Raw genomic sequence first — 230,686 nt, 5'->3', positions numbered from 1 at the left:
CGAAGTTACGCCCACCGGGGCCGCCGCCCGCGAAGGCGGTGTTGAAGACGTAGTGCATGATGTAGAACGTCGCCGTGCCGGGCCCGCCGTCCGTCAGCACGAAGGCATGTTCGAAGACCTGCACCGCGCCGACAAACGCCAGCAGAAACACGATATACAGCGTCGGGCGCATGAGCGGCAGCGTAATATACTGGAACTGCTGGCGGCGGGAGGCGCCGTCGATGACCGCGGCCTCGTAGAGCAGCGCGGGGATCGCCTGCAAGCCCGCGAGCAGGATCAGCGTGTAGAAGCCGAGACTTGCCCAGAGGCCGACGATGATCGTTGCGAGACGCGCCCAATCCGATTCGAATAGGAAGTTGATCGTGGGGATGCCGAGGCTGTCCAGCGCGCCATTGAGAATGCCGTTGCGCTGCAAAACCCACTTCCACAGCAGCGCGACCACGACCGACGAGAGCAGGGTTGGGTAAAAGAAAATACTGCGAAAGAACCCGCGCGCGATGATCTGGCGATTGAGAATGAGGGCGGTGATCATGGCCAGCACCAGCAGCAGCCCGACTTCGACGATCACATAGACGATGGTGTTCATCACGCCGCGCCAGAACAGATCCGCGACACAGGAGTTCGGGTCGAGGAAGTTGCCACACGTCAGCAGCGCGTTGAAGTTTTGCAGGCCAATATATGGACGGTTGGCGGGGAGCAGCGCGGTACCACCGGTCACCGCGTAGACGAAGTTCATGAAGATCGGGATGAGGGCAAAGATGATGAACAGCACTAAGTTCGGAATGACGAACAGATAGGGCATCGCCTTCGTGCCGATCAGCTTTTGCAGCGGATCGAAGATCAATCCGAGGCTGCCCATGATTAGGCGGTAGAGCAGTGAGAACAAACTGCTGAGCGGCCCGGTGATGCGTGCGCTCAACGACGGGCCCGGGGTATGCGGTGCGCTGTCTGCGGCCAGATTCATCATACAATCCTAGGTCTAAGTGCGGAGGGTGCAAGCCATAACGCTATTTTGGGTAGATAATCAGCAATGGACAACCCGGTGCGGGTCGCCCCTCGCAGACTGTGGTTGTGCGTGAGTGAGCTGGTCACCACCCGCTCACAGAGGTAGCATCAGCCGCCGGTGACGGCCGCCAGACCCGTGTCGATGTCGGTCTGGATGCGTTCCATCGCTTCGTCGAGCGTCAGTTCGCCGACGATCACCTGCGTGAGGCGGTCGCGGGTCGCGCCATAGACCGGGCCAACGTTCGGCGAGGAGAACAGCGCCAGCGCGATCGGGGAAATGTTGCCCGCTTCCACGGCGAACACGTCGAGCGACTTCAGCGCCTGCGGCAGTTCCGTATCCCAGTTCAGACCCGCGGCCACGAGGGCGGTGTGCTGCGGGGCGAGGAGCGTGCGTTCCGCCCATTCGCGGTAGACGGGTTCCGAAGCGAAGTAGTCCATGAAGCGCGAGACTTCTTCCGGGTGCTGCGTCGCGGCGATGGCCGCGAAGACCGCGCCACCGGGCATGCCGGTGCAGGTCTGCGCGCCGCACGGCGCCGGAACGGCTTCCCAGTCGAAAGCGTCGCCGATGTTTTCTGCGAACGAGCCGATCTGCCAGTTGCCCGAGTAGTAGAAGACGAGGTTGCCGTTGATGAATTCGTCACGACCGTTGCGCGCGCCGTCACCACCCGCCCAAATGTCCGCGGGCATCGAGCCGCGTTCGTGGAAGCCGACGAACAGTTCAGCGAAGGCGCGGAAACCCGCGTCGTTCGCCAGATCCGGGTAGCCTTCTTCATTCAGATAGGTCGCGCCAATGCTGATGGCCGGGCCCATGAGACGGTGACCGGAACGATCCAGACCCATGGCGAAGTCGACACCCGTCGCATCGCGTACCGCGACCGCCGCGGCTTCCCATTCTTCCCACGTGACCGGTTCACCGCTGTCGCTGGGGACGGGGACGCCCGCCTGTTCGAACAGGGTGCGGTTGATGAACGCGCCGGTGACGGTCACATCCGAGTAGATCGCGCTCAAGGCCGTGTTGCCGGAGCCGGGGATGTTGGTGACGGCAATGGTCGGGCCAAAGTTGGCATCCCAGTAATCCGCATCGGGCAGGTACGGACGCATATCGAGATAATAGGGTGCGAGGCTGGTAACATCCGTACTCTTGATGATGTCCGGGCCGACGCCAGTTTCCAATTGGAGGGGCAGGGTCTGGGTGATGGTGTCGTAGGGCACAACATCCAGCACGACATCGATATCCGGATTTGCCGCTTCAAAGTCAGCGATGATATCGTTATAGACCGTGACTTGGGCGTCAACGAGATCGGCCATGATGCGGATTTCAACTGGTTCCTGGGCGAAAGCCACCGAGGACACGACGAAAAGGGAAAGGATGACGCAAAGAGAAACAATTTTCCGAAGCATTTTCAATTCTCCGTTGAAATGTGAACGCGAGTTTTAGCGTTAACGGTCACGTTTTATTCATATCATAACGCGAAATTTCTGTCAAACAATTCGTATGTAATGTGAAATATAGCACAATTTGCTCCCTTGAGAGCTACTTTACAAATTCAGATTTTCGCGTTAAGGTTAACGTAAATTGAGGCCAGCAGCTGATGAAAACTAGACTTAAACGGGCTACGCTCCATGATATTGCTGCCATCGCCGGCGTATCAGCCCAAACCGTCTCCCGGGTCGCTAACGATCAGGAAGGCGTATCCGACGAAACGCGCAAACGCATCAAACACATTATGGACGAGCTCAACTACCGTCCGAATATTGCCGCGCGTGTGCTCAACAACCAGCGCACCTTCCTGCTCGAAGTTGTGCTGGTCGATGTCGGCTACATGGGCGAAATCGGCGACACAATTGCCGAAATGGCGAAGACGATGAAAGAGGCGGGCTACAACATCCTCTTCACGATCATCACGGCGGCGGAGCTTGAACAAACGCTGAAGGAGTCGGCGGCGCGCATGATCGACGGGTTTATTCTGCTGGCGCCGCGCCTCAAATTCACCGATGATGAGATTGTGCAGTTGAGTCAGGGCATCCCGTTTGTGCGTATGAGCAATCAACTGGGCACGGCGCTCCCCTCGGTGACCTACGATTTCCGGCTCGGCACGCAAACGCTGATGGCATATCTGGTGGGCCTCGGCCACCGCCATATCGCCGAAATCAGCGGCCCGCTCGATCAGCTCAACGCATTGGCCCGCCATGAAGAGTGGGAAAAGTTTCTCATCAGCCAGCAGTTACCGCTCGGTCCGAGCATTCCCGCCAAGTATGGCATGCAGCCCGGTTACGAAGCGGCGCTGGAGCTCATCAAGCGCGGCGAACCGTTCACAGCGCTGTTCGCGGGCAACGACGATCTCGCGCTCGGCGCGCTGCGCGCTTTCTCGGAAAAAGGCATTCGCGTCCCGGAGGATGTCTCGGTCATCGGTTTTGATGATGCCCGCCATGCCGCCTTTATCCGACCGTCTCTGACCACCATCCGCCTCGACTTGGTCGCCTTAGGGCGTATTGCTGCCAAATACCTTATCGAACTGATCGAGGATGCAACACTTACCCCCCATCAGCGTGTGCTCACGCCCGAACTGATCGTGCGCGAAAGCACCGCCCCAGCAAGGAAACGCCTGGAATGACACTGACTTCTCCCGTACGCGTTGCACTGATCGGCACTGGTCATATCGCGGTTGAACATGCGGCGGCGCTGCACTCGTTGACGCCCCACATCGAAGTGTGCGCCGCGACCGACATCAACCCAGAGATTCTCGCCGACTTCTGTGCAGCTCAAGCTATTCCCAAAGCGTATCCTGACGCGGCGGAACTGCTGCGCGTGGAACAGCCGGACGTAGTGCTGATTTCGACGCCGCCGTTCACACATGCGGCGTTGGCGGCGCAGGCGATGGCAGCGGGCGCGGATGTGTTGTGCGAAAAACCGATGGTCGTGTCGCTGGCACAGTTGGACGCGATTCAAGCGGCAGAAGCGCGCACCGGGCGCACGACGACCAGCATATCGCAGTGGCGTTACGGGTCGGCGGCCAGCCATGTGAAACGCCTGATCGACTCCGGCGAGCTCGGCGACCCGCTGATCGCGCTGTGCAATACGCTCTGGTATCGCCCGCCGACCTACTACACGAGCGTGCCGTGGCGTTCGCGGTGGTCGACGGAAGGCGGCGGCGTCGCGCTGGGGTTGGGCATTCACGCCATGGATCTCACGCTGTGGCTGCTCGGCGAATGGGAAGAAGTGAGCGCGCTGGCGGCGACCAAGGATCGCGATGTAGAAGTCGAAACGATTGCTATGGCGCAGGTCACCTTCCGCAGCGGCGCGGTCGCCAGCTTCGTCAACAGCGCGGTATCGCCCCGGCAGAACTCGTACATTCGCCTCGACTTCCAGAACGCGACCATCGAAGTCGATCATCTGTACCAGTATCGCAACGAACACTGGCGCTTCAGCGTGCCCGATCAACCGGATTTGCAGGCGAAACTGGCGGAGTGGCAGCACATCGACGGGACGGCTCCGGGCAGTCTGGAAACGCAGTGGCGCATCTTCCTCGCCGATCTCCGCGCCGGGCGCCAGCCGCTCACGCACACCAGCCGCGTGCGTTCGACCTATGATTTTCTCGCCAGCATGTATAAATCGGCGCTCACCCGCCAGCCCGTGCGCCGCTTGAGCGTGCAGCCCGGCGATCCGTTCTACGAGGCGATGAACGGAGCGCTGGAACTATCGCGCTGAACCGACAAAGGAGTATTTTGATGCTAGAAGATGTCATTGTACCCCCGTATGATCCTCAAGAGCTCCGGCACCCGGGACGCAAAATCACCGGGATGTCGGCCATTCTGCTGCCCTTCACGGAAGGCGGGCGCATCGACTGGGAGAGCTTCGAACAGCATATCGAGCGCACCGCGCAGGCCGGGCTGACGCCCGCTGTCAACATGGACACGGGGTACGCCAACCTCATCAGCGAAGAGATTCGGCGTGAAGTGTTGCAGCGCACGCAGCAGACCTTGCAGGGGCGGGCGTTTGTCGCGGGCGCGTATGTGGGCGACCAGCCGGGCGCCGCCTTCAACCTCGACGCTTACCGCCAGCAGATCGACAGCATTCAAAGCTGCGGCGGCCTCCCGGTGATTTTTCAATCCTATGGCCTGACCGGGCAGTCGGATGAGGCGATCGTCGCCGCCTATGCGCAAATCGCGCAGTTCGCGCCGCAGTTCATCGGTTTTGAACTCGGGACGATGTTCGCGCCCTTCGGCAAAATCTACTCGCTCGCCGTGTATCAGGGCTTGATGGCGATCCCGCAGTGCATCGGCGCGAAACATTCGTCGCTCAGCCGCCGTTTGGAATGGGATCGGCTGGTCTTGCGCAACGCCACCCGCGACGATTTCAAGGTTTTCACCGGGAACGATCTGGCGATTGATATGGTGATGTACGGGAGCGACTACCTGCTCGGCATCAGCACCTTCGCGCCGGATCTGTTTGCGCAGCGCGATGCGCTGTGGGCGCAAAACAGCCCGGATTTCTTCGAATTGAACGACATCTTGCAGTATCTCGGTTTCCTCGCCTTCCGCGCCCCCGTGCCCGCCTACAAGCACAGCGCGGCGCAGTTCCTCAAGCTGCGCGGGTGGATCGCCAGCGACCGTACGCACCCGAACAGCGCGGCGCGCCCCGTCAGCGATGTGCCGATTCTCGCCGAAATTGCTCAACGTTTGGGAGTTCTACATGGCGTATAAACGGGTTGCCCAACTGCGTACCGCCGATGATTTCCGTGAATATAATGCCGCCCTTGGCATCGATCTCCCCTTCGATGAGGCCGTGGATGTGTCCGCACTCGCCCAACCGATCAGCGTGTATGGGTGGGAGATCGGCAATCGTTTTTGCATTCTGCCGATGGAAGGCTGGGACGCCGCGCCCGATGGTCATGTGACCGATCTGGTCAAGCGGCGCTGGCAGCATTTTGGACAATCTGGCGCGAAACTGATCTGGGGTGGCGAGGCGGTCGCTGTGCGCCATGACGGGCGCGCGAACCCGAATCAACTCGTTATTCGCGAGGAAACGCTCGACGATCTGCGTGAGCTGCGCGCGCTGCTGGTCAGCGAACATGCCGCGCGCTACACTCGCACCGACGATCTGCTGATTGGCTTGCAGTTGACGCATTCCGGGCGCTTTTCGCGTCCCAATGAGAAGAAAAAGCCTGAACCGCGCATCGCCTATCACCACCCGATACTGGATCGCCGCCTCGGCATCCAAGGGGATGACAACCTCTTCACGGATGAGGCGCTCTACGAACTGATACAGGACTTCATCAAAGCGGCGGTGCTGGCGCAGGCCGCGGGCTTTGATTTCGTCGACGTCAAGCACTGTCACGGCTATCTCGGGCATGAACTGCTGACCGCGGTCGACCGTCCCGGCGATTTTGGCGGCAGCTTCGAAAACCGCACGCGCTTTTTGCGCCTGATCACGGCGGGCATTCGCCAGCATGCGCCCGGCTTGCACATCGGCGTGCGCCTGAGCGCGTTCGATTTGCTGCCGTACAAGCCGGGGGAGGATCGCATCGGCGTGCCGGAAGCGGTGAACGGCGGCTACCCGTATGCGTTTGGCGGCGACGGGAGCGGCGCCGGCATCGACCTGACGGAAACCAAAGCCTTCCTCCGACTGCTGGAAGCGCTCGACATTCGCCTCGTGTGCCTGACGGCGGGCAGCCCGTACTACAACCCGCACATTCAGCGCCCGGCACTTTTCCCGCCCTCCGATGGCTACCAACCGCCCGAAGATCCGCTCGTCGGCGTGGCGCGGCAGATCAATGCGGCGGCGCAGCTCAAGCGCGACTTCCCCCATCTGGTGCTGGTTGGCACAGGCTACTCGTACTTGCAGGATTGGCTGCCGAACGTCGCGTCGTATGCCGTGCGCACGGGGATGGTCGACTCGGTGGGGTTGGGGCGGATGGTGCTCTCGTATCCCGAACTTCCCGCTGACGTGCTGGCGGGTGTGCCGCTCCAGCGCAAGCGCATCTGCCGCACATTTAGCGACTGCACGACTGCGCCGCGCAACGGGATGGTCTCCGGGTGTTACCCGCTCGACCCGTTCTACAAAGCGCGTGACGAGTACCACCAGTTGAGCGAGTTGAAGCATGACGCTTAACTTCAGCATGAACGCGGTCGAACACTGGCACGGGGGGCAGCGGTTGTTCCGCTATGTCTTTCTGCCGCAGGTCCCGTTGGATGAATCGCCGCGTCCGTACTTTCACCCGGTTTGTACGCTGAGCGGCACCGTCGTCACCGACTTTCAGCCTGCTGATCACCGCTGGCATCACGGGATTTCGTTCACGGTGCCCGACCTCAACAGCGTGAACTTCTGGGGTGGTAACACCGATGTGCCCGGTCAGGGGTATATCATGCTGGCGAATCAGGGGACGGTCGAGCATATCGGGTTCGAGCCCAGTGGCGCGGCGGACTCCTTCACCGAGGTGCTGCACTGGCGCGATCCCCAGGGCGCGCTGATGCTGCACGAGGCGCGCACGATTCGCAGCACGATCCTCGACGCTGATCGTTGGGTGCTGGAATTCGCCACCGTTCTGACCAATCGAATGAGCACCGCCGTGACGTTCAAGGCGTGGCCCGCGGGCTATGGTGGGCTGTTCTGGCGCGGCCTGCCCACGTTCACCCAGCGCCGCCTATCGACCGGGGAAACACCGATCATGGGCCGACGCGCCGCGCAGTTGGTCTACAGCAGCGCCGCGGCGACCGTCACGCTTGAAGATCAGCCGGAGAACCCGCGTTACCCAAATCAGTGGTTTTCCCGCGGTGATGACGAAGGTTACGTCGGCGCGTGCTTCGGGCTGTTCCACAATACACCGTACGATCTGCCCGCTGGCGAATACCTCAGTTTGCGCTATCGTCTGCTCTTCGCCGATCACACGGTCGGCACGCGGATCTAGTTGGGCTAACCTAGCTTTTCGTCGTACACATAGACGCGCGTGCCGAGGAGTACGAAATTGTCCCACAGCCACTTGGCGTCACTGACGGTCAGGTTGACGCAGCCGTGTGACCAGTAGTAGCCGAAGTTGTCGTGCCAGTACACGCCGTGCAGCGCCTCGCGCCAGTTGAAGTACATGTGATACGGTACCTGATCCAGCGCGTAGACATCGGCGCTGCCCGCCGCGCCTTCCATCGGCCCGGCTTCCCAGAAGAGATCCACCTCCCAGACGCCCGCATCGGTGCGCCAGCGCTCATCCTCCATATCGCCCGTTGATACCAGCGTCGCCATCACCGGGCGTTCGCCCTCGTAGGCGACGAGATTCTGCTCGTAAGTGCTCACCCCGATCCAGCGCCAAGGGAAGACGGTGGGCGGCGTTGGGTGCACGATGCTGAGATTGGTCTGTACGGTCCACTGTCCCGGCCCGACGAGATGCCAGTCGAGGTCGTCCACGGTTACGGTCGCGTAGATGTTCATCAGGTCGTAGCGGCTAAACGAGCCGGACTGCCGGCAGTTGGCCGCGCCGCCCGGCGTCAAAGAGGTGCAGTCATCGTAGATGGCCCAGGCGAACGGCATGTCCATGCGATTGATGAGCACGCCCGTCAGCGTGGAGGGCGTCGCAAAGTTCGCGTTGGCCAGCGATACCCAGCGATTGGGACGAATCTCCGCCCAGTCGCCGGAGATTTGCAGCACATTGACGTAGCTGCTGCGTCCCGCAGGGAAGACGCCGATCTCGTCGCCATCAGGACGGTTGTAAAGCAAGACGGCATCGGCATCGAAATAGATGAAATCCTGCCCGGCGATCACGCCGAGGTCAAAGGGGATAGGCGTCACATCGGGGTTGGGCTGCGCTGCCATGAGCGCGTCACATTCCGGCGTTTGCGGCGTGGCGCGGGTGATGCCCGCGCAGTTCGCGTGCCCCTGCGCGGCGGCTGGAACGGCAGGCTGGGGCGCAAGGCCCACCAGCAGACTGGCCAACACGACCAAGGTGCGGAAACTCACAACGCTTACCTCGTCTTAAGCGGTCATTGCGGCGATCATACCGTAGTTTGACGGGCACGACCCAAAAACCGGGGATTGTGCCTACCCAATTCGCTGAATCCGCCACAAAATTGAACTTTTGCGCGCGGTAGAAGTGGTCATATAAACTTTCTATTATTCTGGTGCGCATGGGTCAGGGGGACAATGTTGTTCATTCATAGGCTGCCAATCGGTTGGATGGGGCGTTTAGCACTGCTCCGCCTCATGGCCGGGTGGCGTTCCCTGCTGACCGTCATCGTGGGTGTGCTGCTGGCGGCGATCATCGGGGCGAATGCGCCGCTGTACACGGCGACGGTCGCGCAGATCGGCCTCGTGGATCGTCTGCACGATCAGCCGCAGGCACGCGTGAATCTCTTCACGCGGTTCACAGTGGCGGGCGCGGAAACGCCCGAGATCGCTGCGTTCTGGACGGAGTTTGGCACCGAAGTGCGCCAGCTTGCCGCCGATACCTTCGTTTCATGGCCCGGTTGGGTGGATCAACTGGTTGAATGGGGGGAAACGTCGACCATGATCCCGGTACGGGAGGGCGTCGACATCGACAACCTCAAGCTGCGCGTCGGTTATTTTGCGGACTGGACCGATCACGTCACGCTGGTCGAAGGCGCGCTGCCTGCCGAGGTGACGGATGTCGATCTCGAAGCGGCGATTTCGGTCGAACTGGCGGCGCAGGTTGGGCTGGCGGTTGGTGATGTGCTGACGCTGGATCAGCGCGGTTGGGAAACGAGTCCAGCTCGCCCGCGTGCGTATCAGCGCGATTGTCGCGCCGAGCGATTCAACTTCCCCTTACTGGATGTCTCCGTCACCACTGCGCATTGACGGTGGGGCGAGCCCGGCGGCGACTCTGCTCACGGACCGCGGGAGTTTTCTTCGCATTGGGCAAGACTTCATCCCGGATACGCGCACACAGTTGGGGTGGCGCATCCTGTTCGATCATACACGCTTGCCGTATGCCGCGCTTCCCGAGGCCGCGGCGCAGGTGACCGCTTTCGACGCTAACCTGCGGGCGTTGATGGAAGCGCGCGGCCTGACGCTCGTCAGCGCGACCGAACTGCCCGCTGTGCTCACGGGCTATAACATCGAAGTCGCGCACTTGGCTGCGCCGTTCGGCGTGCTGCTGCTGCAAATCGGCGCGCTGGTCTTGTTCTTCCTCGTCGTGATTGTGGCGCTCGTGCGCCGCGGGGAACGGCGCGAAGTCGCGCTACTGCAAAGCCGCGGCGCGTTCGACCGTCAGATTGTGCTGCTGCGCGGCGTTGAAGCGCTGGTAATCTGCGCGTTAGCCACGCTGATCGCGCCGATCCTCGCGCGCCAACTGTTGATCACGTTCGCGCCGCTGTTCTCGAATGTCGACAGCCTGCCGCTGGAACTCAACCTGACAGCGTTTCTGTATGCGGCAGGGGCGTCGGTGCTGGCCCTCGTGGTGCTGGTCGCGACGCTGCGCCCGGTGCTGCGTATGCCGTTAATCCTCGCGGGCGGCACGGCCATGCGCGGCGACAAGGCGTCGTGGTGGCAGCGCTACTATCTCGACGTGGTGCTGCTGGTGGTTGGCAGTGCGGCGCTGCTGCGCTTGCTCAGCACGGACAGCCCGTTCGCGCAGACCATCATCGGCGACGTGCAGGCCGACCCTCTGCTGCTGATCGCGCCTGCGCTGCTGTTCATCGCCTTGGGCAGCATTTCGCTGCGGTTGTTCCCGGCGCTGGCAGAGGTGGCGGCGCGCTTTTTCTCCGCGCGGCGCGGCTTGACCGGGGTGTTGGCGACGTGGCAGGTCAGCCGTGAACCCGCGCACTACGGGCGGATTACGTTTTTGCTGGCGCTGGCCGTCGGGATCGGCTGGTTTGCGACGAGTTTTCAGGCGACGCTGCGCCGCAGTCAGCTTGACCAGTCGGCCTACCGGATCGGCACGGATGTGCGCCTGACCGAACGCGATCTGATCCGCGGGGCGAACCGTGCGCAGCCCGAGCCGACCTATCTGCTACTGCCAGAAGTGGCCGCCGCCTCGAACGTGTACCGCGTCGCCGATGTCAACTTCTCGCTCAACAATCGGGCGATCACCGATGGGACGCTGCTGGGCATCGATCCGGAAACTTTCCGGCAAACGGCTTTCTGGCGCACGGATCTCGGCGAACTGGTGCTGCCACCCGCGGTGGACGTGCCCGTGACGGGGAGCGAACTTCCCGTTGAACCGCGCACTATCGGCCTATGGGTCAAGCTGGATCACATCGACGAAACGTTCGAGGACGGTGTTTCCACGAATACCTACACCCCCAACCTGACCGCGGCCACCAATTACACGGACTACTTCGTCCGCCTCAGCGATGCGCAGGGCGGCTTTGTCAATGTGCCGCTGCGACCGCGCTTCGCCGAAGGGCTGGAAGACGTGACCGATATGTCGTTGTTCGTTCCGCGCGCGAGCGTGGGCACGACGGCGCTCGAATTCGACGCCGAGGTCGCCCGGGTCAACGAACTGATGGCGCGCTCCACGGGCTGGCTCTACCTCGAAGGCGCAGTGCCGACGCCCGGCGCGGCGCGCCTTGACATGCTGTATGTGCGCACCTACGAGCAGTTCGCGCGCTTCGCGAACAATGCGCTCGTCAACGGCAGCCCGACATGGCGGCTCACACTGGCTGATCTCACGCTGAAAGATGAGGCCGGGACGGCGACTCCGTTCACCGGGCTGCGGGATGAAGGTTGGCAAGTGATCACCGATTGGGATCAAGGGGCGCATGCGACGACCAGCACCTCATTTGAACGCGACACTGGACGCGAGATCGCGTGGTTTCAGACGACGGATCGCACGAGCTTTGGCCTCATCCTCAACGCGCCGCCAATCGAAACCATCCCCGCCGTGTTCAGCCGCCAGTATGCCGAGGAGAATAGTTTGCTCGTCGGCGCGGTGGTCGATCTGTACGTCGAGCGGCAGGCGGTGCGCTTTGAGGTTGTTGGTTTCGCTGACTATTTTCCGTCGCTGTATGCGGATGAGGCGCCCTTCGCCGTCGTCAACCGGGACGCGCTGCTCTATACGTTGAATCGGCGTCCCGGCGCGGCCAGCTACGCTCAGGAAGCATGGCTGCGGCTGCAGCCGGGCGGGTCGTCCGCCGCGTTTGCCGCCGCGCTGCCTGGGGTGATCCCGGCGGATCAACGCCTTGTGCAAAACGCGCTAACGCTGGATGGCGCGCTCGATCAACTCCAAACGGATTCGCTGGCGCTTGGGTTGATCGGCCTGCTGTTCATCGCCTTCGCCGTCGCGCTGCTGCTGAGTGTAGTCAGTTTGCTGACCTATATCGCGCTGACCGCGCAGGGGCGGCGCGGTGAATTCGCCGTGCTGCGGGCGCTCGGTTTGCCGTCCATGCGGCTGGTCGCGAGTATCGCGCTGGAACAGGCATTCGTCTTCCTCACCGCGATTGGCTTGGGCGCGGTGCTCGGTTTGCTGCTGAGCAATCAGGTGCTGCCGACGATGGCGACGAGCACGACGGGCGCGGCGATCACGCCCCCGTTCCTCGTGCAGGTCGAGGTGAGCGCGTTGATCCAGTATGGGCTGATTCTGCTGCTGGTGCTGGCGCTGGTGCTGCTGGCCAGTGTGCTCCTCATCCGGCGGTTGTCACTCGCGCAGACCCTGCGCTATGGAGACGAATAAATGTCGTGGTCGATGATTTTACGCCGGATGCGCCGCGATGGGCGGGTGTTCGCTATTCTTCTCCTCGCCATGACGCTGGTCACCGCCTTCTTCGCGCTCAGTCCATTCTATATTCGCAGTGTGGCAGAAGCGGCGCTGCGTTACACCGTCGAACACGCGTACCCGGGCACGTTCAACCTGACGCTGCGCAACGCCGAACGCACCGATCTCGCTTATCAGCCCATTTTGAACGAGGAATTGGGCGGCTTAGCGCGCAGTGTAGAGCAGGTGACGTATTCCGGCGGCGTGTTTTGCGATCCGCCGGGGCGCGTGTGTACTGGCAACGAGTTCCGCGCGTACCTGCCAATTGGCTTCTCGAAATTGGAGACACGCTTCTCGCTGACGACTGGCCGCTGGCCGCAAGCGACCGAGGATGCTACCGTGGTCGAAGCGGTGATCACGCCCACGGTGTCGAACCGCGCGCGTTACGCCGTGGGCGATAGCTTTGTCCTCAACGGGACGCAAACGCCGACGATCACTGTCCAGATTGTCGGGTTGGTCGATCCGGTCGATGCGGAAAACCCGTTCTGGGACGCGTTGACGTTCGTCACCGTCGGGCAGATCACCGATGTGACGCCCGATTTGCAGCGCTTCGACTTCGGCGTGATCATCCCGGAAGGGGAATATGACCGCACCATCGCACCCGTTGTGCGCTCGGGCAGCGTCTACGACTGGGTGATTGAGATCGAACCGCAGGCGCTGCGCGCCGGATCGCTGGAAGCGTTGGCCGCCAGCCTGAATCGTACCGAAGCCCGCTTTCGCCAGCTTTACCCGGAAGTCACGCTGAGTGGCGGGTTGTTCGGCCTGATCGCCGACTTTCAGTTGAAGATCGCCGCCGCCGAACGTCCCGTGATATTGCTCTCGGGGGCGGTGCTGCTGCTCATGGTCTACCAGTTGATGACCACGACGGCGCTCATCCTCGAAGGGCAGCAGGTGGAATGGGCGGCGATCACCAGCCGCGGCGGCAGCATTCGCCAGTTGGTGCAGCTGCAGTTGGGGACGCTCGCCCTCCTCGGATTGGTGGCGGTGATCGCTGCGCTGCCATTGGCACGGGCGATTCTCGCACTCTTGGAGCGTGTCGGGCCGCTGGCGGCGATTCTCGAAGGCGCGCCCAGCCGTGTGGAAGGCATTCCGCCGACGAGTATCTGGCTCAGCCTGATCGCCGCGCTGCTCATGCTGGTTGCCCTGACGCTCCCGGCCATCCCCGCCGCGCGCAAGGGGATTCTCGCGCTGAAAGGCTCGATCAGCCGCCCGCCGACCCGACCGACATGGGCGCGCTACTTCCTCGACTGGCTGCTGCTGATCATTGGCTTCGCGTTCCTCGTCCGCCTGTATTTTCTAGTGGGCGGCGACGCCAGCCGCGGTTTGAGCGGCCTCGTGCAAGACCCCGGCGCATTCATCCGCCTCATTGCCGCCAGCGGCGACACGGCGCTGCTCGGCGATCCGTTCAACCTGGCGGGGACGGCTCTGATTCTCACGGGGGCGGCGCTGCTGTGGCTGCGCATCTTTCCCATCCTCATGCATGTGCTCAGCGCGCTGGCGCGGCGGCTCACAGGCCTGTTGTTTCCGCTGGCCTTCTGGTCGATTGAGCGCGACCCGAATCATTACGCGCAGATGGTTCTGCTGTTGATCGGGACGTTGGCTCTCGGTACGGCGTCGCTGGCGCTCAGCGCCACGCATGATGTCGGCGCATGGGAAAGCGCGCGGCGTGATACCGGCGGCTACGCGCAGATCCAGGCGATGGACATGGATACGCTGGCGCTCCCGGAGGTCACGTCCGGTGTCGCACTGATGAAGTACACAACTGTCGAGATGGAAGGGGAGCCGCGCACCACCGTGCTCGGCGTCGACCCGGCGGCACTCGCCATTTATGAACCAGCCACCGCGCCGATCACTGCGCCGCTCGGCGAGCAGGCCGCCTTCCCGCTGTCCGGGTTGGCGCTGTCCGCCGAGGCGCGCACACTCAGCATGCAGGTTTATGCCGCGCCGTTGGCCGGGATCAACACGCGGTTGGCGCTCGTCGTGGAAAACCGCATCGGGGTGCAGCTGTCGATTCCGCTCACCACCGCCGATGAGGCGCGCACCGGGGAGTTTGTCAATTACACGGCGGAACTGCCCGCTGATCAGACCTATGCGCCGTGGCGGTTGGTTGGGCTGCGCTTCCAGTCGCAGATCGCCAACGAGACGAATTTCCAGCACACCGTGTATATCGACACGGTGACGGTGACCGATGCGGCGGGCACGGCGACGGTGCTGGAAGATTTTGAGCGTCTCGCAGTGCCGGAGTGGACGGCGACGAATCAGGGACGGCAGGGTTTCTTCGTCACGGCGACGAGCGCGCAGGCCGCAGGCGGGGACTACAGTCTGCGCGTCGATTACGTGTTGGCCCAGCGCGGCGCGCAGGTCTTTGAGCCACTGCTGGAAGTGCAGCGCGCGCCCGGGGGTGACCCCGCGCTGCCGATCATAGTGTCACAGGCGTATGCGGATCACGTGGGACGGCGCAGCGAACGCCGCCGCGCGCTCGACGTTGGCGATACCGGTACGGCGACGCTGCGACTGGCGCAAGGCGAACTGGAGTTTCGTTATCAGGTGGTGGGGGTGGTCGCTTCGTTTCCGACGCTTCAACCGGATCAGCGCTATTTCATCGCACGGAGCGATCACTTGCAGCTCCTCCTCAACCGGATCGCCACACCGGATAGTTTCTATGCGCTCAATGAAGCGTGGGTGACATTCCCGACGCGCGCGCCGAGCGCCGCCTTCCTCGAAGCCGTGCAGGGACACCCCGTGCTGTACGCCAATGATCGCTATAATGCGCTGCGCCGCGAGCCGCTGCCCAACGCCATCACCGGGATGCTGTTCACGGGGTTCTGGGTCTCATTGGGCTTGGGTTTGCTGGATTTTGGCTTCTACTTGGCGATGACCGCCCGCCGCCGCGCAACGTCCTTTGCGGTGCTGCGCGCGCTCGGCTGGAACTCGAATAAGCTCTGGCGCTTGCTCACGGTCGAACAGGCGGCGCTGATCACCCCGGCGTTGGTCATTGGCGTGCTGCTCGGCGGTTTGCTGGCCTATCTGCTGCTGCCGTTTCTCGCCCTGCTCGGCGGCGAAACGCTGCAGTTCCCGCTGTTGGAGATCACCTATCTGCTGATCGCGCTGGTGGTCGCCTTTGCTCTGCTGCTTGGCATGACGGCTGCTTACTTGCAGCGTATGAGCATCAATCAAGTTCTGCGTGAGGAGTAAGCGCATGTTCATCGAATGTGACAATCTGGTCAAAATCTATAAGGTGGCAGATCTTGAAGTTGTCGCCCTGCAAGGTGTCGATCTGCTGGTGGAAGCCGGGGAAATGATGGCGCTCGTCGGCCCGTCCGGCTCGGGCAAGTCAACGCTGATGAACATCCTCGGCGGGCTGGATACGCCGTCGGCGGGGCGCGTGCGCGTCGGCGAGCACAACCTGCTCGACATGTCCCGGCGCGATCAAGTGCTCTACCGACGGCAAAACGTCGGCTTTGTGTGGCAGCAGACTGCGCGCAATCTCCTACCGTATCTCACCGCGCAGGAAAACGTCGAACTGCCGATGGCGTTGAACAACGTGAAGGGGCGGGAACGCCGCGCCCGGGCGCGCCAACTGCTCGATCAGGTCGGCCTGGACCACCGCTATGATCACCGACCGGATCGCTTGAGCGGCGGGGAACAGCAGCGCGTCGCGATTGCCGTTGCGATGGCGAATCGCCCCGGTCTGCTGCTCGCCGACGAGCCGACGGGCGAGGTCGATACCGCTTCGTCGAATGCGATTTTCGACACCCTGCGCGCGCTCAATCGCGAATACGGCGTCACGATCATCGTGGTCACGCACGATTACAATGTGGCGACCCGCGTGGATCGGGTCATTGGTATGCGCGACGGGCGCGCCAGTACCGAGATTCTGCGTAAACGCGACGCCAGCGGGGTGATGCTCTCCGAAGACGAGTTCGCCATCCTCGACAAAGCCGGACGCGTGCAGCTCCCGCAGGCCTACATCGACTCACTGGAGATGAAAGACCGCGTGCGCCTGCATCTCAATCAGGATCATGTCGCCGTGTACAACGTCGAGAAGGGGAAGTAGCTGTGCGCGCACCGATCATCCAAGTTCGCGATTTGACGCGCGTTTATCACACAGGCAGCGCCGAAGTGCGGGCCGTCAACGGCATCACGCTCGATATCTTCTCCGGCGCCATGACCGCGATTGTCGGGCGTTCCGGTTCCGGCAAAACGACCTTCCTCAACCTGATTTCCGGGCTGGATCAGCCGACGAGCGGTGAAGTTCTGTTTGATGGCGAGGCACTGCATCCGATGAACGAAGCGCAGCGTTTGCGCCTGCGCCAGCAGAAGATCGGGTTCGTCTTTCAATCGTTTGGACTGCTGCCGCTGCTCACCGCCGCCGAGAATATCGGCGTGCCGCTGCGTATGCGCCAGATGGCGGCTAAAGAGCGCGATGGACGCGTGACCGAGGCGCTGTCGTGGGTGGGGCTGCTCGACCGGGCGCAGCATCGTCCGTATGAACTCAGCGGGGGCGAACAGCAGCGCGTCGCCATTGCCCGCGCGCTGACGGTGCGCCCGCAGGTCATCCTCGCGGACGAGCCGACGGGGCAGCTCGACAGCGCGACGGGACGGCGGATTCTCGATTTGCTGCGGCGCCTGGTGGTCGAAGCGGAGATCACCGTGGTGGTCGTCACACATGATCCGCAGACGATGGAGGAGGCTGATGTCGTGCACGAACTCCACGACGGCCAGTTGATCGCCACACGCCACAAGGCGAGTCGGTTCTCCACGGCGGCGCTGAATTAGGTCAACGGCCGTGACCCGCGCCCCCACAGGCACGGCGTTCCTCTGCGAATCCGGGCGCGAGTGCTATACTGTCGCCTTGATTTGCCGACCGCTACAGGAGCACTTGGATTTATGTCTGGAACGATTAATGTTCGCCCATTTGGGACGACCGCGGCGGGTGTCGCCGTCGAAGAATATATTCTGACGAATGCCAATGGCGTCGAAGTGCGCATCATCACGTATGGTGGCACGCTCACATCGGTACGGGTGCCGGATCGCGAAGGCCAGTTCGCGAATATCGCGCTAGGGTTTGCCAATGTCGCCGACTATGAAACGCGCAGTCCGTATTTCGGCTGCATCACGGGGCGCTATGCCAACCGCCTCGCTCAGGCACGCTTCACGCTGGATGGTCAAGTCTATCAACTGGCGGTGAATGACGGCGTGAATGCGCTGCACGGCGGCGTCAAGGGCTTTGACAATCAGGTCTGGCAGGCGGAAACGCGGCAGGGAGACGGGGAAGTTGGCTTGGCGCTGCGCTACGTCAGCCCGGACGGAGACGAAGGCTACCCCGGCACGCTCGACACGACCGTCGTCTACACCCTGACCGATGGCAACGATCTGCGCATGGAGTACTCGGCGACGACCGATGCACCGACCGTCGTCAACCTGACCAATCACGCCTACTTCAACCTGTGCGGCGAAGGTACACGCGATATCTACGAACACAGTCTGTGGCTCAATGCTGACCGCTACACGCCTGTCGATGCAACGTTGATCCCGACGGGGGAACTCGCGCCCGTCGCGGGCACGCCGTTCGACTTCCGCCTGCCCAAGCCAATTGCGCCGGGGCAGCGTTCAGGTCATGAACAGATTGTCGCGGGGCACGGCTATGATCACAATTGGGTGCTCAACCGCGCTGATTTGACCGACACGACGATGATGATTGCCGCCCGGATCAGCGATCCGGCGTCCGGGCGCGTGCTCGAAGTGTGGACGACCGAACCGGGCATTCAATTCTACGCGGGGAACTTCCTCGATGGTACGCTCGTCGGGTCGGGTGGGCGGTTGTATCGCCAGAGCGATGCCTTCGCGCTGGAGACACAGCATTTCCCTGATTCGCCCAATCAGCCGCACTTCCCATCGACGGTGCTGCGCCCCGGTGAACAGTACCACACGACGACGATCTATCGCTTCACGGTGGCGTAGGACGCCCAAACGGAGCTGTCGGGACGCGTTTCTGCGCGTCCCGACAATGTATCAATCAGCTACCCGCTTGACTGTTCACGTATTCCATTGCGGCGGCGGAGCGTGAAGTCGCGTGCTCGATGAGTGTGTTGAGCGAACTCTCGAACGCCTCCGCCGAGTCCAACTGCGAATCTTGCGGTTGGTCGCCGCTGCCGAGCACATAGGGCGCGATCAGGTCATGCAGCGCCTGATAGCGTTCGGCCATCTGGGTCGGCTCAAATGCGCCGTTCGCCACTTCTTCGACGTAATCCACATACAGCGCCTGGTAGACCGGGTCGTCCATGAGGAAGCGGATGAGCGGCCATTGATCGGTGTAGCTGTCCAAATCCAGCGCGCCGTTGTTCCCGCCCCCGCGGTTGCCGAACCCGCCACCGCCAAAACCGCCGCCACCCGCGAGCGCTTCGTTGTTGTCCCACGGAATCCACGTGAGCTGCCCGGTCGTTGGGTCGTTATACAGGAAGAAGTTGTGCGACATCGTGCCGTAGGTATCCCAATTCTGGATCACGGTGTTCACAGCTAACCAGCGCATAAAACCGTCCGCATCGAAGACGGTTTCAAGTTCAGCGCGCCACGCGGCGGGGTCGCTGAGGCGTGACTCCGCGTGGAGTGCGGTATACAGCGCCAACACGTCACTGTAATCGGCGGCGTCTTCGTTGGTCTCTTTGTCGAGGTCGGCCTCGTCGAAGGTGCCGAGCGCGAAGGTCGCGGCGGCGCCTTCCGGCTTATACAGGTTGCCGCTGTCGTCGGCGAACTGCGTCTCGATCACGGTATCATCGACCATTTCGACAGCCGTATACAGTCCCAGATACTGCGAGCCCGTGCCGTAATCCAGATAGACGGCATAGAACGCGGTGCGCGCGGACGGGACGCCCGCCTCGCGGAAGATGTCCGCGGCGACCCGCTCATGCAGATACGAGGTGTCGCGGAAATTGCTCGAAAAACTCAGGCCGTCGAAGCCGAAGAAGCGCTGATTGTCGATCTCCGGGTAAGTGTCTTCGAACTTGTCAAAGTCGAGGCGGAAGGGCAACTTCAAGCTGCCTGCACCCCACGTGCCGCTGAGGCTGGAATTACCTTTGAAGCGCATACCAACATTCGTCCACGGTTGCCCGTTGAACGTGAGATCGACGTCCACCCAGATCGGGTTCTCGTCGGGGAACATGTCGTCGAAGTTGATGCCGCCGGGTTGACCACCGCCTGCGGGTGGCTGCCCGCCCGGACCATTGCCCGGTGGGCGCATGCCGCCCGGCCCGCCGCCTGCACCGCGCACGCCAAACTCGCCATACAGGGTGGTCATGTCGGCTTGCATGGCCGCCCAGTTCTCCGGGGAGATTGTGATCGAGATGGTGTTGACCGCTTCCTCCGGAAAGACGACCGCATAGTCGGGATCGGTGTCATTGCTGTGCGAATAGTCATCCCAACCAGCAGGACGATCCGCCTGCGCGCCGACGATGGTCACGCCGAGGACGGAGGTCAGGGCGATCAGGGAGAGCAATAGGGCGAACGAACGTTTCCTCATCGGATTGGGACTCCTCTTCTCAAACGGCTGAAAAACTGCTAGTCGTCTTCGGCAACGGTCGCCGGGTCGACGGCGAAACTCACCGAGGCGGGGTGCATCGCGTCGACATCGTAGTAAATGCTGATTTGGGCGGTATCGCGCAGGTAGTTGAGGCGCCCCACTTCCACCCGCTTGATGGGGAGGCCGGTACGTTCGCGCAGGTCATCCAAAAGCTGCGGCCAGTTTTCCGGGCGCACGAGGTCGATTCGCTCATAAATGATGGTCTTGCGCACTTCATAGCGGAAGCCCCATCCGCGTTCCAGCACGAGCAGCAGCGCAACGGTTGCCAGATTGACCACGGCGAACTCGCCGTAGGCCGCGCTCTTGAGCAGCAGCGAATTGAGCACGGGCAGCGCGATCAACGTGAAGAGGTAGGTCATCTCGCGGATCGGCATGGGGTCGGTGCGATAGCGCAGAATCGAGAAGATGCCGAACAGGCCAAAGCCCACGCCAATGCTGATATTCGAATCGGTCAGCAGCCCGATCACGAAGAAGATCACGGTGTTGAAGGCGAAGAACGTGAACACATAGTTCTTGTCGCGTTGGCGCGGGTAGTAGATGAAGCGGACAATGATGATGACGATGATGAGGTTCAGACCAAACCCCATCAGGAGTTCAATGGACGAATTCATGGTTCAGTTCTTCCTGCATGATCTTGGATACGTGCCGAATCTGCGGCTTAAAGTTGTTGAGCTTCACGCCGTCGTAGAGCGAGTACACCCCGGCGGTGTACTTGCTGAAGCCCGCGGGCTGCACGCCGAGCCGCTTCATTTCGTGGATGAAAGCGGAATTCTGCGAGCAGTGATCCTGCTTCACTTCGGCAATGGCGAGGCCGGGCAGCGCGTGTGCGGCAGCACCCCAGTGAAAGCCGACGTTGAGGTCGAGTGTGAGGCGTTCCTGATGCTGAATACTGACCAGCGTGAGCCGCATGTAGTCGTTCCACAACTTGGGTTCGAGCATTGCCGCGTGGTAGGGCGTGTAGGCGCTGACAAAGTCGTCCAACTGCGTCGGGATGTCGGTCACGATCTCGGGGATCGGGAGGCGCGATTTCAGCGTGCGTTCGCGGTTGGTTTTATGCTTGACTTCGAAGAAGGCCAGTGCCGAATCGACGTATTGGCGGGCGCGCACTTTGTAGCGGGTGCCGAAGCCGTTGTGATGCTGCTGGTAGAGCGTGAAGTCCGGCGTATCGAAGTACACCGTCTGATAGCGATTCAGGCGCACGCCATTGATTTCGAGCACGCGATAACTTCGGGTGAGGCGCTGCAGCGCGGCGCTCAACTGGCTGACCCCGAGCAGGTACTTCGTTTCCATACGGTCAAGCAGAGCCACGCTGTCCATCTCCGCCAAACTAATCGGCGCAAACTGCGCGATCACGGGCTCAATACGACCCGTCATGCGCAGGATTTTGGTTTTGTTGGGCGTCAGCCGCGGAAATGCTGAAATCATGGTGTGACTCGCCTACTGTACCGGGACCAGACTGTTCCAGTCCGCTTGATGTTTAAACTTTAGTGAAGACTTGTGCAGAAGTTGTGTAGGTTCACTTAATCTTCTGTAAAACAACAGGGCCGGTTGAGGGAAACTGATGGCGCACAGGTCTGACAAACACACGATCATGATTATGAAGCGCAGATTGGTGTGGTCACCTTCTTCGGATGCGCCTGTTGTTTGCCACCCGGACAACGTGCTTCGGTTGGTCGCTGATTGTTCCCCGTCCTTCTGCCCACTCGTGTAGGCTGTCTCGCCCTCACCGATTTGGGGTGCTGTTAAATCAATCTGAACAAGTTCTAAATATGCGGTCGATACCGTTGAGCGCAGATTGGTAAACCAACAACCGCGCGATGACGCGGTTCAGCAAAGGAACGACACATGCGCAACAAACAAAGAACTCTTCGGCTGATCGGTGGGGCGCTGCTGCTGTCCCTGCTGCTCGGCGTTTTGGCGCTGACGCTGCCCGCAGGCAGTGCCGTCAGCGCGCAGGAACCGGTCGTGCTGGTGGAAACCCACGCCGACCCCGAAGATTATGTGTGGGACAGCAACGCGGTGACGCAAATCGCGCTGAGCGATGGCGCGATCACGGTGGATGGCACGGGCGCGACGGCGAACGGCAGCACGGTGACGATCACCGCCGCCGGCAACTACAGCTTCAGCGGCAGCCTCGCCGATGGGCAGATCGTCGTGGATACGCAAGATGACGGTTTCGTGCGCCTGATTCTCAACGGCGTAACCATCAGCAATTCGAGCAGCGCGCCGATCTACGCCGCCAACGCGGACGACGTGATGATTGTGCTCGCGGATAGCACGACCAACGTGATCACGGACAGCCCGAATTATGTATTCGCTTCGGCTGAGGAAGATGAGCCGAACGCGGCGGTGTTCAGCAAGGCGGATCTCACGATTTACGGGAATGGTTCGCTCACGGTCAACGCCAACTACAACGATGGCATCGCCAGCAAAGACGGCCTGATGATCGCCAGCGGCACAATCATCGTCAATGCGGTTGACGATGGCGTGCGCGGCAAAGATTACCTCGTGATCGATACCGCTGCGCTGACCATCAACGCGGGCGGCGACGGCTTGAAGTCGGATAACGAAGAAGACGCGGGCGCGGGCTATATCGCGATCACCAACGGCGTGTTCAATATCACGGCGGGCGGTGATGCCATCAGCGCCTACACCAGCGTGCAGATCAGCGACGGGCAGTTTGCGCTCGTGTCTGGCGGGGGCAGCATGGCCTCGATTGCCGATACCGAGTCCGCGAAGGGCATCAAGTCCGACCTGAGCGTGCAGATCGACGGTGGCACGTTCACGATCAGCGCGGCGGATGACGCCCTGCATTCGAATGGGAGCGTGACGGTCAACGGCGGGACGCTGACGATGGCTTCGGCGGACGATGGCGTGCATGCCGATGCCGCGCTGACGGTCAATGGCGGCGCGATCACCATCACCAACGCGTATGAAGGCCTTGAAAGCGCCGTGATCACGTTGAACGGCGGGAGCGTGACCCTGAACGCCAGCGATGACGGCGTCAATGCGTCCAGCGGCGACGGTGGCGGTTTTGGCATGAGCGCGGCGTCGGCGGGCACGTACCTGTATATCAATGGCGGGTATCTGGCGGTCAACGCGGTGGGCGACGGCATCGACGTGAACGGCGCGATCACGATGACGGGCGGCGTGGTGGTGGTCAATGGGCCGACGGAACAGATGAACGGCGCGCTCGACTTTGACGCGGGTTTCACGATGACCGGCGGGTGGCTGGTCGCGGCGGGCAGCGCGGGCATGGTGCAAACACTGAATGATACGTCGACGCAGCCCTCGCTGCTGCTCAACTTCACCGCGACGCAGGCGGCGGGCACGCTCGTGCACCTTCAGAGCAGCGACGGGACGGATGTGCTAACGTTTGCCCCGAGCAAAGCCTACCAGTCGATCACGTTCTCGTCGCCGGAACTCACGCAGGGCACTTATGACGTGTACCTCGGTGGCTCATCCGATGGCACGGCGACCGATGGCGTGTACAGCGGTGGGTCGTACACGGGCGGCACACTCTATACCAACGTCACCGTGAGCAGCATGATCACGACGGTAGGCAGCGCGGGCGGGATGGGCCTGGGTGGCGGTCGCGGTGCTCGCGGCGGCGGGCGCCCCTGAGCTCGTCAGGCCTACTCTGAGAGCGTGCTCTGCAATGCGCAGAGCACGCTCTCGCTGCGCTCACTGTGGGCGCGCTGCCAGAATCTCGGCGGTACGCACGCGCATCTCCCCGCGCAGCGCCTCGACATCCTCGGCGACGGTGCGCGTCGCCAGCAGCATACACAGCAGACACAGCACATAGGTGACGCCCGCGACGATCAGAATCGCCCGGCTCAGCCCCAACTGCGTGGAGATCAGCCCGACCAGCCACGGCGCGCCCGCCGCCCCGATGTTTTCGATAAAGTACTGCACGGAGAGCGCGGAACTGCGCACTTCGGGTGGCGCGACCTCGTGAATGGTCGCGATCACGTTGGGGCCGGAGAACAGCACGAAGAAGGCCGTCACCGCGAGGAACGCACCGAACACGAGCGGGCTGGTGTCGGGGGGCAGCAGCAGCGTGATCGGGAGCAGCACGGTCGCCAACCCGATGCCGACTGCCGCGACGAGCAAGCGTCCACGCCGCGTTCGCTGAGAGAAGCGGTCGCCGAGCGACCCGGCGACCACCGCGCCAATGGACATCATCAGCACGGAGGCGGCCATGATCGGGAAGATCACGCCGCTCTCGAAACCGCGTTCGCGTTCCAGATACGAGAAGAACCAGAAGGTGATCACCTGCAGCGGAAAGACGCCGAAAAAGCCCTGTGCCAAGAGTGGGAACAGCGTTTTGCGCTTGCGCAGCGCCGTAAGCGAGCCCCATTGGAATTGATAGGTTGGAATGTCGCTGATAGCGCTCATTTCGGGTTCGGCGCTGCCGCGCGGACGGTCTTTGACGCCGAACAAGATGAACAAGCCGACGACGATGCCGAGGCCTCCGGTGAACAGGAAGATGTTGCGCCAACCAATCACACCGTCGAGCGCCAGCACGAGCACGAGGCTGAGCACAAAACCGACCGGGGCGGTAAACTGCAGCCAACCGTTGACGCGACCGCGCGACTCAGGCGGGAAATAATCAGCGACGAGACTGTAAATGCCCGGATAGCTGGAATCGTCGATGCCCGTGGAACTGCGCGCTGCCAGAAACGCCGGAAAGGTCGTGGCGATGGCGCTCAGTGAGGTGGTGATGCCCCAGATGAACGAGGCCAGCGCGAGCATTTTCGGGCGGGCATAGCGATCATACAGGTAGCCCCACAGCAGGTAACAGACCGCGCCGACGATCAGCGCGCCGGTGCCGATGGCGCCCGCTTGTGCGTCGTCGAGGCTGAAGTCGCGCTGAATGTCTTCGAGCACCTGCCCGATGATCAGCTTGTCAGCCTGATGCAGCAGCATGAAGGCAATAAATACTCCGACGAGGAAGAGTTTGTAACGTGGCGCAATAGTTTTCATCAACGTAAGCCTTTTTTGACTGGAGCACTCAGCCCATCTGCCGCAAGTGTAGCGCGAAATTCGGGCAGGTGCGCGGACTACTCACGGTGAAAAGCTTGCCCCGGCGTTAGATGTGGGGTAATAATGGTAGGCTGACTCGACCGCATACCCCTGTGAGCTCTTGTGACCACTCTGACGCGTGGAGTAAAGCCCGGCGGCGGCAAAGCGTTTGTCCCGCCCGAGCTAACGACGGCTGAAAAACTGCGTTTGCTGCACTGGAACGTGGTGCAGAACGCTTTCAACAGCATTTTCGCCCAACTGACCTTCTTCGGTTCGGCCTTCGTGCTGTTCCTCGATCAGCTCGGCATCGAATTCACGCAGATTGGCGTGCTGCTGTCGATGATTCCGTTTTTCGGCATCGTGGCGATCTTCATCGCGCCGCGCGTAGCGCGCTTTGGTTACAAGCGCACCTTTCTGACGTTCTGGGGGCTGCGCAAGGCGGTCACGGCGCTGCTGCTGCTCGTGCCGTGGGTGCTGACGCAGTTCGGCATGCCCTATGCGGTAGCGTTGGTCATGTTTGTGGTCGCCGGGTTCTCGCTGTGCCGCGCCATTGCCGAAACCGGATCGTACCCGTGGGCGCAGGAATTCATGCCCGACAGTGTGCGCGGTCGGCATAACGCGGTCGTCGACATGGCGGCGCGCGTGACGGGCACAGTGGCGATCATCGGGAGCGGGTTTGTCCTCGGCTTGCCCGGCGGGTTGGAACGCTTTACCTTGCTCTTTGGCGTCGGCATCATCGCTGGCCTGCTGTGTGTCTGGAGCGCATCCCGGCTCCCCGGCGGCGCGCCGACCGAAGCGCCGCCCGTCTCCGTGCGTAACTGGATGCAGGTCATCCGCGACAAGCATTTTTCCACGTTCGTGATCGGCTTGTTTCTGGTGACGCTGGCGAGCGCGCCGCTCGGGTTTTTGCCCCTGTTCATGCGCGACTACATCGGCCTGACGGACAGCGAAGTCGTGTGGCTGCAAATGGGCGGCATCGCCGGGGGCTTCTCGGCGATCTATCTGGTCGGGTGGGCGGCGGATCGCTATGGCAGCAAACCCGTCATGCTGACCGGGGCGATCATGCGCATGGTGCTGCCGCTCGGGTGGGTGCTCATGCCGCGCGACTCGGCGTTGAGTTTGCCGATTGCGCTGTTTCTGGCGTTCCTCTGGGGCATCTCCGACGTGACGTGGGGCATCGGCTCGTCGCGCATGCTGTACGTGAACGTCGTGCCGAAAGAGAAGAACAGCCAGTCCCTGTCGGTGTACTACAGTCTGATGGGCATCGTCGGCGGTCTGAGCTCGATTCTCGGCGGGGCGGCGCTCGACTTCACGCATGGGATCGACGCGCAGGTCGGTGGGCTGCCCGTCGATCCGTTCACGCCGCTGTTCATCGGCAGTATGCTGCTCACCGCGGGGTCGCTGTTCCTGCTCATCCGGCGTTTGCAGGTGGAAGGCGAGGTGCGCCTGAGCGAGTTCGCGGCAATGTTCACGCATGGCAACCCGCTGGCCGCGTTTGAGAGCCTGATTCGCTACAACCGGCAGGTGGACGAACGCTCGACGGTGCTGACGACCGAGCGCATGGGGCAGACGCACAGCGCTTTGACCGTCGAGGAACTGCTCGACGCCCTGAAAGACCCTCGGTTCAATGTGCGCTTTGAAGCGATTATCTCCATCGCGCGTACCAGTCCCGATCCGCGCCTGATTCACGCCTTGACCGACATCCTGGACGGCACTGAAGTCTCGCTGAGCGTGATCGCCGCGTGGGCGTTAGGGCGGATGGGTGACGACAGCGCGCTTCCCGCGCTGCGCGCTGGCCTCGATTCGTCGTACCGCTCGATTGTGGCGCACAGCGCGCGGGCGCTGGGCACGCTGCAGGACCACACGGTCGCGCCGCTGCTGCTGGAACGCCTGCAGGCGGAGACGGATAAAGGTCTGCTCATCAGCTATTCGTCGGCGCTCGGGCATCTGCGCATGGCTGAGGCGGTCGACACCATCTTACGGGTGCTGGATCAGACGACGAATGACGGCGCACGCCTCGAATTGGCGCTAGCGCTGGTGCGCATCACCGGGGAAGAAGGCCCGTTCATCCGCTTGGTGCGCAACGCGCGCCGCGACCGCAGCACGACGGCGGGGCGCGAAATCACGGCGATCAAACGGCGGTTGGGCGATTGGCTGACGGACGAGCAAAAAGCCGCCTTTGACCGCTGCGCGCATGAGTTCGCCCGGGATTCGTTTGACGAGGCGGTGATGCAGCTTGCGCCGCTGCTGGAACTGATCGCCGACCGCGGGTCGCCGCTGCGCCAGCAGGTGCTGCGCACGTGTGCCGCTCGTTTGCGCGAAGGCCGCTCCGCCCACCCGGAATACTGGATTCTGGCGCTGGCGCTGGTGCGGTTTATCCTCGAAGAAATGAAAGACGAACTCTGAGGCGGATCACACCACGCGGTACTGCGGATAAGGATAGGTGCTGGCGTCATTGGTGGAATGCGGTGTGCTGATTGATTCGCTGACCTCGATGCGCACTTCTGTATGCTGTTCAGCGCCATCGACGTGCGTGATGCGCACGACCGCCGCGTGTTCGCTCTCATGGGTGCTGACCGCGTAGCGCGGCAGATCCAGCCAACGCCAGCCGTGCCGCTGCCACAGCGCACACTCGGCGGCTTGCTGAAAGCCCGCGCTCACGCCTGCCCAGCCGCGATAATGCCCGCGCAGCGCCGCGACTTCACCCTCGCGGCGGATGATGGGCGCGGCTTGCTCCCGTCCCACATACGCCCAGTAATGCCCGGTCGGCATATCCATGAGCGTAGGCGCGAAGACGTGCCCGCCAAAGTGGCTGACGCGCCACACACGCAGCGTCTCCGTCGCATAGTCCGCCCGTAAGTGCCGGTAAAGCGGGTAGCCGAACTTGGAGCACGCCGCGTCGACTGTGCCGTGTGTGCACACGAGAAGATCGCGGATGTCGTCGGCGTTGGGCACGCGGAATCCCTCGAATCGGGACAACGCGTCGCGATCCTGATACAGCGCCCACACCAGCGCATTGACCTCGTCTAGCGGGACGAGATATTCGACCTTGTCGAAACGGGCGAACGCGCCGGACGGTCGCGTGAAGAGCATGACGCGCCGATAGCCGTCGCGCGAATAGCTTTTGTCCGGGGCGATCAGCAGCGGCAAATGCGGATAGCCTTTGCCCGCGTGATAGTCTTGCAGCCAGAGCGCCAGCAGATCGATCAGCGCTTGGGGCAGCGTGCCCGCCGTCTGATACATGTCGTTCTTCCACGGCAGCGGCGCTTCGAGCACGAGGCAGTCGTCAAAGTGACCGCCGTGCCCGACCGGGTCGAGACCTCGGTCCTGGGCCAGACAGTTGCAGTAGGTTTTGGTCGGCGTACCGCTGATCGTCATGCGCGCTTACGCCGGAACATCGGCACGGAGTTGTGCGTTCAAGGCGGCGGACGCTTTGCGCTGCCGGGTGCCGCGCCGACCGATCGGCACGCACAGCGGCGTCCCGGTGACCGGGTCGCGCACTACGTCGGCTTCGAGGCCGAATACCTGCAGAATGGTTTCGGGCACGATGACCTTGTCCGGCGCACCCTGCGCGATGATCTGCCCGCCGCGCAGCGCGATGATGGTGTCGGCGTAGCGGGCGGCCTGATTGAGATCGTGCAGCACCATGATGATCGTGCGGCCTTCCTCGTTGAGTTCCGCCAGCAGGTCGAGCACGTCAATCTGATGGGCGAGGTCGAGGTAGGTCGTCGGTTCGTCGAGCAGCAGCACGTCGGTTTGCTGCGCCAGCGCCATGGCGATCCACGCGCGCTGCCGCTGCCCGCCGCTCAGGGTGTCGACGGCGCGGTCGGCGAACAGCGTGAGGTTCGTCTGGTCGAGGGCGTGCGCGACGATCTCCTCGTCCGCGGCGCTCCACTGCTTCAGCCACGATTGATGGGGATAACGCCCCTGCGCGACCAGCTCATGCACGGTCAGACCATCGGGCGCGGTCGGCGCTTGCGGCAGGATGCCGAGCTGCCGCGCGAGGTCTTTGGCTTTCATGGCGTGCACGTTCTGACCATCCAGATAGACCGCCCCGTGCGCGGGTTTGAGCAGGCGCGACAGGCCGCGCAGCAGCGTGCTTTTGCCGCAGCCATTCGGCCCAACCAGCGCGGTGATCGACCCACGTTTGAGGGTCAGGTTTAAATCATGAATGACGTGCGTGCCGCCATCATAGCTCAGCGAGAGATTGTCGACCTGCAGCATGAGCGTTAATCCTTACTTCCGGTAACGAACGAGCAAAAACAGGAAATACGGCGCGCCGATCAGCGCCGTGATAATGCCGATAGGGAGTTCGGATGGGGCGATCACCCAGCGTCCGATCAGGTCGGCGAGCACGAGCAGCGCGCCGCCGAAAATCGCGCTGATGGGCAGCAGCCCTTCGTGCGCCGGGCCGACCAGTCGCCGCGTGATGTGCGGTGCGATCAACCCGACAAAGCTGATCGTCCCGGCAATAGAGACCGCCGCCGACGCCAGCCCGACGCTGATCACCAGCAGCAGCGCGCGCTGCCGTTCCACGCCCACGCCAAACCCCGTCGCGACTTCGTCGCCGAGGTTGAGCGCATTCAGCGAGCGGGCGCTCAGAAAGGCCAGCGGGAGCAAGACGACCAACCACGCGACCAACGTCCGCACATGATCCCAGTTGCGTCCGTAAACGCTGCCTGTCAGCCACACATAGGCCTGCTGCACGTCGCGGATGTCGCCGAAGATCAGCACGAAGGTGGTCAGTGAGCCGAGGATGGCGGCAATCGCCACGCCGATCAGGATAAGGCGCACGGGCGCGGCGCTGCCCGCTTTCCACGCCAGCCCGTAGACGAGCGCCGTGGTGAGGATCGCGCCGCCAAAAGCCGCCCACGGCAGCAAGTTGAGCGGCACGTCATGCAGCAGAATCAGCACCACGACCGCCGCGAAACCCGCCCCGGCGGTCACGCCGAGGATGCCCGGTTCCGCCAGCGGATTGCGCGTGATGCCCTGCATGATCGCGCCGGAGGTCGCCAGCGCCGCGCCGACCAGAAAGGCGACGAGGATACGCGGCAGGCGGAAGGTATGGACGACGAGGATGAAACTGCGCGCATTGGGATGATCCGCCGGGAGCGTGCCCGTCAGCGTTTGCACGACATCCCACGGCGTCATGTTGTACGCGCCGAAGTTGATGCTCACGATCAGGATGATCAGCGTGAGGATGAGCAGCGCGAGTGCCACCAGCGGTACGCGCCGATCCAGCTTGAACGACACGGGCAGGCGGCGCGACCGCACGGTGATCCACGTCGAGCGGAGGGAATGGTCGCTCATTAGCGCCGCACCTTCCAACGCGCCAGATAGATGAAGAACGGTGCCCCGACGAGCGCCAGCATCACGCCGACCGGGAGTTCCAGCGGGCGCAGGGCGACGCGCGCCGCGACATCGGCCAGCGTGACGAGCATGCCGCCGAGCAGCGCGGAGTAGGGGATGATCCAGCGGTAGTCGACCCCGGCGATGAAGCGCGCGACGTGCGGGATCACCAACCCGACAAAGCCAATCGGCCCGGCGAGGGCGACTGCGCCGCCCGCCAGCAGCACAACCAGCACCGCCGCGAAGCTGCGCACGATCAAGGTGTTCTGACCCAACCCTTTGGCGACATCGTCGCCCAGGCTGATGGTCGTGATCTGCGGGCTGATGAGCAGCGCGCCGACCAGCCCGACCCCGATCAACGGCGCGGTTTGCGCAATGATCGGGAAGTCCCGCCCGCCGAGCGAGCCTGCCGTCCAGAAACGGATCTGTTCGAGCGTTTCCTGATCCTGAATCAGAATAGCCGTGGTCAGCGACGTGACGAATGCCGTCAGGATGACCCCGGCCAGCGTCAAGCGTAACGGGGTCGCGCCGCCGCTCAACGCACCGATACCGTAGACGAAGGCCGCCGCTAACCCCGCGCCGATCAGCGCGGCGATGGCGTAGCTGGTGAGCGAAGGGGCGGTGGTCAGCGTGACCAGCAGCACGACCGCGAAGGCCGCGCCCGCGTTGATGCCAAGCAGACCGCTGTCCGCCAGCGGGTTGCGCGTCAAGCCCTGCATGAGCGCCCCGGCAACGGCCAACGCCGCCCCGACGATCACCCCGGCGACGACGCGCGGTAGGCGCACCGTCTGGATGATCAACTGGTCGTACTGCGTCGGGTCATAGTTGAACAGCGCAGTGTAGACTACCTGCGGCGTGATCTCCGCGGCGCCGAGCGTGATGCTCCACAGCAGCAGCGCGATCAACAGCAATGTGCCGACCAGCAGCCCCGGCAGCAGCAAAGCGCGGCTGCCGAGGATGCGGGAGGGCGATGAAGTGACGGGTCGAGCCTGAACCGACATGCGTTAGGGCGTTTCTGTCGCTTCCGGGGCGGGCAGGGCGACTTGCAGGGCAGGCACGATCCCTTCAAGCGCGTATTCGAGGCTGAGCACGGTACCAAACTGGAGCGCGTCATCATACTCGGTTGGGACGAAGACGATGCGGCCATCCTGCGCGACCTGCAGTTGACTGATCAGTGGGTCAGCTTCAATGGCTTCGCTGCCGCCCTGCGCGAACTGCAAGCCGAGGAACACAAGCACATCCTGATCGAACAGGTCGATGCGTTCCGCGCTCAGGTCGGCGTAGAAGAATTCGCCCGCAATTTCCTTGAGTTCTTCCGGCACGACGAAGCCGAGGTTGGTGAAGAAGCGGGCGCGGCTGTCCTGATCGGTGTAGAAGCCGTAGGTACGGGCTTCACCGTAGTTGTAGCCGATGGCAATCGTCTGGCCCTCAAACTGCGGGTTCGCTTCCCGCGCTTCAGCGATGAGCGTTTCGACATTTTCGATAGCGGCTTCGGCTTCGTCGGACTTGCCGACCGCCGCGCCAATCATGCGGGTGATTTCCTGCCATGGCATGCCAAAGTTGATATAGTCGCCGGACTGCGCGACGGTGGGCGCAATCGCGCTGAGCAGGTCGTATTCTTCCTGCGTGATGCCCGCGCCGACGGCGATAATCAGGTCGGGCTGGAGCGCGAGGATCGCCTCATAGTTCAGGCTGCCGTAAGCCATATTCAGCACTTCGGGGACGGTATCACCCGCTTCGTCCTGCGCCCACGGGAAAACGGCATTGGTTTCGTCGCCGTACCAGTAGCGGATGGCGATAGGCGTCACGCCTAACGCGAACAGCGCGTCCTGATCGGTGTAGCCGATGGAGACCACGCGCTCCGGCGCTTGCGTGATGGTCGTCGAACCGTATTTGTGCTCCACCGTGACCGGAAAATCGGGATCGGCGGTGGCTTCTTGCGCGGCAACCGTGCTGAACGCCGCCAGCACGAATAATAGAACGAGAATGACAGGCGTGATGCGCTTGGTCATAGAAATATGTCCTCAACTGGATGCAAATATGGTAAAGCTAAACTGGTGCTAGGGGGTATGCTACATGCTGCGGGCGGCGCTGTCTACGCAGGACGTTAAGCCGGGAGTCTGCGCCCGGTAATAATCGGTTTTTCAACCGCGTGTAGTTTAAGCGAAAGGGGGGCTATACCCGCTGTGCAACCGCTGTGCAAATCAGAGTTTACCTACGGAAGATTACGACTATACCCATTGACCTAAATTAAGTTGAGTCTGGTTAAATCTACATAAATCTCACATGCTGACTGAGTTTATAGTAGTTAAAGTGCTATAATGCGGCGCGATAAGCCTAGTTTTTAGCAGCAAGGATCTCGTTTCATGTCAACGCCCCGCATCGGCGTCCTCATCGCCCAACTCGGCACCCCGGACGCGCCCACCCCCCAAGCTCTGCGACCGTACCTGCGCCAATTCCTCTCCGACATGCGCGTGATCGATTACGCGCCGTGGAAGTGGCAGCCGATTCTGCGCGGAATCATACTGAACACGCGCCCGAAGCGCTCGGCCAAGCTGTATCAGCGCATCTGGCTGCCGGAAGGCTCGCCGCTGCTGGTCTACTCGCGCCAGCAGGTCGAAGGCGTGCAGGCGCGGTTGGGCACTGGTTACCGCGTGTTAGTCGGCATGCGCTACGGCAACCCGAGCATCCCCGCAGCCTTCGCGCAGTTCGCCGCCGAAGGCATCGACCGCATCCTCGTCGTGCCCATGTTCCCGCAGTTCTCGTGTACGACGACCGCGTCGATCTACGATGAAGTGTATCTGGCGGCGGCGGGGCGGCGCTGCCCGCTGTTCCACGAGCGCAAACGCTTTGTCCCCACGCTGCGCTTCGTCGAGCCGTACTACGATCATCCCGGCTATATCAACGCCATGCGCGACCACCTCACGCAGCAGATTGAGCAGCTGCCACACGTGCCCGACAAGTTCATGATCACCTTTCATGGCATTCCCCAACGCTATGTCGAGGAGGGTGACCCGTATCGGGCACAGAGCGAACGCACTGCACACCTGCTCGCAGAGGCGCTGGGCTGGTCGGAGGATCAATGGATGCTGACGTTTCAGTCGCGCTTTGGGCCGGAAAAGTGGCTCGAACCGTACACCGATGCGACGCTGGAAGGGCTGGCCGCACAGGGCGTCCAGCGACCGTTCGTGTTTGCGCCGGGCTTCGTCACTGACTGCTTGGAGACGCTTGATGAACTGGGGCACGAAGGCCGCGATCAGTTCGCCGCAGGGGGCGGGCGACCGGACAACTATGTCACCGCTCCCTGCTTGAACGCGTTCCCCGGCTGGTTGGACGCGCTGGCCGGGTTGATTCAGACGAATAGTCAAGGGTGGTGACTGCCAACTCACGCAATGACCAAGGACGAACCGATCTCCTGTAGGTCGACGAAGCAGGGACGTTCGCCGGGATGCAGATTAGGGCGATGATAGGCCAGCTTGAGCTGGCCGGCGAGCTCGCGGAAGACCATGCAGTGACCGCCATCCCCGCTGTAGATCGGCTCGGCGAGCTGCGCCCATGGCCCAAGGATCTGCCCGGAGGCGGAATGCGCCGCGCCGATGGTGTAGTTGCCATTGGCGAAACTCGACCAGAGCATGAGCAGTTCGCCGTTCGTCAACCGGTGCAGCCACGGGCCATCGGTCACAAAGCCCCGGCGGCCTTTCGAATTGAGTTCGTGCGCCCACGGGGCAGCAGACGCCCGGAACAAGAGCTGCGGTTCGCCTACGGCACTGCTCAAATCCGAGCTCAGCCGCACAGCGCAGATCTCGCCATCGCCGACCTGCACCCACTCATGGCAAAAGACCATCCACGGCTGATCGTCGGCGTCCACGAACAGGGTTCCGTCCAGGCATTCCCAATTCGGCGGCGTTACCGGACGGTCGCTCAACGGCACAAACGGCCCGCGTGGGCTGTCCGCGGCGAGGATCTGCGTGCCCCGGCACACGCCTTCCGCTTTGAGGCTCAGAAACATGTAAAAGCGCCCGCGATATGCATGGACTTCGGGCGCCCAGAAATTGCGATCTGCCCAGAAGTCGACAGGCGGGCGGAAGGCCGGGAATGGTCCCTCCCACTGTTCGAGATCGCGGCTGATGTAGTAGTCGATGCCTGAGGCTGAATTCGTCCACGACTCGGCACCCCGCGTACCATACAGGTAATACTGCTGCTCGGCGGCGACGGGCAGCACGAACGGATCACGGATGTGAATGTCACTGTTGGTCAACATGACTGGCTCCAAACGCTGAGAACGCTGCGGGTAATCATAGTCCGTAGTCGCCCACCGAGCGAATGGACTGGCAACTTCCCGCGGCGGCGCGGGTTACAGTCTATAGGTCACACTGCAAGAGTGCTGGCCACATCCCATCACTGAGAACGGAGCGGTCATGTCCAACTCAGCACCGAAGAAGGTGCTCATTCTGACCAACGATACCGGCTTCGGTCATCGGAGCACGGCCAAAGCCATTGCCAGCGCGCTGCAGGAGCAGCACGGCGACGCCTGCACGGTGGAGATCGTCAACCCGACTGAGCATAAAGACGCCTCACCCATCCTGCGTAACAGTCAGTCCGACTATGACCGACTGATCCGCGAATGGCCGGACTTTTACCGCTTCAGCTATGAGGCCGTGAACGACCCGCTGCCGAGCGCGATTGTCGAAGGCGCGTTCACGGTCATGCTGTATCTGGCGATCCTCGATATCCTCAAAACCACCCAACCGGATGTGATCGTCAATACCTACGAGACGTACCATGCACCACTCGACGCCGTGTTCACGATGACCCGTCAGCGCGCGCCGCTCGTTACGACCGTTACCGATCTGGCGACGCTGCACCGTTCCTGGTTCAACCCGGTGACCGATCTGTGCCTCGTACCCACGCAGATCGCCTACGATCTGGCGCTCAACTATGGGCTGCCGCCGGAGAAAGTTAAGGTGACCGGGCTGCCGATCAACCCGGCTTTTGCCCGAGAGACGCGCACGCGTACCGAACTGCGCGCCGAACTCGGCTGGCGTGAGGATCTGATTACGGTGCTGGTGGTCGGCAGCACCCGCGTGCGCAACCTGCCCGAAACCCTCCATGTGCTCAATCACTCGGGACTGCCGCTGCAATTCGTCATTGCGTGCGGCGGGGATGACGAGCTCTTCGCACATTTCTCGCAGGTCGAATGGCATCATCCGGCGCACGTGTACAACCTGGTCAGCAACATGCCGCTGATGATGCACGCCGCCGACTGCACGGTCGGCAAGGCGGGCGGCCTGTATGTGACTGAGGCGCTCGCCTGCGGCCTGCCGATTCTGCTGGTCGATCTGATCGAGGGACAGGAAACAGGCAACGCCGACTTCGTCGTCGACGGCGGCGCGGGCGAACTGGTGGACAACCCCATCGCCGCGCTGGAATCTCTATTTCACTGGCTGGACAAAGATGGTCAACTTCTGAAAGAGCGAGCGCAAAACGCACGACAAATGGGACATCCGCGCGCGGCCTATGACGCCGCAGACCTGGTGTGGCAGATGGCAGATCAGAAACAGTCCCGGCAGACGGGACTGGCGAAGCATCGCCGGAGCGTCACCGAACTGCTGAATGAGTTCAACATCCCGTGGAAAGAGTTCTGGAAGGATTTCGGGAGTTAAGAAACACCTCATCTCCTCTCCGAAAAGAGGAGAGGGAAGACAACAGCGTTCGCCAAAGCGAATGCATTTTCGTAGGGACGCGATTTATCGCGTCCGCGTCCAACAGCCTTACCCTCGCGCTGAAGTGGGCGCGGTGACTTTCCCGGACCACGGGCGCGCTGACTCCGCGCAGATGCTGTGCAATTCCCGAACGCGCTCCCGCCCGGTAGTCGCGAGAAAATCGGCACGGGCAGCGGTGGGCAGCGTGACTGCCTCGTTCCACACCGCGCGCCCGACGATCACGCCGGAGGCGCCCGCCTCACAGGCGATCTGTGTTTGCAGCGCGAACGTTTCGAAATCCACACCCGCGCTCAACAGCGCCCACGGAACCGAACACGCCGCGCTGACCTGCGCACACGCCGCCCGCCACGCCGATTCGTCGCGGCTCTGTGCCGCATCGACCGGGAACTGCAGCTTGAGCACATCGACGCCCATGCTGCTGAACAAACGCGCCATCTCTACGCTGATCGCCAGCAGGTCGGCGTTGCTCAAGGGGGTCGACGGATCGAGCGAGTAGGGGATCGGTTCGAGGAAGAACGGGATGTTGTCGGCGGCGCAGTCCGCCACGATCTGCCGGACAATCCCGCGCTGTTTCTCGGCGTTCGCGGCCTCCGGGTGATAGTAGAGCAGCAGCTTGACGCCATCTCCACCGACGCGCTTGATGTGCCGCACCGACCAATCGGGTATGAACTCGACTTCGCGCTGACTCGGATGCACATCGTAATTGGTGACTTCGATCGGGGCGAGCAGGCCGTGACTCGGCGCGATGTTCCCGCTCATAATGCCTGCCGGGATGCCGAAATCAGGGTCGGTGAGCACGCCCGAGGCATCTCCGGCCAACGCGCCGATCACCTGCTGCTTGAAGGCGGCAAAGTCGGCGTCGGTGCTGGGCGTCGGCGCGTGTTTGTCGAGTGCGGCGCGCAGGTTGGCCCGGTGATCAATTGCCAGAATGACGAAGTGTCCGTCGGGTGTGGCGCAGCGGCTCAAGTGGCGGTACTTGCCGAGGGTGGTCATGGTGCGATGTCCTTAGCTGAAATGTCCTGACCCCACCCCCGACCCCTCCCCGAATTCAGGGAAGGGAGACAGATTTCCCCCTCTCCCCGCTTGCGTGGGAGAGGGGGCTAGGGGGTGAGGGGTTTCTTGACTGTTAGAAAACTTACCGGAGGGGTAAGGCGCGCTTTGCCCCTACAACGATCGGTGATGCTTCTAGAACGTGCGGCTCCACGTCTTCGGCCAGCGTTCGACGACGACCTTCGTCTGCGTGTAGAACTCGACGCCGTGCCGCCCCTGCCCATGCAGGTCGCCGAAGAAGCTTTCGTTCCACCCGCTGAATGGGAAGTAGGCCATCGGCGCGGCGACGCCGATGTTGATGCCGACGTTGCCCGCGTCCGCCTCGTTGCGGAACTTGCGCGCGGCCGCCCCGCTGCCTGTGAAAATGCAGGCCATATTGCCGAACGCGCGCGCGTTGACCAGCTCAATGGCTTGCTCAATGTCGGTGGCGTGCATCAGGCTGAGCACCGGCCCGAAGATTTCGGTGCGTGCGAGGTCGCTGGTCGGCTGCACCTCGTCCAGCACGGTCGGGAAGATCCAATAGCCATCATCGTAGCCGGAGGCCGCTTTGCCACGCCCATCGACCAGCACCTTCGCCGAACCGGTGCGTTCGCCCTCGGCGATGATCTTCTCGATGCGCGCTTTGCTCTCCGCGCTGATGACCGGCCCCATCTGCACGCCTTCGTCCAAGCCGTAACCGACCACGCGGCTCGACGCGGCATCGGCGATCATTTCGGTGAAGCTGGTGCGTGCCTCGCCCACGGTGATGGCGACGGATGCCGCCAGGCAGCGCTGCCCCGCGCAGCCAAACGCTGAATCCGCCATGATGCGGGTGGTCATGTCCATGTCGGCGTCGGGCATAATCACGACCGGATTTTTCGCCCCGCCCTGACACTGCGCGCGCTTGCCGTTGGCGGTCGCGCGGCTGTAGATGTACTTGGCGACCGGTGTCGAGCCGACGAAGCTGACCGCCTTGACCAGCGGGTGATCGAGCAGCGCGTCAACGGTCTCTTTGCTGCCATTAACCAGTTGCAGCACGCCATTGGGGAAGCCCGCCTGCTCGATCAGCGCGAACATCTTGGCGCTGGTCATCGGCACTTTTTCGCTCGGCTTGAGGATGAAGGCGTTGCCCGTCGCGACCGCATAGGGCAGGAACCACAGCGGGATCATGCCGGGGAAGTTGAACGGCGTGATGGCTACAGCCACGCCCAACGGCTGGCGGAACATGTGCTCGTCAATGCCGCTGGCGATATCTTCGTTGTTGTAGCCCTGAATCAGCGAGGGCATGCCTGCCGCAACTTCAACGTTTTCGATGCCGCGCCGCATCTCCGCAATCGCTTCACCGTAGGTCTTGCCGCACTCGTTGGTGATGGTGCGGGCGATATCTTCGATGTTGGCTTCCAGCAGCGCCTTGAGTTTGTACAGAGGCTGCACGCGCTCACCAACCGGGACGCGCCGCCATTCAAGATAGGCTTTGTGCGCCGCCTCGACGGCCTGCGCGACGATTTCCTGCGGGGTCAGCACCACTTCGGCAATCGGCTTGGCCAGCGCGGGGTTGACGATGTTGAGGCGGTTGGTTGCCTGCGCGTCCGTCCACTGCCCATTGATGAAATCGACAATCTGATCGACCATTTTGCTCTCTTCACTCTAGCCGCTGGGATAGCGGCGGCGGCGTTCACTTCAGCCTCACCCCGTTTTGCTGCGCTCAACCGCCCCTCTCCCACGGGAGAGAGGCAAAGAATCGCTTGGTGATTGGGGTAAGGTTGTCACATTTGCTAACTGACCTAGATTTCCGACAGTTTGACCGGGCGGTTTTCGCGCAGCGACTTGAGCGCCGCCTTCGCGATTACGACCGGAGCGCGGCCGTCCGCGCCTGTGACGGGCATGGGCGTGCCGTCGCGCAGGGCGCTGACGAAGGCCACGAGTTCGGTCTGGTAGGCGGCGAGGTAGCGTTCCATGAAGAAATTGAGCGGCAAACCGCGCCGTACGCTGTCCCCGGTGCTGATCGTGACAGCATCCGAGTAGTTGTTCTCGCTGGCGGCCGCTCCGGCGCTGCCGAAGGCTTCGACGCGTTGATCGTAACCGTAAACGGCCTTGCGGCTGTTGTCAATCGTGCCGATTGCGCCGTTCGCAAACTTCAGCGTGATCACGGCGGTGTCGATATCACCCGCCTCGCCAATGCCCGGGTCCACCATGACCGCGCCGACGGCGTAGACCTCGGTCACATCGCCGAACAGGAAGCGCGCCATATCGAAATCGTGGATGGTCATGTCGAGGAAAATGCCGCCGGAAACCTTGATGTAGGACACGGGCGGCGGGCCGGGGTCGCGGCTGATGATGTGCAGGAGCTGGGGCGTACCGATCTCCCCGCTCACAATCGCCTGCTTGACGCGGGCATAGTTGGAGTCGAAGCGGCGGTTGAAGCCGATCATCAGCTTGACGCCCGCTTGGTCGACGGCTTGCAGCGCGTCGTCGATGACGGCCAGATCGGTCGCAATCGGCTTTTCGCAGAAGATGTCTTTGCCCGCCGCCGCCGCCAGCTTGATGAACGGCGCGTGCGTATCCGTTGAGGAGCAGATCACGACGGCGTCGACGCCGGGGTGTTGTAGGAGCGCTTCAACCGACGGCGAGACTTCCGCGCCGAGTTCGTCCGCCAGTGCCTGCGCGGCGGCGGTGTTCACGTCGCAAATGGTGACGAGCCGCGCGCCGGGGACGCGGCGGGCGATGGTTTCGCCATGCACTTTGCCGATGCGTCCTGCGCCAATCAGACCAATGCCGAGTTTTTCGCTAGCCAAGGTGAGTTCCTTTGTTTACAGGCCAATGGATTTCAGATAAGCGCGGTTCGCTGCGGAGAAACGCTTGGGCGCATCGAGATCGTCGGTCAGGATGTCCTGCTCGACAATCGCCCAGCCGTCGTAGCCGAGCGCCAGCATGTTCGCTTTGACGGCGGGGAAGTCGACTTCGCCTTCACCGAGCGCGCAGAACACGCCCGCCTTGACCGCTTCAAAGTAATTCTTGCCTTCGGCGCGGCACTTGGCGGCGATCTCGGTGTGGCAGTCCTTGAGATGCAGGTAGGTCACGCGGCCTTTGAGTTCCTGAATCGCCGCGGCGGCATCGCCCCCGGCGTAGTGCCAGTGCCCGGTGTCGAGGCACAGCCCGACCAGTTGATCGTCGGTGCGGGCGAGCAGTTCGGCGGCTTCGACGGGCGTTTCGACGTAGCCCGCGCAGTGATGGTGGAACGCGACTTTCAGGCCGAGTTCGTCGTTGATGCGGCGGGCGACGAGGTTGACGCCCCGCGCGAACACATCCCATTGGGCGCTGGTGAGCGCGCTGCCGGTGCGCTGTCCCGCTTTGGCGACGAGTTCCGGCACGCTGCCGTTGTCATCCGCCAGCACGATGTACTGCGCGCCGAGCGCCGCCAGCAGCTTGCCGACCTTGAGCGCGGCTTCCGCCCCGGCTTCGTGCGCGGCGGCATCGACCAGCTTGACCGGGACGAACGCCGAGAGGAGCTGCAATCCGCGCGCGCCGAGTTCCTGCCGCAGCACGGCGGGATCGGTGGGCAGGTAGCCATACGGGCCGAGTTCGATGCCTGTGTAGCCGGTCTGCTGGATTTCGTCGAGGACGCGCTGATAGGGATACTTGGGTTCGATCCCTTCGAATTCATAAATGCCCCACGAGACCGGGGCGCTTGCGACTTTGATCGCCATGCTGTTTGTCCTTGTGTGTAGCCAATAAGTAGGGGATTCGCCCTACAGGTACTTCAACTGCCTGCAAATCGATTGGTGCACCCCTCACCCCCCTTAAGTTACTTCTCGAAAGTCCGTGTGTAGGGGCAGACCTCTGTGTCTGCCCGGTTTTGGGCGCACACAGAGGTGCGCCCCTACATCCGTTCTTTCGAGAACCCACCTTGGCCTCTTCCCTGAATTTGGGGAGGGGTTGGGGGTGGGGTCGGCCACTCAATCCATACCTGAGGTTACAGGTAATGCCGTTCTTTTTGCTTGGCTGCTTCATAGGCGGCGCGGGCGCGCTGCACGTCCGGGTTTTCACTGACCTCGGCGACGCTCACGTCCCACCATGATTCATAGCCGCCCACGCGCTGCCGCCGGTCGACTTCGGTGACGATGCACACCGGGCCGCCCGTAACCTCCCGCGCGCGCTCCAGCGCATCGCCGAATTCATCGCGATTGAGCGCCTTAAAGGTGAGCGCGCCCATGCCTTCGCACAGCTTGACGAAGTCGAGCGGGAGCACCTCGCCGTCGAGTTGGCCGCTGTCGGTGCGCTGGCGGTACTTCGTGCCAAAGCCGTCGCTGCCGACGCTCTTGCTCAAGCCACCGATGCTGGCGTAGCCGTGATTGTCGAGGATGATGATGGTCACTTTGATCCCTTCCTGCACCATCGTCACCAGTTCGCTGTTCATCATCAGGAAGGAAGCATCGCCCACCATGACGTAGACTTCGCGCGTGGGATCGGCCAGTTTTGCGCCCAACCCGCCCGCGATTTCGTAGCCCATGGTCGAGAAGCCATATTCGAGGTGATAGGCGCGGGGATCACGGGTGCGCCACAGCTTATGCAGGTCGCCGGGTAGACTCCCCGCCGCGCACAGCACGACATCGCGCGCGCGGCTGAAGGTGTTGATCATGCCGACAACTTCGCCCTGACTGAGCATCGGCTCGTGTTCCAGGTTGTAAATGCGCGCGACTTCCATATCCCACGCGGCGTTGAGTTGGCGGCAGCGGGTTTGATATTCGGCGTCCGTCTGGAAGTCCTGCACCAACGGCAGCAGTTCTTCAAGCGTAGCGCGCGCGTCGCCGACCAGCGGGATCGCGCTGCGCTTATAGGCGTCGAATTCCATCACATTGATGTTGATGAAGCGCACGTCCGGGTTCTGGAAGGCCGTGTTGGACGCGCTGGTGAAGTCGCTGTAGCGGGTGCCGATGCCGATGATCAGGTCGGCTTCGCGGGCGATGATGTTCGCGCCTTCCGTTCCGGTCGCGCCAATGGCGCCGAGGTTGAGCGGATGATCGTAGGGGAGCGCGCCTTTGCCCGCCTGCGACTCGCCGACCGGGATGCCGAGCGTTTCGACCAGCACCTGCAAGGCGTCATGCGCGCCGCTGTAGTGGACGCCGCCGCCCGCGACAATCATGGGGTGCTTGGCGTCCCGAATCGCCGCTGCTGCCCGCGCCAGTAACCCGGCATCGGGACGATCACGGCGGATATGCCACACGCGCGGCTCGAACAACTCCACCGGGTAGTCGTAGGCAGTCGCCTGCACATCTTGCGGCAGTGCCAGCGTGACCGCGCCTGTGTCCGCTGGAGAGGTGAGCACGCGCATGGCTTCATGGACCGAGCTGATCAACTGTTCCGGGCGGTAGATACGATCCCAGAAGCGCGACACAGGCTTGAAGGCATCGTTGACGCTCAGATCGAGCGAATGCTCGTTCTCCAACTGCTGGAGCACGGGCGCTTGCATGCGTTCCGCGAAGATATCGCCGGGGAGCAGCAGCACGGGGATGCGGTTGACCGTCGCCACCGCCGCGCCCGTGATCATGTTGGTCGCGCCGGGGCCAATCGACGAGGTGCAGGCGAAGGTCGCGAGGCGGTTGCGCTGCTTGGAAAACGCAATCGCGGCGTGCACCATCGCCTGCTCGTTGCGCGCCTGAAAGAAGCGCAGCTCGTCAGCGTACTGCTGGAGTGCCTGCCCGATCCCGGCGACGTTGCCGTGACCGAAGATGCCCCACACGCCTTCAAAAAACTTGTTGACGACGCCGTCGCGCTCCACGCTTTGCTGGGAGAGGTAGAGCACGAGCGCCTGCGCCATCGTCAAACGGGTTGTTTTCATAGGGAAAACCCCTTTCTCATTCCGCTAAAACTAGACTTTGCAGATCTCTAAAGCATTTTTCAGTCCAGCGACGGGATCACCTGTCGGGATGAACTCCTGCGCCAGATAGCCCGTGAAACCCGTGTCCCGGATCGCCTGGGCGATGGGGCGGTAATTCAATTCCTGCGTCGCGTCGATCTCGTTACGACCGGGGTTGCCTGCGGTGTGGTAATGCCCGAAGTAGGCGTGATAGTCGCGGATGGTACGGATCACGTCGCCCTCCATCACTTGCATGTGATAGATGTCGTACAGCAGTTTGACGCGCGGCGAATTGACCATCTGACAGACCTTGACGCCCCACGCGGTCGAGTCGGCCTGATAGTCAGGGTGATCGACCTTGCTGTTGAGTAGTTCAAGGACGAGCGTGACGCCCGCATCTTCGGCCATTTTGGCGAAATAGCTCAGGTTGGCGGCGGTGTTCCCCGCGCCTTGTTCATCGCTGAGCCCTAAGCGGTTGCCGCTGAAGCAGATCACATACGGGATGTGCCAGTCCGCCGCCAGCTTGAGACTCGCCGCGAGTTCCCCCTCGATGCTGCCGCGATGCTCCAGCCGATTCATGCCCTGCGGTCGGAGCGCATGCCCGCGCACCGCCGCAATCTCCAGCCCGTGATCCCGGACCAGTTGATAGTCTTCCGGTTCGACCAGATCGATCGCGTCATAGCCGAGGTCGGCGACCGCACGGACAAACGTCTGCGGTGTCATTGGCTGCGGTACAAAACACCACCATGACACTGAATGTTTAAGTTGTCCCATAAAAGCTCCTAGTTCCAGTGAATCGCAATGCTGGTAAACAAACCTCACCCCAAAAATCTGACGATTTTTTGCCCCTCTCCCTTGGGAGAGGGGCGGTTGAGCGCAGCGAAACGGGGTGAGGCCGCGAATTTCCAGAATCAGTACGTTGTGTTACTCCAAGCCGCCGCGGGTGCTGACAAAGGCTTCGACTTCCGGCAGGGTTGGCATGAAGTTGGCGCAGCCGTGCTTGGTCACGACGATCGCGCCGCACGCGTTGCCGAGCCGCGCGGATTTCTTCCAGCCCCAGCCGTTGATATACCCATAGAGGAAACCGCCGCCAAAGGCATCGCCCGCGCCGAGGATGTTGTAAACCTCGACCGGATAACCCGGTGCTTCGATCACTTCGCCGTTTTTCAGGTAGATGCGCGATCCGCGCGAACCCGTTTTGAGGATGAGCGCCTCCGGCCCCATTGAGAGCAGGGCGGCAATCGCGCGTTCGGTATCGCCCTGCACATGCGTGTCGGAGATCTGCGAGTGCGTGAGCGACATCTGCCCGGTTTCGATCATGAGCGCCGCGTTGACCTCGTCTTCCGTGCCGATCACGATGTCCACGCTGCGCAGGATAGCGCGTACCTGCACACCGAAGGCGCGGACGTCATGCCATTGGTTCGGCCGGAAGTCGACATCCAGCATGACTTTGACTCCGGCGGCTTTGGCGCGTTCTGCCGCGAAGAAGGTTGCGCTGCGGCTGGGCTCGACGCTCAGGTTCGTCCCGGCGAACTGAAAGACTTTGCAGCTCGTGAGCGGGGACGCCAGCACATCGTCAATGTCGAGCGCGTTATCGGCGCAGTTGTCCCGGTAGTAGACGAGTGGAAACTTATCCGGCGGTTCGATGCCGAGGATCACGGCGCTGGTGCGGCGTCCCGGTTTGCGCGGGATGAACTGCGTCACCACGCCTTCGCGGTTGAGGAAGTCGAGGATGAAATCGCCGACCGGATCGACGCCAACGGCGGTCAGCAGGGCGGTGTTCAGGCCGAGGCGGTGCGCCCCGACGCTGATATTCAGCGGCGACCCTCCGACATACGCCGCAAAGCTGTTGATCTGCGGGAAGGGGGCGCCAATATCGTTGGAGTAGAGATCAATGCTGCTGCGCCCCATGTGCAGCGAATCATACCCGGTCGTCATAGCCCGCCTCCTCAGCGTTGTAACCTAGTTCGGCTGAAAGTTCGCGCGCGGCGCGGCGCACATGCCCCGCCAGCACCGCGACCCGCTCCTTAGTGACGCGCACCGTCGGGCCGGAGATGCCAATCGCCGCGACCGCGATCCCCGCCATGTTGTAAACCGGAGCGGCGAGACAGCGCACCCCCGGCTGATGTTCTTCATCATCGATGGCATAACCCTGTTCGCACACCTGCGCCAGATGCCGCGCCAGCGCCTCGGGATCGGTCAATGTGTTAGGCATTTTGCGCTCCAGCGTGGCCGGCAGCGGCAGTTCGCCAAAGGCGAGCAGCGTTTTGCCGACCGCGGTGCAGTGCATGGGCAGCATGCGTCCGATGCCGCCGACCACGCGCAGCGAGTGCGACGCTTCCACGTCATCGATCATGAGCGCTTTGCCTTCTGAATACACCGCGGTATGCGCGCATTCTTCCGTGTCTTTGACCAGCCGGTACAGGTACTTACGGGCCTTTTCGCGCAGCGGCATGCGGTTGACCAGTTCCCAGCCCATTTGATACAGGCGTGGCCCGACCACATACTTGCGCGATCCGCGTTCCGGTTGCAAATACCCCGCGGATACCAACGTCTTGACGAGCCGCGACGCGCTGCTCTTGTCGACGTCCAGCGCTTCAGCCAGTTCGGTAATGCTCACCGAGCGGCCCGCCTGCCAGATGAGATCGACGATTTGCAGCCCGCGCATCAGTGATTGTATTTCGCTCATCCCGTCCCTATCAAGTGAATGTTGCTTATTGTGCAACATTTTAGTGCTCATATGACCTGATTATGCAAAGTCATTGTGAAATACGCAACAGATGAGGACTGGCGCACAGCGTGATCAGATGGCTAAGATAATCGGAATCAAACCGCCAACCGTGGTGATCCCGACCACACGGGGGTACAATGAGCGGCGCTGCGCCGATCTGTGGCGCGCACTTCGTTGACCACGCGTGTTTGCCGCCCGTCCTGATCAAGAACCTCAGCCAAACACCGGAAATGCGAGTCAAAAATGAGCCATCATCCCCTCTCCCGCCGACGATTTCTCGGCGTGGCCGGAGCCTCGGTCGCCGCGCTGCTCACACCCAAGTTGATCACCTTGCCGGGTATCCGTGCCGACGGCCTGACGACCAAAGTCCACCTGCACACGTTCAATCCCACTGAAACGACGACCAGCGACGCGGTGCAAGCGGCCATGAACGCGGCGACCGACTTCGCGTGGCTGCGCCCCGGCGATTCGGTGTTCGTCAAAGTCGCCAGCAACTCCAACCTGACCGCGCCCTCGGTGACATCGCCCGCCGTGCTCGAAGGCGTCATCCGCCGCTTGAAGGAAGCGGGCGCGGGGACAATCTACGTGGGGGATATGAGCGGCGCGCAGTTCGTGCGCCATCTCGCCGAAGGCACAACCGGATCAACGCGCGCCAATATGGAGCAGAATGGTCTGCTCGCGGCGGCGGAAGCGGCGGGCGCAGAAGTTCACTGCTTTGAAGAAGTGCCTTTCGACCAAGCGTATATTCCCGGCGTACCGGCTGTCGATCATCACTGGGGCGATGGCTTGCAGGTCGCGGCCATCCTCGATCAAGTCGACCACATCGTGAATTTGCCGCGCCTCGGCAAGCATGTGCTGGCGGGCGCGTCGCTCGGCCTGAAAAATGCGGTCGGCTGGATCAGCGATCACAGCCGCATGGTGCTGCACCGCGACGGCGCGACTTTTCACGAGAAGCTCGCCGAACTCAACACGATTCCGCAGTTGGCGGGCAAACTGCGCCTGACGCTGACGCTCGCCGATCAAGCCCTGACGACTTACGGGCCGGACGCGGGCTATCGCCTGCCGCTCACCTCTCCGCTGATCATTGCGTCGGAGGATGTCGTCAGCCATGACCAGATCGCGCTGCTGGCGCTGCTCTGGGCACGGCAGCAGACGCCCGCCGATGCGCTCACGCAAGACCCGTACCCCGCGCAGTCGAATGGCCTGAACTGGTGGTTTGTACGTGTGACGTGGGGCGAAGAGATCGCCGGGTATCAGGAGCTGCCGACGTTCGACAACCTCGCGGCGGCGGATACGCTCACGCACATCAATGTCGCCTATGACGTGCTGCACGGTGGGCGTCCGCAAACCATTGAAGTCATCCCCGGTTCAATGCCGCTGCACGAGTCGCTGATCGCGCTGCTTACGCATAACCCCGATCTGCACATCAGCGTGCGAGGCTGAGCGGGTGAAAGTCCAGTACAAAGCGCTGCTGGCGCTGGCCGTCTTGGGTCTGGCGCTGGCGCTGATGGGTTGGGGGCTGATTCAGTTAAGCACGCTGCGCGGTACAGTCAACGCAGCGGGCATTCCGGTCGGTGGGGCGATTGTTCGCGTGCAGGGTTCGTCCGACTACGCGCTGACGGATGCCGAGGGGCGCTTTACGCTGCCCGTCGCGCCGTTCAGCGGCGAACGGCACGTGACTGCGTGGGCGGAGGGTTACTTCATCAGCCACACCGCGGGCGCGCCGTTGAGTGAGATCACGCTGTTGCTGCGCGCGCACCCCATTGAAGACAATCTGGAGTACGCCTTCGTCAGCCCGGTGCTGCACCCAGATGTGGAGGGCGCCTGTGTGCGCTGCCATGCTTCGCGCTCCGGCGACCCCAACGCGCCATTGCCCGTCGACGAATGGCACCTGGACGCGCATTCAGGATCAGCGACCAATCCGCGCTTTCTCTCGCTCTACAATGGCACAACGCTGACCGGGGAGTTGGGCGCGCTGACACAGTATCAGTTTGATACTGAACTTGGCATCGATGTGCCGCTGCCAGATCAACCGGATGTCGGCTTCCGGCTCGACTATCCTGAGTCGAACGGCGTGTGCGCGACCTGTCACGCTCCCGTGCTGGCGCTGGAACAGCCGACGACTGCTGATCCGAATACGGCAGTTGGCGTCGCCGCAGAAGGCGTGACATGCGATCTCTGTCACAAGATTGCCGCTGTGCGCCTCGACGTGAGCGGTTTGCCGTCGGCTAATCTGCCGGGGGTGGAGTCGCTTGAATTTCTGCGCCCGCCGGACGGCGAGCAGATCTTCTTTGGCCCGTACGACGATACGCCCGGTGATGATGTGTATCTGGCGCTGCAAAGCGAAAGTCAGTTTTGCGCGGCCTGCCATACTGGGACGTTCTGGGGCGTGAGCATGTACAACAGCTTCGGTGAATGGCTGGCCAGCCCCTACAGCGACCCGGTCAGTGGGCGGACGTGTCAGGACTGCCACATGCCGACCCTCGGCGTGACCACCTTCGTCGATCTGCCGCCTGATGTCACGCAGTTCGTGCCGGAACGCGACCCACACACGATTTTCAGTCACCGCATGCCGGGCGCAGGAGACCTCAACCTGCTGCAAGCGACCGCGCAGGTGACGGTCGACGCCGAACGGGTAGGGGACAACCTAAACGTGTCCGTCACGGTGACGAACACGGGCGCGGGGCACTCGATCCCGACAGACAACCCGCTGCGCAACCTGATTCTGCTGGTCGAAGCGCGGGACGCGAACGGACAACCGCTCGCATTCACTGAGGGCGCGACCATCCCGGAATGGGGTGGCGTGGGCGATCCCGACGCGGGCTACTACGCGGGACTGCCCGGCATCCTCTACGCCAAAATCCTCGCTGACTTCTACACGGGCGAACTGCCGACCGCGGCTTACTGGCGGCAAACGCGGCTCGTCAGCGATAACCGCATCGCCGCGCTGGCCAGCGATGTCTCGAACTACACATTTGAACTGCCCGCCGGGGCGGGTGCAGTCACGGTTGAGGCGCGGCTATACCTGCGCCGCGCCTTCATCGACTTGATGGCGGCGAAAGGTTGGGAGACGCCCGATATTCTCATGGAACAGGTCGTGAGGGTCGTGCCGTGAGCAGTCGACCCCACCCCCAGCCCCTCCCCGAATTCAGGGAGGGGAGACGACAGCGTTCGCAAAGTCGAACGTGGCTTCGTAGAGAGGTTTTTGTAGGGACAAGGCATGCCTTGTCCTCAGTATCCCGTTCAAGAAGTCAGGACGAGGCATGCCTCGTCCCTACACATGATACCCGTTTCGGACAACCTTTTGAACGCGTCCGCTGGACGGTGTGTGCGCTGTGCCTGCTGCTGTTAGGGGCGTGTGTCGGGGAAGCGTTCCCTACGCCGACCGCCACGACTTACCCGCCGACTGTTCCGGTCACGCCCGTGCCGCTGCTGCTCACCCCGATTGCCACGCAAGCGCCGCTGCCCGCGCTGCCGCCACTGGTCAACAGCCGATCCAGTAAGGCGCTGGCTTTGGTGAATGAGACGCTCGTCACGGTCAATCCGGACAGCGACAGCATCACCTTGGTCGACACACATGCCTTGCGGGTAGTCAGCGAGATTCCGGTCGGGGGCGGTCCGCGCATGGTGGCGACGCGGGATCGGTTGGCTGTGGTCACGTTGTGGACGGAAAACGCCGTCGCGCTGGTCGATCTCGACAGTGGACAGGTGCGGCGTGTCGAGCAGGTGTGCGCATTGCCGTACGGGGTCGTGACCGACAGCCGCCGCGCGTATGTGAGCTGTTTCGGCAGCGACCAGATTGCCGTGGTGGATTTGGATACGACGGATGTGCTCTACCGCGTCACGGTGCCGGACGCGCCGAGCGGTCTCGCGATCAGCGGGACATGGCTACTGGTCACGTATACCTACACCGGAACACTAAGCGTGCTCAATGTCGAACGCACGCCGTTTGTCGTCGGCTCGGTGACGGTAGATACGGACGGCGAACTCTCGCGCACGATCTTGATCACGCCGGATGGGGCGCGCGCCTATATCCCGCAGACGCGCACTGGCCTCGCGCTGATCTCCACGCAGTACATGCAGGACTGGTTTCCGGTCGTCTCGGCTTTTGACCTGACGCGCATGAGTGGTGACCGCAGCGCGCGGCTGACACTCTCCACACTTGACCATGACGCGAATATGCCGTCCGACGGGGCGTTGTCAGCGGATGGAAACCTCATGTACGTGGCGCTCGGTGGCAGTGATGCGGTCATGGCCATTGATTTGGCGACGCGCCAGCTTGTGACGCGCATCGCGGTCGGTGCAAATCCGATTGGCGTCTGGGCAGCGGGCGAGACGTTGTATGTACTGAATGCGCTGGATGGTACAGTGACGGTGATCGACGCGGAGACCAACAGCGTCACAGCCGTGATTCCTGTCACGACGATTCCCCTGGGCGCGGAACTGCTGCGCGGGAAAGTCCTGTTTCACCGCGCCAGTGCGCCGACGATGAGCGACGGTGTGATTAGCTGCGCGACCTGCCATTTTGAAGGCGGCGCGGACGGGCGCACATGGATCAATTTTCGCAGTGGGCCGCGCAACACGGCGGTGCTCAACGGCGCGGCGGAACTGCCACCGTACAATTGGGCTGGTGACATGACCGAGCTGCACGATACGATTGAAGACCAGATCCGTTATGTGATGCTCGGCGACGGGTTGATCACAGGGGACTTTGATGCGACCGTTAGCACGATTGATGCCGGACGCTCAGCCGATCTCGATGCGCTGGTGGCGTATGTCGCGTCACTGGAGGCGTGGCCGAATCCGAATCGCTTGCCGGATAGGGGGTTGAGCGAGTCGGCGCGGCGCGGCATGGAACTGTTCATGAGCGGGACGATTGGCTGCGGCTGTCACGCGCCGCCGCAATACACTGATTTACAGGCGCACAACCTCGCCGGGAGTGTGTTCTCGCTGGAGATCGCGCCCGCCTTCGACACGCCGACCCTGCGCGGCCTGTGGGCGTCTGCACCCTATATGCATGATGGCGTGGTGCAGTCGCTGCCAGAGCTGCTGACGCGCACCGATCCGATTCACAGTGTGGCGGACGTGCTCACGCCGGAACAACTGGCGGATCTCGTCGCCTTTTTGTTGTCTTTGTAAGGTGGATGCTGTATGCGAAAGTTAGGGATCCCGCTGCTGCTCGCGCTGCTCATCAGCGGTGGCGTACTAGGGCAAACGCCGCCGACCGGCGATCAGCCGTGGGACTTATTAGCAACCAGCCAGCGCGGACAGTTCACGTTCTACGATGCGCCGACGGGCAGCTCGGTCACCGGGAAGCCGCTGGAAATCGGCGATTTTGACGGGAACGGCTGCGGCGATCTCGCGGTCACCGGGCAGAATGCGTCGCACTCGATTGCCGGGGAATGGCGCGGCAGCGGCGGGCATCTGCGCCTCATCATGAACGTGTGTCCCATCATTGGCACGCTGACCGCCGAGGCGCTCACCGGACGCGGTTTCACAATCTACGGCGCCTATGCCGGGGATATGGCGGGCGCGGAAACCTATGTCTCCGATTTCAACGCTGACGGTTACGACGATCTGCTGCTGAGCGCGCAGAACAGCGACGGCCCACAGCAAACCCGCTCGAATGGCGGCGCGGTCTATATCGTGTTCGGCGGCGCCGACTTCGCCGCGCAGGGCGATCTTGATTTGCGTACGCCGCCGGAGAACGTGGTGCTCTTCTACGGCGCGACCGCTGAGGATCGGCTCGGGTTGTGGCTGGAAGGTGGCGACTTTGACGCCGACGGCTATCAAGATGTCATTATGGGCGCGAATCAAGCCGATGGACCGGAGAACAGCCGCATCAACACGGGCGAAGTGTGGATCATCTACGGCGCGGCGGATATGGCAGCGACCTACGGACAGGTGACCGATTTGCGCGCGGCCCCGCCGGACGCGACGCATATCATCGGCGCGGACTACGACGATTTGCTCGGTTCGACGGTGTGGGGCGACGACCTCGACGGTGACGGCTATGACGACGCGATTGTGAGCGCGGCGCTGTGGCGCGCGTCGGCGGGGATTGGCGGCATCTCGTTCGGGGGTGGCGACGGCGCGGGCAACCAGCGGTACAACAGCGGCGAGACGTTCATCATCTTTGGGCGGGCGGATCTGCGTGGGCAGACCATCGATCTCGCCGAGCAGCTCGACGCCGACGGGCGGCCGCTGACCGATCAGATCACGGTGATCTACGGGCAGGATGCTAACGATCTGCTGGGCGAAGAGATCGCGGTCGGGGATCTCGACGGCGACGGGCGCAACGACCTGGTGCTGGGCACGCTGGTCGGCGATGGCGTGGAGAACAACCTCGACGAAGCGGGCGAGGCGTGGGTGATCTACACGCACGAGCCGATTCGCGGGCAGCTGATCGACCTCGGCGCGCCTGAACCGGGACGCACCGTCGCGATCTATCCTGATCAGGGGGACAGCAAGGCGGGCGATACGCTGCGCATTGACGATCTCGACGGGGACGGCATCGGCGATCTGTTCTACGGTGCGCCGGATTACGACCCGACCGGCTACGATGGCCGCGTACGCCACAATGCCGGGATGATGGCGATCCTGTTTGGGGAAATGGGCGGGTTGCCGAATGACGACGGTGTGATCCTGCTGTTCGATCCGCCCGCTGATTTGCGTGCGCGCTTCCTGATCGGCGGTGAGGACAACGACATGATGCCCTACGCGCTGGCGGTCGGCGACGTGGACGGTGATGGCGTCGTCGATATCGCGCCGAATGCCATGGGCGGCGATGGGCCGCGGAATGAGGTGCTCAACGCGGGCGAAATCTACGTGGTGAGCGGCGCGGAGTTCCTGTCAGAGTCGCATGCGTTTGGGCAGGTGATGGCAGCACCCCAGGCGACCGCGACCGTCGTCAGCTCGACGACGCCCACGCCGCACCCCGATGTGACAGCGGTGGCACGGCAGGGTGATCTCGAACGCGGGCAGCAGTACTTTGCGGAGACGTGCGGCGGTTGTCATGGCTTCAATGGCGAAGGCGTGCCGCACCTCGGTCTGCCGCTGATTACGTCGCCGCTGGTCTTGTACGCGTCGGATGTCGATTTGCTGGCGTTCATCCGCGAGGGGCGCGCGTCGGATCACCCGGACAATGTCACCGGGATCGCTATGCCGCCAAGCGGCGGTCGGCCAGATTGGACGGACGAGCAAATGCTCGACTTGATCGCCTATATTCGCTGGCTGCGTGATCAGAATTAGGTTGTTTTGGTAGATAAATCGCACTACCATCAGTTCTGTTTCCGACCCCACCCCCAGCCCCTCCCCGAATTCAGGGAGGGGAGCAAACAGGTTTTGCCAAGCGGAGATGGGTTTCGTAGGGATGCGTTTTATCGCGTCCGCCAGTCATAAGCCTATAACTATCGCTGCGGCAAGAGCCGCCCACTGACCTAACGCTCGATTTCGGTCGGAGTTAGCGAGGAGATATCTTCATGCTTCCACAGCAGTACATCATGAACGTCAACCCGGCGGCGAACCCGGAAGCGGTGGTGCGCGCTGGATGTGCCCGCTTCACTGTCCTCACCGAGCGCTTGATCCGGCTGGAATATGATCTGGCGGGCGGCTTTGAAGATCGTGCCAGCCAAACCATGTGGTATCGCCAGCAGCCTGTGCCCGCGTTCACGGCGACCAACGAGGACGGCTGTCTCATCATCGAAACCAGCGCCTTCGTGCTGACGTATGTCGTCAGCCAGCCCTTCACGCCGGACAGCCTCGCGATCCGCGTCAAAGCGACGGAGACGGTGTGGCATCCCAGCGATGTGGATACGGACAATCTCAAAGGCACAACGCGCACACTCGACCTTAAGCACGGGCATGCGCCGCTCAACGATGGACTCATCTCGCGTTCGGGTTGGGCGCTGCTGGACGATTCGCGGACGCTGCTGCTCAATGATGCGACGTTCCTCGAACAGCGCACGGGTCAGGGCGTCGATTGGTATTTCTTCGCCTATGGTCACGACTACAAAGCCGGGTTGCGCGATTACAGCGCCGTGAGCGGAGCCGCGCCGCTCATCCCACGCTGGATTCTCGGCAACTGGTGGAGTCGGTACTGGGCGTACACGCAGGCCGAACTGACCGCGCTCATCACCGATGCGGAGACGCACGGGATTCCGCTGTCGGTGTGCATCATCGACATGGACTGGCACCTGACCAAAACGGGCAACACCAGTTCCGGTTGGACGGGCTACACATGGAATCGTGAGCTGTTCCCGGACCCGCAGGGCTTCATGGATTTTCTGCACAGCAAGGGGCTGCGCACAGCCATGAATCTCCACCCGGCGGAAGGCGTGCATCCGCATGAGGAGCAGTACCCGGAAATGGCGCGGCGCATGGGCATTGATCCGGCGACCGAGAAGCCCGTCGAGTTCGACATCACCAACCCGACGTTTGTGCAGGCCTATTTCGAAGTGCTGCACCACCCCTACGAGGCCATGGGCGTGGACTTCTGGTGGGTCGACTGGCAGCAGGGGCAAAGCTGCAAGATTCCCACGCTTGACCCGCTGTGGCTGATCAATCACCTGCATTTTCAGGATGCCGGGCGCAACCCGCGCAAGCGCCCGTTCATCTTCTCGCGCTGGGGCAATGAAGGCCATCAACGCTACCCTATCGGCTTCTCCGGCGACAGTTTTATGACGTGGGAGACGCTGCGCTACGAAGCGTACATGACGCCAACCGCGTCAAATGTGGCCTATGGCTGGTGGAGTCACGACATCGGCGGGCATATCAGCGGCGCGGGCGACCCGGAACTGTTCGCGCGTTGGGTGCAGTTCGGCGCGCTGAGTCCGATTTTGCGCATTCATTCCGCCAAGGGGTACTTCTACGATCAGCGCCCATGGGTGTTTGAGAACGCCGAAGTCCGGGAGACCCTGCGCGATGCGCTCCAACTGCGCCACGCGCTGATCCCGTACCTCTATACGATGGCATGGCGCGCGCACCGCGAGTCACTGCCGCTGCTGCTGCCCATGTACTACGACTATCCCGAAGTTGAAGCGGCGTATCACTGCCCCGGTCAATACTTGTTCGGCACGGAGCTGATCGCCGCGCCATTCACCGCGCCTGCCGATCCGGTCACGGGGTTGTCGCGGCAGGTGGTGTGGCTGCCGGAGGGCGATTGGTACAACGCGCTGACGGGCGAATACTACGCGGGAGACCGCTGGTATGCGCTCTATGGGCTGCTCAAAGACATTCCGCTGTTCGCCAAAGCCGGCGGGATTTTGCCGCTCGGCGCGCCGACAGGTTGGGGCGGCATCGACAATCCCGACGATCTGCATCTGCATGCCTATGCTGGCGCGGACGGTGCGTTCACCCTGTATGAAGACGACGGCGATTCGCGCGAGTATCAGCAGGGGCGGCACTGCGAAATGCCGATCACCCAGACGTGGACAGGGCAGTCGCTGACACTGACCGTCGAACCCGCGCTGGGCGAGACGACACTCATTCCCACCGAACGATCGCTGCACCTGTACGTGCATGGCGTCAAAGCGTCGGTGCATGTGACCGGGCAGATCGACGGCAAAGGCATCGTTCCGGAAGTGACCTACGATGCGGTCAGCGAGACGCTGCTGATCACTGGCATCGTGCTCACCCCGACGAATCGTCTCGTTGTTCGCTTGTACGGCGATGAAGATGGGCTGCTCTCCCGCCGGGATCGCAAACGCGAAACCGTGCTCAAAATGCTGCGGGCGTTCCGTTTGCACACCGGGGTGCGCAACCGTTTGGCTGAAATTGTCGATGCACTGGTCGCTAATCCGGATGAGATCGCACCCTACGTCGTTGGCATGCAGGCGGAACACGTCCGCGCATTATGCGAAGTGTTGTACGAAGCGGGCGCGCAGCATGTGCCGGATGCGCATCACCCGACGCTGATCGTGGTCTGGAACAACCGCGACGATCAGGCGATCACCTACCGCTACAGCGAGGCTTTCCTGTTCTTCGGCGGCGTGCACAGCCCCAAACATCAGCATGGAGTCGCGCCGCGCTTTGCTGCGCTCATCCCCAACACGCAAACCTGGACGCACGGCGCAGTCGGCGATCAGGTTCAACGCACGCAGTGGCAGGTGCACCTCGACTATCACGGCGTCGCCGATACCACGCTGGAATATCGGGAAATCTCACCGTAGTTCGTGGTTTTGTCGATTGTCAAACCCATGCATTCAGCCTGAGCGCATGGGTTTTTAGATCCGCTTGCACTAATGCATATTCATACGAAAAGGATTCTTTACATGCGCACATCAGAGAATAGACCCTCACCGCTCCCGTGGACGGCCGTGGAGATCGACGGCGGGTTCTGGGGTGACCGCCAGCGGATCAATCGCGACCACACCATGCCCGCCGTGTATCATCAATGCAAGATCACCGGGCGGATTGATGCGTGGAATCCGCAGCGCGACCCGAACCTGCCCGAACCCCACATCTTTTGGGATTCGGACGTCGCCAAGTGGATTGAAGCGGTTGGTTACAGCGTGGCGCTGCACCCCAACGCCGAATTTGAGCGGCAGGTTGACGAAATCGTCGACTGGATGGAGCAGATGCAGTTGGCCGACGGCTACGCCAACAGCCATTTCATCGCCGTCGAGCCGGAGAACCGCTGGCGCAACCTGCGTGACCAGCATGAGCTGTACTGCGCTGGCCATCTGATCGAGGCGGCCATCGTCTACGCGCAGGTGACCGGGAAACGCAAGATTCTCGACATCCTGCGCCGCTACGCGGATCACATTGCGGTGACGTTCGGGCGCGGTGATGGTCAAAAGCGCGGCTATCCCGGCCATCCCGAACTCGAACTCGCATTGATGCGCTTGTACCAGGCGACTGACGACCCGCGCTATCGGGATCTAGCGCAGTATTTCGTCGATGAGCGCGGGCAAGCGCCGCATTACTACGATCTCGAAGCGATTGAACGCGGCGAAGACCCGCGCGCGTTCTGGGCTCGCTCGTATCACTATTGTCAGGCGCATGCGCCGATCCGCGAGCAGACCGGTATGGTTGGGCACTCGGTGCGGGCCTGCTATCTATACACGGGTACAACCGACCTCGCACTGGAAATGGGGGATGCGGAACTGACAGCAGTCGCCCAGCGCCTGTGGGACGACCTGACCGGGCGGCACATGTATGTGACGGGCGGTGTCGGCTCAATCCATACAATTGAGGGTTTCACCGTGCCGTTTGACCTGCCCAATGACACCGCCTACAGCGAAACGTGTTCGGCAATTGCGCTGTGCTACTGGTCGCAGCGCATGTTCAGCCTTGACCCGCACCGCCGCTACATCGACGCTATCGAGCGGGCGCTGTACAACTGCATCCTGAGCGGCGTGGCTTATGATGGCGAGACGTTTTTTCAATGCAACCCGCTCGAAGCGTATCCGCATATTTCGCCCTATGCGCTCCTGGACAGTATGTCTGCACCGACGCATCACCGCAGGGTCGATTGGTTCGATGTGTCGTGCTGCCCGCCGAATCTCGTGCGCATGGTGGCGTCGGTTGGTGGTTACTTCTACGCGACGACACCGAATCGACTGTATGTCCATCTCTACAACCAGAACACCGCGCGGCTGACAGTCGGCGCGAACGAGGTGCACATCACCCAGGCTACCGACTACCCGTGGGATGGCGCGATCAACTTCACGCTGGAACTGGCGAATCCGACCCGTTTTGAACTGGCGCTGCGCATTCCGGGCTGGTGCCGGGAATACGCAATTACGGTGAACGGCGCCGCCTTTACGGTCGAGTTGGACAAGGGCTATGCCGTCCTCGACCGCGAGTGGCGTGCTGGCGATCAGGTGACGCTGATGCTGGCGATGCCGATTGAGCGCATCGCCGCGCACCCCCATATTCGCGCGGATGTGGGCTGCGTCGCCTTGCAGCGCGGACCGCTGGTCTACTGTTTAGAGGAAGCGGATAACGGCGCGGGTCTCGCGCATCTGCGTTTGCCGCGCACCAACGCGCTCAACTATGCTTTCGACGCTGATCTCTTTGGCGGCGTGGGCACGATCACCGGGGAAGCGTTGCGGGGCGAATCGGCGCAGTGGTGCGGCGAGCTCTACGCGCCCGCTGCCAACCTTGATTTTACGCAGACGTCAATCACGCTCAGGGCGATTCCCTACTGCTTCTGGGCTAATCGTCAGCCCGGCGAGATGCGCGTGTGGATTCGGGAAACATAGCGGCGAACGAGCTCAATAGCCAGCTTATTTCTGGTCTCGTCGGTTCTACAAAGCTTTTGCCGCAGCCCTAACCGCGTCAGCAAACACACTAATGCCCGTCAAAACGACGGGCGTTGTTTGTCCTCGCGACGACCTGCACTACTTCTCCAGCATGATCAACACATACCGGCAGAAGCGCCGCAGCGGCGGGGCATAGCGCAGCACCACGCGGTCAACTTTGTGCAAAACCGGTAGGCGGACATGCCAGCGATAGGGAAACGCCCGCACAATCATGCCAAAGAAATGGACTTCGTGGTAATGGAAGTCGCTGTAGCCGCGCCCCATTTATTGATCTCCGCATAAGTCAGCGGTCGATCATCACCAACCGGGTTTTTGTCGGGGTACGGCACATGATTGCGCACATACGTCAGCACAGGATTCATGCCGAGCGGTTCGATAAACAGCGCCTTTCCGCCCGGTTTGAGCACGCGCAGCAGTTCTGGACCGGCGAGATCGACATCCAGATGATGGAGAACCGCCCGGCCAAAGGCGAGGTCAAAGCTGGCGTCGGGGAAGGGCAGCTCCTCGCCCACGCCAACCTGAGCATGTAGGTTCGGCAGGTTGTTCAACTGCGCCCGTAACTGCGTTGTCGCCACACTCTTCTCGGAAATATCGAACGCCGTTACGTCCGCGCCCGCTTTGGCGAGCAGCGACGCCGTCATTCCAGAGCCACACCCATATTCCAGCAGACGTTTGCCACGAATGTCCCCAAAGAAGTCTTTCGTGCCGGGATATGCGCTGGCGACCTTATCGGTCCGAACATACGAATAGAAGTCTTGCTCAGGTCGCAGGAGCAGCTTTTCCGGGTGCTGTGCGTAGTGCGCATCAACCAAGCTGTCCCACTTGGCCTTCTCATCCTCATAGTACTGGTTGGTAGCTTTTGGCATGGTAATGTGACCTTCTCTAAGTTACACAGTGTATTACTGTTTCTTGATATTAGTATGGTACGTCAATAAAAACAATTAAGAATGACATTATTTTGTGTTAACTGGGTAGAAAATTGCTGCCGAAAAGCAGGGCTGCGTGGATTAGGGGAATGAATTTAGGGCGAAAGTGAATCAGTGGGGCACACAACCGTGTGCCCCACACACATCCCTGTGCTGCACACTGGTTAGCGCGGCTGCGGGAAGTTTTCCAGCAGTTCGAAGATCACACCGAGCTTCTCCTGACTGTCCATGTAGGTGTACATGCCGCTGCGGTCGCCGTAGAAACCCTGCTGCGCCACGCCGATACCGAACTTGGCGAAATGGGCGACGGCCTGCTGCGTATCCTTGACCACAAACGCGATATGGTGGGCGCTGTCCCCGTGCTCGTTGAGGTAGTTGCGCCACACACTCGGAATGCTGTCCGGCTGAATCAGTTCCAACTGCGCCTGCCCAAAATTGAAGAAAATCAGCTTGGCCGTGGCTTCGGTCGGCTGACCGAAGAACTTCGTTTCGGTGATGGCGTAGGCGGGCGTCTCCGTGCGGAACGCTTCTTCGATGCCGAACAGCTCGCGGTAACGCTTCCCGGTCGCCTCACAGTCGTTGACCACCAGCCCGACCTGCATGACGACATCTGTGCCGAGGCCGCGGTCAGCGGGGAAGGGTTGCGCCGGAGGGAAGCGGAAGTCGCTGTAGATTTCCAGCAGTTCCATCGTCAAGCCAAGGTCTTTTTCGGTATCGAGATAGGTGTACATGCCGGTGCGTCCGGTGAACAAGCCCGCCTGCGTCGTCTGGTAGCCGTGATCGGCAAAATAGGCGGCGGCAGGGGCGCTGCGCGGCACGTTGAAGGCGATATGATGCAGGCTGCTGCCGTGCTTCTTCAGGTGATCCATCCACACGCTCGGCGCGTCCAGTGGTTCGAGCAGTTCAAAGGCGACGTCGCCCAACATCCAACTGATGATTTTGGCGCGCGCATTCAGCGGTTGACCGTAGTAGGTACCGCGTGTGTGCTCGTACAACTCGGTGATCTGGTAATCGTGCGGCACGTCAAAGCCGAGAATCTCACGATAATTAGCGGCGAAGCGCTCGCAGTCGTCGACGATCAGGCAAATCTGAAAGAACGTTTTATCCGGTAAGCTGGATGCAAACATGATTTATACTCCTCAACGGGTTAAACAAGCAGACGCGCGAACGCGTGACCTTCCCAGCGCCCAAGTGTAGCCGAGTTTGCGCGTGCCTCCCACGCCGGACACAGCCGAACTAGAAGCCGTAGGCCCACAACTCCGTCATCACACAGCCAAATTCCGGGTTGACCAGCGTAATGACCGGATCCGCAAATTCACCGTCGGGGAGTTCGTTTTCTAGTTCCCATTCCTCGATCATCGGGATGCCATCCGCCCATACGCTCACCGCAGCATCTTTGACCAGGACGACGATGTAGATGGGATTGTAGAAGGTCGGATCACCGTCAGTGTCGATACTGGTCATGCGGGGCTGGCGGTTCGGGCCGGTCTGTTCGATGGCGTAGACTTCATCATCGGAAGTGATGACCACACCCGTCGCGCGCAGAATTTGCCCCTGTCGATTCATCTCTCCACGCGTGATGAAGGTGCATACGCCCGCCGAGTCGCCGCCATTTTCGCGCACGCTGATCAGCGCGCCCATGATGTAATTACGGTAGGTCGCATCGGCGCTGCCACCACCCCCAGGGGTTCGAGCGCCATGTCTTCGAGAAACAGCAGCTCCCCGTCTTCGGGGATCAGCTCCAGAATCTGGAGTTCGGCAACGACGCGTTCCCAGTTGGTGTCATAGTCCTCGGACAGTTCGGTGCGATGCAGGAGCGGCAGCCCGTCTTCATCATTCGGGGTGGGGGTAGGCGTCTCCTTTTGCGCGAGGACGCTGAAGGTTGTGACGAGGCTGAGGACGAACGCGAGGGCGAGGCGTTTCATGAGCAGACTCCTTTTGGCTGCGGACTCCCATTTGTGTTCCAGTATAACGCGGCTAGAACGCTGCTCACTGGACGCACAACCACCGTCCGCCCGGCGCATGCCATAACTTGCCACTAATGCCATGCATAAGGAGTCGGGGAGTGCTCGTGAGCAGGGGCGTCTGTTATAGTGACACAGTAACCAAAGCATGTAGTCAGTGAGGATGAATCTGGATGTATCTCCAACAGTTCTTTATCGACGGTATCGGCTGCCTCTCCTATCTGGTCGGCTGTGAGAGCTACGGCGTCGCCGCCGTGATCGATCCGGATCGTGACGTACAGAAATATCTTGATGCCGCCGCCGAACGCGGACTGAAGATCACCCACATCATCGAAACTCACCTGCATGCTGACCATGTGTCCGGCAATACGGATCTGGCTGACCGCACGGGCGCGGACATCTACGTGCACGAAGCGGCGGACGCCGAATTTGAAGTCAAGCTGCTGCAGGGCGGCGACACGCTGACACTCGGCAACCTCGACCTGCGCATTCGCCATACGCCCGGGCATACCCCGGAAAGCATCACCGTGTTGGTAGCTGACAAGACGCGCACCGAAACGGCATGGATGGCACTGACAGGCGATACGCTGTTCGTCGGCGACGCCGGACGCCCCGATCTGGTCGGCCTCGAAGCCGCGCGCGATCTCGCCGGGCACATGCACGATACGCTCAACAACGAATATCTCACGCTGCCCGATGGCACGTTAATTCTGCCGGGACACGGCGCGGGGTCGCTGTGCGGCAAGTCGATTGGTTCCGTGCGCATGACCACGCTCGGCTTTGAACGCGGCTCGAATCCCGCGCTGCAGCCGCGCACCCGCGACGAGTACATCGACTTTGCGGTGAGCGGCTTGCCGGAACAGCCCGGTAACCACAAGCGCATCAAGGCGATCAACCGCCGCGGGCCGCGTCCGCTCGGCGAGATCAAGCCGCGTCCGCTGTCGACGCAGCAGGCGATCAACGAGTTTCAGCGTGGAGCGGCTCTGCTTGATACGCGCACGAAAGCTGAATACAAGCAGTCCCATATCCCCGGCGCGACGCATCTGCCCTTCGACGAGCAGTTGAGCAACCGCGTGGGGCATGTGCTGCATCCTGATGCCTTGATCGTGATCCAGCTCAGCGATCCGGCGGACTATGAACGGCTGGTGTACAGCCTCGCCCGCGTCGGCTTTGAAAATGTTGTCGGCTATCTCGCGGACAGCCTCGCCACGTGGGAAGCGCTCGGCCTGCCCGTCACGGCAGGCGATGTGCGCGACATTGAACCCGGCGAACTGCGCGACCTACTGACCAGCGAGAGTGAACGCCCGCTGGTTGTGGACGTGCGCGAAGCGTGGGAGTATGCGTCGGGTCACGTGCCCGGTGCCAAGCTGATTTCGCTCGGCGAACTGGGACGCCGCGTCAGCGAACTCGATCCACAGCAGCCCGTCGCCGTGATCTGCGCTTCTGGTTCCCGGAGCCAATCGGCAGCCGCGCTGTTGGGGCAAAAAGGCTTCGAAACCGTCTACAATATCCTCGGCGGGATGTACTCGTGGGCGGGCAGCGGTTTGCCAGTTGAACGAAACTAGGAGCGATGAACGATGACGCAAACCACCGAAGGCCTCGGCATCAAAGTGATCCTGCACGCTGATTTTGAGACGGCACGCCAGCGTGTCATCGACGCGCTGAAGGCGGAAGGGTTCGGCGTGCTGACCGAAATCGACGTCAAAGATACGATGAAGAAGAAGCTGGATGTCGATTTTCGCCCGTATCGCATTCTCGGCGCGTGCAATCCGCACCTCGCGCATCAGGCGCTGACCCTCGCGCCGGATATGGGGCTGCTGCTGCCGTGCAATGTGACCGTCGCACAGGGGGAAGGGGGGAGGTCGAAGTCGCGCATTATCGACCCCAAGAATATGATGGAGTTCGTCAATAACCCGGCGCTGGAGCCGATTGCGGCGGCAGCGCGGGACAAGCTGCTGCGCGTCGCGCAGTCCCTGAGCTAGTTTCTCCTTGATGGGGGCGCACTAATCTGCGCCCCGATTTCCCCCCAGTTAGCCCAGATTCAAGCGGTACAGCACCAAGTGCGTCAAATCGATCTGCTCAAACTGGGGTAGCCCGGCCGCTAGTGCCGCCGCGGCGACCTGTTCGGGCGTCAGACGGTGATCGAGCGGCGGGCCGTAGTCCTGCGCGCGGTGCGGCCATTCCAGCACGACGACCCGCTGCCGAGCGGTGCGGCGGGCTTCGCGCAGCGCCCCGACGAGGTCGTCGGCTTCTTGCAGGACGTGTCCCAAGAAGACGAGGTCAAAGCCCGCGTCGTCGAAGGGCACGGCTTCCATGCGTCCCTGCCGAAAGTCGCCCGTGGGGACATACTGCCGTGCCGCTTCGAGCATGTCCTCGCGCAGATCAACGCCCGCAACGGTCAAGCCCCGCGCTGCGAAGTGCTCGGCAAACAGGCCGCTGCCCGTGCCGACATCCAGCGCTGCCTGTGCAGTTAGGCCTGCGAGCGCTAAATCGACGACGCGTTCCACTTCCATCAGCGCCATGCGCTTCGGCGACCGCAAGCGTTCAATGTCGCCGCTGTAGCGGCGATCGTTCGGTGTGTGCATCCGTGTTCTCCTCTGTGTACCCCCTGTATAGACGCTTTCAGAGCGTCAGATCTGCCCGCGCCGACCGGATCAGCACGCCATTAGCTCGGCTTATGTGTCTGCATAAGCGAATTGTGCTAACGGAGAGGCGAATTGTTCGCTACAGTGGTAGGTGTTGAGCCAGCTAATCGCGCTGCCGGATGCTGCGGCGCGTTTGACAAAGGAATGCTATGAGCGCAGTCGCCAAAAGCGCAAAAACGCAGCGTACGGAACCGGGCAACAGCCCGCTGATCCTGATTGTCCTCGGCGTGGGCCTCCTGATCATCGGCTGGATGGCCGTCAGCGCGTCGATGAACACGGCGACCGGGCGGGTGGGCAGCGCGCCCGACTTCACCGCGACGACGTTGACGGGAGAGACCGTGCGCCTGAGCGATTACCGCGGGCAGATCGTCATGCTGAACTTTTGGGCGACGTGGTGTCCGCCGTGCCGCGCCGAGATGCCCGCAATCGAACGTGCATACGAGCGCTACAGCGAGCAAGGCGTGATGGTGCTGGCGATCAATAATGGGGAGACCTCCGCGGAGGTCGCGCCGTTCGCCACGACGCTCGGGCTGCGCTTTCCGGTCGTGCTGGACACCGATCGGCGCTTGCAGACGGCCTTTGGCATGACCGGGTATCCCACGAGCCTGTTTATCGGTCGGGATGGCGAAATCTACGCGACGCACACAGGCGGCTTATCGTCGTCCCAGTTGACCGACTATCTGGAAACCGGGTTGGCGCAGCCGTCGGCTTAACCTGCGCCCGGGTTGAGATGACTCTGGCTGAAGCCGGTTTTGCCCTCATGCGTTTGGAAGATCATGAGGATCACGGCGGGCTGCGCTGACCGATTGCAGAAGCGATGCGCCTGCGTCGCCTCAAACAGCAGGCTGTCACCCCCGGTGAGTGTGAAGACCTCGCCGCCCACCTGATATTCGATTTGTCCCTCGACACAATACACGAATTCCTGCCCGCTGTGCGTGATCAGCGGGTTTTCCGTTTGCGCATACGGCTGCAGCGTGACGAGAAACGGTTCGATCTGCTGGTTATGCAGGCCGATGCCGAGACTTTCGATGTCCATGCCGCTTTGCTGGGAGCGCGTCCGCTGGTCGTGCTTGACATAGACGACGCTGCGCTGAATGTTGGTATGGAAAAACTCGGTGATCGGGACGTTCAGCGCGGTGGCGAGCAGATGCAGCGAGGACACGGTTGGCGAATTTTCGCCCCGTTCAATCCGGCTGATCGCATTCACCGATAAACCGCAGCGTTCCGCCAAGGCGCGCAGCGACAGGTCGCGGGCTTCGCGCAGCAGGCGAATGCGCTGACCGACTTCCGGGTCGGCGCGTCAGAGCTGATCGGGGTGTTGGTCATGGGGCACGCTCCGTCAATCACAGTTCATCTCTATGATTGTATCCCTCAGCCGGGTTTTTCGGCATTGGTGAAACTGGAGTGAACGGGTGGAGTCCGGTTGAGGCAGATCGCACACGCGCTTGCGGGTTGACGATCTGCCCCTCGGTTGGTTTGCGGGGTTAAGGGCGCGGAATGACGAGCAGTTCCGGTTGATCGGAGCAGATGCCGTCCACGCCGAGCGCGGTCAGCGCGGCGATCTCTTGAGGGCGTTCCTCATGCCAGCACACGATGCCCAGCTCTTCTGCGCGCACGCTGTTGATCCACGCTTCGGTGAGCAGCGCTGAGGGCGACTCAAAGCGCTCCCAGCACGGATGCACATAATCCGCTTTGACCGAACGTGCCAACAGCACGGGGTCGACGTTGGCGGACGAGAAGAGGATCGACGTGACCGCTTCAGGCGCATTCGCTTTGATTTCGGCGACGAGATCCGGGCGGAACGAGCCAAAGATGGCGTAGCGCAGCATCCCGGTCTCGCGCAGCACCGTCAGCACCGTCACCATCGCCCCGGCGTAATCTCTTTGATGTCGAGGTACAGCCCCAGTTGGAGGTCGGAGCAGAGTTTGGCCATTTCTTCGAATGTGAGCACCGGCTGACGGTCGGGCGGCGTGGCGGCGCGCAGTTCTGCCAGCGTCAAATCGCTGATGAGACCGGGCACACCGAACACGCGCATCAGGTCGGCGTCGTGCGCGATGACGGGCACATTGTCGGCGGTCACGCGAATGTCAACTTCGACCATGTCCGCGCCGAGGTCTGACGCTTTCTCGACGGACGCGGTCGAGCCTTCCTGCGCGTAAGCCGACGCGCCGCGATGGGCGATGCGCAGCGGTCGCCGTTGATGGGGCGGCAGGGTTGCGCGCAGATGCTCCGTCCACCAGTGGATACGCTCGGGAATCCACGCGAACAGCGTGCTCCACGGTACAAAGACCGCCGTGGCGAGGTCAAACTGCTGCGCGAAGTCGTAGCTTGGCATGAAGGCGAGGCGTTCGAGATACGCATGCACGAGATTGTTGTTCACGGGGAGGCGGTCGAGGATGCGACCCGCGAACAGCGGCGTCACGAGCACGCCCATGCTGCCGCTGCGCGGCCCACACGAGCGATTCGTCTTCGCCTGGCGTTCGTGCAGCCACTCGATGAACGGGGCGAAGGCATGCTTGCCCGGTTCGGAGTACAGCGCGACGCGCCCTCCCTCAAACGGCACGCCGCCGTTGGCATCGACCATTGGATGCCAGTCGCCATGCCAGCTCGCCTCGGCGGCGATCACGTTTTCCGACGCGTCGAGGTAAACCCAGATGTGTTCCAGTTCGTAGAGATGCTGGATGTCCCAGTCCCACCAGATCGCGTATTCGATGGCGCACAGCGCGTTCGGCGGCAGAATGATGTCGCGCGGAAACGACGGTGATTTACCGCTCGCGCGTATGACCGTGTAGCCGACGACCGAGGGCAGGAACGGCTCACGTACGTCAAAGCGGAGGCGCGGTGCGTGGCGCACGGCGAGATCGTAGTCGACCTGCTCGGGGATCGCGCGGTCGAGCGTCTCGAAGTGGGCATCGGGGGTAGCGTAGTTTACTGCCATAGCAGCGACTGCTCCGTTTGCGGGTCGAAGAACTGCACGTTGGCGGTATCGAAGCGCAGGCTCACCTGATCGCCGGGGCGAATGCGTTTTTCCGGCGCGGCCAGCACATATAGGTGCGTCTCGCCGATGACGACGTCCAGCATATCATCGCGCCCGAGCGGTTCGACGATATAGACCTCGCCTTGTACATCGCCATCCTCCGCCGCACCGTCGGCGAGCTCAATGTCTTCAGCGCGGATGCCGAGCTTCACTTTTCGGGTGCGCGCTGCCGCTGCCCGCGCGCCGCGGGGATGGTCAGCTTGAGCTGGTCGTTCTGCGCCATAAACTGTTCGCCGCTGGCGGTGACTTACATCGAAGATGTTCATGGGCGGGTTGCCGATGAACCCGGCGATGAACAGAGTTTTTGGACGGTCGTACAGGTCTTCCGGCGTGTCGAAGGCTTGCAGTTTGCCGCGGCTCATCACGGCGATGCGGTCGGCCATGGTCATGGCTTCCGTCTGGTCATGGGTGACGAAGACCGATGTGATGCCGAGCCGCTTTTGCAGGTGCTTGATTTCGCCGCGCATGGTCAGGCGCAGGCGGGCGTCGAGGTTGGAAAGCGGTTCGTCAAACAGCAGAATGTCCGGCTCTTTGACGAGCGCCCGCCCCAGGGCGACGCGCTGCTGCTGCCCGCCAGACAGTTGACCGGGGCGGCGATCCAGCAGTTCGCCGATGCCCATGACTTCGGCGATGCGGCGCACGCGGGCTTCCTGGTCGCGCCGCGCGACTTTTTTGAGCTTCAGCGGGTAGGCGATGTTGGCGAACACGGTCATGTGCGGGTAGAGCGCGTAGCTCTGGAACACCATGCCGATGTTGCGTTCGCGCGGTGGCACCTGATTAACCACGCGTTCGCCAAAGCGGATCACGCCGCCGCTCGGCTTGTAGATGCCCGCGAGCATGAGCAGAGTGGTCGTTTTGCCGCAGCCCGATGGGCCGAGGAAGGCGACGAATTCGCCATCGCGGATGTGCAGGTTCAGGTCGTTGACGGCGGCCACTTCGCCAAAGGATTTGCTTAAATGATCAATTTTGACTTCCATCTATGAACTTCCCTTGGTTCCACCGGCGTAGATATTCAGCAAGTATTCTTGCGCGAAGACGAAGAAGATGAAGATCGGCAGCAGTTGGAACAGCCCGACCGCCGCCACCTGATTCCAGTTGATCGCGGCGACTTCGCCAGTCAATTGGCGGATGTAGACGGGCAGCGTTGATACCCCCGTGCCGACGCTGTAGGTCGCGGGGATCAGGTAGGCATTCCAACCGTTGATGAACGAGAAGATGCCGAGCGCCAGCAATCCGGGGCGAATCTGCGGTAGGATGATCTCGTAAAACGTACGCCAGCGGGACGCGCCGTCGATGAGCGCCGAGCGTTCCATATCCCACGAGATGTTGTCGAAGAAGCCTTTCATCAGCCACACGCCGAGCGGCAGCTCAAACGCGATCATCACCAGCGCGATACCACCCACGGTGTTATAGCCGACCAGATCGCCGATGATGGGCAGGCGGCTCAGGTTGATCAGCACGAGGAAGATCGGGATCAATAGGGTGACCGCCGGGAACCCGTGCAGGATCAGCGTCATGGACAGGAACGTTTGCCGACCGGGGAAGTTCATGCGCGCGAGCGCATACCCGGTCATCGAACACACGAGCAGCGACGAAAGCGTCATGACCACCGCGACGATCAATGAGTTGAGCGTGACGGCGTAAATATTCGCGGTTGGGCCGCCGATAATCGCGCCTTGCAGGAAGTTCCAGTTAGCGAGCGTCCACCCGCCGAAGTTGCCGTTGGCGTCGACGGGGACGAGCCCCTGCGTGCGCACGGAGAACGTCGCAATGATCAGCCACAGGTAGCCGACGAACAGCGGCACGAGCATGCTCGCGAGCACCAGATGGGGTGTCCAACCGGAGGGGATGATCAGCGCGACCGTGGCCAGCGCCAGCGCGATCAGCAGGCCACGCACCAGCCCGGTGGTGTCGGTCTGGCTGATGAGCGCGACGCTGACGGGGATTTGCAGTTCTTCGCCGCCGCGGGTGAGGCGTAAGCGCAGCGTGTCGTCGATTTGCGCCTGCGCGATGAGCGTTTGCAACTGCTCCATCGTGACGGGGTCGCGGCGCAGCGCAATGATGATGTCGCCGGGGAGGAGACCCGCGGCTTCCGCCGGGCCGCCAGGAATCAGGTCGACGACTTCAATGCCGGCTTCGGTTTGGCGCATGGAGAACCCGCGCGTCGGCGCTTGCCGGAAGACGCCCGACCCGGTGGTCGCCTGATAGCCGATGAGCAAGCCATAGGCGATCCCGGCGATCAGCCAAGCGGCGATCAACGCGGCGACGAACTGCCGCCGCGACCGACGCGCGCCAGCGCCCCCAGCGATACAGGCGGCGGTCGGCAGCAAACCGATGAGCAGCGTCGCCAAGGTTTGGGTGAAGTTCTCTTCCACGTCGCCCCCTTGCAGGGCGGGGCGGAAAAACCAGGTCAGGAAGGCGACCGCGACCAGCAGCACCAGTGTTGTGATGACCGCAAAGCGCAGCCCGCGTCCAAAACCGCCGATCAGCGCGCCGCTGAAGGACGGCGGCGGTTGGATGAGCGGGGAGCTGGGTGTCAGCGTATTGGTCGTCATCAGAGCACCTCAATCTTAGGTTCGCTCACCAGTTCGCGGAAGCGGAACACGCGCATGTAAACGATAGCCAGCACCACGCCAATCGCCACGAGGACGACCGCGAACGCCGAGCCATAGCCCCACTGGGCGTTGCCAAAGTAGTTCGACAGCGCGCGGTGATACGCGGTGAGCGCCCAGACCTCCGTCTCGTAGATGCCCGGCCCGCCGTTGGTGAGCAGCAGAATTTGCTCAAATGAGGTGAGCAGGGAGAGCGTTTGATACGTCACGACGAACAGCAGCGGCCAGCGCAGCATGGGCAGAATCACATAGCGAACACGCTGCAGCAGCGTCGAACCGTCGACCAGCGAGGCGTTGAGCAGGTCTTTCGGGATGGCTTCAATGGCCGACGTGAAGATGATCATGCCGAACGACAGACCGATGAAGCCGTTGACAAGGATCACAAAGGTCCACGGGTCTTCCGCCGCATAGACGACGGTCGGCTGTCCCAACAGAATATTCACCTGATTCAGAATGCCGTACGGCGGTTCCGCAATGATGCGCCGCCACATCAACACGTAGACTGACCCGGAGGTGATGCGCGGGAGCAGCCACAGCGCCCGGTAGAAGAACCCGGCGCGGCGGTTGACATGCACGGTGAGCAGGGCGACCAGTAAAGCAGCGCCAATATTGAAGAGTGACAGCGTCACGACCACATAAAAGACTGTATTGAACAGAATCTTTTTGGCAAAAGCATCATTGAGGAGCGTCGCATAGTTTTGCAGCCCGATGAAGTTCATCTGACTGATGTCCGACGTGAAATTGGCCGTCGAGAGATCGGTCAGGCTGAGATACACAACCAGAATCGCCGGGATGATGAAGAACAGCACCGCCAAGATGATCGCCGGCGTCATAAACCCATAAGCGATCAGGTTGGCTTGAAGCGCGCGGAGTCGGCTGCGGGCTGGGACTGCGGAAGGGGTATTGAACTCAGAAACACGTTCAGTCATAAAGCTTCCACACGATGTGAACACACAGGCACAGGGGTGACCGGGGGCAGACGAGCCGCCCCCGGCCAAGGAAAATCTGAGTATGAATTAGCGGATGGTGATCTGGTCGCCCAGTTCGCTGGTCAGTTGATCGACGGCCAATTGCACAGCCGCATCCGGCGCCGTATCAGCGGCGGCCGCCTGAACAGCCGTCCACCACGCATTCGACCACGCCGTCCAACCGGGGTCGTTCGGGATGGCGGTGGTGTGATCGAGCATGTAGTGCGCCTGGCTGATCGCCGGGTTGCCCACATAGTCGTCCGATTCGAGCTGCGTGTTGAGGATGCCGAGGTGGAAGCTGTCGATGGCGTGGCGGTTGTTCGCTTCCGGCGTGGTGACGGCGGCGATCAAGGCCATGGCGACATCCGGGTGTTCGCTGCTGCTGCTGATCATGTAGGAGAGCGGGTGCGTCAGGGTGAGCGGACCGACTTCGTCGTTGAGCGCCGGGAACAGCATCAGGCTCATGTTTTCGAGCAGATAGTCATTGCCACCGCGATCCGCCACGAAGTTGCGCGCCCAGTTCGCCCAGTTCCACGTGCCGCCCTGATAGAACAGGACGCTTTCCGCGGTCGCCACGTCGGCATGCAGGATGTTGCCGTCGATGCCGATCGTGTCGGGGCGGGTGATGCCGGAGTCGCTGAAGCTGGCGATGAGTTCGAGCGCGGACTGCGCCGCGGCGGTATCGAAGACCAGTTTGCCTTCGTCGTCGAGCACCTGACCACCTTCGCCGTAGTACCAAATCAACCAGTCAGGGCCATTGCTCTGGCGATGATAGAAACCATGACCTTCTTCGACCACGCCTTCGTCAACTGCTTGCTGGGCGGTGGCGACGAGATCCGCCATCGTGAATTCGCCGTCAAGTACGCGCTGAGGCAGCGAGTCGATTTCTTCCTGCGACCAGCCGAGGTCGGCGAGCAGCAGTTTGGAGTAGAAAATCGGGCGGGCTTCCGCATCCTGCGGCACGCCCCACGTCTGGCCGTCCCACATCTGCGAGTCCCACAGGGTTGGCACGACATCCGCGAATTCAGGGTGCGCGCCGATCAATTCGTCGAGCGGCATGATATAACCCGCGGGCGCCCACGCGCCGATGTCTTCGTGACCGGAGAGGATGATATCCGGGGCTTCGCCTGCTTCCGAGGCGAGCACGAATTCGTTCTTGTATTCACCCCAGTCTTTGTCGTCCTGAATGAGAGTCAGGTCAAGCTGAATGCCGAGGGCGGCTTCGACCTGTTCTTCGACCTGCGCAAAATTGTCGCAGCGCCAGCCTTCACCACCGTTGGTGTTAGCCTTGCAGCGAATCGTCAGCGCGATGGCGTCCTGCGCCATCACAAAGCTGGTGCTCACGACGAGCAGGCTCAGAATTGCCAGCAATACAACGAATTTCTTCATCTCTCTAGCGCCTATGTGAAATAACCGACACGCTGTGTAGCCGTTGGTCAGTATACCCGGTGAATGTAGACGACGTTTGGTTACGTGTCATCTAACGTTCTTTTAACTATAGATTATGGATTGACGCAGTTTGGGTTAATCGTTACATGACTCGCCTCCCGTGACACTTCTTGAATTTCAAACCGCTGCCACACGGACAGGGATCGTTGCGTCCCGTGTGCGCTAAGCGTTCGCGAAGTTCGGCATCCCGGCGTGCCATGGTAACCATGATGCTCGCGGGCGGTCGCTGCCGGGTGAGTTCCGCCGCCATGTACTCCATCGCGGGGCGGATGTGTTCGAAGAAGGCTTGATAGCCTGCACATAAATAGTTCAAACCCGCTTCACCATCTGGCGTTACGTTGAAGCGGTCTTTGGGGCAACCCCATGACATACAAAGCGCACCGAGCAGTCCCGACAGTAGCGGGGCAAGCTGTCCCGTTTAGCCGCGCCGAACGCGCGCTGTTGGTCGCTCACCGCGATCGCGCTCAGCGGTACATCGACGATGTTGCCGACGAGATGCTGCGGTTCGACGAAGTGATCGCACGAATATACGTCGCCGGTGTGCTCCATGGCCAGCGCCGCGCCGCACGTCTCTTCAAACACGCACAGCCCCGGCGCATCCCCGACCCACGCCGCTAACGCCACGTCGAACATCTGCACGTACACCTGACCGACATCGTGGCGTACCCACTCTTCGAACACGTCGATGAGGAAGCGACCGTAACCCGCTCCGCTGACGGAACGCGCGGTTACGTGGTTGGCCTCCTGCGATTCGAGGTGTTCGACGATCGGTATAAACTGAATATAGCGGATACCGACCTCATCGCGCAAGAAACGATAGACTTCCAGCCCATGATGCTCGTTGGCAGCGTGCACGGTGGTCAGCACATTGAACTCAACACCGTGCTGCTGGAGCAGGCGCACGCCGCGCAGCACGCGGTCAAAGGTGGGCTGACCGCCTTTGTCGACACGGTAGTGATCCTGCAGCGCGCGCGGTCCGTCGAGGCTGATGCCGACCAGGAAGTTGTGCGCTTTGAAGAAGGCGCACCACTCGTCGTCGAGCAGCACGCCGTTGGTTTGCAGCGAGTTCTGGATGTGTGTGCCCGGTTTGCGGTACTGCTGCTGGTAGCGGATGGCCTGCTGGAAGAAGTCCAGCCCCATGAGTGTCGGTTCGCCGCCCTGCCATGTGAACGTGATATCACGCGCCGTCTGCGCCTCTAGGAACTGGCGCGTATGTTCCGCCAGTAAAGTGTCCGCCATGCGGTGATCGCTGTCAGGGTAGAGCCGCTCTTTCGCCAGATAGTAGCAGTAGGTGCAGTCGAGGTTGCAGACGGCGCCGCGCGGCTTGGTCATCACATGGAAGGCGTGGGGCTGTGTGCTGATGCTTAACCCTCCTGATTCGAGAGTCCCAGACGGGTGAATTGTTCAGCGGGCGCATCGTTGCGCCCCAGCAGGTTGATCAGATAGCTGAGCATCCGCCCCTCGACCTCCGCGTCCTGAAGCGGCTGGAGTTGTCCGGGATCGGCCTGCACATCGAATAACATGGTCGCGAATTCCGTCGGTTCGCCCCACGGTCGACCGGGCAGGCGCAGCACCGGGCAGCCCTTGGTGAAGGCGAACGGCGGCGCGAGCGCGGCGTTTTGCAGTTCGGTCGGCGTGAAGCGCGTGCGGATGTGTGTGGGCATGAGCGTATATTCGTAGAGCGGTTGATTGCCCGGCATGGGCGCGCGCATATAGACGTAGTGCCCGTCGGTCACGTTGATGTGCCCGCCGAATGCGCCGAACAAGGCGGCTTCGCGCACAGGCTGGTCCTCGGCGATGGTCGCGCGCAGCGGGCGACCTTCCATATCTGCGGGCAGCGGCACACCGAAATAGTCCAGCAGCGTGGCGGGCAAGTCAATCAACTGGACGAGGCTGTTGCGCCGTTCGTCGGCTGTGCCGCAGCGCGGATCCCAAATGAACAGCGGCGTATGCGCGTTTTCGTTGTACCACGGCGCGACGTTTTTGCCCCACCAGTCGTGTTCACCGAGCAGCAACCCGTGATCGGTACATACGATGAGCAGCGTATCGCGCCACAAATCGAGATTCATCCATCACATCTAGCAAGCGCCCGAGCTGATCGTCGCAGTAGCTGACGAGCGCGGCGTACTCATTGCGCAGGTGGTGCACCGCTGTGACATCTTCCGTGACGCGCCCATACGAAATCCAGTCGAGCAGCGGACCGTCGTATTCGTCTGGGTACAGGTCTTTGTAAGCCTGATGCGTGAAGAATGGCTCATGTGGATCGAACGTTTCGAGGTGCAGAAACCACTGATCTTCGTGCTGATTGTGGCGGATGAACTCGATGCCCTGCGAGAAGGTCAGCGCCTGCGGTTGGGTCTCCGGCGTGGGCATGTACTGGCGGTTGATGAACTCCTGCGTCCACATGCGGCTGTTCTGGTTGCGTTCCATGCGGCGTGTCACGGGCGGAATGGCGAAGGGCGGGTTGACGAAGCCTTTCCAATTGTCACCTTCCTGCCCACGGTTGAATTCCCACGAGTTGTAACGCGGGTGGGAGGTCGCGCCACCATCTTCGAAGTAATGCGTGTGGTCGGTGACGAGGTGCGTATACACGCCATTCGCGCTCAGCAGCTCCGGCATGGAGTCGTCGAAGGGTTCGAGCGGCCCCCAACTGCGGTGCATAAAGTTGTAGCGCCCGGTGTGAAACTCACGGCGGGCAGGCATACACGGCATGCTGCCGATGTAGCAGTTGTCGAAGGTTACGGTGCGGCGCGCGAGGCGTTGAAAATTCGGGGCATGGACCCAATCGCCGCCGTAGGGTGGCAGCATGCGGCGATTGAGCGAATCGAACATGAGCAGAACAGCTTTCACGAGCGCTTTCCTGTTCGGTGGGCAGAGCGGTAAACTGCTGCAACGCGGCTGACGTCACTTCAGTATAGCCCGTTTTTCGTCTGACCGACAAAACGTTGACCTGGGCTGTCGGACGACCAGAAGGTCGTTCCTACGATGGTTCACCGGGCAAAACTGACTGCTCCTTCAAGCCTTGCGGCGCGAGCGAACTTGAATTACTCCGGAATGCCGAGATCCGCCGCACCCGTGTTCGACGTGCTGAACTGCGCTCCGCTCCGTGCCAGATGCTCCATACCGATGAAGGCGCGGCGGACGCGCTCTTTGCCCGTCGAAATCGCGGCGTTTTCGAGGTGAATCCCGCTCGGGTAGATGTTGGGGGCGTTACGCAGCCCGAACTTGAGGTAGATCGGCGCGCCGACACGCACGATCTCCGCCAGCTCGTGATAGCGTGTGAAGCCGCCGAGGCCATCCGGCCCTTCGATGTACAGATCGATGGGGATAGAGAGCACCTGTCGCAATGCCGCCAACCGGGCCAGCGAAATATCCGACGCGACGTTGATGGTGTTCAGCCCGGCGTCTTCCAGCATTTTGATGCCAATGGGGTTGGCGACGCCCATGAGCGCCGAGCCTTTCATGATCAGGTTTTTCGGCAGCAGACCGCGTTCGCGTCCCTGATTCACCAGCCAGATCAGCCCTTCGTCGGCGGGGAGCACACTGCGAATGCCGAGATCGCAGGCGCGTTCGACATCGTTGTAGCCATACGTCAGCTGATCCATGCCGAGATGCCGCCAGCCGAAGATTTTGCCGTCCGGCGTAAGCGGAATCGCGCTGCCTTCCCATGGTGCGCGTGGACCGACGAACAGGCAGACTTCAATGCCTGCTTCCCGCCCTAAGCGGCCCATCTCGCGGATATCGGCATCCGTCAGCAGCATGATCCCGCTGCCCTGCGACACGCGGTGGATGGTCAACCCGAACGAGCGCGCGGTGTCCAACACCGCCTGCAGAGCGGCGGGGCCTTCGACGCTGGGAATCTCGACGCGATACTGCGCGCCATCCGGGAAGCGGTGCGGCGATGTGGGCAGATCATGCCGATCGCCCTCCGGCAGCCCTAAATCGCGCAGTAGTTGTTGGACGTGTCTCACGATGTTTTATCCTTCCAAAAGTGGAGTTTATGGAGCGTAATTATGGTCGCAGATGCCCGCGCCGCCAACCGAATTCGCCGGTTCGGAACATTTCGAACCGGCACAGCCAGCGCTTCTGGTTGTATGATAGTTCCCACCTGCACAGGTTCGGCATGATTCACACGACAGTTTCCCGGCGTCGACAGCCGCGCGGGTGGTCAATGCCGCTAGAACAGGACGTATGGATACGATTGATGCACTGAAATTTGGTACGCGCGGCTCCGAGCTCGCACTGTGGCAGACGCGGCATGTGCTGGCGCTGCTCCAGGCGGCTCAGCCAACGCTGCGCACGAGCTACGAGATCTTCAAGACGCACGGGGATCGCGTGTTGGATACGCCGCTGCCGCTGCTCGGCGGCAAGGGGGTCTTCACGGCGGAATTGGAAGCTGCGCTGCGCGACCGACGTATCGACTGCGCGGTCCAGAGCCTGAAGGATCTGCCGACTGAACCGCCGCCCGGCTTGGTGATTGGCGCGCTGACCCCGCGCGAAAACCCGGCGGATGTACTGATCAGCCGCCGGGGCTACACGCTGGCGACGCTGCCCCACCGCGCCGTGGTGGGGACGAGCAGCTACCGCCGCGGCGCGCAGCTGCTGCACGTGCGCCCTGACCTCAAACTAGTCGACATTCGCGGCAACGTCGATACCCGTGTGCGCAAAGCCCTCGCCGCGGACAGCGAGTATGATGCCATCGTGCTGGCCTACGCCGGACTGCATCGGTTGGGACATGAGGCGGTGATCACGCAGATTTTGGAACTTAACGTGATGCTGCCCGCGCCGGGACAGGGGGCAATTGCTGTGCAGACGCGGGACGACGCGGCGCTGGTGCACCTGTTAGCGCTGATTCAGCATGCCGAGACGGCGCTGGCAGTGACCGCCGAACGCGCCTTCCTGGCCGGGTTAGGGGGCGGGTGTTCGCTGCCCGTTGCGGCGTATGCGCGCCGTGATGGCGCTGTGTTCCACTTACGGGGGCGTGTGTCAGCGGTCGATGGCACCCAGCAAATGGATGTCGAAGCGTCCGCCTCGGTCGAGGATGAGCCCGCCGCCGCCGCGTTTGGTCGCTCGCTGGCGCAGACCGCGCTGGATCAGGGGCTGCGCGCGTTGTTGGAGCGGCGACCATGAGCGACGGGCTAAAGGGCAAACGGATTGTCAATACGCGAGCACTCGCTCAGGCACAGGCACTGGATGATCTGCTGTATGCCCACGGCGCGATTCCATTCAGCTACCCGTGTCTGCGGATTGTGCCACCGGACGATCTATCACCGCTTGATTTGGCACTCCGCAATCTCGCCGCCGGACAGTTCGACTGGCTCGTGCTGACGAGTGCGAACACGGTACAAGCCTTGCGCGAACGACTGGATGTACTTGGCTTAATACTGGCCGCGGAGTCGTGGCGCACGGCGGCGATTGGCCCTGCGACCGCCGCTGCCGCCCATGAATTGCTGGGGATCAGCGGAGTCACTGTGCCGGGTGAGTATCTCACCGAAGCCTTAGCCGATCACCTGCCGCTGGAACCGCGCGCGCGGGTGTTCCTGCCCGCCTCGGCCTTAGCTGAGCCGACGCTGGCCGGTCGGCTGACTATTCGCGGCGCGACCGTCTGCGTGGTCGAGGCCTATCAAACCGTGTGCGGCGACGGTGGCGTTGATCTGGCGGAGTCGCTGAAGCAGCGGCGCATCGATGCGCTCACTTTCACCAGTTCCTCGGCGGTCAGGTGTTTCGTCCAGCGTCTCAACGCTGGGGGCGCGAGCATCGAGTCGCCGTGCGAGCTGTGCGCCGCGCGTATTGGCCCGCGAACTGCCGCCACAGCGCGGGCGGCGGGCTTTCGGCAGGTCATTGTCCCGGACGAGCACACCCTCACGGGGCTGCTGCAGGCCCTTACCGACTATTTCAGTCCAGCCAGACAACAGGAAACACGATTCAATGGAACTTGAACACAAGTCCCCGCCGTCCGCCGGAGCAGTCCGTCCGCGGCGCTTACGGCGCACTGCCGCGCTGCGCCGCATGGTGCAGGAAACACGTTTGTCCCCGGACGACTTCATCTACCCGCTGTTCATCCGGCATGGGCATGATTTGCAGCTGCCGATCCGGTCGATGCCGGGGCAGTCGCAGTGGTCGGTGGACCGAGTGACGGAGGAAGCGCGCAGCGCCTATCGTTTGGGTATTCCCGCCGTGCTTCTGTTTGGCATCCCCGAAAGCAAAGATGCCTGCGGGAGCGACAATTACGACCCAAACGGCATCATCCCCACGGCGATCCGCGCGATCAAAGACGCGGTGCCAGAGATGATCGTCATTTCGGATATGTGCTTCTGCGAGTACACGGATCACGGCCACTGTGGCATCATCAATCAACCGGGGGAAGCGCACTATAACCCGCGCCTGCCGGAAGGTTATCTGCTTAACGACCCGACGCTGGAACTGCTGGCGCGAGCGTCTGTGGTGCACGCCGAAGCGGGCGCGGACATGATCGCGCCGTCGGGGATGCTCGACGGGATGGTGCGGGCGATCCGCACCGGATTGGATGCCCACGGCCTCGATCATGTGCTTGTGCTGAGCTACGCGGCCAAGTACGCCAGCGGCTTCTACGGACCGTTCCGCGAAGCGGCGGAAAGCCCGCCGCAGTTCGGCGACCGCAGCCAGTACCAGATGAGCCCCGCCAACCAGCGCGAAGCCCTCAAAGAGGTGGCGCTGGACGTGGCCGAAGGCGCGGACATGATCATGGTCAAGCCCGCACTGCCGTATCTGGATGTTGTGAGTGCGGTGCGTCAGGTGCACAACCTGCCCGTCGCGGCGTATCAGGTGAGCGGCGAATACGCCATGCTGCAGGCGGCTGCCGCCAACGGGTGGCTCGATCTGCGCCGCTGTGCTCTCGAAACGCTGACGGGCATCAAGCGGGCGGGCGCAGATCTCATCGTGACGTACTTCGCGAAAGAGGCCGCGCAGTGGCTCACCGAATAGATCGCTACGCCTCGTAGGTGATGCGTCCATCGCAGATTGTGAGCACGGGGCGCACTTGGGCGATAGCTTCCGGCGGCGTGGCGAATAGATCCGCCGAAAACAGGACGAGATCAGCGAGCATGCCGACTTTCACCTGTCCGCGCACCTGCTCCTGAATTTCGGCGTATGCGCCTTCGCGGGTGTACGAAATGAGCGTATCTGCCAGTGACTGCCGGTGATCGAATGCACCCGGCCCCCAAGCGCGACGGTTGAGCGCGGCGTGCATGCCGATCATCGGATCGGGTGTGACCACCGGCCAGTCGCTGCCAAAGACGAGATGCGCCCCCGCGCCGCGCACGTTCTGCCACGCGAAGCTGCGATCCCAACGTGCCGCACCGACACGGCTGGGGAACAGCTCGTGCGTCTGCGGGTAGGTGATCGGGCTGTGGTAAGGCTGCATCGAGGCGACCACGCCAAGCCGAGCGAAGCGCGGTAGGTCGTCCGGATGCACGCACTCGATGTGTTCGATGCGGTGGCGGCTGTCACGTATACCGTTCGTTTGAGCCGCGAGTTCATAGCCGTCGAGCGTGCGGCGCACCGCCGCATCGCCGATAGCGTGCACGGTGATTTGCAGCCCGCGCGCATCGCATTCCTGCGCAAGCCAGTTGAAATGATCGGCGCTGTAGAGCGCGTCGCCGGCCCAACCGGGACGATCCGCGTAATCGTCGAGCATGAGCGCCGTCCATGACTCCATCACACCATCCATGAACAGCTTGACGCGCCCCGACCGCACTTTTTCGCTCTGGAAGCGCCGCGTCATCTCGACGGCTTCCTGTAAATCCTCGACCGTCGTCGTCGGGAAGATGCTGTATGGGATGTTAACGCGCACACTCAGGTCGCCGCTGTCTTCCATCGCCGCGTAGAACAACCCCTGTTCCAGATCGCCATCCATGTTGTGCACACTGGTGATGCCGAGGCTGGCGCTCAGTTTCAAGCCTTCGAGCAGCCATCTGCGTTCGCGTACGGCGTTCAGTTTAACTTCGCCTGCCGTTCCGTTGATCAAGCCTTTGACCGTGCGTCCCCAGGCCTCAAAATGGCGCAGCACGACCGCGTAGGCGGCGGGTTCGACCAGTTCACCCGTGGCGAGACCGTCGTCGCCCATGAGAATCTCGCTGTTCGGCCCGGTGACCGCGCCGTGCAGCACCCCGGCGATTTCCAGGGCGCGGGTGTTGCCCCATGCCGTGTGATGGTCGTAGCCCATGATGAGCAGCGGACGATCCGGCAGCATGGCGTCGAGTGTGTGGCGGGTCAGGCGTTCGCCGGGGGCAGGATTTCGTAGCGGAACTGCACGCAGTTGACCGATCTTCGTCGGGGTGGGCGGCGGCATGGGCGCGCACGAGATCGCTGACATCGGCCAGCGACTGCGCGTCCCATAACTGCACATGTCCCAGCTCCATCGAGCCGAAGAACAGATGATAGTGACTGTCGACGATGCCCGGCGTCAGCGATGCCTGCCCACCGTCGATCACACGGGTGGTCGCCGTGCGCCAGTGTTCCGCTTCGGCGTTCGTGCCGACGAAAGCGATCCGGTTGCCGTGCAGACCGACCGCTTCCGCCCAAGGTCGCGTTGGGTCGGCGGTGAAGATGCGCGTGTTACGAATCAGCAGTGTATCGCTGGCCACGAATCGGGACTCCTTACGTTTTCGGTGAGCGGGTGAGTATACAGCGGAGTCGTTTGAGCTAGTAGGTTCTGACCTCACCCCCGAAAAGAGGAGAGGGGAACCAACGAGGGTATCTTGAAAGCGCAAACACCCAGAAGAGGTATTTGTAGGGAGGCAGAAGTCTTTCAGTCCTTTTTCCCCCCCCCCCCCCCCCCCCCCCCCCCGCCCGGGGCCCCGGGCCCCCCCCCCCCCCCCCCCCCCCCCCCGGGGGGGGGCGGGGGGGGGGGTGGATAGTTTCACCATTGAAGCCTCATGCCTCGTCCCTACGATGAAACGTCTTAAGGGACTGGTACTTACCCCTTAAATCCGCTGAGGGTGAAGCCGCGGACGACCCAGCGCTGCAGGAACAGGTAGACGACGAGAATCGGCATGACGATCAGGATCGACGCGGCCATCTGCAACCCGAGGTCGCTGGTGTGGCGGTCGTTGTACCACGTCAGGATGATAGGCAGCGTGCGCACGTCGACATCCTGCAAGACGATCAGCGGCCAGAGGTAGGCGTTCCAGTTGGAGATGAACACGAGAATGCCGAACGTCGCCAGCGCGGGCAGCACCTGCGGGATGACGATGCGCGCATAGATCGTCCATTCGGATGCGCCATCGACCCGCGCCGCATCGAGGAGTTCGTCGGGGATGCTCTGCATGAACTGGCGCATGAGGAAGATGCCGAAGGCGTTGAACCAGCTCAGAGCGACCAGACCGAGCAGGTTATTGGTCAGGTTGAATTGGAGCAGAATCAGGTACGACGGGATCATCGTGAGCTGAAACGGGATCATCAGCGTGGCGAGGATGTAGGCGAACAGCACGCGCTTGAAGCGAAATTCGAACTTGGCGAACACGTAGCCGAACAGCGAGCTGGTGAACGTGTGGATTACCACGTTGCTGAGCGCGACGAACAGGCTGTTCGCGTAAAACCGCGCCAGCGGCAGCGACGGGTCGCTAAAGATCGTCTGGTAGTTGCTGAACGTGAACTCACGCGGCAAAAACGTACGCTGTGCCGGGTCGATGATCTCGGCGTGCGTCTTGAACGAGGCGAGAATCGTCCAGACGAACGGCGTCACTGTGAGGATGCAGCCAATGATCAGCACGGCGTAGATCAGCGTGCGCCCGCCGAAGCGGTTGATCGCCTGCGACACTCGACTGGGCGGTTGAACCTCGGAGGTAAAGAGCGCAGGCATCGGCTAGTACTCCCAGTTTGAACGCAGCACGCGGGTCTGCACGACGGTCAGCAGCGCGACGATCACGAACATGGCGACCGACATGGCCGCCGCCCAGCCCATCTTTTCGAAGCGGAACGCGCTCTCGTAGATGTCCAGGACGAGCACGCGCGTCTGTCCGATGCGCCCCGGCCCGCCCTGCGTCATCACCTGAATGAGATCGAAGACCTGAAACGACGAGATGACCGTCAGCACGGAGGTGACGAGAATCGTCGGGCGCAGCAGCGGCAGCGTGATCGACCAGAAGACCTGCAGCGGCGACGCGCCATCGACGCGCGCGGCTTCTTTCAGCGTGTCGGGAATGCTTTGCAGTGCGGCGATGAAGATCACGAGGTTGTAGCCGAAGTCCTGCCACAGGTAGGCGATCACTACGGCGAACAGCGCCGCTGGAACCCCCAGCACATTGGCGCGCGGGTCTTGCAGCCAGCCGATGGGCGTCACGCCGAAATTCGACAACACGTCATTGAGCAGGCCGTATTGCTGGTTGTAGATGTAGCCCCACATCACGGCCACACCGACCGACGAGGTCACGACGGGGAGGAAGTAGATCGTGCGGAAAATCGTCTTGAAGACGCGATGCACCGACTCGATCATGGTGGCGAGCGGGATGGTGATGAACAGGTTGAGCGGCACGACCAGCAGCGTGAACGCCAGCGTGTTCTGCAGGCTGTTCTGGAAGATCAAGCCGTCGCGACCTTCGCCCGTGATCATCGTCTGGAAGTACTGAAACCCAACAAACGGATTCTCACCGCCCAAGCCGAGGATCGGTCCGCCGACGCGGCGCGGGCTGTAGTCGAAAAAGGCGAGCAAAATCGCCCACGCCAAGGGCAGTACGCTCAACAGCAGCAGGTAGAAGGTCAGCGGCGTGATCGTCCCGGCGACGAAGCCATAATGCCGCAGCATGGTTTGCTGCGCGGGTTTGATTGAGAGCCAGAAGGGGACGAGCAGCACCAGCCCGCCCAACATGCTAATCCACGTGGCGGCGTCCGGCAGCAGGGGCACGAGCAGCGCCAGCAGCAGTCGCCCGAAGATCTGCCCGGAGGCGGTGCCGAGCACCAGCCCGAGCAGCGCGCCGCGCCACGGCGAGCGGTGCCGGTGGTCGAAGATCAGTGGGGTGATGGCACTGCCGAGTACCGCCCAGATCACTAACCAATACAGCGTAAATGCTTGGAGATCGATCGAATCCATGTGCGCGTCTTCCGAGGTCTGCGGATGAAATGGTGAGCGCCGCGTCAATTCGGCGCAGCGCTCACGGACATGGACGGCCTACTGGAAGGTCGCGTTGGCGTCTTCCTCGATGAGGATCAGCGCCTCGTCGACGGACATGACGCCTTGCAGCGTATCCAGAATATACGGATAGATGATGTCGTAGAAGACGAGATCGCGGTCAGGCATGTCGCCAATATAGCGACCCGAGGCCAGCAGCGGGAAGACCGAGTCGAGCCACGGCGCTTCGGCCAGAATGGCGCCGCGCGTGGTTTCATCTTCGACCAGCGACCGCAGCGCGGGGATGGTGTGCGAGTGCAGGTTCCAGCCGAGCGCGTTGTCGGCGTTGGCGGTCGCAAAGGCGACGAAATCCCACGCAGTTTCCGCGGCGGGGCTGTTCGCGGAGACCGCCAGACCCCAACCGGAGTCGGCGGCGAACGCCGGGTCGCCGTTGAAGCTGGGCAGTGCGACATAGCCGAATTCGCCGAAATCTGGGAAGTCTTCGCGCAGGTACACGGCCCACGGGCCGATCAGCGTGATGGCTGCCTGAGTGGTGAAGAAGGCGTTGCCGCCCCAGTTGGCCGTATCGTTGAACAGCACCGGGTCGACAATCCCTTCTTCGACCATGCGCACCATCTGGTTGAGCGTGGCGCGCGCGGCGTCGGTGTCAAACGTGAAGGCGCTGCGATCTTCATTCCAGTAGTCGCCGCCATTCTGCAGAATCCCCGCAAGGAAGCTGAAGGTGATCGCGTCGGCGTTGGTGAAGTGATACCCGGCCACGCTCATCAGACCATTGTCGCCGGTTTGCGCCAAGGCCTTGGCATCGCTGATAAAAGCTTCCCAGTCTGTCCACGCGGGTGGGTAGGTCAGACCAGCGGCTTCGAACAGCGCCGGGTTGACCAGCACCGCGCCGTATTCCATGTTGAATTCCTGCGGCAGCCCGTACACATTGTCGGCGCAGGTGTAGCCGTCCAATGCAGCATCATAGAAGACGCTGGTATCGACCAGACCGGCGGGCATCGGGGCGAGGCGGTCGGAATAGCTGCACACCCACGAGCCGAAGAGTTCGAGGATATCGGCCTCATTGCCAGCGGGCAGGGCAGTTTGCAGCGTCTGGATGTAGAGCTCGTATTCGAAGGTTTCCAGCTCAATGCTGACGTTGGGGTGGGCCGCTTCATAGGCGTCGATGATGGTTTGCAGGCCCTCGTTGAAGGCGCTTTCCTGGTGCGCCCACAACCGCAGCGTGACGGTGTCCTGCGCGGAGACGGCGCTCACCGCAATGAGCAGCAAGATCATGACCAACAATAGTTTCTTCATGACTGCAATCCTTTCACAACAAGACTAATGGCAACAAACCAGACGATGACCTCGTGCGGCCTCAACCAAGAGCGGAGAGCTGCACGACTTGATCCAGATTACGCGGACGATCCGGGTCGAGACCCTTCAGCGTGGCACGGTGATAGGCGAGGCTTTGCAGAATCGGGAGCGCGAAGACCAGCGAACTCGCCTCCGGCAGGCGGTAGTCAGACTCGGCCTGCGTGCCGATAGTGAACGTCGTCGCGCCCAATGCTTTCATCTCGTCCAGCACGGCGCGTTCGGCGCTGGCGGCATTTTCGCTCAGCAGGCCGACGACGACCGTTTCCGCGTCCACCATCGACTTCGGCCCGTGCCGGAATTCCAGTGTATGGAAGGCTTCGGCGTGGGTGAGCGACATTTCTTTCATTTTGAGCATGGCTTCGCAGGCGAGGCCGTAGCGCGCACCGCTGCCGAGGTAGAAGTACCGCTGGAAGCGCTTGGGATCGGCGAAGGGGTGAGCGATGAGCAGCGCGTTTTCGACCCACGCCTGACCCGCTCCGGTGAGCAGGCTGGCGCGGAGCGCGCCCTCACCGAGCAGAACAGCCAACTGCTCCGCCATGACGAGCATCGCCGAGAACGAACGGGTCTGCGCGACGCTTTCTTCTTGCCCCTGCTCGGCGAACAGGTTGAGCGCCGCAGGTTGATTGAGCGGACGGTCGCCATAGCACGAGATGACGACTACCTCACCGCGCTGCTGATCGACGAACTGCTGCGCCGCTTGGATGGTCTCACTGGTCAGCGCCGAGCGGGAGATGGCGACGAGCAGCGTGCGCCCGCGGCGCAGGTAGATGCTTTCCGGGTTAAACAGGAGTTCGGCAGCGGGCACAGCGCGCGCCGCGACGCCCGTGTGCGTTTGCAGCAGGTTGGCCGCGATCATCGATAGGTAATGGGTCGAACCGCAGCCCGTCACGACGATGGAGTCATACGCCCCGGCCTGCCACAACCGCTGCACGTCCGCTTGCTTGGCGCTGACAGCGTGCAGCGCGTCCTGCCAGGCGGCAACTTGCGTGAGGATCTCTTGGTAGGTGGCCGATGCTTGCATATGACATTCCTTGCGTGTTTATGCTCGTTTGTGTGCAGTATACTGAGGTTTTGATTGACGTGCAAGCACTTGGTGACTAAAATGAGCATAACTGTGCGTTGAAAACTGCAAAGGTTGGCTCACGATGACGAAAGTCACGTTTATTGGCGCGGGCAGCGCCGTTTTCGCCTTTGAAATCATCACCGATTTGCTCCTGACTCCGGCGCTGGAGGAGGGCGTGTTCGGATTGGTCGATATTGACGCGGAACGCCTCGAACTGGCGCACCGCATCGCCGAAAAAGTCATCGCCCTGACCGGGCGCAAGTGGCGGGTGGAAGCTTCGACTGACCGGACCAAGATCCTCCCCGGCACGAACTACCTCCTCAATACGATCGAGGTGGCGGGTTTGCCGAATGTGCGCCACGACTTTGACATCCCGATGAAGTATGGCGTGAATCAGTGTATCGGCGACACGATTGGGCCGGGCGGCATCTTCAAGGCGCTGCGCACGCTCCCCGCGTGGATTGACATTCTGCACGATACCGAACGTCTCGCGCCGGACGCACTGGTCATGAACTACACCAACCCCATGTCGCTCACCTGTTTGACTGGAGTGCGTGCATCGACGCTGCCAATTGTCGGGCTGTGCCACTCTATCCCCAACACGGCGGAACAGTTGGCGGGCTACCTCGGCGTGCCGTTCAATGAACTCAAGTTCCGCGCAGCGGGCGTCAATCATCTGTCGTGGATTGTCGAACTGACGCGGAATGGCGAAGACATGTACCCGCTCTTGCGCGAAAAGATGCAGGATCCGGCCATCTACGAGCAGGATCCCGTCCGCTTTGAGATGATGCTGCACCTGGGCGCGTTCGTGACCGAAAGCAGCGGCCACACCTCCGAATACACGCCGTATTTCCGCAAGCGTCCCGATCTGATCGCGAAGTACATGCGTGCGGAGTACCTCGGCGAGACGGGCTTCTATGCGGCGAACTGGCCGACGTGGCGCAAAGAATCGGACGAGTGGATCACGCGGATGCTGGCAGGTCAGGAGGAAGTGCCGCTCGAACGTGGGCCGGAATACGCCTCGTATATTGTCGAAGCGATGGAGACGGATGTTCCGGCGGCGATCTACGCGAATGTGCCGAATACCGGCTTGGTCACCAATTTGCCACAGGATGGCATTGTGGAAGTGCGCTGTCTGGTCAACCGCGATGGCGTCCAGCCCACGCACTTCGGGAAACTGCCCACGCAGTTGGCCGCGCTCGATGCCATGCACATGGCCGTGCATGATCTGGTCGCGACCTCGATGCTGGAAGGCGACCGCGACGCGGCCTGTCACGCGCTCATGCTCGACCCGCTGACCGCGGCGGTGTGCTCGCCCGCGGAAATCCGTCAGATGTTTGAGGAAATGGCGCAGGCGGAAGCGCCGTACTTGCCCGACTGGATGCGCGTTTAATGTGGCGCGGTGTGAAAAGACTCCTTGCGGTTGGTGTGTCGCTGATGCTGAGCACGGCGGCGCTGGCGCAAGCTGTGACGCCAGAAGTGCCGATCATCTGGCAGCCGGAGCCGGGAGTCACCTGGCAGTGGCAACTGACCGGGGAGATCGACACGTCCTATGACGTCGCGATGTACGACATCGATTTGTTCGACGCGCCGCAGACTACGATTGACGAACTGCACGCCGCCGGACGCATCGTGATCTGCTATTTCAGCGCGGGGAGTCATGAAGATTGGCGTCCCGACAGCGGCGATTTTCCCGAGGCGGTGCTGGGCGCACCGCTCGACGACTGGCCGGGCGAACGCTGGCTCGATATCCGCCAGTTGGCCGCCCTGCAGCCGATCATGGCGGCGCGGCTGGACTTAGCAGTTGCTAAGGGCTGCGACGGCGTCGAACCGGATAACGTCGATGGCTATACGCAGGCGAGCGGCTTTCGCAGCACCTACGCCGATCAATTGGCGTACAACCTGTGGCTGGCGGAGGCGGCACATGAGCGCGGCTTGTCGATTGGGCTGAAGAATGACCTCAACCAGATTGCCGATCTGGTCGACGCGTTCGATTGGGCGCTCAACGAACAGTGCTTCCAATACGAGGAATGCGAACTGCTGCTGCCCTTCATCGACGCTGGGAAAGCTGTGTTCGGCGTGGAATACCGTGAGGAAGGGCTGGATCCGGCGGACTACTGCCCGGTGGCGCTGCGTTATGGCTTTTCGTGGCTGACCAAGACCTATGATCTCGGCGCGGAGCCCCCGCAAGCCTGTGAGAGTGACTAGCGTATGAAATTTGGTTTGCAGATCCCCAATTTAGGGCCATTCGCTGATGTGCATAGGCTGATCAAGCTGGCGCAGGAGGCGGAGGCCGCCGGTTGGGATGGCTTTTTCCTGTGGGATCACGTGGCTATTCCTGACCGGATGGCGGATGCGACGACGGTCATGGCGGCATTGGCGGCGGTGACCACGCGCCTGCGCTTAGGCGTGCTTGTGACCGCGCCCTCCCGCCGCCGCCCGTGGAAGCTGGCGCGTGAATGGACGACGCTCGATCACTTGTCGAACGGGCGCGCGGTGCTCGGCGTTGGCCTCGGTGCATCAGATTATGACTTTGAACGCTGTGGCGAGGAAGCCGAACCGAAAGTCCGCGCCGCGCGTATGGATGAGGCGCTCACCATCATCGATGCGCTGTGGAGCGGGCGGGAAGTGACGTATCATGGCCAGCACTTTCAGGTGGATGGCTTACGCTTTCAGCCGACACCCATTCAGCAGCCGCGCATTCCGATCTGGGTGGCGGGCTTTTACCCGAATCCCGCGCCACTGCGCCGCGCCGCCCGTTGGGATGGCATGTTTGCGATTCGCCCGAACGATCCCATTCAGCCCGACGACTGGCGGCAGATTCTGACGACAATTGCCGAGCTGCGGTCGGACATGGCACACTATGACGCGATCCACAGCGATATTACGCAGGGGGAAGCTGACCGTGAGCGGGTGACAGCCTATGCCCGCGCTGGCGTCACATGGTGGCTGGAAGACATCAGCCCGGTGCGCGTGGGCTGGCCGCTAGGCGCAGACTGGCCGGAACCGTGGGACGTGGACGCGATCACCGCCCGCATTGCCCGCGGGCCAATTACAGGGGTGGAATGATGCAAAACACCGATTTGATGACACTGGAACGGCAGGAGCGGATCGTTGAACTGGTCAACGCTCGTGGCAGCCTGACCGTCCCCGATTTGAGCGAGACGTTCGCCGTCAGCGAGGCGACCATTCGCCGCGATCTGATCGCGCTGGCGGAACGCCGCCTGATTCAGCGCGTGCATGGCGGGGCGATGCGTCTCAGCAAGGTCGCAACCAGCGAGTCGCCGATTATCCAGCGGCAGACGGAGCAGGTGGAGGCGAAAGCGCGCATCGGCAAGGCAACCGCCGAACTGGTGCACAATGGCGAAACGCTGCTGCTGCTCGGCGGCAGCACGGGCTTAGCGGTTGCGCGCGAACTGGCGCAGCATCAGGATTTGACGATTGTGACGGATTCGCTGCTGGTGGCGAACGAACTCTTGGGGCAGCGCAACCACCGCATGATCCTGATTGGCGGCAGCATCGATCCCGACGAACAGGCCGTGCGCGGCACGCTCTCCCGGCTCATCTTGCAGCAAATCCACGTTGACAAGGTGATCATCGGCGCAAAAGCGATTTCCGTCAGCCGCGGGATCAGCGCGGAGACGCCGGAAGAGGCTGAACTCTTCCGCGGGTGCATGGCGTGCGCGGATCAAATCATCGTCGTGAGCGACAGCAGCAAGTTCCACAAATCTGCGCTGGCCAAAGTGATCGGCTTGCAGGACGTGCACATCCTCGTGACCGATGACGGGCTGGAGCCTGAGCAGCAGGCGAGTCTGCACGACCTCGGCATCCACCTGATCATCGTCTGAGGAATTGAAGTGCCCCGAATTCAGGGAGGGGGCGCCAGCAGACTCGTCATTTCCGCCGCTTCGCCGTTGGTGAATGGGTGTAACCCCTACGCAGCCTCGCTATCCCCGTGTAAAATGAACGTGTAATCATGGATTTCACAATGAGAGGCCGTGTGTGCAGGCGACCGTGATCGAGGCGCTCAGCCGAGTAGTCTATTTCAGCGCGTTTGACGAGCCGCGGCGGGCGCAGCTCGCCGAGCGGATGATCCGCCAGCACTACCTCCCCGGCGAAACGCTGTTCCTCGAAGGCGATCCCACGCTGGGCATGTGGATCATCGAGCATGGGCGTATCAAGATCTTCAAACTCAACCCCAACGGCGAAGAACATGTGCTGCGCTTGCTCGGCGACGGCGATACGTTCAACGAGATCGGCGCGCTGGATGGCGGCGCGAATCCCGCCAACGCCGGGGCGCTCAGCGAAACAACGATGTGGGTACTGCCCTCCGCCGTGCTGCAAAACCTGATCGCCACCGATGGCGCGTTTGCGCTCAAAGTGGTGCAGGTGTTGAGCGGCAAGGTGCGCGGTCTGGTCAATCAGATCGAGAACCTCACGTTGTATTCAGTGATGACGCGCCTTGCGCGGTTTCTCCTTCAGCAGGCCGCCGACCCGTCGCTGAGCGGCCCCGGCGTCACCCGCGCGACCATCGCCGCGCATCTGGCGACAACCCCACAGACGGTCAGCACCACGCTCCGCGATCTGGAAGCGGCGGGCGCAATCCGCTTCGACCGCCACATGATCGTGATCACCGACGAGCGCATCCTCCGTTCCATCGCCATGCTGTAAGCCGCGTTTTTCTCATCTTGACTTCAGCTAGCTGAATTACAGCGATCCACGTCAGCTTTATTCTGAGTACATCTTGGTTTAAAGCATGGGGAGCTTGTCATGCAGCAAATTGATGTGCGCACGATTGCGCCGCGCCAGCGTCATCCACTCATTTTCTCGACCTTTGATAGTTTGGCGGTGGGCGAGTCGTTCGAACTGGTCAACGATCACGCGCCCACGCCGCTGTACTACCAGTTTCTCCACGAACGTGCCGATCAGTTTGATTGGGCGTATCTCGAAGAAGGCCCGGAGACGTGGCGCGTGCAGATCACCCGTACAGCGGGTGCCACGAGCGCGTAATCCCCATGACTATTGACATGTGGATGCCCCAAATTGACGCGCGGTTGTGCAATGGCTGTGGTGCGTGCATCACGGCTTGCCCGACCAAGGCGTTGGGGTGGCTGGACCAAAAAGCCGCGTTAATCAACCCGGATAAGTGCATCTACTGTGCGACCTGTGAGTCGCTGTGCCCGACCAACGCGATCGAACTGCCGTATCTCGTTGTCAACGCGACGCAAATTACCTCTCAAGGAGACCATGATGAATAGACCGATTCAGCCGACCTTTGGCGCGCTGATTTTGATTGTGTGTGCTGTGCTGTGCGTGTCGATTCTGCCAGTGAGCATTCAGATTGTGCCGCGCTCGGTTGAAGCGCAGACCACCCCCGCGGCGAGTTCCGCGCAGACCGAAGACCTGCACACGGTCAGTGAGACCACTCAGGTGGTCGAATACACCCTGCGCACGGTCATCGGGCAGAACCCGCCGATGGCGTTCCAGGGCGTAGGCGGCAGCATCGACGGGCAGATCAACCCGACGCTGACCGCGAACGTCGGCGATACCGTGCGGCTCACCGTCATCAACGGCGATCCTGTGCTGCACGACTGGACGCTCGAAATCCTGAATGTGACCACCGGTCAACTGCTGGAAGACGAGCAGTCGGTCACGCTCGAATTCACGCCGACCGAACCGGGTGAATTCACGTACCTCTGCAGCGTACCCGGTCATCGCGATATCGGTATGCATGGTATTTTGCAGGTGACTGGGACCGCCGCCGCGAGCGAACAAGCTGCTGAGGCCGTTCCGGCACTCGCGCAAGCCGAGCCGACCGTCCAGCCTGCCGCCGCCGATGCGGTGTCGATTGTGCGTGACCCGGCAGATGTGCCGCCTCCGGTCGGCGACCGTGACCCGATGACCCTGCGCGTCGATTTGACCACGCAGGAAGTGACGGGCGTCCTCGCCGACGGTACGACCTTCAACTACTTCACGTTTGACGGCAAGATCCCCGGGCCGATGCTGCGCGTGCGCGTTGGCGATACGGTCGATTTCCACCTGGGCAACGCGACGGACAGTCTGTTCCCGCACTCCATCGATTTGCATGCGGTGACGGGTCCCGGTGGCGGCGCGGTCTACACGCAGACGCTGCCCGGCGGCGAAACCTCGTTCACATTCGAGGCGCTGAACGTCGGCATCTATGTCTATCACTGCGCGACGGCGAGCATTCCGCACCACATCAGCTCCGGCATGTACGGCCTCATTCTGGTCGAGCCGCCCGGCGGTCTGCCCCCCGTGGATCGCGAATTCTATGTGATGCAGGGCGACATCTACACCGATCAGCCGTTCGGCACCGCCGGGCACCTGAACTTCGATATGAACGCCATGAGCCACGAAGACGCGACGTATCTGGTCTTCAATGGCGCGGTCGGTGGGCTGACGAGCGATGAGCATGCGCTCCGCGCCAATGTCGGCGAGACGGTGCGCATTTACTTCGGCGTGGGCGGCCCCAACTATACGTCCTCCTTCCATGTGATCGGCGAGATTTTCGACCGCGTCTACACGGAAGGTTCGCTCACCAGCCCGCCTGCTCTCGATGTGCAGACGACGATGGTGCCTTCCGGTGGGGCAGCGGTGGTCGAATTCACGGTTGATGTGCCGGGACGTTACATCCTCGTGGATCACTCGCTGAGCCGCTTGGAACGCGGTTTGGCCGGGTATCTGTATGTCGAAGGTGACGAGCAGCCCGCCATCTATCACGGTGAAGGCGCGGCGAACATGGCCGGGCACTAGAAGTCACAGGGGGTGAAAACCCCTCGCCGCAGCAGAAGCGAAGAGACGTAGGCGCAGGGGAGGGCTTGCCCCTCCGTCGGGAAGTTGGTTGGGACGAGGCTTCCCTACGAATACAAATTTCTGGTTTGGACGCGATTTGTGGCTCCGCAAATCCCGAAACCGATCTGCAACCCGGAGGTGTCGCATTATCCCGAATCACCCCGCACCCCTGCCTTGCTGCCCGATTCTGTATCCGCTTAGTCAAAGGAAACGTTTGTGCCGCAGCTTGTGCGCTGGACGATCAAAACCGCGCTGATTCATTTTGTGGTGGCGCTTGCATTGGCGACGCTCACCGCGTTGCAGCCTGTGCTGGGACTCGATCCGCGGCTGCAAGCGCTGCGCCCCGTGTACCTGCACTATCTCATGGTCGGTTGGGTAACCCAGTTGATCATGGGCATCGCCTATTGGATGTTCCCTAAGTTCAGCAAGGAACGTCCGCGCCGCAGCGAGACGGTCGCGTGGGGCGTATATACCGCGCTCAACGCGGGTCTGATTCTGCGCGGCTTCGGCGAACCGCTGGTCGCGTGGCAGCCGGAACGCGGGCTCGGATGGCTGCTAGCGCTGTCGGCGGTGTGTCAGTTGGTGGCGGCGTGGGGGTTCATCTTCAACACGTGGAGCCGGGTGAAGGAGCGCTGACATGCCGCGATTGAGCGTGTGGATGATCCGCGCGGCGCTGCTCGACTTCGGCGTTGGTGTGACTTTGGGCGCGCTCCTGCTGTGGAACAAGGGCTTGCCGTTCGCGGGTGCGATCTGGCGGCTGCTGCCGATGCATCTCGAACTCGTGCTGTTCGGGTGGATTTTGCAGTTGGCGCTCGGCGTCGCCTTCTGGATTTTGCCCCGTTTCACCGGAGCGGCGCGGTTTGGCAGCGTGCGCTGGGCGTGGATCGGCTTTGGCTTGCTGCAAGCGGGGATTGTGGCCGTCGCGCTCGGATCACTGGGCAGTGACACGTTGATCGCGCTTGGTCGCCTGTTTGAAGTCGGCGGCTCGGCGGCGTTTGCCGCATTGTTGTATCCGCGCATTAAGCCCTTTGGCAGCGCTTAATTGGTAGTCATCAAGGAGACTTGCACATGTCGTTGACATACCGTTGGTTTGAGAACTTAACAGCCGTGGTCGGTGAGATTGCGCCAGACAGCATCACCAGCCGCACGATCTATCAGGATGAGGCGATCAAAGTGATCGTGTTTGGCTTCGCCGCCGGACAATGCCTCTCCGAGCACACGGCGTCCATGCCCGCGACCATTCAGATTTTGTCGGGCGAGGGCACGGTGAGCATGGGCGGGCAAGAGCATCCGGTCAAGGCGGGCGCGTGGTTTCACATGGATGCGCAGCTCCCGCACAGCGTCAACGCGGCGACCCCGCTGACCATGCTGCTGATTATGGTCAAAGCGCAGCGGCAGGCGAGCACCTGATGACGGCGGTTCTTTTTCGGATGCGCCCGCTGATCACCCGGCTGCTGATGCTCACGCTGGGCGGGGGCGTGCTGCTCGGTTTATGGGCGGCGCTCCAGCGCTTAGGCTGGTCGGTGCCGACGATCAGCGCGCCGCTCGTCGGCATTCACGGTTCGCTGATGATCGCCGTGCTGGGGGCGCTCGTCGCGCTCGAACGGGCGACGGCGCTCACCGCCTTGGATCGGCGGCACGGTTGGGCGTATCTCGCGCCTGCGGCTACGGCGTTCGGCGCAGTCATGCTGATCATCACCGGGGCGACTCCGTTCGCGCTCGGCCTGGTCACGCTGGGCAGCGGTGGCATGGCGCTGATTTTCGTCGTGATCCTGCGGCGGCATCTGGCGCTCTACACGCTGACGATGGCCTTAGCGGCGGCCTGCTGGTTGGTCGGCAACGGGCTGTGGTTCAGCGGACAGCCTGTGTATGCAGTCGTGCATCTGTGGATCGGCTTTCTCGTGCTGACCATCGTCGGCGAACGGCTGGAACTCTCGCGGGTGCGCCGCCTCACGCGCCGCAGTCAGCAGTTGTTCGCCGGGGCGGTGCTGCTGTTCCTGATCGGTCTGGTGATCAGTGTCTTCACACTGGATTTGGGCGCGCGGGTGACCGGACTCGGCGAAGTGGTGTTGGCGCTGTGGCTGCTGCGCTATGACATCGCCCGGCGGACGGTGCGCGGCACAGGCGTGACGCGCTACATCGCCGCGTGCCTGCTCATCGGTTACGGTTGGCTCGCCGTTGGCGGGGTGCTGGGCATGGCCTTTGGCGCGACCTATGCCGGTTTCAACTATGACGCTTTCCTGCACGCCATCCTGCTGGGCTTTGTCATGTCGATGGTGTTCGGGCATGCGCCGATCATCATCCCGGCGTTGACGGGCAAGACGGTTCCGTTTATGCGCGGGTTCTATCTGCCCTTGGCGACGCTGCATGCCCTGCTGCTGGTGCGCGTCCTCAGCGATCTGGCCGCATGGACGCCCGGACGCATGGTCGGAGGGTTGTTCAATGTGATCGCCGTGCTGCTGTTTCTTGGCGCATTGTTGTTCGCGGCCCTGGGTCAGCAACTGATGGAGCGGCTGCGTCCGCATACGGCCTCGGCGTAAAGCGGCTACTGCTTCCAGAAGCCGAGGTGGACGGCGAGCGCTTCCTCTTCGAGCACCGGGCCGATCACCGCCACGGGCCGTCCGCCGGAATTGAGCACACGTTCGGCGGTCAGGGAGAGGGTTTTCTCCGTCGTGCCGTCGACCAACTGCGTGAGCCTAGCTGCCGAGAGGCCGAAGATCACGCGTGAGATGCCTGACCAGTAGATCGCGCCCGCGCACATGGCGCACGGTTCGGTGCTGGTATAGAGCGTCGCGGCGGCGAGTACATCGGGCGCGAGCTGGCGCGATCCGGCGCGGATCAGGTTGGTTTCGGCATGCCCGGTGAGATCGCGCTCGGTGATGACCGTATTCTCCGCTTCGACCAGGATGTTTCCGTCCGCATCGGCGAGCAGTGCCCCGAAAGGGTGGTTGCCATGCTCGCGAGCGGTCGCCGCCAGCGCAATCGCCCGCCGCAGCAGAGCGCGATCTGTCTCACTGATTGACATGTGTTTCTCCAATTCGACCTGCATGAACGCGCGTCATTCTACCGCAGATTCGCGGGTCGCTGACGCAAACAGGCGCGGCGATCATCCCTGATCGCCGCGCCTGCTAACCGGATTTACGCGGATCTACGTTGAAGATTCCGGCGTGGCCTCCGGAGTCACCGGGGTCGTGCTGGGGTCGCCCGCGGGCGGGGTCATCCCATCGCCGCCATGCCGACCACCACGACCACCGCGTCCCATGTTGCCGCCATCCATACCCGGCATGCCCTGACCATCATCCATGCCGCGACCGAAACCGTGTCCGGCAAGGGCATCACCCGTGAGCGTGACTTCCGCGTCCGCCCGCGTCACCACGACGCTGAAGGTCGGGCTGCCTGCCGCGGCCAGTTCGTCGCGCAGCACCGACAGATCGAGATTCGCGATGGCCTGCCCGTTGATGCTCACGATCACATCGCCGACTTCGAGACCCAGCACATTGCCGTCGTCGTCAATGGCGCTGACGGTGTAACCCGCGTCGCTGACTTCAATGTCCGCATCGAGCAGCCGTTCCGCCGCGGCTTCGGGATCAGCGGCGTAGCCCATGCCGCCACGCTGTCCGCCCATGTTCGCGTCACCGCGCCCAGATGATTCGCCGAGCGTCACTTCCACCGACTGCGCCGAGCCATCGCGTTCAATGTCCACGCTGACGACATCGCCGGGGGCGGCTGCCCGCACAAGGTCGCGCAGTTCGCTGGCCGTGGTCACGGCCGTGCCATTGAACGCCGTGATGATATCACCTTCGAGCAGCCCGGCCGCTTCCGCCGCCGAACCGCTGCGCACGCTGGCGACGACGATCTGTCCGCTGCTGTCGTCCGCGATGACGCCCAGCGAAGCGCGCGTGGTTACAGTCACAGCCTGCGTGACGGTCGTGTCGGGGGTTTCAGTCGCTTCCTGCGCGAAGAGCGCGCCGGCGGTGACCGTCGAGAGCGCGATGCTCGCGCCGAGTAGAATACTGGTTAACTTCTTCATCGTTTTCATCTCCTTCAATCGTGTCCGTTACAACTACACTCTTAGACTAATCTGTCTTGCCGATCTCATGGTTATCCCTGACTCAAATATCCTTAAATCGACCTTAAGTCGCTCGTAAGCGGTTATTTTTGGGCGTGGGCGGCTTCAGTGGTATGCTGATGAGAGCACGCGCTCGGCTGAATGGGGCGCGTGTTGGCTGGAACACCGCTGTGCTGCCTGCACTGCTGATCACCCCAACCGACCGCTGTTCGCGTGCTGCCCTAGCACGGCGGTTGGCTTCAGTTCTGGCCCGCGCCGATTTTCCTCAGTGGCAGCCAAAGCGAGACCCGCATGATTATTCAAGTCCGTCAATTGTCGAAATCGTTCGACTACTACACCAAAGAGCTCGGCCTCAAAAACTCGATTCGCAACCTGTTTGCCCGCAAAAAGCTGACCAAAGCCGCCGTGAGCGACATCTCGTTTGAGATCGACGCGGGCGAAATGGTCGGCTTTTTAGGGCCAAACGGCGCGGGCAAGACGACCACGCTCAAGATGCTGTCCGGCATTCTGCACCCGACGAGCGGCACGGCCTCCGTGCTCGGCTACACGCCGTGGGAGCGCAAAAAAGCCTTCAAGATGCAGTTCGCCATCGTCATGGGGCAGAAGAATCAACTGTGGTGGGACTTGCCCGCCAATGAGTCACTGTACCTGAACAAGTGCATCTACGAGATTGATGATAAGACCTACGCGGCGACGCTCGGTGAGCTCACTGAACTGCTCGACGTGCGCGACCTGCTCAACGTGCAGGTGCGCCGCCTGTCGCTGGGCGAACGGATGAAAATGGAGCTGATCGCCGCGCTCATCCACAAGCCGCGCCTGATCTTCCTCGACGAGCCGACCATCGGCCTCGACATCGTGTCGCAGAAGAAGTTCCGCGAGTTCTTCAAGTACTACAACCAGCAGGAGCGCGCCACCATCATCCTGACCAGTCACTACATGGAAGATGTGAAAGACCTGTGCAAGCGCACCATCGTCATCAACGAGGGGCAGATTGTCTATGATGGCGACCTCGCGCAGGTCAACGACGTGTTTGCGCAGTCCAAGCTAATCAAGGTGCAGCTCTCCGCGCCTGTCAGCCCGGAAACGCTGGCGGCGTTCGGTGTGGTGCGCGAACACACTGATCTCACGGCGACGCTGCAGGTGCCGCGCGCCGCGCTCAAAGAATCGTCGAAGATCATCCTCGATCAACTGCCGGTGACCGACTTCACCATCGAAGACATCCCGGTCGAAGAGGGCATCGCTGAACTGTATCAGCGGCGGGCAGGGCAGCATGTTCCAGCGTAATGCCCTGCGCAAATACGTTGTCACCTTTGAGTTGGGCTTCGAGACGGCGCTCGAATATCGCCTCAACTTCGCCATCTCGCTGATCAGCGCGGCGTACCCCATCCTGATCCAAACGTTCCTGTGGACAGCCATTTATCAGGCGTCATCCGAACAGGTGTTGTTCGGCTATACCTATCAGCAAATCATCGCCTACACGCTGCTGGCAGGGTTGGTCGCGCGCATCGTGCGCACCGGCTTCGAATACGAGATCATGCAGGATGTGAAGACGGGGAAATTCAGCAAGTTCCTCGTGCAGCCGCTCGGCTATTTCGCGTATCGCATGGCGGACTTTCTCGGCCAGAAGGTGCCGAACCTCGTCATGATTTTCGCCATCATGATCCTTATGCTGATCGGGCTGAACGCCGTCTGGGGCATCTCGGTCGAATTTGGACGCATTCTGCTGTTTCTGGTCACGCTGGCGCTGGCTGTCGCGCTCAACTTCGTGATCTTCTACTGTGTGAGCGCGATTGCCTTCTGGATCGTCGAAATCGGCTTTCTGTTCGAAGGCGTGCGCATCGTGATCATCCTGTTGAGCGGTGGCATCTTCCCGTTGGAAGTGTTCGGGGAGACGTTCGTGCGCATCACCGATCTGCTGCCGTTCAAGTACACGGTCAGCTACCCGATCAATGTGCTCAATGGCAAAGTTGCGGATGTCGATATTCTGCCGCACATGCTGGTTCAATGCTTCTGGATCGCGGCGTGCGCGCTGCTCGCTCGCGGACTGTGGCGCATCGGCAGTCGGCGGTTTGTCGCGGTGGGAGGCTGACATGCTCACCAGTGTGTTCCGCGAAATCAAAGAGCATGTGCAGATCTATATTCTGTTCATCAAATTCAGCGTCATGGCGCAGATGGAGTACCGCTCCAACTTCATCGGCAACCTGGCCATGGAGACGGGCTATCTGTTCGTCAAGTTGTCGTACATGGTGGTGGTCTATCGCGCTGGCGTGACGATCAACGGCTTGTCGCCGGATGAGATTTTGCTCTTTAGCGGCACGTTCATCATGCTGACCGGGTTTTATGCCGGGCTGTACATGATCAACAACTTCACGTTCCGGGGCAAAATCGTCAACGGTGACCTTGACGTACTGCTGACCAAACCTGTCTCGCTCCAATTCATGGCGACGCTGCGCCATGCCGATCTCACGCTGTTCGGCGTCGACGTGATCGCGGGGCTGCTCGTCGTCGTCGTGGCGTGGGTGCGCTTAGGGCTGCCCGTGACGTTCGCCACGGTCGGCGGGTATACGCTGTTCGTGGGGATTAGCTGTGTGGTCGGCTACTGCCTGTTCTTCCTGCCGCAGATTCTCTCGTTCTGGATGATGAACACCAGCGCCATCGCCGAAATCACCGACTCCTTCTGGGATATCAACAGCATGCCGATGGGCATCTACAACGATGGAATTCGCTTCGTCGGCGTGTTCGTGCTGCCCGTATTTGTGATCACCAACTTCCCGCCGCTGGTCGCGCTGGGGAAGATGCCCGTGCCGTATGGCGTGTGGTCGCTGATGCTGCCATTCGGACTGCTGTTCCTCATCCGGGTGGTGTGGCGCAAGGGGCTGCGGCGCTACAACAGCGCCAGCAGTTAACCCGACAAGCGATCCCAAAACTCAGAGCGAGTCTAGGGATCGCTTGCCCCTAATTGTTGCTGCTGAGGGACAGCGCGAAGAACGCATCCAGCACGAGCGGTGTCTCGTCGTCAGCTAAGACCAGATCAGTGCCGAGGATATCGCTCGCGCTGTTGGCGCGACCGCGTCCCGTGCTGACGAGCGCGAGATTGACGTTCGCTGGATTGCCGATAGAGGCCAAGGGCAGCAGCACTTCGATGACCGACTCACTTCCCGTCATGGTCGCCGCGCCGCCCGTAAAGCCGATCTCCGTCCATTCCCCATCGCTCCACATATTGAGCGTGTAGCTGGCGCGGACGCTGCCCCGTTCCTCGGTGATCTTGATGTCAAGGCGGTATTCGGGTGCGTAGGGTTCGGCCACCGTGATCGGGCGGCGGCCAACATCGACATCCGCGCCCTGATCATCCCCGGTCGTGTCGAGGTAGAGCAGATAGCTGCCGCGATTGCTGAAAACATCGCCGCCGACGGTGATGGCTGTGTAGATCGCGCTGTCATCGGCGCGGGCGTAGAAATCGGTTACGTCGAGCGCGTCCACCCCATTGAGGACATCGTCGGTGCCCTCCGTCACCAGCGGAGCGCCGTACTCCGGTTCGATCACGCCATCGGGAAGGCTGGCCGGATGCAGGTAGTTGTCTTGCAGGAAGTCGATGCCCGGCAGAACTTCGTTATCGCGAGTGAAGTCGAAGACGGTCGCGTTTTCCCAGTGCGATCCCTGTCCCCAGCGCGTCGAGCATTCCGTCGAGACCCACGCGGGTTCCCAGTAGACGACGCCGAGCGCCCCATTGTTGATGAGCGTTTGCGTGAGTTCGGTCATGAACTGGAGCTGACCCTCCGGGCTGAAAGGATAGCCGCGCAAGCCTTGATCGAGCACGTTGTCGGCGCTGTCGCCCGCGTCTTCGCGTGTCCAGCCATAGCCCGTCTCGACGACCATCACGTCTTTGCCGAACTGCTGGCGCAGCGCGGTCACCTGCGCGCCCATGTCGCCAATCGAGAACGTGCTCCACTGCGGATAGTAGGATACGGCGATCACGTCAAAGTCGGTGATGCCCGCTGCTTCGGCCTGCGTGAACCACCACCCGGTGTTCTCCGGTTGCGCGACGTGCAGCATGATTAGCACGTTGTTCCCCGTGTCTGCGCTGAACTCACGGACAGCGCGAATTCCGGCGTTGAACATGCGCGCATCATGTGCCCAATTCTGATCGCTCCCCCGTTTGAGGATGCCGCCGTTGGTCTCGTTACCGATCTGCACGAACGCCGGGACAAGATCCGCTGCCGCTAGTTCGGCCAAGACATCGGTGGTGTACTGGTAAACGGCGTCGGCGAGGGCGTCATCGCCTAAATCCGCCCACGCTGCCGGGATGCTCTGCGAGCCCGCGTCCGCCCACGTATCCGAGTAGTGGATGTCGAGCAGGGTCGCCATACCCGCATCCCGGGCGCGGGTGAAGGTGCGCTTGACATCATCAAGCGTGCTGTACTCCGTCCAATCAGGGTTGTGCCACAACCGCGCGCGGACGAGCGTCGCGCCGTGCGCTGCGAACAACTCGAATGGGTCGCGCTGCTCGCCGTTTTCGCGATAGGTTGCGCCGCAGTCTTCCACTTCGTTGACATACGAGAGATCCACGCCGAAATAGAAGGGGCGCTCGTCGGCTTGCGCGAAGGCGAAGGTCGGCAGCAGCAAGAGGAGCAGGAGCACCAATGTCGCCACCCCTCACCCCCGACCCCTCTCCCACGCAAGCGGGGAGAGGGGAGACGTTGCGAGCGCTGTTTGCTCCCCTCCCTGAATTCGGGGAGGGGCTGGGGGTGGGGTCGGCACGATTCGCTTGTTTTCGCCTCATTCATATGCATTACCCCTTGACCGAACCAGCGGTCAGCCCGTCGATCACGTATTTTTGCAGCGGGATGTAGATCAGGATGATGGGGATGGCCGCCAGTACCGCGCCCGCCGTGATCATGCCGAAGTCCTGATCGAAACGGTCGGTCTGGAACAACTGCAAGCCGACCATCACCGTGAGGTTGTCCGAGCTTTTGAGCAGCACGCGCGCGATCACAAAGTCGCCGTAGCTGGCGATGAAGGTCAGCACGCCAATGGTGATGACGATGGGCGTCATGATGGGCAGGATGATGTGCCGAAACGTTTGCCACGGCGTCGCGCCGTCCACCAGCGCCGATTCGTCCAGTTCAATGGGGATGCTGTCGATGTAGGCTTTGACGAGCAGCACGTTGATGCCCATTGACCCGGCGACGTAGATGCAGATCAGCGCGGTGTGTGTGTCGAGTCCGAGCGCCTCTACGTACATGCCCAACTGCTGGAGCATGGAGAAAATGGCGACCATGCCCAGAATCGACGGGAAGACGTTCAGGATGAGGATCGCGTTCATGAAGGCCTTGCGCCCCTTGAAGCGGAAGCGCGAGAGCGTATACCCCGCGAGGCACGTCAGGAAGACAGTCAGCAGCGTGGAGATGGTGGCGATTTTGAGCGAGTTCAGCAGCCATGTCAGGTAAGGGAAGAATTCATTGGTGATGAGTTCTTCATAGTTGATCAGGCCGGGGTTTTGCGGGAAAAAGGTGCCGCCGATCAGCGATTTGGCCGGGTTGAGCGAGGCCGATACGACCCACAGCGCGGGGATGACCGCGAACAGGATCAGAATGATGGCGACGGCGTAACGCAGCACATAGCCGAGCAGCTTGCGCGGTTCGGGCAGCTTGACAGGTTGGCGGCGGGTAGTGGGATAGTCGCGCACGTGCGTCATGGTTATTCCGCCTCCTTGAAGACATTCGTAAAGCGCATCTGGATGAGCACCAATCCGACGACCAGCACGAACAACATCACCGTGATGGCGGCGGCGAGGCCGTAATCGGTCACGTTGGAGGTGACGAAGGCCAGACGGTACACAAATGAGATCAGGATGTCAGTGTGCCCCATCGGCACAATGGTATTCGCCATCGGCGGGTTGCCGTAGTTGAAGATGTAGATCACGTTGAAGTTGTTGAAGTTGAACGTGAACGACGCGATCAACAGCGGCATGACGATGCGCAACAGCAGTGGCAGCGTGATGTTATACAGCTTGCTCCAGCCGCCCGCGCCATCGACGACCGCCGCATCGTAGATTTCACTGGGAATCGAGCGAATCGCGCCGGCGGAGATTACATAGAAATACGGGTAGGACAGCCACACGTTGACCATGACGACCGCAAAGCGCGTCCAGAATGGGTTCTGAAACCACGCGGGCGAACTGCCGAAAATCGCTTCCAGCACGGGGGCGACAAAACCGAGATCTGGGTTGAGCATGCTGCGCCAGATCAGGATGGAGATGAGCACGGGAATCGGCCACGGGATGATGAGCAGCGCGCGGATAATGCGCTTGCCGGGTAGATTCTCAAACAGCAGCGTCACGACGAGGCCGACGACGAAGCTGATGAACACCGAATTGAAGGCGAACAGGATGTTCCAGATGAGCATGCGGAGCAGCGGTTCGCGGAAACCGGGATTGCCGAGGAAGTCCTGAAAGTGGCGAAAGCCGATGAATTCGATGTAGCCAATGGGCAGAGTTTCGCCTTCGTCCGATGTGAACGTGCCTTCAACGGGGCGGTAGATCGTCCCTGTTTCCTGATCGAGGATGGCATCTTGGGCAGCATCGTAGTGGTATTTGGGCTGTAAGGCGGCCGCTTCGCGCAGTGACCGGATGCGTACCGTATCGGGCGGCGCGCCGAAGTCGATGGCGCTCAACTGGCTGATGATCGGCACGGTGCGATTGACCGGGAGACGCTCGTAACCGTCCAGTGTGGCCGGGATGCCGTTCTCGTCGAGTTCGCCGACGCCCGCCGGAGCAGGTTGCAGCGGTTGACCGGGCACAGCCAGCGCGCCGTTGCCGTCACTGTCGATCAACCACAACGCGTAGGAGCCATCGGTCGCCGTGAACGCCGCCCACTGATAGGTCTGGCCGCCGTCCGCGAGATACAGTTCGGTTTCGAGGCGCGAGATCGCCTGCTGCTTGGACATCAGGTGGCCGCTGCCCATGTTGGTCACGCTCAGGTAGAGGGTGTAGAGCAGGGGGTAGAGCGTGAACAGCAGCGCCAGCGAAATGCCAATCGCTAGCCAGCGCAGCGGCGTGAACTGTCGTCGCGTGAAGACCAGCGCCAGAAACACGGCCATCGCGCTCAGGGCGGAGGCCAGCGGAAACAGCCCATCCGCGATGAAACGCGTGATCAGCCACAGCATCCCGGCGAGGAATGCGCCCAGCAGCACGAGATGCAGGCTGTAGGTGGTTCTCGGAATCAGCAGCGAGACTTTATTCATAGAGGCGAACTCGCAATCAAAAAAGGAGAACGATTTTGTTCGACGGGGCGCATGGGGTGCGCCTCGGGTTGATTATGGCGTATTTATTGAACGTCGGGGCGCACGACCGTGCACCCCGACAATCTGAAACCAGAGGAGGTTATGACCCTTCAACCTGCGCGAGAATTTGTTCGACTGCGCCATCCAGCGCCGCCTGCGGTTCGAGTTCGCCCTGAGCGACCAGTGCGCCCGCATTCACCCACGCATCCCACACATAGCCCATCGCCGGGATGGACGGCATCGGCTGCGCGCTGATGCCCGCCGCGTTGAAGCCAGCGGTGTTCGGGTCAGTCGCGCTTTCGAAGATCGACTGCCACGCCGACGGACGCGGTTCGGCGTCGAAGATGGCCTGGAAGTGTTCTTCAGTGGCGAGGAAATCAACCGCGAAGACCTGCGCCAGCACCGCGTTGTCCTTGTTGGCGTTGATCACCAGACCCTGCACGCCGAGGAACGGATAACCGGGCTCGCCACCTGCTTCCGCCGCCGGGAACGCCGAGATCGCGTAGGGGACGCCAGCGGTCTCGAAGCGGTTGATCGCCCACGGGCCGGTCATGATGAAGGCCGAGCGCCCGGTTTCAAACTGAACGTGCGAGGCTTCCCAGTCCACGTTTTCCGAGACTGCGCCGTCGTCGATCATCTGCTGAACCCACGTCAAACCCGCGACCATGCCTTCGTTGTTCAGGCCGATGTCGTCGGTCGTGAAGTTGCCGTCGGCGTCGCGCCCAAAGATGTAGCCGCCGAAAGACGTGAAGAGCGGGTAGGTGTTGTAGGTGAGGTCGGGCAGGCCAATGACCGAGTCGACTGCGCCGCTGTCGAGCAGTTCCGCGCCCACGCTGGCAACTTCATCCCATGTTGCTGGAGCGTCCGGCACGAGGTCAGTGTTGCGGAAGAAGCCAATGTTTTCGACCGCGAGCGGCACGCCGTAGAGTTGGCCGTCATAGGTGAAGGCATCGACCGATGCGGGCAGGAAGCTCGCCGCTTTGTCGCCGAGGTCAATCGGGAAGGCCGCGCCGTTTTCGACAATCGGGCCGAGGTTGTCATGCGGAATGATGATCATGTCCGGACCTTCGCCGGAAGCTGCGCCGAGGGTCATGGCGTTGCGGATTTCGCTCAGGTCGACGACCTCGACGACCACCGGGACGCCGTATTCGGCTTCAAAGTCCGCGCCGAGCTGCGTGAGCACTTCCAGACGGCCGTCATCATAGACCCATAGTGTCAACTGCGTGTCTTGGGCGGCCACGCTGCTGCACAGCGCGACGACGAACAGCAAAACGAATAGGCGGCTAGCGAGAAAAACAAACTTCGTCATCCTGTTGATCTCCTCAAAAAAGGCACACGTTGTTGATCAAACCTGCGCAATATTTGCTTGTCAACACGTGTTGACTACTCATGTTGATTTAGTATAGACTTGACTTGTTTTAAAAGTCAAGCAGTTCGAATGACTTATGAAAACGTCAGTTAGGGATAAAACGGCCGTCTGTAATTACTGCTACGTGACTGCCATTCGTATCCGACCCCACCCCCGGCCCCTCCCCGAATTCAGGGAGGGGAGACAGATCCCCCCTCTCCCCGCTTGCGTGGGAGAGGGGGCAGGGGTGAGGGGGATGAGTTCGATACAGAGCGCTATCTGATCACCTTATCCCTAACTCACATTACGAAAAAGACCTTTTCCAGCACCCTTTCAGGACTTCAGCATGCGAATTCTGCACCCTCTCAATCAGGATTGGTGGTTTGCCCCGGTCGCGCTGCCCCTCGACGCGTCGGACGACCACTTCACGCCTGTCACTCTGCCGCACAGCAACAAGCTGTTCACACGCTTATCCGTCGACAACGCGGACTATCAGTTTGTCTCGACGTATCGCCGGTGCTTCATGCTGCCGGAGGTCACGGCGGGGCAGCAGGTGTTCGTTGATTTCGATGGCGCGCTGCTGGTAAGCACGGTCTACGTCAACGGTGTGTTGGTTGGCGAGCACAAGGGCGGGTATACACCGTTCTCGTTCGAGATCACGCGGCATGTACGTGTCGGCGAGAACCTGCTGACCGTGTACGTCGACGCGACTGAGTCGCCCGACGTGCCGCCCTTCGGCGGGCAGGTTGATTACCTGACGTTCGGCGGGCTGTACCGCGAAGTGACGCTGCGCATGGTCGATCCGTGCCATATCACCAGCGTGTTTCCGCGTCCGCGGAACGTGCTGACCGCGCCGGGATTGGAGTGCGATATGCGCCTCGCGGAGTGGTCGGACGGGCTGCGCGTCGAAGCGGCGTTGACGGATGCGCAGGGGCAAGTTATCGCCGTTCATCAGACTACTGTGTCGAGCGCGGCGTTTACGCTGACGTTCCCTGCACTCGACGGGATCGCGCTGTGGACGCTGGAGCAGTCGACGCTGTACACGCTCACGGTCACGTTGTATGCAAGCGCAAAGGCTGTGGATCAGTTGGCAACGCGCTTCGGTTTTCGCAGCGCCGAATTCTCCCCGGATGGTCAGTTTTATTTGAACGGTCAGCCGCTCAAGCTGTTTGGCCTCAACCGCCACCAGACGTACCCATACATCGGCGCGGCGGCGCCTGCGCGCTTACAGGTGCTGGATGCGGACATCCTCAAACACGAGTTGGGCTGCAATATCGTGCGCACGTCGCATTACCCGCAGTCGCCGCACTTCCTCAACCGCTGCGATGAGATCGGCTTGCTGGTCTTTGAAGAACTGGCGGGCTGGCAGCACATCGGCGATGCGACATGGCAGCAGTTGGCGTTGTGCGACCTGCACGCGATGATCGAACGCGACCGCCATCATCCGGCGATCATCCTGTGGGGCGTCCGCATCAACGAGTCGCCGGATGATGACGCCTTCTATCAGGCGACCAACGCACTGGCGCGCTCGCTTGACCCCACGCGACCGACGGGCGGCGTGCGGACGTTTCTGGACAGTAATTTCCTCGAAGATGTGTTCACGTTGAACGACTTTCCGCCGGGCGTGCAGCAGCCGCGCGTGCGCCCGCACCTCGTGACCGAGTTTGTCGGGCACATGTTCCCGACCAAAACCTGGGATCACGAAGAGCGGCGCGTCGAGCATGCGCTGCAGCATGCCCGCAAGCACAACTTGCAGCGGGGACACCCGGACATCGCCGGGGCGATTGGCTGGTGCGCGTTCGACTATCACACGCATAAAGAGTTCGGCTCCGGCGACCGCATCTGCTACCACGGCGTGATGGACATGTACCGTTTGCCGAAGTTGGCGGCGCATTTCTATCGCAGCCAGAAAGATCCCGCTGCCGAGATCGTGCTGCACGCGGCGACCAACTGGACGATGGGCGACCGAAACGGCGGCGGCAACAACCCGCTGACAATCTTCAGTAACTGCGACGAGATCGAGGTGTGGATCGGCGACGAAGCGCAGGGGCGTTTGCGTCCAGATGTGGAACACTACCCACACCTCACGCATCCGCCGTTTACGCTGCGCTGGCCGGAACCGTATAACCCGTGGGGCACGCGGTTCCGCGATTTGACGGTGCGCGGCTACCTGAACGGCGTCGCGGTCGCCGCGCAGAAAATTGACGCGGGGCACGTGCCAGTCGCGCTGCGCCTGTGGACGCACACCGAGTGCCTACGCGCGGATGGCGCGGACATGGCGCGCATCGCCGTGCAAGTTGTGGACAAATATGGTAATGTGCTACCGTATCAAACGCGCCTCGTCACCTTCACAGTGACGGGCGAGGCCGATCTCATCGGCGCGAACCCGCTCGTGCTGCTGGGTGGACAGGGCGCGTGCTTCGTCAAGGCACGGCGGACGAGCGGGCAGGTGATCATCCGCGCGACAGCCGACGATTTACCAGAAAGCCAAATCACGCTGAACATCAGCGACTAAGCGGTCAACGATGACGGAACAAACTCCAGTGACACAAGAGGACGTGGCGCGGCGGGCGGGGGTCTCACGCTCGGTGGTGTCCTATGTGCTCAACAATGGCCCGCGCAAAGTCTCCGAGGAGACGCGTCAGCGTGTGCTGGCGGCGATCAACGAATTGGAGTATCGCCCCAACGAGTTCGCACAGCGGCTCAAGCAGGGCAGCGATGCCGTGCAGAATGCCATCGGCATTGTGACGGGCGGCAAGGGCTATAACCTGATCGAGCGCCCGTACTACAACATGATCCTCTCCGGGCTGTACGATTACGCTTACCAGCAGCACCAGCAGATCACCTTTCTGGTTTACTGGGACGCGCTGCACGACCCGATCTTCTTCAACAAGCACATCCACGAGCAGGAAATTTCATCGCTCATCCTCATTCTGCCGTCGCTGATTCCGCAGGCCAAGAAGGATCAGTCGCTGCTCGATCAAATGGTGGCGCGCATTCCGAGCATCGTGAGTCTGGAAGAGATGGTGCGCGACTTGCCGACGGTCGGTATTGACCGCGCCGCCGCCGCGCACACGGCCATGAGTCACTTGATCGGCTTAGGGCATCAGCGCATCGTGTTCATTGGTCTGAATGATCAGCGGGTCACGGGACATCGACAGGCGCTGCTGGAACACAATCTCCCCGTTGATCCCACGCTGATCGCCTTCCTCGAAGGCTCTTCCGCTCCAACCGGGTCGGCCTACAACATCACCACGCGCTTTCTAGAGGACAGGGTCGACTTCACGGCGATCTTCACGGCAACGGATGAAGCGGCCATCGGCGCGATTGCCGCCGTCAAAGACCACGGGCTGCGCGTGCCGGAAGATATCGCCGTCGTGTCGATTGACAATATTGAATTGGCGAGCATGGTGCGTCCCGCGCTCACGACGGTCGATATCCCGAAGCACATGCTGGCGCGGGTGGCGATTCAGTCGCTGCAAACGCAGAAGGCGTTCCCCGGTCAGTCGCAGGTCTCGACGATGCTGCCCACCAAGCTGATTATCCGCGAATCGTGCGGAGCCAACCGCGCCCCGTAAACCGTCTGCTACAATAGGGCGCGTAGTCAGAGGGAGAGCATGACCTCAACGCGTCTTCAAGCACTTGAACGGCAGCGCCAACGCCTGGATCGGCGCCTGCAGCAGTTGGAACGATACAGCCGCTGGTACTCGACTGCCCGCGTGATCAGCGCTTTTACGCTGATGGTCGCGGCGGTGCTGGCGCTCACCCTCCCCGATTCGACGCCATATTGGGTACTCACTGGGGCGGTGGCGGTGATGTTCGTCGTGTTGGTGGCGCTGCACAACCGGCTGAATGAGGGCGTCCGCCGCTGGCAAACGTGGCGCCAGCTTAAACTTGAGCACAGCGCGCGGCTGACCCTCAATTGGGCGGCGCTGCCGCGCGCGCAGGCGCACACCGCGTCGCCGGAACACCCCTTTGACCTGGATCTCGACGTGACAGGGGATATCTCCCTGCATCGCCTCTTGGATACGACGGCCACCCGTGACGGCAGCGACCGTTTGCGCGGGTGGCTGCTGACCACTACGCCCGAGCCAGACGTGATTCGCGCGCGGCAGACGCTGGTCAAGGCGCTAAAACATCTACCTGTGTTCCGCGACAAACTGGCGCTGTATGGGCGCGGCAGCAAAACGCTGATCGCCCGCGCGCTCGGCTGGCTGGACGGGCAGAATCGCGTGCATTCCCGTGTCCTGACCGGCTTGCTGGCATGGGCGCTGATCAATGCGCTGCTGTTCGTCGGGCACGCAGTCGGCGCGCTGCCGCCGCTGTGGCAGGTGACTATCCCGCTGTATTTCATCGTAAACCTGCTGGCGCTGCGCGGAGCGGGTGATATTTTCGCCGACGCGCTGGCGGCGCGCGAGACGGTCGAACGGTTGGACGCGATCTTCCGGTTTCTCGAAGCGGATCGCGTGGGCGGATCGCCGGAGCTGCGGACGCTGTGCGCGCCATTTCTGGATCGGCAGAACCGCCCGACACGGCAGCTCGCGCTCATCCGGCGTGTGCTGATCGCCGCCGGGCTGCGGTCGAACGCGGTGCTGTGGCTGCCGCTGAACCTCGTGCTGCCGTGGGACATGCTGGTCGCGTGGGGGCTGGATCGCGTACGCGGTCGGTTGGCGCGGCTCATGCCACAGTGGTTGGACGTGTGGTTCGAACTAGAGGCGCTCTGCGCGCTGGCGACCTATGCCGATCGGCACCCGGCGGCGGTGTTTCCGAACCTGACGACGGAACCCTGCTTCGAGGGAACAGCGCTGGGGCATCCACTCATTCGCGCCGATATTAAGGTGCGCAATAATTTTCAGTTGGCGGGCAGCGGCCAATTAGTGATCATCACCGGGTCGAATATGGCGGGCAAAAGCTCGTTTTTGCGCACACTGGGACTCGCGTTGTGCATGGCGTACGCGGGCGGAGTGGTTGATGCGACGGCGCTGACCGTCGCGCCATTTCGACTGTTCACCTGCATCCGCGTGACCGACTCGGTGACGGAGGGCGTATCCTACTTCTATGCGGAGGTCAAGCGCCTGCGGGCGCTGCTGGATGCGCTTAACATGCCATCACCCTATCCGCTGTTCTACCTGATTGACGAAATCTTCAAAGGGACGAATAACCGCGAACGGCTGATCGGCAGTCGATCCTATCTGCGCGCGCTGACGGATCAACCGGCGCTGGGCGTGGTCGCGACGCATGACCTCGAACTGGTGCAGCTCGCCGATGAACTGCCGAGCGTGCATAACGCGCATTTCCGCGAGCAGGTGGTCGATGGGGCGATGATCTTCGATTATCACCTGCGCCCGGGGCCGTGCCCGACGACGAACGCGCTCAAGATCATGCGCTTGGCGGGGCTGCCGATAGAAGAGAGCGGCGAGATAAATAGAGGGTAGGGGCGCACAGCCGTGCACCTTTCATGGGAATTCCAGCCAAGCGGCTTCAGTTTGTGTGGAAGACCTCGTCCAGCTCGATCATGTTCTGATCGGGGGCGGCCGGTGAGCGAGGCTGCGAAGTTCTCGGCGGCTTCAAAAAAGCCGAACATCAGCCCGTACGCCGCCGGCATTTCCGGCCAGACCGCTTTGCGGGGCTGTTTGTATTCTGCCAGTTTATCTTTTTTGACTTGCAGCAAGAACCCGACCCGTTTCATGCGGCGTACCCGCCAAGCGTCGACGTTGATTGCTCAAGCGCTCGATTGCAACGGGCCGCAGCGCAGCGCGCCGCCCTTAATGCATGATTAGTCGAATATATGTAAGATGATTGTAAATCGACTTGACAAGGCGACGACAAAGACTACAATGACCTCGTCGATAGTCGACAGTCGACAATCTCCTACGAATTGTTATTCAAGGACTAACAACGTTGCAGAAAAATCTTTCGGGTGTGCCTTCACTGGCGCAGATCCAGAACAAACCGCTGCGCGACCATGTGTTGGACATGCTGCACACCGCCATCGTGAATGGCGAACTCAAACCGGGGCACACCCTCGTCGAAGCTGAACTGGCGGCGCAGCTCGGCGTGAGCCGCGCGCCGCTGCGGGAAGCCATCAACATTCTCAGCACGCAGGGGCTGGTCGAGGTGGTGCCGTACCACGGGACGACCGTGAAGACGCTGTCACGCAAGGACATCGAAGAATTGTACAGCGTACGCAGCATGATGGAAGAATTTGCCATCAAACACATCATACTAACGGCAAATACGTCGGCGGTCGTCGCCGATCTGCGCATGATCTGCGCGGAGATGCTCGAAGCGGCGGAGGCAGGCGATCTGCGGGCTGTCAACCAGATCGACCGGTATTTTCACGATACGCTGGTCGCATCGAGTGGCAACGATTTGCTGGTGATGCTGTGGAGCACGGTCTCCCTGCGCGTGCGACAGGTGATGTCACTGCGCAATCGCAGCAAAGGCGATCTGCATCAGATCGCGCGCAACCACATCGGCATCGTCGACGTGATCGAGCGGCGCGCGGTGGACGAAGCGGTGCGGCTGATCCACGATCACATTGGCTTGACGGGCGACTTCATCGCCGAGCACTGGGATGACGACGGCGACGCCGCCTCTAAAAACGGAGCGAATACCGAGTCGTCGTGACGACTCGCTGACTTTATTGAACCCTTCAGCAGGAGAGAGACAGAACATGGCAGCGCCTTTGATCATAGGCAACGTGTCCGTGATGCCCGGTGAGGCGAAGCGTGGCGGCATTCCGATTGGCGGTGATATGTATGCGCGGCAGCGCGAAATTCCGATCATCGTCTACCGGGGGAGCGAAGATGGGCCGATTCTGTGGTTGAACGGCGCGACCCACGGCGACGAGCCGGAAGGTGCGTTTTCGATCTTCAAGACGCTGGCGCAGCTCGATCCGCTGACGATGCGCGGGACGGTAGTGGCTGTCCCGGCGATGAATGTGCAGGCGTTCACAGCGGGCACGCGCGGCGATCCGCTCGACACGTTCTCGTATGACATGAATCGCATTTATCCCGGCAAGGCCGACGGCTACACGACAGATCGCATCGCGTGGGCGCACTGGCAGGCGATGAAGGACAACTGCGATTTGCAAATCGCCATTCATTCTGGCGGCGAACACTCGTATCTCGCGCATATGATCTTCGCGTCGGACAATGCCGTGAGTCTCGAACTGGCGGCGGCGATGGGGCCGAACTGGTCGTTGGTATTCCGCAGTCCGACCGGGGGCGGCAACCCGAGTTCGCAGTTGGGCGCGTTGGGTAAGGGCGGCATCACCGTCGAATTGGGCGGTAACTGCCGCACTCTGACGAGCGATTTCCACACAGTCGCCGATGATCTCGCGGCGGGGTATCTCAACGTGCTGCGCCACTACGGCATGATCGCTGGGGCGGCGGCCTATGCGCCGACGTGGCGCATGGGCTTCCAGATCGCGCTGCTCGCGCCCGCGACGGGCATGTTCGTCGGTAACCCGCAACTGCCATTCGAGACGACGATCCCGGCGGGGACGTTAATCGGGCAAATCTATGACTTGTATGGCGATGTGATCGCGGAACTGAAAGCGCCGCGCGATGGTGTGATCTTCGGCCTACGGTCGCGACCATCGGTGCTGGAAGGGCAGTGGTGCTGCTTTTTTGGCGTGATCGAGCAGACGGTCGACAACCTGATTCCGCAGCGCAGCTAACCGCAAAGACCCGGGCAGGCCATGCTGGTTGCCCGGGTCTTATCGACTCCGAATGATTTCTACTTGATGATGGGCAGCGTCACCGTGAAGGTCGTCCCCATGTTGATCTGACTCTCCAGTGCGATCGACCCGTTATGCAGCTCAATCGCTTCTTTGGCGATGCTCAAACCTAAACCTGTCCCTGAGATCGAGCCGACGTTGCCCGCGCGATGGAAGGGGTCAAAGAGCCGCGCCTGATCTTCTTCCGGAATGCCGATGCCTTCATCGGTGACGCACAGCGTGACATAATCAACGATGCGGTCGAGCCGGAGGCGCACCGGGCGGCCGTTCGGCGAGTACTTCAGCGCGTTGTGTACGAGGTTGCTGATGGCCTGACGCAGCAGGCGCTCATCGAACTGCGTCCGGATGCTCGGTTCAGTGCACGCATAGACCAACCGTCCGTGATACTCCGGCTGACTGGCAAATTCGGTGATGATGTTCACACACAGGTGACAGAGGTCGCCGGGCTGCGGCACGAACTTTACGCGTCCCGTTTGAATGCGCGATAGTTGGAGCACGTCATCCACAATCCCGGTCATATGGGCGACCTGCGTGCGGATGCGTTTGAGCCGCTCGTTGATCTTGTCGGCGTCCAAGCGATCGCGATAGAGCATGAGCGTCTCGGTCGTCGCAAGAATGGACGCCAATGGGGTGCGAAACTCGTGCGATGCCATCGAGACGAAGCGCGATTTCAGTGCGCCGAGTTCTTTCTCTCGCGCCAGAGTCTGCCGCATACTTTCTTCCGCGTGTTTACGTTCGGTGATGTCGCGGATGATGCACACGAGATTCTGCACCGCCGCGGTCGAACGATTCACTGGCGCAATGCTGATCTCGACCAGCCGAGGTTGATTGTGCGCGGGATTGACCTGCGTTTCGATGCGCAGCGTCTCATGGTTGTCCGCGGCTGCCCGCAGGATGGCATCGAGTTCGCCACCCGTGCCCGTCTGGAAGAAGGCCGAAAGCTGGCGATCCAGATAGTCGGCTTCCGTGAGGCCCAGCAGTGTATCAAACGCATGATTGGCCTGCTGAATCCCGTGGTCTATGTTGATCAGGACAATGCTGTCACCGCTGTGATCGATGATGGCTGCGATGCGGTCGGTGGTGTGCTGAAGCTGCGCCGTCCGTTCGGCGACGCGCGCCTCAAGCTGCTGATTGGCCTCCTGCAGGGCTGCTTCGGCTTGTTTCTGGCGGGAAATATCGAACCCGACGCAGTTGATCTCCTGAAAATGGCTGTTCAGCCCGGGGACAGCGCTGAATTCCCAGTGCGTCCACAGGGTGCTGTCGTCTGGCGTTCGCATCCGGATTTCCAGTTGAACTGGCTTACCGGTGATGTGCAGGCTTTCGCGAACGGCGCGCATCACCGTTTCGTGGTCGATGCTGTGAACCATGACCAGCGGTGACAGGCCGATCAGCGTTGGGGCGATCCACGCGAACTGCTGGCGGAAGCGCTCGTTGCAGTAGTTGATGTTGCCCTGCACATCGACGCGCAGATTGTAGGCCGTCGCCGAATTGACGAGGGAGCGGAGATAGGCTTCGCTTTGCCGCAGCGCTTCTTCCGAATTCTTGATCTGGGTGATATCGCTGGCGTTGATAATCGCGGCGGTCGTGAGTCCGTTCGCATCGCGCACGGGCTGCACGCTCGTGCGAAACCAGCGCATTTCCCCGCTGACCTGGCTTGGGCGTTCCGACACATAGCCAAAGCCCGTGTTGATCACCTGTTGGATGCCGCTGAGCTGGGCATCTGCGACGGGGAGCGGAAACAGGTCATGCATGCGCCGACCGACAATGGTCTCGGGCGTCAGTTGGAGGCTGGAAGCGGCAATCTGATTCGCATAGAGGACGGTCCCCTGCGCATCGTAGAGGGCAATGGCGGAGTCGGAACTTTCGATTAAGCTGCGGTACTTCTCCTCACTGGCGCGCAGGGCGGTTTCGGCCAGCTTACGCTCGGTGATGTCGCGCGCATTGTCGTTGATGCGAATCGGTTGGCCGTGCGCATTGTAGTTGAGCCACATCCGGCGATGCAGCCAGCGGATACTACCATCTGATCGCACCACCCGGTGATCAACTTCGGTGAAGCCGTCCCGCAGCCCGCGCTGCATGGCCGTGAGCGCCAGTTCGAAATCATCCGGATGCACGATTTGCCTGTAGAACGAACGGTCATCAAGGAAACGCGCCAGCGGATAGCCGAAAACATCCTCAACTGAGCCACTCGCAAAGATGACCTGATGATCTGGCAGCGAGAAGCACATCAAGGCGTCCTGCATCGAGTCCAGCACCTCGGCGAGTTCGACATTCACATCATGCTCGGCTGAGGGCAAGAGCGACGTGGATTTGGGCTTCGGGGCGGTAGGTTGGGGAGCTCGCAGTTCTTCGATGATGAGTTCCACCAGGTACGGCAGGTCGCTTGCCTCGACGACGCCCGCCGCGCCTGCGCGCATCAGTGCTGTCACAGCGTGGGCGGTCAGCGCGCCCGAGCTGACGAACAGCACAGGGGCGTGCGGCTGCAGCCGCTTGATCAGCCGTAGGGTATCGAGGGCGTTGGATGCCGAGATCCCCGCACATTCACAGATGACTAGTGACCAGGTGCGTTGGCGGAGGTGGCGCACGGCATCCTCCAGCGAGGCGGCGGACTGGCCGAAGAAGCCGCTGCTCAAGGTATGCCGCAGACGTTCGGCGAAATCGGACGACGTAAGCGCCGTGCCTACGAAGAGGAGGGACGGTTGTGCGCTGGGGTGGTACGAAGAAGTGGTCATCGGTGTCGTTTCTATGAGCTGATGCTGTGGACCGTTGACGAAATAGCGACTGCTACCGCTGGTGTTGGCGCGAATAACCTCATGTGGCACGAGCCTGCAACTGTAACACAGTCTATCTGAACTCGGTATGGCGGCGGGCGCCACTGGTGACAATCGGCAGACTGATGCTGAAAGTTGTCCCCTGACCGACCCGGCTTTGTACAGTGATTTCACCGCGGTGCAGTTGAATGATTTTGTGCGCGATGGGTAAGCCCAGACCAAAGCCGGGCGTACTGTGGGCGTTATCCTGTCGCCAGAAGGTCTTGAAGATGTGCGGCAGATGGTCGGATTCGATGCCTGGTCCGGTATCGCGCACTTCAATGACAATGTGCTGGTTGATCAGGCGGCTGGTGACGAAGATGTCGCCCTCGTTGGGCGTGAAACGCACCGCGTTTTCGAAGATCTGCCGGAAGGCGTGCTCAAGATAGGTCGAATTACCGGAAATCGTGGGCAGATCTGGCTGGAGGTCGAGATGGAAAGTCTGACGTTTGCCCGGCACGAGCGGACGGCCCATGCACAACCGCTCCAGTTCGTCGTTCAAGTCTGTTTCGTCGAACGGCAGTTCATCTAGATTTTCCAGCCGGGTCATCAGGACCAGCATGTCGAGCAGCTGAATGAGGCGTTCAATCTCCCGCTCGATTTGCGCGCGTTTCTCCTGCCGTTGGTCAGGATCCGGCGCTCGGTAGAGCAGATACGCGCTGGAACTGATGGTCGCGAGCGGTGTGCGAAACTCGTGCGTCGCATCCCGGATGAAAGAGGTGAGCAGTTGGCGCCGTTCGCGTTCCAGCGCGAGTTCGAACTCCTGCCGCTGCGCGCGCTTCAACTGCGTAATGTTGCGGACAATCGAGATCACTTCATCGTTCCGGTAGCTCACAATCCGGACTTCAAAGTCCTGCTCTTCACCGTGGATGGTGAGGGTGTACTGGAACATCTGCTGTTCACCGGTTGTAAGTAGGCGTTCAGTGAAGTGCATGTGCTGTTCGACCAGCGCTGGCGGCAGTATTTCCGCCATGTTTCGACCGAGGAAACGGTCGGGTTGCAGCAGTAGATCGCTGGGAGTGCCTGCATGGTAATCCAGATACGTGCCATCCCTCGAATACCGAAACACGAGATCCGGCAGCGCGTTCAACAGCGCTTGATAGCGCGCGTGGCTCTCGCGCAGTGCTTCCTCGACCTGCTTGCGTTCAGTGATGTCGACGGCGGTCGTATAGTTGTAGGCTTCGCCCTGCAAATGCAGGATCTGCGCCGACATGAGCACCGCAATTGGACGGCCAGCGCGAGTGTAGATGACGGCTTCCTCATCCTGCACATACCCATCGCGGTTCAGCTTGTCAATGACCTTCTGCCGGTAAACTGGGTCGAGGCGCACAACGTCCGTCGATTTACGCCCGATCACTTCGTCGAGGGTGAAACCGAGCTTATCGCAGAACGCTTGGTTCACCTCGACGTATTCCCCGGTGGCGACCTTGCTCAGGCCAGCGATGGCCGGATTAGCCTGAAACACGGCGGCAAACTTCTCTTCGGAAAGTTTGAGCGCGGAGATGTCTTTAGTCACACCAAACAGCGCGGGTTCACCATTCCAGAGACCTTGCGTGATCGTGGTTTCGACCGGGATCAGCTCGTGCGTTTTGGTTTCGATGGGAACCGGGCAATGGGTACGCACACCCGCCAGCATCGCCGTGACAATTTCGGCGGCTTCGTCGCGGCGCGCGGCGGGATGTACGGTCAGCACCGATTGGCCGATCAACTCTTCTGGTGTGTAGCCGAGACGTTTGCTCACCGTCTGGTTGATCTCGATGATGTTGCCCTGCTTATCGAGCACGAAGATGAAGTCATTGATACTGTCGAACAGCGTGCGCAAATTGGTTTCGCTGTGGCGCAGCGCCTGTTCCGCCTGTTTGGCCGCCGTAATATTGCGATTGACGATGGCCAGTCCGTCGCCCACCCGGACGACCTGTTGGTGATACCAACCTTCCGCGGCAAACCCGGCTGGCACTTGGTAATCTTCAACCAGCGGATTGCCTGTGAGCACCACTTGTTTGAAAGATTCCAGAAATCTTTGCGCGTAGTGAGGCAGCAGTTGGCTCAGGCGGGCGCCGATGAGCTGCGCGCGCGGCGCTGAGAGTTGGCGCGCGGCATTCTCATTCGCTTCGAGGAGCTCAAAGTCGCTGATTGCACCCTGCGCGTCGCGCACGCACTTCAAGAGATAGAACGCGTCGAGGCTCGCTTCAATCGCGCTCCGATAGCGTTCTTCGCTGAGCAGCAAACGCTTGCGATTGCGGCTGATGGCGCCGATAGTGATCCAGCCGATAATGGTGAGCAGTATGAAAAAGACCAGATAGGCGTACGTGACGCCGAGGCGGATTTCGGGCACAAAGAAGTAGTAGCTGATCATGCTGAGGCACGCCAGTGTGACCAGCGCAATGGCGGTGCTGTTCAGGCCGAGGCTCGCCACGATGACCGCGAAGATCAGGAAATTGAGCACGGTCATCTTTTCCATGGTCGGCGCGGTGGCGCTGAGGGCGGCAATGACCATGCCGAAAATCGCAAACACGAGGATCAGCGCGCCCGAAGTGTAGTAGCGCGACCGACTCAGTCCGTACGTGGCACTGAAGGCCAGCAGCATCCCAAAGGAGATGATGCGGCCTGCTGTGAATTCGGGCGAGGTCAATATCCAGATAGGCGCGGCAATGAAGAGCGCTACGAGCAGCGCGAGCGCAAAAGCGGCCAGGATCTGGGCCTGATGGCGCTGTTCCGCCGTTTTGAGATCGACCGACGGGGCCGTAAGCCTGGAAGCGAATTGTTTCCAGCGCTGCAAAGTGCGCTCATCAACCAACATACCTAACTCCAACGCCGCGAGCGTGTGTTGTAATCACTCCTCTATATTCTAGTGGGCAAATGCGAACTTAATATTCGTGATTTTCACGGAGGAATGTTACCTGTGCGTTTATAGCGGCATAAGCTTGAGCGCTGGGGGCGGTTTCGCCTCCCCGAAACCGGGGAGGCGTTGAGGGTGGGGTCGGCACACTGCGTTGAAGCGCCAAACTGCCTGACCGACCCCTGTTCGAGCTTGCGTTTAGCTTTCCAGAATGGACAGCGTGAAGATGCCTTCGGCGTCGAAATCGCCGTCGGACGCGTGGTTGTAACCATAGCTCGTGACGAACAGCAGGTAGGTGCCCGACTGCTGCAGTTCCAGACCGGAGATCGCCGAATCCAGACCATCCGCATCATCATTGAGGCTGATGCGCGCGCCGCTCGGGTCAAAGACGTAGAGCAGGGGATCGAAATCAGCGCTGGTGAGCGTCAGGTCGAGTGACTGGCCTTCAGTCCCTTCGAACGTGATGAAATAGACGGGTTCGCTGGTAATCAGTTCGCCATCCGACGTGTTGCCGACGGGCAGTTCACCGCGCAGGAAGAAGACGGTGTTCTCTTCGTAGCCTTCGAGCCCCGTGGGTTCGGTGTTGCCGCTCAGCGAGATATCGTAAGCATGCGGGTCGAAGAGTTCCTCTTCAGTGTTCAGGTTGGTGAAGGTTGTGGCGACGATGTAGTAGCTGCCATCATACGGGAGTTCGAAGTCTTCGATCAGCGACGACAGTGAAACGCTGCCGCTGTCATCATCGTAGGCCAGCACTTCCCCGGCCTGACCCAGCAGCACAATCAGCGGATCAAGGGTGCTGCCATCGTCGGTCTGCACCATGCTGATCGTCACCTGGTCGCCAGCACTGCCGTTGAAACCCAGCAGTTGACCCGTGACAAAGCCGTCGAAGGCTCCAGAGTAGGTATCGCCATCGAGCAGAATCGGCAGAGTGATGCCTTCGCCTTCACTTTCCACAGCCGGTGTGGGTTCGGTTTTCTGCGCGCTTACGGCTGAGACGGCCAAAGACATAATCAGAAGGAGAACAGTTAGCAGTTTCAGAAACTTCATGTGGCATGGGCTCCTTGGAGTTAGAAAAACGCTCTGTCTAAGTATAGGGATACTTGACGCGTTTCAGCCTTGAGACCACATAAATTTGGGGGGAAGCTGCCGGGATAGGCCGATTTACCTATCCCCAACCAGCGTGAAGCGACCATTGAGCGCACGATCCTGATCCAGCGGGCCGCGCTGTGAACCGCGCGTTGTGAGCACCGCCGAGTACACGCCGCCGCGCGGCTGACCCGCCGGTGGAACCCGCAGCAGGTCAAGCGTGTGTGTGCCGCTGACCGAACGATAACCGCTTGTGTGCACATCTGGTCGCTCGATGGACGCGGCGGAACCGAAGAGCGCGGTCAGCGCTTCCAAGACCGTGTCCGGGCCGAAGACCGTCAGTGACTGGATGCCCGTCACGCCGTTGGCATGCTGCGTCTGTTTGGGGATGCGTTCGTCACGCGGGGTAAGGTCTTCGATCAGGAAGGGCGTGCCCGGTTGGTTAACCGGGTCGCTTAAGCCCATCAGCCATTCGAGTTGATAGCCGTCGGGCCGCGTGCGGCTCAGTGGGGTAGGATCGGAGATCTTGAGACCGTGCGCGCGAAAATTCGCGATTTCTGCGCGTAATTCGTTGGTCACGAGACAGTAATCGGTCAGACCGCCGCCATGCTGGAGCGCGGCATACCAGCGATGGCCGGGGTTTGGCGCGTAAAACGCCAGAAGTTCGATGTAGGCTCCATCTTCAAAGGCAATCAGCGCATTGTGCGAGCCGATCGGGTGGCGCCCACCCGGCACCACGGTGAAGCCGAGCGCGGTGTAGTTGGCGATGGCCGTGTCCAGATCGGGCACGACGACCACCAGATGATCAATGCCTTGCAGCATAGTTCCCCTCAATCGTCGGTGATGGCGCTAGTCGTCGTGATCCGGGTCGCCGTGCGGCTCGGTGATCATAAAGCCGTTGTCATCGCCCATCATCGAGTGTGGCTGGTCATCGAAGATGCGCTGACCGTAGAGTTCCGGCGCGTTCGCCGCGCACAGTGTCCCAAACTTCGGCTGCGCGTAGGCGAGGTGGGTGGTACCGCGCGCCAGAATATGGAGATAGTTAGCACTGTCCCCCGCATACGGCTGACCGTGATTCCACGGTACGCGTGACCGGGCATTGCAGTAATGGCTGACAAAGGCGCGGCGCGAATAATTGGCGCGGTTGGCATGTGAACGGTGCAGAATGTGCCCGCCGAAGAACACCACGTCGCCCGGTTCAGCCTCGACTTTGACTTCTGCGCCTGGGTACTTGGCCGCGATCTTGGCGAGCGTGTTTTTCGACGTATCCGGGTGGCTGGCATTGCAGATTGTGCCGATATCGTCGAGCAGGCGGTCACCGGGGTGATCGACCTGATCATCCGGATAGATCGGCTCGTGCTGCGAACCGACGGTAAACCACAGACAGCCGTTTTCCTCGGTCGCCGGGTCGAGCGCCAGCCACGCGCCGCACAGCGTATCGGGCTGCGTGGGGATGTAGTAGGCGTCTTGGTGATAGCCTTGCCCCGCCTGCCCGGGCTGCTTGAAGAACAGCATGGTTTGCAGTGCCAGCACGTCCGGCCCGATCAACGCTTCCAGCACGTCGATGATGCGCGGATGCAGTAGGAAACGTTCGTGTACTTCGAGCACACGGTGTGCCATGTGCAGTCGTTCCCACGCTTTATGGCGTTCGGCCAGCGGCAGCGCCAGATCCGGGGCGGGTAAACCGGGCACGTGGACGTCGCCGTTCATGATCGCGTCGGTGTGCGCGTTGAGTTCTTCGACTTCGGCGCGTGAGACCAACCCTTTGACGACCAGAAAGCCCTCACGGCGGAAGCGGACATACTCATCGACGGTGACCGGGTAAGGCTGGTAGGGCGGCACACGCTGCGCGGTGGCCGGGGCGGCTGATGCGTCCATCGGGCAAACCTTTTAATTTTGGCGAGATGATGCCTATAGTATGAACGGAGTGCCGCGTGCGGTCAACCGAATGCCCAGTTGCTGGGTGCGAAGCGGTGTTTTTGAGTTTTCGCATGGAGCGCGAGCATAATAGGGGCGCTGCACCAGCAAACGCTCAGCATCAAAGGAACCGAATAGGCGGATTGATGAAACTCTTGGTTTTTCGTGCCTTGTGGGGCATGACGGGTTCAATTCCGGAACAACTCGAACGCATCAGCGCGGCGGGCTATGACGGCATCGAGATTTGGCCGCGCTTTTTGTCGCCCAGTCGCGCGGACTGGCTAAGCCTCCTCAAAGCTTACTCGCTCAAGTTGATTGTCGCGGACTTGATACCTGATCGCGCCAATTTGCAGCGCGACCTCGACGAACTGGCGCGTTATAGCCCGCTCAAGATCAATTTGCAGGGCGGGCAGGATGCCATGACATGGGACGAGGGGTGTCGCTTTCTCGAAGAAGCGCTGCGCGTCGAAGCGGCCATCGACCTGCCGGTGTGTCACGAAACGCACCGCGGGCGCCTGTTCTACACACCGTGGACGACGGCGGCCTACCTGCGCGAGTTCGGTCACCTGAAGCTCACTGCGGACTACAGCCATTGGGTGAACGTGTGCGAACGCCTGCCCGATGATCAAGCCGCCGCGTTGGATCTGGCGAATCGCCACGCGGGTCACATTCACGGGCGCGTCGGTTACGCCGAAGGTCCCCAGGTGCCGGATCCGTCAGCGCCGGAATATGCGGCGGAACTCGTCTGGCATGAAACCCAGTGGCAGCAGATCTGCGACCGGCGGGCTGCGGCTGGAGATGAGTTTCTTACCTTTACGCCGGAATATGGCCCGCCGACGTATTTGCACACGCTGCCGCATACGAATGTCCCCGTCGCTGATCTGTGGCAGGTCTGTTTGTGGGCAGCGCAGCGGGCGCGGCAGCAGTTTGGGGCATACACCTGATCAGTGAGAATTTGGAGACGATTATGATTGCACTTTTGCGGTTTTTTGATCCGGCGTTGGGCGCGCGTGTGGGCGTGCGTCTGGGCGACGAAGTCTATGATGTGACGACGCATTTCCCCTCTGTGACGCACTGGCTGCAGGCGAGCGCTGGCCGGGTCGCCGCCGCGATTGACGAGCTGCGCGCTGCGGCAGTTGGGCAAGCGATTCTGTTCGCTGACCTGCTAGCCGCGCCCGCGTCGGGTGTACGCCATCTCCTCGCGCCCGTCGACGAACAGGACGTGTGGGCGGCGGGCGTGACCTACGAACGCAGCCGTGCCGCGCGGCAGGAAGAAGCCGTCGACGGCGGCGACATCTACGCGCGGGTGTACGCCGCCGAACGTCCCGAATTGTTCTTCAAGGCGCGCGGGCGCTGGGTGATCGGGCCGCTCGGCGAAGTGGGTATCCGTACCGACTCCGCGTGGAATGTGCCCGAACCCGAACTCACGCTCGTCATGAACCCGGCGCTGGAGATCGTGGGTTATACCGCGGGCAATGACATGAGCAGCCGGGACATCGAAGGCGCGAATCCGCTGTATCTGCCACAGGCCAAGGTCTACGCGGCGTCGTGCGCGCTCGGCCCGCAGATCGTGCTCGGCGAACTCACGGCGTGGCCGAACGTGAGCATCCAACTGGAGATTGAGCGCAGTGGACAGGTCGCCGTGCAGGGGACGATCACCACGGAACGCATTCACCGCCGCGCCGCGGATCTCGTGCAGTGGTTGGGGCGCAGCGCGAGCTACCCCGAAGGCGTGTGCTTGCTCACCGGGACGGGCATTGTGCCCGGCAGCGATTTCACGTTGGCGGCGGGCGATGTGGTGCGTGTCACAATTGATGGCGTCGGGACGCTCACGAATACGGTCAAAGTTGTGTAAGCGCAACCTTGTTGAGGTCTGCACATAGACAGTCTGTCTAGATTTGTGTAAATCGCCACTAAATTATCGATATTATAGTGGTATCATCGACGTGTTGAACATCATTGTAGACTTGGTGGATTTACACGTATGGGCATCTACAAACAGTTGGGCGCGCTGGCTGCGCGCTATCGGATCGTGCTGGTCATCCTGTGGATTGGGCTGGCGCTGGCCGTTGGGCTTTTCGCGCCGCGCATCACGCAGGTGACGACCAGCGACATCAGCACCTTTTTGCCCGCCGATGCGCCATTTCGTGAGGCGGCGCGCGTATTGGCTGAAACTTATCCGAATGATTCCTCGGGCAGCAGCTATCTGATCGCCATCGAAGCGCCGGACGGCGTCCTTAACCCCGGCGCGGAGGACTTCGCCGGACAGTTGGACACGGCGGTTGGTCGCTGGTTAGCTGAGTTCAAAACGTGGCTGCAAGCCAGCGAGATTGCGGCGGATATCGCCCGCATCACCAGCCCGACTGATTCGGCACTGCTCGCGCAGCAGTTGGTCGCGGAGAGCAATCAGGTCGCGCTCGTGAACATCAGCCTGACCGGTTCAGGCACGGCGAAAGTGGTCAAAGAGGCGCTGCTGGAGTATCGCAGCACCAACACGCCGGAAGGCGTGCGGACCTACATCACGGGCGGCACGGCGATCACGCAGAGTACCGCGGAATCGAGCCGCGAGACGGCGGAGAGCACGCTCGTCGTCACGGTGGTGCTTGTGATCGTGCTGCTGCTGCTCATCTACCGTTCGCCCGTCAGCCCGCTGCTGCCGCTTGGCGCGGTGACGCTGGCCTATATCATTGCGCAGGGCGTGGTGGCGTGGCTCAGCCAGCAAATCGGCATGTCGATCAGCACGTATGCGAATGTGCTGTTGGTCGTGGTGCTGTTTGGCGCGGGGACGGATTATTGTCTGTTCCTGATCAGCCGCTACCGCGAAGAAATGGCCGATACGCCTGATCCCAAGGCGGCGACGACGAGCACGCTGGCGCAGGTCGGCGAGACGCTTGTCAGCAGTGCCGGGACGATCTTCGTCGGTTTCATTGCCATGAGCTTCGCCGAAATGGGTTTGTTCCGCACGGCGGGACCGGTGCTGGCGATCGGCATCGTGATCATGCTGCTGGTAGGCGTGACGTTTGTGCCCGCGCTGCTGGCGCTGCTCGGCAAGCGGGCATTCTGGCCCGGCAAGGCGGTGCATCGTCCGACTGGAAACTACTATGAGCGCATCTCGCAGTTGGTGAGCAGTCGCCCGGCCTTGTCGGTCGTGGTGATCATCGCCTTGATGCTGCCGCTGGCGCTCTACGGCCTGTCGACGACCGTGAGCTATGACCTGATCGGCGATTTGCCGGTCGATGATCCCGCGGTGGCAGGGTACGGTCTGGTGCGCGACAACTTCGGCGCGGGGACGATCATGCCGCTCACGGTCGTGGTCACCGGGCGGGATGCGGCGACGGTCGCGTCAGAGATCGACGCGCTGGCGCAGCAGTTGGCCGCGCTGCCGACCGTCGGCGATGTGCGCAGCATTGATGATCCGCTGGGGCAGAATGGCAGCATCCGCAACCTGACGCGCGTTGACGGCCAATTGACGCTCATCCTCGATCAGCTTGACGGGGCGGGCGGCGGGACGGGCGGCGCAAACCTCGTCGCCGTGATCGGCGCGCTGCAGAGCTATCTGGATTTGCTGGCGCAGACCTTCCCAACGATGGCCGCCGATCCCAATTTGACCGAATTGCAAACGCTGCTGAGTAATCCGCTCCAGTTGGCGCTCCAGCGCGACAAACTGCGCACCGATCTTGAAGGGCTGGCGGCGACGTTTGCGACGATGAATGATGCCTACCTCATGCCGACTGCGCTCACGCCGCTGCTCGCCAGCGCTGACGAAGCGCAGGCCGCACTGATCGATCAGCTCAACAACACCTATCTCGCCAATGACGGCAGCGCCTACCGCATTAATGTGATCGTGAACGTAAACCCGAACAGCGATGCCGCGTTGGACACAGTGCAGCAAATCCGCGCGCTGCTGCCGCGGTATGAGGATGGCAGCCAGGCGGTGCTCAGCGGGCAGCCCGTCACCTTGGCAGATATCCGCGACACGATGAACCGTGACCTGCTGCGCACGATGGCGCTGGTCATCCTCGGGATTTTCATCGTGCTGCTGTTTATGCTGCGCAGCCTGATCGCGCCGATCTACCTGATTTTGACGGTGATCATCACGTATGCGTTCTCGCTCGGCCTGACCGATCTGGTCTTCCGGTTGGTGTTGGGCGTGGAGAGTTTGTCATGGTATATGCCGTTCTTCACGCTGATTTTCCTCGTAGCACTCGGCGTGGACTACAGCATCTTCCTGATCGGGCGCGTCAAAGAAGAAGTGCCGCGCCACGGCACGCGGGCGGGTGTGCACAAGGCCGTCGCCGCGACCGGAGCAATTATCACCTCGGCGGGTTTGATCCTCGCGGGGACGTTCGCCGCGCTGCTGACCGGGAGCATCATGGGGCTGATCCAGCTCGGCTTCGCGGTCGCGTTCGGCGTGCTGGTGGATACCTTCGTCGTGCGGACGATGCTCGTCCCGGCGATCACCGTGCTGCTGGATAAGTTCGCGTGGTGGCCGGGCAATCTGGCGCACGCGGTTGTTAAAGAAGAAGCCGAACCGGTCGCGTAAACTACCAACCTCACCCCGTTTCGCTGCGCTCAACCGCCCCTCTCCCACGGGAGAGGGGCGTAGAACCGTCAGGGTCGCTGGGGTGAGGCGAAATTCGTCCGTCTCCGTCAAATTTGTAACCAAACCGTCACAACTGCGTCACATCGGCGGCGACTCTCCCCCGTACAGTGAGTCCTGTACGACCGCAATGCAAAGGAGATTGCCGATGACACAGGTATCGCGCCGCAGTTTTCTGCAGTTCGCCGGGCTGACAATGGCCGGCCTCGCCGCTGCGACCACGCTCGAAAAAATCGGCGGGGTGAGCGCCGTGCAGGCGCAGGCGGAAGGTGGTGGTTTCTCCGGCGCGGCGTTCCTCGCCAATGTGTCGCCGGAACAGCATGTGCTCAACCGGCTGACGTGGGGCGTGCGCCCGCAAGACCGTGACCGCATTCGCGAACTCGGGATCGAAGGCTACATCGACTGGCAGTTGGATTACGCCAATATCGCCGATCCGGTGATTGACGAGTTTGTCGGGGCGCGGCGTGTGCTCACGATGCCGCCCGAAGAACTACTCCAGCTCAGCAGCGAAAATTACGAATATGTGATTACGACGGCGCTCTGGGCGCGCTTCTACCGTGCCGCCTACAGCGAACGCCAGCTCTACGAGCGCATGGTCGAATTCTGGACAGATCACTTCAATATTCCGATTTTTGACCTCGTCGCGGGCAAAGTGTACGACGACCGCATCGTGGCGCGGGCGCATGCGCTCGGCAAATTCCGCGACCTGCTGTTCGCGTCGGCGCAAAGCCCGGCCATGCTCGACTACCTCGACAATGACGTGAGCGACAAAGACCATCCGAACGAGAATTACGCTCGCGAACTGATGGAATTGCACACGCTCGGCGTGGATGGCGGTTACACGGAAGCGGATGTCACTGAAGTGGCGCGCGCTTTCACCGGGTGGACGAACAACCCGGCGTGGGATGGCTTCTTCACGTTTGACGCGGAGATGCACGACACGGGCGCGAAGACGGTGTTGGGGAATGCACTGCCCGCCGGACGCGGCATCGAAGACGGGCTGCAGGTGCTCGATATCCTCGCGCGGCATCCGTCGACGGCGCGCTTCATCAGCAGCAAGCTGATCCGCCGCTTTGTCGGCGACCTGCCGCCCGCCAGCCTGGTCGACAGCGCCGCGCAGGTCTTCATGCAGACCGATGGCGACATCCGGCAGGTCATGCGGCACATCCTGCTCTCCGGCGAATTCATGAGCTCCGCCGGGCAGAAGTTCCGCCGCCCGCTGGACTATGTCGTGGCGATGACGCGCACGCTCAGCTCCGGTTTGCAGATCGAAGGCATCGAGACGGTCTACTACCTGATCGAGCCGCTCGGGCACATCCCGTATGGTTGGCAGCCGCCCAACGGTTACCCCGACGTAGCCGCCGCGTGGATCAACACCAATTCGCTGCTGCATCGCTGGAACGCGGCGCTGCTCATGGCGTTGGGCGGCGAGGGGTACCTCCCCGGCGTCGCGCTCAATCTGGATCGGGTTATACCAGCAGCGGCGACGGCGGGTGAACTGGTCGACGCGACGACCGCGCAGATCCTCGGCTTCCCCATCGCCAGCGCCGACCGCGATCAACTGATCGCCTATGTGTCACGGGCTGCCAACCCAGACGAACCGCTCACCGAGAGCGCGCGCTATGAAAAACTGCCGGGGCTGGTCGGTCTCGTCATGGCCTCGCCGTACTTCCAGTGGCAGTAAGCCGTCCGCAGCGACTTTAGACCAAGAGGAATGAGATGAGCATTTCACGACGTGGATTTTTGAAGGCGACCGGGAAAGCGGCGGTGATCGGTTTGGGAACGCACTTGTTCCCCTCATGGATGCCGCGCATGGCCTTCGCGCAGGGCGACCGCGCCAACCGCGATGTGCTGGTGGCGATCTTCCAGCGCGGCGGCATGGATGGCCTGAACGCCGTCGTGCCCTTCGGCGAAGGCGCGAATTACTACGACCGGCGCCCGACGATTGGCATCAGCGCGCCGGACGGCAGCGACTCGAGCGCGATTGATCTCGATGGCTTTTTCGGCCTGCACCCGGCGCTGCGTCCGCTCAAAGAGGTATACGACGCCGGGGCACTGACCGTCATTCATGGCGCGGGGTCGCCTGACCCGACGCGTTCGCACTTTGACGCGATGGAATACATGGAGCGCGGCATTCCCGGCGATAAGCTGACCGGCACGGGCTGGATCAACCGCCATTTGCAGTCAGCGGCGTGGCAGAACGACTCGCCGTTCCGCGCCATCGGCATGGGCTCGATGCTGCAAGGCTCGCTCCGTGGTCCGATTTCGGCGCTGGCGCTGCGTTCCATCACCGACTTTCACCTTGCCGGGCGCACGGAACAGCTCTCGACCATTCAGCGCACGCTGAGCGGTTTGTACAGCGTGCAGTCCCCGGTCGATGCGCTGACAGCGCAGGCCTCCGGCGTGTTCGGCACGATGGATCTGCTAGAGTCGCTCTCCGCGCTGGAATATCAGCCGAGCTACGGCGCGGTCTATCCGGATACCGAATTCGGCATGGGTTTGCGCCAGATCGCGCAGCTCATCAAGGCGGATGTCGGGCTGGAAGTCGGCTGCGTGGACATCGGCGGGTGGGATACGCACGATGGTCAGGGCAGTACCGACGGCGAATTGGCGAACCGCTTAACCGAGTTCGCGGATGGGTTGGCGGCGTTCTACAGCGATCTGCGCGACTACATGGCGAACGTCACCGTCGTCACCATGAGCGAGTTCGGGCGCACGGCGAGCGAAAACGCCAGCGCCGGGACGGATCACGGGCGGGCGAGCGCGATGTTTGTGATGGGTGGCGGCGTCACGGGCGGCATGGTCGCCGACTGGCGCGGCCTGGCCGATGACGCGCTCGACGAGGGCGACCTCGCCGTGACCATCGACTACCGTGATGTGCTGGCGGAAATCCTCACCAAGCGGGTGAGCAACTCGGCCATCGACCAAATCTTCCCCGGCTATACGCCGAACCTGCGTGGTTTGATCCGGGAGCGGGCGTAATGTGTCGCCCGGTCGCGGAGCAACCCGCGCAGCCGACCGTAACCCTGACCGATGCGAATAGTCATGTCAAAGGAGAACCCCATGAAACGTCTCTTCCGGTTCGCGCTTGCGCTCACGCTTGTGCTGGTTGTCAGCTCCGCCGCGCGCAGCGCGCTGAAGGCGCAGGACGGCGTCAGCGAACAAGACGCGATTGACCTCGCGCTGACCAATCCCATTCTAGCCAGCGGTCTCGGACAGATCGAAGGGTGGACGGCCGCCGCCTATGATACGCAGAACGCCTATCATATCTGGCGGGTGCGGGTCTGGGATGCGGATGGCGAAGACCTCGGCTGGGCAGATGTTGACCCGGCGCTCGGCAAAATCTACAGCTTTGAGGCGCACTTCAGCGCCTCCGAGTCGCAGCGTGACGCCGCCTACCCGCTGCTGCGCGAATTCATCGACAATGCACCGGACGTGCTGGCGCTCGTGGAAAACCCGTCGGCCTACAACATCTGGGTTGATTGGGACGGCTGGAATCGCTGGTGGGGTGTGTACGTGGATATCGGCGAAGACTCGCTGGCGCTGGCCATTCGCTTCGACAATGGCCTGACGCCCGATGATCTCACCAACCCCCAGTTAGTGAGCGTATACTTCCCGAACGTGGTGTCGTATGAAGAATGGCAGTCGATGGCGCAGTCGGCAGCGGTGTCCGTCGCTTTCCGCACGCAGGCGATTGCCGATGCGGTCGCCGGGCGCACGTGGACGACGCAAGTCGAACGGGCGGATGATGGGCTGTGGCGCGTAATCTTCCTCGAAGGTGAAACGCCGCTCGCCGAAGTGCTGCTCGATAACGCGATGCAAACCGTGGTCGATTACTCGGTAGGCGAATAACGGCGAAATGCGAACAGGGTTATAATCAACCCCATGAATGAACGACTGGCGCTCCTGATTGTCGACGACGAAGAAGCAATCCGCTCCGCTCTGGCCACGCTGCTAGGGCGGGCGGGTTTTGACGTGCGGGTGGCCGCGAATGGGACGGAAGCGCTGGCGCGCATCGCCGAGGCTGCGCCCGACCTCATTCTGCTCGACGTGGTGTTGGAGGAAAGCAACCCGAACGCCATGGGCGGGTTAGACGTGCTGCGGCATGTGCGCGCCTTGAATCGCTTCATCCCCGTGATCATGCTCACGTCCTACCCGGAATGGCAGATCGAGAGTTTGGGGCAGGGCGCCATCGCCTTCGTGACCAAACCGTGGGATGCGAACGCGCTCATCCTGCAAATCCGCGCCACGCTCAGCGCCATTCAGCACGTGCGCAAAGAGACACAGGCCGCGCCGAGCACCGACGAACTGCGCATCGGCGATCTGGTGATCGACCTGACGCGCTATCGCATCACCAAGGCGGGGCAGGAAATTGACCTGACGCCGATTGAGTTCGCGCTGCTGGCGTTTCTGGCGCGCAACCCACGCCGCGAATGGACGCGCGAACAACTGCTGAATCAGGTGTGGGGCTATGAGTGGGTCGGCTATGAACGCACGGTCGACCGGCATATCGCGGCGGTGCGGCGCAAGCTGCACCTGCAGCGCGACGAATTGATCGAGACGGTTCATGGCACAGGTTATCGGTTGGTGGTGTGATGCAGCGCGCATGGTTGATCGCAGGCATAGGTTTGGCTCTCGCATGGGTGATTGTGCCCACCGTGTTCACGTCGCTCGGACTCGACGTTACGCTGCGTTTCACCAGCGGTGAGGCCTATGGCGTGATGTTGTTCACGCTGGGAGTGACTGTGATCATTCTCGTCCGGGTAAGCTACCGTCGCCCGCGTTTACGCCGCACATGGGCGCTGGCCGCTGCTGGACTGGTCGGCGTGTGGGTGTTCCTGCCGTTTTTCGTCTCCCAGACGCAGAATCACCCGCTGGCGCTGGTGTTCATCGTCGCCAACCATCCGGTCGGCGTGCTGTGGTTTCTCGGCGCGTTTCTCATCACGCTGCTCCTCCTCACCTACGTGACCGCGCAGGCGGGACGGGTCGCCGAAGCGAACCGCCGCCGTTTGAACATCCTCACGCTGGTGCAAGACCAATTGATCGAAGGGGTGGCGCTCTTCGATCAGCAGCAAAAGCTGATGTGGGCGAATGCGGCGGGGCGGCGCTATCTACTCCAGAGCAGCGCGCCGCGTACCGAAGTGACGCGTCTGCTCCAGCGCTCCGTCGAAAGCCGCCGCAGCACGGCGCAAAGCCTCACCCTGAGCGAAACTGAGCGCATCAATGTGCAGGTCGCGCCCACGCCGGATGGTGCGTACAGCGTGATCGCTCGCCCGCTGCAAAACGAGTCCGACGCAGCGACGCTGTTCTATGAGCGGTTCATGCGCCGGATTGTGCACGATATGCGCAACCCGCTCGCCGCCGTGATCGCCCACGCGGGCAATTTGCGCGCGCTCGAAGATGGACAGAGCAGCGCAACCGATTGGCGCGCGACCGCGTATACCATCGAAACAGAAGCGCAGCGCCTGACGCGGTTGGTTGACAGCCTGCTGTTCGACGCGCGGTTGTCGTATGTGCCACCCGCGCTGCAAAAGCTAGATTTGCTCGATCTGATCGAAGAGGTGTATTTTCAGCATGACGAGCGCGCCATCCGTGAAGGCAAGACGCTGGAAATCGACTCGTCGTTGAAAAGCGCGCCGCTGGAAGGCGATCAGGATTTGCTGGCGCGCGCGCTGAGCAATCTGGTCGACAACAGCCTGAAGTATTCGCGGAGCGGGGCGCAGATTCGCGTCAGTCTCGAAAAAGCGGATGATCAGTATGTGATTCGCGTGGTGGATACGGGCGACGGCATTCCGCCAGATTTGCTGCCCGACAAGATTTTCGAAGCGTTAGTGCGCGGTCGTCCGCATGACAGCGGGAGCGGCCTCGGCTTGTCGATCGTCAAGAAGATCGTCGAACTGCATCACGGAAGTATCAGCGCCGAAAGCATGATTGGAAAAGGGACGATCATCACCCTATGGCTGCCTACCTAATCGCTGCAGCGCTGCTGCTCCTCACGTTGACCGGGTGCGGGGTGCGCCTGGAAGTCTCGACACCGCCCATCCCGACGCCGACGCCGCGCGTGTTCCCCGGGGTCGATTATTCGCGGAACGGGATTTGGCGCGTGCAGGCGACGCCGCGCATCATCTTCCCCGTCAGCGAGAATGCACAGATGCAGTTGTTCATGCAGGAACAGCTCCCTGTGCTGCTGCTCGCCGGGCGGCAGTTATACGTCGGTGCCGAATATGACGCGACATGGTTTTCGAACGCGCAGAGCAACGCGCAGGTGCGCCTGCGGGCCTATACCCGCGGCAGCGACGACGACGAATGGCTGCCCTATGACAGCAGTGAACGCGACCTGACGACCAGCAGTGCTCCGGCCACCAGTCGCGACTCGCTCTCGCTGATGCTCACTTATGCTGAACCGACGGCGGTGCAGGTTCGTATCGAAGTGTCGGTGATCGCCTATAACGCGGATGGGTCGATCACGACGAATGTCGAAACCAACGACTTTCCGCTGCTCGTCTTGCAGGATAGCTCGGAGATTGAGGTCGATCTGGACGCGCTCGTGCCGCAGTACGGCGAGTGGGGCGAGAACCAGATGCTGTTCGACTGGCGCGACTGGCACGGCGGCCCTTGCGGCCTGACTGATCGCGAGATCGCGGCGCTGGATGCAGCCTGTGAGGCATGGGAGAACGGTGACGGCGATCAGCTTTATACGCAGCTGCGCGCCGCGCTCGAACAAGCGGATGACCCGGAACTCCGCGGTATCATCGCCGGGCAGATCGGTCTGCTGCTGGTGCTGGCGGGGGATGTCGATCAGGCGGCAGAGACCTTTAGTCAGTCGGTTGAAGCCTACACCCAGTCGCTGCTCCCGTTCCAGGTTGGCGTGCACCTGCACAATCTGGCCGCCGCGCAGATCATGCGCGAAGATGGTGAGGCCACGGCCTATACGCTGCAAGTGCTGCAAGAACTGCGCGGGCAGTTCTACGATGAGGCTGGGAATATGTTCACGCAGGCGATTGCGGGCTACTGGTCCGATGAACCGTGGCGGTTGGACGAACCCATGTACTGGTTTAGAGAGCGTGACCTGCCGCAGGGCGACATTGTCGAGATTTGGAAGACCCGCGCCGAGCAGTAGCCAGTCCAGACCCCACCTCCGACCCCTATCAGAGGTCGGTTTTTAATTGTAGGGACGAGGCATGCCTCGTGCTCCTGTGCTCACACGACCACCACATCCGTTCAAACACCTGTTTTGCTTTCACGGACAACCGATCCGTTGTCTAATTCGGATAAAGAAACGGACGAGGCAAGCCTCGTCCCTACAGGTTCTCGGCGAAGAAGACGGTGTTCGATGGGGAATCGTAAAATACCTACCCCTGCTAGACCTCCGGACCCTCCCCGAATTGAGTTGACAGAGGGACAGTTTTAACAATCGAGGGGATTGTAGGGACGCCCAACGGGGCGTCCGCCGGAATAGGGGCGCAACGGACGCGCCGTTGCGCGTCCCTACAAACCACGTTTTCCCTCAAACGAGCTCCTTAAGGGTTCCCCATGTTAAAAGTGTCCTGTCCTCAACCGAATTGAGGGAGTGGCGACAACATTACGCGCCAGACCAAATTCGTCTTCGCAGGGACGCGATTGATCGTGTTCGGTGGTGTTTTGGTTGGTGAAACCCCGCGGAAGGTGGTACATGTTAGCACTTTGACGTGATGCACCTCGGGGAGTTCACCATGAGCGAGATTCGAGTTTTACTGGCAGGCGAATCGTGGGTGTCCAACAGCACCCACTTCAAAGGGTGGGATTTCTTCTCCAGCACGGTCTATGAGGTGGGCACGGACTACCTCGAAGGCGCGCTGAAGGGCAGCGACATCCAACTGGAGCACATGCCGAGCCATGTGGCGGCGACGCGCTTCCCGCTCACCCTCGACGAACTAAATGCTTACGACGTCGTCATCCTCAGCGATATTGGCGCGAATACGCTGCTGCTGCACCCGGATACGTGGCTGCGCGGCAAATCCGTGCCGAATCGCCTCAAGCTGCTCAAGACGTGGGTCGAAAATGGCGGCGGCTTGGCGATGGCGGGTGGGTATCTCTCGTACGCGGGGATCTACGCGTCGGCGAAGTACTATCGCACGGTAATTGAGGAGATTCTCCCGGTCAACATCCACACGTTTGACGACCGCGTCGAAGTGCCGGAAGGTGTGAGCGTCGAGGTCGTGCAGCCGAATCACCCGATTCTCGCCGGAATTACGGGCGAGTATCCCGCGCTGCTCGGCTACAACGAGACGACGCTCAAACCGGATGCCGAATTGATCCTCTCGACGGGCGAACACCCATTGCTAGCCGTGCGGAGCGTCGGGCAGGGGCGCACGCTGACATGGGCGTCGGACATCGGACCGCATTGGTGTCCGCTGCCGTTTTTGACCTGGGACGGCTATGCGCGCCTGTGGCAGCAGTCGATCCACTGGTTGGCGGGACGCTAGACGCCACGCCAGACTGTTCGCTAGAGACCATCTGAACATTCGCAATTGCTCTCGTAGGGGCAAGGCGCGCCTTGCCCCTCCACAAGCAAAACAACGGATTCTTCAAATGGTTTCTTACAGAGGCTCAGCGTCGCGATGATTCGCACGGCGCTGCCTTGCCCACCACACTCCACTTGCCACGATCACGCTCCCTAGTCCCCACAGCCCAAGCGACCGCCACAGCGGCGGTTCGCCCGTCGCTGGGAGTTGACCGGCAGTGACGAGGATGTGCGCGGCACCGCCGCTGCTGCCCGCTGGTGTCTCGCCGACCAGCGCCAGGTTGCTGACATGCACGCTGGCGTTGGGCGACTCCAGAATCGCCGCGTTCGGAATCGTCTCGCCCGCGCGCAGACTGGCGACCCGCGCTGAGACCACGATCACCGCTTCTTCGCCAGGTTGCAGGGTGAAGTCGCTGACGGTCAGTGTATTGGCGTTGAAGACCCACCGCCCGTGCGTGGTGGAGAGCACACGGAGATCGGCCAGACGTTCGTCAAACACATCGTAGATCACCACCTGCGTGAGTGGGATAGTCTTGGGGTTCCGCGCCCGAATAGTGTAGGTGACGGTCTGTCCGATGGTCGCAAACGGGTGATCGACTGTTTTGGTGATGTAATCCGTGTCGCCGCCCCCAGACACTGTCGCGCCAGGGATGAGCACCTCATTGATGAGCGTGACAATTTCGTCGTCGTTGATGATCCCGGTGAAGGTCGTCGGCGTGATCAGCTCCACCGGCCCGCTGATGCCGGTGATGGCGAGGTCGAAGGTTTCGACGCCTTCCAGTGCTGTATCGTCCAGAATCGGCACGGTGATCGTTTGCTGGTAAGTGGTGCCGGCTACAAACGGCGCATCGACGAAAGTGAGTGTTTGGGCGGCGAACGCCCCGTAATCCGCGCCGCTGGTCGCATTCCCGCTGGCAGCATCGTCAATCGTCAGGGTGATGTCGCCCGCGAGATTAAAGCCCGCTGGGATCAACACCTGCACATCTACGGTCAACGTACCCGCTGCCTCGTCGACGATGGCGCTGTTCACGGCGAACGACGCCTGCGCAAAGACATCCACATCGTCGTCATTGAGGATGATCGTGTGGCTGTCCGCTGGAGCGATTTCCGCCGACCCGGTGACGGCATTGATGCGCAGCGCGAGGTATTCCGCGCCTTCGATGAGGCTGTCTTCCAGCAGGTTGACGGTCACGGTCTGGATGTAGGTGGTACCGGCGGTCAGCGGCCCGGCGAAGGTGACGGTTGTCGGCGCGAAGGCTGCGTAGTCGCTGCCGCTGGTGGCATTGCCGCTCGCCGCATCCACGATTTCCACCGTGATCGGGTCGGGGCTGCTGAAGCCCGCGGGCACGTCCAACTGCACATTGACGCTGATGCCCGTCGCATCTTCGGTGACGATTTGATTGATGTCCGGCAGCGACGCGCTGGCGACAACCGTGTCGATGCCTGTGCATTCCACCGCATAGGTGACCGTCGGTTGGGTGGGATCATTGGTGGTGAAGGTGAGCTGCGCTGAACGCACGCCCGCCGCCGACGGCGTGCAGATGATGGCCGTATCCTGCGGTGGATTGCCATTGCCAATGGTCGTCGGCAGGCCGATGAGGCGGAAGTCGCCCGGATGCAGGCCGCCGATACTGCTCAGGCTGACAGTCAGCGCGCTGTCGCCGTCCTCGATGATTTGCAGCGTGGTGCTGATCTCACTGCCCACCACCACTGACCCGAGGTTGATGGTCGCATTCACCGGTGGCGCGGAGTCGTAGACCGGGTCGAGCGAGTACTCAAAAGCGCCGCTATCACAGTCGCCCACCTGCGGCGAATTCGGTGTCCCCGTCGCATCGAAACCGCGCAGATAGCCGCGTTGATCAGTGATTGGGCAGTTACTGAAGTTGGCGGCGTCAAGCGCCGGACTGCCCGGCACCAGCGCATGGGTGAACGTCGGCCCGTTGTTGTCCGCCAGCGGCGCGAGGATGGTGCCAATTGCCCCAGCCGGGACGATGTCGGTCGCCCCATTCGGGCAGCCGCCCGCGCTGCCATTGACGCCAAACACGTTATAGGCGTTGCCCACCGTGAGCGTTCCCCCAATGATGCTGTCGTTGTAACATTCAGCGTTAGCCGGGGCGGTATTCCCCGCAATGATGTTATTCCGCAGCGTGACGGTCGCCGCCAGATTATAGACGCCGCCAGCGCCGGCACCGGCACTATTGTTGGTGATCGTGTTATTGGTGAGGATGGCGGTCGCTCCCAATTGGTACAGCGCCCCGCCATAACTGCTGGGGGCGCTGTTGCCCGAAACAGTGCTGTTGCTCAAGTTGAGGTTGGCGCTTTCGCTCACCAGCGCGCCGCCGCCGCTTTGGCTCTGATTGTTCGTGAAGAGGCTGGCGGTGATCGTGCTGGAATTCAGGTAGCTGTAGATCGCTGCACCCATCGCGGCTTGATTAGCAGAAAAGACGCTGCGCGCCACATTCAGATTGGCTCGATTGACGAAAATCGCGGCCCCAAGCCCGGATGTTGAGGTCGCGACGTTATTGCTGAAGGTGCTATCGGCAATGGTCAGCGCGCCGGCTGTGTAAATCGCGCCGCCCAGTGTGCCCAAGCCCCCGCCAGTGGCGAGGCCGTTGGTCATGGTCAAGTGGTTGATGTAGACCTCAGCCCCGGACGCAATGTGCATAAGGCGGAAGGTGGCCGCGCCGGAGCGAGTGATGGTGAAACCCGCGCCCTCAATCGTCAGGCTGTTTCCCCCATCCGCCAGAATGCTCGGCAGCCCATTCACCCCATCGGTAAAGTCAGTGGCGCTGGTGAGCGCGATATTGGCGCTCAGGGTGATGGTATCGTCCTGATTGTTGCTGTTGGCGGCCGTGATCGCGGCGATCAGTTCAGCGGCGGTGCTGACGGTGAACGTGGCGGCTTGCACGCGCGGAATGATCCCAAGCAGTGTGGCGAGAGACAGAAAGAAGAAAAATTTGCGCATTGATGCTGCCTTCGTACGGGAGTTGAATTTTCCGGAGCTAACGAGCAAGGTGATGAAGGTGGTAATTTGCCTAAGTCCCGCTGGTTTGTCAATGCGCTCGGTGTCAGAGAATCGTTACATGGTTGTCAGGATGGGCAACCCGCCCAGAGGTGCTTGATTGCTTGAGTAAGCTGCCGAATGTTCTTGTGTAGGGGCAGACCGACGTGTCTGCCCGGTTGTGGGCGCACACGCAGGTGCGCCCCTACACCCGTTCGTGGATTTTTGTTCGAAAACCTACTTAAGCCGGGTCGCGGAGCCGCGTGCTGACCAGCGCGCAAATCACCAGCAGCCCGACCGCCAGCAGCAGCGACGGCGTGAACGACTCATCCGGTGTTTTGAGCACGCTCATGATGTAGACGAATACGACCGACGCCTGCCCGAATAGCTGAATCAGCCCGTTGGAGGTGCCTTCCGGCGTCGGGTAGGTGATTTCGGCGGCGTACTGCATCGCGATGGGCATGGTGCTGACGAGGAAGAAGCCGAGCGCGAACGCCGACACCAGCAGCAGCGTGAAGTCGGTGGCGAATGTCAACCCGATGACGCCGGGAATCGTCAGCGCGAGGCCGAGCAGCAGATAGCGCTTCCGTTTGCGCTGGCGGTCGGAGAACGACGGGATGACCACCGCGCCGATCACGCCGCCGACCAGCATCAGCGCGCCGAGCGTGCCCGCGTCGGTTGAGGAGAAGCCGCGCCCCCGCACGATGCCTTCGATCCACGTGTTGATCCCGTTGAAGATGCCGAGTCCGACGAACGACACCAGCAGCACGAGCAAAAACATGCGTGAGCGCAGCGCGTGCTTCAGCCCATCGAACATGAGCGAGCGCACCGCTTGATCGGGCGCACTAGGAGGTGTCGGCGGCTTTTCGCGAGCAAACACCAGAAACAGCACTGCCGAGGCCGCGGTCACGCCGCCGTAAATCAGTTGAATGGTAGGGATGTCCAATGTTTCGCTGAGTACGGGGGTGACGACCATGCCAATCGCCGTGCCGACGAGGTTGGCCAGCGTCACTAATCCGACCGCCGTCGCGCGTTCTTCTACCGCGAACCAGTTGGCGGGCACTTTCGTCCATGCGTTGAGCAGAAACGGCTGCGCGACCGCGATGGCAATGGTGGCGAGCAGGACGACCGCGTAATCCGTCCCGGCGAAACCGCGCAGGAGCCCGCCGATGGACATCAGGATCACGCCGAAGCCCACGCCCACGCGAAAGCCCGATGTATCAATCACCCACGAGGCCGGAATCGAGAAGGGAATGAAGGCCAGCATGAAAGACATCGCCAACACACCGATTTCCAGATCGGTCACGCTGTACACCTGTGCAGCGCGGCTCGTCACCGGGGCGTAGCTGATCCACAGGATTTGAATAGTGAGGTTGACGGCCATGAAGACCGCCAGCACGACCCAGCGATAGCTGTAGACGGGATACTCGGTTTTGGACATCAGTCAGCTTTCTCCGCATTCAGAGTCTTGAACAGCGCTTTGTTGCGTTGGTGGAGCTGGCGGTACACCGCATATTGCTTGTCGTACAGCGGTCGGTACTGCGGGCGCGGCGTGAAGGTTTTGGCGACCCGCACGAGGCGGCGCACCTCATCAAACTGAATCGCGCCGAGGCCGACGCCACACACGAGCGCCGCCCCCGCTGCACCTGCGTTTTCGGGATGTTCGGTGACTTCAATCGTGCGCCCGGTGACATCCGCGAGGATTTGCGCCCACGTGTCCGAGCGCGCACCGCCGCCGACAAAACGCACGGTCGCGCTCCGCGGTACGTTCTTCTCGACCGTCTCCAGCATCCAGCGTTTGTGGTAGGCGTCACCTTCCAGTACCGCGCGGATCATCTCCCGCTTGCCCGTCTCCAAGTTGAGGTTGAAGAACATGCCGCGGGCATACGGGTCTTCGAAGGGGGAGCGATTGCCGTGCAGCCACGGCGTGAAGATCACCCCATTCGCGCCGGGCGGCGTCTCTTCGACGACTTTGCCGAGATAGGCGTACAGCGAACGATATTCGGCTTCGCGGTCGGCGATGGTTTGCTGGCCGAGGTATACACCGATTTCGTCCAAGGCGAGGTGGTCGCGAATCCACTGCAAGCAGCGTCCCGACGTTTCTTGCTCAGAGATGTAGTTGTATTTGCCGGGGATCGCCCCGAGGATCGACGCGACCATGCCGCTCACATCGGTTTTGCGCTGGTCGAGGGTGGCGCACACCCAACCGGACGTGCCGATATAGATGTGCGTGCTGTTGGTGTCCAGACTGCCGGAGCCGAGCGAGATCAGCGAGAGGTCGCCGCCGCCGCCGAACACGGGCAGGCCGACGGGCAGTCCTAATGCCTGAGCGGCACGCTCCGTCAGTCCGCCGACCTGATCGGTGGCGCGCACGACGGGCGGCAGATGTTCCGGGTTCACGTTGTAGGTGTGGCATAAACCTGCGTGCCAGTTGAGGTGATCAGGCCGGGTGTCGAACAGGAAGGTCGCGTGCGCGCTGTCATAGCCGAGCGTGAACTGCCCCGTGCAGCGCATGACCAGATAATCTTTGACATCCAACCAGCAGCGCAGGGCACGGAAGCGTTCCGGATCTTCTTCGCGCAGCCACAGGTATTTCCAGAGCGGATCCTTCGCGGAAGCGGACGCGCCGCCCGTGATGCGCAGCGCGCTCAGCAGCTTGACCGCGTTCATGCCCTCGATTTTGAGCAGACCATCCTGCAGGTAGCGGCGGCGCTGCGCCGTGCCGCGCGCGTCCATGTAGCTCATGGCGCGCCCGAGCGCGTGTCCGTCCGCGTCGACTGGGACAAAGCCCTGCATCTGCGCGCAGAAGGCCATGCCCTGAATGGCCTCTGGAGCGACCTGCGCCCGCCGCAGCACGGCCTGCGTGCCGCGACAGATGGCCTCCCACCATAAATCCGGGTCTTGCTCGATGCCGCCGTTGTCCAGCACGTACAGCGGGTAATCTTCGATGGCGGTCTCCAGCATGTCGAGACGGTCGCCCAAGCGGTACAAAACCGATTTGCTGCTGGTGGTGCCGACATCATGGACGAGGAGCAACGGCGCGGTCATCAAGTTGGCCTTTTAGGTGCAGCAGGCGAGCACGGTTTCAAAGCGATTCAGCGCATCGTCGATCACGTCGTCGGTATCGGCCATGCTCGTATACAGGCGGCTGCCCGCCAGCGTGACGATGCCCTGAGCCATGAACGCCGCGCCCATTTCTTCCATCATGTGTTTGCGTGGTTTGACCTCGCGCATCAGCTTGAGCGGATTCTTGAAGTCAAGCAGCATCACCGCCGATGTTTCGAGATGCACAATTGAACCCTGATTATAGGCCACGAACGGCAAATCGAGCCGCTGGATAATCTCCTGCAAGCCCGCTGTGAGCCGATCTCCGGCCTGACCTGCCAGCACTGCCGCGTTGGTGCGCTCCATCTCCTCGATGGCGTAGTAGCCCGCCGCGCAGCTCAAGGGGTTGGCGGAGAGCGTGCCGCCGACATAGGCGCGTTCGCCTGTGCCGCTGATGCCCGCCGCAAAGTGCAGCATGATCTCGCGCTTGCCGCCGACGCCGCCCGCCATCGGGTAGCCGCCGGTGATGCACTTGCCGAACACTGTCAAATCTGGCGTGACGCCGAAGTAGCCCTGCGCGCCGCCCAAGCCGAGACGGAAGCCCGTCACCACTTCGTCAAAGATCAGCAGCGCGCCGAATTCGTCGCATAGCTCGCGCACCTTCTGGTTGAAGTCACGGGCAATGGGGCGCGTGCCGCTCTCCGGGCCGACCGGTTCGAGGATGACGGCGGCGGTCCCGCCCCGCAGGCGGTTGAGCATGAGCTTGCGTCGGAGTTGATCGAGATTGTTCGGGTAGAATTCCTGCGTGTGCTTGGTCGCCGCGGCGGGGATGCCCGTCGCTTCGTGGCGACCCGTGCCGGGGATGTGCAGCCCGTAGACCATCTGGTCACTCCAGCCGTGGTACGCGCCGCCGACCTTGATAATCTTCTTTTTGCCCGTATGCACGCGCGCCGCGCGAATTGCCGCCATGACCGCTTCCGTGCCTGATCCCAGCATGCGGAACATTTCGATGCTTGGCATATGCTGGTTGATCTTCTGCGCCAGTCGCAGTTCGTATTCATGGAACAGACCGGTCACCGGGCTGCACTCGCGGATCAGATCGACCAGTTTTTCGCGCACGGGCGCATAGTTGCTGCCGAGGATGGTCGGGCCACCCGCCTGCAAAAAGTCGATGTAGCGGTTGCCGTCTTCATCCCACAGATACGCGCCCTCGGCGCGGCGAATGGCGATAGGGAAGGGGTAATTAAAGGCGAGGTTATGCTGCACGCCGCCGGGGATGTACTGCTTGGCCTCGTCGATCAGCGTGCGGGACCGCTGGCAGTGCTCGTCAAAGTAGCGCAGGAATTCGGCCATTTTGTCGCGGCGAATAGGGCGCAGCGGCTGTTTGACGAGCTGATTCAACTGGCGGTAGATCGCCTCGGTGTCGTGCCACGCCGAAATCGCGGACTGCTGGGTAGTGGGGGGTGTCATCACGCGTTCCATCGGACTATCCTTTCACTTGGGCGAGCTGCTGCTCGATCTTTTTCTGCTCGGAGCGCAGTTTGGCAAAGGCGATCTCGCGAATCGGCAGCGGAATCTTGTCGATCTTCTCATCGGTATACAGCGCCAGCAAGTAACTTAACGCTGCTTTTTCCAGCAGCAGCACGTTGTGATACGCGCGCTCTGGCTTTGGACCGAGGCACAGCGCGCCATGATTCTTGAGGATATAGGCGTTGTGATGATTCTGCACGGTCTTCTTGACCTGTTTGACGAGCATCCCCGTGCCGGAGGGGGCGTAGGGAATGACTTCGACGCTGCGACCGAGGAAGCGCACCTGCTCATCGAACAGCGCAGGGATCGGCTTGTTGATCAACGCAATCGCGCTGGCAAAATCCTGATGGGTATGCATGACGCAGTTCACATCCGGGCGCACCTGATACACAGCGCTGTGGAAGCCCATCTCGATGGATGGCTTGAGATCGCCAGCGATCTTGTCACCGTTGAGGGTGTACACGCAGATGTCATCGGTCTGCATGGCGTAGTAGTCTTGATTCGAAGGGGTGATGGCAAGGGCGTCGGCGCCGGGCACGCGAATGGATATGTTGCCGCCTGTGCCTTTGAGAAAATCATCGTCGGCGAGTTTGCGCGTATAGTCGATCACATGCTGGCGGACGGCTTGATAGTCAATCATCGGCGGAGTCTCGGGTTAAACTTTACATTGTAAAGATTTTACGGTGGTTTCTTTACAGCGTCAAGTAACTGCGTTACGCTTCTCTTTATGAATCATAATTATCATCACGGCGACCTCAAAAACGCCCTGATCCGCGCGGGGATCGAACTCCTATCCCGCGAAGGCGTCCAAGCGCTGACGCTGCGCAGCGTGGCCAAGCAAGCCGGCGTCAGCCATGCGGCGCCCTATGCGCATTTTGCCGATAAGCAAGCGTTGATCGCGGCCATTGCGGCGGCGGGCTACGCGACGCTGTACGCGCAGTTAGCGACCGCTCAAACTGCGCGCGGCGATGCGCTGGAGCGCCTGTACGCCACCGCCGATGCGTATCTACAGTTCGCGCTTGATGAACCTGATCACTTCAAGATTACGTTTTCGGGCGTGGTCGAAGCGGAAAAGGACTATCCGGACTATGTCGAACAGTCGCGGCGATGTTTCGCACTGGTGGTCGCGCTGGTGGCCGATTGTCAGGCGGATGGGGTGATCGTGTCCGGCGACACTCAGTTGATCGCCGTGAGTATCTGGTCATGCATGCACGGCTTTGTGCATCTGTGGCTGGCGAATCAACTGCCGAGCGCGCTGCTCAGCCGCTACGCCATCCCGGAACTGCTGCGGATGCATCTCACGCGGGTCGTGCCGTTTGCCACCCGCCGACCAGAATAGAAAGGGACGCGCACCCGGCGCGTCCCTGCAATCTCCTAATCTGTGACGAACTCGCTGATTACTCGCGTTCCCACACGCCTTCGCCATTGAGGATACGGGCCAGTTGATTCGGGAAGCGGGCGCTGTCCAGCGGCTTGCCGAGAAAGCCGTCAAACCCCTGCTGGCGCACCACATCAATTTCGCTAACGTGCACGGTGTAGGCGATGATCGGCACGCCGCCTAACTGTTCGCGCAGCAGATCCTTGACCTGAAACCCATTGATGCCGGGCATTTCCAGATCGAGGAAGACGACATCCACCTGTGCCATTTGCGTGAGCGTGTCATTCAGCCGCAGCGGGTTCGCCACTTCAACGCACTTGACGCGGTTTTTCATCAGGAGGGTGCTGAGGACGCGTAGATTCTGCTGGTTATCGTCAATAACCAGCGCATGGACTTCGCTCATAGGGGCCTGTGTTCTCCCACGTACCACACTTCTTCACCGTTAATCACCCGGGCGACTTGTTCCGGGAAGAGATGCGCTTCGATGGGCTTCGCGATGAAACCCGAGAAGCCCCGGATCCGCGCTTCCGGAATGGCGATGGCGGGATCCATCGCGGAGACTGCAATGATCGGCACGTCTTTGAATTCCGGTACCAAGCGAATCTCGTCAAAGATGTTAAATCCGGAAACCTGTTTCGGCAGGCTCAGGTCGAGGATAATCAGATCAATTTTAGCGAGACGTTCCAGATGAAAGGGAACATCTTTCCCCCAGCGTTCAAATTCCACGACCGCCCCGTGTTTCATCAGCGTGATCTGGAAGATGACGCGGTTCTGCACATTGTCCTCAACGATGAAAATGTGCTTATCCTTCAGCAGCATGATCGACTTCTTCCTTAACTAATAATTCGCCAGATTGCCTCACCGTCGACGATCCGTTGGAATGTGTCCGGGAACGTGGTGAGGTCAATCGGTTTGGCAAGGCAGCCATCGAACCCGGACTGCCGCAGTTTGACGACCTCTTCGTTCATCACACTGGCCGTCAGCGCGACGATGCGCGTATTGTGTGCCCAGTCCAACTGCTGCAGCATGGACAGCATGGTGAAACCGTCGTACGGTTGCATGTGAATGTCGAGGAAGATGACATCGGGCTTTGGGGTGAGGGCTTCCACCTTCGCCAGAAAATCCTCGCTGTTTTCGAAAATTGTGACATTCGGCAGCTTCATGCGTCCACTGAGGAGCATGCGCATGAGCGTGCGGCTGTGCGGGTCGTCTTCAACGTAAAGTACGGAGATCTGTGGATTCATAGAGCCATTCCTTCGGCAGTCAATGTGGGCGTCAGTTGGTGTGATTCTACTGGCAGTGCGACGTAGAAGGTAGTGCCTTTCCCAACGTCGCTCGTCATCCACAACTTCCCGCCGTGCGCTTCGGCCAGGCTGCGCGCGATCGGCATGCCTAAACCGGTGCCACCCCCTTGCTGCAAGCCGACCTTGGTCTGCTTGAAGGCTTCGAAGACCAGATCGAAATCTTCCGCCGGAATGCCCGGGCCGGTATCACTGATCGCTGTGATGAGCTGCCCATCCTTCACCTGCGCGCTGACCGTGATGTGTCCAGCCGCCGTGAATTTGCAGGCATTCGAGATGATGTTGAGGAAAATTTGGAGAATACGCTGTCCGTCCGCGCGGATGAGCGGGAGGTTCGGCGCAATTTCCGAGCGAATCTCCACGTCTTTCCCGTTGAGCAAGCTGTTTCCGGTGGCGACGACGTTGACGAGAATATGGTTCACGTCGATGTTATCTTCGATGAACAGCTTGAGCGAACCCGCTTCGATCTTCGACATGTCGAGCACGTCGTTGATCAGGTTGAGCAGATGCTTGCCGCTGCTGACCACCTGACTGAGCAATTCCACCTGAAACTCGTTCACGGGGCCGGTATCGCCATCGATCACGAACTGGGTGAAGTTGAGCACCGCGTTCAACGGGGTGCGGAGTTCGTGCGACATACTGGCGAGGAACGCCGACTTCACCTGATCGCTGCGTTCGGCTTGTTCGCGGGCGCTCTGTAAGCTGATTTCACGCTGCTGGACGGCGAGCGCCATCTCGTTGAACGTGAGCGCCAGCTTCCCGAGTTCGTCTTCACCGCTTACCGGAATACGCTGATCGTACTGCCCGCCGATCATCTTGTCGGCGGTCGCGCGCAGGGTGTTGATAGGACGCAGCGCGAAACGATACAGCGCGAAATAGATGACGGTGAGGGCGAGCACGGTCAGCAGGGCGAAGGCGACAATCGTGTTGACCAGTGTGGTATTTTGGAAGGTGAAGATTTCGTCCAGCTCAAACAGGATCATCATGACCGCTGGGCTGGTCTGACCGTTCGCCGTCAGCGGCACATAGGCCGATGCATGCGGGACATCGCTGAACACCAGATCGTTGACGACGACGGTTGCTCCGGTGGCAGCGCGGGCGACCTCGGCTGGAATGAACTCGATGCCATGCTCCAGCGAGGTAGGCGTCACTCCTGCCTGATCAATGTTGTTCGTGCGGACCAGAAACTGTCCATCGAAGATCAGCCCGGCGAACACCCCCGGCGCATTGAAGAATAATTCCGAGAGGAAGTCCGCATCAATGTAGCGGCTGATCTGGATGGCGCCGAGGACGTTGCCCGTCGCGCTGACGACCGGCGCTAACGCGGCGAGGCGCACGGTCATCACGCCATCGTCTTCGGCGACAACGATATACGTGCCTGCCCCCTGCGATAGCGTGGCATTCAGCAGGTCATAGAGCTCGGTTTCGGTAGCTTCCACACCAAAATCGGCCAGCCGGTTGCCGTCACCATCGATGACATCGACATCGTCAAAGCCAAGCTGAGCCTGCGCCTGGCTGACGATGTCGGTCACATTGTCCACGTTGCGGCGACCAACAGCCTGAAAAAAAGCGACGCTGGAAGAGATGAAGTTGACGTCAATCGCCAGGTTGCGTTCGGCTTCTGCCAAGCGCTCCTGGGCGAGCACCGTCTGTTCGGTGATACGTTCTGTCCCGACTTCTTTGTTGAGGTTCTGTGTATTGGTGACAAGGAGAATGACAGTCAGCACGAGCAGAACGCCGAGCACGACCAGCAGCAGCGCACTCAGTTTGACGCCTAACCCGAGATCTCTTAACCAGCGCATTGATCATCTACTCCGTTATTGCTGTGTACGCCGAGCGTATTCGTCAGCGGCGGTGGCTGGCAGGAACAGACCGCCCGACACCGCGATATTTCGCGGAACTTCCTGCCCGGCGAGGTGCGCGACAATCGCGTCGAATGCCGGGCCGGCCATCGCTGGGCTGAGTTCAACCGTGGCGTTGGTGTCACCGTTCATCATGGCGAGGAAGATGTCCGGGATGGCGTCGACCGACACAATCAGGATGTCATTACCCGGATCAATGCCGTGATCCATCATGGCCTGCGCCGCGCCAATCGCCATATCATCGTTGTGGGACCAGACCGCGCAAATCTGCGACATGTCTTCGGAGGCGATGATGCCGTCCATGACCGCGTAGCCGCTATCGCGCAGAAAATCACCGGACTGCGAGAGCAGAATGTGCATGTTTGGGAACAGGCTGATGACTTCGTTGAAGCCGATCTGGCGGTCACGCGCTGCGCTTGACCCGACAGTGCCTTCCAGTTCGACAATATTGCACACGCCAGCGGTTGCCTGCGCCAGCCACGCCGCCGCTAAGCGACCCTCGTGCACGAAGTCGGAGGCCACGCGGGTGAAGTACAGCGACGGATCGGCTGTGACGTTGCGGTCGACGATCACCAGCGGAATGCCAGCGGCCTGCACTTCTTGCAGCACCTGATCCCAGCCCGTTTCGACGACTGGTGCGAGAATGATCGCATCGACACCTTGTTGAATGAAAGACCGCAGCGCGGCGATTTGCGTGTCTTGGTTATTTTGACCGTCTACGTAGAGCAAGTTGATACCACGCGCCTCAGCTTCGGCGATAGTCGCCGCGGTGAAGGCCGTACGCCATGCGCTCTCGGTGCCAACCTGGGCGAAACCAATGGTCAGACCGCTGCCGACGTTATCTTGCGCGAACGTGGGAAATACGGCGATTAGACTGACTAAAACGACAATTGACAGAAAGAATTTTCGACTGCGCATTTGTTTACTCCTTGTAATGTTTCTTAATTCTAGAGGATGTATTTGGGCATATAGACGTGAGGTTTTTGTGAATTTCTTGTAAAGGTCAATATGACAATAGTTTTATTGAGGTTAACTGGTGTGTCTCAGTTGAACTGTCGGGTAAAGACTGAGAATGGTCGCGGCGCGGTAGTTGGACGGACTGCGACCTGCCGTGCTGACGCTAAGCTAAGCCAGTGTCCGAAATACGAAAAAACGGGACAAGGCGTGCCCATCGCTGCGTAGCATAGAGTCTTTTTGGGGATAGCGGACGCAATGAATTGCGTCCCTACGAGAAAAGTGTGGTTGTGTAGGGACGCGATGATGCAGTTTAACTTATGAAGGCGGAGTACCGACCCCACCCCCGGCCCCTCCCGATGGGGAGGGGAGCCAAAGCTCTCTCCCCTCTCCCCTCTTGTGTGGGAGAGGGGTTGGGGGTGAGGGGTAATCCGTATCGTTTTCTTAAACTGCATTATCGCGTCCGCAAAAGCCCAAGACCGACAGGTAACCCGGTTTCACGGCAGTCGACGCACTTACCCGCCTGCCTTGTCCTTTGGCTGACAAACGGTCATTGGCTTAGCACGGCGGGTCGCACGAGTGCGGGATAGGCTAGCGAGAGGCGGAACTCAGTACTGGTTTTTTGGAAGGTGTAGGCGGCGTACTGCGCACCGCGAATGCCTTGCTTTGGCGGAAATGCTTCCGAAGCTTGGGCGGGAGATGGGGTGCGTTGTGTCCGAGGACGTGCCCCAGTGCCCGTGTCAATTCGTATAGGCCAGCGTACGGGATCCACTGCCACTGTCGCTCCCGCGCCAGATAAGCAATTTCATCCACCAGATAGTGTGCGCCGTGGGCGGCCGCGTCTTTGAACGTCTCCTCGGTGATATCTATCAGTGAAGAGGCGCGATCAAATTCATGCTGGAACACCTGCCGCAGTGTGTAGCGCTGCGAGTGGATCACGGCGGGGCCAGCGCTGTAAAGGGTGTCACAGCCGTCGTGGCGGAGGGCATTTGCGAATGCCACATCTTCGCATATGGTCAGGTCTTCACGGAAGGGATGCTGCAGGCAGAGCTCGCGCCGCGCGATGCTGCACACATTGGAGAACAAGCTCGCGCTGCGCAGCAGCTGTTCCTGATGCGCCGCTGCGCGGTGATCAGCGGCCGGGTAGTGGGCCGTTGCCATAAAGGTTTCCACTGGCGAAGCGTTGATCCGCGGCACCTGCCGCACCGACGCCGCGCCGACCTGCGGATCGTCCAGCAGGCCGACCAGCTTGTCGAGCCAGTCTGTCCCCAGAGGGATAATATCCTGTGTGATGAAGACGACTAGCGGGGTGATAGCAGCTCGGACCAGCAGATTCCGCGCGTAACCGGGTGTGTAGTCACTGTTGGGGATGGTGATTACCTGCGCGCCAAACTGTTTGAGCAGGGCGGGCGTGCCATCGGTCGAACCGGAGTCCGCCGCGAGTATGTGCACATTGCCATCGTAGCGCTGCAGCCGGATGAAGGGTAGGCACTGCTCCAGATAGTAGTAACCCTGAAAGGTCGGGATTAGGATCGTCACATCGGGACGCATAGATGTTCCCCTTGGTCGGTAATGCGCAAACCAGACCCGGTGGCGTGGCTAACCGCTTATACACGGAACAGCACCACCGCTGGTCTCAGTAAGCATAAGATATCATGGAGATGCGGCTATAATAGTTTAGAAAATCAATGTTATGACAATGAATGCGCGCAGCTAGCTATCAGACACGCGGATTGGTGCCCAGAGACAAGCCACTCCTGAAGATGTTAGCCCGTCGATACCGTGGGGCGACCCGGCTCGCCAGTCAACAGCGCGGTGACGATCCCGCCAAAGTCGAGTTCGGCGCCGCGTTTCAAACTTGCTTCGATGCCCGCATCGCCCAACTCTGCCTGCAGACGCGGAAGGATGCGATCTGCCCAGAAGTGCGCGTTGAAGTCGGCGGAGGGATGTGTAAGTGCCGTGCCGATCACTTCTAGTCCGCGTTCCGCGCTGCCAGAGCGAGCGAGATAGTCGCCATATAGCACCACGCAGATCACTATGAGCGAGCTGAAGCCGTTGGCCTGCGCCAACTGCGCCGCCTGCTGCACATGCCGCAGTCCAGCCTCCAGTTTGCCCTGTTCCATCGCAAACGCACCGAGATTCGACCCAAACAACCCTTCGCTCGTCTTGACTTCCAGTTCGCGCGTCAGGTCAATGGCTTCCTGCGTGAGCCGTTCAGCTTCCGGCAGGTTGCCTTCGGCGAAGGCCATGCCGCCGAGGTTGCCGAGCGACACCATCACGCGGTAACGGTCACCGATCTTGCGCGCGAATGACTCGCACTCCTGATAGTAGCCGCGGGCTTGATAGGCGCGGTCGGTCAGGTCGTAGACCACGCCGAGGCGGTTCAAGCTGGTCAGGATCAGGTCAGGCAGTTCCAGTTCGTGCGCCAGCGTCAGCCCTTCTTCCAGCGCCCGTTCCGCCTGTTCATACTGCGACAGGCTGAGGAGCAGACTGGCCGAGGCCGCGAGGAAGCGTGCTCGCAGCGCTCGGTCGCCCGTCGCATCGACGGCGGCTTGCGCCGTCACGACCGTCTCTTTGGCACGGTCGAACTGGCCGCGTTCAGTCAGCACATCGACCAGACCGAGCAGGGCTTCGGCGCGAGCGCGCGGCGATGGACTGCTGGCAAGCGCGCGTTCGAGATGCGCTTGCGCGTCGTCAAACTGGCCGATCTGCGTGTAGGTGCGTCCGATTTTCGCCAGAAGCTGCGCTTTGCTCACCGTCAGGGCGACGCCGCGCTCGTACAGGGCGAGGGCAGTGCGGTAGGCGCTGATGGCATGGGCTTTATCGCCCGCCAAGCGGAAGTAATCGGCGGCCTGTTCGCTGTCGTCGGCGCGTTCGTAGTGCTCGGCGATCAACGCCAGATATTCATCCTGCCGGGCGCCGCTCGCGCTGATCAGCCATTGCGCCGCGCCGCGGTGATAAGTTTGATGCTGGCGGCGCAGCAAATTGTCGTAAAGCGCGTCACGCACCATGCTTTGCGCGAAGGTGTATTCGACGCTCCCGGCGAACGCGGACGTTTCGCGCCGGGAGATGAACTGTCGCTCGACCAGCGTCGCCAGAATATCTGCGATGCCGTCAAGGTGGATTTCGTCGAGCGCGTCAAGCGTGCTGATGGCGGTGTCGTAGAAGATGCGTCCGATCACCGAGGCGCGCTGCAAGACGAGCTTTTCCGGATACAGCAGCGTGTCGATACGCGCTTGCAGCAAGCCGAGCAGCGTCGGCGGGACGCGCAGTGTGTTGAGGCGCGCGGCTTCCACCGTCCATTGGTCGTCGCTCACCTTAACGATCACCCGATCGTCGATCAGCATTTTGACCAATTCTTCCATGAACAGCGGGATGCCTTCGGCGCGTTCGACCAGCAAATCCCGCAGCGATTTAGGCAAATCGGCGACTTTTTGTAGGATCTCGCGGGCGAGGTCGCGGCTTTCGCGCTTGTCCAGCGGCAGCAGCGTCAGATGTTTATGGAACGACTGACCGCTGCCCCATGTTGGCCGCCGTTCGAGCAGCGCCGGACGCGCGAGACAGATCACCGTGAGGCGCAGCGCGGGCTGGTCGACGAACAGGTCGTTGAGCAGATCGAGCGTGGCGTCGTCGGCGTAGTGCAGGTCGTCGAGCAGCATGACGACCGGGTCTTGCTCACACACGCGCACGATGAAGCGCGTGAAGAACTGCTTGGCGCGGCGGCGAATCTGCTGCGCGTCGTTGAGGATGCCTTTGATGGCCGGGCTGTCTGAGAAATCGAACCCGGCGAGCTGTCCGATGAAGGCGGCCATCTCCGCGTCACCCTGCGCCAGGGTCGCGACGCCCGTTTCGACTTTCTGACGGACGACGGCGGGCGGGTCGCTGTCAAGAATCATGAAGCGGAAGGAGAGCATGTCGCGCAGCAGGGCGTAAGGACGCTGGAGCGCCGAAGCGGTCGCGCGCCCACGAAAGATGCGGTAGGACTCTTCGCGTAGTTCCGCCCACTGCTCGAATTCATAGAGCAGGCGCGACTTGCCCAGACCTGCCGCCCCGGTCAGCGTGACGACCTGCGTCTCTTCGTCTTCAAAGGCATTGAGGTAGGCGTTCTGGAGCTGCTTGAGCTCGCTGTGCCGCCCAATCATCGCCGTTTCCACACCTTCGATCAGCGGCGTTTCCATGCGCAGCGACCGTTCCTTGAGCGCGGTGACGCGGAAGGTGGGCACCAGCTCCTTGCGCCCACGCACTTTGAGCGGATCGCCGGGATAAATGTCAAAGACGCCGCGCACATGGCGATAGGCGTCATGCGAGATCAGGATGTCGCCGGAGGTACTTTCGGCGAGGCGCACGGCTAACGTTACGCCGAAACCCGTCGCCGTGACCGAATCAGCGCTGCGCCCCGGTGACAGGAGCGCCAGCCCAGTATTGACGCCAATGCTGAGCGGGAGCGGTTCGCCCTCCTCGCCCAGACCGACCACTTGCGCGCGCAGGTACGCTTGCACATGCAGCGCTGTGCGCACCGCCTGTTCGGTATCGTCTTCACGGCTGGTCGTCATGCCCCACAGCGCGGTGAGATGTCGATCTGCCTGTTCGATGATCTTGCCGCCGTGCGCGTCGACCAGACGCTGCGCCTCGTCCCACAGCGCCTTGACCGCTTTGCGAGCGGCTTCGGCACCGCGGACAGTTTCGAGCATCTCGTCGTATTCGACCGCGTCGATGTGGACGACGGTCACGACTTTGTTCTGTTCGGTCGGCGTCGGGGCGGTATCGGTGGTGGGCGTGCGACTCTTGCTCGTGGTCGCGCTCAAGGCGACCTGCCGCAGCGTCGCGGGCGTTTCTGCCACCTGACCGAGGGCGTGCACCACATCGCGCGCCAACGCACCTGCTGACTCGTAACGCTGGCGGGCGTCCTTGGCCATCGCCCGGGCAATGATCTCGTCGATGGCCGGGGGCAGCGTTCCGTTGAGCACGCTGGCGCTCGGCACGGGCGATTGCAGATGATGGAAAATGAGCGCTGTGATCGGCTCGGCTGGGAAGGGCAGCTTCCCCGTGAGCATCTGAAACAGCATCACGCCGAGCGCGTAAATATCGGTGCGGTGATCGATCTCGTCGTTGCCCATCAACTGCTCGGGCGACATGTATTCCGGCGTGCCGACGAGCGCCCCGGCCTGCGTGATGGTGCTATCCGTGCCGCCCGCCATGCGGGCGATGCCGAAGTCGGTGACGAACGTGTTGCCGTCGCGGTCGATCATGATGTTTGACGGCTTGATATCGCGGTGGATGACGCCCTGCCGATGCGCATAATCCAGCGCCGCGCCGAGCTGGCGCATGAGGAAGCCGACTTCGTCAAACGGAAGCTGGCCGCGGCTGATCACTTCTTTGAGCGTGCCGCCGCTCAGGTAGCGCATGACGATATACGGCGGGTTGTGCGACCCGTCAAAGTCGTAGACGGGTAAAATGTGCGGATGCTCCAGCCGAGCAATCAGACGGGCTTCGCGCTGAAAGCGGAGGATACTTTCGTCCTTGCCATCGACGGATTTGTGCAGCACCTTGATGGCGACATCCCGGTCAACGCTGGCTTGCCGCGCCCGGTACACGGACGCCATACCACCGCTGCCGATTTCCTCAAGGACTTCGTAGGATCCCAACCGCATGCTCTTTGCCTTCACCTGCCCCGTATTCGCCCTCCATTTTAGCAGGATTTGGCCGGGGAGGGCGTGCAGACTCATAACGTCGGCGGGTGTGCGTTGGTTCCGCGGTGGTTGTTGCAGAAAGCGGCGAACATGGTCACAGTTGATCCGCGCTGGAATAGACTTTGGAGGCACGCAATTATGGTTTATCTCTACGGGCAGCAGTGGACGCGCGAGCAGCTCATCCGGCAGGTGGGGCATCTCGATCAGATCGCCGGGATTAAACTCGTCGAAGCGGCGGACGGCAGCGAACGCGGCGCGCGCCTGTTCGAAGTGTGGACGGGCAGCGGTTTGACCTTCCACGTCAGCGCCGACCGCGCGCTGGATATCTCGGCTTGTGCCTACAACGGGATGGCGCTGGCGTGGCGCTCGTCGGTCGGCGACAGCCACCCGGCCTTCACCGAGAATCACGGGTTGGAATGGCTGCGCGCCTTCCCCGGCGGGTTGCTCGCGACCTGCGGATTAGATCAATACGGCGCGCCGAACGTCGATAATGGCGACCCCATGCCGCTGCATGGGCGGCTCGGCAGCATCCCGGCGCGGTATGCCAATTACCGCACCTACTGGCAGGATGACGAGTACTGCCTCGAAATTACCGGGGAGATGCGGCAGACGCGGGTGTTTGGCGAAAATCTCGTGCTGCGCCGAACGATCACAACGCGCCTGGGGTCATCGGTCATCACAATTCACGACCGCGTGACCAACGAAGGTTTCGCGCCGCACCCGCATATGCTCCTGTATCACTTTAACCTTGGGTGGCCGCTGTTGAGTGCCGAGGCGCGGTTGGTGATCGATACAGAGAGCACCGAGGCGCGCGACGCCATCGCCGAAATTGGCTTGGCGGACTGGTCACGCTTCCAGCCGCCGACGTCCGGCTACAGCGAGCAGGTGTTCCGGCACCGTCCGCGCGCCGACGCCGCTGGCTTCGCCAGTGTACGGCTCGAAAACCCGGCGCTCGGCCTCGGTCTGCGCTGGCGCTATGACACGTCGACTCTGCCGTATGTGTTCCAGTGGAAGCAGATGGGCGAGGGCGTGTATGTGCTCGGCGTGGAACCGGCGAACTGCGGCGTGATTCAGGGGCGCGCGACTGCCCGCGAACGCGGCGATCTGCCGATTTTGCAGCCGCAAGAAACGCGCGAGTATCACCTTGAGGTCGAGGTGATCAGCGTGTGACTTAAGCACACAGCCGACCCCACTCCCGGCTCCACGCCTCCGAATTCAGGGAGGGGAGACAGCAGATTCGCCAAAGCCGAATTCGTTTTCGTGGGGACGCGATTTATCGCGTCCGCTCCTCAAAAATTGCGACAAGATCGCGCCAAGGTAGGGGCAAGGCGTGCCTCGCCCCTACGGGAAAATACCCTCTATTTGAGCATATAGACGAACACGTGTCAGACTTCATAAAACTTTCGAAATTTGCATTCGTTTCTGCATAATGCAAGAAAAATGAAAGTTTGACAAGAAAAGCGCAAGTTACTACACTCATGTCGTTGGCTTGAGGAGCGGCATGGATAATCAAGAGTCAGCGCTGCTGGCCGTCGAGCGGCAGCGCATCATTGCGGAGATTTTGAAGCGGGAAGGGGCAGTTCGCACCGTCGAACTGTGCGAACTGCTGCGCGTCTCCGCTGTGACCATCCGCGCTGACCTGCGCGACCTCGAAAGCGCGGGCGTATGCTCCATCATCTGGGGCGGCGCGGTCTCCAAGACGCCGCCGACCGAAGAAGAAGCCTTCCTCGACCAGCGCAGCATCCTCCACCGTGAGCGCAAACAGCGCATCGGCCAGCGCGCCGCGCAGTTGATCACCAGCGGCCAGACGATCATCGTGGACGCGGGCACGACCACGGTCGAAATCATCAAGCACCTGCCGCAAACCTTCGACTATTTGCGCGTGATCACTCCGGCGCTGAATGTCGCCGCCGCAGCCAGCAGTTACGCCTATCTCGAATTGATCATGCCGGGGGGCATTCTTCGCCCGATCACGCGTTCGCTGATCGGCCCGCAGACGCTGCACTCGCTGCGCCTGTTCAATGCGGATTGGACGTTTCTGGCGTGCGGGGGCTTCGATGTGCCGCACGGCGTCACGGCGTCGAACACGCTGGAAGCGGAGATCAAGCGCACGATGGTCGAGCAGGGCGCGCGCGTCGCGCTGGTGGCCGACAGCAGCAAATATGGGATTGTACGGTCGCTCAACGTCGCGCCGCTGACCGAGATTGATGTCCTGATCACGGACGATCAACTGGCGGACGAGGCGGCGGTCGCTCTGAGCACGACCGGAATAGAAGTCATTCGCAGCTAGAATTGAGGATACTATGAGCGTTGCCTATCGTTTAGCCCGGCTCTTTGCCCCGGACGGCAAATGTTTTGATGTGGCCGTCGATCACGGCTTTTTTGGCGAAAAAGGATTCTTGAGCGGCATTGAGAACATGCCCGACGTGATCCGCGTGCTGGTGGAAGCCGACCCGGACGCGATTCAGTTGAGCATCGGTCAAGCGCCGCTGCTGCAAGCCATCCCCGGCAAGCGCAAGCCCGCGCTGGTGCTGCGCACCGATATCGCGAACCTGTATGGCACCACCCTGCCGCGCACCCTGTACAGCCGCATGATCCACGAGCCACTCGAACACGCCATCCGCCTCGATGCCGCGTGTGTGGTCGCGAACTTGTTTATGCTGCCGGGGCAACCGGAAGTCTGGGAGCAGTGCGTGCAGAACATCATGGCGCTCAAACCGCTGTGCGAACGCTACGGCATGCCGCTCATGATCGAACCCCTGGTGATGCAGGCGAACAATGCCAAGGGCGGCTACATGGTCGATGGCGACATCGACAAGATCATGCCGCTCGTTCGACAGGCGATTGAACTGGGTGCAGATATCATCAAGGCCGACCCGACCGACGACGTCAGCCAGTATCACCGCGTGATCGAGATGGCCGCAGGCAAACCCGTGCTCGTGCGTGGCGGCGGCAAGGTCTCCGACGAGGAAATCCTCAAGCGCACCTATGACCTGATGCAGCAGGGCGCGATGGGCATTGTCTACGGGCGCAACGTGATTCAGCATGAGCACCCGGCGGCGATCACCCGCGCGCTGATGGCGGTCGTGCATGACAACGCGACGCCGGAACAGGCCATGAGCTATCTGCGAGGCGCAAACGCATGAGCAAGCAGCAAATTCGCTTCGGCGTGATCGGTCTCGGCCTGATGGGACGCGAGTTTGCCAGCGCCGCTGCCCGCTGGATGCATCTGCTCAACCTTGATGTCGAGCCAGTCATCACGGGCATCTGCGACTCGAATCCCGCGCTGTTCGACTGGTTCGCCGCCAACTTCCCGTCGATCCAGATCAAGACGGGCGATTATCACGATCTGCTCAACAGTGATCAGATCGACGCCATTTACTGCGCGGTGCCGCATAATCTGCACCAGCAGTTCTACATCGACATCATCGCCGCGGGGAAGCATCTGCTCGGCGAAAAGCCGTTTGGGATTGACCGCGCGGCGAACGCGGCGATTCTGGATGCGATCAACGCCCACCCGGAGGTGCTGGTGCGCTGTTCCTCGGAACTCCCGTTCTACCCCGGCGGTCAGCGCATTTTGCAGAGCATCAAAGAGAACCGCTTCGGCAAGATCATCGAGGTCGAAGCGGGTTTCCTCCACAGCAGCGACATCGACCCCAACAAGCCGATCAACTGGAAGCGCATGATCGACATCAATGGCGAGTACGGCTGCATGGGCGACCTCGGCATGCACGTGTTTCACATTCCGCTGCGGGCGGGCTGGCAGCCAAAAAACGTGCGCGCGGCGTTGAGCAACATCGTCACCGAACGCTTCAATAAGGACGGCGTCAAAGTGCCGTGTGCAACGTGGGACAACGCCATTCTGCTGTGCGATGTTGAGAGCGCGCAGCACGGCGCGTTCCCCATGACGCTCAAGACGTACCGCATCGCGCCGGGTGAGACGAATACGTGGTACATCAACATCTACGGGACGGAACAGAGCGTGCGCTTCTCCACCCGCCAGCCGAAATCGTACTACACGATGGACTACAAGAGCGGGAGTCGCCAGACGTGGAACGAGGAAAGCCTCGGCTATGCCAGCGCCTACCCGACGATCACGGGCGGCATTTTCGAATTCGGCTTCTCCGACAGCATTTTGCAAATGTGGGCGGCCTTCTGTGACGAAGTCGCGCATGGGCGCGGCGGCATGCAGCAGTCGTTCTACTGCGCGACGCCGGAAGAGACGGCAGCGCATCATGCCGTGCTGACGGCCGCGCTGGAGTCGTACAAGCAGCAAGCGGTCATCCCGGTGGTGAAGGGGATTTAGGGCAGGGCATTCAAAGACCCCTCACCCCAACCCCTCTCCCAAAAGAGGAGAGAGGGGACATGGCGACGTTTTTCGTCTCCCTCCCTTGGGATCGGGGGATTGAGGGGTGGGGTCAAGCGAGACGCGCGCGCCCCAAAAATCACAGGCGGTTCGTCACTCTCGCCCTTAGAAATGGTTTCGGAATTAGTGTTTTGAGGAACTCTAGATGGCTTACGATGTCATTGTCTGCGGGCAGTTGTGCGCCGATCTGCTGCCCGATGCCACCCGCCTGCCGCTGAGCGCGCTCTCGTCGCCGGGGAAACTGTTCGAAGTCGGCGCACTGACCGTGGCTACGGGTGGAGCGGTCGCGAACACGGGACTGGCGTTTCATCGGTTGGGCGTGAACGTCGGGCTGATGTCCTCGATTGGCGACGACCTGCTCGGTCAGATGATCACGTCCCGACTGAATGAGTATGGCGGGCAGCTGGGCGATTTGCTGCAGGTGCGTCGGGGGAATTTCAGCTCGTACTCGGTGATCATCTCGCCAGAGAACACCGACCGCATCATCTTACACTGCCCCGGCATCAACGAGCAGTTTGACGTGAGCGATGTCAACTTCGCGATCATCGACGGGGCGAAGTTTTTTCACCTCGGTTACCCAACGCTGCTGCCGCGCCTGACTGCGAACGGCGGCGAAGCCCTGGCGCACGATCTATCAAAGGTGTCGGCGGCGATGGGCGTCATCACCTCGCTGGATTTGACGCACCCCGACCCGAACAGCCCGAATGGGAAGCTCGATTGGGGACAAATTCTGGCGAATGTGCTGCCCTACGTTGACATCTTCCTGCCGAGCATCGAGGAAATCATCTTTATGCTGCGCCGCGCTGACTATGACCGCTGGCAGGGGCGGGCGTTCCCCAACGTCACGCAGGCATACCTGAGCGACCTCGGCGACGAACTCCTGAGCATGGGCGTCAAGATCGCCGGGTTCAAGCTGGGCGAATACGGCTTCTACCTCAAAACTGCGCCGCAGGTGGAGACCTTCGCCCAGTTTGAGCGGCGCTTGGGGCTAGATCCACTGGTATGGGCGGGGTTGGAACTGTATCAGCCGGCCTTCGACGTGACGGTGGTCGGCGCGACGGGCGCGGGCGACTGCGCCTACGCGGGCTTTCTGACTTCGCTGCTGCATCAGGCGAGCCCGCAAGCCGCGATCCGCTTTGCGTGCGCGGTGGGCGCCTGCAATGTCGAGTCGCCGGACGCGACCAGCGGCGTCCGGTCATTGGCCGGAACGTGGGCGGATGGCGCAGGGGTGGGCGCTAGCCAGCGCGCCGTTGTGGCCTGATTTCTGGCCTGAGCCGCCCACCACGCCGCCCCGATCAAGCAGACGTTTTCGCCGTGCTGCGCGGGTCGGATGAGATTCGGCGGGATGAAGCGCGAGTTGAGGATATGCGCGTTAATGATTTCACGGGCCGGTTCGAACAGCAGGTCGCCGAGTTTGGCGACGCTCCCGCCGATGACCATCGCTTCCGGGCTGAAGAGGTGCAGCAGGCTGACCATGCCCAGGCCGAGGTATTCGCCCGCCGTGCGGATGACCGACAATGCGAAGGCATCCCCCTGTTGGGCGGCGTGGCCGACCGCCGCGCCGTCGATAACTGGGGCGGTCCGCAAGGTGGACTCGACCATCGTGGACGCGAGCAGCCGCTGGGCGCGGTCGCCGATGGCTGTGCCGCTGGCAATCGCTTCGAGGCGGACGCGCTCGCCTTCGGGCGTGGTCACCATGACGTGTCCGGGTTCGGCGGCGAGGCCGCTCCACCCGGTGAATAATTCGCCGTTGATGATGACGCCGCCGCCGATGCCCGTGCTGATGGTCATGTAGAGCATGGGGTTGCAGCCGCGGCCTGCGCCGCCGCGATACTCCGCGAGTGCGCCGAGGTTGCCATCATTCTGCATGTAGACGGGGCAGCCGAACGCCTGTCGCAGAATGTCGCCGAGCGGGACGGCGTGCCAGCCGGGCAGGGTGAACGAATGGTGGATGACGCCGGTCGCCGCATCATGCGGCCCCGGCGCGGCGATCCCGAGCGCGTCGGGCACAGCACCCGCTGGGATCACCTGCCGACCGAGCGCGATCAGGCGCTGGATGACCGTGTCACGCGGATCGGTCGCCTGTGTCGCGGTTTCGACGCGTGTTTGCTGCGTGAGTGCGCCGTCATGGAACGTATACCATGCGGCGCGCATGCGCGTGCCGCCAAAGTCGAGCGCGAGGATGTTCACGGATTAACGCTCCCCGTCCAGCCCGTTGATCTGGCTGTAGAGCGTCCGGTCAGGCAGCGGCGTCACGTCGGTCGCCAGCAGGCCGTGATGCAGGGCGGGGCGGCCGTTCTTCCAGATCGTAATCGCCGCCGCGCCCTCTTGCAGTGCTGGATAGGCCAGCCGCGCCCAATCCCGCGCCAGCACGCGATCACTGTGCGACGGTGCGCCGCCGCGCTGCGCGTGACCGAGGCGGGTTTCGCGCAACCGCGCGCCGACTTTGCCCGCCAGCGACGCCAGCACCGCGTCTTTGTCGGGGACGAATTCGGTGTAGACGAGCAGGGCATGGCCTTTGCGTTTGAGCGCGGCCTTCAGGCGTTCGACGAAGTACGGCTCATCGTCAATGGGGTACTCCGGCACGAGCACGACATCCGCGCCCGCGCCTTCGGCGACCGCCAACGCGAGCATGCCCGTGTGCCCGCCGAGCGTTTCCAGCGTGAAGAAGCGTCCGGCGAGCGCGTGCCCGGTGGCGCGCACACCGTCGATGGCGTGGTAGGCGTACTGGCACGCGCTGTCAAAGCCGAGCGTGCGCTCCGTGCCCGCGACATCGTTGTCGATGGTGGTCGGCACGCCGACACACGGGACGCCGATCTCCTGCAGGATCGGGGGCAGGTAGCGCAGGCTGCCGTTGCCGCCGAACAGCAGCACATTGTCGATGTGGTGCTTGATCAGCACGTTATCGAGCGCCTGCCGGTTCGACCATTCACTCAGCACCGGATCACGGCTGGAGGGCAGGTACGAGCCGCCGATGGCCATATACGGCGCAACGGTCGCGGAATTCAGCGGGACGAGCTCTTCGTCCAGCAGGGCGCGGAAACCGCCGAGCGCGCCGATCAGCGTGTCACCAGCGGCGTGGGCTTGTTCGCATAAGTGATAGAGAAACGCGTTGATGCCGGGGGCGTCGCCACCGCTCACCACAACTAAGGTCTTCATGAGAGATTCTTTCGCGGTTGACTACTCAGGGCGCGGATCATTTGGTATTGCCGATCTATCGGATTATAATCATAAAATCGTTTACATATGGGAGAAACTACCATAAGCCGATGGCCAAGTCACTGGTCGCTATAGTGATTCACTCTGTAACACTTAGTTTCGAAAATTGCGTTATGAGGAGCACACCCCAATGAGCAAGAAGTTTGCGATCATTTTCCTCGCGCTGTTGATTCTGTCGGTCGTACCGATGGTCAACGCGCAGGATGATTCGAATTATACTATCGCCTTCGTTCCCGGCGTGAACCCCGATCCGTTCTATATCACGATGGCTTCGGGCGTGAACCAGGCGGCCAGCGACCTCGGCGTCACCATCATCCAGCAGGACCCGGAACGCTTTGACGTGACCGTGTCGGCCCCGATCATCGAAGCGTTGATCGCCCGTGGCGACATTGACGCGCTCGTGACCGCGCCGAACGACCGCGCGCAGTCGATTCCGGTGCTGCAGGAAGCCTACGACGCCGGTATCCCGGTCATCACCGTTGACACCTTCATCGGCGACGGCAACTACGCCGACGGCGAAGTCACTTTCCCGCTGAGCTACATCGGCTCCGACAACACGCAGGGCGGTTACATCGCTTGCGCGGCCTTGGCCGACGCTTTGGGCGAAGGCGCGAAGATTTACATCCAGAACGTGCGCCCCGGCATCAGCACCACTGATCAGCGTGAAGATGGCTGCGAAGCCGCCGCCGCCGACCGTGGTCTGGAAGTCGTTCGCATCGACTACAACGACAACAGCGCCGATACGGCGCAGCAGCAGACCTCCGCCGTCCTGCAAGCGAACCCGGACATCACCGGGATCTTCGCGACGAACACGTTCGGCGCGTTGGGCGCGGGTTCGGCCATTGAGAACGCCGGGTCTGGCGGGCGCGGTGCAAGTCGCGCTGTTCGATGCCTCGGAAGAGAACATCGGCTACCTGCGTGATGGTACGGTCTCGCTCGTCATCGCCCAGAAGCCTTCGGACATGGGTTACCTCGGCGTCGCACTGGCGACCGCGTACCTCGACGGCTTCCAGAGCCTGCCGAAGCGCGTCCCCACTGGCTACTTCGTCTTCACGGCGGAAAACGTCGATGATCCGGCGAATGCCCGCTTCATCTACAGCAGCGCCACCGCCGAAGCGCAGCCGCGTTTCGACAGCAGCTTCAATCTGGCGTTCGTCCCCGGCGTGAACCCGGATCCGTTCTATATCACCATGTCGCGCGGCGTCAATGCGGCGGCCGCTCGCTATGGCATCACCGTCATCCAGCAGGACCCGGAACGCTTTGACGTGACTGTGTCGGCGCCGATCATCGAAGCGCTGGTCGCTCGTGGCGACATCAACGCCCTCGTGACCGCGCCGAACGACCGCGCGCAGTCGATCCCCGTGCTGCAGGAAGCCTTCGATGCGGGTATCCCGGTCATCACCGTCGATACGTTCATCGGCGATGGCAACTACCTTGATGGCGAAGTCACCTTCCCGCTGAGCTACATCGGCTCCGACAACACGCAGGGCGGCTACATCGCTTGCTCCGCGCTGGCGGACGCGTTGGGCGAAGGCGCGAAGATTTACATCCAGAACGTGCGCCCGGGCATCAGCACCACCGATCAGCGTGAAGACGGCTGCGAACAGGCCGCCGCTGACCGTGGCCTCGAAGTCGTCCGCATTGACTACAACGACAACAGCGCCGACACGGCGCAGCAGCAGACTGCCGCCGTCCTGCAGGCGAATGCCGACATCACCGGCGTGTTTGCGACGAATACGTTCGGCGCGTTGGGCGCGGGCGCGGCGATCCAGAACGCGGGTCTGGCGGGCGCGGTGCAAGTCGCGCTGTTCGATGCCTCGGAAGAGAACATCGGCTACCTGCGTGATGGCACGGTTTCGCTCGTCATTGCCCAGAAGCCCGCGGACATGGGCTACCTCGGCGTGATTGGTCAGATGGCGAATGCGCGCGGCGTCACGTCGATGCCCGAACGCGTTCCCACCGGCTACTTCGTGTTCACGTCGGAAAACGTGGACGATCCCGCGAACGCCCGCTTTATTTACAGCGGCAACTAACGCGGATCTGAGAGTTTAACCCGGCGCGGGCGTTCCTGAGAGCGCCCGCGCTCGGTAAAATGCGCTATCCTCTATATCAACCTCTCCAAACGCCGTCAGTCGAGTGACCTGTGCGTTGCCAAAGGGGTATCAAATTGAATGGTTCAAATTTATGAGGCAGGATAACCACTCATGGCAACAGCCACCGCGTCAAAATCTGCCCTGAATACGCGCGATCGTCTGCTCGACATTCTCGCGAAGGGGTGGGCTTATTTCTTTTTGCTGGCAATGGTACTGTTCTTTTCGGCCACCGGCCCCGGTTTCTTTAGCGTCAATAACTTTTCGAATATTCTGGTCACCAGCACGCTGGTCGCGCTGATGGCCATCGGTCAAACCTACGTGGTCATCACGTCCGGCATTGACCTGAGCATCGGCTGGACGGTCGGCCTCGCGTCGGTCGTGTCCGCGCGCACCATGCGCGACCTCGTCAACGGCGGGATGGACATCGGCACGGCCATGCTGATCGGCGTGAGTTTAGCGCTGCTCGTATCGCTCATCCCCGGCATCATCAACGGCATCCTGATCGCCCGCGTGAAAGTGCCGGCGTTCATCGCCACGCTCGGCATGTATGGCATCGTGCGCGGCGCGGCTTTCCTGCTCACGGATGGTCAGCAGGTGGTCGGCAACCTGCCGGAAGGGCTGCGCGAAGTGCTGCGCGCGCTCGGCAACGGCAGCTTGCTCTACTATGTGCCGGATCAAGGCTTAGTCTGGTTTGCGCGACCCGATAACTTACCACCCCAGGTTATCCGTGGAGTCGCGTCACTGCTCCCATACCCGGTGATCGTCACCGCGGTCGTGGTGGTGGTGTTCGCCTTCATCCTCGGGCGGACGCAGTTCGGGCGGCACACCTACGCCATCGGCGGCAACCCGGACGCGGCGACGCGCGCGGGCATCAACGTGAAAAATCATCTGCTGTGGATTTACGTCCTGTCGGCCTTTACGGCGGGCATCGCGGGCGTGCTGCACAGTTTCCGCTTTACGGCGGGCGCGCCGCAGGCGGGTGAAGCCGCGCTGCTCCAATCGGTCGCTGCGGTCGTGATTGGCGGCACGAGCTTATTCGGCGGCGAAGGTAAGATCAGCGGTGCGGTGATCGGCGCGGTCATCATCGGCGTGCTGCAAACCGGTCTGGTCATCCTCAACGTCGATTCGATCTGGCAGTTTATTGTCGTCGGCGTGGTGATTATCGTCGCCGTGCTGGTCAATCAGGCGCAGGCGGCGCTGGAAAGGCTGCGGACTACCAATGGCTGAGATCATTCTGAACGCGCAGAGCGTTCATAAACACTTTGGCGGTTTGGTCGCGCTCAAGGGCGTCGACTTTCAGGTGGCGCGCGGCGAAGTCGTCGCGCTGCTCGGCGATAACGGCGCGGGCAAATCCACACTGATCAAGTGCATCTCCGGCGTATACCGCCCCGAAGGTGGGCAGATCACCTTCAACGGGCACGAGATCACCGGACATTCGCCGTCGTCGATCCGCGACGCGGGCATCGAGACGATTTATCAGGATCTCGCGCTCGCGGAAAACCTTGATGTGGGCGCAAATGTGTTCCTCGGCAAAGAGAAGAAGCGCAAAGTCCTCGGCTTCATCCGCGTGACCGATGACGAGTACATGCGGCAGGAAGCGTCGAAGGTGCTGGATCGGCTGGATATTCACATTCCGTCGCTCAAGCAGCGCCTGGTGAACCTGTCCGGTGGTCAGCGGCAGGCGGTCGCCATCGCCCGCGCTATCTACTGGAATGCCAAGTTGGTCATCATGGACGAGCCGACGGCGGCGCTCGGCGTGCCGGAACAGCGTAAAGTGCTGGCGCTGGTGCGCTCGCTGCGCGATCAAGGCATCCCCGTGATCCTGATCAGCCACACGATGACCGATGTGCTGGAAGTCGCGGATCGCTGCGTGGTGATGCGGCGCGGGCGCGTCGCCGCCAACCTGCCGCAGGGCCAGTTTGACGCGGAAATCCTCGTCAAACACATTGTCGGCGCGGGAGAACTGAGCGCGTAACGCTATGGCACTGGAACTACTCACTTTTGGCGAGGCGCTGGTCGAAATCATGCGGACGGCGCTGGATGTGCCGCTGGATACACCGGGGGAATTCACTGGGCCGTACCCCAGCGGCGCGCCGTTCATCTTTGCGGTGCAGGCGGCGCGGTTAGGGATGCGGGTGGGCGCGCTCGGCTGTGTCGGTGCGCAGGCCGATGGCCAGCTTGATGCCTTCGGGCGCAATCTCGTCGATCAACTCGAAGCGGATGGCGTCGATACCTCGGCGGTGATTGCGCTGCCGAGCTACACCACGGGCTGCGCGTTCGTGGCCTACAGCAGCGACGGATCGCGCGATTTCGTGTTCCACTTGCGCCACGCCGCCGCCGGGCAGTTGTCGCCCGCCCTGCTCGATCAACCTGCCGTACAAAACTTGTTCAGCGGGTTGAAGTGCCTGCATATTATGGGCTCATCACTATCCATGCACGCCGATGCGCTGGTGCTCGGCACACGCATGCTTGAACTGGCCCAGGCGCAGGGCGCAAAGATCAGCTTTGATCCGAACCTGCGCCCGCAGTTGATCGCGCCGGCGCAGGCGAAAATCGCGTTTGCGCCGTTCGCGGCTGCCGCGGATGTGATTATGCCAACCGCGGAAGAAGCTGCACTGCTGACCGGGGAATCGACGGTTGCGGCGGCGGCTGGTAAACTATTGGTGGGCAAGCCGGACGGCGTGGTGATCATCACGCGCGGTGAACACGGCTGCACCGTTTACACACCGGCAGGGCACACCGACGTGCCCGGATTCGCAGTGGCAGAAATCGATCCAACTGGCGCGGGCGACTGTTTTGACGCGGGCTTCCTCGCGGAATGGCTGCGCGGCAAGTCACCTATCGACGCGGCGCGCTGGGCGAACGCGTGTGGAGCGCTCGCCGTCACGCAGCGCGGCCCGATGGCCGGGGCGGCATCGGCGGCACAAGTTCAGGCATTTATCGAGACGGCTCAAGAAAGGCTCTAAATCGATGGCAACTTCCCTCACTCCTGGTCGCTGGCGCGGCCTGAAGATGACCAGTACCGAAGACAATATTTTCACCATCCTCGCCTTTGATCAGCGCGGCAGCTACCGCAAGATGCTCCCCGCCGATACGAGTTACGAAGACGCGGTCGCGATCAAGCGCGAAGTGGTGGTCACGCTGACGCAGAAGACGAGCGCCGTGCTGCTCGACAACCAGTATGGCTTGAGCGCGGCGATGGATATGCGCGGTGGCTGCGGTCTGCTCATGTCGTACGAAGAGAGCGGTTACAGCGGCGATGCGACTTACCGCAAGCTGATTTTCAACGACCAGTGGACGCTCGACAAAACCAAGCGGATGGGCGCGTCGGCGATCAAGCTGCTGGCGTACTACCACCCGCACAGCGGCGCGCTGGCCGACGAAATCGAAGGCGTCATCGCGCAGGTGATTGCGGATGCGCATAAGGTTGATCTGCCCGTGTTCCTCGAACCGATGTCGTACAGCCTCGACGCCAACATCGCCAAGGAAAGCGCTGAATTTGCGCGCAACCGCCCGCAGGTGGTGCGCGATACGGCGGAACGCCTCGCCAAGCTCAAGCCGGACGTGCTCAAGTTGGAGTTCCCGATGGACGCCGCCTTCGACACCGACAAAAAAGGTTGGGAAGCGGGCTGCAAGGCCATCAGCGCCGTGTCGACCGTGCCGTGGGTGCTGTTGAGCGCGGGCGTCGACTTCGACGTGTTCGCGGAACAGGCGCAGATTGCATCGACGGCGGGCGCGAGCGGTTGGTTGGCTGGCCGCGCGATCTGGAAAGAAGTCACGAAGATGGGACCCGCAGAACGCACGGCGTTCCTCAAGGATGTGGCCGTTCCGCGCGCCGAGAAACTGGCCGCGATTGCGAAGCAGTACAGCCGCCCGTGGACGGATTTCTACAAGGCTCCGGTCAGCAGCGAGACGTGGTACGTCAATTACTAGATCAGCAGTTGCAAGGACGAGGCATGAACGTGTGGACAAAGGTCGCCTTCTGACCCCACCCCCGCCCCCTCCCCGAATTCAGGGAGGGGAGCCAACAGCGTTCGCCAAGCTGATTTCCTCTTCGTAGGGACGCGATTTATCGCGTCCGCAAGCCCCAAAAGACGACCTGCTTCGCCGTTACGAAAAATGGGACGCCAATCGGCGTCCTTTTTTGTGCGGCGGGTACGCCTGTCACTCCGCCACGCCGAGGTAATCGATGATCGCCCGCACGAAGATGCGGGTGGTGGCGATGAAACTGTCGAGCTCGACATATTCATCGGCGGCGTGGACGCCCGCGCCCGCCGGACCGAATCCACAGATCGCTGGGATGCCGCGGCTGATGAACATCCAGCCATCATTCCACGGGCCGCAGCCTTCGGTCGTCGGCGTGATGCCCGCGATCTCCTGCGTCCGCCCCTTGAGGATCTGCACAATCGGTTCGTCCGTGGCAATCTGTACGGCAGGGACGAACAACAGCTTATCCAGCGAGTAATCCAGCCCCTCAATGCGATCCAGTCGTTCGCGAATGAGCCCTTCGAGCTGCGCTTCGGTGTTGCCCGGCATGAGGCGCGAGTCGCCGTAGGCAATGCATTCTTCCGGCACCGTGTTGATCGTCGCGCCGCCCTGAATCAGCGTGGGGAAGGTGAAGACCGATTTGCGTCCGGGGAAGGCGGCGGCGGGCTGCGACGGGATCTCGAGATCGCGCAGGGCGGTGATCACATCGCCCATCGCGGCGATGGCGTTCTTGCCGAGTTCGCGCCGTTCCCATTGCAGCGATCCGGTATGGGCGGCTTCCCCGCGCACGGTGATTTTGAAGCGGTAGCCGCCGCGGTGACCAATGGTCACGTTGTCGAGCCCCGGCTCGGCGACAATGGCGGTGGTCGCCGTGAGGCCGTGATCGAGCAAGTAGTTCGTGCCGTAGGGGGACGCGCCGCCCGGCTCTTCGTCGACGGCGAAGGTCAGCAGCAGGTCACCGCCCAACGCGATGCCCGCTTCGAGCAGGGCTTTCGCGGCGTAGATGAAGACGGCGAGCGAGGCTTTCATATCCAGCACGCCAAGGCCGTACAGACGATTGCCGACGATGGTCGCGCCGAAAGGATCCATCGTCCATTGCTTGCTCGGCATAACCGTATCCATGTGGCCATTCAAAGCGAGCGTTTTGCCGGCGTTCGCCGTGCCTTGCAGCGTGGCCACGACGTTTGGGCGTTCCGGCGATGCGCCGATCAGCGTGGGTTCGAGGCCGATGGCGCGCAGTTGGGCGGCGATGACGGCGGCCATCTCCTTTTCGATGCCGGAGTCTGGCGTCGATTTGTCGACGGTGTAGGGATTCGCGCTTTTGGCGCGCACGAGGGCTTGCAGAAACTCAATCTGCTCGGCGCTGTTCCGCGCAATGATGCTGTCCAGCGTACTGAAATGATCAACTGCCATACTTGTTCCCTCGTTCCCGGTGGTGATCCGCACGCGGAGTAGTATATACAACACCGGCATACGGGAAAAAGAGGGAATGCCGGATAGTTTAGCTGGGGTGCAGCACTTCGCTGATGCGTTCGAGCAGCAGTTCGACATCGACGGGCTTATTCAGGTAGTCGACGACGCCGAGTGCGCGCAGCTCTGCCAGCGTAGATTCGGAGACGTAGCCGCTGAAGATCAGCACGGGCACGTTGATTTCACGCCGCCGCAGTTCCTGACACAGTTCCAGCCCGCCCATGTCGGGCATGGCGAGGTCGCTGAGGACGAGGTTCACGGGCGGCTGCGCACTGGCAATTTTTTCGAGGGCGGCGTGACCATTCTCCGCGCTCAACACTCGATAGTTGGAAAGTTCCAGTACTTCGCTCAGCGAACCGCCAATTGATGGGTTGTCTTCGACCAGCAGAATAACTTCCTGTTCCCCCATGACCGGTTCGGGAAGGGCCGCTTCTGTCAGCATGCCGAGACTTTCGTCGTCCAGTAGGGCAGGCAAGAAGATGGAAAAGGTCGTCCCTTGCCCCAATTGACTGCTGATGTCAATCTGCCCGCCGTGCTGTTGCACAATTCCATAGACCTGAGCTAAGCCTAAGCCTGTCCCTTTGCCCGCGGCTTTGGTGGTGAAAAACGGCTCGAAGATGTGTGGCAAAATCTCCGGGTGAATGCCCATGCCCGTGTCGCGCACCCGGATGCGAATCCAATCGTTGGGGTCGGACTGCTGACGATTGGGCACGCTCTTGCCGCTCACGCGGAGCAGTTCGATATACAGATCGCCGCCGTGCGGCATGGCATCGCGCGCGTTTGAGGCGAGGTTCATAAGAAGTTGAAGCGTGCGCGTCGGGTCGCCGAGCAGTTTGAAATCGTCTTCGGTGACGGACAGGCGCAGGTTGATGCTGGCGGGCAGCAGTCGTTCAAGCATCTTTGCCAGCTCTTTGAGGAGTGGAACAAGATCGAACGGGTGCATCTCCAGCGTCGAGGAACGGCTAAAATCCAACAACTGCTTAATCAGTTCCGCACCACGTTCGGCCTGCTGGGTGATGTTTTCGAGCGCCTCTAGACTGCGCGGGCGCAGTTCGTTTTGCTGGCGCTGAATGATGTACGGCTGGAGCATGATGCTGGCGAGAATGTTGTTGAAGTCGTGGGCGATCCCCGCGGCAAACTGCCCAACCGCGGCGAGGCGATCCTGCGCCTGAATGCGATCACGGATTTGGCGATCAGCCGTGACATCGCGAATCACGAGCACCAGATCCCGCGGGATGTTGTGATCATCGACGCCGTCGTCCTCCCGCACACAGGAGACGTTCACCTCAAAGATGCGGGGCGGCGTGGTGTCGGTCTGAATTTCACGCCAGCCGTCGTAGTGGCGCAGTTGCTCGAGTGTGTAATCCCCAAGATGCGTGACCACCGAGCCGGGCGATAGATCCGCCAGCGTAATGAGATAGTCCTGCGCCTTGGCGTTGGTGAGCACGATGCGCTGCTCGGGGTCGAGCAGGGCCACGCCATCCGGCACGGTGGTGACCAGTCGCTGTAAGCGGGCGGCATGCATTTTTTGCCGCCGCTCATTCGTGATTTTGTAGAGCGCCATTTCGACCGTGCTGTGCAGTTCGCGCTCCTCGAAAGGCTTGACCAGATACCCGTAGGGTTCGGTCATTTTGGCGCGCTGCAGCGTGGCTTCGTCCGCGTAGGCTGTCAGGTAAACGATGGGAGCATCCAACCGCTGGCGCAGCGCCTGGGCGGTTTCGATGCCATCCAGAGCCCCTTTCAGGCGAATGTCCATCAGCGTGAGATCGGGTTGAAACTGCTCAGCTAGTTGGAGCGCTTCGGTGCCGGAAGCGGCAATGCCTACGACACGGTAACCTAGCCTCGTCAACCGCATCTGGAGGTCGAGTGCGACAATGCTTTCATCTTCAACAATGAGGATCGATGTGGTCATGAGTGCTTTCCTTAAACATGTCACAGCTCGTTTGATCAGCGATGTAGTGCCGGAGGATTACGAATTTACGCCGCCCATGTTATATTTCAATAGTGTAACTCGGTAAAGCAAGGTCGATCAATGGTTGAAACCTTAGAATTTGACTTTGATCTGTCACGGCGGCGCTTACAGCGGCGCCGTCCGCGGCAGCGCCGCCGTGATCGCGGCCTGCAGCTGCTGTTTTGAGAATGGCTTGAGCAGAAAACCCGCTAGATTGGGTACTTGCTTGACCCGGCGCAGCGTGTCCTCGTCCGAGAAAGCGGTCAAAAAGATGATTTGGGTGCCGCAGCACGTGTGGATTATCCCCGCCGCGGCGATTCCATCCATCTCCCCTTGCAGGCGAATGTCCATCAGCACGAGATCCGGACGCGTGCGCTGAACTTCGGCGATGGCTTCGGGACCCGACAGCGCGTGGCCGACCACGGTACAGCCCACCTGCCGGAGCGTCAACATCAGGTCGAGCGCGACGACGCTCTCATCCTCGACGATGAGAACGCGCGGCAGGCTGGCCGGCGTGGCGCTGGTCTGCGCCGATTCTCCGGTCGCTGCCTCCGGTGCCTCGTCAATACGGTTCGGATGCAGTTTCCATGGCAGACGCGTGCTCGGGAGCCGCGCTCCTGGGCGGTAGGAGGGGGAGTGAACGGGCATGATCCAGTGCATCATTTAAGAGGCCTTGCTCAGACTCATAGGAAATGTCGCGCAGAATTGAGTGCCGTCAGCGCGCTTCAGTTCGATCACCCCGCCCAACTGGCGGACGAGGCTGTTGACGAGCTGTAAGCCGAGCGAGGGCGTGGTGCGAAAGTCGAGTTCTGCCGGGAAACCGACGCCGTTATCCTGGACAACCAACTGGTACTGTGAACCCACGCACCGCATTTCGACGCGCACCGTACCCGGTCGCCCGCTCGGAAAAGCATGCTTGAAGGCATTCGAGATCAGTTCATTGATGAGCAGCCCACAGGGGACGGCGAGATTGGTATCGAGCAGGATGTCATCCGACTCGATGGCGACGGTGACGCGCCCTTCGGTCGTTTGGTAGCTGCGCATGAGCTGTCCGGTCAAGTCGCTCAGATACGACTGAAAGTCGATGCGCGCCAGATCGTCTGAACGGTACAGACGTTCGTGAATGAGCGCCATCGACCGCACACGATTCTGACTGTCCTGAAAATGTCCCCAGACATCTTCATCCACGACATAACCTGCCTGCAGGTTGAGGAGGCTGGAAATCACCTGTAGGTTGTTTTTGACGCGGTGATGAATTTCCTTGAGCAGCACCTCTTTTTCCTGCAGCGAGGCGCGGAGCTGTTCGTCGATGCGTTTGCGATCGGAGATGTCATTCGAGACAATGCACATCAGGGTCTGTTCGGCGTAGTGGATCAAGCTGACACGCACGTCCATGTCGATGCGCCGGCCCGCTTTGGTGAGGTATTGACGCTCGCCGATGGCGGCGCTGCCGTCGGCGAGCACCTGCTGGACGCGGGCATCGATGCTGGCGCGCTCGTGCCCGACGATATCGTACAGCGTCACCGACTGGATTTCGGCTTCGGAGTAGCCAGTCAGCTTGAGGAAGCTCGGGTTCGCCTCGACGACGCGCAGGCTGTCGACATCCACGAGAAAGATGCACGCGGTCGACTGCATCATCACGGCTTGGTAACGGCTGTTGCTTTCCACCAGCGCCCGATGATCGCTTTCGAGCCGCGTCGTACTCGTGCGCAGCTTTTCGACCAATTCGCTCACCCAGCCTGCCAGACCGCCGAGCAGGATCAGCGTCAGGCTGCTCAACACGCCCCGGAAGAGCACCGACGAGGCGTCTGCCCCGGCGAGCGCCAGCAGCACGTAGTTGATCAGCACCATGGCCGTACCGCTGATCAGCCCGGCCAGCTTGCCCATTGTCCAAGCGATGGCCGCTACCGGGATGAACGAGAGGACCACCGCGACTCCCCCCATGATGGGGTAGAGCGCGAAGAACAAGACGATGAACATGGTGCCAAAACCGGGAATGACTACCGTTCGCCGCCACGCTGGCAGTTGTTGAAAACGGGGCAGGTACGCTAACATGCGGCTGCCTCAGGCGCTTGGGGTGGACAGGGAAACTGCGCTGCGGTGAAGCTGAATGCGGTCATCAGGTAGACCTCGTCTCATTGGGGAGCAGCGTATCCTCGCTGGAAGGGAAGGTTATGCTCACGACGGTTCCGTTCGCTCGGTGCAGCTCTAGCGTGCCCTTCAATTGTTTGGTCAGGCTGCTGACTAACTGCAGGCCGAGCGTTTTGCTCTCACGGAAATCGATCTCTGGTGGCAGGCCAACGCCGTTATCGGCGACGCGCAGGTGATACCAACCGTGGTCGCCGCGGGTGACGTCGATGCGAATCAGTCCACCCGCGGCGCCAGTAAATGCATGCTTGAAGGTGTTGGAAATCAGCTCGTTGACGATGAGCCCGCAGGGAATCGCCGTATCAACATCCAGTTGAATGTTCTCCGCGCGGATTTCCAGTTCGACCCCGTGACTCCGCCCGTGATAGCCTTGCACCAGATGCCCGGTGAGATCCCGCAGGTACGCCTCAAAATCGATGTGCGAGAGCTCGCTGGAACGGTATAGGCGTTCATGAACCAGCGCCATCGAGCGGATGCGGTTCTGGCTGTCTTCGAACTGGACGCGGGTGGCTGGGTCGGCGATGGTGCCCGATTGCAGATTGAGCAGACTGGCGATGATCTGCATGTTGTTTTTGACGCGGTGATGAATCTCTTTCAGCAGGACTTCTTTTTCCTGCAGCGAGGTCCGCAACCGGGTCTCACTCTGAATGCGCTCGGTGATGTTACGGGCGACGTTAACCGAGCCGATCACCTGACCCTCGCGCAGGATGGGGCTGGAACTGATTTCCGCGGTGATCACGCTGCCATCGAGCGCAAGAAATTCATACAACGTGCCTTCGATGCGTTCGCCGCGCAAGACGCGAGCCGCTTCTTCGAGCGCTTTCTCGCCGTAGCCCGGACGCAGCAGCGGTAACACCGTGATCAATTCGAGCGATTGACCAATGAAGGGTTCCGGCGGATAGCCGAGGATGCGCTCCACGCTCGGCGAGATCGAGGTGATGATGCGGTTAGCGTCATACGAGTACACCACGTCGTTGAGGTTGGTGAAATGCAGGCGGTAGATCTCCTCGCTTTGGCGCAGCGCCTGCGCGATTTGCTCGCGTTCGGTCACTTCGCGCGCGTTGACGATCACGCCTTTGACGGCGGGGTACTCCAGAAGATTAGTCGCCGTGAATTCGAGCACATGGTATTGACCCTCGCTGTCGTGGAAGCGCGCTGTACTCACCTTGATCGGCGCGCCTTCCCGAAGCCCCTGAGTCATAGTTGTGAGGAGATCCGTCACGTCATCAAGATGCAGGAATTCCAGCGTGCTATGACCAATCACCTGCTCCCGGGTGCGCTTGAAGACTCGTTCCAACGAAGGGCTGACATATTGAATCGTGCCAAACATGTCAGTAATGATGGTGATGTCGGTCGATTTCTCGATCAATGCGCGGAAGTATTCTTCGCTTAAGCGGAGCTTGTCTTCGATTTCACTGCGTTCGGTGACATCGCGCGCATTGACGACGATGCCGCGAATCGCCGGATGATCGAGCAGGTTATTAGCGACACACTCGATTTTGTGCCAGTGTCCGGCACTATCGGCGACGCGGATTGTGGTCGGCGGGGCGACCCCGGGCTGTTGGACGGCGTGCCTGAACTGCTCCACGACTCGTTCGCGATCCTCCGGATGGATGAATTCCAACGCGTCCCGATTGGTCAGCGTTTCGATTTGGTAGCCAAACATCCGACCCACTGAAGGGCTGGTATAGCGGATCTGTACATCCGCGCTGATGATGATGACGAAGTCCGTGCTGCGTTCGGTCAGCGCGCGGAAGTACTCTTCGCTCATGTGGAGCGCAGTTTCCGCCCGGAGGCGTTCCGTCACATCGCGCAGCACGAAGATGTGGCTGACCAACTGGCCGCGCCAGTCCCGCACGGGCGATTGGCGCACATCAAACTGCCGAACGTTCCCATCAGCGTCTGGGCGCGTAACGATGGCAGTCTCCGCGCTGATCTGATCGGTCCAACCCGGCCAAGACGCCTCAATCGTCTCTCCCAGCAATTCTTTGAGCGAGCGTCCCAGCATCGCTTCTGCTGCCGGGTTCAGGTTGAGGATGCGATCTTCGAGATCGACCATGAGCACGGCGTCGGGCAAGAACTGGATCGTCTGGGTGCGAGCGATGGGCAGGAGATCCGCCCGGCGGAGACGCACAATCGTGAGCACAAAGACGGGAATGGACATGACGAGCGTGAATGGAGCCAACCGGAGTTGGGGGACGGGGGAGAGACCACTCCAATCCAAAATGCTCGCGAAGACCGTCGCCAGAACGGCCACTAACACCATCGTGCCTTGCCAGCGAAAGCCGGGGGTGTGCAGCAAGCGCCGGGTGATCACGAACGTGCCGCTCAGCGCAACAATGTACGAATAGATGTAGAAAATGGCGAAGAACGGCCCCGGCTTGATCATAATGTGGGCGATGGTGCCGTCCCGTTCGAGCTGCAGGTCACTGACAAAGTAGCCGTGTGTCTCGTTGGTTAGCACCACGATGCTGCACACGATCGGCAGCACGGTGAGCAGCAGCAAGCGGCGCCTGGTCAGGATCGCGGTGGTATTGGTGAACTGGCGCGCCAGATACATCCATAAGACCGGGATCGGGAGCATCGCCAGATATTCGAGCTTGTACCACGTGGTCGCGGTCGCGAGGTCGGTGCTGGCCATTTCCAGACCGTTGGCGAGCAGCCAGAGCGCACCGCACCACAGCATAATTGAGCCGGTGAATGCCGTTGGCCGACGATGACGGGTCTGCCAGCGCAGCAGGCCGTAAACGGTGATGAGCGCGGCGAGGGCGATTAGAATGAGACTGGGGAAGGCGGCGAGTAAATTCATAAACTGATCATCCACCCGGCAGCAGGCGCAGCGCTTCACGCAGCTCGGCATCGGCGAAGGGCTTGGCGATCAGACTGGAGGGCATAATCGGCGCCATGCGGGTCCGCGTGGATGGATCCGTGTAGGCGCTCAGAAATACGATCGGAATGGCGGCTTGCGCATGGATATGGGCGGCGGTGTCGATGCCGTCCAGTTGGCCGCTCAGGCCGATATCCATAAATATGAGATCGGGTTGGCTGGCGGCGACGATGCGAATCGCTTCTTCGCCGGACGTGGCTGTCGCTAACACGGTACAGCCGAGGCGTTGTAAGCGCGTCTGGAGGTCGAGGGCGATGATCATCTCATCTTCGACGATGACGATCCGGGGGCCGGTAGTCATCGCTCGGCGCTCAGATCAGCGGCGTGCATCACGGTGTCACCACAGCCGGTCAACGGGAATACGATTAATGGTGGCGGCATAGCGGTTGGCCTCAGCGTGAGTAGATGAATGACCCTCTCTATATCGTATGACGGAAGGGAGTTGTAACAATAGGCAGATCATGAATACATCGTAAAGGATAAGTTTGTGCTCGCGCATGTGTTGGGGATGGTGGGTTGATGAAGCCCTTGTGCAGTTGCGCCAAAGTGACGCACGGTACCGATTGGTCACGCCGCGGGAGATAGCAAAAGTGCCCAAGTGATTTGCGCTGGTTTTGGTAGGCTTTCGCCATTTTTCCGATGTGTCAAAAATCACTAAACTCTCCACATCCAAATTTCTGATGAGAGGAATATTCACCTATGGCGCGGAAACTGCTGCTGCTGTCGATTCTCACCGTTGTCCTGCTTGGCGTGCTGTCGACTGCGGTCGTAGCGCAAGATGAATTTGTGTTCGGGCTGATCCTCGTCGGGCCGAGCACGGACCGAGGCTGGAGTCAGGCTCACTTTGAAGCCGCGGAATATGCCGTCGCCAACGTCGAAGGCGCGCGCATGCTGATGTTTGAAAGCCTGAACCCCGCCGATTCGCCGGAAGCGACACTGCTCGGCGTGGTCAGTGACATGGTGGCCGAAGGCGCGCAGCTCATCATCACCACGTCGGATGCGTTCGAAGAAGATACATCCGCCGTCGCCGAACAGTTCCCCGAGGTGACGTTCGTCAACATCACCGGCAGCAACGTACTTGAAGGCGCCCCCGCCAACGTGAGCAACTACGATGCCCAGCTTGAATGGGGCGAAATGATCGTCGGCTGCGCTGCCGCGCTCACGACGGAGACCGGGCAGATCGGCTATCTTGGGCCGCTGATCAACGCGGAGACCCGCCGCCTCGCCGCCTCTGCCTACCTCGGCGCGAAGCACTGCTATGAGACCTATGCGGGCGGCAACCCGGACGATCTCAACTTCACGGTGACGTGGATCGGCTTCTGGTTCAACATCCCCGGTGTGACGCTCGACCCGACCGAAGAAACCAACTCGTTCTATGACAATGGCGCGGATGTGGTCATTTCCGCCATTGACACCACGGAAGCGCTGACCGTCGCTGGTCTGCGCGCGGGCAATGGCGAGGCCGTGTACGCCAGCGGTTATGACTATCGCGGCGCCTGCGAAATCGCGGCGGATGTGTGCATCGGTGTGCCGTACTACAACTGGGGTCCGTACTACACGCGCCTCATGGAGTCGGTAAGCGCGGGCACGTGGGCGCAGGCGTGGGAGTGGGAAGCGCCGTCGTGGGCGGACATCAACGATCCGGATGTGTCGCCGATGGGCTTCGTCAAGGGTTCCGCGCTGAGCGAAGAAGATGCGGTTTCGCTGGACGCCTTCATCGCTGAATTGGCCGCGTTCGGCACAGCGGAAGAAAACGCTGATCGCATTTTCCTGTTTGAAGGCCCGCTCAACTATCAGGATGGCAGCGCCTTCCTTGCCGAAGGTGAATTCGCCGAACCGCTCGACATTTGGTTCCTGCCGCAGCTCCTTGAGGGTATGATTGGCGCAAGCGAGTAATTGGCGAACCAACTTCGGGTGCAGAGATGATCAACGATGCGGTGCTTTTGAATGAATGGCATGTGGTCGCGCGCAGCGCCGAACTGCTGCCGGGACAACCCTTGGCAGCGCGGCTGCTGGATGAGGACATCGTCCTCTGGCGCTCCGGCGATCAAGTGCTGGCGTGGCAAGACCTGTGTATCCATCGCGGCGCGAAGCTGTCGTTGGGGAAGGTGGAAGGGGAGCGGCTGATCTGCCCGTATCATGGGTGGGTTTACAACGAAGAGGGGAAATGTGTGCTCATCCCCGCGCACCCCGAGCAGATTCCCCCAGAACGCGCCCGCGCGCAGGCGTATCGTGCGCTCGATCTGTATGGCTGGGTGTGGGTGACCTTAGGGAACCCCACCCATCTCCCGCCCGCGTTCGCGGAATGGGATGACAGCGGTTTTCGCAACATCCACTGCGGCCCGTACTTCTTCAAGGCGGGTGCGCCGCGTGTGATCGAGAACTTCCTTGACGTCGCGCACTTCCCATTCGTGCATGAGGGCTATCTCGGCGACCCGCAGCACACGGAGATCAGCGATTACGACGCGATCATCGCCGAGGACGGCGTCACGGCGGATAACATCCGCGTGTGGCAGCCCGACCCGGACGGACTGGGCGTGGGCAAGCATGTCGCCTATACCTACCGCGTGATGCGCCCGCTGGTCGCCTACTTCGTCAAGCGCATGGAGCAGACGTTTTCGATCTACTTCGTCGTCACCCCGGTTTCTGAGTTTGAGAGCAAGGGGGGGATGTGGATGAACTACAACTACGGCTTCGACATTCCGGAAGAGGAACTGCGCGCGTTTCAGGCTACGGTCGCGGGGCAGGATGTGCCGATTGTCGAATCGCAGCGCCCGGAACGTCTGCCGCTCGATTTGCAGGCAGAACTGCACCTGCGGTCAGATCGCACGGCGATTGCCTACCGCAAGTGGCTGCGACAGCTCGGGTTGTCGTTCGGCACAGCCTAGAGCCGGTATTTCCAGCAAACAACGAGCGCATCCCCAGGGATGCGCTCGTTTGATTCTGGCCGGGGTGGTTTCAAGCGTGAATTACGGCGTCCACCACACGTGACCACCGCGGAGAATCGTCGCGATTTGGTCGGGAAACTCCTCGGCGCTGACGGGTTTGCCGATGAAGCCGTCGAAACCTGCCGCCTTGGCGTCGGCCAGCAGGTGCGTGTGTACCGTGTAGGCGATGATGGGGATGCCGTCATAGCGGCGGTCACTTTTGAACAGCTGGAGCAGTGCAAAGCCGTCCGTCGCCATTTCGAGATCGAGAAAGATGAGGCTGACGCCGACAAACCGCCCGAGGTCGTTCGCCACATTTCCGGCGCGGGGTTCCCGAATCGAACGGATGCCCTCGATCTGAAGGAGCTGGGAAAGTACAGTGAGGTTGTCGGTGTTGTCGTCGATGATCAGCGCTTCAAGCGAAAGCATTCACGTGTTCCTTGTGAAAGAATTTAGAAGTCTACTAATCATTTTACAACACATATTTATCCTCAATACATGTTATATGTCTGGAAAATGCGTGTTGATCGTGACAGGTGTTATGGACGGGGCGGCGCGGTGCTTTGGCGTACGATGAGTTTGGGATGCAAAACGGTCTGCTGAATGGGCGTGTCGGGCTGCTCGATCAGGCGCACGACGTATTCGACCGAGACCTTCCCCAGCATCGTAAAATCCTGCCGGACGGTGGTCAATGCGGGGCAGACGTGCGCGGCTTCCGGCACATCGTCGAAACCCACAATCGATACATCTTCCGGCACACGCAGCCCGCGCTGCCGCAGCGCCGTATTCGCGCCTAAGGCCATCGAATCATTGCCGATTACCACCGCCGTGAAGTGCACGCCGCTGTCCAGCAGTTGATTCATCGCGCGGAAGCCGCTTTCGAGTGTCCAATCGCCTTCCAGACTCGTCCCGCTGGGCAAGCCATTTTCACGTAAGGTGTCTGCCCACGCCGCATGCCGATCGCGCCCATCATAGTTATTGAGCGGCCCGCTGATCTCCGCAATGTGGCGGTGACCAAGGTCGATCAGGTGCTGCGTCGCCAACCGTGACCCGAGCGCCTGCGCATAGATCACCGACGGGATGTTCGCGCCGAGCGACGCGCCGATCTGTACAAGGGGAATGTTGTCCGTCAGGCGCTGAAGTTCAGCATAGGTGAAGTCGAGCGGTACGAACGGGACCAGCAGCAAGCCGTCGACAAAGCGCGATGACGCACTCTCCAGCGAACGGATGAACTCGTCCTCGAAGATCGCCGAGATCGAGAAGTGGTAGCCGAGGTTATGGGCGGTACGCGCCATCTCCGGCAGGAAGCGATTCAGTCCGCCATAGAAGATGATGACCTCAAGGGTCTGCGACCGTTCGGTTTGCATGATCTGCGCGGCACGGTTGGGGCGAAAGCCAAGCGCGCTGATGGCCGCCTGCACGCGTTCCCGGGTGGCAGGGGAGACATGAACGTCATTATTGATGACACGCGAGACCGTCTGGTAGGAGACACCAGCGTGGCGGGCAACATCGCGAACTGTGGGGCGTTTGCTTCTCATAGGCGGCGATTCCAATTACGATCTCACAACCTCAAGTATACAATATGTGACCAGTCACTAGAAGGTTTGACCAAAACACCCCTCTTACTGCTATAAAGTCCGGTTATTTGTCGGTAGTCGCTAAAATTGCTCCCATGAAATACTTGCAATCTCACAATTAGCTCATGTATAGTATTTGTGAACAGTCACAATTGGAGAAAATATTATGAAACATCGGATCCTGCTTTTTGTATTCCTTCTCTCGCTCCTCTCCTTTACTTCGCTTGCGGCTCAAGATGTGCAGTACAACGAGTCGCCCATGCTCGCCGCGCGCGTCGCAGCGGGTGAACTCCCGCCGGTGGCGGAACGTTTGCCGTCGAATCCACGGGTCGTCAGCTTTGATTGGTCGCAAATTGGCACGTACGGTGGCGACTTCCGCGATCCGTTTGTGGGCGACGCCTTTTGGTCAAGCCAGATGGTCTTCTGGACGTTCTGGAAGGGGCTGGTGACGTGGAACGAGACATATTCGGACTGGATGCCGAATATCGCCGAAAGCGTTGACGTGAGCGACGATGCGCGCATGTTCACTTTCCATATTCGCCCCGGCGTCAAGTGGTCGGATGGCGTGCCCTTCACCGCAGATGATGTGCTCTTCGTCATCAATGACATTTACGGCAATCCCGAATTGAACGGCGGCTCGTTCCCGTCCGGTTGGCTCAAGCCCGGTCAGGAAGCCCCAGTCGCCGAAAAGATCGACGACTTGACCTTCAGCCTGACGTTTGATGTGCCCTACGGCATGTTCCTGCTCAACATGGCGGGTTGGCCCGGTTGGGAACTGGTCACTGCGCCCAAGCACTACCTCGAACAGTTCCATATCGCCTACAATCCGGATGGCATCGACGAACTGATCGCGCAGACCGAAGGCGCGGAAGACTGGGTCTCGCTGTTCCAGGCGCATTCGGCGGTCGGCCCCGGCACGGACGCGGCGGTCATCAGCCGTGACGTGAACTACCCGACGATGTTCCCGTGGATCTACACCCAACCGATGGGCACGGGCACGCAGTTCATTGCCGAACGCAACCCGTATTATTACTGGGTCGACGCGGCGGGCAACCAGCTCCCGTACATCGATCGCATTGTCGGCTCAGCCTATCAGGATGACCAGACCATGCTCGTCGACGTGCTCGCCGGCGAATACGACACGATGGCGAACACCACCGACCTGCAGCGCCCCTTGTTCTTCGAAAACGAAGCGACCAGCGGTCTGAGCGTTTACCAGCTTCAGAGCGAAGGCGGCGGCAAGGTCAGCATCATGTTCAACATGACGCACCCGGAACTCGGTTCCATCTTCAGCGAACGTGACTTCCGCATCGCTATGTCCTACGCCATCAACCGCGACGAAGTGATCGACATCGTCTACTTCGGGCAGGGCGAAGCCCGGCAGGTCTCCCCGATTGAAGACTCGCCGCTCTATAACGAACAGCTCACTACGCAGTACCTTGAGTACAATGTCGACGAGGCGAACGCGCATCTTGACCTCGTGCTGCCCGACAAGGACGGCGACGGTTTCCGTCTCAACCCGGCGACGGGCGAACGCCTGACCATCGTCATGACCGTCCAGTCCGGCGACTATGGGCTGCGCTTCACGGATGTCGCGGAACTGCTCAAGCAGTATTACGCCGATGTCGGCATCGATTTAGTCGTCGACGTGGTCGACAACTCGATTTGGACGGAACGCCGCAACGACAACAGCATGGAAGCGACCGTGTTCACGGGTGAAGGCGGCTACGGCATCACGGCCATCACCGACCCGCGCTATTTTGTCCCGGTGCACGGCCAGTCGATCTGGGGTAACGCCTGGAATCTGTGGTATCTCGAACCGAACAACCCGAATGCCGTCGAACCCCCGCAGGAAATCAAGGATCACATCGCGCTGTATGAGCAGGTGCGGCAGGCGCCGACCAGCGAACAGCGCATCGAACTGATGAGTCAGGTGCTGCAAACGGCGGCGGATAACTTCTGGGTGATCGGCATCTCCAGCGCGACCGGCCCCTATCGCCCGCTGAGTGCGCGGCTCGCCAATGTGCCGGAAACGTGGGTGGACGGCTGGAATCCCGGTGGCCCGGCGATTGCCTTCCCGGAACAGTGGTTCTATCGCCCGGAATAGCGACATAATCCTCTAGCAGTTGAGGGGCATGGCGGACACCATGCCCCGCTTCCACATCCGTAAATGACGTTAGTTATGGATAAAACAGCCGAGTGGCGATGATTTTGCGTGACTGCCCTGTTATCCGACCCCACCCCGGCCCCTCCCCGAATTCGGGGGAGGGGAGACAGATAAGTGCGTCTGTGTAGGGCGAGGCATGCCTCGTCCTGAGCGGTTTGGCGGGTGATCACAATATGGGCGCAGATGCGGATGGATCGACAAGCAGCTTATCCCTAACTGACGTTAAATAGACAAACTAGGATTGTCGATGGCGAAGTATATTTTGAAACGCCTGCTTTATGTCATCCCGACGATGATCATCATCTCCGTCGTCGTGTTCACGACCATTCAACTGCCACCCGGCGATTACGTGACGCAGATGATCGAAAACATGCGCAACCAGACGGGCGGGACGACGTGGTCGCCCGAATTTGAAGCGGCCATGCGCGACCGCTATGGTCTGGATGAGCCGATGGTCGTCCAATACACCAAGTGGATTGGCAACATCGTGCTGCGCGGGGATTTCGGCTATTCGTTCCAGAACTCCGAACCCGCCGAAGTCGTCATTCGGGATCGTATGGGGATGACGCTGATCGTGTCGATTTCGAGTTTCGTCTTCACATGGATCATCGCGCTGCCCATCGGCGTCCTGTCGGCGGTTAAGCAGTACAGCCTCGCCGACTATGTCTTCAGTTTCATCGGCTTTATCGGGTTGGCGACGCCGGGCTTCCTGATCGCGCTGGTCTTGATGTTCCTCGCGTTCAAGTACGGCAACGTCAGCCTGAGCGGCCTGTTCTCACCGGAATTCGAGAACGCGCCGTGGAGCTTTGAGCGGGTGATCGACCTGTTCAAGCACATGTGGATTCCGATGATCATCATCGGGGTAGGTGGCACGGCTGGGTTGATCCGCGTGATGCGCGCCAATTTGCTCGACGAACTGCATAAGCCGTATGTCGAAACGGCGCGCGCCAAAGGCCTGCCGGAATGGAAGCTGCTGATCAAGTACCCGCTGCGCGCGGCGATGAACCCCTTTGTGAGTTCGATTGCGTGGTTTCTGCCGAGCTTGATTGCGGGGGAGGCGATTGTCTCGATTGTGCTCAACTTGCCGACCATTGGCCCGGTGTACCTGAATTCGCTCTTGCAGCAGGATCTGTTCGTGTCGGCGGGCTTCCTCATGCTGCTCAGCCTCGTGACGATCCTCGGCACGCTTTTGTCCGATCTCATGCTGGCGTGGCTCGATCCGCGCATTCAGTACAGTTAGGAGGAACTCATGGCTAACGAGATGATGCAGACCGCCGTTCCTCCAGTCGCGCCGCTGGCCGTTGAAGAGAACGAACCGCGCCTCGTTGTGGCGTCGCAGTGGCAGTTGATGTGGTGGAAGTTTCGTAAGCATCGGCTGGCAATGATCAGCCTGGCGATCATCATCGGTCTGTACGTGGTCGCCGTGGGCGCGGGCTTCTTCGCGCCGCAAGCGGTCGATACCTACAACCGTCGCTATACCCAAGCGCCGCCCATGCCGATTCAATGGTTCGATAACGGGCAGTTCGCGCCGTTTGTGTACGCCTACAAGGGCGAAACTGACCCGCGCACGTATGCCCGCATCTACACGATTGACGAAGAGAACAAGATTCCGCTCGGCTTTTTCGTGCGCGGCGACGAGTACCAGATCGGTCTGCACGGCGTCCCGATCTACCCGATCAACCAGTTGGCGATCACGCTGGATATTCACTTCTTCGGGCCGATTACCAAAGGCGAGCCGTTCTACCTGTTCGGCACTGATGATGTGGGGCGCGACGGCTTCAGCCGCCTGATCTTTGCGTCGCAGGTGTCGCTCTCGGTCGGCTTGGTGGGCGTGTTCCTGAGCTTGATCCTCGGCGTGGTGCTGGGGGCGTTGTCCGGGCTGGTCGGCGGCGTGGTCGACAACGTGATCCAGCGCATCATCGAAATTCTGCGCTCCATCCCGGATATTCCGCTGTGGATGGCGCTGGCGACGGCTGTGCCACCGCGCTGGGACCCGATCTACGTGTATTTCGGCATTACGATCATCCTGTCGCTGCTCGGCTGGACGCGCCTCGCGCGTGAAGTGCGCGGTAAGTTCCTCGCGCTGCGTGAAGAAGACTTCATCGTCGCCGCCGAACTCGATGGCGTGCCGCGCCGCCGCATCATTTTGCGCCACATGATCCCCTCGTTCATGAGCCACATCATCGCCGCGACGACGCTCGCCATCCCCGGCATGATCCTCGGCGAATCGGCGCTCAGCTTCCTCGGCTTGGGGCTGCGCGCGCCGATTGTGAGCTGGGGCGTGATGCTGCAGGACGCCATGAACATCGCCACGATCAACAGCATGCCGTGGCTGCTGCTGCCCGGCGCGGCGGTCGTGGTCACCGTGCTGACGTTCAACTTCCTCGGCGATGGTCTGCGCGACGCCGCCGATCCGTATCATACCTAGGAGTGAAGTGGATGACTCTGCTCGAAATGAACGATCTCAAAGTCCACTTCCCGACCAATGAGGGAGTAGTCAAGGCCGTCGATGGCGTGACCTACAGCCTCGACGAGGGGCAGACGCTGTGCGTGGTTGGGGAGAGCGGCAGCGGCAAGAGTGTCGCCGCGCGGGCTATCCTCGGCATCGTGCATCAGCCCGGCAAGGTGGTTGGCGGTTCCATCCGCTACCATCAATCGCTGAACGGCAGCCGCGAAACCGTCGACATCACGGCGCTCGATCCGCGCGGCGCGAAAATCCGCCGGATTCGCGGCGCGGAAATCGCCATGATCTTTCAGGAGCCGATGACCTCGCTCAGCCCGCTGTATACGGTCGGCAGCCAGATCATCGAGGCGATTTTGCTGCACAACGACATCAGTAAACTTGAAGCGCGCAACCGTGCTATCGAACTGCTGCGACAGGTAGGCATTCCGCGCCCGGAGTCGCGCATCGATGAATATCCGTTCCGCCTCTCTGGGGGAATGCTCCAGCGCTGCATGATCGCGATGGCGCTCTCGTGCAACCCCAAGCTGTTGATCGCCGACGAGCCGACGACCGCGCTCGACGTGACGACACAGGCGCAAATCCTCGATTTGATGCGCGACTTGCAGGAACAGTATCACATGGCGATCCTGTTCATCACGCACGATCTCGGCGTGGTGGCGGAAATTGCCGACAAGGTCGCGGTGATGTACCTCGGCACGGTCGTTGAGCAGGGTGATGTCGATACGATCTTCAATGCGCCCGCGCATCCCTATACGCAGGCGCTGCTCTCGTCGATCCCGAAGATCAGCCTCGAACGTGCGCACCTCAACCCGATTAAGGGCATGGTGCCGTCGCCGTTCAATCGCCCGGCGGGCTGTCCGTTCCATCCGCGCTGCACGGTGGCGGTGCGCGGCGTGTGTGATGAGGTCACGCCCGAGGCCATCACGGTGGACGATGGACATACGGCGCGCTGCCTGCTGCACGATCCGCGCTACCGCGCGCAGTTCGCCGCCAAGGAGGTGCTGCATGGTTAGCCCCGCGCTGAATACGCTGCCCGCGGCAACGGTCAAAGATGACGTGCTGCTCGAAGTCCGCGGCCTGAAAATGTGGTTCCCCAAGCGCAAAGGCTTCTTCAAACAGCAGACGAGTTATGTCAAAGCGGTGGACGATGTGAGCTTTTCGATCAAACGCGGCGAAACGCTGGGCTTGGTCGGGGAAAGCGGCTGCGGCAAGACGACGGTCGGGCGCTGTGTGCTGCGCGTCTACGAGCCGACGGCGGGCGAAATCATCTATCATCCGGCTCAGGGTGCGCCCGTCGACCTCGCCCAGCTACCGCGCACGGATCTGGTGCAGTATCGCCAGCAGATCCGCATGATCTTTCAGGATCCGTATTCGTCACTCAACCCGCGGTTGACGGTGCTGGAACTGGTCGGCGAAGTGCTCAAGGTGAACAACCTCGCGTCGGGCAGCGAACTACAAGACCGGGTCGCCGCGCTGCTGCGGCGTGTCGGACTGCGCCCGGAATACATGCGCCGTTACCCGCACGCCTTCAGCGGCGGCGAACGCCAGCGCATTGTCATCGCTCGCGCGCTGGCGACCAATCCGCGCCTGATTGTCGCCGACGAAGCGATTTCCGCGCTTGACGTGTCGATCCGCGCGCAAATCCTCAACCTGCTGGAAGACTTGCAGGCGGAACTCGGACTCGCATACCTGTTCATCGCGCATGATTTGAGCGTAGTCCGCCATATCTGCGACCGCGTCAACGTGATGTACGTGGGCAAGCTGGTCGAAACGGCGGAATCGACCGCGCTGTACGGTCAGCCCAAACACCCATATACCGAAGCGCTGCTCTCCGCCGTGCCGATCCACAATCCGCGCCACCGTGACAAAGGCCGACGCATTCGGCTGCAAGGCGAAGTCGCTGACCCGGCGAACCCGCCCTCGGGCTGTTATTTCCACCCGCGCTGCCGCTATGCGCAAGCGCGCTGTTCTACCGAAGCGCCGCCCCTCCATGCTCTGGATGGGGAACGGGCGGTTGCCTGCCATTTTGCGGAAGACCTCGCGCTGCGCGGGGTGATTCCGACCGAGAAGGACGAAGAGAACCATGAAATTCAATAAAGGCCAGTGGCAACTGCTGCCCGATACCAGCGTGATTTACCCGATCACAATCACGGATATGGTGGTGGAAGCCGATGCGCTCACGATCTCCGGGTACGATCACCGGGTATACAACCGCAACAGCTTCATTGGCGGCACGACGATCAACGCGCGGTTTACGTCGCCCATGCCCAACGTGATCCGCGTGCAGCTGACGCACTTCAAAGGCCGTCTGCCGCGCACCCCCGCCTTTGATCTCGATTACACGCTGGCGAACCCCAACGTCGAAACGGGGCGCGATGAGGCGCGGGCGTGGTTGAAAGCGGGCGCAGTGTCGGTTATCGTGCCCGTCGAAGGCGATTGGCGTTACGCACTGCTCCGTGACGGACAAATTCTCACCGAGAGCGAACCGCAGGCGGTCGGCCTGTTCACGCAGGGCGGCAAGACGTATCTGCGCGAACAGCTCGCACTGCAGGTGGGCGAAACGGTGTACGGCCTTGGCGAGCGCTTCAGCGCGTTCGTCAAGAACGGCCAGTCAGTCGACAGTTGGAACGAGGACGGCGGCACGAACAGCGAATACGCCTATAAGAACGTCCCGTTCTATCTCACCAGTCAGGGGTACGGCGTGCTCGTCAACCACCCCGGCAATGTGTCGTTTGAAGTCGCGTCGCACGCCATTGAGCGCGTGCAGTTCAGCGTCGAAGGGCACAGCCTCGACTATTACGTGTTCGGCGGCCCGTCGATGAAAGACGCGCTCGAACAGTACACCGCGTTGAGCGGTCGCCCGGCGCTGCCGCCGCAGTGGTCGTTCGGGCTGTGGCTCTCGACCTCGTTCACCACCAATTACGACGAACAGACTATCCTGAACAACATCGACCGGATGGAAGAACTCGGCATTCCACTGCGCGTGTTCCACTTCGACTGCTTCTGGATGAAAGAGCTGACGTGGTCGAGCTTCGTGTGGGACCCGCGCTTCTTCCCCGATCCGGCGGGGATGCTGGCGCGCATCAAGGCGAACGGCATCAAGATCTGTGTGTGGATCAACCCATACATCGCCGAGGCATCACCGCTGTTCGCGGAAGGCGCGGCGCAGGGGTATCTGCTCCACGCGCCGAATGGCGACGTGTTCCAGATGGATGATTGGCAGCCGGGGATCGGCTTAGTCGATTTCACCAACCCGGCGGCACGGACGTGGTACGCTGATAAGCTGCGCGCGCTGCTCGAGATGGGCGTTGATACCTTCAAGACGGATTTTGGCGAACGCATCCCGACCGCCGTGCGCTACTTCGATGGTTCTGATCCCGAACGGATGCACAACTACTATACCTACCTCTACAACCAGACGGTATTTGAGCTGCTGCGCGAGGTGAAGGGCGAGGGTGAAGCGGTCGTGTTCGCCCGCTCGACCACGGCGGGCGGGCACAAATATCCGGTGCATTGGGGTGGCGACAACAGCTCGACGTACCCGTCGATGGCGGAAACACTGCGCGGCGGGCTGTCGCTCAGTCTGTGCGGGTTTGGCTTTTGGAGTCACGATATCGGCGGCTTCCATGACACCGCCCCGCCCGACCTGTATAAGCGCTGGGTCGCCTTCGGCTTGCTGTCATCGCACAGCCGCCTGCACGGCAACACGAGCGTGCGTCTGCCGTGGATGTTCGATGACGAGTCGATTGACGTGCTGCGCTACTTCAACAACCTGAAGATGCGGATTCTGCCGTACCTGATGGATGCGGCGCGCGAAGCGCACGACTGCGGTTACCCCGTCATGCGTCCGATGGTGTTAGAATTCCCGCAGGATTTGACGTGTCGTCCGCTTGACCTGCAATACATGCTCGGTTCGGCGCTGCTGGTTGCGCCGATCTTCAATCCGCGCGGCGAGGTGTCGTACTATCTGCCGGAAGGGCAGTGGCGCAACCTGCTGACGGGTAAGATCGCTGAGGGTGGGCGTTGGCGCACGGAGACGCACGGCTACTTCAGCCTGCCGCTGTGGGTGCACACCGAACGCGGCGCGCGCTGGTCCTGCCTCCAACCGCTGGCGGTTGGGGCTGAATGAGGTTCACTTCGTAGAGGCGCTGCGGCGTCTCTACTCATTAAGGATATGGCTGCTATGGTCTATTTTGAGCCCAACTGGGAGTCACTGCGTCAGTTCCGCGTGCCGCGCTGGTATGAAGACGCGAAGTTCGGCATTTTTATCCATTGGAGCGCGTTCTCCGTGCCCGCGTTCGACAACGAGTGGTATTCGCGCAACATGTACTTGCAGGGCAGCCGCGCGTACGAACATCACCGCGCGGTGTGGGGCGATCAGTCGGTGTTTGGTTACAAGGACTTCATCCCGTTGTTCACCGCCGAACTGTTCGATGCGGCGGCGTGGGTGGATCTATTCAAGCGGGCGGGCGCGCGCTACGTGATCCCCGTCGCTGAACATCACGACGGCTTCGCCCTGTATGACTCCGCATACACGCGCTGGAAGGCTCCGCTGATGGGGCCGCAGCGCGACGTGATCGGCGAATTGGCGCAGGCGACCCGCGCCGCGGGGCTGATCTTCGGCCTGTCGAATCACCGCGCGGAACACTGGTGGTTCATGAATGGCGGCCAGCAGTTTCCGTCGGATGTGCAAGACCCGGCCTACGCGGATTTCTACGGCCCGGCGCACCCCAGTCCGCGGGACTGGGAAAACCCGATCTGGCACACCCGTGACTGGCAGCCAGCGCCCGATGTCGCCTTCCTGACCGAATGGCTGGCGCGCAATGTCGAACTGGTGGACAAGTACCAGCCACAGCTCTATTACTTCGACTGGTGGATTCACCAACTGGCGTTTGAACCGTACCTCCAGCAGTTCGCGGCGCATTACTACAACCGCGGGCTGGAGTGGGGCAAGGGCGTGGCGATCAACTGCAAGAATGAAGCCTTCCCCGAAGGCACCGCCGTCTTCGATGTGGAACGCGGCCTGATGAGCGAAATACGCCCGGATTTCTGGCAGTCGGATACCGCCGTCGCGACGAATTCATGGTGCTACACGACCGAACTCAATTACCGTTCGTCGGCGTCAATTCTGCATGATCTGATCGACCTCGTGAGCAAGAATGGCGCGCTGCTGCTCAATATTGGGCCGCGTCCGGATGGCACCATCCCTGAAGGCGATACGCAAATTCTGCTGGATCTGGGGCGCTGGCTGGCAGTCAACGGCGAAGCGATCTACGGGTCGCGCCCGTGGGTGATCTCGGGGGAAGGTCCGACCGCGGTGGTCAGCGGTGGCTTCACCGATGCCAACCGCGCCGGGTTTACGGCGCGCGATGTGCGTTTCACCACGCAGGGCGCTACACTCTACGCGATCCTGCTCGGCGTGCCCGAAAATGGCGAGGCGCTGATCGAAGCACTCGGTACGGCGCGCAACCTCTTGCAGCGACCGATCCAACAGGTCGACCTGTTGGGGAGCGAGCGCCCGGTCACCTGGACGCGCGAAGACGTGGGGCTGCGCGTCAGCACGACCGATTGGGCAGCGCCAGCAGCGGTCTTGCGCATTCGCTGATCACAAGGGACGTACATTATGCAGCTTGCAGACAACAGCCTGATTTTGTTTCAGGGTGACAGCATCACCGATGCCGGACGCGATCGCGTCACGGGCGCGGATTTGGGTTACGGCTATGCCAACTTGATCGCCGCGTGGCTCTCTGCCGCGCACCCGGCGAAGAACCTGCGCTTCATCAACCGTGGCATCAGCGGTAACCGTGCCGTCGATCTCGAAGCGCGCTGGCAGACCGAATGCCTCGATTTGCAGCCGGATTGGCTCTCGATTCTGATCGGCATCAACGACACGTGGCGGCGCTACGACAGCGGTCAACCGACCAGCACCGAGAGCTATGCCAAGAGCTATCGTAACCTGCTGGAACGGGCAAGCAGCGGCACGAAGGCGCGACTCATTCTGCTCGAACCGTTCGTGCTGCCCACGCCACCCGACCGCGAAGCGTGGCGGGAAGACCTCGACCCGAAGATCACGGTAGTGCGCCAACTTGCGCGGGAATTTGGCGCGTTGTATGTGCCGCTCGATGGTATCTTCGCGGCGGCGGCTACCCAGCGCCCGATGGAGTTCTGGGCTTACGACGGTGTACACCCGACGCACGCCGGGCACGCGCTGATCGCGCAGCACTGGCTGCGGTCGGTCGGCGCGCTGTAAGCATCGCGTAACGGTACGTCCACTTTTTCCGACCCCACCCCCGGCCCCTCCCCGAATTCAGGGAGGGGAGCAAACATCATTCGCCATGTCTCCCCTCTCCCCGCTTGCGTGGGAGAGGGCAGGGGTGAGGGGCTTATTGGACACCCTCTCTATCGCGTCCGCTGGCGGGTGGTACGGCTTTGCAGGAGACCTCCGAAACATTCTCCAACCTCGTCGCTTCAAACCCGCGGCTCGGCAAACTTTACAGCGCTTCTTGCACATGTGTTACAATCCCGCGCGCCACAAAGGATGTGAAGCGCCGATGGTTTTTGACCCCAATTCACCTGACTTCAAGCGTGATCCCTACCCGACGTATGTCGACCTGCGCCGTGACGCGCCGATCTTCCGCGATGCCCAGACAGGCTTCTGGTTTGTCAGCCGCCACGCCGATGTGAGCGCGCTGCTCCGTGATCGCCGCCTCGGACGCTCGATTGAGCATGTGCTCAGCCGGGAAGCACTTGGTCTGCCGCCGAAAAATCCACGCTACGCCTCGTTCACCAAGCTGAGCGAGAATTCGATGTTCGACAAAGAGCCGCCGGATCACACGCGGCTGCGCGGGTTGGTGCACAAAGCGTTCACTCCCCGCCGCATCGAGAGCCTGCGCGATCAAATCCAGATGATTACCAACGCATTGCTGGATGCGGCGGTACCGCGTGGAGAGATCGACGTGCTGGAAGACTTCGCCGTCCCGCTCCCGGTCACGGTGATCGCGGAACTGCTCGGCGTGCCGGAAGCAGATCGCCACCGCTTGCGCCCATGGTCGCACGACATTGTCGCCCTGTACGAGCTGAATCACACGCCGGAGCAGGCCGACCGGGCGATTCAAGCCGCCGAAGAATTCGCCGACTACCTGCGGCATCTGGCCCGCGAACGCAAGGACAATCCGCAGGACGATCTGATCAGCGCGCTGGCGACCGTCGAAGAGGCGGGCGAAGTGCTCACCGAGGATGAACTGATTTCGACGTGTGTGCTGCTGCTCAATGCCGGGCACGAGGCGACGGTCAACGTATTTGGTAACGGATTGCTGGCACTGTTCCAAAACCCTGATCAATTGCGCCTGCTGCTGGAGCACCGGACTGAGCTGATTAAACCCGCGGTCGAAGAACTGCTGCGCTACGATACGCCGCTGCAGTTGTTTCGCCGCTGGGTACTGGAAGATCTGGAGTTTGGCGGGTTTCACTTCAAGCAGGGCGAAGAGATCGCGCTGCTGTTCGGCTCGGCGAATCGCGATCCCGAAGCCTTCCCCGACCCGGAACGGCTCGACATCACGCGGGCGGAGAACCCGCACGTGACGTTCAGCCTCGGCATCCACTTTTGCCTCGGCGCGCCGCTCGCGCGTATGGAATTGCAGATCGCACTGGGCACGCTGCTGCAGCGCCTGCCGACCATGCGCCTCGACTATCAGCCAGAATTCCGCGATAGTTATGTAATTCGCGGCCTAAAAGACTTGGTTATTCGTTTCTGAACCACAAGGAAGAATTATGCGCCTCCTCATTGATACCGACGCTGGAATTGACGATGCCGTAGCGCTCATGATGGCGTTGGCGCACCCCGGCACCACCGTCGAAGCCATCACGACGACCTATGGCAACGTCGCACTGGAAAAAGTGAACCGCAATGTGCTGACCGTGCTCGAAGTCATGGGCTGTCCGGGTGTGCCCGTCTACGCCGGATCGAGTCAGCCGCTGGTCGCTCGTTGGGCGGCGGAGAGCATTTTCGGTGACGACGGCCTCGGCAATTATGAGCCGCGCCCGCCTTTCAGCAAAGGCGTCGAACCGGAACACGCCGCGCTCGCCCTCATTCACATGGCGAATACGTATCCCGGCGAATTGACACTGGTTGCGCTCGCGCCGCAGACCAATATCGCGCTGGCGACGCGCCTCGACCCGACGTTCCCCAGCAAAATCAAGGAACTCATCATCATGGGTGGGGCGATCACCGCCGAAGGCAATACGGACAATGTCGCGGCGGAGTGGAACGTGTACTGTGACCCCGAAGCCGCCTACATCACACTGAATGCCTTCCCGCACGCGCGCCTGGTCTCGTGGGAGACGACCCTGCATCATCCGCTGCCCATCGAGGACTACAATGCGCTGACGGCGCTGCCGACCCCGCGTGCGCACTTCTTCGCGGCGATCAATCGCGTATTCATGGACCCGGTGCTGACCGGACGCACGCCGCAGCATTATTTGCTGCCTGACCCGCTGGCGATGGGTGTTGCGCTCGAACCGGGGTTGATCCGGCACAGCAAAGTCCGCCACATGACGGTCGAACTGCATGGCACGCATACGCGCGGGCAAACGGTCATCGATCACAACGGGCGGTTGAAGCAGTCGGCGAATGTCGAGATCGTGACGGAAATTGACATGCAGGTGATGAATGATCTGCTGCGGCGGGCGCTGGCGGGGTAAGGGGTTTCTGTAGGGGCATGGCGCGCCATGCCCCTACACATATATGCGGGTTGCTACTTGAGCGTGGCCTTCAAGCGATCCAGATAGGTCGTGTCGCGGTCGGGGAGTTCGGGATTCACCTTTGACGCTTCGTAGAGGAAGTGGCGATAGTCGCGCCCTAGCTCCTGACCGCGCTTGGTGTGCATATCGATGGCGTAATCGGGGATGGTCGGCAGGACTTCGCCGGATTCAACGCCGCGGCGCATCCAGTTAAGCAGGTCGTCGCTGCCGCGCTCTTTCTGGCACTGGCACAGGAAGCGCACCGCGTGAATCGCGAACAGGTAGCGGTCGCCGCGTGGGCGGGGCAGGCGGAAATGCATCTGGAACAGCGACTCGATCAGGACGGGGGCTTGCACGTTGCCAAAACCGACATCTTCGACCGAGATCACCTGCAAGCGTCCCCACAGGTATTCTTCCAGTTCCTGACTCGTGATGAGCATTTCATAGGCGAGCAGCGCCGCGTTTTCTGTGTTGCCGCGGCGAATTTCCTTTTGCAGCGACGAGATCACTTCGTCGGCGGGGAAGTCGTGCAGCGTCCGCGCCAGCGTCCACGGATCACCGTTGTATCCAGTCGTCATAATCACCTTTCATGCGCCGTTTGAATGCGTACTACAACCAACTTGTCCTCATGGAAAGCGAGGAAATGGGCGATTATCGCGTCTCCTGAATTCCGGGAGGTGTTACCCTTTTCGGTAGTCGGTCACAAATGACTGCCGAAGCGCGTCCCTACGAAAATCGTGTTGGATCAATCCGTCAAGCACCTAATCCCCGCCGACGAACTGCCCCTGACGCAGCTTATCCAGCTCTTTGCCGAACTGCTGCGCGAAGTTGCGCCGCTTGAGCAGTTCGCCCGCGCGCACGCGCAGCGCCACGACCATCAATGCGGCAATGGTGGCGATCTGTGGGATGGCCAGCAGCAGGTCGGGCGGGAGTTGAATCTCCGGTCGACTCTGCAGATAGAACGAGAGCGCTTCGGACAGCCCGAAGAACAGCGATGTGAAGAAGGCCGGGATCGGCTGTTCGAGCGCGAACAGCGACACCGTGATCGCGATCCAGCCGCGCCCGCCCGTCATGTTTTCGACGAACTGGCTGAGCACGCCAATCGACAGGAACGCGCCCGCCAACCCGGCCAGCATGCCGCTGAACGTCAGCGCGAAGATTTGCACGCGAGTGATGTTGATGCCGACGCTTTCGGCGGCTTCTTTGTTTTCGCCCACAGCGCGTAGATGCCGACCGAACTGGGTGCGGAATAAGACCACCCACACCACCGCCGCCAGAATCCAACTCAAGTAGACGATGGCGTTGTAGCCGCTGAGCAGCGTCCCCACATACGGAATCTGACTGATGAGGGGAAGTTCGATGGTCGGCAGACCCTGAATACTCGGATCCGCCAGCGTACCGAACGCGCCGTACTGTGTGCGCATGAAGAACACGGTCGCGTTGACGATGAACAGGTTGACCGCCAGCGCCAGAATCACGAGGTTGATGCGAATGCGCAGATACAGCACCGCGAAGACCAGCCCGAGGATGCCACCCGCCACCGTGGCGAACAGCGCGCCGACCAGCGGATCGAGCCCGGTTTTGTAGAGCACGGCGACCGCGATGAACGCGCCGAGCAGCATCATGCCGTCGATGGCGAGGTTGAGCACCCCCGCGCGGCTGGCGACGATGGCGGCCATCGCGCCGAGCACATAGGGCGTCGCGAGGCGAATGCTGCTCTGCAGCACGTTGATCGGTAGGCCGAACATGACGAGGAGCAGCAGCGCGATCCCGATGACGATCAGGAGCAGGCGCAGCGGACGTTGATATTTATCGACTAAGGCGATCATGCGGCTGTCCCATCCTGTTTGGTGACTGCGGGCGTCCGCCCCAGCAGCGCGCGCCGCTTCCACAAGGCGGAGAGGCGCGACCGGATGAAGTCTTCCATCGCGCTGAAGAGGACGATGAACGAAATGATGATGCCGCCAAGCTGGCGCGGCAGGTTGCCGAACTGCAGGTTGGTCGCGCCCAGGTTCAAACCGGCATAGAACGGCGCGAACAACAGGATGCCGATGATCGACTCTTTGCTGAGGATGGCGACGAGCACGCCGTCAAAGCCGACGCCGCTTGCTTGAAAACCGTCCACCACACGCCTCTCCACGCCGAGAATGGCAATTGCCCCGGCGAGACCGCTCAACGCGCCGCTGATGAGCATGGCGCGGAGCGCGGCGCGCCCGGTTGGGATGCCGCCAAAGCGCGCAAAGAGTGACGAGCCGCGCGTCATGCGCTGTTCGTACCCGGCGGTCGTGCGCTTGAGGTAGAACCACACGAGGAAGGCGGCCAGTAGCGCGATCAGAAAGCCGACGCCCAGACGCGCGCCGGAGAACCATTCGACATCGGCGAAGATGCCGCGGTTGAAGGGAATGAGCCACGCCGTGTCGTCGATGCGGCGGGTGCGGGCGATGTTGTTCAGGTCAGAGCGCAGCGGGAAGTTGATCAGCCAGCCGACCAATTGGATCGCGATGGCGTTGAAAATGATCGTGCTGATCAGCTCGTTGACGTTCAGCTTGATTTTGATGTAGCCGGGAATCCACGAGTAGATCGCGCCGACCAGCATGGCGGCGGCGATACAGATGGCAGGGACGACTAAATGCATCACCGTCAGTAACGCCTGCGGTGCGGTTTCGGGATCGGTGACCCCGGCCAACAGATAAATCTGGTCCGGGATGGCGTAACCTAAAAAGGCGACGGTGATCGCGCCCATGAGGAACTGACCATCCATGCCGATGCTGAACATGCCCGCTTGAAAGGCGACCGCCGCCGAGAGCGCGGTCAAAATCAGCGGGGTAGCTTGTTCGAGCACGAGCGCGATGCGGCTGCCGCCCGCGCCATAGGCCGGACTGAAGACGGTTTGCAGCGCGCCCTCTTCCGTTTCGACCTGCGTGAACAACAGATCGCCGAACGTGTTACAGGGGTTCGGACCGAAGCCCTCACAGAACAGGCGCTGGTAGGTGTCGATGGGCTGCGCGCCCGCCAGAATCACAAAAACGCTGCTTGCGGCGAGCCCCAGCACGATCGCAATCAGCGGAATACTCAGACTATCAACTGCGCGGCGTACAATTTTCATGAGTGAGCCTTTTCGGCAGCGACTTCGGCGTGTTCCAACGAGCTCCCGGCCATCAGCAGACCGAGCTGTTCTTCGGTGACTGATTTCGCGTCGAGCACGGCGACGATTTTGCCCGCGTACATCACGGCGATGCGGTCGCTCAAGGCGAAGATTTCATCCAGTTCAACCGAGACGAGGAGCACTGCCGCGCCTTTGTCTCGTTCTTCGACCAACGTTTTATGCACAAATTCGATGCTGCCGACATCCAGCCCGCGCGTGGGCTGATTGGCGATGATCAGCTTAGGGTCGCCTTTGAGTTCACGCCCGAGCACGATCTTTTGCAGGTTGCCGCCGGAGAGCGTTTTGATCTCTGCGCCGACGCGCGCCGACTTCACCGAGAACTTCTGGACGATGTCCCGCGCGAGCTGGCGGATCGGCTCAAGCTGCAGCACGCCGCGCTTAGAATAAGGCGGCAGTTGATAACTGGTCACGACGACATTCTCGTCGAGGTTGGTTTTCAAGTTGAGGCCGGTCGTCATGCGATCTTCAGGGATGTGGGCGACGCCCGTGTCACGACGTTCGCGCACGGTGCTGTGCGTGATGTCGTGCCCCAGAAAGTTGATCGTCCCCTGATCGACGGGGCGCAGACCGACGACCGCTTCGACCAGTTCAGTCTGGCCGTTGCCGCTCACGCCAGCGAGACCGAGGATTTCGCCGGAACGGACTTCGAGGCTTGCGCCGAAGACGGCGGGCACTCCGCCCATACCGGCGACGAGCAGGTTATCCGCGCTCAGCACGACCGCGCCCGGTTTGGCGGGTGTCTTTTCGACTTGCAGGTTGACGACCCGTCCGACCATCATATTCGCCGTTTCGCGAATGCTGATGCCCTTGGTCGCGTAGCTGCCGACATTCTGGCCGCGCCGCATGATGGTGACGTTGTCGGCGACCGCTTTGACTTCGGCGAGTTTGTGGCTGATGAAGAGGATCGTGCGTCCGGTTTCCGCCAGACTGCGGACGACGCTCAGCAGTTCTTTGACTTCCTGCGGTGTGAGCACAGCGGTCGGCTCGTCCAGCACGAGGATCTGCGCGTCACGCTGCAAAATCTTGAGGATTTCGACGCGCTGCTGAATGCCGACGGAGATGTCGCGGATGCGCGCGTTCGGGTCAACCGGGAGGCCGAAGCTGTCCGCCAGCTTGCGCACATTCTCGGCTTCAGTGGCGCTGTCGATGAAACCACCGCGGTTGGGTTCGATGCCGAGCATGATGTTTTCGGCAATCGTGAAGGAGGGAACCAGCTTGAAATGCTGGTGGACCATGCCGATGCCGTGTTTGATCGCGTCATGGGGATGCGCGATGCGCACCGGCGTCTCGTTGACAAGGATTTCCCCTTCGTCGGGGGTGACGAGACCGTAGAGAATGCTCATCAGCGTGGTTTTGCCCGCCCCGTTTTCCCCGACAATGGCGTGAACCTCGCCTTTGTGCACGTTCAGGCTCACATCGTCACAGGCGAGCACCCCGGAAGACGGGAAATACTTGCGAATGTGGCGCATTTCCAGCGCGTTAGTCATGGCACCTCCAGATAAGAACAGGGTCGCGGCGAGGAAGATCCCCGGCGCGACCCATTCTCTGCAATGCAGAACGGTGTTACTGAGCCGACTCCAGCAGGGCGTTGGTCACGACGATGTCGCCCGCGAGGATCGCAGCGCGCGCTTCGTCAATCGCCGCGCGGACGGCTGGCAACTGCTCGACGAGATCCGCCGGGCCATTCTGATCGAACGTGCGCGAGCACACGCCGATGTCCCAGCTCAGACCCGCGAAGCCTTCGGCCATACCCACATTGGTGATACCGGGGGTGTAGGTGTCGTCGACGATGCTCTGCACGAAGCTGAACACGGCGTTGTCCACGCGCTTCATCGCGGAGACGAGCACGTTACCGGGATACAGTTCGTCCTGGTTGCTGTCCACGCCGATGGCGAGGTTGCCCGTTTCCGCCGCCGCGTCGAGCACGCCTTCACCGCTGCGCCCCGCGACTTGGTAGAGGATGTCCGCGCCTTCAGCGTACATGCCGAGCGCCTGTTCCTTCGCCGTCACCGGGTCCGAGAAGTCGCCGACATAGCTGCGCAGCAGTTGGCAGTCCGCGCACACCGATTGCACGCCTTCTTCAAAGCCGACGATGAACAGGTTGATGCCGGGGACATCGAGGCCGCCGACCGAACCGACGATCTTTGTGCGGCTGAGCATACCCGCGGCGATCCCCGCCAGATAGCTGTTTTCATGCGTGAAGATGTTGAACAGGGCGAGGTTCGGCAGGCCGGGGTCGCCGGGGAAGAAGGATTCCTGCGCGGCAAACAACTGATCCGGGAATTCGTCGGCCAGTTCTTCGATCAGCGAGGGGTCAACCGCAATCGTAATGATGAGATCGGGGTCGTCCTGAATAGCGCGACGGATGGCGGCATCATGTTCCGCGGCCCCGTTCGTCTCGATGATCGTGCCGGTCACGCCGAGTTCAGCGATGGCGCGTTCAGCGCCGGCGGCCGCGGAGTCAATGAAGGAACGGTCACCACGGGCGTTGGGGAGGATGATAGCGAAGGTGATGTCACTGTTATCGGGTGCGGGGGCGGCTGCGGTCGCCTCGGCTGCCGGGGCTAAGCACTGATCAACAGTTTCGGGGGTCGCGTCCTGCGCGTTGGCGGCCAGCGCGCCAAACAGCATAACAACCAAGACGACGAAAAGAACGCGTCTGCGAAGTACGGTCAACATTGCTCTCTCTCCTTTGACAGAAATGCACATTGAGTTAAACACAGTCTGGTGTAGACTGCTAGTACAAAAATTACAAAACCGCCTTGTTTGTTTAGTCAGTATAGCTAATGACCGAGAACGTCACCACAAGTTGAATCGACGAATTTGCCCGAGGTGGACTGATGCCTATTGATGTAATCCTCGACACCGATATCGCGACGGACATTGACGACTGTCTGGCGCTCTCGCTGATCCTGGCGTCGCCGGAACTGAACCTGCGCGGCATCGCCTGCGTGTATGGCGATGTCGACCTGCGCGCGCGCTATGCGACCAAGCTGCTGCGTCTGCGCGGCATCACTGATCTGCCCGTGACGGCGGGCGTGCGCAACCCGCTGCTGAACAAGCGCCCAATCTACTGGGGTGGGCACGAAGGCAGCGGCCTGCTCACGCCGGACGATGCGGCCATCCCGTATTCGTCTGAGCATGCCGTCGATTTCATCATCCGCATGGCGCACGAGAACCCCGGTCAGATGCACCTGATCGGCATCGCGCCGCTGACCAATATCGCGACGGCCTTGATTCGCGAGCCGAACCTGCCGCTCAAGCACATCACCCTGATGGGCGGCGTGATCCGCGGGCCGGGACGGCTGGATCTCCCATACAGCGAGCATAACATCGTCAGCGACCCGGATGCCGCGCATGTGGTCTTCTCCTCGAAGATCCCCACGACGCTCATCCCGCTTGATTTGACGACGCAGGTGCGCGTCACCGCGGACGGTGTGCGCCGCATCCGCGGGGGCGGTTCGGCGTATCAGGCGGCGGTCGCCGATCAGGTCGAAGCGTACCCGTTCTATCAGGCCTATCGGTGGACGCTGCTGCACGATCCGCTGGCAGTCGCGTCGATCATCGACCCGACACTGGTGCGCACCGAGCGCGTGCGCGTTGATGTCGAACTGCGGGGCGAACATACGCTCGGCGCGACGCTCATGCGTCTCGACCCGCAGGGCTCGGTCGAAGTGGCGGTTGAAGTCGATGTGCCCCGCTTTGAAGAATTCTTTGTGCGGCGACTGGAAGCAATGTAGGACAAATTCATGGCAACTCTGTTGACAGGTGGCATGATTCTCGGATTAGGGCAGGTAGATCGCATTTACGACCGCGGCTACGTGGTGATCGAAAATGACCGGATTGCCGAGGTTGGCGCGGTGGCGGAGCTCCCGACGAACCGCACTTACGACGAGGTGATCGATTTCAACGGCAAGCTGCTCATGCCGGGGCTGGTCAACGCGCACACGCATACGCCGATGACGCTGTTTCGCGGGCTGGCCGAGGGCGTGTCACTGCTGACGATGGACGGGTGGTACAACACCATCCGCACGCTTGAACTCGTGCTGACCGCCGACATGATCCCCGCGTCGGTCGAAGTCGCCTGCGCGGAGATGATCCGCACGGGGACGACCACCTTTGCCGACCAGTATTTCTACATGGATCAGGTGATTCCGGTAGTAGATCGGAGCGGCCTGCGCGCGGTGCTGGCCTATGGGGTGGTTGAGCTGGCCGACCCGGTGGCGCGTGACCGGGAACTGACGGCGCTCGAAGGCTTCCTCGAAAACATCAACAGCGGCGGGTCGAGCCGGTTGCGCGGCTGGGTGGGGCCACATGCCTTCTTCGTCGACAACACGCCGGAGACCATGCAGGTCGAACGGCTGCTGGCGCAGAAGTACAACGCCGGGCTGCACATTCATATGTCGACCATCTCCGAGGAAGACGATTTCTGCGCGGAACACTACGGCACGACTGCCGTGCGCAAAATGGATGAACTGGGCATGTTCGACCGTCCGATGATCGCCGCGCACTCGCTGACCATCCCACAAGGCGATTGGAACATCCTGAGCCAGAAACCGTACTCCGTCGTCGCGTGTGCGACCGCGTGTATGCGCGCGGGGGCGGCGGCGGCACCCGTCGTCGGCATGCGCGCCGCCGGGATCAATGTCGCTATCGGCACGGATAACGTGTGCAACAACAACGACTATGACCTGTTCCTCGAAATGCGGACGCTCGCCAAGTTGGCCAGCTTCCGCGAAGGGCGACCGGGGGCGCTCTCCGCGCGGGAAGTGCTGCACATGGCGACGGCGGGCGGCGCGCAGGCGTTGGGTTTGGGCGATGACATCGGCGAGGTGGCGGTCGGCAAGAAAGCCGATCTGATTCTGCTCGATCAGTCAGAGATCGGGTGGACACCGCTGCCGACCAACTCGCCGTTCACGGCGCTGGTCTACAGCGTCAACGGGCTGCACGTCACCGATTCGCTCGTCGATGGGCGCTGGCTGCTGCGCGATCGGCAGTTGACGACGCTCGACTATCGCGCGGCGCGGGCCCAGCAAGCCGACGATGTGCGCCGTCTGTTGGAACGGCGGCAGGCGGCAGCGAACTAGGGCGTCTGCGTGCCGGAATGGTACTTCCAGCGTCCGTTATGCTGGCGAAACAGGCTGATCTCGGTAAACGAGACGTCGCGCGTGCCCGCGAACAACGTCGCGCGGAACAGCACCGAGTCGCCGACCGCCGACAACACGGCTAAATGGACAAAGTTAGTCGTTTGGCAGAAGTCCTCGATATCCCGTTTCCACTGCGCCCGGTTGGCCTGATAGTGTGGGCCGTCCGGGTGCGTCGTGTTGATGATGTAATCGGTCAAACCGAACTTATACGCGCAGTAGCGTGATCGCATAAGTCTTTCGGGTGTGGGCGGCGGCGCGCCCTTGTGCAGGGGCTGGCAGCAGGTTTTGTAGGGCTGCCCGCTGGCACAGGGGCATGGGGCATGGGGATCAGGTTTCATGGCGGCGACCTCTTCGCACGTTGACTCTGCAAGCTATTCTACCGGATTAGTCCATGGGCGTCGGTGCGGTTGATCCGCTCGGCGCTTTGCACTATGCTTGACGCCTTTACCAGCACATCCGAGGCTCCAACCATGCCCACACTGCTCTCACGCCGCCGTTTCTTACAGTTGTCCTCACTCGCCATCACGTCTGTGTTCGCGCGTAGTCTGCTCACAGCGCAGCCCGCGCACGTCCAAGCCAATGAGACGATTCTCGTCATCGGCGCGGGCATAGCCGGACTCGCCGCCGCCCGCCGTCTTCAGACCGCCGGGTACGCGGTCATCGTGCTTGAAGGCCGGGACCGCATCGGCGGGCGCGTGTGGGCGGATGACACGCTCGGCCTGCCGCTGGACTTGGGCGCGGCGTGGATTCACGGTATTGGCGGAAACCCGATCTATGATCTCGCGCGGCAGTGGGGCATCGTGACCAGCGTTACCGACTTTGACGCTTCCGCCGTGTACTATGGCGCGGATGAGCTGACCGACGAGGACTATGCCGAGGTCGAGGCGGTCGTCGAGGAGTTGTATGACGAACTGGAAGCCCTCAAAGCGGATTTGGACGAGGACGAGTCGGTTGGAGCCGCGGTTGAAGAACTGCTCGCTGACTACGGTGATCTCTCTGCGCGGGTGCTGGCAAGCGTGCGTTGGACGATCATGTCAGAAATTGGTCTAGAGATGGGCGAAGACCTCACCAATTTGTCGCTGTGGGCGTGGGACGAGGATGAAGCGCTCAGCGGGGATGATGTGGTGTTTCCCGGTGGCTACCGTCAGATCGTGGAACGCTTAGCCGAAGGGTTAGATATTCGTCTGGGGCAGGTCGTGACCGCTCTGTACCATGATGGCGCAGGCGTCGAAGTGGAGACGAGCAGCGGCGTATTCGTCGCAGACCGCGTGATCGTCACGCTGCCGCTCGGCGTGCTCCAACGGGGGCTGGTTGCATTTGATCCGCCGCTGCCGACGGCCAAGCAGACCGCAATTGACCGCATGGCAATGGGGTCGCTGGACAAGGTCGTACTGCGTTTTTCGGCTCAGTTTTGGCCAGACGAGCTGCACAGCTTCGGCGCGGCGGATCAACCGGAGGCTGAGGCGACCGAATTCTGGAATATGGCGATCCACACTGGAGCACCGATTCTGGTCGCGCTGATCGGCGGTGATGACGCGCGCCAGCTTGAGCGCACAAACGAGCAGACCGTGGTCGCGCGGATGCTGAACCACTTACGCAGCATGTTCGGTGCGGAGATTCCCGAACCGACTGCGTATGTCATCACGCGCTGGAGCTCCGATCCATTCGCTTATGGGTCGTACTCCCACATCCCGCCCGGCGCGGACTACGACGATTACGAAACGCTCGCCGCACCCGTCAGTGATCGGGTGCTATTTGCGGGTGAAGCGACGCACGCAGCATATCCGGCGACGGTGCACGGCGCGTTTCTCTCCGGTGCACGCGAAGCCGAACGCATCATCAACGGTTAGACAAAAGCAGCGCGGCGACCTGTCTGGTCGCCGCGCTGTGTTATTGGTCATGGACTGGCAGATAGATGCTGCCTGCGTACTGTTGTTACTGGTTCAGCCAGACGTTGTAGCCTTCGCCGACCACCGGGAACCACCAGAAAACGCCTGAGTAGTCTTGCACGCGGTCACTGCGCAGTGAAAAGGCGGTTTGGAAGCCGAGCGGGATAGCGTAATACTGGCTGTACAGCATATCAGCCGCTTCCATGATGAGGGGCGCGCGTTCGACCGGGTCGAGCACGGTCAGCGCTTCGACGAGCAGAGCCTGCGCCGCTTCGTCTTTCACGCCCATCGCTTCGCCCAAGCCGCCGGGACCCCAGTAGGCTTCGGTGCCGCCGATGCAGCAGAAGCCGCTGAAGGGCATCAGTTTTTCCGCGCCCGCAAAGTAATCTTCAATCCACGTGCCGAACTCCACGATTTCAAGCTGCGCGTCGATGCCGACTTCGCGGAGCTGCGTCACGACCGCTTCCATCACGCGCGGCATTTCCGGCAGGTTCCATGCTTCAATCGGGAAGCTGAGCGGTTGGCCGTCCTTGTCGAGGATGCCGTCGCCGTCCGCATCCGCCCAGCCCAGTTCCGCGAGAATCGCGCGGGAGGTGTCCGGCTCGTACGGGAAGTACTGGCACAGATCGGGGTTGAAACCGGGCCAACCGGGGCCGGTCGTGCCGCAGCCATCGACTACCACCGCGCCATAGACGGCGCGCATGATGCCGCGCCCATCAATTGCCTTGGCGACCGCTTCACGGAAGCGGACGTCCGAGAACAGCGGGACGTTGATGTTGAAGATCATCTGCGTGCCGCCCGTGATCTGTGTGTCGGCGAGAACAAAGCCGGGGGCGTCGCGGAAGCGATCAATGTCGGTGCTAGGAACGGACGCGGTCATGATGTCGATCTCGTCAGCTTCCAGCGCCAACACCTGACCAGAGTCTTCGGGAATGATGCGGAATTCCACTCCGTCCAACAGCGGACGGATGTAGAAGTCTTCGTTGCGCTGGAGCACGACGCGCTCGTCCACGACGTACTCGACGAATTCGAACGGGCCAGAGCCAATCGGGTTGGTGCGGATGGCGTCGCCGAGCTGCTCAACCGCTTCCTGCGGATAGATGGCGAGGAATGAGAGGCCGCGCGCCCCATCGAACAGCAGGCCGTCCGGCTGTGAGAGGGTCAACTTCACGGTGTAGTCGTCAAGCGCTTCAATCGATTGGTAAACGCTCGTCAGGTCAGACGGCGCAACCGTGCCCTCGCTGTTGAGCAGACGTTCCATCGAATAGACCACGTCCGCGGCCACCACTTCGCGGCCTTCACCTTCGGCGAAGACGGCGTTGCCATCCTGGAAGGTCATGCCTTGGCGTAGGTGGAAGGTGATGACCTTGCCATCTTCTTCGATGTCCCATGATTCGGCGAGATCGCCTTCATAGGCGACCGTGCCGTCGGCGAGGCGGCGGGCGCGCACGAGGAACTGGTAGACCAGCGACGACGGGTACATCGACATATCGTCAGCGATGAACACCGGGTCGAGACCGGTGAGGCTGGCGATTGCGACCCGCAGGGTGCCGCCTTCAACTGGGGTGTCCTGCGCGTCAACGATCCCGACGGCAGCCATTAACACTACGAGCATGAGCAAAAGCGTTCCGAACCGTTTCATGTAACTCCTCCAGCATTAAGTCTGTGTATTCGGATCGAGCGCGTCGCGCAGCGCATCACCGATAAGGTTGATGGCGATCACCACCAGAATGATCGCCGTGCCCGGGAGAATGCTCATCACCGGGGTGACGCGGATGAACCGTTGAGCGGCATTCAACATGGCGCCCCATTCCGGTTCGGGCGGCTGCGCGCCGAAGCCAAGAAAACTGAGCGCCGCCGCGGCAATGATCGCGCCGGCGACGCTGAAGGTCGCCTGGACGATGATGATGCTCACGCAGTTAGGCAGAATATGCCAGAACATGATGCGGAAGTTGCTCGCGCCCAGTGCGCGCGACGCGAGTACATAGTCCTGCACTTTGATTTGCAGCACGACCGAGCGCACCACCCGCGAATACTCAATCCACGAGATGGAACCGAGCACGATCATCACGTTGAACAGACCGGGACCGAGAATAGCGACCACGGCAATGGCGAGGATCAGGAACGGGAAAGCGTAGAGTATATCGACCAGCCGCATGATGATGGAATCGATCACGCCGCCATAGAAACCAGAGATGAGTCCGAGCGTCACGCCGATGGAGGCGGACAGCGCGACCACAATCAGCCCGGCGGTCAGCGATGAGCGCCCGCCGTAGATCAAGCGACTCAGCGTGTCACGCCCGAGGTCGTCGGTGCCAAGCACGTGATCGGGCGACAGCGGCGGCAGATTGCCGGCGCTGAAATCCTGTTTATACGGGTCATGCGGCGCGACCTGCGGAGCGAAGATCGCCGCGAGTACGAATACCAGCAGAATCGCGCCGCCGAAGTATGTCATTGGGTTGGCGAGCAAGCGGGCGAGCGCTCGGTTGCGACGGGGCTTGGAAATCATCTGCATAGCGCTCAACCTAAGCGGATACGTGGGTCAATCACCATGTACAGGAGATCGACGACCAGATTGGTGAGAATGTAGACGACGGAAAAGATCAGGGTCGTGCCCAGAATGAGCGGATAGTCGCGCCGCCCGATGGCGTTGATGGCGAGACGGCCCATCCCCGGCCAGGCGAAGATCGTCTCGATGATGGCCGCGCCTGCCAACAGCGCCGCGAACTGCAAGCCCATCAGCGTCACGATGGGCAAGAGGGCATTGGGGAGCAGATGCCGGAAGAGCACACGGCGCGGGTGCAGCCCTTTGCTGCGCGCGGTCGTGATATACATTTGATTGACGACTTCCAAAATCGCCGAGCGCACGATACGTGAGTTATAGCCGATCGCGCCCAGCGACACGGTGAGTGAGGGCAGCACGAGATACTGCCAGCGCTCAAACAGCAGCCCTTCACCGCGCCCGGAAGTGGGGAAGAGCTTGAATTGGATAGCGAACAAGAGGATGAGCATCGTGCCCAACCAGAAGGCGGGCACGGAGAACCCGAACAGCGCCCCGCCCATCATTATCCGGTCGATGAGCGTGCCCCGTTTGAGCGCTGCCAGCATGCCGAGCGGGATCGAGCAGACGACGATCAGACAGAAAGAGACGAGCGCCAGTTCAAGGGTCGCGCCGCTCCGCGCCATGATTTCTTCGAGGACGGGGGCGCGGGTGGTGATGCTGGTACCGAGGTCGCCGCGCAGCAGATTGCCCATGTAGCGCGCGTACTGCACGAATACCGGATCGTTCAGACCGAGATCGTTACGCATGCGTTCCAGGGTTTCGGGCGACATGTTATTGATCTGCAGACCAAAGCGTCCGACTAACGGATCACCGGGGGTGAACTGGAACAGGACGAACACGACGGTTGCCACACCGAGGAGGAGAAACGGGACAATGATTAAGCGGCGGAAGAGATACTGCATACGTAGGTCAGCTCTGATCGGTTAATGACAGCTTGAGGTTTGTGACGATGCGCCACAGCTTACGAAATATCATAGCGGACGCTTTCCTCGTGTGCAACAATTCGTGCTAGGCGTAAAATTGCTGGCACAGAAAATTGCATTCCAATCAGCGCGCGCTTTATACTGACGATAGATTGTCCAGCGGAGGAACGAAGATGGATTTGCAGCAAATTGCCCGGGAAATCCCAGATTATTCGGTCTTTCTCACTATTGACGAGATGGTCGCTTCGACGCACCAACTGCACGCTGACTACCCGGAACTCACCGAACTGCGCGTCGTCGGGCACACCCGCCGCGGTGACCCGATTGAGCTGCTGACGATCAAAGGCGGCGAACGGTCGGCGTTCGTGTTCGGCGGGCCGCACCCCAATGAGCCGATCGGCTGTATGACAGTAGAATTCCTCACGCGCCGCCTGTGCGAAGACGCAGCGCTGCGGGAAGAACTGGGCTATACGTGGCATTTCATCAAGTCGATTGACAGCGATGGCATGCGCCTCAATGAAGGCTGGTTCAAAGGGCCTTTCACGCCAACCAACTACGCGCGGCATTTCTTCCGTCCGGCAGCCTTCGATCAGGTCGAATGGACGTTCCCAATTGAGTACAAAACGCTCAAATTTGACGCGGCGCTGCCCGAAACTGAGGCGCTCATGCGCGTGATTGATGAGGTCAAGCCGGATCTACTGTATTCGCTGCATAACGCCGGGTTTGGCGGCGTGTACTACTACATATCGGATCGCTGCGCCCCGCTCTATGACTTGTTCCACCAGATCCCGGAATGGTTTGAGCTGGCGCTCGATTTAGGCGAACCGGAAGTGCCCTTCGCCGAGTCATTCGCGCCCGCGGTGTATCGCATTATCGACATGCGCGACTTCTACGAATATCTGGTGCAGAACGGCGCGCCGAACCCGGAAGCGGTGATTCAATCCGGCACGTCGAGTGCCGACTATGCGGCGAAGTACGGCACGTTCTTCCTCGTGGTGGAAATGCCTTACTATGACGATCCGCGCGTCAACGACCAGTCGCTGACAGACACGTTGCGCCGTGATGCGATCTTGAAGGGGTTGGACGCGCAGGACGAGTTTGACGACTGGACGGAAGCACAGCTTGAATTGATACGCGCCGATCTCACGCTGGAAACCCCGATTTCCCGCGCGGTGAACGCCTTCCTGAAATCAGGGAAATCGTATCGCGAGGCGGAACGGCAGTGGGCAGCGACCGCGGAAGATACCAACCGCCCGGCGACCAACGCCGAGGTCTTCAGCAACCTCCTGAGCAAACCGTTCTATCGCCTGCTGATGCATGGCATGTTCATGCGCATGCTCGGCGAGGAAGTCGCCGCGGGCAACCCGAGTCCGGCCATCGCCGCGGCGTATGCCGAAGCACAGCAGCGGCTGGAAGAAGCGGGCGCCCGCCTTGAATCCCAGTTGAACTATCGCGCGCTGCCGATTCGCAGCCTGGTTGGCGTGCAGACGTGTGTTGGTTTGGCGACTGCAGCTTATATTTCGGCGCAGAAGCGCGGGTAAAGCACAACCCTCCTCCGTTTCCGAAAGTATAGGGGCAGACCTGTGTGTCTGCCCAGCTGTGGGCGCACACGCAGGTGCGCCCCTACAATCCCCTTCTGATCAATCACATTTCCGGTTTGACAGCTTCGGCAGCTCGGGTGGTTACCGGCGCGGACGTCGTCGCGACGATCGGGAGTTCGAGATAGCTCGGATGATCGGCATCGTGATACAGCGTGATGTGCGCGGTGCGCGCGTCCGCCCCGGTTTCCTCCGCGACCACGCCGCCGCTGTTATAGTTCTTCTGCAGTTGGATCGAATTCGGGCTGGCGAAGGTGAGGCGCAGGCGGCTGCCCTTGCTCACCAGGCGCGAGAAGAACATGAAGCTGTCGAACTCGTAGCAGATGATTTCGCCGGGTGTGACCAGCTTCTCCACCTTCATCGACTCCCGGTAACGGGCGCGTTTCAGGTCGCGCGTGAGCTGGATATAGCCTCCATCGGGCAGAATCTCCGCCAAGGTCACCATGAAATCGGTATCCGGCACGTCGATTTGCACCCACGCCGTGAGCTTCACAAATCCGCTGATCTCGGTCGCTTCGGCGAAGGGCGCGCTGTGGTAGACCAAGCCGCCGCCGAACAGGTTGAGGTCGGCGGTCTGATCGACGAGGTAGTTCTCGTCGCCATCCTCTTTTTCTGCGTCGCCGGGCCGGGTATCAAGCGGATCATAGATGTAGCTGTCCGAGGGCGAGACGCTGGGGAGATCAGACTTCAACGTGCCGGAGACGAAGACATCGTTCGCTGTGCCGGGCGAGTCGAGGTACAACCGCCGCGTTTCGGAGGCAAGTGTTTCCAAACTGTCGGCATATTTCCACTCATTGGAGCCGAGGACGTAGTAGGCGACCCGCTGTTTGAGAAACGCGGGTTTCTGACCGCCTTTGAGCGTCCAGTCGTACCAGTCCTTGTGCAGTTGATGCATGTCGACCATCGATGCTTCGCCGAAGTCGAGCCCGCCGACATGCCGGTTAGGTGTGCGCGTTCCGGCATGATCCCACGGACCGACAATTAGGTAATGCTCGGCACGGGAGGGCGACTGCGACGCCATGTGGTGTTTGTAATAGGCGAACGCGCCCGGTTGATCGCCGTCATAATGCCCGGTGATCGTGAGGATCGGCATGTCGATCCGGTCATACTCTTCCGGCTTGATCGCCAGCGGTTCCCAGAATTCATCAATGCGATGGTGGGCGACCCACGTTTGCCACTGCGTGGAGAAATTGCCGACGATCTGGTCAAACGTTTTGAAGGCGGCGTGCGTCCGGTAGAGTTCGCGATACTTCGCCGTCCAGAAGGCGGTGTCGGCAAACAGACTCATGTTGGGTGTGACGCCGCTGGTGAAGGTCATCCAGCGCAGCACGTAGGGGTAGGCGACATTGTTGGTCATCGGGAAATCGACGCCCATGTGCGCAGACGCCACCGGGACAATCGTCTTGAGGTGCGGCGGTTGTTCGCGCAGCGTCATCCATTGATCGAAGCCGCCATAGGAGCCGCCCCACATCGTCACCTGACCATCGCACCATGGCTGCGCGGCGAACCATTCGACCAGATCGTAGCCGTCGCGCCCTTCGTTGAAATTGGGGATGAATTCGCCGCCGGAATTGCCGCGTCCCCGGCAGTCAACCGAGGCGAAGACATAGCCGTTGTGCGAGAAATAGGCGGCGCGGATGTGATACGAATCGGCGATGTAGGGTGTCAGCAGAAAGATCACGGGCAGCGGCGGCGCGTTTTTGGGGCGCATAATCGTGGCGTTGAGCTGCACGCCGTCGCGCATCGGGATTTTCACGCCCCACATGAGCTGCACGGCATCGTCGGGTTGGGGGGTGGTGGACGCAGGGGCGTCGGTACCCCAGTCTGGACTACGGTACATCATTTCCTCCGCATAAAGTGTTGTTGGCGAACGCGCCCGGTACACAGATCAAAGCCGCTGATCTGGCCGGTGGTATCGCGGGTGAACAGAAGATCGGCGCGGGCATCGGGTGACGCGGCCAGAAAGCCATCGATGACGGTCGGCGTGAGCGCCAGCTTGCCATGTTTGACATGGGCGAGCTGCAAACGCTCACTGTCGCGCTCGACTGTGTAAGTCGTATCCAGTTCAGCACTGTGATACGTGCCGACATATTCCGCCAGCGTATCCGCAGTCAGTTGGGCAGGGTCGATAGCAGTATAGACTCTTGGTCTGCCGATGCCGCTCTCCGCATAGACTTCCAGCCGGCGCGGCGCAGCGACAAACTGCACTTCGAAGCCCCAGCCCGCCGCGACAAAGCGATCCGTACCGAGCGGGGTCAACGGAATGTCGAAGCCGGGGACATACGGGATGACCAGACCGCTGTCACGCAGGTCGATTTGACGGGTTTCCAGCGAGTTGACATCGCGATACAGCCCGACATTGGCCTTGAGTAGGGCGGTATCGACACTTACGGCTGCGGCTTGGTTTGTCGGCGTGAGGTGTTCCGCGAGCAGCACGTCGGCGATCTGACGCGTCAACAGCTTGGGGTTCATCGTGCCGAGGTTGCAGAACAGGATGATCGCAAGATCGTGCTCGGGGAAGGCGACGAAATCGGAGCGGTAGCCCGCGTCTGCGCCGCTGTGCCCGAAGGCGCGCGCTCCCCGGTAGGGCGCGACACTCACGCCGAGCGCATAGTCGAGCACTGTGCCGTCGTTGAGCACGCCCGGCGTCAGCATCTGCTCGATCACCGCATGGCCGCCCACGCGCGGGTCGGCGTAGTTGTTCGCCCACAGCGCCAGGTCTTCGACGGTCGTGAAGAGGCTGCTCGCACCAATAGTGTCGAAGTTGGGAATGCTGACGCGGAAACCGCCGCCCGGTCGTGGGAGATAGCCGTAGGCCCGTCCCGGCACGATTTCGCTGTGATCATCGTGGAAATGTGTGTGGGTCATGCCGAGCGGCGCGAAGATGCGGTCATGTGTGAAGGCCCGAAAGCTCATCCCGGAGACGCGTTCGACAATGAGCGCGAGCAGGGTGTAGCCGGTGTTGCTGTAGAGAAATTCCGCGCCCGGCGCGAAATTCAGCGTCTGTTGGCGGCAGGCCAGGTAGAGTACGTCGGCGTTGGTCTTGAGATCCTCTTCGCGCCAGCCCGCGAGAAACAGCAAATCCCATTGGTCGCGCAGTCCGCTGGTGTGGTTGGCGAGGTGGCGCAGTGTGATTCGCGCGCCGTAATCCGGCAGTTCGGGCAGGTACTGGCGCACATCGTCGTCATAGGTGAGGCGGCCATCCTGTTCGAGCAGGGCGATGGCCAGCGCGGTGAACTGCTTGGAGATCGAAGCGATATGGAAGACGGACGCGGGCGTGATCGGTACCGCGTATTCGAGATGCGCTCTGCCATAGCCGCGGGCATAGGTGATGCGTCCGTGCTGGACGACGGCGAGGGCGCAGCCGGGGCAATCGGGCTTGTCCCATTCGGCGAAGAGCGGGTCAATCAATTCGGCGAAAGACATGGACAGCTCCAGTCAGGTGTGCGGTTGTCAGACGTTCAATGCAGGCTTTGGCACCGCTCCCACCTTGGTGGGAGCGGTGCGGGTTATTGATGGAGGAGCGCGTCAGCTATTGGGCGAGCGTCCACTGTTCAATGCGCGAAGCACCATATGGGTCCCACGGGCCGGGGGTGATGTTCTGGATGCGATTGTTGTGCACAAAGCGCGCAGCCGTCGAGATGGTGTAGTCGTAGGGCATGTCTTCAAGTGCGATGGCCTGCACCTGCTGGTAGATCGGCGCGCGGTCAGCCGCGGCGCAGCCGGGTACGGCGCGACCAGAAGCCAGCAGTTCATCCATCTGCGGGTTGTTGTACGAGGCGATATTCAAGCCCGCAAGGGGGATATCCTGCGCGCTGTTCAACATCATATTGGCGATGAAATCCGGTTCCGGGATGCCGCCCGAGATGCTGAGGTAGAAGGCATCGTACGTCTGCGCCAGCAAGCGCGCGCCGACCAGCGACTGCCATTCCGCGCCGTTGAGATTCACGCGGAAGCCGATCTGCCCGAGCTGATCCTGAATGATCAGCGCTGTACCGTCGATCAGGCTGTCGCCCGCGGGGTAGTCGAGCTGGAATTCCAGCGGCACGCCGTCTTTTTCACGCACGCCGTCGCCGTCGCTGTCCACCCAACCGGCGGCTTCGAGCAGCGCTGCCGCGCCTTCGGGATCATAGGCGATGGGGGCGAGGTCCGCTGCGTACGCCCAGCTAATCACCGGCGGCACCGGGCCAACCGAGCGCACGGCACCTTCGCCGGCGAGCGCCAGCAGGGCATCGTGATCATAGCCCATCGCGTACGCTTGCCGGACGGCCACGTCGCCGAAAATTGGGTGGGCACCTTGGTCGACCGGGTTGCCATCGGCATCGTAGGCGGGCTGCGGATTGGTCGGATCGGCGAGGTTGAAGGTGGTGAAGGCGACTGTGTTGAGCGCGAAACGGTTGATCGTCAGATTGGGATTAGCCGCGGCGGCGGGATCCTGATCGGCAGTGATGGCGCTGAGATCGACTCCCCCGCCCATGAGGGACTGGAACGCCACTTCGGTATCGGGGATGATCTGGAAGACGATATTTTCGATCTGCGGCTGACCCTTCCAGTAGTTGGGGTTCGCGCGCATGCGGATGAACTCGTCCGGGGCATGCTCGTCGAAGATATACGGGCCACCGGCGATATCCGGCGCGGTGTTGATGGCCGCGGTGTTGAAGTCGCTGAAGTCCGCGGCGAACTTGTGCGCGGGCATGATGCCCCAGCCGAGGTTGCCGAGGAATGTGCAGTCGACCTGTGGCAGCACGATTTCCAGCGTCTTGTCATCAATGACGTTGATCGACGTCCAGTTGTACTGCCCGGCCATGAAGCTGCCGACTACCGGTGACTGCGAGGCTTCCAACGTGAACTTGACGTCATTCGCGGTGATCGGCAGACCATCGCTCCAGAGCGCGTCGGGTTCGATGTTGAACGTGTAGGTCAGGCCATCATCCGACACGGTCCAACTCGCCAGATTCGGGAGCAGTTCCCCGGTCTGCGGGTCGGTTGTGATGAGGGTCGGCCACATGAACGAGGTGACGAAGTTGGTCACGGAGGTCTGCGCAAAGGCGTTGTAGCCCTGCGTATCCGCGTTGATGGCGAAAACGACGGTGTTCGCATCGCTTTGGGCGAAGACACTGCTGCTCAGCGCCAGCGCCAGCATCAGTACCACGAGTAGAACCTGTAAGCGTTTCATTGGTCTTTTCTCCCCCTAGGGCAAAAAAAGGCGTGCTAGACGACAGCAGGAATAATGAGGCTGCAGAAGTTTAAGTTACCATGCCACACATGTCCTGCACAAATTATTGCACAATCGTCATGTCTATGCTATGTTCATTTCACTGCTTCAACTGTTCGTCCGGGTAAACTTATGTATTTGTTGGTGATGCGGCGGTTGATTGTCGCCATTCCCACCCTGTTCGGAATTACCGTCATTTCCTACCTGCTCGTACTGGCAGCACCGGGCGATCCTGTGTCGATGCTCGCCTTTAACCCGCGCGCGACGCCGGAAGGTCTGGAACAGCAGCGCCGTCTACTGGGACTCGACCAGTCTCCCCTCAATCAATACCTTTACTGGCTGATCGGCAATGACTTCACGCAGATCGATGTGGACGCTGATGGTACGCCGGATGTGCAAGGCGCGCGCCGCGGGCTGCTGCGCGGCGATCTCGGCGAGTCGCTGACCTACAAGCGCCCCGTGCTCGACCTGATCCTCGAACGAGTCCCGGCTACGCTGCGCATCACCCTGCCGTCGTTTCTGATTGTGTACGGGTTGGGCACCGTGATTGGGCTGCTGTCAGCGGTCAATCACAATGGTTGGTTCGACCAGATCGCGCGGCTGCTCTCGGTGTTGGGCACGGTCGTGCCGAGCTTCTGGCTGGCGCTCATCCTGATCATCATCTTCAGCGTGCAGTTGGGCTGGCTGCCGCTCACCGGCATGCGCGATGTCACCAGTTCAGGCGAAGTGTCGCTGGTGGAAATGCTGCCGTATATGGTGCTGCCGATTGTGGTGCTGTCCTTCGGCGGGATTGCCTCGCTCATTCGTTACGTCCGCGCCAGCGCCCTCGAAGTGATGGGGCAGGACTACGTGCGTACCGCGCAGGCCAAGGGGCTGCGCAATCAGACGGTCTGGGGACGGCATGTCATCCGCAACGCGCTGATGCCCGTCGCCACCTTCATCGGGCCGTCGTTCAGCGGCATGTTGAGCGGCGCGGTCATCATCGAAACGCTGTTCAGTTGGCCGGGGATGGGGCGCTTGTCGATTCAGGCGGCACTTGCCCGCGACTACCCGCTGGTGATGGGCTTTGTCGTGGTCGGCGCGGTGCTGTACATCATCGGCCTGCTCATCTCCGACATTCTATATGGTTTGCTCGATCCGAGAGTTCGGTTGAACTGATGGCTAATATCACGTCGATCTCGCAGCCCTATCAAGGAAACAAGCGTCCCATTCGCAATCTCTTCTGGCAGCGGGCCGTGCGCCGTTTGCTGCGCGATTATCTGACGCTGTTCGCGCTGTTCGGCGTGCTCAGCCTCGCGCTGCTGTGTGTGTTTGGCCCGCCGATCATCGAACAGGCGCTGAATATCAATCCGAATCGCACGGCGGTCACCGACCGCTACCTGCCGCCGAATCCGGCGCATCCGCTCGGCACGGACAACGTCGGACGCGATCAACTCGTGCGTCTGCTGTACGGCGGGCGGATCTCGCTGGCGATTGCCAGTGTCGGCAGTCTGCTGACCATTGGCATCGGCGTGCTCTCGGGGTTGATCGCGGGCTATTACGGCGGCGCGGTCGATGCGCTGCTGCGCTGGATTATCAGCACCCTGGAATCGATCCCGGTCTTCTTTTTGCTGATCGTCGTCACGACGATCTGGTCGCCAAGTCCGGAGACGCTGGTCGTGCTCGTGGCCTTTCTCGGGTGGAGCGCGACGGCGCGCCTCGTGCGCGGTGAAGTGCTGTCGCTGCGGGAGCGTGATTATGTGCTCGCAGCGCGGGCGCTGGGCGCGCCCAACTGGCGCATCATGCTAACGCACCTGCTGCCGAATCTGTTCCCGATTGTGATCGTCGCCCTCACCATCAACGCCGGTTCGCTGATCCTAGTCGAGTCCGGGTTGAGCTTTTTGGGCTTGGGCGTGCAGCCACCGACGCCGACGTGGGGCAACATGCTGACGGATGCGCGCGCCAATTTTTACCGAGGTACATACCTCATCGTGTGGCCGGGCATCATGATTGCGGTGACCGTGCTCTGTTTTTATTTGGTGGGTGATGGTTTGCGCGACGCGCTTGATCCGCGTCGGCAGTAGAACTTCGCAGTGCATTGAGATAGGAGATTTATTTCATGGATCATCAGGACGCGCAGAGCACACTGGCTGAGGCGCTGGCAGGCTGGCTCCCGGGTAAGATGGCCGAATGGAAAGTCCCGGGCATGGGGATCGCGGTCGTCAAAGATGGCGAGGTCATTCATGCGGCGGGCTACGGCGTGCGCGATATTGAAACCGGCCAGCCCGTGACCGCCGATACGATCTTCGCGATTGGTTCATCGAGCAAGGCGTTCACCGCCGCGTCAGTCGCCGCGCTGGTCGACGAAGGCAAGCTCGAATGGGATAAGCCCGTGCGCGAGTACCTGCCCAGCTTCAAACTCAAAGATGATTTCGCCTCGGCGCGGATGACGCCGCGTGATCTGCTGTGCCATCGTTCCGGCCTGCCGCGCCATGACCTGATGTGGTACAACTCGACGGCCACCCGCGATCAACTGCTCGAACGCCTGCAGTATCTCGAACCGACCCACGATTTCCGCGCCGTCTGGCAATACCAGAACCTGATGTATCTGACGGCGGGCTATCTGGCGGGCAAGGCCAACGGGACCACATGGGAAGAGGTTGTGCGGACACGGCTGTTTGAACCGCTCGGCATGCAGACGGCTCAGTTCTCGGTCACCGAGTCGCAGCAAGCCGCTGACTTCGCGCGGCCACATGCGGAACGGGAAAACGAACTGCGTGGAATTGATTTCCGCGACATCACCACGATTGGCCCGGCGGGTTCGATCAATGCCAGCGCGCGCGAAATGGCGCAGTGGGTCAAACTGCATTTGGGCAAGGGCAAGCTCGGCGACAAGCAGGTCATGTCTGAGAGCAGCATGCGTCAGATGCACACGCCGCAGATGGTGATCACGGATCCGTTGTGGAATGAGATGTACGGCAGCGATCTGGTCAGCTATGGGTTGGGCTGGTTCATCCACACCTTCCACGGCGAGACCATGCTCCAGCACGGCGGCAACATTGACGGCTTCTCGGCGCTCGTGTCGTTCATGCCGGGGCGCAATGTCGGCGTGGTCACGCTGACCAACCTGAACACCAATTTCCTGACGATGGCGACCAGCTTCTACATCTACGAGCATGTGCTGGGCTTGGAAAAAAACGACTGGCACGGCAAGCTGAAGAGCTTCGTCGACAAGATGAAGGGTGAGGCCGCCAAGGCTAAAGATCAGAGTGCCAGCGACCGCAAGCCGGACACGCAGCCCTCACATTCGCTGGTCGATTACGCAGGCGACTTTCAACACCCCGGCTACGGTGTGGTGAGCATCACCGAGGCGGAGGGCCAACTGAGCGCGACCTACAACCGCCTCAAGATGCCGCTCACGCACTACCACTACGACATCTTCGAAGGCGGGCCAGAAGGCGTCGACGCCACGTTCAAGTTCCAGTTCCATCTCGATTTGAAGGGGAACGTGGACAAGCTATCGGTGCAGATCGAACCGCAGGTCGCGCCAGCCATGTTCAGCCGCATGGCTGATGCCAGCCTCAAGAATAAGACGTTCCTAGAGCAGTTTGTCGGCGAATACGAAGTGATGGGCATGACGATCAGCGTCAGTCTGCGCGGGGAAGATATACTGCTGGCGTCGGTGCCGGGGCAGGGCGATGTCGTGCTGGAACCGTATCAGGGCACGACGTTCAACCTCAAAGGACTGCCCGGTTTCAGCCTCGAATTTGTGATCGCCGATGGCGTCGTCACCGACGTGAAGATCAGCCAGCCGAACGGTACGTTCAGCGGCAAGAAGCGCGCCGCCGAGTCGGCGTAAAACAGAAATGACCCGTGCTTGTGCGCACGGGTTAAGCTGAATATGTGCTAGTATCTGTGCAAAATCCGGTTACTTTGCACGAAACGGTGCGCTGTGTGGAAGTGTATAACTGGTATTGAATGCCGTTGGGGGAAACTGTGTCGCTCAAACAGAAACTGCAGGCCGTTTTAGACGAGTGTCGCATTGAGGCGGGGATTGCCATTACGCAGATCGAAACCGGCGAACAGGTCGAGATCGACGGGAGCGGCCTGTACCCGATGGCGAGTGTCTTCAAGATCCCGATTCTGGCGACGGTGGGACAGCAGATCGCGCAGGGGCGCTTTAATCTGGATGAGCGCGTGCCGCTGCGCACCGAAGATAAAAGCGCGGGCAGCGGCATTCTGCCGTTCTTCGACGCGGGGCTCCAGCCGACGCGCCGTGACCTGATCACGCTGATGATCATCATTAGCGACAACACCGCGACCGATATGACCGTGGATCTGGTCGGCGGGGCGCAGGTGGTCGAAAATGCCATGCACGCGCTCGGTTTGACCGATATTTTTTTCAAACTCAATTGCAAGGATTTGCTCAAGTCGTTGTGGCCCGCGGATCTGGCGGAGCGCCCCATCGAAGAGATTCGGGCATGGTCGGACGCCAATGATATTCTGCGCGACGGCGTCGCCTTCCTGCGCACGGGCGCAAACAATGTCAGTTCGGCCAATTCGATGACGCGCCTGAACGTCATGCTGTACACAGGTGAAATTGTGCCGGACGCTGTGCGCGACGAACTGATTCGCATCATGCACACGCAGCAGTACAACCAACGACTGCCGCGCTTTTTGCCGTCGGGTGTGCCCTTTGCGCATAAAACCGGGACGATTGGCCCATTCTGCAATGACAGCGGCGTGATCACGGTTGCGCCGGATAACCATGTCGCCATCACCGCCTTCGCTGTTTGGGATGAAGAGAAGTACTTCCAGCAGCCAGAAGCGCGGAATCAGCGCCTGTTCGAGGTCGAATCGGCGCTCGGCAAAATCGGTCGGATCACCTACGACCACTACCGCGGTTGAGCCGCCGCGCCAGGTTCCAGCGCGGCCAGAGTGAAAGGAGGCACACGGATCAGAACGCAGGCCGTTTTGCACCGTCTGACAACCATCTTTGAGCTTACGAAAGGTAACTAGAATGACTTTACGCAAGAGCACCACCCGAGTACTTTTGAGTTTGGTAGTGGTCATCCTATTGTCGGGCGTATTTGCCACTACGGCGCAAGACCTGCCGCAGGGCGGGCGCATCGTCGTAGCGGACGGCGCATCGAACGTCTCGCTGGATCCGTTTGTGACCTCGTGGCACTCGTGGCCGCACTATGCCCTCTATTCCACGCTGTTTGCGCGTGACGAAACCATGAACTATGTCGGTTTCCTCGCGGATACGTGGGAAATTGGCGATGACGGCCTGTCGCTCACCATTAACCTGATCGAAACCGCGATGTTCACCGACGGTACACCGGTCAACGCCGAAGCGATCAAGTACAACCTCGACAAATACGCCAACCCGGATACAGGCGCGTCGCAGGGTGCTGACCTGATCGGTTTGCTGCTGTCGACCGAAGTCCTCGACGAATACACGCTCAAGCTGACGCTGGCGAGCTCGTTCGCGCCGCTGTTCTACGTGCTCTCGGGCTTGGAAATCGTGTCGCCGACGGCCTACGAAGCGCTTGGCCCGGAAAACTTCGGCACGGCGCCCGTGGGGGCTGGCCCGTTCATGCTCAAGGAACTGAACACCAACAACTACGTGCTGTTCGAACGCAACCCCGACTTCAACTATGCGCCGCCGGAACTCTATGACAACCCCGGCCCGGTCCCGGCTGACGAACTGCAAATCCTGTTCCTCGACGAAGACCAGACGATCATCTCCGCGCTGGAAACGGGCGAAGTGACGGTTGCGGGCGTGCCGACGCAAAATCTGCCGGACGTTGAAGCCAACCCGGACATCACGCTGGATGTCGCCCAACTGCAGGAACTGCGCTATGTCGGTTTCAACACGTCGAAGGCGCCGTGGGACAATGTCGAACTGCGCCGCGCGTTTGCGTATGCGACCGACCGCGACGAAGTCAACGCGCTGGCCTATGATGGCCTCGCCATTTCGGTCGGTCAGCCGCTGCCGCCGTCGATTTGGGGCCACAATCCCGAGCTGGATGCCAATGCCATTCAGTACGATCCCGAACGCGCCAGCGCCATGCTCGATGAACTGGGCTATGTCGACGTGACCGGTGATGGCCTGCGCGAAACGCCGGAAGGCACCGCGTGGTCGGTACCGCTGGCCGTGAGCAGCTCGGACGAATACATGCGCATCGCGCAGGTGATCGATGCCGAATGGCGCGCGGTCGGCATCCCGGTCGAAATTCAGACGATGGAACGCAGCGCGCTCATCGACCTGACGACGACGGGCACGCACGATCTGTTCCTGCTCGGTTACGGCTACTCGGACCCGAGCATCCTGACCTACTTCTTCGACCCGGATCGCCGTGGTGGCAGCAACCGCACGTGGTTTGTGAACGACGAACTGACGGCGCTCCTGCAAGCCGCTGACTCCGAACTCGATCAGACGCTGCGGTATGAGAAGGTGACCGCCGTCGGCCAGTTCGTCATGGACCAGCAACCGTGGATCTTCCTCGTCGCGCCGCCGTCGCTGACGGGCGTCCGCAATGAACTGCAAAACTGGGTGATCAACCCGGATCTCAGCTTCCTGTACTGGAACGCCCACTTCGGCGGGTGATGCATGCGTGGATGGGCAGGGGCGAATGTCGCTCCTGTCCATCCGCTTGAGGACGACAGCCTATGTATCAATATTTGCTGCGGCGTACGTTGATCGCCATCGGCTTAGTGTTCACGATCATGGCCGTGGTCTTCATCATGCTGCGCGTCGCGCTGCCCGGCGACCCGGCGGTGGTCCTCGCGGGCGACCGCGCCTCACCGGAGCTGATCGCGCAGATTCGCGAAAACCTCGGCCTCGATCGTCCGATTCTGGAGCAGTTAGCGCTGTTCATGGTCCGCGCTGTGCAAGGCGACCTCGGACGCTCGGTCAAGTTTGGCGAACCCGTCTTCGGCGTCATCCTCAAAGCGTTCCCCTTCACGCTGCTGCTCACGTTCCTGAGCGTCGGGATCGGCACGGCGATTGGCCTCGGCGTTGGCGTGCTGACCGCGGTCAAACACGGCACATGGATCGACAAAGTCAGCATTGTCTTCGTAGTGTTCTTCTACTCGATTCCGACCTTCTGGCTTGGCACGATGTTGATCCTGTTGTTCGCGGTCGCGTGGCGCTTGCTCCCGGTGCAGGGCGCGGAGACGTGGGAACATTTCGTGCTGCCTGTGACTACACTCTCGATTGGCGAGGCAGCGTTCATCGCCCGGCTGACGCGCGCCAACATGCTGGAAGCGCTCTCCGCACCTTATGTGCAGACCGCGCGCTCCAAAGGGCTGGTCGAACGACGCGTCGTGTTCGTGCATGCGCTGCGCAACACGCTTATCCCGGTGATTACGGTCGTCGGCTTGTCGATGGGCAGCTTACTCGGCGGGGCGGTCATCACGGAGAGCATCTTTGGGCTGCCGGGGGTTGGTCGCCTGTCGATTCAGGCTATCCTCGACCGTGACTATCCGATGATTCAGGGGACAGTGCTATTGGTGGCGGTCGCGTTTGTGTTCGTCAATTTGCTCGTCGACGTGATCTACACGTATATCGATCCGCGCATTCGCTTCAACTAGATCGGTGACTGTGATGGAAGACCAAACCGCTTCGGCTCCCGGCATTGCCGCGCTCCAACCGCGTCGACCGCGGCGGCGTGAAAACCCGTACGCCAAATCGGTGCGCCATTTCCTGCGCAACCGCTTCGCGCTGGTGGCCGTGGCCGTGATCGCCTTGATTGTGGTGGTGTGCGCCGCCGCGCCCCTGCTTGACCACCAGCGATCCGGTGGGGCGGGATGCGCCGAATCGCCTGCTGCCGCCGTCCGCGCTGAATCCGATGGGCACGGATGAACTGGGACGCGATATCCTCACCCGCGTGCTCTACGGCGGGCAGATTTCGCTGCAAATCGGCTTCATGTCGGTGTTGCTCGCGGTGGTGATCGGCGTGCCGCTCGGGCTGCTCTCCGGGTTTGCAGGCGGCAAGGTCGATAATGTGATCATGCGTTTCATGGACTTGATCCTCGCCTTTCCCGGTCTCATCCTCGTGATCTGGCTTGTGGGGCTGCTCGGTTCCAGCGTGACCAATGTGATTGTCGCGATTGCGGTTTTTTCCCTGCCGACTTATGCCCGCCTCACCCGTGGGGTGACGCTCTCGCTCCAGAATGCGGAATACGTGATCGCCGCGCACAGCGTTGGGGCGTCGCCGCTGCGCATCATGACGCAGCACATCTTCCCGAACATCCTCGGCTCATTGATTGTGGTCGCAACGCTCAGTTTCTCCGGCGCGATTGTCACGGGGGCGAGTCTGAGCTTTCTTGGCTTGGGGGTGCGCCCGCCGACCCCGGAATGGGGCGCGCTGCTCGCGGGCGGACGCAGCTACATGCGCAATGCATGGTGGATTTCCCTGTTCCCCGGTCTGGTGATTACGGTGGTGGTGCTGGCGCTCAACATCGTCGGCGACGCCGTCCGCGACGCGCTTGACCCGAATCTGGTCAATAAGTAGCGACTAGCCCCACGCCTCCGAATTCAGGGAGGGGCGACCGATGTGTGTCTGCTCGTCTGGGGCGCACACACAGGTGCGCCCCTACTTTATCGTCTGTTGTAGATAAATTACGCTTATTTCTCAACGACACGCATGAATTCCGTCGCTTCGAGCGCCGGTTCGAGCTGGCAGGTGAAGCGCTGAATATTGCCCCATTCGTCGCTGAAGAAGCTGCTTACAAAGAACAGATCTGGCTCGTTGTCGACCTCGACCATGAAATGATCGTAGTGATGCGGCGTGAGGTGCAGCGTCAGCCCGCCGTAGACCGCGCCGAGCTTGTCACCGTCCAGCGTGATCACCATGTCTCCGTAACCGGCGTGATGATACGTCCCGGCGTAGTCGGCCAGCGGATGCGAGATCTTGGCGTCGGCATGGCGTTCCGTGATCAGCTTTTGCTTATGCTCGGCAAGCTGTTTGCGCCCCATCTCGGCGACCTGTTCAAAGCGATCCCACCACGGAAGCGGTTCGAGCCCGAGCAGACGATCCACAATGCCGAACATGGTCACGCCCGCGGGTTCGCGTTCCTGCGTGTTGCACAGCACGATCACGCCGATGCCCTGATGCGGCAGGAAGGCAATCGACGAATTGAAGCCGTCAATGCCGCCGTTGTGCCGGATCATCGTGTGACCACGATACGTCGAAGCTGCCCAACCAAGCGCGTAGGTGGTATGCGTGATCTCCGAACTGCCGTACCACGGGAACATCGGTGAATCAGGGATGACGGTGTGCGGTTGGACCAATTCCCGCCGGGTCGCGTCTTTGATGATCGTCTCATCGCCCTGCATATTGAGGCGCAGCCACGGGATCAGGTCGTCGATGTTGGAGTTGATCGCGCCCGCCGGAGCCAGCGCGTCGAGGTTGCGGTAGGGAACCAGCTCAAAGCCGCCGTTGCGGTAGCTGTACGGGCGGGCAGCGTTCGCGTCAGCCTCCATGTGGCTGACGGTGAAGGTGCTGCGCTTCATGCCCAGCGGGTCGAGGATGCGGGTTTGCGTGAGGTCTTCCCACGACATCCCGGCGATTTTACCCGCCGCATACCCCGCCGTCATGAACATCAGGTTTTGATACTGGAAGCGTTCGCGGAAAGTTGCCGTCGGTGTGTGATGACGCAGCCGCGCGATCATGCCTTCGCGGGTGTCGGTGGAGCCGTACCACATCGCGTCGTGGCGCGGTAGCCCCGTGCGGTGTGACAGCAGGTCGCGGAAGGTGCTCAGTTCGGTCGCGATGGGGTCGTACAGGCGAAATTCGGGGATCACATCGCGGATGCGCGTGTCCCATGTCGTTTTGCCGTCATCGACCAGCAGCCCGATGCCCAACGCCGTGAATGCTTTGGAGCAGGAGCCAATAGCGAACACGGTATCCGAATCGACGGGCAGACCGCGCTCGCGGTCACGCAGACCGAAGCCGCCTTTGAAGACCACTTCACCATTCACGATGATGCCGACCGCTGCCGCCGGGGTGTGCCCGGCATCAATTTCGGATTGTACCCACGCGTCGATACTGGCGAGCTGTTCCCGGGCTTGTTCGATGCTGACCATGTCTTACACTCCCAACGGATTGTCGATCATCGGATAGCGGTCTTTGCTGGCAATCTCGTACGGGATCGATTTGAAATCCGGCGCGGTTGTCCCCGGGGCGCTCACATAAATGACCTGTGACGCGATCGGGGCGAAACGCGCGTAGAAGTGCTGCGTCGATTTGACGACGAGGATGCGCCGTGAAGCCGGGTCGATGCCGACATTCGTGAAGACTTCCGGGCTGAAGGTCTGCGTGCGGTTCGAGTACAGGACGATGTCGATGCCCGCCGTGTGCACGGCGACGCTGTCACCGAGCGGCATGGTCATCTCGTTGGGTGGTGTGCCGAAGTGCTGAATGGCTTGCGGCTTGAGCGCCGTCACTGTGACCATGAGATCGAGTGCCTGACCCGACATGCGCCCCATTTTGCCGCCGAGGCGCAGTTCAAAGTGCGCGCCGACGCCCGCTTCAAATGCCAGCGCCACGGCAATCGGGTCATAGATGCAGCCGACCGCCGCATTGGTGATGCCGCGTTCGAGCATGCGCTGGAGAATAAACGTCGAGTCGCCGGGCGCGCCGCCGCCGGGGTTATCCGACACGTCGGCGATCACCACGGGCGATCCGGTGACGGCGAGCGCCGCGTCGAGGCCGCTGTCAATCGTATGAAATTTGGGTGTTACGCGGTCGCGCATGGCATAGAAGTCGCGCCCGAGTTCAGTGGCGAGCGCTTGCGCTTTGTCGGGGTCATTGTCGGTGACGACCAGCGTCTTGGTGCCGACTTCGGCGACATCGCCCCACGGGAAGCCGTGACCGAGCGACACACTCAGCACGCCCGGCTCTTTTTCAAGCTGCTTCATGCGTTCGACAAAGCTCTTGGCGGGTTCCTGCGTCGGGTAGTACAGGCTGATCATGCGGCAGTCGAAGGTCGCCATCGTCGGCTTGACCTTGCCCGCGGCGGCATCCGCCGTGATGTTGAACAGTTCGACCGCGCGGTCAAACACATCGGTATGCGGATACTCTTTGTAGGCGATGATGACCGTCGCCTGTTCCACCATCAGCGGCGTGATGTGGCAGTGCAGATCCAGTTCCACGCCAATCGGCACGTTCGACCCCACAATGCGGCGCACGCCGTCGATCAAATCGCCTTCGCAGTCGTCGTAGCCGTCGGCGACCATGGCGCCGTGCAGGTCGAGCAGCACGAGGTCGACGGGCAGGGCAGCCTGTAAATCGGCGAGAATCTCATCGCGGTACTGCTCGTACACGTGTTTGAGCGTGCGCCCGGCGGGTTCTGCCGCCGCGATGACGCTTTCGACGGTTTGCCAGCCGCGCTCGGCGGCCATCTTTTTCCAGAAGGCGACCGGGGAATCGGCGAACGGCGGGTAGGTGCTGTAATCGCCCTTGCGGGTGATGGCGAAGCTTTTGAGTCCGGTCGGAATGGGCGAAAAGGTATTCGTTTCGGTGGACAGGCTGGCGGTGAACAGTTTCATACGGCATCTCCTGGGCGGGTCAAGACATAAGCATTCAGGCTGGAAGTCGAAATGAAATCGGCGATCCGGTAGCCGTGCGCTAAGGGCGCTTGCAGCGCCTCCCGCACGGCCAGACGCCACAGGAGCACGCCGTCCGGCACCGTTTTGCGGATGGCGTCCAAGCTGCGGGGTAGGGCGACGGTGTAGGCAGGCGCTTGCCAATCCGGGGCGGCGCTGGTCGGCACCGGGCGTAGATCAGCGGCAATGCTGAGCAGTGGCGGTGCGTCGGCGGGGATCAGGGTGTGCAAACACGGCTGATCGATATGCCACATGGCCTCGATGCGATCCGACGGGATGCCCCGGTTGATGTCGTCGTCCATCTCGCCGTAGAAGTCGACGTGGTAGGTGCAGGCGGTCAGGGCGGCGTCCTGCCCGAGCAGGTGAAAGTTGAAATGCGCGTTGCCGCGCTGCAGCGGATCGACCGTCCAGCCGATTTTGCGGTAGCCATGTTCGAGGGCCCAGTCACGCTGGTAGCGCTTGAGCGCCAGACCAATGCCGCGCCCCTGATACGCCGGGTGCACGCCGGTCATGTGTGACCAGAGCAGCCACTCCGCGCCATCCTGCCCGGGCAGCGATAAGAGCATGCCGACCATGCGCGTGTCGTCGTACGCGCCGAGCACCAGCCCGCCGCGTAGCGCGAGCACGTGCATCAGCGCCGAGGGGACGGCGTGGCGCGGATTGAGTCCCCATACGGCGAGTTCCAAATCAACTGCCGCTTCCAACTCAGGAATCGTATGCAAGACATGAATTTCGATCATACGCTCTTCCACAGACAGGTTGCTGCCGCGCTGGATGGCGGTCCTTTGCTAATCTCGATGGTGCATTACTATAAGCACTAGACCATCTTTGTGCAAGTTTCGAAGTTGTTTGCACAAAACATTGCTTCTATGTTAGACTGTCCGGCGTTCTGGCCTGCAACGAGGCCGATTTTTTCGACTTAGTGGCGCTGGTTTTTGACGAGGCTGTCATGCTGAATTTGATCGAACTGGAAGCGCTGGTCGCCGCGGCGATGGAAAGCGCGAAAGTCCCCGGGGTAGCGCTGGCCATCGTCCATGAGCGCCAGTTGATTTACGCGCGCGGCTTTGGCGTGACGAGCATCGAAGAGGGCGGCATCCCGGTCACACCGGGCACGATCTTCCGCATCGGCTCGACGACCAAGCCGCTGACCTCCACGGCGATTATGAGCATGGTCGCGGCGGGGCAGCTCGAACTCGATACGCCGATTGACGAGGTGCTGCCCGATTTGCAGTTGAGCGTTCCCGGCGCGATCAGTCAGGTGACGCTGCGCAAACTGCTCACACACACCGCCGCGCTGCCGACCGCCGCCGAACACTACGGGTCGCGCGAAGCCGCTGGCCTGCGCGAAAGCGTCTACAAAGACATTGCGACTTACCCGCTGATCGCTCCGGTTGGCAAAATGTGGTCGTACAGCAACCCCGGCATCAACCTCGCGGGCTACATCGCCGAGCTGGTGAGCGGCAAGACCTACACCCAGTTGATGCAGGAACTAGTCTTCGATCCGCTGGAGATGAAGCGCACCACCTTCGACCCGACCATCGCCATGACCTATCCGTTGGCACAGTCGCACAACATGGATGCGCAGGGCAACCTGTCCGTCGATCATCATTACGCGGACAACACCATGCATTACCCGTCCGGCTTCGCCATGTCGACGGTGCTGGACTTGGCGAACTTCGCCATCATGCACCTGAGCGGCGGCAAGTTTGGGGATCGACAGGTGCTCGCGCCGGAACGGGTCGCGGAGATGCACGCGCCGCACGCTAAATTCCCGTCGCTGACCGATGACGGCTACGGCCTGACGCTTTCGTCGCATAACTACCGGGGCGTGCGCGTTGTGGGGCATGGCGGGCGCATCAGCAGTTTCGCCAGCGGCTTCGACTTTGTGCCGGAGACGGGCACGGCGGTCATCATGCTGGCCAATAATGCGGCGCTGTGGGGCAAGCAGGAGGAGAAGATCCTCTACTACATCCTCGACGCGCTGCTCGACCTGCCCGAACCCGAACCTGTCCCGGTGATCGAACCGGATCGCACGCGCTGGGATCACTACGTGGGGACGTATGTCGGCGCGAACTCGGGCGCGGCGGACATTACCCGCGACGGGGACACGCTCTCGCTCGTCTGGCAGGGACAGCCCCTGCCGCTGCACGCCGCGCGTCCGGATTTGTACCTCGCGCAGGTGCCGGATGGCACGCACATGGCCGTCAGCTTCACGCAGAGCGGTGATGCGCCTGCCGAGGCGGTGAGTGTGGTCGTGGTGCCGGGGCATTCCGTCACGCTGGATCGCCTGCCGATTGACCCGACCTTCCAGCCCGACCCAACGCAGTGGACGGACTTTGTCGGAACGTACGACAGCCCGCTCACCAAGCTGATCATCCGCATGGAAGGCGACCAGATGCTGGTCAGCTCGCCCCTGTTCGGCGGGGTGGAAATGCCGGCCCGACCGGTCGACGCGAACCGCTTTGTGTTCCCGGTCGGCTTGCTCACATTCACGCCCGGCGCAGTCTCGATCGGCGTGGCCGTGCGCTTCACGAAAGTCACATCCTAAGACGGCTCAGGCGCTGGCCTCAGTCGTAATCGAAGTCGTCAAGCTTGCTTAAGGAGATCTGTCTGTGGACAAACGTCTGGTCGAACCCGCCGATCTGTTTCGCTTGAAGTTCATCACGGAGGCGCAGCTTTCGCCCGATGGCGCACGCGTGGCCTATACGATCACCCATGTCGATTCCGAAAAAGAGAAGGAATTCAGCGCGATTTGGATGCTGACGCTGGCGACGGGCGAAACGCGCCAATTCACCAGCGGCACGGCCCGCGACAGCGCCCCACGCTGGTCGCCCGATGGCAAGCGGATCGCGTTCTTATCCGGGCGCGGCGAGAAACCGCAGTTGTACGTCATCCCGGTCGATGGCGGCGAAGCGCTGCCGCTCACCTCGCTGAAGCAGGGCGTGGGCAGCCCGGCGGCGTGGTCGCCGGATGGCAAGCAGATCGCCTTCACCACCAGCGCCATCGAAGAGCCGCGCGACTTCACCAAGCCGTTCCGCGTCACGCGCCACGTCTACCGCTTCGACGGGATGGAATATCTCGACGATGTCGTGCAGTCGCTGTACGTGCAGGATGTTGACGCGCCGGACGCCAAACCGCGCCGCCTGACCGACGATAAACTGATGAACAGCAACCCGCAGTGGTCGCCGGATGGCACGCAGATTCTGTATTCGTCGAGCATGGTGCCGGACACGCACAAGTCGTTCTTCGGGCGGCTCAAACTGATCACGCTGGAAACTGGCGAGATTCAATCGCTAACCGATACGTGGGGCATGGTCAACAGCGCAGGGTGGCTGCCGGATGGTCAGCGCATCGTCTTCACTGGGACGCCGCACGGCAAGATTGTCGGCTCCAAGGCGGATATGTGGGTGCTGGACCTCGCCGGGGGCGCGCCAGAATGCCGCACAGCGGGACTCGCGGTCGGCGTCGATGGTGGGTTGCAGCCGGACATGCCGGTCATGGCGCGGATGTTGAGCGTGCCCGTAACGCCGGATGGCGAGTGGGCTTACAGCACCGTCCAGACGGGCGGTACGGTCGCCACCTACAAAGTCGCGTTGAACGGCGCGGAAAACTGCGTCCCGCTGCTCACGGGCGACCGCGAAGTCGCGCTGCAGGGCGTTGGCGGCGGCCATCTGATCTACCTTGTGACGAACTTCAATCACCCAATTGATCTGTTCTGCGCGGATGCCGACGGCTCCAACGAGCGGCAGTTGACGTGCATCAACGACGACTGGCTCAATTCGGTCAAGCTGCCGACGGTGGAGCACTTGTTGTTCCCCGGCGTCGATGGCACGCAGGTCGAAGGCTGGATTTACCTGCCGCCGGAGGGTGAAGCCCCATACCCGACGACGCTCAACATTCATGGTGGCCCGCATGGCGCGTTTGGACACGCCTTCCACTTCGACAGCCAAATGCTGTGCGGCGCGGGTTACGCCGTGCTCATGGTCAATCACCGCGCCTCGACGGGCTACGGCGACGCCTTCTCGACTGCCATCAAGGGCGATTGGGGCAACCTCGACTATAAAGATCTGATGTGCGGCGTGGATGTCGCCATCGAGAAGGGCTACGCCGACCCGGATAAGCTCGGCGTGTTCGGTTTGTCGGGCGGCGGCAACCTCTCGTGCTGGATCGTCGCCAATACGCGGCGCTTCAAGGCCGCCGTGCCGGAAAACCCGGTCACCAACTGGGTCAGCATGTACGGCGTGAGCGATATTTCCGCGTGGTTCGCTATTGAAGAACTGGGCGGCGCGCCGCACGAAATCCCGGAGATCTACGCGCGATGCTCGCCAATCACGACGGCGCACACCTGCACCACGCCGACGCTGCTCATTCAGGGCGAACATGACTGGCGCTGCCCGGCAGAACAGTCGGAACAGTTCTACACCACGCTCAAGGCGAACGGCTGCGTCGCGGAAATGCTGCGTCTGCCCAATTCGCCGCACGCAGGGTCGATTGTCGGTGACCCGGCGGTGCGCCGCGCGCAGAACGACGCCATGCTCGAATGGATGAATCGCTACGTGCTGGGCAAAGTGGAATAACGGTCTAGACTGTAGGGGCAGACCGATGTGTCTGCCCGCTTTCGGGCGCACACACAGGTGCGCCCCTACAGTTTCGGGATGGTCTTCATTCTCGAAATAACTTTAGCCTGAAATAAGCCTCCACCTCAAACCTCTCTCCTACGGGAGAGAGGTTTTTGTCGGCGCGTTATTCGTCTTCGCGGAGGGGAGGCGCGTCGTCGCCGGAGTCAAACACGTCGAAGTATTTGAGCGTCGTGCCGATCTTCTCCAGACGCTGCTTGGTGAGTTCGGGCTGCTGTACCATCATCGCCGAGATAAAGGCGTTGAGCAGGCTCAACAGCGCGGCGGAGGCGCCGTGAAACCACACGCCGTTCTTGACGACGAAGCTGACGTTGGCGCGGCGGGCGGCCGGCGAGAGCGGCGTATCGGTGATGACGATAACGTGCGCGCCCACGCTGCGGGCGAAATCCATGCAGCGCAGTGTCACGGTGGCGTAGCGCCCAAAGCAGATCGCGAACAGCAAATCACCTTCGTTCATGTCGAAAATCTGATCGACGAGGTCGCCCGTACCCGGTTCCAGGATGGTGCAGTTGGGGCGGAGCTGGCGCAGCGCCATGCCGAACGAGCGCGCGACGGGTGCTGACGAGCGCAGTCCGATCACATACACGCCTACCGCGCTGATCAACCGTTCAACGCTGGCGGTGAAGTCCTCGCCGCGAATGTCAGTCGCCAGCTCTTCGATGGTCTGCGCGTCTTCCAGCATCAAGCGCCGCTGCAGGGACGCCGGGTCGCGTCCCTGTGCGCCATCGACATCGATCTTACGCCGACCGAGTTCATAGGCGGCAGCGGTCGTCGACCGCCCGAAGACCTGTTCCTG

General features: G+C 61.4%; 188 protein-coding genes and 2 pseudogenes (2 of these 190 only partly in view). 96 read left to right on the top strand and 94 right to left on the bottom strand.

The features are described from left to right. On the bottom strand, positions 1 to 967 hold the 5' portion of the coding sequence (locus IPK17_RS29375) for a carbohydrate ABC transporter permease (RefSeq protein ID WP_343421259.1). It extends 104 nt beyond the left edge of the window; 967 of the gene's 1,071 nt are visible here — the first part of the coding sequence; its start codon is at positions 965 to 967; its stop codon lies beyond the left edge, outside the window. Between the two features lie 146 nt (positions 968 to 1,113). After that, positions 1,114 to 2,349, bottom strand: coding sequence for an ABC transporter substrate-binding protein (locus tag IPK17_RS29370; RefSeq protein WP_343421258.1), 1,236 nt, complete (start codon positions 2,347 to 2,349; stop codon positions 1,114 to 1,116). A gap of 248 nt (positions 2,350 to 2,597) precedes the next feature. Here IPK17_RS29370 and IPK17_RS29365 point away from each other — a divergent pair, with 248 nt between their 5' ends. Genes IPK17_RS29365 through IPK17_RS29345 form a run of 5 tightly spaced genes read left to right on the top strand, consistent with a single transcriptional unit; the run spans position 2,598 to position 7,913 of the window. Continuing rightward, positions 2,598 to 3,620: a LacI family DNA-binding transcriptional regulator gene (locus tag IPK17_RS29365; RefSeq protein WP_343421257.1), complete on the top strand. Its 1,023-nt coding sequence runs from the start codon at positions 2,598 to 2,600 to the stop codon at positions 3,618 to 3,620. Beyond that, positions 3,617 to 4,714 carry a Gfo/Idh/MocA family protein gene (locus IPK17_RS29360; protein ID WP_343421256.1) on the top strand — a complete coding sequence of 366 codons (1,098 nt, stop codon included), beginning with the start codon at positions 3,617 to 3,619 and terminating at the stop codon, positions 4,712 to 4,714. Before IPK17_RS29365 ends, IPK17_RS29360 begins: the two co-directional genes overlap by 4 nt. Before the next feature lie 20 nt (positions 4,715 to 4,734). Next, positions 4,735 to 5,709 (top strand): dihydrodipicolinate synthase family protein, encoded by a 975-nt coding sequence (locus IPK17_RS29355; protein ID WP_343421255.1) that lies wholly within the window; start codon positions 4,735 to 4,737, stop codon positions 5,707 to 5,709. Continuing rightward, positions 5,699 to 7,117 carry an oxidoreductase gene (locus IPK17_RS29350; protein WP_343421254.1) on the top strand — a complete coding sequence of 473 codons (1,419 nt, stop codon included), beginning with the start codon at positions 5,699 to 5,701 and terminating at the stop codon, positions 7,115 to 7,117. Before IPK17_RS29355 ends, IPK17_RS29350 begins: the two co-directional genes overlap by 11 nt. Next, positions 7,107 to 7,913, top strand: coding sequence for a DUF6807 domain-containing protein (locus tag IPK17_RS29345; RefSeq protein ID WP_343421253.1), 807 nt, complete (start codon positions 7,107 to 7,109; stop codon positions 7,911 to 7,913). Before IPK17_RS29350 ends, IPK17_RS29345 begins: the two co-directional genes overlap by 11 nt. Positions 7,914 to 7,918: 5 nt before the next feature. Here IPK17_RS29345 and IPK17_RS29340 read toward each other — a convergent pair whose 3' ends face one another. Continuing rightward, positions 7,919 to 8,953: a L,D-transpeptidase gene (locus IPK17_RS29340; protein WP_343421252.1), complete on the bottom strand. Its 1,035-nt coding sequence runs from the start codon at positions 8,951 to 8,953 to the stop codon at positions 7,919 to 7,921. Positions 8,954 to 9,136: 183 nt separating this feature from the next. Between IPK17_RS29340 and IPK17_RS29335 the strand changes: the two genes are divergently transcribed. The 6 genes from IPK17_RS29335 to IPK17_RS29310 all read left to right on the top strand — a co-directional run bounded on the left by IPK17_RS29335 (position 9,137) and on the right by IPK17_RS29310 (position 18,668). Next, positions 9,137 to 9,808 carry a hypothetical protein gene (locus tag IPK17_RS29335; protein ID WP_343421251.1) on the top strand — a complete coding sequence of 224 codons (672 nt, stop codon included), beginning with the start codon at positions 9,137 to 9,139 and terminating at the stop codon, positions 9,806 to 9,808. Further along, positions 9,732 to 12,623, top strand: coding sequence for an FtsX-like permease family protein (locus IPK17_RS29330; protein WP_343421250.1), 2,892 nt, complete (start codon positions 9,732 to 9,734; stop codon positions 12,621 to 12,623). The genes IPK17_RS29335 and IPK17_RS29330 overlap by 77 nt, the downstream gene beginning before the upstream one ends. Then, positions 12,624 to 15,899 carry an FtsX-like permease family protein gene (locus IPK17_RS29325; RefSeq protein WP_343421249.1) on the top strand — a complete coding sequence of 1,092 codons (3,276 nt, stop codon included), beginning with the start codon at positions 12,624 to 12,626 and terminating at the stop codon, positions 15,897 to 15,899. A gap of 4 nt (positions 15,900 to 15,903) precedes the next feature. After that, positions 15,904 to 16,761 (top strand): ABC transporter ATP-binding protein, encoded by an 858-nt coding sequence (locus IPK17_RS29320; RefSeq protein ID WP_343421248.1) that lies wholly within the window; start codon positions 15,904 to 15,906, stop codon positions 16,759 to 16,761. 2 nt (positions 16,762 to 16,763) lie between these two features. After that, positions 16,764 to 17,483, top strand: a complete 720-nt coding sequence (locus tag IPK17_RS29315; protein ID WP_343421247.1) for an ABC transporter ATP-binding protein — start codon at positions 16,764 to 16,766, stop codon at positions 17,481 to 17,483. Positions 17,484 to 17,594: 111 nt separating this feature from the next. Further along, positions 17,595 to 18,668: an aldose epimerase family protein gene (locus IPK17_RS29310; RefSeq protein ID WP_343421246.1), complete on the top strand. Its 1,074-nt coding sequence runs from the start codon at positions 17,595 to 17,597 to the stop codon at positions 18,666 to 18,668. A gap of 55 nt (positions 18,669 to 18,723) precedes the next feature. Here IPK17_RS29310 and IPK17_RS29305 read toward each other — a convergent pair whose 3' ends face one another. The 3 genes from IPK17_RS29305 to IPK17_RS29295 are packed head-to-tail and all read right to left on the bottom strand — an operon-like array spanning position 18,724 to position 21,708. Further along, complete coding sequence (locus IPK17_RS29305; protein WP_343421245.1) at positions 18,724 to 20,223, bottom strand: CotH kinase family protein; 1,500 nt, start codon at positions 20,221 to 20,223, stop codon at positions 18,724 to 18,726. A gap of 38 nt (positions 20,224 to 20,261) precedes the next feature. Further along, a complete protein-coding gene (locus IPK17_RS29300) occupies positions 20,262 to 20,894 on the bottom strand; it encodes a DUF4956 domain-containing protein (protein WP_343421244.1) in 633 nt (210 codons plus the stop codon). Next, the gene (locus IPK17_RS29295) at positions 20,878 to 21,708 is read right to left on the bottom strand and encodes a polyphosphate polymerase domain-containing protein (protein WP_343421243.1); all 831 of its coding nucleotides are present in this window, start codon (positions 21,706 to 21,708) and stop codon (positions 20,878 to 20,880) included. Before IPK17_RS29295 ends, IPK17_RS29300 begins: the two co-directional genes overlap by 17 nt. Before the next feature lie 420 nt (positions 21,709 to 22,128). On the opposite strand from IPK17_RS29295, the gene IPK17_RS29290 reads away from it, so the two are divergent. Beyond that, positions 22,129 to 23,907, top strand: coding sequence for a carbohydrate-binding domain-containing protein (locus IPK17_RS29290; protein WP_343421242.1), 1,779 nt, complete (start codon positions 22,129 to 22,131; stop codon positions 23,905 to 23,907). 60 nt (positions 23,908 to 23,967) lie between these two features. On the opposite strand, the gene IPK17_RS29285 is transcribed toward IPK17_RS29290, so the two are convergent. Beyond that, positions 23,968 to 25,269, bottom strand: a complete 1,302-nt coding sequence (locus IPK17_RS29285) for a spinster family MFS transporter (RefSeq protein ID WP_343421241.1) — start codon at positions 25,267 to 25,269, stop codon at positions 23,968 to 23,970. Positions 25,270 to 25,431: 162 nt separating this feature from the next. Here IPK17_RS29285 and IPK17_RS29280 point away from each other — a divergent pair, with 162 nt between their 5' ends. After that, on the top strand, positions 25,432 to 27,714 hold the full coding sequence (locus IPK17_RS29280) for an MFS transporter (protein WP_343421240.1): 2,283 nt from the start codon (positions 25,432 to 25,434) through the stop codon (positions 27,712 to 27,714). Between the two features lie 6 nt (positions 27,715 to 27,720). On the opposite strand, the gene IPK17_RS29275 is transcribed toward IPK17_RS29280, so the two are convergent. The 5 genes from IPK17_RS29275 to IPK17_RS29255 are packed head-to-tail and all read right to left on the bottom strand — an operon-like array spanning position 27,721 to position 32,669. Further along, complete coding sequence (locus IPK17_RS29275) at positions 27,721 to 28,686, bottom strand: ferredoxin family protein (protein WP_343421239.1); 966 nt, start codon at positions 28,684 to 28,686, stop codon at positions 27,721 to 27,723. A 6-nt stretch (positions 28,687 to 28,692) separates the two neighbouring features. Next, positions 28,693 to 29,532: an ABC transporter ATP-binding protein gene (locus IPK17_RS29270; RefSeq protein ID WP_343421238.1), complete on the bottom strand. Its 840-nt coding sequence runs from the start codon at positions 29,530 to 29,532 to the stop codon at positions 28,693 to 28,695. Between the two features lie 12 nt (positions 29,533 to 29,544). Beyond that, positions 29,545 to 30,618, bottom strand: a complete 1,074-nt coding sequence (locus tag IPK17_RS29265) for a FecCD family ABC transporter permease (protein WP_343421237.1) — start codon at positions 30,616 to 30,618, stop codon at positions 29,545 to 29,547. Next, the gene (locus IPK17_RS29260) at positions 30,618 to 31,658 is read right to left on the bottom strand and encodes a FecCD family ABC transporter permease (protein ID WP_343421236.1); all 1,041 of its coding nucleotides are present in this window, start codon (positions 31,656 to 31,658) and stop codon (positions 30,618 to 30,620) included. The genes IPK17_RS29265 and IPK17_RS29260 overlap by 1 nt, the downstream gene beginning before the upstream one ends. 3 nt (positions 31,659 to 31,661) lie before the next feature. After that, positions 31,662 to 32,669: an iron-siderophore ABC transporter substrate-binding protein gene (locus IPK17_RS29255; protein WP_343421235.1), complete on the bottom strand. Its 1,008-nt coding sequence runs from the start codon at positions 32,667 to 32,669 to the stop codon at positions 31,662 to 31,664. 354 nt (positions 32,670 to 33,023) lie between these two features. Here IPK17_RS29255 and hemH point away from each other — a divergent pair, with 354 nt between their 5' ends. Next, complete coding sequence (gene hemH / locus IPK17_RS29250) at positions 33,024 to 34,034, top strand: ferrochelatase (RefSeq protein WP_343421234.1); 1,011 nt, start codon at positions 33,024 to 33,026, stop codon at positions 34,032 to 34,034. An 8-nt stretch (positions 34,035 to 34,042) separates the two neighbouring features. Here the strand turns inward: hemH and IPK17_RS29245 are convergent, their stop codons facing one another. After that, the gene (locus IPK17_RS29245; protein WP_343421233.1) at positions 34,043 to 34,918 is read right to left on the bottom strand and encodes a glycoside hydrolase family 43 protein; all 876 of its coding nucleotides are present in this window, start codon (positions 34,916 to 34,918) and stop codon (positions 34,043 to 34,045) included. 157 nt (positions 34,919 to 35,075) lie between these two features. On the opposite strand from IPK17_RS29245, the gene IPK17_RS29240 reads away from it, so the two are divergent. Next, positions 35,076 to 36,320 (top strand): MGDG synthase family glycosyltransferase, encoded by a 1,245-nt coding sequence (locus IPK17_RS29240; protein WP_343421232.1) that lies wholly within the window; start codon positions 35,076 to 35,078, stop codon positions 36,318 to 36,320. A 108-nt stretch (positions 36,321 to 36,428) separates the two neighbouring features. Here IPK17_RS29240 and IPK17_RS29235 read toward each other — a convergent pair whose 3' ends face one another. The 8 genes from IPK17_RS29235 to IPK17_RS29200 form a co-directional block, all read right to left on the bottom strand. Continuing rightward, entirely contained in the window at positions 36,429 to 37,373 is a 945-nt protein-coding gene (locus IPK17_RS29235; RefSeq protein WP_343421231.1) for a tagatose 1,6-diphosphate aldolase, read from the bottom strand. A 192-nt stretch (positions 37,374 to 37,565) separates the two neighbouring features. Then, positions 37,566 to 39,041 (bottom strand): CoA-acylating methylmalonate-semialdehyde dehydrogenase, encoded by a 1,476-nt coding sequence (locus IPK17_RS29230; protein WP_343421230.1) that lies wholly within the window; start codon positions 39,039 to 39,041, stop codon positions 37,566 to 37,568. A 152-nt stretch (positions 39,042 to 39,193) separates the two neighbouring features. Next, positions 39,194 to 40,204, bottom strand: coding sequence for an inositol 2-dehydrogenase (gene iolG, locus IPK17_RS29225; RefSeq protein ID WP_343421229.1), 1,011 nt, complete (start codon positions 40,202 to 40,204; stop codon positions 39,194 to 39,196). Positions 40,205 to 40,219: 15 nt separating this feature from the next. Further along, positions 40,220 to 41,116: a TIM barrel protein gene (locus tag IPK17_RS29220; RefSeq protein ID WP_343421228.1), complete on the bottom strand. Its 897-nt coding sequence runs from the start codon at positions 41,114 to 41,116 to the stop codon at positions 40,220 to 40,222. Positions 41,117 to 41,382: 266 nt separating this feature from the next. After that, entirely contained in the window at positions 41,383 to 43,248 is a 1,866-nt protein-coding gene (gene iolD / locus IPK17_RS29215) for a 3D-(3,5/4)-trihydroxycyclohexane-1,2-dione acylhydrolase (decyclizing) (RefSeq protein ID WP_343421227.1), read from the bottom strand. 30 nt (positions 43,249 to 43,278) lie between these two features. Next, a complete protein-coding gene (locus tag IPK17_RS29210) occupies positions 43,279 to 44,040 on the bottom strand; it encodes a hydroxypyruvate isomerase family protein (RefSeq protein WP_343421226.1) in 762 nt (253 codons plus the stop codon). Positions 44,041 to 44,190: 150 nt separating this feature from the next. After that, positions 44,191 to 45,204: a 5-dehydro-2-deoxygluconokinase gene (gene iolC, locus IPK17_RS29205; protein ID WP_343421225.1), complete on the bottom strand. Its 1,014-nt coding sequence runs from the start codon at positions 45,202 to 45,204 to the stop codon at positions 44,191 to 44,193. Then, positions 45,188 to 45,955, bottom strand: coding sequence for an IclR family transcriptional regulator (locus tag IPK17_RS29200; protein WP_343421224.1), 768 nt, complete (start codon positions 45,953 to 45,955; stop codon positions 45,188 to 45,190). The genes iolC and IPK17_RS29200 overlap by 17 nt, the downstream gene beginning before the upstream one ends. A 285-nt stretch (positions 45,956 to 46,240) precedes the next feature. On the opposite strand from IPK17_RS29200, the gene IPK17_RS29195 reads away from it, so the two are divergent. The 6 genes from IPK17_RS29195 to IPK17_RS29170 all read left to right on the top strand — a co-directional run bounded on the left by IPK17_RS29195 (position 46,241) and on the right by IPK17_RS29170 (position 58,203). After that, a complete protein-coding gene (locus IPK17_RS29195) occupies positions 46,241 to 47,440 on the top strand; it encodes a DUF362 domain-containing protein (RefSeq protein WP_343421223.1) in 1,200 nt (399 codons plus the stop codon). Positions 47,441 to 47,444: 4 nt separating this feature from the next. Continuing rightward, positions 47,445 to 49,112, top strand: a complete 1,668-nt coding sequence (locus tag IPK17_RS29190; protein WP_343421222.1) for a hypothetical protein — start codon at positions 47,445 to 47,447, stop codon at positions 49,110 to 49,112. Positions 49,113 to 49,222: 110 nt separating this feature from the next. Then, positions 49,223 to 51,136 (top strand): c-type cytochrome, encoded by a 1,914-nt coding sequence (locus tag IPK17_RS29185; protein WP_343421221.1) that lies wholly within the window; start codon positions 49,223 to 49,225, stop codon positions 51,134 to 51,136. Between the two features lie 12 nt (positions 51,137 to 51,148). Then, positions 51,149 to 53,248 carry a cytochrome c gene (locus IPK17_RS29180; protein WP_343421220.1) on the top strand — a complete coding sequence of 700 codons (2,100 nt, stop codon included), beginning with the start codon at positions 51,149 to 51,151 and terminating at the stop codon, positions 53,246 to 53,248. 230 nt (positions 53,249 to 53,478) lie between these two features. Further along, positions 53,479 to 56,166 (top strand): glycoside hydrolase family 31 protein, encoded by a 2,688-nt coding sequence (locus tag IPK17_RS29175; RefSeq protein ID WP_343421219.1) that lies wholly within the window; start codon positions 53,479 to 53,481, stop codon positions 56,164 to 56,166. A 102-nt stretch (positions 56,167 to 56,268) separates the two neighbouring features. After that, a complete protein-coding gene (locus IPK17_RS29170; RefSeq protein ID WP_343421218.1) occupies positions 56,269 to 58,203 on the top strand; it encodes a glycoside hydrolase family 127 protein in 1,935 nt (644 codons plus the stop codon). A gap of 138 nt (positions 58,204 to 58,341) precedes the next feature. On the opposite strand, the gene IPK17_RS29165 is transcribed toward IPK17_RS29170, so the two are convergent. The 5 genes from IPK17_RS29165 to IPK17_RS29145 all read right to left on the bottom strand — a co-directional run bounded on the left by IPK17_RS29165 (position 58,342) and on the right by IPK17_RS29145 (position 61,114). Next, entirely contained in the window at positions 58,342 to 58,527 is a 186-nt protein-coding gene (locus IPK17_RS29165; RefSeq protein ID WP_343421217.1) for a hypothetical protein, read from the bottom strand. Beyond that, positions 58,473 to 59,129 (bottom strand): class I SAM-dependent methyltransferase, encoded by a 657-nt coding sequence (locus IPK17_RS29160; RefSeq protein WP_343421216.1) that lies wholly within the window; start codon positions 59,127 to 59,129, stop codon positions 58,473 to 58,475. Before IPK17_RS29160 ends, IPK17_RS29165 begins: the two co-directional genes overlap by 55 nt. Before the next feature lie 224 nt (positions 59,130 to 59,353). Next, positions 59,354 to 60,316: a VOC family protein gene (locus tag IPK17_RS29155; protein WP_343421215.1), complete on the bottom strand. Its 963-nt coding sequence runs from the start codon at positions 60,314 to 60,316 to the stop codon at positions 59,354 to 59,356. A gap of 109 nt (positions 60,317 to 60,425) precedes the next feature. Continuing rightward, entirely contained in the window at positions 60,426 to 60,830 is a 405-nt protein-coding gene (locus IPK17_RS29150) for a hypothetical protein (protein WP_343421214.1), read from the bottom strand. Next, positions 60,818 to 61,114, bottom strand: a complete 297-nt coding sequence (locus IPK17_RS29145) for a hypothetical protein (RefSeq protein WP_343421213.1) — start codon at positions 61,112 to 61,114, stop codon at positions 60,818 to 60,820. Before IPK17_RS29145 ends, IPK17_RS29150 begins: the two co-directional genes overlap by 13 nt. A 212-nt stretch (positions 61,115 to 61,326) precedes the next feature. Between IPK17_RS29145 and IPK17_RS29140 the strand changes: the two genes are divergently transcribed. Further along, positions 61,327 to 62,718, top strand: a complete 1,392-nt coding sequence (locus IPK17_RS29140) for an MBL fold metallo-hydrolase (RefSeq protein ID WP_343421212.1) — start codon at positions 61,327 to 61,329, stop codon at positions 62,716 to 62,718. Between the two features lie 12 nt (positions 62,719 to 62,730). Continuing rightward, complete coding sequence (locus IPK17_RS29135) at positions 62,731 to 63,135, top strand: DUF302 domain-containing protein (protein ID WP_343421211.1); 405 nt, start codon at positions 62,731 to 62,733, stop codon at positions 63,133 to 63,135. A gap of 48 nt (positions 63,136 to 63,183) precedes the next feature. Here IPK17_RS29135 and IPK17_RS29130 read toward each other — a convergent pair whose 3' ends face one another. Continuing rightward, positions 63,184 to 63,738, bottom strand: a complete 555-nt coding sequence (locus IPK17_RS29130) for a class I SAM-dependent methyltransferase (protein ID WP_343421210.1) — start codon at positions 63,736 to 63,738, stop codon at positions 63,184 to 63,186. Between the two features lie 209 nt (positions 63,739 to 63,947). Here IPK17_RS29130 and IPK17_RS29125 point away from each other — a divergent pair, with 209 nt between their 5' ends. Beyond that, positions 63,948 to 64,511, top strand: coding sequence for a redoxin domain-containing protein (locus tag IPK17_RS29125; RefSeq protein ID WP_343421209.1), 564 nt, complete (start codon positions 63,948 to 63,950; stop codon positions 64,509 to 64,511). Here the strand turns inward: IPK17_RS29125 and IPK17_RS29120 are convergent. From IPK17_RS29120 to IPK17_RS29060, 13 genes and pseudogenes are all read right to left on the bottom strand, one after another. Further along, on the bottom strand, positions 64,508 to 64,918 hold the full coding sequence (locus IPK17_RS29120; protein WP_343421521.1) for a cupin domain-containing protein: 411 nt from the start codon (positions 64,916 to 64,918) through the stop codon (positions 64,508 to 64,510). The two genes, IPK17_RS29125 and IPK17_RS29120, sit on opposite strands and share 4 nt — an antisense overlap. Next, positions 64,916 to 65,074: pseudogene (locus IPK17_RS29115) on the bottom strand (helix-turn-helix domain-containing protein); the annotation flags it as partial. The gene IPK17_RS29120 and the pseudogene IPK17_RS29115, both read right to left, overlap by 3 nt. Before the next feature lie 208 nt (positions 65,075 to 65,282). Further along, complete coding sequence (locus IPK17_RS29110; protein WP_343421208.1) at positions 65,283 to 65,663, bottom strand: glycerophosphodiester phosphodiesterase; 381 nt, start codon at positions 65,661 to 65,663, stop codon at positions 65,283 to 65,285. Beyond that, the gene (locus tag IPK17_RS29105) at positions 65,657 to 66,736 is read right to left on the bottom strand and encodes a glycerophosphodiester phosphodiesterase (RefSeq protein WP_343421207.1); all 1,080 of its coding nucleotides are present in this window, start codon (positions 66,734 to 66,736) and stop codon (positions 65,657 to 65,659) included. Before IPK17_RS29105 ends, IPK17_RS29110 begins: the two co-directional genes overlap by 7 nt. Further along, positions 66,727 to 67,812: an ABC transporter ATP-binding protein gene (locus IPK17_RS29100; protein ID WP_343421206.1), complete on the bottom strand. Its 1,086-nt coding sequence runs from the start codon at positions 67,810 to 67,812 to the stop codon at positions 66,727 to 66,729. The genes IPK17_RS29105 and IPK17_RS29100 overlap by 10 nt, the downstream gene beginning before the upstream one ends. Next, positions 67,813 to 69,390: an ABC transporter permease subunit gene (locus IPK17_RS29095; RefSeq protein ID WP_343421205.1), complete on the bottom strand. Its 1,578-nt coding sequence runs from the start codon at positions 69,388 to 69,390 to the stop codon at positions 67,813 to 67,815. It lies immediately after the preceding gene. After that, positions 69,390 to 70,376, bottom strand: coding sequence for a carbohydrate ABC transporter permease (locus tag IPK17_RS29090; protein ID WP_343421204.1), 987 nt, complete (start codon positions 70,374 to 70,376; stop codon positions 69,390 to 69,392). Before IPK17_RS29090 ends, IPK17_RS29095 begins: the two co-directional genes overlap by 1 nt. Before the next feature lie 87 nt (positions 70,377 to 70,463). After that, a complete protein-coding gene (locus IPK17_RS29085) occupies positions 70,464 to 71,804 on the bottom strand; it encodes an ABC transporter substrate-binding protein (RefSeq protein WP_343421203.1) in 1,341 nt (446 codons plus the stop codon). Positions 71,805 to 71,946: 142 nt separating this feature from the next. Then, entirely contained in the window at positions 71,947 to 72,177 is a 231-nt protein-coding gene (locus IPK17_RS29080; RefSeq protein ID WP_343421202.1) for an SEC-C metal-binding domain-containing protein, read from the bottom strand. Between the two features lie 20 nt (positions 72,178 to 72,197). Further along, on the bottom strand, positions 72,198 to 73,196 hold the full coding sequence (locus IPK17_RS29075; RefSeq protein ID WP_343421201.1) for an anaerobic sulfatase maturase: 999 nt from the start codon (positions 73,194 to 73,196) through the stop codon (positions 72,198 to 72,200). A gap of 32 nt (positions 73,197 to 73,228) precedes the next feature. Then, positions 73,229 to 73,933 carry a sulfatase/phosphatase domain-containing protein gene (locus IPK17_RS29070; RefSeq protein WP_343421200.1) on the bottom strand — a complete coding sequence of 235 codons (705 nt, stop codon included), beginning with the start codon at positions 73,931 to 73,933 and terminating at the stop codon, positions 73,229 to 73,231. Continuing rightward, positions 73,866 to 74,714 (bottom strand): sulfatase, encoded by an 849-nt coding sequence (locus IPK17_RS29065; RefSeq protein ID WP_343421199.1) that lies wholly within the window; start codon positions 74,712 to 74,714, stop codon positions 73,866 to 73,868. Before IPK17_RS29065 ends, IPK17_RS29070 begins: the two co-directional genes overlap by 68 nt. Before the next feature lie 194 nt (positions 74,715 to 74,908). Further along, positions 74,909 to 75,835, bottom strand: coding sequence for a hypothetical protein (locus IPK17_RS29060; RefSeq protein ID WP_343421198.1), 927 nt, complete (start codon positions 75,833 to 75,835; stop codon positions 74,909 to 74,911). A 220-nt stretch (positions 75,836 to 76,055) separates the two neighbouring features. Between IPK17_RS29060 and hemC the strand changes: the two genes are divergently transcribed. The 3 genes from hemC to hemB are packed head-to-tail and all read left to right on the top strand — an operon-like array spanning position 76,056 to position 78,827. Then, positions 76,056 to 76,994 carry a hydroxymethylbilane synthase gene (gene hemC, locus IPK17_RS29055; protein ID WP_343421197.1) on the top strand — a complete coding sequence of 313 codons (939 nt, stop codon included), beginning with the start codon at positions 76,056 to 76,058 and terminating at the stop codon, positions 76,992 to 76,994. Next, positions 76,991 to 77,803 (top strand): uroporphyrinogen-III synthase, encoded by an 813-nt coding sequence (locus IPK17_RS29050; protein ID WP_343421196.1) that lies wholly within the window; start codon positions 76,991 to 76,993, stop codon positions 77,801 to 77,803. Before hemC ends, IPK17_RS29050 begins: the two co-directional genes overlap by 4 nt. After that, complete coding sequence (gene hemB, locus IPK17_RS29045) at positions 77,793 to 78,827, top strand: porphobilinogen synthase (protein ID WP_343421195.1); 1,035 nt, start codon at positions 77,793 to 77,795, stop codon at positions 78,825 to 78,827. Before IPK17_RS29050 ends, hemB begins: the two co-directional genes overlap by 11 nt. A 4-nt stretch (positions 78,828 to 78,831) precedes the next feature. Here hemB and IPK17_RS29040 read toward each other — a convergent pair whose 3' ends face one another. From IPK17_RS29040 to IPK17_RS29020, 5 genes are all read right to left on the bottom strand, one after another. Next, on the bottom strand, positions 78,832 to 80,094 hold the full coding sequence (locus IPK17_RS29040) for an amidohydrolase (protein ID WP_343421194.1): 1,263 nt from the start codon (positions 80,092 to 80,094) through the stop codon (positions 78,832 to 78,834). Between the two features lie 726 nt (positions 80,095 to 80,820). After that, the gene (locus IPK17_RS29035) at positions 80,821 to 81,705 is read right to left on the bottom strand and encodes a carbohydrate ABC transporter permease (protein WP_343421193.1); all 885 of its coding nucleotides are present in this window, start codon (positions 81,703 to 81,705) and stop codon (positions 80,821 to 80,823) included. A gap of 3 nt (positions 81,706 to 81,708) precedes the next feature. Next, the gene (locus tag IPK17_RS29030; protein ID WP_343421192.1) at positions 81,709 to 82,932 is read right to left on the bottom strand and encodes a carbohydrate ABC transporter permease; all 1,224 of its coding nucleotides are present in this window, start codon (positions 82,930 to 82,932) and stop codon (positions 81,709 to 81,711) included. Between the two features lie 78 nt (positions 82,933 to 83,010). After that, positions 83,011 to 84,267: an extracellular solute-binding protein gene (locus tag IPK17_RS29025; protein ID WP_343421191.1), complete on the bottom strand. Its 1,257-nt coding sequence runs from the start codon at positions 84,265 to 84,267 to the stop codon at positions 83,011 to 83,013. A 61-nt stretch (positions 84,268 to 84,328) separates the two neighbouring features. Beyond that, the gene (locus IPK17_RS29020; RefSeq protein WP_343421190.1) at positions 84,329 to 85,348 is read right to left on the bottom strand and encodes an SIS domain-containing protein; all 1,020 of its coding nucleotides are present in this window, start codon (positions 85,346 to 85,348) and stop codon (positions 84,329 to 84,331) included. Between the two features lie 124 nt (positions 85,349 to 85,472). On the opposite strand from IPK17_RS29020, the gene melA reads away from it, so the two are divergent. From melA to IPK17_RS28960, 12 genes are all read left to right on the top strand, one after another. Then, a complete protein-coding gene (melA, locus tag IPK17_RS29015; RefSeq protein ID WP_343421189.1) occupies positions 85,473 to 86,783 on the top strand; it encodes an alpha-galactosidase in 1,311 nt (436 codons plus the stop codon). An 11-nt stretch (positions 86,784 to 86,794) separates the two neighbouring features. Then, entirely contained in the window at positions 86,795 to 87,598 is an 804-nt protein-coding gene (locus IPK17_RS29010) for an endo alpha-1,4 polygalactosaminidase (RefSeq protein WP_343421188.1), read from the top strand. 3 nt (positions 87,599 to 87,601) lie between these two features. Next, positions 87,602 to 88,459 carry an LLM class flavin-dependent oxidoreductase gene (locus IPK17_RS29005; RefSeq protein ID WP_343421187.1) on the top strand — a complete coding sequence of 286 codons (858 nt, stop codon included), beginning with the start codon at positions 87,602 to 87,604 and terminating at the stop codon, positions 88,457 to 88,459. After that, positions 88,456 to 89,238, top strand: a complete 783-nt coding sequence (locus tag IPK17_RS29000; RefSeq protein ID WP_343421186.1) for a DeoR/GlpR family DNA-binding transcription regulator — start codon at positions 88,456 to 88,458, stop codon at positions 89,236 to 89,238. Before IPK17_RS29005 ends, IPK17_RS29000 begins: the two co-directional genes overlap by 4 nt. 154 nt (positions 89,239 to 89,392) lie before the next feature. Further along, positions 89,393 to 90,061, top strand: coding sequence for a Crp/Fnr family transcriptional regulator (locus IPK17_RS28995; RefSeq protein ID WP_343421185.1), 669 nt, complete (start codon positions 89,393 to 89,395; stop codon positions 90,059 to 90,061). A 99-nt stretch (positions 90,062 to 90,160) separates the two neighbouring features. Beyond that, positions 90,161 to 90,400, top strand: a complete 240-nt coding sequence (locus IPK17_RS28990; RefSeq protein ID WP_343421184.1) for a DUF2249 domain-containing protein — start codon at positions 90,161 to 90,163, stop codon at positions 90,398 to 90,400. Positions 90,401 to 90,405: 5 nt separating this feature from the next. Further along, complete coding sequence (locus IPK17_RS28985; RefSeq protein WP_343421183.1) at positions 90,406 to 90,648, top strand: ATP-binding protein; 243 nt, start codon at positions 90,406 to 90,408, stop codon at positions 90,646 to 90,648. Then, positions 90,638 to 92,164, top strand: a complete 1,527-nt coding sequence (gene nirK / locus IPK17_RS28980; protein ID WP_343421182.1) for a copper-containing nitrite reductase — start codon at positions 90,638 to 90,640, stop codon at positions 92,162 to 92,164. Before IPK17_RS28985 ends, nirK begins: the two co-directional genes overlap by 11 nt. A gap of 255 nt (positions 92,165 to 92,419) precedes the next feature. Continuing rightward, positions 92,420 to 92,839, top strand: coding sequence for a hypothetical protein (locus tag IPK17_RS28975; protein ID WP_343421181.1), 420 nt, complete (start codon positions 92,420 to 92,422; stop codon positions 92,837 to 92,839). A 1-nt stretch (position 92,840) separates the two neighbouring features. After that, positions 92,841 to 93,245 (top strand): cbb3-type cytochrome c oxidase subunit I, encoded by a 405-nt coding sequence (locus IPK17_RS28970; RefSeq protein ID WP_343421180.1) that lies wholly within the window; start codon positions 92,841 to 92,843, stop codon positions 93,243 to 93,245. A gap of 26 nt (positions 93,246 to 93,271) precedes the next feature. Beyond that, positions 93,272 to 93,613 (top strand): cupin domain-containing protein, encoded by a 342-nt coding sequence (locus IPK17_RS28965; protein WP_343421179.1) that lies wholly within the window; start codon positions 93,272 to 93,274, stop codon positions 93,611 to 93,613. Beyond that, the gene (locus IPK17_RS28960; protein WP_343421178.1) at positions 93,613 to 94,743 is read left to right on the top strand and encodes a DUF8744 domain-containing protein; all 1,131 of its coding nucleotides are present in this window, start codon (positions 93,613 to 93,615) and stop codon (positions 94,741 to 94,743) included. Before IPK17_RS28965 ends, IPK17_RS28960 begins: the two co-directional genes overlap by 1 nt. A 5-nt stretch (positions 94,744 to 94,748) precedes the next feature. Here IPK17_RS28960 and IPK17_RS28955 read toward each other — a convergent pair whose 3' ends face one another. Next, positions 94,749 to 95,228, bottom strand: coding sequence for a nucleoside deaminase (locus IPK17_RS28955; protein WP_343421177.1), 480 nt, complete (start codon positions 95,226 to 95,228; stop codon positions 94,749 to 94,751). A gap of 123 nt (positions 95,229 to 95,351) precedes the next feature. Further along, entirely contained in the window at positions 95,352 to 96,233 is an 882-nt protein-coding gene (locus IPK17_RS28950) for a PDZ domain-containing protein (RefSeq protein ID WP_343421176.1), read from the bottom strand. A 330-nt stretch (positions 96,234 to 96,563) separates the two neighbouring features. On the opposite strand from IPK17_RS28950, the gene IPK17_RS28945 reads away from it, so the two are divergent. From IPK17_RS28945 to IPK17_RS28935, 3 genes are read left to right on the top strand one after another with little or no spacing between them, the layout of a single operon-like run. Then, on the top strand, positions 96,564 to 97,556 hold the full coding sequence (locus IPK17_RS28945) for an ABC transporter ATP-binding protein (protein WP_343421175.1): 993 nt from the start codon (positions 96,564 to 96,566) through the stop codon (positions 97,554 to 97,556). Beyond that, entirely contained in the window at positions 97,543 to 98,361 is an 819-nt protein-coding gene (locus IPK17_RS28940; RefSeq protein WP_343421174.1) for an ABC transporter permease, read from the top strand. Before IPK17_RS28945 ends, IPK17_RS28940 begins: the two co-directional genes overlap by 14 nt. Before the next feature lies 1 nt (position 98,362). Then, positions 98,363 to 99,178, top strand: coding sequence for an ABC transporter permease (locus IPK17_RS28935; RefSeq protein WP_343421173.1), 816 nt, complete (start codon positions 98,363 to 98,365; stop codon positions 99,176 to 99,178). A 49-nt stretch (positions 99,179 to 99,227) separates the two neighbouring features. On the opposite strand, the gene IPK17_RS28930 is transcribed toward IPK17_RS28935, so the two are convergent. The 4 genes from IPK17_RS28930 to IPK17_RS28915 all read right to left on the bottom strand — a co-directional run bounded on the left by IPK17_RS28930 (position 99,228) and on the right by IPK17_RS28915 (position 104,862). Beyond that, positions 99,228 to 100,910 carry a glycoside hydrolase family 53 protein gene (locus tag IPK17_RS28930; RefSeq protein WP_343421520.1) on the bottom strand — a complete coding sequence of 561 codons (1,683 nt, stop codon included), beginning with the start codon at positions 100,908 to 100,910 and terminating at the stop codon, positions 99,228 to 99,230. Positions 100,911 to 101,061: 151 nt separating this feature from the next. After that, positions 101,062 to 101,967 (bottom strand): sugar ABC transporter permease, encoded by a 906-nt coding sequence (locus IPK17_RS28925; protein WP_343421172.1) that lies wholly within the window; start codon positions 101,965 to 101,967, stop codon positions 101,062 to 101,064. 2 nt (positions 101,968 to 101,969) lie between these two features. Continuing rightward, positions 101,970 to 103,514 (bottom strand): ABC transporter permease subunit, encoded by a 1,545-nt coding sequence (locus IPK17_RS28920; protein WP_343421171.1) that lies wholly within the window; start codon positions 103,512 to 103,514, stop codon positions 101,970 to 101,972. Positions 103,515 to 103,653: 139 nt separating this feature from the next. Next, on the bottom strand, positions 103,654 to 104,862 hold the full coding sequence (locus tag IPK17_RS28915) for a sugar ABC transporter substrate-binding protein (protein ID WP_343421170.1): 1,209 nt from the start codon (positions 104,860 to 104,862) through the stop codon (positions 103,654 to 103,656). A 385-nt stretch (positions 104,863 to 105,247) separates the two neighbouring features. Between IPK17_RS28915 and IPK17_RS28910 the strand changes: the two genes are divergently transcribed. The 6 genes from IPK17_RS28910 to IPK17_RS28885 all read left to right on the top strand — a co-directional run bounded on the left by IPK17_RS28910 (position 105,248) and on the right by IPK17_RS28885 (position 112,585). Continuing rightward, positions 105,248 to 107,416 (top strand): glycoside hydrolase family 2 protein, encoded by a 2,169-nt coding sequence (locus IPK17_RS28910; protein WP_343421169.1) that lies wholly within the window; start codon positions 105,248 to 105,250, stop codon positions 107,414 to 107,416. 10 nt (positions 107,417 to 107,426) lie between these two features. Beyond that, on the top strand, positions 107,427 to 108,479 hold the full coding sequence (locus IPK17_RS28905; protein ID WP_343421168.1) for a LacI family DNA-binding transcriptional regulator: 1,053 nt from the start codon (positions 107,427 to 107,429) through the stop codon (positions 108,477 to 108,479). 39 nt (positions 108,480 to 108,518) lie between these two features. Then, entirely contained in the window at positions 108,519 to 110,336 is a 1,818-nt protein-coding gene (locus IPK17_RS28900) for a MutS-related protein (protein ID WP_343421167.1), read from the top strand. Positions 110,337 to 110,438: 102 nt separating this feature from the next. Further along, entirely contained in the window at positions 110,439 to 110,681 is a 243-nt protein-coding gene (locus IPK17_RS28895; RefSeq protein WP_343421166.1) for a hypothetical protein, read from the top strand. 121 nt (positions 110,682 to 110,802) lie between these two features. After that, positions 110,803 to 111,531 carry a GntR family transcriptional regulator gene (locus tag IPK17_RS28890; protein ID WP_343421165.1) on the top strand — a complete coding sequence of 243 codons (729 nt, stop codon included), beginning with the start codon at positions 110,803 to 110,805 and terminating at the stop codon, positions 111,529 to 111,531. Positions 111,532 to 111,577: 46 nt separating this feature from the next. Then, positions 111,578 to 112,585 carry a succinylglutamate desuccinylase/aspartoacylase family protein gene (locus IPK17_RS28885; RefSeq protein WP_343421164.1) on the top strand — a complete coding sequence of 336 codons (1,008 nt, stop codon included), beginning with the start codon at positions 111,578 to 111,580 and terminating at the stop codon, positions 112,583 to 112,585. Positions 112,586 to 112,644: 59 nt separating this feature from the next. Here IPK17_RS28885 and IPK17_RS28880 read toward each other — a convergent pair whose 3' ends face one another. The 5 genes from IPK17_RS28880 to IPK17_RS28860 form a co-directional block, all read right to left on the bottom strand. Beyond that, positions 112,645 to 115,377 carry a hybrid sensor histidine kinase/response regulator gene (locus IPK17_RS28880; RefSeq protein WP_343421163.1) on the bottom strand — a complete coding sequence of 911 codons (2,733 nt, stop codon included), beginning with the start codon at positions 115,375 to 115,377 and terminating at the stop codon, positions 112,645 to 112,647. A gap of 112 nt (positions 115,378 to 115,489) precedes the next feature. Beyond that, entirely contained in the window at positions 115,490 to 118,255 is a 2,766-nt protein-coding gene (locus tag IPK17_RS28875; protein ID WP_343421162.1) for a PAS domain S-box protein, read from the bottom strand. A 237-nt stretch (positions 118,256 to 118,492) separates the two neighbouring features. After that, positions 118,493 to 119,341, bottom strand: coding sequence for a pre-peptidase C-terminal domain-containing protein (locus tag IPK17_RS28870; protein WP_343421161.1), 849 nt, complete (start codon positions 119,339 to 119,341; stop codon positions 118,493 to 118,495). Positions 119,342 to 119,455: 114 nt separating this feature from the next. Further along, positions 119,456 to 120,202, bottom strand: a complete 747-nt coding sequence (locus tag IPK17_RS28865; RefSeq protein WP_343421160.1) for a VOC family protein — start codon at positions 120,200 to 120,202, stop codon at positions 119,456 to 119,458. 27 nt (positions 120,203 to 120,229) lie between these two features. Continuing rightward, a complete protein-coding gene (locus IPK17_RS28860) occupies positions 120,230 to 121,258 on the bottom strand; it encodes a phytanoyl-CoA dioxygenase family protein (RefSeq protein WP_343421159.1) in 1,029 nt (342 codons plus the stop codon). Between the two features lie 185 nt (positions 121,259 to 121,443). Between IPK17_RS28860 and IPK17_RS28855 the strand changes: the two genes are divergently transcribed. The 10 genes from IPK17_RS28855 (at position 121,444) to IPK17_RS28810 (ending at position 134,362) form a co-directional block, all read left to right on the top strand. Continuing rightward, positions 121,444 to 122,241, top strand: coding sequence for a sugar phosphate isomerase/epimerase family protein (locus IPK17_RS28855; RefSeq protein ID WP_343421158.1), 798 nt, complete (start codon positions 121,444 to 121,446; stop codon positions 122,239 to 122,241). A gap of 23 nt (positions 122,242 to 122,264) precedes the next feature. Beyond that, positions 122,265 to 123,152 carry a fumarylacetoacetate hydrolase family protein gene (locus IPK17_RS28850; RefSeq protein WP_343421157.1) on the top strand — a complete coding sequence of 296 codons (888 nt, stop codon included), beginning with the start codon at positions 122,265 to 122,267 and terminating at the stop codon, positions 123,150 to 123,152. Between the two features lie 129 nt (positions 123,153 to 123,281). After that, positions 123,282 to 125,840, top strand: a complete 2,559-nt coding sequence (locus tag IPK17_RS28845) for an MMPL family transporter (protein ID WP_343421156.1) — start codon at positions 123,282 to 123,284, stop codon at positions 125,838 to 125,840. A gap of 205 nt (positions 125,841 to 126,045) precedes the next feature. Next, positions 126,046 to 127,581 (top strand): DUF1800 domain-containing protein, encoded by a 1,536-nt coding sequence (locus tag IPK17_RS28840; RefSeq protein ID WP_343421155.1) that lies wholly within the window; start codon positions 126,046 to 126,048, stop codon positions 127,579 to 127,581. A gap of 35 nt (positions 127,582 to 127,616) precedes the next feature. Next, positions 127,617 to 128,879 carry a DUF1501 domain-containing protein gene (locus IPK17_RS28835; protein WP_343421154.1) on the top strand — a complete coding sequence of 421 codons (1,263 nt, stop codon included), beginning with the start codon at positions 127,617 to 127,619 and terminating at the stop codon, positions 128,877 to 128,879. A gap of 81 nt (positions 128,880 to 128,960) precedes the next feature. Further along, positions 128,961 to 129,749 carry a hypothetical protein gene (locus tag IPK17_RS28830; RefSeq protein WP_343421153.1) on the top strand — a complete coding sequence of 263 codons (789 nt, stop codon included), beginning with the start codon at positions 128,961 to 128,963 and terminating at the stop codon, positions 129,747 to 129,749. Positions 129,750 to 129,782: 33 nt separating this feature from the next. Continuing rightward, complete coding sequence (locus IPK17_RS28825) at positions 129,783 to 130,493, top strand: response regulator transcription factor (RefSeq protein ID WP_343421152.1); 711 nt, start codon at positions 129,783 to 129,785, stop codon at positions 130,491 to 130,493. Further along, a complete protein-coding gene (locus IPK17_RS28820) occupies positions 130,493 to 131,869 on the top strand; it encodes a sensor histidine kinase (protein WP_343421151.1) in 1,377 nt (458 codons plus the stop codon). The genes IPK17_RS28825 and IPK17_RS28820 overlap by 1 nt, the downstream gene beginning before the upstream one ends. Further along, on the top strand, positions 131,854 to 133,017 hold the full coding sequence (locus IPK17_RS28815) for a YfgM family protein (RefSeq protein ID WP_343421150.1): 1,164 nt from the start codon (positions 131,854 to 131,856) through the stop codon (positions 133,015 to 133,017). Before IPK17_RS28820 ends, IPK17_RS28815 begins: the two co-directional genes overlap by 16 nt. 592 nt (positions 133,018 to 133,609) lie before the next feature. Beyond that, positions 133,610 to 134,362, top strand: a complete 753-nt coding sequence (locus IPK17_RS28810) for a glutamine amidotransferase (protein WP_343421149.1) — start codon at positions 133,610 to 133,612, stop codon at positions 134,360 to 134,362. A 114-nt stretch (positions 134,363 to 134,476) separates the two neighbouring features. Here IPK17_RS28810 and IPK17_RS28805 read toward each other — a convergent pair whose 3' ends face one another. The 5 genes from IPK17_RS28805 to IPK17_RS28785 all read right to left on the bottom strand — a co-directional run bounded on the left by IPK17_RS28805 (position 134,477) and on the right by IPK17_RS28785 (position 142,616). Continuing rightward, entirely contained in the window at positions 134,477 to 137,365 is a 2,889-nt protein-coding gene (locus tag IPK17_RS28805; protein ID WP_343421148.1) for a choice-of-anchor Q domain-containing protein, read from the bottom strand. Positions 137,366 to 137,642: 277 nt separating this feature from the next. Further along, on the bottom strand, positions 137,643 to 138,842 hold the full coding sequence (locus IPK17_RS28800) for an MFS transporter (protein WP_343421147.1): 1,200 nt from the start codon (positions 138,840 to 138,842) through the stop codon (positions 137,643 to 137,645). After that, positions 138,842 to 140,449, bottom strand: a complete 1,608-nt coding sequence (locus IPK17_RS28795) for a xylulokinase (RefSeq protein WP_343421146.1) — start codon at positions 140,447 to 140,449, stop codon at positions 138,842 to 138,844. The genes IPK17_RS28800 and IPK17_RS28795 overlap by 1 nt, the downstream gene beginning before the upstream one ends. Before the next feature lie 12 nt (positions 140,450 to 140,461). After that, positions 140,462 to 141,928 (bottom strand): aspartate aminotransferase family protein, encoded by a 1,467-nt coding sequence (locus IPK17_RS28790; protein WP_343421145.1) that lies wholly within the window; start codon positions 141,926 to 141,928, stop codon positions 140,462 to 140,464. A gap of 4 nt (positions 141,929 to 141,932) precedes the next feature. Beyond that, on the bottom strand, positions 141,933 to 142,616 hold the full coding sequence (locus IPK17_RS28785) for a class II aldolase/adducin family protein (RefSeq protein WP_343421144.1): 684 nt from the start codon (positions 142,614 to 142,616) through the stop codon (positions 141,933 to 141,935). A gap of 87 nt (positions 142,617 to 142,703) precedes the next feature. Here IPK17_RS28785 and IPK17_RS28780 point away from each other — a divergent pair, with 87 nt between their 5' ends. Then, positions 142,704 to 143,315, top strand: coding sequence for a TetR/AcrR family transcriptional regulator (locus tag IPK17_RS28780; protein WP_343421143.1), 612 nt, complete (start codon positions 142,704 to 142,706; stop codon positions 143,313 to 143,315). A 58-nt stretch (positions 143,316 to 143,373) separates the two neighbouring features. Here the strand turns inward: IPK17_RS28780 and IPK17_RS28775 are convergent, their stop codons facing one another. The 7 genes from IPK17_RS28775 to IPK17_RS28745 form a co-directional block, all read right to left on the bottom strand. Then, positions 143,374 to 143,757 carry a response regulator gene (locus IPK17_RS28775; protein WP_343421142.1) on the bottom strand — a complete coding sequence of 128 codons (384 nt, stop codon included), beginning with the start codon at positions 143,755 to 143,757 and terminating at the stop codon, positions 143,374 to 143,376. Beyond that, positions 143,754 to 144,173, bottom strand: coding sequence for a response regulator (locus IPK17_RS28770; RefSeq protein ID WP_343421141.1), 420 nt, complete (start codon positions 144,171 to 144,173; stop codon positions 143,754 to 143,756). Before IPK17_RS28770 ends, IPK17_RS28775 begins: the two co-directional genes overlap by 4 nt. 14 nt (positions 144,174 to 144,187) lie before the next feature. Next, complete coding sequence (locus IPK17_RS28765) at positions 144,188 to 144,598, bottom strand: response regulator (protein WP_343421140.1); 411 nt, start codon at positions 144,596 to 144,598, stop codon at positions 144,188 to 144,190. Beyond that, positions 144,595 to 146,457, bottom strand: a complete 1,863-nt coding sequence (locus tag IPK17_RS28760) for an ATP-binding protein (RefSeq protein WP_343421139.1) — start codon at positions 146,455 to 146,457, stop codon at positions 144,595 to 144,597. Before IPK17_RS28760 ends, IPK17_RS28765 begins: the two co-directional genes overlap by 4 nt. A 15-nt stretch (positions 146,458 to 146,472) precedes the next feature. After that, positions 146,473 to 147,435, bottom strand: coding sequence for an ABC transporter substrate-binding protein (locus IPK17_RS28755; RefSeq protein ID WP_343421138.1), 963 nt, complete (start codon positions 147,433 to 147,435; stop codon positions 146,473 to 146,475). 627 nt (positions 147,436 to 148,062) lie between these two features. After that, the gene (locus IPK17_RS28750) at positions 148,063 to 149,022 is read right to left on the bottom strand and encodes a glycosyltransferase (RefSeq protein WP_343421137.1); all 960 of its coding nucleotides are present in this window, start codon (positions 149,020 to 149,022) and stop codon (positions 148,063 to 148,065) included. Between the two features lie 215 nt (positions 149,023 to 149,237). Next, the gene (locus tag IPK17_RS28745) at positions 149,238 to 153,122 is read right to left on the bottom strand and encodes a serine/threonine-protein kinase (protein WP_343421136.1); all 3,885 of its coding nucleotides are present in this window, start codon (positions 153,120 to 153,122) and stop codon (positions 149,238 to 149,240) included. Positions 153,123 to 153,299: 177 nt separating this feature from the next. On the opposite strand from IPK17_RS28745, the gene IPK17_RS28740 reads away from it, so the two are divergent. The 5 genes from IPK17_RS28740 to IPK17_RS28720 all read left to right on the top strand — a co-directional run bounded on the left by IPK17_RS28740 (position 153,300) and on the right by IPK17_RS28720 (position 158,788). Then, complete coding sequence (locus IPK17_RS28740; RefSeq protein WP_343421135.1) at positions 153,300 to 154,331, top strand: aldose 1-epimerase family protein; 1,032 nt, start codon at positions 153,300 to 153,302, stop codon at positions 154,329 to 154,331. Positions 154,332 to 154,662: 331 nt separating this feature from the next. Continuing rightward, a complete protein-coding gene (locus IPK17_RS28735) occupies positions 154,663 to 155,451 on the top strand; it encodes a DeoR/GlpR family DNA-binding transcription regulator (RefSeq protein ID WP_343421134.1) in 789 nt (262 codons plus the stop codon). Between the two features lie 13 nt (positions 155,452 to 155,464). Then, positions 155,465 to 156,307: a class I fructose-bisphosphate aldolase gene (locus tag IPK17_RS28730; protein ID WP_343421133.1), complete on the top strand. Its 843-nt coding sequence runs from the start codon at positions 155,465 to 155,467 to the stop codon at positions 156,305 to 156,307. Then, positions 156,304 to 157,467: a Gfo/Idh/MocA family protein gene (locus tag IPK17_RS28725; protein ID WP_343421132.1), complete on the top strand. Its 1,164-nt coding sequence runs from the start codon at positions 156,304 to 156,306 to the stop codon at positions 157,465 to 157,467. Before IPK17_RS28730 ends, IPK17_RS28725 begins: the two co-directional genes overlap by 4 nt. A gap of 205 nt (positions 157,468 to 157,672) precedes the next feature. Then, entirely contained in the window at positions 157,673 to 158,788 is a 1,116-nt protein-coding gene (locus IPK17_RS28720; protein WP_343421131.1) for a carbohydrate kinase family protein, read from the top strand. A 20-nt stretch (positions 158,789 to 158,808) separates the two neighbouring features. On the opposite strand, the pseudogene IPK17_RS28715 reads toward IPK17_RS28720, so the two are convergent. Together IPK17_RS28715 and IPK17_RS28710 are read right to left on the bottom strand one after the other, a co-directional pair. Further along, positions 158,809 to 159,717 (bottom strand): annotated as a pseudogene (locus IPK17_RS28715) (ROK family protein); the annotation flags it as partial. Between the two features lie 3 nt (positions 159,718 to 159,720). Continuing rightward, positions 159,721 to 160,686, bottom strand: a complete 966-nt coding sequence (locus tag IPK17_RS28710) for a 6-phosphofructokinase (RefSeq protein ID WP_343421130.1) — start codon at positions 160,684 to 160,686, stop codon at positions 159,721 to 159,723. Positions 160,687 to 160,876: 190 nt separating this feature from the next. On the opposite strand from IPK17_RS28710, the gene IPK17_RS28705 reads away from it, so the two are divergent. From IPK17_RS28705 to IPK17_RS28680, 6 genes are all read left to right on the top strand, one after another. After that, positions 160,877 to 161,668, top strand: coding sequence for a substrate-binding domain-containing protein (locus IPK17_RS28705; RefSeq protein ID WP_343421129.1), 792 nt, complete (start codon positions 160,877 to 160,879; stop codon positions 161,666 to 161,668). Then, on the top strand, positions 161,589 to 162,779 hold the full coding sequence (locus IPK17_RS28700) for a substrate-binding domain-containing protein (protein ID WP_343421128.1): 1,191 nt from the start codon (positions 161,589 to 161,591) through the stop codon (positions 162,777 to 162,779). The genes IPK17_RS28705 and IPK17_RS28700 overlap by 80 nt, the downstream gene beginning before the upstream one ends. 171 nt (positions 162,780 to 162,950) lie before the next feature. Continuing rightward, the gene (locus IPK17_RS28695) at positions 162,951 to 164,066 is read left to right on the top strand and encodes an ABC transporter permease (protein ID WP_343421127.1); all 1,116 of its coding nucleotides are present in this window, start codon (positions 162,951 to 162,953) and stop codon (positions 164,064 to 164,066) included. Continuing rightward, positions 164,059 to 164,814 (top strand): ATP-binding cassette domain-containing protein, encoded by a 756-nt coding sequence (locus IPK17_RS28690; protein ID WP_343421126.1) that lies wholly within the window; start codon positions 164,059 to 164,061, stop codon positions 164,812 to 164,814. The genes IPK17_RS28695 and IPK17_RS28690 overlap by 8 nt, the downstream gene beginning before the upstream one ends. 4 nt (positions 164,815 to 164,818) lie before the next feature. After that, positions 164,819 to 165,805, top strand: a complete 987-nt coding sequence (locus IPK17_RS28685; RefSeq protein WP_343421125.1) for a sugar kinase — start codon at positions 164,819 to 164,821, stop codon at positions 165,803 to 165,805. Between the two features lie 4 nt (positions 165,806 to 165,809). Beyond that, complete coding sequence (locus IPK17_RS28680; protein WP_343421124.1) at positions 165,810 to 166,772, top strand: tagatose 1,6-diphosphate aldolase; 963 nt, start codon at positions 165,810 to 165,812, stop codon at positions 166,770 to 166,772. Between the two features lie 231 nt (positions 166,773 to 167,003). On the opposite strand, the gene IPK17_RS28675 is transcribed toward IPK17_RS28680, so the two are convergent. From IPK17_RS28675 to IPK17_RS28650, 6 genes are all read right to left on the bottom strand, one after another. Then, positions 167,004 to 168,239 (bottom strand): M20 family metallopeptidase, encoded by a 1,236-nt coding sequence (locus IPK17_RS28675; RefSeq protein ID WP_343421123.1) that lies wholly within the window; start codon positions 168,237 to 168,239, stop codon positions 167,004 to 167,006. 88 nt (positions 168,240 to 168,327) lie between these two features. Beyond that, the gene (locus IPK17_RS28670; protein ID WP_343421122.1) at positions 168,328 to 170,208 is read right to left on the bottom strand and encodes an ATP-binding response regulator; all 1,881 of its coding nucleotides are present in this window, start codon (positions 170,206 to 170,208) and stop codon (positions 168,328 to 168,330) included. A gap of 165 nt (positions 170,209 to 170,373) precedes the next feature. Continuing rightward, positions 170,374 to 170,910, bottom strand: a complete 537-nt coding sequence (locus IPK17_RS28665; RefSeq protein ID WP_343421121.1) for a response regulator — start codon at positions 170,908 to 170,910, stop codon at positions 170,374 to 170,376. Then, entirely contained in the window at positions 170,911 to 172,302 is a 1,392-nt protein-coding gene (locus IPK17_RS28660) for a sensor histidine kinase (protein WP_343421120.1), read from the bottom strand. It abuts the gene before it with no gap. Positions 172,303 to 172,366: 64 nt separating this feature from the next. Then, positions 172,367 to 175,204 (bottom strand): PAS domain S-box protein, encoded by a 2,838-nt coding sequence (locus IPK17_RS28655; RefSeq protein WP_343421119.1) that lies wholly within the window; start codon positions 175,202 to 175,204, stop codon positions 172,367 to 172,369. A gap of 7 nt (positions 175,205 to 175,211) precedes the next feature. Beyond that, entirely contained in the window at positions 175,212 to 175,583 is a 372-nt protein-coding gene (locus tag IPK17_RS28650) for a response regulator (protein ID WP_343421118.1), read from the bottom strand. 398 nt (positions 175,584 to 175,981) lie between these two features. Here IPK17_RS28650 and IPK17_RS28645 point away from each other — a divergent pair, with 398 nt between their 5' ends. Both IPK17_RS28645 and IPK17_RS28640 read left to right on the top strand, forming a co-directional pair. Beyond that, complete coding sequence (locus IPK17_RS28645) at positions 175,982 to 177,178, top strand: BMP family lipoprotein (RefSeq protein ID WP_343421117.1); 1,197 nt, start codon at positions 175,982 to 175,984, stop codon at positions 177,176 to 177,178. Positions 177,179 to 177,204: 26 nt separating this feature from the next. Next, a complete protein-coding gene (locus IPK17_RS28640) occupies positions 177,205 to 178,170 on the top strand; it encodes an aromatic ring-hydroxylating dioxygenase subunit alpha (protein ID WP_343421116.1) in 966 nt (321 codons plus the stop codon). Positions 178,171 to 178,251: 81 nt separating this feature from the next. On the opposite strand, the gene IPK17_RS28635 is transcribed toward IPK17_RS28640, so the two are convergent. After that, positions 178,252 to 178,638, bottom strand: coding sequence for a response regulator (locus IPK17_RS28635; protein ID WP_343421115.1), 387 nt, complete (start codon positions 178,636 to 178,638; stop codon positions 178,252 to 178,254). Positions 178,639 to 178,748: 110 nt separating this feature from the next. Beyond that, positions 178,749 to 179,747 carry a LacI family DNA-binding transcriptional regulator gene (locus tag IPK17_RS28630; protein WP_343421114.1) on the bottom strand — a complete coding sequence of 333 codons (999 nt, stop codon included), beginning with the start codon at positions 179,745 to 179,747 and terminating at the stop codon, positions 178,749 to 178,751. Positions 179,748 to 179,952: 205 nt separating this feature from the next. Between IPK17_RS28630 and IPK17_RS28625 the strand changes: the two genes are divergently transcribed. The 10 genes from IPK17_RS28625 (at position 179,953) to IPK17_RS28580 (ending at position 193,117) form a co-directional block, all read left to right on the top strand. After that, positions 179,953 to 181,893 (top strand): ABC transporter substrate-binding protein, encoded by a 1,941-nt coding sequence (locus IPK17_RS28625; protein ID WP_343421113.1) that lies wholly within the window; start codon positions 179,953 to 179,955, stop codon positions 181,891 to 181,893. 307 nt (positions 181,894 to 182,200) lie between these two features. Continuing rightward, a complete protein-coding gene (locus IPK17_RS28620) occupies positions 182,201 to 183,193 on the top strand; it encodes an ABC transporter permease (protein ID WP_343421112.1) in 993 nt (330 codons plus the stop codon). Positions 183,194 to 183,202: 9 nt separating this feature from the next. Continuing rightward, on the top strand, positions 183,203 to 184,381 hold the full coding sequence (locus IPK17_RS28615) for an ABC transporter permease (protein ID WP_343421111.1): 1,179 nt from the start codon (positions 183,203 to 183,205) through the stop codon (positions 184,379 to 184,381). A gap of 11 nt (positions 184,382 to 184,392) precedes the next feature. Continuing rightward, complete coding sequence (locus IPK17_RS28610) at positions 184,393 to 185,430, top strand: ABC transporter ATP-binding protein (RefSeq protein WP_343421110.1); 1,038 nt, start codon at positions 184,393 to 184,395, stop codon at positions 185,428 to 185,430. Next, positions 185,423 to 186,514: an ABC transporter ATP-binding protein gene (locus IPK17_RS28605; RefSeq protein ID WP_343421109.1), complete on the top strand. Its 1,092-nt coding sequence runs from the start codon at positions 185,423 to 185,425 to the stop codon at positions 186,512 to 186,514. Before IPK17_RS28610 ends, IPK17_RS28605 begins: the two co-directional genes overlap by 8 nt. Next, on the top strand, positions 186,501 to 188,546 hold the full coding sequence (gene yicI / locus IPK17_RS28600; protein WP_343421108.1) for an alpha-xylosidase: 2,046 nt from the start codon (positions 186,501 to 186,503) through the stop codon (positions 188,544 to 188,546). The genes IPK17_RS28605 and yicI overlap by 14 nt, the downstream gene beginning before the upstream one ends. A 54-nt stretch (positions 188,547 to 188,600) precedes the next feature. Continuing rightward, positions 188,601 to 190,022, top strand: a complete 1,422-nt coding sequence (locus IPK17_RS28595; protein WP_343421107.1) for an alpha-L-fucosidase — start codon at positions 188,601 to 188,603, stop codon at positions 190,020 to 190,022. A gap of 18 nt (positions 190,023 to 190,040) precedes the next feature. Beyond that, positions 190,041 to 190,667: an SGNH/GDSL hydrolase family protein gene (locus IPK17_RS28590; RefSeq protein WP_343421106.1), complete on the top strand. Its 627-nt coding sequence runs from the start codon at positions 190,041 to 190,043 to the stop codon at positions 190,665 to 190,667. Positions 190,668 to 190,968: 301 nt separating this feature from the next. Beyond that, the gene (locus IPK17_RS28585; protein WP_343421105.1) at positions 190,969 to 192,171 is read left to right on the top strand and encodes a cytochrome P450; all 1,203 of its coding nucleotides are present in this window, start codon (positions 190,969 to 190,971) and stop codon (positions 192,169 to 192,171) included. Positions 192,172 to 192,187: 16 nt separating this feature from the next. Next, positions 192,188 to 193,117: a nucleoside hydrolase gene (locus IPK17_RS28580; RefSeq protein WP_343421104.1), complete on the top strand. Its 930-nt coding sequence runs from the start codon at positions 192,188 to 192,190 to the stop codon at positions 193,115 to 193,117. Between the two features lie 53 nt (positions 193,118 to 193,170). Here the strand turns inward: IPK17_RS28580 and IPK17_RS28575 are convergent, their stop codons facing one another. The 5 genes from IPK17_RS28575 to IPK17_RS28555 all read right to left on the bottom strand — a co-directional run bounded on the left by IPK17_RS28575 (position 193,171) and on the right by IPK17_RS28555 (position 199,001). Further along, positions 193,171 to 193,734: an AAA family ATPase gene (locus tag IPK17_RS28575; RefSeq protein ID WP_343421103.1), complete on the bottom strand. Its 564-nt coding sequence runs from the start codon at positions 193,732 to 193,734 to the stop codon at positions 193,171 to 193,173. A 183-nt stretch (positions 193,735 to 193,917) separates the two neighbouring features. After that, positions 193,918 to 194,985 carry an ABC transporter permease gene (locus IPK17_RS28570; RefSeq protein ID WP_343421102.1) on the bottom strand — a complete coding sequence of 356 codons (1,068 nt, stop codon included), beginning with the start codon at positions 194,983 to 194,985 and terminating at the stop codon, positions 193,918 to 193,920. Beyond that, positions 194,982 to 196,262 (bottom strand): ABC transporter permease, encoded by a 1,281-nt coding sequence (locus tag IPK17_RS28565; protein ID WP_343421101.1) that lies wholly within the window; start codon positions 196,260 to 196,262, stop codon positions 194,982 to 194,984. The genes IPK17_RS28570 and IPK17_RS28565 overlap by 4 nt, the downstream gene beginning before the upstream one ends. Further along, positions 196,259 to 197,809 carry an ABC transporter ATP-binding protein gene (locus IPK17_RS28560; protein ID WP_343421100.1) on the bottom strand — a complete coding sequence of 517 codons (1,551 nt, stop codon included), beginning with the start codon at positions 197,807 to 197,809 and terminating at the stop codon, positions 196,259 to 196,261. The genes IPK17_RS28565 and IPK17_RS28560 overlap by 4 nt, the downstream gene beginning before the upstream one ends. A 76-nt stretch (positions 197,810 to 197,885) precedes the next feature. Next, positions 197,886 to 199,001, bottom strand: coding sequence for a BMP family ABC transporter substrate-binding protein (locus IPK17_RS28555; protein ID WP_343421099.1), 1,116 nt, complete (start codon positions 198,999 to 199,001; stop codon positions 197,886 to 197,888). Positions 199,002 to 199,162: 161 nt separating this feature from the next. Here IPK17_RS28555 and IPK17_RS28550 point away from each other — a divergent pair, with 161 nt between their 5' ends. Together IPK17_RS28550 and IPK17_RS28545 are read left to right on the top strand one after the other, a co-directional pair. After that, on the top strand, positions 199,163 to 200,062 hold the full coding sequence (locus tag IPK17_RS28550) for a nucleoside hydrolase (protein WP_343421098.1): 900 nt from the start codon (positions 199,163 to 199,165) through the stop codon (positions 200,060 to 200,062). A gap of 9 nt (positions 200,063 to 200,071) precedes the next feature. Next, on the top strand, positions 200,072 to 201,409 hold the full coding sequence (locus tag IPK17_RS28545) for an amidohydrolase family protein (protein WP_343421097.1): 1,338 nt from the start codon (positions 200,072 to 200,074) through the stop codon (positions 201,407 to 201,409). Here the strand turns inward: IPK17_RS28545 and IPK17_RS28540 are convergent. Further along, positions 201,406 to 201,807 carry a YchJ family protein gene (locus tag IPK17_RS28540; protein WP_343421096.1) on the bottom strand — a complete coding sequence of 134 codons (402 nt, stop codon included), beginning with the start codon at positions 201,805 to 201,807 and terminating at the stop codon, positions 201,406 to 201,408. The two genes, IPK17_RS28545 and IPK17_RS28540, sit on opposite strands and share 4 nt — an antisense overlap. Positions 201,808 to 201,939: 132 nt before the next feature. Between IPK17_RS28540 and IPK17_RS28535 the strand changes: the two genes are divergently transcribed. Continuing rightward, entirely contained in the window at positions 201,940 to 203,319 is a 1,380-nt protein-coding gene (locus tag IPK17_RS28535; protein WP_343421095.1) for a flavin monoamine oxidase family protein, read from the top strand. 85 nt (positions 203,320 to 203,404) lie between these two features. On the opposite strand, the gene IPK17_RS28530 is transcribed toward IPK17_RS28535, so the two are convergent. From IPK17_RS28530 to IPK17_RS28520, 3 genes are read right to left on the bottom strand one after another with little or no spacing between them, the layout of a single operon-like run. Next, entirely contained in the window at positions 203,405 to 205,000 is a 1,596-nt protein-coding gene (locus IPK17_RS28530) for an ABC transporter substrate-binding protein (protein ID WP_343421094.1), read from the bottom strand. A gap of 15 nt (positions 205,001 to 205,015) precedes the next feature. After that, positions 205,016 to 205,873 (bottom strand): ABC transporter permease, encoded by an 858-nt coding sequence (locus tag IPK17_RS28525; RefSeq protein WP_343421093.1) that lies wholly within the window; start codon positions 205,871 to 205,873, stop codon positions 205,016 to 205,018. 5 nt (positions 205,874 to 205,878) lie between these two features. After that, positions 205,879 to 206,823, bottom strand: coding sequence for an ABC transporter permease (locus IPK17_RS28520; protein WP_343421092.1), 945 nt, complete (start codon positions 206,821 to 206,823; stop codon positions 205,879 to 205,881). A 194-nt stretch (positions 206,824 to 207,017) separates the two neighbouring features. Here IPK17_RS28520 and IPK17_RS28515 point away from each other — a divergent pair, with 194 nt between their 5' ends. Then, entirely contained in the window at positions 207,018 to 208,385 is a 1,368-nt protein-coding gene (locus IPK17_RS28515; protein WP_343421091.1) for a M14 family zinc carboxypeptidase, read from the top strand. 103 nt (positions 208,386 to 208,488) lie between these two features. Here the strand turns inward: IPK17_RS28515 and IPK17_RS28510 are convergent, their stop codons facing one another. The 3 genes from IPK17_RS28510 to IPK17_RS28500 form a co-directional block, all read right to left on the bottom strand. After that, a complete protein-coding gene (locus IPK17_RS28510) occupies positions 208,489 to 210,285 on the bottom strand; it encodes a CocE/NonD family hydrolase (RefSeq protein ID WP_343421090.1) in 1,797 nt (598 codons plus the stop codon). Further along, on the bottom strand, positions 210,282 to 211,868 hold the full coding sequence (locus tag IPK17_RS28505; RefSeq protein ID WP_343421089.1) for a serine hydrolase domain-containing protein: 1,587 nt from the start codon (positions 211,866 to 211,868) through the stop codon (positions 210,282 to 210,284). The genes IPK17_RS28510 and IPK17_RS28505 overlap by 4 nt, the downstream gene beginning before the upstream one ends. A 106-nt stretch (positions 211,869 to 211,974) precedes the next feature. After that, positions 211,975 to 213,618, bottom strand: a complete 1,644-nt coding sequence (locus IPK17_RS28500) for an ABC transporter substrate-binding protein (protein ID WP_343421088.1) — start codon at positions 213,616 to 213,618, stop codon at positions 211,975 to 211,977. 171 nt (positions 213,619 to 213,789) lie between these two features. Between IPK17_RS28500 and IPK17_RS28495 the strand changes: the two genes are divergently transcribed. From IPK17_RS28495 to IPK17_RS28460, 8 genes are all read left to right on the top strand, one after another. Next, positions 213,790 to 214,815, top strand: a complete 1,026-nt coding sequence (locus IPK17_RS28495) for an ABC transporter permease (protein ID WP_343421087.1) — start codon at positions 213,790 to 213,792, stop codon at positions 214,813 to 214,815. Beyond that, a complete protein-coding gene (locus IPK17_RS28490; protein ID WP_343421086.1) occupies positions 214,815 to 215,720 on the top strand; it encodes an ABC transporter permease in 906 nt (301 codons plus the stop codon). The genes IPK17_RS28495 and IPK17_RS28490 overlap by 1 nt, the downstream gene beginning before the upstream one ends. A gap of 35 nt (positions 215,721 to 215,755) precedes the next feature. Beyond that, the gene (locus tag IPK17_RS28485; RefSeq protein WP_343421085.1) at positions 215,756 to 217,495 is read left to right on the top strand and encodes a serine hydrolase; all 1,740 of its coding nucleotides are present in this window, start codon (positions 215,756 to 215,758) and stop codon (positions 217,493 to 217,495) included. A 137-nt stretch (positions 217,496 to 217,632) separates the two neighbouring features. After that, a complete protein-coding gene (locus tag IPK17_RS28480) occupies positions 217,633 to 218,544 on the top strand; it encodes a serine hydrolase (protein WP_343421084.1) in 912 nt (303 codons plus the stop codon). A 112-nt stretch (positions 218,545 to 218,656) separates the two neighbouring features. After that, entirely contained in the window at positions 218,657 to 220,249 is a 1,593-nt protein-coding gene (locus IPK17_RS28475) for an ABC transporter substrate-binding protein (RefSeq protein WP_343421083.1), read from the top strand. 62 nt (positions 220,250 to 220,311) lie between these two features. Beyond that, positions 220,312 to 221,235, top strand: coding sequence for an ABC transporter permease (locus IPK17_RS28470; RefSeq protein ID WP_343421082.1), 924 nt, complete (start codon positions 220,312 to 220,314; stop codon positions 221,233 to 221,235). A gap of 13 nt (positions 221,236 to 221,248) precedes the next feature. After that, positions 221,249 to 221,506 (top strand): hypothetical protein, encoded by a 258-nt coding sequence (locus IPK17_RS28465; protein ID WP_343421081.1) that lies wholly within the window; start codon positions 221,249 to 221,251, stop codon positions 221,504 to 221,506. Continuing rightward, positions 221,424 to 222,158 carry an ABC transporter permease gene (locus tag IPK17_RS28460; RefSeq protein WP_343421080.1) on the top strand — a complete coding sequence of 245 codons (735 nt, stop codon included), beginning with the start codon at positions 221,424 to 221,426 and terminating at the stop codon, positions 222,156 to 222,158. The genes IPK17_RS28465 and IPK17_RS28460 overlap by 83 nt, the downstream gene beginning before the upstream one ends. Before the next feature lie 113 nt (positions 222,159 to 222,271). Here the strand turns inward: IPK17_RS28460 and IPK17_RS28455 are convergent, their stop codons facing one another. The 3 genes from IPK17_RS28455 to IPK17_RS28445 are packed head-to-tail and all read right to left on the bottom strand — an operon-like array spanning position 222,272 to position 225,993. Further along, entirely contained in the window at positions 222,272 to 223,732 is a 1,461-nt protein-coding gene (locus IPK17_RS28455) for a serine hydrolase (protein WP_343421079.1), read from the bottom strand. 3 nt (positions 223,733 to 223,735) lie between these two features. Beyond that, complete coding sequence (locus IPK17_RS28450) at positions 223,736 to 225,196, bottom strand: M81 family metallopeptidase (protein ID WP_343421078.1); 1,461 nt, start codon at positions 225,194 to 225,196, stop codon at positions 223,736 to 223,738. Then, a complete protein-coding gene (locus IPK17_RS28445; protein ID WP_343421077.1) occupies positions 225,193 to 225,993 on the bottom strand; it encodes a GNAT family N-acetyltransferase in 801 nt (266 codons plus the stop codon). Before IPK17_RS28445 ends, IPK17_RS28450 begins: the two co-directional genes overlap by 4 nt. Positions 225,994 to 226,202: 209 nt before the next feature. Between IPK17_RS28445 and IPK17_RS28440 the strand changes: the two genes are divergently transcribed. Continuing rightward, positions 226,203 to 227,801, top strand: a complete 1,599-nt coding sequence (locus IPK17_RS28440; protein WP_343421076.1) for a serine hydrolase domain-containing protein — start codon at positions 226,203 to 226,205, stop codon at positions 227,799 to 227,801. Between the two features lie 64 nt (positions 227,802 to 227,865). Then, positions 227,866 to 229,830 (top strand): S9 family peptidase, encoded by a 1,965-nt coding sequence (locus IPK17_RS28435; protein ID WP_343421075.1) that lies wholly within the window; start codon positions 227,866 to 227,868, stop codon positions 229,828 to 229,830. A 166-nt stretch (positions 229,831 to 229,996) separates the two neighbouring features. Here IPK17_RS28435 and IPK17_RS28430 read toward each other — a convergent pair whose 3' ends face one another. After that, positions 229,997 to 230,686, bottom strand: partial view of a MurR/RpiR family transcriptional regulator gene (locus tag IPK17_RS28430; RefSeq protein WP_343421074.1) — the 3' portion only. The gene runs 216 nt beyond the window's last position; 690 of the gene's 906 nt are visible here — the last part of the coding sequence; its start codon lies off the right edge, out of view; its stop codon occupies positions 229,997 to 229,999.

The sequence above is a fragment of the Candidatus Flexifilum breve genome, assembly GCF_016713355.1.
This window is presented reverse-complemented; position numbering and strand designations above follow the sequence as displayed.

Bases quoted from the DNA above. Each gene is read 5' to 3' on its own strand.
- IPK17_RS29365 (WP_343421257.1), top strand. From the start codon at position 2,598: ATGAAAACTAGACTTAAACGGGCTACGCTCCATGATATTGCTGCCATC.
- IPK17_RS29360 (WP_343421256.1), top strand. From the start codon at position 3,617: ATGACACTGACTTCTCCCGTACGCGTTGCACTGATCGGCACTGGTCAT.
- IPK17_RS29355 (WP_343421255.1), top strand. From the start codon at position 4,735: ATGCTAGAAGATGTCATTGTACCCCCGTATGATCCTCAAGAGCTCCGG.
- IPK17_RS29350 (WP_343421254.1), top strand. From the start codon at position 5,699: ATGGCGTATAAACGGGTTGCCCAACTGCGTACCGCCGATGATTTCCGT.
- IPK17_RS29345 (WP_343421253.1), top strand. From the start codon at position 7,107: ATGACGCTTAACTTCAGCATGAACGCGGTCGAACACTGGCACGGGGGG.
- IPK17_RS29335 (WP_343421251.1), top strand. From the start codon at position 9,137: ATGTTGTTCATTCATAGGCTGCCAATCGGTTGGATGGGGCGTTTAGCA.
- IPK17_RS29325 (WP_343421249.1), top strand. From the start codon at position 12,624: ATGTCGTGGTCGATGATTTTACGCCGGATGCGCCGCGATGGGCGGGTG.
- IPK17_RS29320 (WP_343421248.1), top strand. From the start codon at position 15,904: ATGTTCATCGAATGTGACAATCTGGTCAAAATCTATAAGGTGGCAGAT.
- IPK17_RS29310 (WP_343421246.1), top strand. From the start codon at position 17,595: ATGTCTGGAACGATTAATGTTCGCCCATTTGGGACGACCGCGGCGGGT.
- IPK17_RS29305 (WP_343421245.1), bottom strand. From the start codon at position 20,223: ATGAGGAAACGTTCGTTCGCCCTATTGCTCTCCCTGATCGCCCTGACC.
- IPK17_RS29300 (WP_343421244.1), bottom strand. From the start codon at position 20,894: ATGAATTCGTCCATTGAACTCCTGATGGGGTTTGGTCTGAACCTCATC.
- IPK17_RS29295 (WP_343421243.1), bottom strand. From the start codon at position 21,708: ATGATTTCAGCATTTCCGCGGCTGACGCCCAACAAAACCAAAATCCTG.
- IPK17_RS29290 (WP_343421242.1), top strand. From the start codon at position 22,129: ATGCGCAACAAACAAAGAACTCTTCGGCTGATCGGTGGGGCGCTGCTG.
- IPK17_RS29285 (WP_343421241.1), bottom strand. From the start codon at position 25,269: ATGAAAACTATTGCGCCACGTTACAAACTCTTCCTCGTCGGAGTATTT.
- IPK17_RS29275 (WP_343421239.1), bottom strand. From the start codon at position 28,686: ATGACGATCAGCGGTACGCCGACCAAAACCTACTGCAACTGTCTGGCC.
- IPK17_RS29270 (WP_343421238.1), bottom strand. From the start codon at position 29,532: ATGCTGCAGGTCGACAATCTCTCGCTGAGCTATGATGGCGGCACGCAC.
- IPK17_RS29265 (WP_343421237.1), bottom strand. From the start codon at position 30,618: ATGAGCGACCATTCCCTCCGCTCGACGTGGATCACCGTGCGGTCGCGC.
- IPK17_RS29260 (WP_343421236.1), bottom strand. From the start codon at position 31,658: ATGTCGGTTCAGGCTCGACCCGTCACTTCATCGCCCTCCCGCATCCTC.
- IPK17_RS29255 (WP_343421235.1), bottom strand. From the start codon at position 32,669: ATGACCAAGCGCATCACGCCTGTCATTCTCGTTCTATTATTCGTGCTG.
- hemH (WP_343421234.1), top strand. From the start codon at position 33,024: ATGTCAACGCCCCGCATCGGCGTCCTCATCGCCCAACTCGGCACCCCG.
- IPK17_RS29245 (WP_343421233.1), bottom strand. From the start codon at position 34,918: ATGTTGACCAACAGTGACATTCACATCCGTGATCCGTTCGTGCTGCCC.
- IPK17_RS29240 (WP_343421232.1), top strand. From the start codon at position 35,076: ATGTCCAACTCAGCACCGAAGAAGGTGCTCATTCTGACCAACGATACC.
- IPK17_RS29235 (WP_343421231.1), bottom strand. From the start codon at position 37,373: ATGACCACCCTCGGCAAGTACCGCCACTTGAGCCGCTGCGCCACACCC.
- IPK17_RS29230 (WP_343421230.1), bottom strand. From the start codon at position 39,041: ATGGTCGATCAGATTGTCGATTTCATCAATGGGCAGTGGACGGACGCG.
- IPK17_RS29220 (WP_343421228.1), bottom strand. From the start codon at position 41,116: ATGGCGATCAAAGTCGCAAGCGCCCCGGTCTCGTGGGGCATTTATGAA.
- iolD (WP_343421227.1), bottom strand. From the start codon at position 43,248: ATGAAAACAACCCGTTTGACGATGGCGCAGGCGCTCGTGCTCTACCTC.
- IPK17_RS29210 (WP_343421226.1), bottom strand. From the start codon at position 44,040: ATGGGACAACTTAAACATTCAGTGTCATGGTGGTGTTTTGTACCGCAG.
- iolC (WP_343421225.1), bottom strand. From the start codon at position 45,204: ATGACGACCGGGTATGATTCGCTGCACATGGGGCGCAGCAGCATTGAT.
- IPK17_RS29200 (WP_343421224.1), bottom strand. From the start codon at position 45,955: ATGAGCGAAATACAATCACTGATGCGCGGGCTGCAAATCGTCGATCTC.
- IPK17_RS29195 (WP_343421223.1), top strand. From the start codon at position 46,241: ATGAGCCATCATCCCCTCTCCCGCCGACGATTTCTCGGCGTGGCCGGA.
- IPK17_RS29180 (WP_343421220.1), top strand. From the start codon at position 51,149: ATGCGAAAGTTAGGGATCCCGCTGCTGCTCGCGCTGCTCATCAGCGGT.
- IPK17_RS29175 (WP_343421219.1), top strand. From the start codon at position 53,479: ATGCTTCCACAGCAGTACATCATGAACGTCAACCCGGCGGCGAACCCG.
- IPK17_RS29170 (WP_343421218.1), top strand. From the start codon at position 56,269: ATGCGCACATCAGAGAATAGACCCTCACCGCTCCCGTGGACGGCCGTG.
- IPK17_RS29165 (WP_343421217.1), bottom strand. From the start codon at position 58,527: ATGGGGCGCGGCTACAGCGACTTCCATTACCACGAAGTCCATTTCTTT.
- IPK17_RS29160 (WP_343421216.1), bottom strand. From the start codon at position 59,129: ATGCCAAAAGCTACCAACCAGTACTATGAGGATGAGAAGGCCAAGTGG.
- IPK17_RS29155 (WP_343421215.1), bottom strand. From the start codon at position 60,316: ATGTTTGCATCCAGCTTACCGGATAAAACGTTCTTTCAGATTTGCCTG.
- IPK17_RS29150 (WP_343421214.1), bottom strand. From the start codon at position 60,830: ATGGGCGCGCTGATCAGCGTGCGCGAAAATGGCGGCGACTCGGCGGGC.
- IPK17_RS29145 (WP_343421213.1), bottom strand. From the start codon at position 61,114: ATGAAACGCCTCGCCCTCGCGTTCGTCCTCAGCCTCGTCACAACCTTC.
- IPK17_RS29140 (WP_343421212.1), top strand. From the start codon at position 61,327: ATGTATCTCCAACAGTTCTTTATCGACGGTATCGGCTGCCTCTCCTAT.
- IPK17_RS29135 (WP_343421211.1), top strand. From the start codon at position 62,731: ATGACGCAAACCACCGAAGGCCTCGGCATCAAAGTGATCCTGCACGCT.
- IPK17_RS29130 (WP_343421210.1), bottom strand. From the start codon at position 63,738: ATGCACACACCGAACGATCGCCGCTACAGCGGCGACATTGAACGCTTG.
- IPK17_RS29125 (WP_343421209.1), top strand. From the start codon at position 63,948: ATGAGCGCAGTCGCCAAAAGCGCAAAAACGCAGCGTACGGAACCGGGC.
- IPK17_RS29110 (WP_343421208.1), bottom strand. From the start codon at position 65,663: ATGGTGACGGTGCTGACGGTGCTGCGCGAGACCGGGATGCTGCGCTAC.
- IPK17_RS29105 (WP_343421207.1), bottom strand. From the start codon at position 66,736: ATGGCAGTAAACTACGCTACCCCCGATGCCCACTTCGAGACGCTCGAC.
- IPK17_RS29100 (WP_343421206.1), bottom strand. From the start codon at position 67,812: ATGGAAGTCAAAATTGATCATTTAAGCAAATCCTTTGGCGAAGTGGCC.
- IPK17_RS29095 (WP_343421205.1), bottom strand. From the start codon at position 69,390: ATGACGACCAATACGCTGACACCCAGCTCCCCGCTCATCCAACCGCCG.
- IPK17_RS29090 (WP_343421204.1), bottom strand. From the start codon at position 70,376: ATGACTGAACGTGTTTCTGAGTTCAATACCCCTTCCGCAGTCCCAGCC.
- IPK17_RS29085 (WP_343421203.1), bottom strand. From the start codon at position 71,804: ATGAAGAAATTCGTTGTATTGCTGGCAATTCTGAGCCTGCTCGTCGTG.
- IPK17_RS29075 (WP_343421201.1), bottom strand. From the start codon at position 73,196: ATGACCAAGCCGCGCGGCGCCGTCTGCAACCTCGACTGCACCTACTGC.
- IPK17_RS29070 (WP_343421200.1), bottom strand. From the start codon at position 73,933: ATGAATCTCGATTTGTGGCGCGATACGCTGCTCATCGTATGTACCGAT.
- hemC (WP_343421197.1), top strand. From the start codon at position 76,056: ATGGATACGATTGATGCACTGAAATTTGGTACGCGCGGCTCCGAGCTC.
- IPK17_RS29050 (WP_343421196.1), top strand. From the start codon at position 76,991: ATGAGCGACGGGCTAAAGGGCAAACGGATTGTCAATACGCGAGCACTC.
- hemB (WP_343421195.1), top strand. From the start codon at position 77,793: ATGGAACTTGAACACAAGTCCCCGCCGTCCGCCGGAGCAGTCCGTCCG.
- IPK17_RS29040 (WP_343421194.1), bottom strand. From the start codon at position 80,094: ATGCTGCCGGATCGTCCGCTGCTCATCATGGGCTACGACCATCACACG.
- IPK17_RS29035 (WP_343421193.1), bottom strand. From the start codon at position 81,705: ATGCCTGCGCTCTTTACCTCCGAGGTTCAACCGCCCAGTCGAGTGTCG.
- IPK17_RS29030 (WP_343421192.1), bottom strand. From the start codon at position 82,932: ATGGATTCGATCGATCTCCAAGCATTTACGCTGTATTGGTTAGTGATC.
- IPK17_RS29025 (WP_343421191.1), bottom strand. From the start codon at position 84,267: ATGAAGAAACTATTGTTGGTCATGATCTTGCTGCTCATTGCGGTGAGC.
- IPK17_RS29020 (WP_343421190.1), bottom strand. From the start codon at position 85,348: ATGCAAGCATCGGCCACCTACCAAGAGATCCTCACGCAAGTTGCCGCC.
- melA (WP_343421189.1), top strand. From the start codon at position 85,473: ATGACGAAAGTCACGTTTATTGGCGCGGGCAGCGCCGTTTTCGCCTTT.
- IPK17_RS29005 (WP_343421187.1), top strand. From the start codon at position 87,602: ATGAAATTTGGTTTGCAGATCCCCAATTTAGGGCCATTCGCTGATGTG.
- IPK17_RS29000 (WP_343421186.1), top strand. From the start codon at position 88,456: ATGATGCAAAACACCGATTTGATGACACTGGAACGGCAGGAGCGGATC.
- IPK17_RS28990 (WP_343421184.1), top strand. From the start codon at position 90,161: ATGCAGCAAATTGATGTGCGCACGATTGCGCCGCGCCAGCGTCATCCA.
- IPK17_RS28985 (WP_343421183.1), top strand. From the start codon at position 90,406: ATGACTATTGACATGTGGATGCCCCAAATTGACGCGCGGTTGTGCAAT.
- nirK (WP_343421182.1), top strand. From the start codon at position 90,638: ATGATGAATAGACCGATTCAGCCGACCTTTGGCGCGCTGATTTTGATT.
- IPK17_RS28970 (WP_343421180.1), top strand. From the start codon at position 92,841: ATGCCGCGATTGAGCGTGTGGATGATCCGCGCGGCGCTGCTCGACTTC.
- IPK17_RS28965 (WP_343421179.1), top strand. From the start codon at position 93,272: ATGTCGTTGACATACCGTTGGTTTGAGAACTTAACAGCCGTGGTCGGT.
- IPK17_RS28960 (WP_343421178.1), top strand. From the start codon at position 93,613: ATGACGGCGGTTCTTTTTCGGATGCGCCCGCTGATCACCCGGCTGCTG.
- IPK17_RS28955 (WP_343421177.1), bottom strand. From the start codon at position 95,228: ATGTCAATCAGTGAGACAGATCGCGCTCTGCTGCGGCGGGCGATTGCG.
- IPK17_RS28950 (WP_343421176.1), bottom strand. From the start codon at position 96,233: ATGAAGAAGTTAACCAGTATTCTACTCGGCGCGAGCATCGCGCTCTCG.
- IPK17_RS28945 (WP_343421175.1), top strand. From the start codon at position 96,564: ATGATTATTCAAGTCCGTCAATTGTCGAAATCGTTCGACTACTACACC.
- IPK17_RS28940 (WP_343421174.1), top strand. From the start codon at position 97,543: ATGTTCCAGCGTAATGCCCTGCGCAAATACGTTGTCACCTTTGAGTTG.
- IPK17_RS28935 (WP_343421173.1), top strand. From the start codon at position 98,363: ATGCTCACCAGTGTGTTCCGCGAAATCAAAGAGCATGTGCAGATCTAT.
- IPK17_RS28925 (WP_343421172.1), bottom strand. From the start codon at position 101,967: ATGACGCACGTGCGCGACTATCCCACTACCCGCCGCCAACCTGTCAAG.
- IPK17_RS28920 (WP_343421171.1), bottom strand. From the start codon at position 103,514: ATGAATAAAGTCTCGCTGCTGATTCCGAGAACCACCTACAGCCTGCAT.
- IPK17_RS28915 (WP_343421170.1), bottom strand. From the start codon at position 104,862: ATGACGAAGTTTGTTTTTCTCGCTAGCCGCCTATTCGTTTTGCTGTTC.
- IPK17_RS28910 (WP_343421169.1), top strand. From the start codon at position 105,248: ATGCGAATTCTGCACCCTCTCAATCAGGATTGGTGGTTTGCCCCGGTC.
- IPK17_RS28905 (WP_343421168.1), top strand. From the start codon at position 107,427: ATGACGGAACAAACTCCAGTGACACAAGAGGACGTGGCGCGGCGGGCG.
- IPK17_RS28900 (WP_343421167.1), top strand. From the start codon at position 108,519: ATGACCTCAACGCGTCTTCAAGCACTTGAACGGCAGCGCCAACGCCTG.
- IPK17_RS28885 (WP_343421164.1), top strand. From the start codon at position 111,578: ATGGCAGCGCCTTTGATCATAGGCAACGTGTCCGTGATGCCCGGTGAG.
- IPK17_RS28880 (WP_343421163.1), bottom strand. From the start codon at position 115,377: ATGACCACTTCTTCGTACCACCCCAGCGCACAACCGTCCCTCCTCTTC.
- IPK17_RS28875 (WP_343421162.1), bottom strand. From the start codon at position 118,255: ATGTTGGTTGATGAGCGCACTTTGCAGCGCTGGAAACAATTCGCTTCC.
- IPK17_RS28870 (WP_343421161.1), bottom strand. From the start codon at position 119,341: ATGAAGTTTCTGAAACTGCTAACTGTTCTCCTTCTGATTATGTCTTTG.
- IPK17_RS28865 (WP_343421160.1), bottom strand. From the start codon at position 120,202: ATGCTGCAAGGCATTGATCATCTGGTGGTCGTCGTGCCCGATCTGGAC.
- IPK17_RS28860 (WP_343421159.1), bottom strand. From the start codon at position 121,258: ATGGACGCATCAGCCGCCCCGGCCACCGCGCAGCGTGTGCCGCCCTAC.
- IPK17_RS28855 (WP_343421158.1), top strand. From the start codon at position 121,444: ATGAAACTCTTGGTTTTTCGTGCCTTGTGGGGCATGACGGGTTCAATT.
- IPK17_RS28850 (WP_343421157.1), top strand. From the start codon at position 122,265: ATGATTGCACTTTTGCGGTTTTTTGATCCGGCGTTGGGCGCGCGTGTG.
- IPK17_RS28845 (WP_343421156.1), top strand. From the start codon at position 123,282: ATGGGCATCTACAAACAGTTGGGCGCGCTGGCTGCGCGCTATCGGATC.
- IPK17_RS28840 (WP_343421155.1), top strand. From the start codon at position 126,046: ATGACACAGGTATCGCGCCGCAGTTTTCTGCAGTTCGCCGGGCTGACA.
- IPK17_RS28835 (WP_343421154.1), top strand. From the start codon at position 127,617: ATGAGCATTTCACGACGTGGATTTTTGAAGGCGACCGGGAAAGCGGCG.
- IPK17_RS28830 (WP_343421153.1), top strand. From the start codon at position 128,961: ATGAAACGTCTCTTCCGGTTCGCGCTTGCGCTCACGCTTGTGCTGGTT.
- IPK17_RS28825 (WP_343421152.1), top strand. From the start codon at position 129,783: ATGAATGAACGACTGGCGCTCCTGATTGTCGACGACGAAGAAGCAATC.
- IPK17_RS28820 (WP_343421151.1), top strand. From the start codon at position 130,493: ATGCAGCGCGCATGGTTGATCGCAGGCATAGGTTTGGCTCTCGCATGG.
- IPK17_RS28815 (WP_343421150.1), top strand. From the start codon at position 131,854: ATGGCTGCCTACCTAATCGCTGCAGCGCTGCTGCTCCTCACGTTGACC.
- IPK17_RS28810 (WP_343421149.1), top strand. From the start codon at position 133,610: ATGAGCGAGATTCGAGTTTTACTGGCAGGCGAATCGTGGGTGTCCAAC.
- IPK17_RS28805 (WP_343421148.1), bottom strand. From the start codon at position 137,365: ATGCGCAAATTTTTCTTCTTTCTGTCTCTCGCCACACTGCTTGGGATC.
- IPK17_RS28800 (WP_343421147.1), bottom strand. From the start codon at position 138,842: ATGTCCAAAACCGAGTATCCCGTCTACAGCTATCGCTGGGTCGTGCTG.
- IPK17_RS28795 (WP_343421146.1), bottom strand. From the start codon at position 140,449: ATGACCGCGCCGTTGCTCCTCGTCCATGATGTCGGCACCACCAGCAGC.
- IPK17_RS28790 (WP_343421145.1), bottom strand. From the start codon at position 141,928: ATGGAACGCGTGATGACACCCCCCACTACCCAGCAGTCCGCGATTTCG.
- IPK17_RS28785 (WP_343421144.1), bottom strand. From the start codon at position 142,616: ATGATTGACTATCAAGCCGTCCGCCAGCATGTGATCGACTATACGCGC.
- IPK17_RS28780 (WP_343421143.1), top strand. From the start codon at position 142,704: ATGAATCATAATTATCATCACGGCGACCTCAAAAACGCCCTGATCCGC.
- IPK17_RS28775 (WP_343421142.1), bottom strand. From the start codon at position 143,757: ATGAGCGAAGTCCATGCGCTGGTTATTGACGATAACCAGCAGAATCTA.
- IPK17_RS28770 (WP_343421141.1), bottom strand. From the start codon at position 144,173: ATGCTGCTGAAGGATAAGCACATTTTCATCGTTGAGGACAATGTGCAG.
- IPK17_RS28765 (WP_343421140.1), bottom strand. From the start codon at position 144,598: ATGAATCCACAGATCTCCGTACTTTACGTTGAAGACGACCCGCACAGC.
- IPK17_RS28760 (WP_343421139.1), bottom strand. From the start codon at position 146,457: ATGCGCTGGTTAAGAGATCTCGGGTTAGGCGTCAAACTGAGTGCGCTG.
- IPK17_RS28755 (WP_343421138.1), bottom strand. From the start codon at position 147,435: ATGCGCAGTCGAAAATTCTTTCTGTCAATTGTCGTTTTAGTCAGTCTA.
- IPK17_RS28750 (WP_343421137.1), bottom strand. From the start codon at position 149,022: ATGCGTCCCGATGTGACGATCCTAATCCCGACCTTTCAGGGTTACTAC.
- IPK17_RS28745 (WP_343421136.1), bottom strand. From the start codon at position 153,122: ATGCGGTTGGGATCCTACGAAGTCCTTGAGGAAATCGGCAGCGGTGGT.
- IPK17_RS28740 (WP_343421135.1), top strand. From the start codon at position 153,300: ATGGTTTATCTCTACGGGCAGCAGTGGACGCGCGAGCAGCTCATCCGG.
- IPK17_RS28735 (WP_343421134.1), top strand. From the start codon at position 154,663: ATGGATAATCAAGAGTCAGCGCTGCTGGCCGTCGAGCGGCAGCGCATC.
- IPK17_RS28730 (WP_343421133.1), top strand. From the start codon at position 155,465: ATGAGCGTTGCCTATCGTTTAGCCCGGCTCTTTGCCCCGGACGGCAAA.
- IPK17_RS28725 (WP_343421132.1), top strand. From the start codon at position 156,304: ATGAGCAAGCAGCAAATTCGCTTCGGCGTGATCGGTCTCGGCCTGATG.
- IPK17_RS28720 (WP_343421131.1), top strand. From the start codon at position 157,673: ATGGCTTACGATGTCATTGTCTGCGGGCAGTTGTGCGCCGATCTGCTG.
- IPK17_RS28710 (WP_343421130.1), bottom strand. From the start codon at position 160,686: ATGAAGACCTTAGTTGTGGTGAGCGGTGGCGACGCCCCCGGCATCAAC.
- IPK17_RS28705 (WP_343421129.1), top strand. From the start codon at position 160,877: ATGAGCAAGAAGTTTGCGATCATTTTCCTCGCGCTGTTGATTCTGTCG.
- IPK17_RS28695 (WP_343421127.1), top strand. From the start codon at position 162,951: ATGGCAACAGCCACCGCGTCAAAATCTGCCCTGAATACGCGCGATCGT.
- IPK17_RS28690 (WP_343421126.1), top strand. From the start codon at position 164,059: ATGGCTGAGATCATTCTGAACGCGCAGAGCGTTCATAAACACTTTGGC.
- IPK17_RS28685 (WP_343421125.1), top strand. From the start codon at position 164,819: ATGGCACTGGAACTACTCACTTTTGGCGAGGCGCTGGTCGAAATCATG.
- IPK17_RS28680 (WP_343421124.1), top strand. From the start codon at position 165,810: ATGGCAACTTCCCTCACTCCTGGTCGCTGGCGCGGCCTGAAGATGACC.
- IPK17_RS28675 (WP_343421123.1), bottom strand. From the start codon at position 168,239: ATGGCAGTTGATCATTTCAGTACGCTGGACAGCATCATTGCGCGGAAC.
- IPK17_RS28670 (WP_343421122.1), bottom strand. From the start codon at position 170,208: ATGACCACATCGATCCTCATTGTTGAAGATGAAAGCATTGTCGCACTC.
- IPK17_RS28665 (WP_343421121.1), bottom strand. From the start codon at position 170,910: ATGATGCACTGGATCATGCCCGTTCACTCCCCCTCCTACCGCCCAGGA.
- IPK17_RS28660 (WP_343421120.1), bottom strand. From the start codon at position 172,302: ATGTTAGCGTACCTGCCCCGTTTTCAACAACTGCCAGCGTGGCGGCGA.
- IPK17_RS28655 (WP_343421119.1), bottom strand. From the start codon at position 175,204: ATGAATTTACTCGCCGCCTTCCCCAGTCTCATTCTAATCGCCCTCGCC.
- IPK17_RS28650 (WP_343421118.1), bottom strand. From the start codon at position 175,583: ATGACTACCGGCCCCCGGATCGTCATCGTCGAAGATGAGATGATCATC.
- IPK17_RS28645 (WP_343421117.1), top strand. From the start codon at position 175,982: ATGGCGCGGAAACTGCTGCTGCTGTCGATTCTCACCGTTGTCCTGCTT.
- IPK17_RS28640 (WP_343421116.1), top strand. From the start codon at position 177,205: ATGATCAACGATGCGGTGCTTTTGAATGAATGGCATGTGGTCGCGCGC.
- IPK17_RS28635 (WP_343421115.1), bottom strand. From the start codon at position 178,638: ATGCTTTCGCTTGAAGCGCTGATCATCGACGACAACACCGACAACCTC.
- IPK17_RS28630 (WP_343421114.1), bottom strand. From the start codon at position 179,747: ATGAGAAGCAAACGCCCCACAGTTCGCGATGTTGCCCGCCACGCTGGT.
- IPK17_RS28625 (WP_343421113.1), top strand. From the start codon at position 179,953: ATGAAACATCGGATCCTGCTTTTTGTATTCCTTCTCTCGCTCCTCTCC.
- IPK17_RS28620 (WP_343421112.1), top strand. From the start codon at position 182,201: ATGGCGAAGTATATTTTGAAACGCCTGCTTTATGTCATCCCGACGATG.
- IPK17_RS28615 (WP_343421111.1), top strand. From the start codon at position 183,203: ATGGCTAACGAGATGATGCAGACCGCCGTTCCTCCAGTCGCGCCGCTG.
- IPK17_RS28610 (WP_343421110.1), top strand. From the start codon at position 184,393: ATGACTCTGCTCGAAATGAACGATCTCAAAGTCCACTTCCCGACCAAT.
- IPK17_RS28605 (WP_343421109.1), top strand. From the start codon at position 185,423: ATGGTTAGCCCCGCGCTGAATACGCTGCCCGCGGCAACGGTCAAAGAT.
- yicI (WP_343421108.1), top strand. From the start codon at position 186,501: ATGAAATTCAATAAAGGCCAGTGGCAACTGCTGCCCGATACCAGCGTG.
- IPK17_RS28595 (WP_343421107.1), top strand. From the start codon at position 188,601: ATGGTCTATTTTGAGCCCAACTGGGAGTCACTGCGTCAGTTCCGCGTG.
- IPK17_RS28590 (WP_343421106.1), top strand. From the start codon at position 190,041: ATGCAGCTTGCAGACAACAGCCTGATTTTGTTTCAGGGTGACAGCATC.
- IPK17_RS28585 (WP_343421105.1), top strand. From the start codon at position 190,969: ATGGTTTTTGACCCCAATTCACCTGACTTCAAGCGTGATCCCTACCCG.
- IPK17_RS28580 (WP_343421104.1), top strand. From the start codon at position 192,188: ATGCGCCTCCTCATTGATACCGACGCTGGAATTGACGATGCCGTAGCG.
- IPK17_RS28575 (WP_343421103.1), bottom strand. From the start codon at position 193,734: ATGACGACTGGATACAACGGTGATCCGTGGACGCTGGCGCGGACGCTG.
- IPK17_RS28570 (WP_343421102.1), bottom strand. From the start codon at position 194,985: ATGATCGCCTTAGTCGATAAATATCAACGTCCGCTGCGCCTGCTCCTG.
- IPK17_RS28565 (WP_343421101.1), bottom strand. From the start codon at position 196,262: ATGAAAATTGTACGCCGCGCAGTTGATAGTCTGAGTATTCCGCTGATT.
- IPK17_RS28560 (WP_343421100.1), bottom strand. From the start codon at position 197,809: ATGACTAACGCGCTGGAAATGCGCCACATTCGCAAGTATTTCCCGTCT.
- IPK17_RS28555 (WP_343421099.1), bottom strand. From the start codon at position 199,001: ATGTTGACCGTACTTCGCAGACGCGTTCTTTTCGTCGTCTTGGTTGTT.
- IPK17_RS28550 (WP_343421098.1), top strand. From the start codon at position 199,163: ATGCCTATTGATGTAATCCTCGACACCGATATCGCGACGGACATTGAC.
- IPK17_RS28545 (WP_343421097.1), top strand. From the start codon at position 200,072: ATGGCAACTCTGTTGACAGGTGGCATGATTCTCGGATTAGGGCAGGTA.
- IPK17_RS28540 (WP_343421096.1), bottom strand. From the start codon at position 201,807: ATGAAACCTGATCCCCATGCCCCATGCCCCTGTGCCAGCGGGCAGCCC.
- IPK17_RS28535 (WP_343421095.1), top strand. From the start codon at position 201,940: ATGCCCACACTGCTCTCACGCCGCCGTTTCTTACAGTTGTCCTCACTC.
- IPK17_RS28530 (WP_343421094.1), bottom strand. From the start codon at position 205,000: ATGAAACGGTTCGGAACGCTTTTGCTCATGCTCGTAGTGTTAATGGCT.
- IPK17_RS28525 (WP_343421093.1), bottom strand. From the start codon at position 205,873: ATGCAGATGATTTCCAAGCCCCGTCGCAACCGAGCGCTCGCCCGCTTG.
- IPK17_RS28520 (WP_343421092.1), bottom strand. From the start codon at position 206,823: ATGCAGTATCTCTTCCGCCGCTTAATCATTGTCCCGTTTCTCCTCCTC.
- IPK17_RS28515 (WP_343421091.1), top strand. From the start codon at position 207,018: ATGGATTTGCAGCAAATTGCCCGGGAAATCCCAGATTATTCGGTCTTT.
- IPK17_RS28510 (WP_343421090.1), bottom strand. From the start codon at position 210,285: ATGATGTACCGTAGTCCAGACTGGGGTACCGACGCCCCTGCGTCCACC.
- IPK17_RS28505 (WP_343421089.1), bottom strand. From the start codon at position 211,868: ATGTCTTTCGCCGAATTGATTGACCCGCTCTTCGCCGAATGGGACAAG.
- IPK17_RS28500 (WP_343421088.1), bottom strand. From the start codon at position 213,618: ATGAAACGCTTACAGGTTCTACTCGTGGTACTGATGCTGGCGCTGGCG.
- IPK17_RS28495 (WP_343421087.1), top strand. From the start codon at position 213,790: ATGTATTTGTTGGTGATGCGGCGGTTGATTGTCGCCATTCCCACCCTG.
- IPK17_RS28490 (WP_343421086.1), top strand. From the start codon at position 214,815: ATGGCTAATATCACGTCGATCTCGCAGCCCTATCAAGGAAACAAGCGT.
- IPK17_RS28485 (WP_343421085.1), top strand. From the start codon at position 215,756: ATGGATCATCAGGACGCGCAGAGCACACTGGCTGAGGCGCTGGCAGGC.
- IPK17_RS28475 (WP_343421083.1), top strand. From the start codon at position 218,657: ATGACTTTACGCAAGAGCACCACCCGAGTACTTTTGAGTTTGGTAGTG.
- IPK17_RS28470 (WP_343421082.1), top strand. From the start codon at position 220,312: ATGTATCAATATTTGCTGCGGCGTACGTTGATCGCCATCGGCTTAGTG.
- IPK17_RS28465 (WP_343421081.1), top strand. From the start codon at position 221,249: ATGGAAGACCAAACCGCTTCGGCTCCCGGCATTGCCGCGCTCCAACCG.
- IPK17_RS28455 (WP_343421079.1), bottom strand. From the start codon at position 223,732: ATGGTCAGCATCGAACAAGCCCGGGAACAGCTCGCCAGTATCGACGCG.
- IPK17_RS28450 (WP_343421078.1), bottom strand. From the start codon at position 225,196: ATGAAACTGTTCACCGCCAGCCTGTCCACCGAAACGAATACCTTTTCG.
- IPK17_RS28445 (WP_343421077.1), bottom strand. From the start codon at position 225,993: ATGATCGAAATTCATGTCTTGCATACGATTCCTGAGTTGGAAGCGGCA.
- IPK17_RS28440 (WP_343421076.1), top strand. From the start codon at position 226,203: ATGCTGAATTTGATCGAACTGGAAGCGCTGGTCGCCGCGGCGATGGAA.